The sequence below is a fragment of the Aeromonas sp. S15(2024) genome, assembly GCF_041402265.1.
Lineage (GTDB): Bacteria > Pseudomonadota > Gammaproteobacteria > Enterobacterales > Aeromonadaceae > Aeromonas > Aeromonas dhakensis.
Map to the genome: position 1 here is coordinate 1 of NZ_JBGLQY010000008.1, position 192,482 is coordinate 192,482.

Here is a 192,482-nt window from a genome sequence, read left to right on the forward strand (position 1 = left end):
CACCGTGCTGCGCACCGAGACCCACCAGGGTGAGGGCTTCAATGAGCTGCGCTTTGAAGACCAGGCTGGCAAGGAAGAGATCTACATCCACGGTCAGAAAGACCTGAACGTGCTTATCGAAAGTGATGCCGCCTGGCATATCAAGCACGATCAGCACACCGATATCGACAATGAGCGGGTAACCCGTATCAAGGCCAATGACCACCTGACGGTGGAGGGCGAGAAGCGCGATCAGATAAAAGCCGACTACTCGCTGACGGTGGATGCCAGCCTGCACCAGAAGTTGGGGCAGTCCCTGCTGGTGGAAGCCGGTCAGGAAGTGCATATCAAGGTGGGTGACAAGCTGGTGCTGGAGGCTGGTTCTGAAATAACCCTCAAGGGAGGCGGCAGCTTTGTGAAAGTGGATCCGAGCGGCATCAAGCTGGTCGGTCCCGCCATCAAACTCAATGCCGGCGGCAGCGCAGGTTCAGGCTCTGGCTGGGGTGGCAAGGCCCCCGTGGTGCCCAAGGGGGTAGAAGTGGTCAAGGCTCCCGAACTGGTTGAACTGGTCAAGGCTATCCCCACCGAGAAGGCGATGGAGGCGTTGCTCAAGGAGCAAGGGCCTGCGCAGACCTTTTTCGTGCCATCCCGCTAGGGGCCATAGTTCGTACGATTACGAGTGAAAAGAAAATAAGATGAAAACCCTATATCCAATGCAAGTGGGAGGCGGTGATGCTCCCAAAGAAGTTGCCTCACTTGAAGAGTTCATCGGCATGCTCAATGGTGAGCCGGGCGGCACTTTCCTGCTCGGCGGCAACCGTATTTGGCATGGCGGCATTCATTTTAGCGACAAGGGAGGTTGGCATCCAGGGGGTGCCGTACGAGCTATTGCTGATGGAGAGATAGTGGCCTACCGCATCGCGTCCGATCCCGTTGCCGTGACGTTGAAGCCGGAAAAAGGAAAGCCTGGTGAGCCAATTACTCTGCATACCTCCCCTTCATTTTGCTTGGTCCGGCATCGCTATGAGGCCACAGAAGAAGTTTCCGGACAGCAGCAGCCAAAGAGCAATACCCTTACCTTCTACTGCCTCTATATGCATATAGCCTGCAAAAACGCTTATCAGGGTGAGCCTGAACGTTATGTGCTGACAGGGAGTGGTGTCGCTATATACAAGGCTATTGCAAGTCTGCAGTTTCAGAAAGAGGATAAGCTCGGTACGGCTCGCAAGGGGGTTGACGTTACCTTGATTGGAGCACCATCGCAGCGGATGAATCTGAATAATGAGCCTTATTCTTACCAGCTAGTCAGCTATGCGACTCCAAAGAGCGATGATCCGTCAGAGTTTTATGTAGCTTCACAGTTTATCAAGGAAGAACGCAAGATTGAGCCCAGCTGGATGATGGCCAAGCAAGATATTCCTTGTCTCTATCCTGTCAGTCGCAACAGCTATCTGCGTAAAAGTAAAGATCAGGGTGAAGCTGTAACAGCAGGATTGCCAAAAACGAGCAAAGTAGCACGAACCACAGCTCAGCCCGTCGTATTTTCCAATATGAAGGAGTATCTCGAGATTGAGGTCTGGGAGGTTACGCAAGGCAAACTTACCGATGGTAAAGGGAATGTTGTACCCAATGCCTCGAAAGGTGATCGTTATTGGATTGCCAAAGAGATGTTGGGTCAACCCAGCGATGCCATTCGGCATACCCCCATTGTTTACGACAAAGTGGAACTGCGACATACCAATCCCATCCCTGTCAAGGTCGGTGAGGTGGTTGGACATTGGGGAGAGCATGAGACACCGAAACTGACGGCCAATGGTTTTGATCTCAATGAGGATCGTAAAGCAATCCATATGGAGATATTTGTCACAGAGAGTGACAAGGATGCTCTTGGTAAATGTATCAGCAATGAAGGGAAGTTGGCCAAGGGACAAGAGTATTTGCTGCTCAAAAATGGGGATCCGCTAGACACCTATAAGTTGACCAAGGAGAATAATAAAATCGGTTACAGCAAGGTGGGAGACTTTGGCCCGCTGGAGGCACCCAAACCGATAAATACTCAAGATATCGTGACCCATGGTGCCGACAAATTTGTGAAGGTGGCCGAAGATCAGTATGTGCTTATTAGTGGTGACACCCGTTTGGTGAGCCAACATGAATGGGCCAGCTTGGGTGTGACACTGGTTGATGGCGGCTCGGATCCCGACGGATTCCTGGACAAGGCTGACACTGACGGCAAGGAGGGGGGAGACTTTTTCAGTACCCTTTACGAAGAGCTGGTGACAGATCGGGATGGCAGTATCAGTGCCGATGAAATCCAGGCGGCGATGGCTGAGAAAATGGTTGCAGAAAAAGTGCGAAAGCTGTTTATCAAGCACGAAAGTGAATGGGTAAAGCGCGATACGTGGCCAAGGCTCGAGCAAGAGCTAAAAAACATGCCCAATCTGTATAAATATGTACTGGAAGTGACCAATGACATGGCCTGGATAGAGCAGGCTGCTGAAGTAGTGGGTGATACCAAACCTTGGTTTATTCATCCGGCTGGAATGATGGGGCTGGTGGCTGATCCTGTCTCTGATGATGAAATGGATGAAAAATGGCTCATAGTTACCAAGGGGCAGCTTACATTTGACGCAGAAGGAAATGATGTTGAAAATAGTACTTTCTTCTCAAGAAGAATCCATTGGCCAGGTAATAGTGAGTCTGGTGTAACAATCGGTCGTGGATATGATATTGGAAGTCGCTCAAAAGAAGAAGTATACCGTGATTTATTTGGCTCAGGGGTTCCTGATAATATCGCCTCATTAATATCCGATGGTGCGGGAATAAAAGGGGGGGCTGCATCTAATTTTGTTTTGGCAAATAAAAACTCGACCTTAATAACTAGGAAGTCACAGCATCGTTTATTTGAAAAAATATACCCTGATTATGTTCTCAGGGCAAAATCAAACTATGATCGCTGGACTACAGCTCAAAGTATTAACGATGCTAATATCCCAAGTGTATCTATATCTGATAAAATCAATTGGGAAATCTTAGACGATAAGGTTAAAGATGTTATTGTTGATTTAGTTTATCAGGGTTTTACGAAAGGCCCCAAGCCCATGATCTATGGAATGTTAAATGATAGACAAAAATACGCCGATTACATCAAAAATAACCCCACCTTGAGCCAATATGAACCAGGGCGTAAAAGAGCTAAATATCTAACTGGAGAATAACTGTGAAAAGACTATCTTTTTTCCTATTTTTTATATCATTGAATGTGTTTTCAAGCACAGATAGTAATTGTGATATCTCTGCGCCAGCTACCAATCTTGCTGCTTGTTATGAAAGTAAATCAATACAAGCTGATACTGAGTTAAACAAAATATATAATAATTTAAAGTCTACATTGTCATCTAGTGGTTATGATAAACAATCTAAAGAAAAATACTGGAGTCAACTGGTTCAATCCCAAAGGAATTGGATTAAGCTCAGAGACGCTCAGTGTAACGCAAGGGGGGCTTTCTTTGAAGACAGTTCTATCGCTCAACAGATAGAAATTAAAAAATGCCTTATGAATGTGACAAAGGAAAGAGTATTTTTCTTGAATAATGAGATTCAATTTATTCATGATTTACCTTGATAGGCAAGGCTGATGGCCAAGGAAGGCGCTGCATCAGCTTTGTGCCCATCAGATGGTTGTGTAGCATATTAGCTTTTTTACAAAACAGCATATTAGGCAAAAAATATAGAAGGAAGCAGCCTATCCAAATCGCTTCTTTTATTTGGTCAGTATTTCTCCAGTAACAAATTCAGTCTAGGCATCCATCATGGGAAGACGTTGATCCAGTAAGTCCGTACGGTGGAAAAATCTGGGACACCCAGGATTTTTGACCCTGCTAGATACTCAACCATTTACTCAGCAGGAGATGAGTAAAAAGTGGTATGGACGGCTTTGTCGAGATTGGCGAGGTTTTGTTGAACAGCGTATTATCACTCTAGAGTAACTTAAATGAATAAATATTTGGCCTTGGTTTTTATTCTGTTGTCTTCTGTCTGCCGTGCTGAAGATATTGGCGTAGACTATCGATGCTTTGTTAGTCCCAATGGTAAAATTAAAATGCGAATGATGTGGGCCTCCACTGTAGGTTGGGTTGGAGGATATGTTCAATATGGGAAAAACAAAGATAAAATAACTATAGTTCAAGTGAATTATGAAGAAGAGACGAATGATGAAGGTCGACCATATGCTGTTAATAGTGACTGGGTTGAAATAATTGATGGCAAGGTAAATGGACGGTATCACTTTGGTTACCAAGGTGCTAACTTTGACAATGTTTTTTATATAAATGCTAAAGGAAAGAAATTTGATTTTTCTCAGGCATTAGAAAATTATGAGGATTGTTTTTGATTGCGGTGGTTGTGAAATACTGAGGCACCTTATTCTTCGGGTGTACAGATCTAGTTATCACCTGACGGCGTTGTTGCCCAAATCAACCATCAAGTCATCACTTCCCCATCCCCGGGTGACAGCTACACTCGGGGCTTTCTGACTGGCAGGCCCATGGTATTCAGTTTGTTTATGGTGCTTACATACGCTATGACTTCCTCCACTTGGCCGTTGTAGTTACGCAGACTAATTTTCCCCGCCAGCAACTGCTTGAACCGATATTACCTAATAGGCATTGATAATAGTGATTGAAAATTTGTGAGGTCATAATGGGGAAGTATGGTTTTTTCATTTTAAATTTATTTTTTCCCACTTTGTTTGTGAATGCAGCTGATCTTATTCAAGGGCCATATAGGATAAGTAATGATACAGCGAGCGTTAAAATTGAGAAAAATGATGACATAAACTGCCCATTATCTATAGTTATATATGATAAATCATCACATTATGAGTTGGATAAAATATGTGAGAACGGCGATTACCCGAATCTCAGGAGCGTTTTTTTCTTTACTCTGAAAGGTGTTAATCATATAGGAACTATAGTTTCATGGCATAATAAGCATCAGGCAGAAGGGATTGATGAGACAAATTTTGAAGTTAAGATTTATAAAAATAACGCTGGTGGAGAATATACTGTTGATAAGGCAAAGACTTTGGATCCAGTTTTAAGTGGCACAGAGGATGGGGCCGGTGATGGAACATATAAGTTTAACAATGCAATATCGGTAAAGAAGTATATGAAAGAAAGATATGGTTAAGAGTTTGGCAAGGTGCGATAGGCATCCAGTGAGAATATGGGGTGCACACCTTTTTCATAGCTGTTTAGCTGCATGTTAAAGAGTATTGCTGGCAGTGGATAAGCTGGTAGTAGCATGCACAAATATAGTTACCATATGACACTGGTCTCAAACCGGTGTCTTGCTTACACCACTCTAAGAGCACACCTTCTTCGGTACCAATTTCAGAGCCATCTTGAGCATGCAATAAGGGGGCCTGTCCCTCCATCATTAGGCCCTGACAAGACCACTGTTTGTTGTAGTGTTCTAGGTAGTTGTCCAGACCTGTTTGCATCTGCTCCACCGGTTCGTCCGGGTAGTGCTGATCGAGCAGGCGACTTTGCTCGTCATTGAGCACAATCGTTTGTTCTTGGTGGTTTTTCTCGAGGCGCAACAAACGTCGTATCTGGAGTGCAGGTTGTGACGTTGCCATTACGCCACACACACCACCCGTACCGGCACTGATGCCTCCCTTGAGGCCCATTACAGACATTTTGCAGGCAACCATCAGGACGCAGGAATATAGGGTTATTTCTACTGGATTGAAATAGCTAAGATTGGATGTTTTCTGAAAGGAGATAATGGGGTGGCTGATGGGGCTCGAACCCACGACAACCGGAATCACAATCCGGGACTCTACCAACTGAGCTACAGCCACCACTGAAAATATCCATTAATACCTGCATCGGGGAGATGCATGTCATCAATGGCGCGCCCTGCAGGATTCGAACCTGCGACCCACGGCTTAGAAGGCCGTTGCTCTATCCGACTGAGCTAAGGGCGCATTGCCTCGACAAGCCTGGCGGCATGTCGAAAAACCTGGTCGGTGATAAAGGATTCGAACCTTTGACCCTCTGGTCCCAAACCAGATGCGCTACCGGGCTGCGCTAATCACCGAAAATCTCGTCTCCAGCATAGCGACAGCGGCTGTACTGGGCAACGGGCCGGCATCATACCCAAGCGGGAAAGCCAGCGTCAACGAATTTTTCCACCAATGAATTCAAATGCCTACTTATTGCCCTCCATGCGAGAGCCGCTAACACCCGTGGCAAAAAAATGCGACAATGCGCGGCAGTTGAACACATGGTGAGTGAAGAACGATGTCTGCCAAAATCATTGATGGAAAACAGGTTGCGCAAACGATTCGCAATCAGGTCGCAGCGCAAGTCCAACAGCGGTTGGCACAAGGAAAACGGGCGCCGGGTCTGGCGGTGATCCTGGTCGGGGTAGATCCTGCCTCTCAGGTCTATGTCGGCAGCAAGCGGCGTGCCTGTGAAGAGGTGGGCTTTATCTCCCGCTCTTACGATCTGGATGCGACGGCAAGCCAGGAAGAGTTGCTGGCACTGATCGATAAGCTGAATGAAGACGCGGACGTTGACGGTATTCTGGTGCAGCTCCCCTTGCCGGCTCACTGCGATACGACTCAGGTATTGGAGCGGATCCGCCCCGACAAGGATGTGGATGGTTTCCACCCCTACAACGTGGGTCGGCTGGCACAGCGAATTCCGGCACTGCGCCCCTGCACGCCCAAAGGTATCATGACCCTGATTGAAACGACCGGGGTCAAGACACACGGCTTGCATGCGGTGGTGGTCGGTGCGTCCAACATCGTTGGCCGGCCGATGACACTGGAGCTGCTGTTGGCCGGTTGCACTACCACTACCTGCCACCGTTTCACCCAGGATCTGGAAGAGCAGGTTCGCCGTGCCGACCTGCTGGTGGTCGCCGTTGGCAAACCCAATTTCATCCCGGGTGAGTGGGTCAAGCCGGGGGCACTGGTGATCGACGTGGGTATCAATCGGTTGGCGGATGGTTCTTTGGTCGGTGACGTGGAGTTTGAGACGGCCCGCAACCACGCATCCTTCATCACGCCCGTACCGGGTGGAGTAGGCCCCATGACGGTAGCCAGCCTGATGGAAAACACCCTGAGCGCCTGTCAGGACTATCACGACAACGCAAAATGATCTTTGCCTGACTGACCCGCCAGGAGAATGCACTTCTCCTTTGGCTCGCAGCAATAAGAAAACCGGCAAGCCGCAAGGTTGCCGGTTTTCTTATTTATCCAGTTCGACTCTTACATGTTCTGTGCTTCGTTTGGCACAATGACAGAGGCATGATTGCCTTTCGGCCCCTGCTGCAGTTCGAAGTTGACTGCTTGACCTGCTTTCAACGTCTTGTAGCCTTCCATTTGTATCGTGGAGTAGTGGGCGAAAATATCTTCGCCACCTCCTTCCGGACAGATAAACCCAAATCCTTTTGCGTTGTTAAACCACTTGACTGTTCCGGTTGCCATACATCTACATCCTTTTATTGATTACCTTGAAGTCGTTGAGTAACCTGCGCCAGCCCTTTATAACTAGTAACATAGCCCATAGCAGACGGGCGCCGATTAGCAAGTAACCAATCTAGTCTAACTTTTGAGCGAGTCAAGGAGTTGTTAACAACTGATGTGATCTGGTTAACAAGTCTATTGACCAATCTTGTGTTAGGCGGTAGTAATCTAGAGGTACCAAAGCGCGATTATGAGCAAGCAGAAAGAACTCTTTGCTAATGAAGAGATTGCAGAGGCAGAGAAAACCAAGCTGCAACCGCCACCCATGTACAAGGTCGTCCTGAACAACGACGACTACACACCGATGGAGTTCGTGGTGGAGGTGCTGCAAAAGTTCTTTGGTATGGATTTGGACAAGGCCACTCAGGTGATGCTGAGCGTGCATTATAGTGGTAAGGGAGTCTGTGGCACATTCACCGCCGAGATTGCCGAAACCAAAGTGGTCCAGGTCAACACCTATGCACGTAACAACGAACATCCACTGCTCTGTACCATGGAAAAGGCTTGAATCTGATGACTTGATGGCGATGACGACACCACATTGTTGCTGTACTAGGGGAGGTGCCTATGTTGAATAAAGATTTAGAAAAGACGCTGAACGAGGCTTTCAAACTGGCCCGTGACGAGCGCCACGAATTCATGACCGTCGAGCACCTGTTGTTAGCCCTGCTGGATAACAGCTCAGCCAATGAGGCGCTGAGTTCTTGTGGTGCTGACGTGGAGCAGATGCGCAAAGAGATCAGCGCATTCATCAGTCAAACAACCCCGCTTATCCCCCGTGATGATGAAGACCGCGAGACCCAGCCCACACTGGGCTTCCAGCGCGTGCTGCAACGCGCCGTGTTCCACGTTCAGTCCTCCGGCAACACCGAGGTCAGTGGAGCCAACGTGCTGGTTGCCATCTTCAGCGAGCAGGAGTCCCAAGCTGCTTACTTCCTGAAAAAGGCCGAGATCAGCCGGCTGGATGTGGTCAACTTCCTCTCCCATGGGGTACGCAAAGACAGCAAACCGGACAACAGCAACAACGTCGAGTCTGACGATGAGGTCTCTGCTGCCCAGATTGAGAGCTTTGCCACCAACCTCAATCAGCTGGTACTGGAAGGGCGTATCGATCCCCTCATCGGGCGCGATCAGGAGCTCAACCGTACCATTCAGGTGCTCTGCCGCCGTCGCAAGAACAACCCCTTGCTGGTGGGCGAAGCCGGGGTGGGCAAGACAGCCATCGCGGAAGGGCTGGCCTATCGTATCGTCAAGGGTGATGTGCCCGAGGTGATTGCGGGCAGTACCATCTACTCCCTGGATATGGGGTCGCTGCTGGCGGGGACCAAATATCGCGGTGACTTCGAGAAGCGCCTCAAGGTGCTGCTCAAGCAGATCGAGCGCCAGGAAGGGGCCATCCTGTTCATCGACGAGATCCACACCATCATAGGGGCGGGGGCTGCCTCCGGTGGTCAGCTGGATGCGGCCAACCTCATCAAACCGTTGCTCTCCAATGGCTTGCTGCGCTGCGTCGGCTCTACCACCTATCAGGAATACTCCCAGATCTTTGAAAAAGACCGCGCCCTGGCGCGTCGCTTCCAGAAGATCGACATTGTCGAGCCCAGCGTGGATGACACTACGCGCATCCTGATGGGCCTCAAGAGCCGCTATGAGGCTCACCACGGGGTACGTTACACCGTCAAGGCCATTCGTGCAGCGGTGGAGCTCTCCGCCAAATACATCAATGACCGCCATCTGCCGGACAAGGCGATCGACGTGATCGACGAGGCCGGGGCGGGTCAACGCTTGCTGCCGGTGAGCAAGCGCAAGAAAGTGATCAATGTGCAGGAGATCGAAACCATTGTTGCCAAGATTGCCCGCATCCCGGAGAAATCAGTCTCCTCTTCCGACAAGGAAGTGCTGAAGAACCTGGAGCGCAATCTCAAGATGGTGGTCTTTGGCCAGGACAAGGCCATCGAGGTACTGACAGACTCCATTCGCCTCTCCCGCTCAGGGCTGGGCAACGAGCGTCGCCCTGTGGGCTGCTTCCTGTTTGCCGGCCCGACCGGGGTAGGCAAGACCGAGGTCACCCAGCAGCTCGGTAAGGCGCTTGGCGTGGAGGTGCTGCGCTTTGATATGTCCGAGTACATGGAGCGCCACACCGTCTCTCGTCTGATCGGGGCTCCTCCCGGTTATGTGGGGTTCGAGCAGGGGGGTCTGCTGACCGACTCTGTCCTCAAGCATCCGCACTCAGTGGTACTGCTGGACGAGATCGAAAAAGCGCATCCGGACGTGTTCAACCTGCTGCTGCAGGTGATGGACAACGGCACCCTGACTGACAACAACGGGCGCAAGGCGGATTTTCGCAACGTGATCCTGGTGATGACCACCAACGCGGGGGTACAGGAGACCCAGCGCAAGTCAATCGGCTTCCAGCAGCAGGATATGAGCCACGATGCCATGGCGGTGATCAACAAGACGTTTAGTCCGGAGTTTCGCAACCGGCTTGATCACATCATCTGGTTCAACCATCTGGACATGCAGATCATCCATCAGGTGGTCGACAAGTTCATCGTCGAGTTGCAGGTTCAGCTGGATGCGAAAGGGGTATCCCTTGAAGTGTCCGAGGGTGTCCGCCACTGGCTGGCCGAGAAAGGGTATGACAGGGCCATGGGGGCAAGACCCATGGGACGGGTCATCCAGGAACACCTCAAGAAACCCCTGGCCAACGAGATCCTGTTCGGGGCGCTGGTCGATGGGGGGGTTGTGAAGGTTGAGTTGATAAACGACAGCCTCAGCTTTGACTATCAGGTCAATGTTGAAGCCGTTTCCCACTAAGCATTGAACAGTTGAAAGACCACAAAAAACCCCAACCGAAAGGTTGGGGTTTTTTGCTGAATTCCTGGCTTAGCGAGAGCGGAAAACAATACGTCCCTTGGAGAGATCGTACGGAGTCAGAGCTACCGTTACTTTGTCTCCAGTCAGGATACGGATGTAGTTTTTGCGCATCTTGCCGGAAATATGAGCGATAACCACGTGACCATTTTCCAGTTCCACACGGAACATGGTATTGGGCAGGGTTTCGAGAATAGTGCCCTGCATCTCAATACTGTCTTCTTTAGCCATTGAATCCTCTTGATAAGCCACAACAAAAAACCGCTGGATCATGCCGGATTTAAGGCTATGTGTAAAGTTTACTCGGGCTTGCTGTCGATATTTTTCCATTCTCCCTGTATCAGACGCTCATGAGGCAGGTACTGGCTCTTGTAATTCATCTTGCGGCACTCCTCCACCAGGTAGCCCAGATACAGCCAGCTGCGGCCTGTGCGCCTGGCCAGTTCCAACTGGCTCAGAATGGCAAAGGTACCGAGTGAGCGATCGGCATGGGCCGGGTCGAAGAAGGTGTACATTGCGCTGAGGGAATGGGGCAGCAGATCCGTAGTAGCAACCCCGATCAGCCGATTATCCTTGCGCATTTCCAGATAGAGGGGAGGCATCCAGTCGCAATGGAGAAACCCCTTGTACTGGGTGCGGCTGGGGGGATACATGCTGCCGTCATGGTGGCGTTCGCGAATGTAGCGCTCATAGAGCTGATAGTATTCGGGCTTGTCATCGTAGCTCAGCACCAGCTCGATATCCCGGTTGAGCTGGCGGATCCGCTTCTGGCTGCGGCTGGGCACGAACCGTTCGCTGTGGATGCGCAGTGACTGGCAGGCATTGCAGGCCGGGCAGTGGGGGCGATAGATGTCGTTGCCACTGCGGCGGAAGCCGGCCGTCAGCAGGCGCTCGTAACCGCTGGCGTTGAGCAGGCTGTGATCCATCAATACCAGCAGCTGTTCCTGTTCATGACCCAGATAGCTGCATTGATGCTTGGGGGTCAGTCCTACCTTGAGGATCACTTCTTCGGTCATAGTGTCATGCTCCCCGCCTGCCAGCAGCCGGCCGCCAGTGGTTGCCGACTCAGCTGGGTCAGCGTCGTCAGGAATTTGCTTCTCGGCCACTCCTCTATTCCCATGGTGGCCAGAAAGTCGTTCTGCATCTGGCAATCGATCAGGGCCCCGTTATGCCGGGCAAAGTGCTGGCAGAGGGCTACCATGGCCAGCTTGGCGCCGTTGTCGATGCGACTGAACATGGACTCGCCACAGAACACCCGGCCGAGGGAGAGGCCGTAGAGGCCGGCCTGCAGCTGACCATCCTGCCAGATCTCGATGGAGTGGGCATGGCCAAGGCGGTGCAGCTGTCGATAGGCGTCGATCATGGGTGTGCTTATCCAGGTTCCACTGGCACTGCGACGGGGGGCGGCGCAGGCCGCTATCACCTCATTAAAGGCGCGATCGATGGAAATATCGAATGGGGTACGGCGGATAAATTTGCGCAGGCTGCGGCCGATGTGCAGTTGCGCCGGCTGCACTACGCCTCTGGGGTCGGGTGACCACCACAGCAGCGGCTGGTGGGGCTCGTTCCACGGGAAGATCCCCTTGTGGTAAGCTGCCAGCAAACGGGCGGGGGAGAGATCGCCACCGATCGCCAGCAGGCCGTTGGGTTCATCCAGGGCGTGCTCGGGGTCGGGAAACCAGCACAGCTCATCATCCAATTGGGTAAGATAGCGAGACATAAGGCAACGAGGTTCATAGATGAAGGCCATTATCCTGATAGTATCCAGCTTGTTCTGCTTTGTCACTGCGCCCGCCTGGGCTCAGGTCTACGAGCGCAATACCGCCAGGCCCGTGAATCAGGTGGTGTTTGGCCAGGTTGAAACGGTGCGCAACATCACCCAGCGTCAGATCCTGGAGTCCGAGCGTTCAGGCTGGAAAACCTTGGGCGGCGCCGTGCTGGGTGGTCTGCTTGGCAACCAGTTCGGTGGCGGCCATGGTCGGGAAATCGCCACCGCTGTCGGGGCCCTGGCGGGCGCCGCGGCGGCGCAGCAGTATCAATCCGGCGGCACAGTGGTGGAGAACAAGCTGGTGGAACTGCTCATTCGCAACGAACAGAACGGGCTGATCAACGTCATTCAGGATTACGATCCGGCCATGGTATTCATGAACGGCGATAAGGTGCGCATCCTCTATTTCGACGATGGCGTGCGGGTCGACAAGACCTACTGAGCAGGGCTGTGACATGACGGGAGGTAACAGGAGGGGAACCCGACGTGTGCCCGGGGAGGGGCTGCGGTCGGGCGGTACTACACGACGAGCATCCGGGATGGTGCGATCAGGCCGCTGAGCCTTGAGACACTATCTTGTCACGACCGGTGTTCTTGGCCTGATAGAGCAGGCGATCCGCTTCGCTCAATGCCTCGTCCATGGAGACGCGCCCGACCTGGATCACCCCGAAACTGGCGCGAACGAACAGCCGCGTTTCCCGTGACAGCGGTTGCTGGCGCATCTGCTGGCGCAACCCTTCCAGCCGCTTGAGCAGCACGGGCACGGTGCAGTGGGGCACCATCAGGGCAAACTCCTCGCCACCAAAGCGGGCGATCATGGCATCGGGGAAGAACTGGGTGAGCAGACGGGTGAGGTGGCACAACAGCTGATCGCCGATGGCGTGACCCCAGTGATCGTTGACCTGCTTGAAGTGATCCACATCGAGCACGCACAGTGCAAGCGGCGTCTCTTGGCGCTGGTGTTCCTCGAACCATTTTTGACCCTCGTTGAACCAGTAGCGCCGGTTGTAGAGCCCGGTCAGGTAGTCACGATTGGCCGACTCCTGGATGCTGTTGAACTGCTCCAGCGCCTCCAGATTGTGGCTGACCCGGCACTGCAGCTCTTCCGGCTCGAACGGCTGGTTGAGGAAGTCGTTGGCACCCTGTTTGAGGTAGCGGGCGGAGAGGCCGCGTTTGTCCGACACCGAGATCCCAATGATGGCGAGCTGCTGCTTGCTGTAGCGCTCGCGCAACATGCGTACCAGGCTGATCCCGTCAATTTCTGGCATATAGTAGTCGACCAGCACCAGCCGGATGGCCGGGTTCTGTTCGAGCTGGGCCAGCGCTTCACGGGCATGGCTCGCCTCGTGCACCTGCAGCAGTTGCTTGCGCAGCTGGGCCATGGTGCGGTGGCGGGAGGTACGGGAATCATCGACCACCAGCACTTCGATGCGCTGGTTGAGGTAGAGGCGATGGACCAGGCTGACGGCATACTGCAGGGAGTGACGTGAATCTTTCATCACGTAATCGAGCACCCCGGCCTCAAGCCAAGCTTCCCGTTTCTCCTCGCTGATGTCGGCGGTGAGGATCACCACCGGCAGGCCGCGCTCCAGCAATACCTTGACCGCTTCTCCGCTGGGGGCATCCGGCAAGGTGAGATCCACCAGGGCAACCACATACTCTTCTCCCCGACAGTGTCGGGCCCCTTCCAGGGTTTCGAACGCATCTATTTCCAGCCTGGTTTGCTGGGCAATGGCCTGGATCAGCATGCGACGAATAGTCAGACTATCCTCGACAATCAATATTTTCTGTTTCATCCGGCTCCTTAAAGCAAAAAGGCATGCCTTGCGGCATGCCTTTTATATCCCTTGTGCTTATTGCGCGTCCAGATAACGCTCTGCATCGAGGGCGGCCATACAGCCGGTACCGGCGGAGGTGATGGCCTGACGGTAGGTGTGGTCAGCCACGTCACCGGCGGCAAAAACCCCTTCGATGCTGGTCTGGGTGGCAAAGCCGTCGAGGCCGCCACGCACCTTCAGATAGCCGTTCTGCATCTCCAGCTGGCCGTCGAAGATCTGGGTGTTGGGCTGGTGACCGATGGCGATGAATACCCCCATCAGCGGCAGATCCTGGGTGGTATCGTTCAGGGTGTTGCGCAGGCGTACACCGGTCACCCCCATGTCGTCACCCAGCACTTCGTCCAGGGTCTGGTGGGTGTGCAGCACGATGTTGCCGCTGGCAACCTTGTCGTGCAGGCGCTTGATCAGGATCTTCTCGGCGCGGAACTCGTCGCGGCGATGGATCAGGTGCACCTTCTTGGCGATGTTGGCCAGATAGAGTGCCTCTTCCACGGCGGTGTTGCCGCCGCCGACCACGGCCACTTCCTGGTTGCGATAGAAGAAGCCGTCACAGGTGGCGCAGGCGGAGACGCCGCGGCCCTTGAAGGCCTCTTCGGAAGGCAGGCCCAGATACTTGGCAGAGGCGCCGGTCGCGATGATCAGCGCATCACAGGTGTATTCGCCGTTGTCGCCCTTGAGGCGGAACGGACGCTGGGTCAGCTCCACTTCATTGATGTGATCGAACAGGATGCGGGTATCGAACTTCTCCGCATGCTCTTTCATGCGTTCCATCAGGGCCGGACCGGTCAGACCCTCGGGGTCACCGGGCCAGTTCTCCACTTCGGTGGTGGTAGTCAGCTGACCGCCTTGCTGCATGCCGGTGATGAGCAGCGGATTGAGGTTGGCACGGGCGGCGTAGACAGCCGCGGTGTAACCAGCCGGGCCGGAGCCCAGGATCAGCAGTTTGCTATGAGTGACTTGGCTCATGATGTGATTTCCGAGACGTGATGAGTTTGCGCGATTGTAGGTAATTCGTGATATGGGGTCAAAGGCCAGTGCGTCGATTGCATCAATCGGCCTCAAGGCCCTTCATGAAGGGGAAGCGCTCTCTTGTCACGGGTTGTTTGTCACGGGTTGTCCCTGGCTGTCGTCATGGGCCCGGGCGAGCAATGCCTGGTGGCCCCACGGCCGACAACAAGAGGAGTGGGGCTCATGCGTACTGGATTGCAGGCACAAGTGAACCGGACCCCGCTCACATGGAGACAAGCTCGCCAGGATTGACAGCTTCTGGCGCAATGGGGCCCGCCGTGGGTGGGGCAATTTGGCTGCGATGGGGCTCACCAAGAGGCCCGGTTGTCAGCGAGGGTCGCTTCGGCGGTGCTGCTTGGGGGAGGGGCCTGGGCTCTCTTGCCGAAGAAACGCCCTCGTTATGGCATGTCGGATGCAAAACACGCTGGGGTGGTGAGGTGCATATCTATAGAAAGGAGGGAAACACGAGAGGGCTGCAGCCGGCTTGGCGGCCTTGGCTGATCGTTGTGGTGACTCTGCCTTGGCGAAAAGATCGGCGATGCAGGACAAAATAGCAGCAGTGGCAGCGTGATAATCTGCATTGGCAAACTCATTGCCGCTTCCTGCGCCGCTTTGGGCGAAAACGGTATGGTTTCGTGCTGTTAGTTAACGTACACTGGCCAGAACCATGCCTAAGCGGTATTCATGGTTTTTTATTTCTTCAGGTACACCGATAATCATGCTATCCCTCGACTATCGATTGGTGTTTTGTGTTGCAGTTATTTTCAGCAACATTTGCGCCTAGCATATTCAGGTATTGACAGGATTTGTGACCATAATTATAAAATGACTGGTGATTCTTACCAAAAAATAGCCAAAGGATGGAATAAATGATGGAAGCTAAGAGTCGGCTAAAGGATTTGGACAGGATTGACCGCAACATTCTGAATGAGCTGCAAAAGGATGGCAGAATTTCGAACGTTGAGTTGTCCAAACGTGTTGGCCTGAGTCCCACACCGTGTCTGGAACGGGTTCGTCGCCTCGAGCGACAAGGGTATATTGAAGGATATGCCGCCATTCTGAACCCTCATTATCTGGATGCGTCTCTGCTGGTATTCGTGGAAATTACTCTCAATCGCGGTGCCCCGGATGTATTTGAACAGTTCAACAAGGCTGTTCAGGTGCTCGAAGAGATCCAGGAGTGCCATCTGGTCTCCGGTGATTTCGACTATCTGCTCAAGACCCGAGTCAGCGACATGTCGGCCTACCGCCGCTTGCTGGGGGAAACCCTGCTGCGTTTGCCCGGCGTCAACGACACCCGCACCTACGTGGTGATGGAAGAGGTCAAACAGAGCAGTCGGCTGGTGATCAGCACCCGTTGAGTTGGGTTATGCTGTGGCTTGCCAGCCTTGCGACAAGTCACGACATTCAGAAACGAGCGGCCGGTCCGCTCGTTTCTTCTTATCGTGCCGGTTGTGAATACGGTCGGCACATCGGGCACTGGCTGACAACCGGTGGGCTTTTCAGGGATACTAGGCCCCCTTATCCCCCTGCATTACATGTTTTCAGAAAGGAGCCGGAGTTTGGCCGATAAAAAGCTGTTTACTCCTTTATCAGGTACACAACGGATCTTCGAAGCCGTCTTGATCGCCATCACCCTGATGGCTGCCTATCTCTTGCTTGCCCTGTTGTCCTACCACCCCGCCGATCCCGGTTGGTCCCAGACCTCCTGGCAAGGGGAGGTGAAGAACCTCGCCGGCAGCGCGGGGGCCTGGCTCGCCGATATCACCATGTTTACCTTCGGGGCTTTCTCCTACCTGGTGCCCCCCCTGGTCGTGCTGCTTGGCTGGAGCCTGTTCTGGCGCCCGAGCCGCCTGCTCGATGTGGACTACCTTACCCTGTCGGTGCGCATCGTCGGTTTCATCCTGACCGTGCTCGGCATGTCCGCCATCGCCAGCATGAACTTCAATGATCTGCAGAACTTCTCCGCCGGCGGTCTGGTGGGGGATGTTATCTCCTCCGCCGTGGTGCCGCTGTTTGGCGGCGTCGGGGCCAACCTGCTGCTGCTCTGCTTCGTGGCCACCGGCATCACCCTGTTTACCGGCTGGTCCTGGCTCACCATCGTCGAGCGGATCGGTGCCGCCTGCACCGGCTCGGTCAGCGCCGTTTATCACTTTCCTGCCACCCTGGGCCGCTGGCTCACCGGTGGCTGGCGCCAGCCCCGTTACGAGGGGCCGGATCCCCTGCTGGAAGGGGGCGTGGGTGCCATCGAGCTGGGTGACGACGAGGAGGATGAGCCACATACCGGCTGGACCCGTCGTCCTAAGGAGAAGGTGGCCGCCAAGGGCCAGAAGGCCAAGTCCGAGGAGTGGCTGCCCGAGCTCGACGAGGATACCTTCCAGTTCGATCCGCAGTTTGACGACGACGATGATGACGCGCCTGCGCCGGTTACCCGCACCAAGCGGACCGCCGCTGCCGGCGTCCGTCGTCAGCCCGCGCTGGTGACGGCCGATGACGAGGACGATGATCTCGACTTGCCCTGGGCCGAAGGGGATGAGGAGGCGCCGGCACCGGCTGCCCCTACTCCTGGCAAGCCCAAGCGCCGTCTGCAACCAGGACTGCCCCCCTTACCGAGCATCGAGCTGCTGGACCGTCCGCCCGCCAAGACCCAGATGATGAGCAAGGACGAGCTGGAGCGTATGGGCCGGCTGGTGGAGGCGAAACTCGCCGACTACAACGTGCAGGCCAAGGTGGTGGGCGTCTATCCGGGCCCCGTCATCACCCGCTTCGAGCTGGATCTGGCACCCGGTATGAAGGCGAGCAAGATCACCAACCTCTCCCGCGACTTGGCCCGTTCTCTGTCGGCCAGCAGCGTGCGGGTGGTGGAGGTGATCCCGGGCAAGACTTATGTGGGGATCGAGCTGCCCAACCGGGTGCGTCAGACCGTCTACCTGCGCGAGACCCTCGACTGCGAGGCGTTCTCGGGCAGCCGCAACCCGCTCACCATGGGCCTGGGTCAGGACATCGCCGGCGAACCCGTGGTGGTGAACCTCGCCAAGATGCCCCACCTGCTGGTGGCTGGTACCACAGGTTCCGGTAAGTCGGTGGGGGTGAACACCATGATCATCTCCATGCTCTACAAGTCGACGCCGGACGATCTGCGCTTCATCATGATCGACCCCAAGATGCTGGAGCTGTCGGTCTACGAAGGGATCCCCCATCTGCTGACCGAGGTGGTGACCGACATGAAGGACGCCGCCAATGCCCTGCGCTGGTGCGTAGGCGAGATGGAGCGTCGCTACAAGCTGATGTCGGCGGTCGGGGTGCGCAACCTCAAGGGCTACAACGACAAGGTGCTGGCGGCCATCGAAGAGGGCGACCCCCTGCTGGATCCGCTGTGGCGTCCGGGCGACTCCATGGATCAGATGCCGCCTGAGCTGGAAAAACTGCCCCATATCGTGGTGGTGGTGGACGAGTTTGCCGACATGATGATGATCGTCGGCAAGAAGGTGGAGGAGCTCATCGCCCGTATCGCCCAGAAGGCGCGGGCGGCCGGTATTCACCTCATTCTCGCGACCCAGCGTCCGTCGGTGGATGTGATCACCGGTCTTATCAAGGCCAACATCCCGACCCGTATCTCGTTCCAGGTGTCGAGCAAGATCGACTCCCGTACCATCATCGACCAGGGCGGTGCGGAATCCCTGCTCGGCATGGGCGACATGCTCTACATGCCGGCCGGTACCTCCAACCCGACCCGGGTGCACGGCGCCTTCGTCGATGACCACGAGGTGCACAAGGTGGTGGCGGACTGGAAACTGCGCGGCGAGCCGAACTACATCGAGGAGATCCTCTCCGGTGAGTCGGGCGGCGAGGGCGGCAGCGGCGAATATGGCGGTGGTGACGACGAAGAGCTCGACCCCCTGTTCGACGAGGCGGTGGCCTTCGTGGTGGAGTCGCGCCGTGGTTCCACCTCCAGCGTGCAGCGCAAGTTCAAGATTGGTTACAACCGGGCGGCCCGTCTCATCGAACAGATGGAAAACCAGGGCATCGTCAGCGCCCCGGGCGGCAATGGTCAGCGCGACGTGCTGGCCCCGCCGCCGGTGCGGGACTAAGGCTCACCCCTCTATCATCCTGGCCATGCCCTCTGCGGGCATGGCCTTTTATCGAGATAGCCGTTATGAAAAGCGTGATGAAAAAACAACTGTTGGTGGGCACTGTGCTGCTGGTGGCCAGCAGCCAGGCGTGGGCCGATGCGGCCAGCGATCTCAAGCAGAAACTGGCGGGGGTGAGTCTCTTCTCCGCCAAGTTTGCCCAGGTGGTCTATGACAGCAAGGGCAAGGAGCTGCAGCGTGCCGGCGGTACCCTGCTGGTGCAGCGTCCCAACCGTTTCAACTGGCATACCACCACGCCGGACGAGAGCCTGATCGTGGCCGATGGCAAGGATGTCTGGATCTACGATCCTTTCGTCGAGCAGGTGACGGCGCTCAAGCTCAAGGATGCGGTGCTCAACACCCCCTTCGTGCTGATCGCCGGCAACGACGATTCGCTCTGGAAGAACTACGACGTGACCCAGCAGGGGGATGTCTACACAGTCACCAGCCGCAACCAGGACGAGTTGATCGCCTCCTTTCGCATCACCTTCGACCGTCAGAACAACATCAACCGCTTCGACGTGAAAGAGGCCCAGGGGCAGTGGAGCGAGTTCACCCTGAGCAACTTCAACCGCAAGCCGGCGCTCAAGGGCAACGAATTTGTTTTCAAGACGCCTGCGGGGGTCGCACTGGACGATCAGCGCTGATGCGCAAGCAGGCGCTGGCTTTATTGGCAGGCCGCCCGGCAACGGCGGCCTGCACCCTTCCTGACGGTCAATGCAGATGAGCAATTTATCGCTGGATTTCTCGTCGGACTTTCGTCCGCTGGCGGCCCGGATGCGGCCGCAAACCCTCGAGCAGTACATAGGTCAGCAACATATCCTCGGGCCCGACAAACCGCTGCGCAAGGCGATCCTGGCGGGCCACTGCCACTCCATGATCCTGTGGGGCCCTCCTGGCACCGGCAAGACCACGCTGGCAGAACTGGTTGCTCACTACTGCCATGCCGAGGTGGAGCGGCTCTCGGCGGTGACCTCCGGCATCAAGGAGATCCGCGCCGCCATCGACAAGGCCAAGGAGAACAGCTGGCGCGGGGTGCGCACCATCCTCTTCGTGGACGAGGTGCACCGCTTCAACAAGAGCCAGCAGGATGTGTTCCTGCCCCACATCGAAGACGGCACCATCACCTTCATCGGCGCCACCACCGAGAACCCCTCGTTCGAACTCAACAACGCTCTGCTCTCCCGGGCCCGGGTCTATCTGCTCAAACGGCTGGAGGAGCTGGATATCCTCGCCATGATCGATCAGGCGATGCAGGACCCCCGTGGCCTCAATGACCCGAGCCTTGCCTTCGCCCCCGGGGTGAAGGAGGCGCTGGCGAAAGCCGTGGACGGGGATGGGCGCAAGTCCCTCAACTATCTGGAGCTGTTGGCCGACATGGCCGAAACCGACAGTGCCGGGGCGCGGGTGATCGACAGCAGCCTGCTCGCCGCCGTGGTGGGGGAGCACGTGGCGCGCTTCGACAAGGGGGGCGATCACTTCTACGACCTCATCTCGGCGGTACACAAGTCCATTCGCGGCTCGGCGCCGGATGCGGCGCTCTATTGGTATGCCCGCATGGTGAGCGCCGGTTGCGATCCGCTCTATATTGCGCGCCGGCTGCTGGCGATTGCCTCAGAGGATGTGGGCAACGCCGATCCCCGTGCCATGCAGGTGGCGCTCTCGGCCTGGGACTGTTTCCATCGCATCGGCCCGGCGGAAGGGGAGCGGGCCATCGCCCAGGCGATCGTCTACCTCGCCTGCGCCCCCAAGAGCAATGCGGTCTACACCGCCTGGAAGGCGGCGCTTCATGATGCCAAAAACCTGCCGGACTTCGAGGTGCCGCCGCACCTGCGCAACGCGCCGACCAGGCTGATGAGCGAGCTGGGCTACGGCGCCGAGTATCGCTATGCCCACGACGAGCCGGGCGCCTATGCCGCCGGCGAGCAGTACTTCCCACCTGAGCTGGCTGGCAAGCAGTACTATCAGCCCACCGATCGCGGCCTTGAGAAGCAGATCGGCCAGAAGCTCGACTACCTGCACGAACTGGACAAGCAGAGCCCGCGCCAGCGGGAGAAATAACCGGCCGGGGCAGGGGAGTGGCCGCGCCTCTGCCTGACCAATTCGGGCCGATTGCACGTTAATTGGTCAGCCGATTTGATCCAGGTCGTCATCCCCCGGAAAACAGGGCAAAACGGGCGCAATAGTCCCTGTTCGGGCGGGGGGGCGGTCTGATACACTGCCCCTCTGACCCCGCTTGTCTTGGCCTGGTGCCATCTTCTTGATTTCGAAGGCTTGCTCTTGTTGGCCCGATGCAAAAAGACGACAGGGGTGTGCCAACCGATGTTAACTTCCGGATCTGTTTCCCAGCCCGTCATGATGACTCAGGCCCAGATCCCATTTTAAAAAAGTAGGTAAACCATGCTGGATCCCAAATATCTGCGCAGCGACATCGACGATGCCGCCGCTCGTCTGGCGACACGTGGCTACGCTCTGGACGTAGCGGCTGTCAATGCTCTGGAAGAGAAACGCAAGGATCTGCAGTCCCGTACCCAGGAGCTGCAGGCCGAGCGCAACGCCCGCTCCAAATCCATCGGTGAGGCTGCCCGTCGCGGCGAAGATGTTGCCCCGCTCAAGGCCATCGTTTCCAAGATCAACGAAGAGCTCGAGACCAGCAAGGTCGAGCTGGATGCCCTGCTGGCCGAGCTGAAGACCATCGCCGACGCCATCCCCAACCTGCCGAGCGACACCACTCCGGTCGGTCGTGACGAGAACGACAACGTAGAAGTGCGCCGCTGGGGTACCCCGCGCGAGTTCAGTTTCCAGGTGCGCGATCACATCGATCTGGGTGAAGCGGCCAAGGGCGTTGACTTCAAGAACGGCGTCAAGCTCTCCGGTTCCCGTTTCGTGGTGATGAAGGGCCAGATCGCCCGCCTGCACCGCGCCCTGGCCCAGTTCATGCTGGACCTGCACACCCTGCAGCACGGTTACACCGAGTGCTACGTGCCCTACCTGGTCAACCCTGACAGCCTGTACGGCACCGGTCAGCTGCCCAAGTTCTCTCAGGATCTCTTCAATACCGGCATCGAAGGTGAAGGGGAAGAAGAGGGCAAGGTTCGCAAGTTCTCCCTGATCCCGACCTCCGAAGTGCCGCTCACCAACATGGCCCGCGACGAGATCTTCGACGAGCAGGAACTGCCCATCAAGATGACCGCCCACAGCCCCTGCTTCCGCTCCGAAGCGGGCTCCTATGGCCGTGACACCCGCGGTCTCATCCGCATGCACCAGTTCGACAAGGTCGAGATGGTACAGCTGGTGCACCCGGAAAAATCCTGGGACGCGCTGGAAGAGATGGTGGGTCACGCCGAGAAGGTACTGCAACTGCTGGAGCTGCCGTATCGCGTGATGGCACTCTCCACCGGTGACATGGGCTTCTGCGCTGCCAAGACCTACGATCTGGAAGTGTGGCTGCCGGCCCAGAACACCTATCGCGAGATCTCCTCCGTCTCCAACTGCACCGACTTCCAGGCGCGCCGCATGCAGGCTCGCGTGCGCATCGATGGCAAGCCCCAGCTGCTGCACACCCTGAACGGCTCTGGCCTGGCGGTGGGTCGCACCCTGGTGGCCGTGCTGGAGAACTACCAGCAGGAAGATGGCCGCATCGCCATCCCGGCTGCGCTGCAATCCTACATGGGCGGCCTGACCCACATCGGGTAAGCACTCATTGCAGACGACAACGCCATGGCATGCCATGGCGTTGTGCATTCTGGCGCCGGTCAACCGTTTTAATCGTGAATAAATCTGCGTTGCCGGCGCCTCTTTGAACATGTAACACAATTTTATCAAGCATTGCGCAATCGTTTTTGTTAGACTGCGCCGCAATTTCGCAGGACATCTTTTTCTATGGTCTGGATTGATTACGCCATCATCGGCATCGTCGGTTTCTCTGCTCTCATCAGCCTGGTGCGCGGCTTCGTCAAGGAGGCCATGTCTCTCGTCACCTGGTTCGTCGCCTTCTTCATCGCCAGCCATTTCTATCCCGATCTCGCCGTCTACTTTACCTCATTCAGCGATCCCCTGGTGCGCAATGGCCTGGCCATCGCCGCCCTGTTCGTGGCGACCCTGATCCTGGGCAGCGTGGTCAACTACGTGGTGGGGCTGCTGGTGGACAAGACGGGGCTGTCCGGCACCGACCGGGTGCTCGGCATCTGTTTTGGCGCAATTCGCGGGGTACTGATCGTCAGTGCCCTGCTTTTTTTCATGGATACCTTCACCAGCCTCTCCCAGAGCGACTGGTGGGTGGCATCCAAGCTGGTGCCCGAGTTCAAGCCGGTCATCCAGTGGTTCTTCGGGTTCATGCTGAACTCATCGAGTTTTCTTAAACAGGTATAGTGACTTCGAGGTAGCAAAGACATGTGTGGTATTGTCGGTATAGTTGGCACCACCCCCGTCAATCAGGCCCTCTACGACGCCTTGACGGTGTTGCAGCACAGGGGACAGGATGCCGCCGGGATCGTGACCATTGACAGTGGAAACTTCCGGCAACGCAAGGCCAACGGCCTGGTGAAGGACGTGTTTGAAGTGCGTCACATGCAGCGCTTGAAAGGGCATATCGGCATAGGACATGTCAGATATCCCACCGCAGGCAGCTCCAGTGCCGCTGAAGCCCAGCCTTTTTACGTGAACTCTCCCTACGGCATGGTGCTGGCCCACAACGGCAACCTCACCAACGCCAAGGAGCTCAAGGAGCAGCAGTTCAAGGTGGCCCGTCGCCACATCAACACCACCTCGGATTCCGAAGTGCTGCTGAACGTGCTGGCCCACGAGCTGGATCGCTGCGACAAGATGGCCCTGCAACCGGAGGATATCTTCGCTGCGGTGCGCAAGGTGCATCAGCAGATCCGCGGCGCCTATGCGGTGGTCTCTCTGGTGATCGGCCACGGCCTCATCGGTTTTCGCGACCCCAACGGCATTCGCCCGCTGATCCTGGGTCGCCGGGTCGACGAGCAGGGGCAGGTGGAGTACATGCTCGCCTCCGAGAGCGTGGCGCTCGATGCCATCGGTTTCGAGACGGTGCGCGACATCGCCCCGGGCGAGGCCATCTACATCACCGAGCAGGGCCAGCTCTTCTCCGAGCAGTGTGCGGAGAACCCGCAGATGAGCTCCTGCATCTTCGAGTACGTCTACTTCGCTCGCCCTGATTCGTGCATCGACAAGGTGTCGGTCTATGCCGCCCGCCTCAACATGGGTCGCAAGCTGGGTCAGAAGATCGCCCGCGAGTGGGAAGATCTCGACGTGGACGTGGTTATCCCCATCCCCGAGACCTCCTGCGACGTGGCGCTGGAAATCGCCCACACCCTGGATCTGCCGTACCGTCAGGGCTTTGTGAAGAACCGCTACATAGGCCGTACCTTCATCATGCCGGGCCAGACCCAGCGCAAGAAGTCGGTGCGTCGCAAGCTCAACGCCATCAGCTCCGAGTTCAAGGGCAAGAAGGTGTTGCTGGTGGACGACTCCATAGTGCGCGGTACCACCTCCGAGCAGATCATCCAGATGGCCCGTGAAGCGGGGGCGGCCAAGGTCTACTTCGCCTCGGCGGCACCGGAAATTCGCTTCCCCAACGTCTACGGCATCGACATGCCCACCGCCAACGAGCTGATCGCTCACGGTCGGGAAGTGGAAGAGGTGTGCAAACTGATTGGCGCCGATGGCCTCATCTTCCAGGATCTGGAAGATCTGGAAGCGGCGGTGCGGGAGATCAATCCCGAGCTGCGTCACTTCGAGACTTCGGTGTTCAACGGCCACTACGTCACTTCCGACGTGGATCAGTCCTACCTCGATCACCTCAATGCCATGCGCAGCGATGACAACAAGGCGGTGCGCGAGTGGCAGGAAGGCACCAGCAACCTGGAAATTTTTAACGAAGGCAGTTAAACGTTTTCCACGCTGAGGTGTTGCAACGAGATGGGGGCCAAGGCCCCCATTGTTGTTTCCGCTTGCCGAAAAGGGCCCTGCATCTGCTTGAAAAAGCAGCGTTTGTAGCCGCAGCTATGGGCAGTGGCGGCGGGATCCGCTAGCATGGGCCGCCGCCGTATCAACCCGACCAGACGAGAGTTCAGATGGATGACCTGCTAGCCCCCGTGCGCCAGTTTTTGCACTGCGAGACCCCGGATGCGTGGATCGAGATGGCGCGGGATCCCGCCCAGCTGCCGACCCTGCTCATCGATCACGCCAACTGTGAGAACAAGGCTGCGCTCACCGCCCACAGCCTGGTGCGCCGCTATTGCCTGCCCAAGGGCAAGCGACATCTGCTGCCCAAGCTGGAGTTCTATCGGGAGCTGGACGCCATTCCGGAGAAGGCCGAGATCCTCGGCAAGCGGACCATGGGAGAGACCGATCGCACCGTGTTCGAGGAGCTCTCTCGCAATCCGCTGCTGTTTCCCATGGTGCGGCTCATTCAGGAGGAGCTGCACCACTTCGAGCAGGTGCTGGAGCTGATGGCCGCCCGCGACATCCCCTACGGCCCGGTGACCGCCTCCCGCTACGCGCGCAACCTGATGCAGCACGTGCGCACCCACGAGCCCGCCACCATAGTCGACAAGCTGATCATCGGCGCCTACATAGAGGCGCGCTCCTGCGAGCGTTTTGCCAAGTTGGCACCCCATTTGGACGAGGAGTTGGGTCGCTTCTACGTGTCGCTGCTGCGCTCAGAGGCGCGCCACTATCAGGATTATCTGGCGCTGGCCGAGCAATATGCGGGGGAGGACATCAGCGAGCGGGTGGCCTTCTTCGGCCAGGTGGAGGCGGAGCTGATCCGCTCGCCGGATCCGCAGTTCAGGTTCCATAGCGGTCTTCCTGTCAGATCTGACAGTTGTTGACGCGAAGGGGGCTGCCTACCATTGCAGCGTTCCTACTACGAGCGACGCATTTACTTTTGAGCGCAATTCCCGGCCTCTGAGCCGGGATTTTTTTGTCTCATTTTCGGGGCAGCGGAAAGGCGGGAAAGGGCCGGCGGCAGGCCGCCGGGCAGGGCTCAGCGGCGGTATTCGTTGTCGTAGTTCTGGATGAGGCGGCGGGTCACCTCGTGCTGGGGATCGGCGAATACCTTGAGGGTCTTGCCGCGCTCCACCACCCGCCCTTCGTGCATCACCAGCACTTCGTCGCTGATGTGGCTCACCACCCCCAGATCGTTGGCCACCAGCACATAGCTGAGCCCCATGGTCTCCTGCATCTCCAGCAGCAGGTTGATGATCTGCGAGCGCACCGAGATATCCAGGGTAGAGAGCGCCTCGTCGGCCACCACTATCTTGGGGTTGAGGATCAGCGCTCGCGCCAGCGCCACCCGCTGCTGCTGGCCGGCGGAGAGCATCTGCGGGTAGAAGAGGGCGTGATCCGCCAGCATGCCTACCATGCGCAGGGTCTGTATCACCTTGTCGCGGCGCTCCTCCTCGGTCATCTCGGTGTTGAGGCGCAGCGGCGTCTCCAGGATCTGGCCGACCCGGATCTTGCGATTGAGGGAGGAGTTGGGGTCCTGGAAGATCATCCGCAGCAGCTTGCAGCGGGTCTGATAGTCGCCATGGATCATCGGCTGTCCCTCGATGGCGATCTCGCCACCGCTCGGCTCTATCATGCCCGCCAGAATGCGGGCCAGGGTGCTCTTGCCGGAGCCGGCCTCGCCGACGATGGCCAGGGTCTGGCCCACCTCGAGATCAAAGGAGAGCGGCTTGATGGCTTCCACCGCCCGGCGTCGAAACAGGCCGGTGCGGTTCTGATAGGTCTTGCACAGGCCCCGGACCTGCAGCAGAGAGGGTTCGATCACTGTCCTGACTCCTTGGTGACAGGGCTCGCTGTCACGCACTGATACGAAATTGACGTCACTTCTTGGGCTCTTCCATGTTCAGCGGGAAGTGGCAGCTGAACTGGTGCCCCTTGATCTTGCTCATCAGCGGCGTCTGCACGCACTGCTTCTGGGCGTAGGGGCAGCGGGGGCCGAGCCGGCACCCGATGGGCAAGTGCTGCAGCGGCGGAATGACGCCGGGCAGGGTCTCGAGGCGCGACTTGTGGCGCACCAGCTTGTCAAAGTCGGGGATCGACTTGAGCAGGGCATCGGTATAGGGGTGGTGCGGGGTCTCCAGGATCTGCTCCCGGGTGCCCACCTCCACCATCTGGCCGCAATACATCACGTTGATGGTGTCGGTCAGGTTGGCGATGGCGGCGATGTCGTTGCTGATGATGAGGATGGTGGTGTTGCCCAGCTTGTTCATCTTGTCCAGCAGCCGCAGGATCTGCGAATGGGTGGTGGACTCCATGGCGCTGGTGGGCTCGTCCGCCACCAGCAGGCGCGGCTGGTTGGCAATCGCCATGGCGATCATTACCTTCTGGCACATGCCGTCCGACAGCTCGTGAGGGTAGGCCCGCATCACCTTGCGGTGATCCTTGACCCCGACCCGGTGCAGCAAGGCGATGGCCTTCTTCTTGCGCCACTGGAAGCGCTGCCAGAACTGCCCCTCGAACGAGTCGGTCGGGATCGCCTCTTCCAGCTGGGTGCCGATCTCCTCGGATGGGTCGAGACAGCTGATGGGGTCCTGGAAGATCATGGCGATCTCGCGGCCCATGATGCGGCGCCGCTCGCGGGGCGCCATGGTCAGCAGGTCCATGTCGTTGAAGCGCATCCGGTCGGCGCGCACCGTCCAGTTGTCCTTCTGGATGCCGACGATCACCTTGGCCACCAGGCTCTTGCCGGAGCCGGATTCCCCCACCAGGCCGCGGATCTCCCCCTCGGCCAGGGTCAGGCTCACCTTGTCCACCGCCTTGACCTTGCCCTGCGGGGTGTCGATCTCGATGGTGAGATTGCGTATGTCGAGCAGAGGCATCAGTCGTTCCCCTCTTTGAGTGCTTCGCGAATGCCTTCGCCAACCAGCGATGGGTTGACCTGCACGCCGTACAGGAATGGGCAGGGGACAAGGGTGAGCATGCCTATCTTGGGCACAGAGCATTGCATCAGTCATTCCCCTCTTTGAGCGCTTCGCGAATACCTTCACCTACTAGATTGGTGACCAGCACGCTGAACAGGATGGCCATGCCCGGCAGGGTCACGGTCCAGGGGGCGAGGTAGATGAGATCGCTGGAGTCCGCCAGCATGGCGCCCCACTCAGGTTGCGGTGACTGGGCGCCGAGGCCGAGAAAGCCCACCGCCGAGATGTCGAGGATGGCCGCCGACAGGGTGCGGGTGGTCTGGGCCACCAGGGTCTCGACTATGTTCGGCAAAATGGCGAGGCGCATGATCCGCAAGGGGGGCGAGCCATCGAGCCGGCTGGCGATGATGTACTCCTTCTGCATCTCGGTATGGACCGCGTTGTAGGTGGCCCGGATGAAGGGCGGGATCAGCGCCAGGGTGATGGCGATCAGGGTGTTGAACAGACCCGGCCCCAGAATGGCCACCATGATGATGGCCAGCAGCAGGGAGGGGATGGAGAGCAGGGTATCGAGCAGGTGGTGCAGCACGCTCGACTTGAGCCCCTTGCTCATGCCGCCGAGGATGCCGATGGCGGTGCCCACCACCATGGCTATCACCACCACCAGCAGGGCGTTGCCAAAGGTGAGCCTGGCGCCGACTACCAGCCGGGAGAGGATGTCGCGCCCCAGATCGTCGGTGCCGAGGAAGTAGTCGATGTTGCCGCTGTTGGCCCAGGAGGGGGCCAGCAGCAGGCGGGAGCTGTGCTGCTCGTCGATGCCGTAGGGCACCACCAGCGGGCCGAGCAGGGTGATCAGCAGCAGGATCACGAAGCACCAGAGCCCTGCCATCGCCAGCGGATTGCGGCGATAGGAGGCCCAGGTCTGCTCCAGCGGCGAGAGGATCTTGAGCTCGGGGTAGAGGCTAGTCTTGTCTTGCATAGGATTCCTGGCTCCGGGTCATGCCATGAGCACGTTCAGTCTTGTTTTGCATAGAGTTCTTTGCGCCGCGCCGGGTAGATGATGGTGGTGAGCAGCTCAGTGCTGACGCTGATGAAGATGACGAAGCTGGCCACCACCAGGGTGGCGCCGCGGATGGCGGCGTAGTCCTGCAGGGCGATGCTGTTGATGAGCCAGCGGCCGATGCCGTGCCACTCGAACACCACCTCGGTGATCATGGCGGAGGTGAGCACGCTGCCCAGCTGCAGGCCCAGCAGCGGCAGCACCGGCGGCAGGGCGTTCTTGAGGCCGTGGCGCCAGACGATCTGGCGGCGGGAGAGGCCGCGGCTGGCCGCCGCCTTGATGTAGTTCTGCTTCATCACGTCGATGAGGGAGCTGCGCACGTGGCGGATCACCTCGGTGGTGGGCACCACCGCCAGCACCAGCGAGGGCAGGATCAGGTGGCGCAGGGCGTCGTGCAGGGCGGCCTGGCGCCAGGGCTCGTGGCTCATCAAGACGTCGATGAGGGCGATGCCGGTGATGGAGGGCACGTCATAGAGCAGGCTTATCTGGCCCGAAGCGGGCAGCCAGCCCAGCTCCAGCGAGAAGAACATCACCACCAGCAGCGCCAGCCAGAACACCGGCACCGCGTAACCGATGAGGCCGGCGGTCATGATGGTGAGATCGAGCGGCTTGCCCTGGGAGAGGGCCGCCAGGGTGCCGAGCGGAATGCCCACCAGCAGCGAGATGGCGAAGGCCGCCCCGCAGAGGATCAGGGTGGCGGGGAAATAGTGGCGGATCTCGTCCAGCACCGGCAGGCCGGAGACGCTGGAGAGCCCCAGATCCCCGTCCAGAATGCGACGCAGGAAGTCGGGGTAGCCGCTCCAGAAGCTGGCTTGCTGGCCGATGAGGCGCACGTCCAGCAGGTAGGCGACGAAGGTCAGCGCCAGCAGGGTGATGAGCAGCAGATTGATGCGACGCAGGATATAGAGAAACATGCTTACTCCCGATAGGCCTGGTTGAAGACGGTGCCGCCAAAGGGCATCAGGGAGAGCCCCTCGATGTCGCTGCGGCTGACCTGGGTACGCAGGGCATGGGCCAGCGGAATGAGCGGCATCTGTTCGTTGAGCAGGGTCTGGGCGTAATAGTAGTTGCGCAGCCGAAACGCCAGCTGGGGCGTGGTCACCGCGTCGTCCAGCAGCTGATCAAATGCCGGGCTGCACCAGCGGCTGTAGTTGTTGCCGCGCTCGACGGCGGCGCAGCTCAGCAGCTGGCGAAAGAAGTTGTCCGGGTCTGCGTTGTCGGCGATCCAGCCGCTGAGCAGACTGTCGTACTGACCCTGTGCGAGGCGGGCCTCGATGACCGGCCACTCCTGCTGCACGATTTTGAGCTTGATGCCGATCTTGGCCAGATCGCTTCGCATAAGCTGGGCGGTCTTGAGGGCATCCGGGTTGTAGGCGCGCGAGCCCGGCTGCACCAGCACCTGCATCTCGAAGCCTTGTGCCAGTCCCGCCTCCTTGAGCAGCTGGCGCGCCCGCTTGAGATCCGGCTGGCGCATCGGCAGGGAGGGGTTGTAACCCCAGGAGAGCGGCGGCAGCAGGCTGTTGGCGGGCTGGCCCGTCTCGAAATAGACCGCCTGCAGCAGGTTGTCGATGTTGATGGCGCTGGCGATGGCCTGGCGCACCAGCACCTTGTTGAACGGTGCCTTGCGGGTGTTGAGGGCGAGGAAGGCGACGTTCATGCCGGACTGCACCGCCAGGCTGAGGTCGGGATCCTTGTCGATCACCGACAGCTGGCTGGCGGAGGGGGTACTCATCACGTCGCACTCGCCGGTCAGCAGCTTGGCCAGCCGCTTGGAGGATTTGGGGGTGATGTCGTAGATGAGCTGCTCAATCTTGGCCTCGCCGCCCCAGTAACCGGGGTGGCGCAGATAGCGCACGTATTCGTTGTGGCGATACTCCTTGAAGCTGAACGGCCCTGTGCCCACCGGGCGGCTGTCGATGAGTCCCGGGGTGCCGGCCTTTTGCAACTGCTCTGCATACTCGGCGGAGAGCACGATGGCGTAGTCGCTGGCCAGGGTGGCGAGGAAGGAGGCATCCGGCCGGTTGAGCTCGAACACGACGTTATCGGCCCCCTTCCGGTAGACCCGCTTGATCAGCTGATCCAGCCCCAGGCTGTAGAAGTAGGGGTACTCGCCGCCGGACACCTCGTGATAGGGGTGCAGCTTGTTGAGCAGCCGCTGCCAGGTGAACACCACGTCGTCGGCGTTGAGGGGGCGGGAGGGGTTGAACCAGGGCGTGTGGTGAAAGGTCACCCCCTGGCGCAGGGTCAGGGTATAGGAGAGGCCATCCTCGCTCACCTGCCAGCGGGTGGCGAGTCCGCCTTCGAGCGCCAGGGTGTTGGGATTCACCTCCAGCAGGCGGTCATAGAGGGGGCGCGAGCTGGCATCCAGGGTCACCCCCGAGTTGGATACCTGGGGATTGAAGGTCTGGGGCGAGCCTTCCGCACAATAGATGAGTCCCGTCCTGGACGCGTCATCCTGTTTGTGACAACCGGTGAGCAGCACCAGCACACCAAGCAGCAGGGGTTTGAGCATTCTCATTGTCGAACCATGTTTTTATACGAAGTTGCTGGCGATGGGGCCGGCAAGGGGTGGAAGCCGCTCTGGCACGGGCTGCCCGGGTTATTACTCCACATCGTTGTCACTGTCCAGCAGCTGGTATTTGCGCAGCATACCGCGGAACTGGTGATAGCTCAGGGCCAGCAGTTGGGCGGCTTTGCGCTGATTATACTGGGATTGCTGCAGCGCTTGCTTGAGTAAATTAATCTCGTAGCCCGCCACCGCCTGTTTGAGGTCCAGCGGCAGGGCGGCAGCGGCCGCAAGGGGCGCCGGTTGCGCCTCGCTTGGCTGCGCCACGGCGGTGTCGGTGCGAGCCAAGGGCCGCCAGGGGGAATCGAACGGGTTGAGCACCAGCTCGGCCAGCGGCAACTGGGGGTTGCCCTGGCGGTAGATGCTGCGCTCCACCACGTTTTTGAGCTCCCGCACGTTGCCTGGCCAGGGGTAGTCCAGCAGCAGCTGGGTCGCCTTGCGCGAGAAGCCGGCAAACAGCGGATAGCCGAGCTCCCGGGTCATGCCGTGGGCGAAGTGCTCCGCCAGCATCAGAATATCGTCGCGCCGCTCCCGCAGGGGGGGCAGGGTGATGACGTCGAAAGCGAGCCGGTCGAGCAGGTCGTGGCGAAATTGCCCCTTGTCGGCCAGCGCCGGCAGATCCTCGTTGGTGGCGCACACCAGCCGCACATCCACCTTGAGTGCCTTGGCGCCGCCCACCCGCTCGAACTCGCCGTATTCGATGACCCGCAGCAGTTTCTCCTGCACCCGGGCGCTGGTGGTGGCCAGCTCGTCAAGGAAGAGGGTGCCGCCGTCGGCCCGCTCGAAGCGGCCCTGGTGACGTTTGGCGGCGCCGGTGAAGGAGCCCGCCTCGTGGCCGAACAGCTCGGTCTCCAGCAGGCTCTCGCTCAGGGTGGCGCAGTTGACGGTGACAAAGCTTTGATCCCAGCGCGCCGAGAGATAATGTAGGCGGTGGGCGATCAGCTCCTTGCCGGTACCCCGTTCGCCGATGATCAGCACGGGCTTGCGCAGCGGCGCCAGGCGGGAGGCCTGCTCAATGATCTCGAGAAATGCGTTGGATTCCCCCAACAGGCTTTCCGTGGCCGTGGTCATAGTCATCCCCGTGAGTCGATGAAAGCTGGTCAATCTTACCAAAAATTGGTGATTCTAATCATTACTTGTGTGGTGCCTCTTGAAATGTGATCGAGCAGCCCCATATAAATCAACAAGTTAAATTCTGTTCCAGATTGGCACACAAGTTGCCATTGTCAATGGAGAAACAACGTATGCCAACCACAGGAGTACAATCATGAGTATTTTTTCCCGCCTGGCCGACATCATCAATTCCAACCTGACGGCCCTGCTCGACAAGGCAGAAGATCCCCAGAAGATGGTGCGCCTGATCATCCAGGAGATGGAAGACGAATTGGTGAAGGAGCGATCCAACCTGGCCCGCTTCCTCGCCAACCAGAAAGAGATCGGCCGCCAGGTCGCCCGCCATCAGGAGCGGGTCGCCGAGTGGCAGGGCAAGGCCGAGCTGGCCCTGAGCAAGGAGCGGGAAGACCTGGCCCGCGCTGCGCTTATCGAGAAGAAGAAGCAGGCCGAGCTGGCCGACTCCCTCTTGCGTGAGCAGCAGGCGGTGGACAGCGGCATCGAGAAGCTGGGGGAGGAGATCCGTCAGCTGGAAGCCAAGCTGGAAGATGCCCGTGCCCGCCAGAAGGCGATGGCCATTCGCACCGAAGCGGCCAGCAGCCGTCTCAATGTGCAGAGCCAGGTGGCCCGTGGCGACAGCCAGGCGGTGGTGAGCAAGTTCGAACGCATGGAGCGCCGCATCGACGAGATGGAGGCCCGCGCCGATCTGGGGCAGTCCGACAAGGCGCTGGCCCAGCAGTTTGCCGAGCTGGAAGCCGACGATCAGATAAGCAAAGAGCTGGAAGCCATGCGCCAGAAGCTGGGCCAGAGCGACACCACGCCGAAACAGGGAGAGTAACAGATGGAAGATCTGCTGGGTGTGTTGATGGTTCCCATGGTGGTCTTCATGGTAGTGGTGGCCCCCATCTGGCTGGTGCTGCACTACCGCGCCAAGGGGCGCATTGGCGCCGGTCTTGCCGATGGCGAGCGTGAACAGCTGCAGGGCTTGCTGGTGCGTGCCGAGAAGATGCAGGAGCGGGTCGGCGCCCTGGAGTCGATTCTGGATGCCGAGGTTCCTGGTTGGAGAAACAAGGTATGACACAGTGGAGCAAAGAGGGGCGCAACCTCTATCGTGACCCCCAGCGCGGCAAGATAGCCGGGGTCTGTGCCGGTCTGGCAGAGTACTTCGGGGTGGAGACCTGGATCGTGCGGTTGCTGGCCATCAGCGGCCTCATCTTCGCCGGTTTCATCACCTTCACCGCCTACGTCGCTGCCTGGTTTCTGCTCGACAAGAAGCCGGTCACCCTGTACGCCCAGGAGGATGCCGACTTTGCCGAGGTGCGGATGAAGGCGCGCAGTTGGCAGGCAGGTGTCACGCCTCATCAGGCCCTTGCCCGCATCGGCCAGGAGCTGGATGCGCTGGAGCCCAGGGTGCAGCGCATCGAGAAGCTGGTGACCTCTAAGGAGTTCACCCTGCAGCGGGAGTTTCGCAACTTGTAAAGCCTGAGCGGTACGATGGTCCCGCCGGCCTGGATTTGCCTCTGATGACAGGGGAGGCGGGCGGGGATCATGACGAGGGTGGTGCTGCCTGCCACCCGCTTCGCCGGGCAGCTACGGGAGAACAGAACAAGCCTTGATACTCAATAAACTGGAACAGCAATTCAATCGCCTGCAGCACAAGGCAAGCGACGTGGTGAACCGGGTCCGGGATCGCCACATCCGGCTGGCAGTCACCGGCCTCTCTCGCAGCGGCAAGACCGCCTTCATCACGGCGCTGGTCAACCAGCTGGAACACGCGCCCATCGACGGCCGGCTGCCCCTGTGGGATGCCCTGCGCCAGGGGCGCATCCTCGGTGCTCGCCGGGTACCCCAGCAAAATGCCCACATTCCCACCTTCCCCTACGAGCGCGGCCTCGACTCTCTGTTTGGCGATCCGCCGGCCTGGCCGGAGCCGACCCGCGGGGTGGCCGAGGTGCGCCTGGAAATCCGCTATCGCACCCGTCATCCGCTGCGCAAGCACCTGGGGGAGATCTCCACCCTCTACGTGGATCTGGTGGACTACCCCGGGGAGTGGCTGCTCGACCTGCCGCTGCTTGAGATGAGCTACGAGCAGTGGAGCGAGCAGGTGCGCGAGCAGCTGCGCCGCCCCGAGCTGCAGACCCTGGCCGCCGGCTGGCTGGCACCCGCATGGCAGGCGGAGCAGGGCTTCGAGGCGCGGCCGGTGGCCCAGCTCGCCGAGCGCTACACCGATTATCTGCACGCCTGCAAGCGTGAGCTGGGGCTGCACCTGATCCAGCCCGGCCGCTTCGTGCTGCCGGGGGAGTATGCCGGTGCCCCCATGCTGCAGTTTGTGCCCTGGGTGTGGGACAAACCTGCCGGCGAGCCCGCCGAGGGGACCCTCTACGCCACCCTCAAGCAGCGCTTCGAGCAGTACAAGCAGCATCTGGTGCAGGGTTTTTATGAGCAGCACTTCGCCGGTTTCGATCGCCAGATCGTGCTGGTGGATTGCCTGCAGCCCCTAAATGCCGGGGCGGCCAGCTTTGGCGACATGCAGCAGGCCATCGCCCGCATCATGGAGAGCTTTGCCTACGGCAAGAGCAACTGGTGGCGGCGGCTCTTCTCACCGCGCATCGACAAGCTGCTGTTCGTGGCGAGCAAGGCCGATCACGTCACCCCGGAGCAGCACGGCTCCATGGTCTCCCTGCTGCAGCACCTGGTGCGCAGCGGCCGCGGCCAGGCCCGTTTTGAGGGGATTGCCACCGAGTGTCTGGCGCTGGCCGCCATCAAGGCGACCGAGGTGGGCAAGGGGGTGGCCGATGGCCGCGAGTTCCCCGCCATCCGTGGCACCAGCCTCTCGGGTGAGCCGCTGTTGCTGTTTCCGGGTGAGGTGCCATCCCATATCCCCCCTGCGCAGTGGTGGAACAAGCAGGGCTTTGATTTTCAGGCTTTTCGCCCGCTGCCCATGAGCGCCCATCAGGCGCTGCCCCATATCCGGCTCGATGCGGCGCTGGAGTTTCTGCTCGGGGATCACCTCGAATAAGGGTGTGCGGCCCGGGTTTGTTGCCTGCGCCGCACCCAGAAGACGGTTTTCAGGAGAAGCGATGAACGATCAGACAAAAGCGCAGCCGCCGCTGCAAGGCAAGGTGATCCTGGAGCCCACCTTGACGACAACTGACGACCAGCGAGCGCCGGCACCCGCCCAGCGACTGGAGGAGGCGAGCTTCGAGCGCCTCGATGAGTTGGAAGAGCTCACCGAGGTGGAGAGTGCCCTCGTCATCAAGCCGCGCCGCCGTCATCGGCTGCTGGCCTGGGGGCTGGGGGCGGTCGGCCTGCTCTCTCTGGGCCAGTACGGCGCCTTTCTCTACGATCAGTTTCTCACCACCCCGCTCTGGGGCGGCGCCTGGCTGGCGGCCTCGGCACTGGTGGCGGCGGGCACCATCAGGGTGGTGGGGCGCGAGTGGCTGCGCCTGCGCACCCTCAAGCGGCGCCAGGATGTGCGCTCGCGGGCCGAGGATCTGCTGGCTCATCAGGGGGTCGGCCAGGGTCAGGGGTTTTGCGAAGGGCTGGCCGAGCGCAGCGGCGACAAGGGGCGCGAGGGGTATCAAACCTGGCTCGCCCAGCTCGACGAGAGCCACAACGATCGGGAGGTGTTGACCCTCTACAGCCAGCTGGTGCTCGGTGAGCGCGACAAGCTGGCCCAGGCGCGGGTGGCCAAATGGTCGGGGGAGGCCGCCGTGCTGGTGGCCCTGAGCCCGCTCGCCACCGTCGACATGATGCTGATGCTGTGGCGCAACCTGCGGATGATCGAGGACATCGCCGACGTCTACGCCATCGAGCTCGGCTACTGGAGCCGCATTCGCCTCATCCGTCAGGTGTTTCGCAACATGCTCTACGCCGGCGCCACCGAGCTGGTGACCGAGGTGGGGATGGATTTGCTGGGGGCCGAGCTCACCGCCAAGCTCTCCGCCCGCGCCGCGCAAGGGGTGGGGGCCGGGCTGCTCACTGCCCGGCTCGGCCTGCGCACCATAGAGGCGTGCCGCCCGCTGCCCTGGTGTGCGGACGAGAAACCCAGGCTCGGTGAGCTGCGCAAGCGGCTGATCGGTCAGCTGGCGGGCTACCTCAACAAGGGGTGAGCACCAGGCCAGGGGCTCGATTGTGGTTGTCACAAATTATTTACAATTGTCCACGGCAGCCGACCCCTGGGTCGGCTGCTTTTTTGGGAGGCAAACCGTTACAGTGATCTCATCGCGCAATGGCGCCACACCGCCCGGATGGCGGGTTGCAACCCAGAGGATGGAGTCACCCATGGCAAGTCTCTACACCGCCCACCAGCCGGACGAAGCGGGCACGATCCACTACTCGGACGAGGAGCACGGCACCTGGCAGATCCTGATCGCACGCCAGTTGGCGGCGCTCGAAGGCAAGGCCTGTGACGAGTACCAGGCCGGGCTGGCGCGGCTCGACCTGCCCCGGGATCGGATCCCCCAGCTGGCCCAGATCAACGCCGTGCTGCAACCGGCCACTGGCTGGTCGGTGGCGGCGGTGCCGGCGCTCATCTCCTTTGACCGCTTCTTTGCCCTGCTGGCCAACCGCCAGTTTCCGGTGGCCACCTTCATTCGCCGCCGGGACGAGCTCGACTACCTGCAGGAGCCCGACATTTTTCACGAGATCTTCGGCCATTGCGCCATGCTGACCAACCCCGCCTTCGCCCACTTCACCCATGTCTATGGTCAGCTCGGCCAGCGGGCCGGCAAGGAGGAGCGGGTCTTTCTGGCGCGGCTCTACTGGTTCACTGTGGAGTTTGGCCTGCTGGCCACGCCGGAGGGGCTTCGCATCTACGGTGGCGGCATTCTCTCCTCCATCGGTGAGACCGCCTATGCCCTCGGCAGTCAACCTGTGTTGCAACCCTTTGATCCCATCGAGGTGCTGCGCACCCCGTATCGCATCGACATCATGCAGCCCACCTATTTCGTGCTGCCTGAGCTTGATGAGCTCTATCGTCTGGCGGAGCAGGACATCATGGCCATGGTGGCCGAGGCGCGCCGTCTGGGGCTGCGTCCCCCCCGTTTTGCACCGGCCGGCGGCAAGCAGGCGAGCTGAGTCGCCCGCCGGTGTTGATCACCCCTTTTCATCGATACACAAGGAGAATCCCATGTCCGAACTGGCCAGCCAGCAGTGTGAAGCGTGCCGCGCCGATGCCCCCAAGGTGAGCGAGCAGGAGCTGAGCGAACTGATGCGCCTCATCCCCGACTGGCAGCCGCTGGTGGTAAAGGGTGAGCTGCAGCTGCGGCGCGAATTCACCTTCCGCAACTTCAAGGAGGCGCTCGCCTTCACCAACCGGCTGGGCGAGCTGGCGGAGGCGGAGTTTCATCATCCGGCAATCCTGACCGAATGGGGGAAGGTGACCGTCAGCTGGTGGACCCACAAAATTGGCGGATTACACCGCAACGACTTCATCATGGCGGCGCGTACGGATGAGCTGCTGAAGTGAAGACGCCCTCACTCACCGAGTGGGCGAGATGGTGACCGCCAGCTGGTGGCCCCGCAAGATAGGTGGCTTGCACCGCAACGACTTCATCATGGCGGCGCGCACGGATGAGCTGCTGAAGTGAAGAGGCCATTACTCATCGACAAGTTGCTCAAATAAACGCCTGTAGATGACGCGGGCCTGCCCGGTGAAAACGGGGCGGGCCCGCATTTTTATGGGCTGGCGCTCGCACTGGCGGGATCGAGTCTGTATTATCCGGTCATTCATAGAGTTAGCTAGGAAGTGTGTCCCGAATGCGTCTTGAAGTCAGCTGTGAAGACCGCCTGGGCTTGACCCGGGAACTGCTCGACCGCCTGGTGGAGCACAACATCGATCTGCGCGGCATCGAAATCGATACCTCAGGCATCATCTATCTCAACTTTCCCGAGCTGGAGTTTCGTGATTTCCAGCACCTGATGCCGGAGATCCGCCGCATTCCCGGCGTCTATGACGTCAAGACCATCCCCTACATGCCCTCCGAGCGGGAGCACCACGAGATTGAGGCGCTGCTCAAGGCGCTGCCGGATCTGGTCTTCTCCCTCGATGCCAAGGGCAAGGTGACCCAGGCCAACCAGTCCGCCCTCACCACCCTGGCTCTGCCGGTGGAGGAGGTGCGCGGCGTGGCGCTCGGCTCCCTGGTCAAGGGCTTCTCCTTCAGCCGCTGGCTGGAGGCGAGCGAGATCCGCCCGCAGACCTGCAAGCTCAGCATCGGCGGCGAGGAGTATCTGGCGGATCTGATGCCGCTGTTCGTGGCCGAGGAGAAGGGCAAGCAGGCCCTGGCCGGCGCCGTGGTGGTGCTCAAGTCCGCCCGCCGGGTCGGCATGCACTTCAGCGCGCTCCACGCGGTGGAAGTGGGGGGCTTTGAGCACCTGCAGGCCGAGAGCCAGAAGATGAAACAGGTGCTGGCTCAGGCGAGCAAGCTGGCAATGCAGGATGCGCCGCTGCTCATCGTCGGCGAGACCGGCACCGGCAAGGAGCTGCTGGCCCGCGCCTGCCACGGTGCCAGCCTGCGCTCCAGCCACCCCTTCATGGCGCTCAACTGTGCGGCCATGCCGGACAACGTGGCCGAGAGCGAGCTGTTCGGCTATGCCCCCGGCGCCTTTGGCAACAACACCGAGGGCAAGCGCGGGGTACTGGAGCTGGCGAGCGGCGGCACCCTGATGCTGGACGAGATCGGCGACATGTCGCCCCATCTGCAGACCAAGTTCCTGCGGGTGCTGCAGGACGGCGTGTTTCGCCGGGTTGGCGACGAGCAGGAGGTGAAGGTCAACGTGCGCTTCATCTGCACCACCCAGAAGCAGCTGCTGGATCTGGTGCACGAGGGCAAGTTCCGGGAAGATCTCTACTACCGCCTCAACGTGCTGAGTCTGGCGCTGCCGCCGCTGCGCGAGCGCAAGGCGGACATCATGGCGCTGGCCCAGCAGTTCGTCTCCCGTTTTGCCAGCGAACTGCAACGTCCGCGCCCGCGCTTTACCCGCAACATGGCCGAGTACCTGACCGCCTATCGCTGGCCCGGCAACGTGCGCCAGCTGCGCAACTGCCTCTATCGTGCCATGACCTTGCTGGAAGGGGACGAGATCGGACCGGAGCACGTGGACTTGCCGGTGGCGGCCGATGCCATGCCGCTCATCGACGAGTGGTTCGAAGGGGGGCTGGACGAGGCGGTGAAACGCTTCGAGAGCCGGCTGCTGGAGCGGCTCTACCCGGCGTTCCCCTCCACCCGTCAGCTGGCCAAACGGCTGGGGGTGTCGCACACCGCCATCGCCAACAAACTGCGGGAATACGGGATCAGCAAGAAGTAACCCCATGAATGTAACTTATCGCAGGGCTCACGCCGGGGTGGGCCCTTTTCATTATTGTGACGCCAGCCCGGCCAACCCCTTGCTCTGCGGGCTGCGCCTTGTCATGCTGCTGACAAGTTCCATACTATCTCCTGCCGGCTCACCCCCTTCGGGCCTGTGCCCTGTGTGGTTGCTGAGGCGGGTGTAAGCGCAGGCATGATGCACACTTTTTCACTGTTCAGGATCCTGGTCTGGCTGGCGCCCCTGTTTTGCTCGCTGGCCCTCTCCGGCGAGTCGCCCCCGCTCACCGCGGCCGAGCTGCGGTCCGAGCAGGTACGCCAGACCGTGCTCGACATTCTCAGCTATACCCGCTGGCCGAATGAACCGAGCGAGCTGCGCCTGTGCGTGGCGGCGCCGACGGAATACGCCACCGCGCTCTTTTCCATCAAGCAGCAGGCCAACGGCCGGCCGGTCAGCGTCCATCGCTACGAAATCGATGACGAGGCGATCGGCCCCCAGTGCGACGTGCTCTATCTGGGGGTGCTCTCCTCCGAGCGGCGCTTGCCGCTGTTCGAGCGGCTGCGTGGCTACCCCATCCTCAGCATCAGCGAATCCAGCTCGGAGTGCGTGGCCGACGCCGTCTTCTGCCTGCAGATCGGCAAGGAGCGGATCCGGTTCAGGGTCAATCTGGATGCCCTGGCCAGGAGCGGAGTGCGGGTCCATCCGGCGGTGCTCAAACTGGCCAAGGCCGATGAGGGGGGGTCATGATAGGTCTGTTCCGCCCCCCTTCCCAGCGCCTCACCTTGCGACAGAGTCTGGGACGCACCCATCTGGTGACGTCCCTGACCGCGGTCTGCATGGCCGGTCTGCTGCTGACCGGCATCGCCCTGCTGGCGCTGCGGCTCTATGCGGATCACAATCTGGAGCTGGTCGCCCGCGCCATCGGCTATACCAGCGAAGCGGCCGTGGTGTTCCACGACGAGGAGGCGGCCCGGGAGGCGCTGGAGGCCATCCTCACGCACGAAGACGTGGCGCAGGCCAGCATCTATCTGCCGAGCGGCCAGCTGCTGGCGAGCTGGAGCCGGGCCATGAGCACCCCCTGGTCCGGCCTTGAGCAGTATCTGGCGCGGATCATCCTGCCGGGGCCGGTGGATCAGCCCATGATGCGGGGGGGCATGGAGATCGCCCACATCCACCTGGTGGGGCACGGCCAGTATCTGTTGTTGTTCCTGCTGCAAACCCTGCTGGCCATGCTGCTCTGCCTGGTGCTCAGCACCCTGGGGGCCCTCTATGTGGCGCACCGGATGCAACACTCCCTCACGGCGCCGCTCAAGGAGCTGGCCCAAGTGGCCCACAGCGTGAGCCGCCAGCGGATCCTCGCCATGCGGGTGCCGGAAGCCAACATCGCCGAGCTGCACGAGCTGGGTCAGGATTTCAACTCCCTGCTCGACGAACTGGAGGCCTGGCAGGCCCACCAGCGGCGGGAGAATGCCAGCCTGCTGCACCAGGCCACCCACGATGCCTTGACCGGCTTGCCCAATCGTGCTCTGTTTGAGGCTCGTCTGGATCAGGCGGTCACCACGGGCCGGCTGCATGACGAGCGCTTCGCGCTGCTCTACCTCGATTGTGATCGCTTCAAGCAGATCAACGACACCCTGGGCCATGCCGCCGGGGATGACGTGCTGATCGCGCTGGCCAGACGGGTACAACATCAGCTGCGGCCGATGGATCTGGTATGCCGTCTGGGGGGCGACGAGTTTGCCATCCTGCTCACCCCCCTCTCCCTGGTGGAGGAGGCGGAGGATGTGGTTGCCCGCATCCAGCAGGCCATGGCGGACCCCGTGGTACTGGGGGACGGCAGCCAGCTGGTGGCGGCCGTCAGCATTGGCGTCGCGCTGTATCCGGATCAGGGGCAGAGTGCCGCCGATCTGCTGCAGCAGGCGGACCATGCCATGTACCAAGCCAAACGGCTGCGTCGGGAGCTTGCACTCCATGAGCAGCTGGAATTTGATGTCTCTGCTGAGGAAAAATAACAATGAAGATCCATGTCCTGATGAAAACCGGCTTGATCGGTCTGCTGTTGAGCGTGCTGATGGGTTGCCAGAGTGCTCCCCACGGCCTCACGGCAGAGCAGATCGCCGTACTCAAGGAACAAGGCTTTCGCCTGACCGACGAGGGTTGGACTCTGGACTTCTCCAACCGTGTGCTGTTTGCCAACAACGCGGATGCCCTGACCCCCAAGACGCGCGTCGTGGTGGAAAAACTGGGGACGACGCTGCTGGAAGTGGGCTTGAACCGGGCGCGGATCGATGGTCATACCGACTCCAACGGGGCGGCGGACTACAACGATCAGCTCTCCTACAAGCGGGCGCAGTCGGTGGCCGACGTGCTGGTTTCGGTCGGCATGCCGCAGGCCAACCTGGACATCCGGGGCCGTGGCGAGCGCGATCCGATAGCCGACAACAAGACGGCTGCCGGTCGGGCCGAGAACCGCCGCGTGGCGATTGTCATCAGCAATGAATGACACGGTTGTGTAGATACAAAAAGAGCGCCATCAGGCGCTCTTTTTTGTGGCTCGCCGTTATTGCTGCTTGAGCTTCTCGCGGTCGTGATGACTGCGCAGGCGGATGTTGATCATCTCCACCGTCAGCGAGAAGGCCATGGCGAAGTAGATGTAGCCCTTCGGAATGTGCAGGTCCATCCCCTCGGCCATCAGTGCAAAGCCCACCAGGGTGAGGAAGGAGAGGGCCAGCATCTTGATGGTGGGGTGGTTGTCGACGAAGTCGCCGATGGCCTTGGCGGCGAACATCATGATGAAGACGGCGATCATGATGGCCAGCACCATGACCGGCACGTGATCCGCCATGCCCACCGCCGTGATGACCGAGTCCAGGCTGAAGACGATGTCGAGGATGGCGATCTGGATCAGGGTGCTGATGAAACCGGAAGCGGCCGTGCTCACGCTCTCGGGCTCGGCGGCCCCCTCCAGGGTAGCGTGGATCTCGTGGGCACTCTTGCCGATGAGGAACAGGCCCCCCAGCAACAGGATGAGATCGCGGCCCGAGATGGCCTCGCCCAGCACGGTGAACAGCGGCTCGGTGAGGCGCATCACCCAGGCCAAGGAGAGCAGCAGCAGGATGCGGGTGCCCATGGCAAGCGCCAGCCCCAGGATCCGCGCCTTCTGGCGCTGGGCTTCCGGCAGACGGCCGACCAGGATGGAGATGAAGATGATGTTGTCGATGCCGAGCACGATCTCGAGCAGGGTCAGGGTGGCGAGCGCGACCCAGGCAGAGGGGTCCAGAACCCATTCCAGCATGATGAAACCTTGGTTGAAAAAAGTGAAGCAGCGCATTTTAGCAGGGGAGTCACGGCTTGTCCCTGCGCCTTGAAAAGATAAAATGGCGGGCGTCTGCAGGGAGGAAATCATGTTTCGTTTAGGACTCATCATCAATCCGGTCGCCGGCATCGGCGGCGCGGTCGGTCTCAAGGGCAGTGACGGCATGGTGGCCGAGGCGCTGGCCCGTGGCGCCGTGCCCAAGGCTTGCGAGCGGGCTCGTCAGGCGCTGCTGCCACTGTGTGAACTGGCGGAGCGTTTCGAGCTGCTGACGGTGGCAGGGGAGATGGGAGCCGGGCTTGCCGGCGAGCTCGGTCTGCCCTGTCGCATCGTCTACCAGCCCGCCACTGTGCCCACCACGGCGGCCGATACCCGCGCGGCGGCGCTGGCGCTGCGCGAGGCCGGCGTCGATCTGCTGCTGTTTGCCGGCGGTGACGGCACGGCGCGCGACATCTGTGCGGCGGTGGGGGAGTCGTGCCATGTGCTGGGGATCCCGGCCGGCTGCAAGATCCACTCAGGGGTGTACGGGGTGACCCCCGCCGCCAGCGGCCGGGTGGCGGCCAGGATGATCGCAGGCGAACTGCTGAGTCTGGTGGATGCCGAGGTGATGGACATCGACGAGGAGGCGTTTCGCGCCGGCAAGGTGCGTGCCCGCCACTATGGCCAGCTGCAGGTGCCCGGCGATCTGCGCTACGTGCAGGCGGTCAAGCAGGGGGGACGGGAGTCCGAAGAGCTGGTGCTGGCGGACATCGCCGCCGGTGTGGTCGAGCAGATGGAGCCCGATACCCTCTATCTGATGGGCTCCGGCAGCACGGTGGCGGCCTGCATGACAGAGCTGGGTCTGGAAAATACCCTGCTCGGTGTGGATCTGGTGGAAAATGGCCAGCTTATCGGGCAGGATCTCTGCGCCGCCGAGATCCTGACCCGGATCCGCGGTCGTCGCTGCCAGCTGATCATCACCCTGATCGGCGGTCAGGGACATCTGTTCGGGCGCGGAAATCAGCAACTGAGTCCAGAGGTGATCCGGGCCGTCGGGCGGGACCAGATCCAGGTCCTGGCCACCAAAGCCAAGCTGGCAGCCCTCGCTGGCCGTCCGCTGCTGGTGGATACCGATGATCCGGCGCTGAACCGGTCGTTAAGTGGTTATCTGCGGATCACCACGGGATACAAGGATCAGGTCATCTACCCGGTGGCCAACCCGGAATAGGACATCAAGGATGCGGCTGGCCTGGCGCCAGAGAGCCGCGATCAACCGGATCGCGGTTCCACTCCCCCGAATTATTTTGCCGGCAATCCCGGAAAATGAGGCTGCGTTAAATGACGATTCATGAATTTGAGCACAAGTTGTTGGGACTGATAGACAGCATGGTGGCCACGGCGACCGATGACGAGCTGTTTGCCGGGGGCTACCTGCGCGGCCACATCTCGCTGGCGGTGGCGCGGGCCGAGCTGGAAGGCAAGACCCTGGTGCGGGATGTAAAGAGCTATGTGCTGCGCAGCCTGAACGAGGCCATTTTGCAGGGTGAACTCTCGGAAGAGGATGAGAAGCTGGTGCAGGCGATGTGGATTCGTTTGCAACAACAGGCAGAAGCTTGATCGGTTACACAGTTCAAACAGAAGTTTAAGTTTATTCTTCCCTGAGGTTAGTGAAAGGTTAATAATAAGTTTCGCCTTTTGTTTCAGGGATTAAACTATGGCTTCCTCCTCGCGTATTGCCAATAAACTGCCGCTCGAAATGCTCTATCACTGGGAGCGGCAGTCTCCTGACAGAGTCTATCTGCGTCAAACCATCAACCGAGAATACGTGGACTTCACCTGGGGCGAAGTGGCCGACGAGGCCCGCCGCATGGTGACGGCACTGCGTCAACTGGGGCTGGTGGCCGGCGACAAGGTGGCACTGCTTTCCAAGAACTGCGCCCAGTGGTTCATCGCCGATCTCGCCATGCAGATGGGGCAGTACGTGAGCGTGCCCATCTACCCCACCGCCAACGTCGACACCATCGAATACGTGCTGCGCCACAGCGAGGCCAAGGCCATTTTCGTCGGCAAGCTCGATGACTGGAAGAGCCAGGAGGCGGGGGTGCCTGCCGATCTGCTGCGCATCGCCTTTCCCTATGACACCATGCCGGCGGCCCACCAGTGGGACGAACTGCTGGATCGCCACGAGCCGATCCCGGACAGCCCGGTGCAGGCGCCGGACGCCCTGCTGAGCCTGGTCTACACCTCCGGCAGCACCGGCAAGCCGAAAGGGGCCATGCTGAGCGTCGAACGTTACGCCTGGTCGTGCGAGAAGCTGGTGGAGACCGTGGGCCTGACCCAGTCCGACCGCGGTTTCTCCTATCTGCCGCTCGCCCACATCACAGAGCGGGTCTACATCTACGGCGGCAGCCTCTACGGCGGCGCCACCATCGCCTTCCCCGAGTCCCTCGATACCTTCATCGAGGACGTCAAACGCTGCCGTCCCACCGTGTTCATCTCGGTGCCGCGGCTGTGGGCCATGTTCCGTATCAAGATCCTCGAGAAGCTGCCCCAGCAGAAGCTGGCGCTGCTGCTCAAGATCCCCTTCGTCTCGGGCCTCATCAAGCGCAAGCTGCAAAAGGGGTTGGGGCTGGATCAGGCGCGGGTGCTTGGCTGCGGCTCGGCGCCGGTGTCGCCGGCCCTGCTTGAGTGGTATCTGAGCATCGGCCTTCAGGTGACCGAAGCCTGGGGCATGACCGAAAACCACGCCTACTCCACCATCAACTACCCGTTTAGGGCCGACAAGATAGGCACGGTCGGCAAGGCGGGGATCGGGGTCAACATCAAGATCTCAGACGAGGGGGAGATCCTCTGTCGCTGCGAGGGCATGATGCTGGGCTACTACAAGGATCCCGAGCACAGCCGCGAGGCCATCGATGAAGAGGGCTGGCTGCACACCGGCGACATGGGCAAGCTGGATCGGGAGGGCTACCTCACCATCACCGGCCGCATGAAGGACGTGTTCAAGACAGCCAAGGGCAAGTATGTGGCGCCGGTGCCCATCGAGGGGCTGCTGGGCCAGGAGCCCATCATCGAGCAGCTGTGCGTGATTGGTTACGGCATGCCGCAGCCGGTGGCGCTGGTACAGCTGGCTGAACACGCCATGAAGGGGGATCGCAGTCAGGTCAATGCCCAGCTGGAGGCGGCTCGCAACCGGGTCAACGAACAGCTGGAGTCCCATGCCAAAATTCGTGGCATCCTGGTGGTGAAGAGCCCCTGGAACATCGAGAACGGGGTGCTGACGCCCACCATGAAGATCCGCCGCCACCTGCTGGAGCAGAAGTACGCGAACCTGGGGGACGCCTGGTCCTCCTCCCAGAGCATCGTCTGGGAGTCCTGACGGGGAGCAGCTGATCACCACAAAACAACAAGGGGAGCCACTGGCTCCCCTTGTTGTTTCAGGCCATGGCCGATCAGACCGCCTGATACTCCAGTTCGACCGAACCGAGCGCCTTGAGGGTGGCGCGGGCGGAGTCCTGCTGGCTGATCTGGCCATCCTTGCTCTCCAGCAGCACGGCGCGGCGGATGGTGGCGAGATCCTCGCCGCCCAGCACCGCATGGGCGCAGGCCATCTGCATCGGCGGCAGGCTGGGATTGAAGGCGGCGTTCTCGGCGTAGCGGCCGCAGAAGATGCGCCCGTCGGCGAACTGCAGTGCCACTGCGGCATAACCCTGGCTGTAGGGGGCATAGCTCTGGCGGGCGGCGGCCAGCGCGGCCTGCCACAGCGGATCCTCGCTCTCAAACTGGAGCTCGTCGTGGGACTGCGGGCTCATCAGGGCGTCCGTGATGTCCAGATCCGCCGGGCCGAACGAGTGGGGCAGGAAGGATTGCAGCGCACTCAAGTCGTCAGGCAGGGAGACCTTGAGGATCTTGGCGGTGCTCAGCTCGTTCATGAACTGGCGGCAGTGACCGCAGGGGGTGTAGTTGACGGTGATCTCGGAGATGCCGGTCTCGCCGCCCAGCCAGGCGTTGGAGATGGCGGACTGCTCGGCATGCACCGAGTGGAACAGTCCCTGGCCGGCGAACTCCATGTTGGCGCCGAAATACCAGTTGCCGCTCAGGCCGCAGGCGATGGCGCCGACGAAGAACTTGGAGATGGGGGCCACCGAGCAGGCGGCGGCCAGCGGCAGCAGGGCCAGGCGCAGGGCGCGATCGTCAAGACCGGTAGCGGCTTTCAGTGTCGCGACCTGATCGGCGGTGAAGCGGGCCTGGAAATCATCGCCCAGCATGGGCAGCAGGGCTACCTTGAGCGGAGCGGACAGGGTATCGAGTGGCTTGGCAAAACGGGGATGCATAGTGTGTCCTCAAAGGCCAATTGGGGGGCCATTGTAGGGAGCAAGCTCGGCTAAATGTGTGAGCGTGCTCACGCCCTGACGGGCAAACGGAGGGGGATGTTAATGGAAACGTTTGTCTTGTGCAAATTGTGCGGCAGGTCGCACATCGGCGGGCCCGCAGGCCCGCCGCAGCGGAAAAGGGTGCGCTTCAGCTCAACCAGTGGTAAATGGCAAACAGCAGGGGGGCCACGGCGGCGGTGAGGATGCCGCACACCACCATGGCCAGCGAGGCAAAGGCACCCTGGGTGATGCCCTGCTCGGCGGAGGTGGCGGTGCCGATGGCGTGGGCGCAGGCCCCCATGGCCAGCCCCTGGGCTTCGGGGTCGGTGACCCGCATCAGCCTGAGCAGGGGGAAGCCGACCAGGGCGCCGACGATCCCGACTACCACCACCACGGCCGCGGCGATGGCGGGAATGCCGCCGAGGGACTGGCTGACGCTCATGGCGAGCGGCGTGGTGATGGATTTGGTGGCGAGCGAGGCCAGCAGTGCCGGATCGGCCCCCATAAAATGACCGATAACCAGGGTAGTGCAGACCGAGATCAGGACCGAGCTCAGGGTACAGAGCAGGATGGGTTTGAGCCTGGCCTGGATCTGGCGTGCCTGCTGATAGAGGGGCAGCGCCAGCGCCACCACCGCCGGCTCCAGCAGCGCCGTGATGGGGCGGGTGCCGCTCTCGTACTGCTCTAGCGGCAGATCGAACCAGAGCAGCAGGCCGATGATGACGGCGGTGGGCACCAGCACCGGGTTGATGATGGGCCAGGGCAGCTTGCGATAGAGGGCCCGGGTGGCGAAGTAGAGCGCCAGGGTCAAGGGAATGGCCAGCCAGAAGATCATCTGTTCATCCTCTGGTAGAGGCGGCCGACGGTGCCGAGGATCAGCACGATCCCGAGCACGATGCAGAGCATGATGAGGCCGAAGGATTGGCGCAGCGGCTCCAGCCAGGCCACCAGCCCGACCGCCACCGGCACGAACAAGACCCCCATGTGGCGCAGCAGCAGGCCGGCGCTGAGTTCTACCCAGTGCAGTTTCACCAGTTGCAGGGAGAGCAGCACGAACAGCAGCAGCATGCCGATGATGCTGCCGGGAAAGGCGAACGGCAGGATGGCTGCCAGGGTTTTGCCCGCCAGAAGGCAGGCGACGATGACCAGAAAGTCACGAAGGTACAGCAAGGCACGTTGCGCGATCACAGGAGCCCCATCTTGGTAACGGTGAACTAAGTAATACGCCAGTCTACCAGAGAGACAGGGTCGCGGCATTAAAACAATAACAGCTGAAATCAGTTCGTTTGAGGCTGATTTCATTGAAGATTTTCAGATAGAACCCTTTTCGAACCACAAGGAGTCGCCATGACATCTCTCTTGTCCCGCCTGCGTCAGCTGGCGGACGACCACCATCTCCCCCCTTCGTTGCTGCAAACCCGCCAGTGGGAAGGCCCCCTGTGCCGGGTGCGGCTCGACAACACCGGCAGCAGCGAGGCCCGGGTCGGGCACTGGACGCTGTTTGACGGCAAACTCGGCCTCTCGCCCGCGAGCGCCATCTACGGCGAAGGCTTCCAGATGCTGGCCCAGACCATGGGCAGCTGGCAAGCGCCGCAGCCGGTCGGCCGTTGTCCCGATGCCGGCGTCTATCGCATCACCGACGATCAGGGCTATCACACGGTGCACAACCTGCTGCTGGTGGAGCACGACAGGGGCTGGCTGCTGCTCGCCTTTGCCAGCTGCCAGCGCTTTGGCGGGGAGTTTCGGCTCTACCCCGATGGCCGGCTGCAGATCCTGATGAACGGCGAGGGGCGTGCGCTCCCGGCCGGCCAGTTCTGGCAGAGCGAGGCGCTGCTCTGCCTTGAAGGAAAAGATCGGGAGGCGCTGCTGGCCGAGCTGGCGCAGCGGATCGAGGCCGAGCATGGCTCGCTGATTGGCCAGGTCGGCGAACGCCCCAGCGGTTGGTGCTCTTGGTATCACTACTACGCGGACGTGAGCGCCGCCGACATTCGCGAGAACCTGCAGGTGCGTGCCGAGCGCTTCCCGGCGCTGCGCTACGTGCAGATTGACGACGGTTATCAGGCCAAGATGGGCGACTGGCTCACCCCGTCGGCCAAGTTCGAACAGGGGGTGGCGTCCCTGGCCGCCGAGATCAAAGGCGCCGGTTGCGAGCCGGCGCTCTGGGTGGCCCCCTTTATCGCCGAGCCCGGCTCCCAGGTGTTTCAGGATCACCCCGACTGGTTCGTGAAGGGGGATGACGGGCTGCCGCTGCCTTCCGAGCGGGTTACCTACGGCGGCTGGCGCTGTACCCCCTGGTACGTGCTGGATGGCACCCACCCCGAGGTGCAGGCTCACCTAGAGCGGGTGTTTCGCACCCTGCGCGAGCAGTGGGGCATCCACTACTTTAAGCTCGATGCCAACTTCTGGGGGGCCATCCACGGCGGTTGCTTCCATGACCCGGCCGCCACCCGGGTGGAGGCCTACCGACGCGGCATGGCCGCCATCCTGCGCGGGGCGGGTGAGGGGGCCTTCCTGCTCGGCTGCAACGCGCCCATCTGGCCAAGCCTTGGTCTGGTGCACGGTATGCGGGTGAGCGATGACGTGGAGCGCAATGGCCACCGTTTTCGCCAGATCGCTCGCGAGGCCTTCTGCCGCGCCTGGCAGAACGACCGACTGTGGGCCCTCGATCCTGACTGCATCTGCCTGCGGGATCTGCCAAGCCAGCAGGCGAGCTCTGCCGAGTACCGTTTCCATCTGGCGGCGCTGGTGGCAAGCGGCGGCATGATGCTGGCCGGGGACAGGCTGCAAGATCTCGACGGGGAACAGGCGGCGCAGCTGCGCAAGCTGCTCGAGCTCTGCGCGGCGCGGGCCCCTGGCGCCCGTTTCGAGTCGATGGACTTTGCCTGCGGCGAGGTGAGCCTACCCGAGGGCGGCACCCTGCTCTGCCTCTTCAACTGGGAGGCGCAGCCTCAGGAGTTTTTGCTGCCAGCGGGTGGCGAGGATTTTTGGGAAGAGGGGGCCGTCGGTACCGCGCTCACCCTGCAGGGGGGTGAGGGGCGGGTGATCCGCTACCGCTGAGCAGGCTGGCAATCATGATTCAGGCTCCCGTGGGAGCCTGAATTTATTGTGAAAGGAGCTGCTATAGCGGAGTCAATAACGCCACTCGAAGCCGATGGCGTAGTTGGCGGCGCCATAGCCCGGGATCTCGTTGCTGGAGAGCAGGGCCTTGAAGGTGAGCTGCGCCGTGAGCGGAATGCCGAGCCCCATGCCGAGGGCCACCTCGTCGTTGGTGTTGCCCATCATGTCGGCCCGGATCATCCGATAGAGCGACATGTCCTGGCTCATGTGCACATAGCTCTGGGAGGCGCGGTTGTAGAGCTGGCCGAATACCTCCAGCTGAAAACCGGCCTGGGGCGTGATGGCCAGTGGCACGCCGACGAAGTTGTAGAGATCGGAGCGGTTGAAATAGCTGTTGGTGATCTGGGGGGTGAAATCGGTCTGCCGATAGAGGCGACTGAAGTTGCTCTCGATCAGCTCATAGGTCTGCTGCGGCAACTGCAGCAGGTAGTCGGGGATATCAAAGCGCACACCCGCCATGCTGGTCGATGGCAGCAGGGCGCAGATGAGCAAACCAAAACCGGATAATCCTGAACGCATCGGATGAGGCATCCCCAAGGGTCGATAGGCCAACCGGCCGTTAGTGCAATGTTAGCGCACAAATAATTGAAACATCAGGAGTCTTTGCTCCCCTTCCCATTATGTCGCGGGGCGGGGGAGCGTACAGTCATTTAACCGTGAGGCGGGTCACATCTCACAGATTTTCGAGGTAGTGATAGAGGCTCTTGAGGATGGCAAAGTTCCGATCGTTCCCCTGATTCTGCTCGGCCAGCGCCTCGAGGCGCGGTACATAGTCGGGCAGACGGCGGCTGAAGTAGTCGCTGCAGTGCAGTCGCCAGCGCTTTTGCTCCGCTTCGCTCAAGGTGTGCGGCCAGTTGCGGGCACGGTAGCGGAACAGCATCTCCGGCAGCCGTGGATCCGTGAAGGCAAACTCCCGCTCGCCCAGCAGGTCCGCCGGGGTGGCGCGCACCAGATCCATGGTGGACTTGTCGCCGTGACCGAAGAAGCCGGCGTAGAGCTGGGTATCCGGATCGCCGTCATTGTTGCCGGCAAACTCCTGATTGAACACCTCCACCAGTTTTTCCCGCACTTCGGGGTGGGCGCGCAGCAGATCCAGGCTCTTGCGGCACTGAGCCCGGTCGATGCCAAGCTGGTCGGCGCGTTCCGGCGTCAGGGTGGCGGCCGGCGCCAGCACAGGGCATTTGTTGATGTGCACCAGCTTCACCGGAATGCCGGCCAGGTCCCCCAGCTCCTCTTTCTTGGTGTAGAGGCGCTCGCGGATCTCCTCGCTGGTGAGTTCGATGAGCGGGGTGGGGTCGCGGGTCAGATCCACCATGATCACCGCGTTCTGGTTGCTGGGGTGCCAGGCGAGCGGCGACACCCAGCTTGCGCACCCCTGCCAGGGGGAGAACATGCCGGAGATGTGTACCAGCGGCTTCATGGTCACCACGTCGATGAGGGCCTTCACCTTGTTCTTGTTGCGAAGATCAAAGAGATAATCGAACAGCTTGGGCTGGGCCTTTTTCACCAGCCTGGCCATCTCGATGGTGGCCAGCACATCCGAGAGCGCATCGTGGGCGTTGGCGTGGGCCACGCCGTTGGCCACCGTCAGCTTCTCCAGCTTGAAGCTCGGCTTGCCCTCTTCGTCAAACGCCCACTCTATCCCCTCCGGGCGCAGGGCGTAGCAGGCCCGCAGCATGTCGAGGATGTCCCAGCGGGAGTTGCCATTCTGCCAGGCGTAGGCATAGGGGTCATAGAAGTTGCGATAGAGGGTGTAGCGGGTCACCTCGTCATCGAAGCGGATGCTGTTGTAGCCCAGTACGCAGGTGCCCGGGGTGGCGAACTGCTCGTGGATCTGACGGATGAAATCCGCCTCGCACAGGCCGTCCTTCATCGCTTTTTGCGGCGTGATGCCGGTGATCAGGCACGCCTCCGGCTCCGGCAGATAGTCAGCGGGCGGCTTGCAATAGATGACCAGCGGCTCGCCGATGAGGTTGAAATCCGCATCGGTACGAATGCCGGCAAACTGCGCCGGTCTGTCCTTGGCCGGGCTGATGCCGAAAGTCTCGTAGTCGTGGAAGTAGAAGGTCGGCTCGCTGCCGGCGTGTGCTGTTTTGCTCATGTTGCTCGAGAGGGATATCCGATGACGGCGGCGCCTGGCGCCTGGGTGGGGGTGCCATGCACCTCGGTTGCCTGCATGGTAAACCATAGCGCAGGCAGAGCGAAGGGCAGTCGTCGTGGTTGGCTGTTTATTGGCCGCGGCAGGTTGGCCAGCCCGGTGAGATGAGCAACGCCATGATCTTCTAAGACAAAGGCATGTCTCAACGGTTTCTTCTGGCCGCGCCCGCCAGTGTGCCGGACATCGAGGATGGATGCCCGGCCTGGTGATCGCGGCCGGGCATGGCAGGTTACTCCTCATCGATGGCGGCGAATCGAGCCACCAGATAGTCGATCAGCGCCCGTACAGAGGGGAGCAGGCCGCGCCGGGAGGGGAACACGGCGTGGATGAGTTCGGGCTTTGGCTCCCAGGCGGGCACCACCTTGATCAGGGTGCCGGCATCGAGCTGCTCCCGCACCATCAACAGCGGCAACTGCACCACGCCGATACCGGCCAGCGCGGCACTGCGCAGGGCCACCATGTCGGTGGTGACGAAACGGGGTTGGTGGGCGAGCTCGACATGGGCCCCCTGCGGCCCGAACAGCGACCAGATATAGTGCTGCCGTGGCGCTCCCAGCCCCATGCTGGGCCAGCCGTGCAGATCCGCCGGCGCGGCAGGCAAGCCCCGTTGTGCTATCAGTGCCGGGCTGGCCACCAGGCACTGGCGACGCTGCGCCAGTGTCCGGATCACCAGTTCGCTGTCCTGCAGCGGTGGCGGTCTGACCCGGATCGCCACATCGACTCCTTCGGCGATGGGGTCGACCCGCCGATTGGTCCCTTCCAGCTCGACTCTGATCTGCGGGTGACGGGCCATGAAATCCGCCAGCATGGGGCCGATATGGGTATGCAGCAAGGCGATGGGGCAGCTCATGCGGATGAGACCACAGGGCTCGGTTCGGGTCATCTCGATGGCAGCCTGCGCCGCCTCGGCCTCCACCAGCATCCCCTTGCAGTGTTCGTAATAGGTACGGCCCAGCTCGGTTACCGCAAACTGGCGGGTCGAGCGCTGGAGCAGCCGCACGCCGAGCTGCTCTTCAAGCTGTGCTATCCGGCGGCTGAGGCGGGATTTGGGCATGCCGATGGCGCGGCCAGCGGGGGCAAAACCGCCGTGATCCACCACCTGGACGAAGTAGTAGAGATCGTTCAGATCCTGCATAGAGTGCTCTCATCGTTCCAAAAATAGGACGCTGATGCCTAATTTAGCAGTCTACCCACCTGTTCGTCTCGAAACTATGCTGTCTCCAGTGTTCAATTCCACCGGATATGTCAGGAGCGACAGATGAAAAAGATCCTCGGCGTTTACAGTGCACCCCGTCCTCACTGGGTAGGCGACGGCTTTCCCGTACGCTCCCTCTTCTCCTACAGCAGCCACGGCAAGCAGTTGAGCCCGTTTCTGCTGCTCGACTATGCCGGCCCGGCCAACTTTACGCCGAGCAGCCGGCCGCGCGGAGTGGGTGAACATCCCCATCGCGGTTTCGAGACGGTGACCATCGTCTACAAGGGCGAAGTGGCGCACCGGGATTCGACCGGTCGGGGCGGCGTGATAGGCCCGGGCGATGTGCAGTGGATGACCGCCGGCGCGGGTATCTTGCACGAGGAGTTCCATGCCCCGGCCTTCAGCGCGTCGGGCGGTGAACTCGAGATGGTGCAGCTGTGGGTGAATCTGCCGAGCAGCCACAAGATGACGCCGCCCGGTTACCAGCCCATCCTGGCGCGCGACATTCCGACGGTGGCGCTTGCCGACGACGCGGGGTCGGTACGGGTCATCGCCGGCGAGTTTGGGGGGGTCCGTGGCCCGGCCCATACCTTCAGTCCGCTGCATGTCTGGGATCTGCGGCTGGTGCAGGGCAGCGTCAGCACACTCGAGTTGCCCGAAGGCTGGACCGGCGCGCTTATCGTGTTGAAGGGGTCGGTGCAGGCCAACGGTAGTGCCATCGCCCGGGAGGCGCAGATGGTGGTGCTGGACCGGGCAGGGCGGCAGGTGCTGATCGAGGCAAACAGTGACGCCACTGTGTTGCTGCTGAGCGGCGAGCCCATCGAGGAGCCTATCGTGGGGCACGGCCCCTTCGTGATGAACAGCCATGAGGAGATAGTGCAGGCCATCGATGACTTCAACAGCGGCAGATTCGGCGTGATGCCGGGGTGATAAATGGACAAGGCCCTCTTATGAGGGCCTTGTTTTATGATGCTGTGGATCAGCGCTGACGGGCCTTGAACCTGGGGTTGCTCTTGCAGATCACGAACAGTTTGCCGCGGCGGCGGACAATCTGGCAATCGGGGTGGCGCGACTTGGCTGATTTGAGGGAGGAGAGGACTTTCATGACTGGGCTTTTCCTTTGTTGAAGAACTGACCGAAACGCTGGCCGAAGCGGGCGACCTGACCCTCCTTGCTGACCTGCTTCTGTTTGCCGGTATAGAAGGGGTGTGACGCACTGGAGACATCCAGCGTCACATAAGGGTAGGTGTTGCCGTCTTCCCACAGCTTGGTGCGATCGGTCTTGAGGGTGGAACCCACCAGAAAATAGGTGTTGGCGGTCAGGTCGTGGAACAGAACCTGACGGTACTCGGGGTGAATGTCTGGACGCATGATGGTTCGCTCTGTGTGATTTGGTGTTATGTTATAACAATAAAATCATGCCTCCGTTGAGAATCAATATCAACAACTTTTTGCACGGCATCAGGGTTGAGCGAGGAGAGTGAAGTTGCTGCGTTGCGCCGTTTGCTCGGTTGACCGCTTGAATAGGCAGCCAAATGCATCAGGGGAGAAGGTCTGGCAGGAAAGAGTTTTTGGTCAGCCGCTGGCGCCCTCTTTACTTTTGATTTTTACTGTATAAAAATACAGTAAAAATCATGGAGAAGTATCCTATGCGTCTGGAAATTATCATCGACAAGAAACATCAGGTGCCCACCTCGACCATGGAGGCGCTGCGCCAAGAGCTGCTAAAGCAGCTGGGCGAGAAGTTCCCTGACCTGCATGTTCGCGTCGCCCCCGGCAGTGCCATGGCGTTGACCGTCAGCCGGGCCAGCAAGGAGGAGAAGGAGCTGGCAGAAGCCATGGTGCAGGAGGTGTGGGAGAACGCCGACAGCTGGATGCCGGAGAGTGCAGCCTCCTGAGCCAGGCGGGGCGGGCGTCGAGCATATGCAAGCCAGATAGACAGAAAAACGCAGCCTCGGCTGCGTTTTTTGTTTTCGCGGGATGGGAGCCAGTGCTTGTCGTGCTCTCTGCCCTCTGCCCTCAGCCCTCAGCCCTTAATCCTCAATCCTCAATCCTTAAAGCCCAGAACAGGCAGCAAGTGTTAGAGCCCGGCCCAGCGTTTGAGGCTGTTGACCTGCACCCGCTGATCGGCCTGGGCAATGTCACCGCTGGCCCGCAGCGCCTTGAGGGCGATGGGCAGAGCGGCGCGCACTTCGCTGGCCGTCATGCCGGCCTGCAGGGCCGGGTGGTAGGCGAGCTTGAGCAGCACGTAGTCGAGCCCGGTCGGAAAGCTGTCGATGCTGTTGTCGTTGAAGATGGAGGGAAACACCTTGTCCGAATCGTTGGGCAGCCCCATCACCTGGGTGAGCTCCTCCACCACGCAGTCGAGGAAGCGCCCCTTGGCCCGGCTGTAATCCACCGGAATGATGATGGTGGCGCGGGCCATCTCGCGGCGGGTATTGGTGGTGAAGTTGGCCATGCAGAGCCCCTCCTTGAGCGCCGTCTTGACGGAGGCATCCTGCCCCATGGTGCGCTGGGCCCAGCTCGCCATCTTGGCGCGTTCGGTCATGATCAGGGTGATATTGGGCCGCTCGCTGACCAGGGCGATGGGGCGGCCTATGATGCCGGCCAGATGCTGGCTCTGCACCCTGACCACTTCGCTTTGCAGCGCCTTGTCGCCAAACTCGTTGACCAGTTTGAGCCGGATGGGCTGCTCCCAGCGGGAGAAGCGCACGTTCTGTTCGTGGCCGTACTCCCGCTTCATGGCGATTTCAAAGAAGCTTGCGGTGAGATAGGCATCGCTCTGCCAGCGTTCGGCCGCCGAGAGGGAAGGGTTCAGCAAGAGTGCCGCCATCAACCAGCGGGCAAGTGGTCGGCGCAACGGGATCATGTCTCCTCCTTGAAACCTGCGATGGATCAGCGTGTGGCACGCTCGAGATCGCGCCAGGTGAGCCAGAGCCTCAGGTCAAACTCCAGTTGATGATAGTCCGGCTCCATATGCTGACAGAGCTGATAGAAGCTCTTGTTGTGATCCTTCTCTTTCAGGTGGGCCAGCTCGTGCACCACGATCATCTTCAGGAAGGCCGGGTGGGCCTCCTTGAACAGGGCGGCGATGCGGATCTCGTTCTTTGCCTTGAGCTTGCTACCTTGCACCCGGCTCACATAGGTGTGCAGGCCGAGGGCATCCTTGATCACGTTGATCTTGCCGTCGAAGATCACCTTGGAAAGCGGCGCCGAGCTCTTGAGATAGCGGTTCTTCAGCTCCATGGTGTAGGCGAGCAACGCCTTGTCGCTCTGGATGAGGTGGGTCTCAGGATAGCGCCTGGCCAGCACCTCCCCGAGCTTGCCCGCCGCGATCAGCTGTTGCACCTGGGCCTTGAGGGGCTCGGGGTAGCCACCGAGATAGGTCAGTTCCGCCATGTCTGCATTACTCAATACATCAAAAGAGCGCCATTGTAGTCAGCGCGTCGCCGCTTGCCTACCGTTTCGGGCCGGGCCTGCCTCACCGCAATGAAAAGGCCGTCATCGCGGGATGACGGCCCTGTTCGGTCAAGGGGGGCTCAGCGTCTGCGATAGAGGCCCGGATCCACCTCTTCATACTGGCTCACCAGGTATTGATAGAAGGCGAGGCTGGAGGGGGAGCTGGGCTTTTTGAGCTCATCGGCCACCCGATCCGGCTTGGCGATGATGAACTTGGGATTCTGGCGCTTGAGGTCGGCCAGCACCCGCTCACGCACGTCGTAGGGCGGGTTGACGTTGGCGAAGAAGAGGTAGGCGGAGGCCGGCTGGCGATCGGTCCAGAGGTAATATTGGGGCTGGATGCCATCCACCCAGATCTTGTCGGCAGGGGTGCTTTCGGCCAGGATCCGGTCGACCCGTACCTGGGCCGGCGGGTTGAAGGGCCGGCCTTTCTGGCTGCCTTCCCAGGCGTTGTTGAGCATCAGGGCCAACATGGCCAGCGAAGCGAGCCAGGGGGTGGCACTGCGCACGTCCCAGGCGCGCCACAAGGGCACCAGAATGAGCACCGGCAGGGCCCACAGCAGGCTGTTGCCGAGCACTTCACGTACCCGTTCCAGTGACCACTCCTTGGTGCTCCAGCCGTAACCGAGCTGTTGGGCCAGCAGCCAGCTGGCGGTCAGCACCACCAGCGAGATGCAGAGCAGACCGAGGGCATCGGCTTGCTGTTCGCTGCGATCCAGCAGGCAGGCCAGCGGCAGCAGGGCCAGCTGCAGATAGAGCACGTCGTAGTGATCGAACACGTGGCCGGAGACCGAGTTGGCGATCAGGGTGAAGATGACCCCAAACAGGGTGGCGCACAGCACCGGCAGGTACCACTCCTGACGCCGGCTCATCATCAGCACGATGAAGGCGGGCAGCAGCATGATGAGGCCGGTACGCAGCAGGCCGACGCTGCCCACATCCGGCGAGAAGCCGTTGCCATAGCTCCCCTCGAAGAAGATGTCGAAGGCGTAGTATTTAAATTCGGCCAGCAGGTTGTGGTGCTGGAAATAGGCCAGCAGCGGACCGCCGACGAGCGCCAGCCCCAGCAGGCTGGAGCAGAGCAGGGAGAGGGCGCAGCGCCACTGCTCGCGCAAGCACCAGTGGCAGAACAGCACCAGATACCAGGCACCCCAGAAGGCGCCGTTGTTGGTGCGCATCCAGGCGACGATGGCAAAGGTAAGCGCGGCCACCAGCGCCGGTCCCCAACTGCAGCGCTTGTCCAGCAACATGGTGATGAAGGCCCACTGGGCGATGAGGGCCAGATGGAAGGTCCAGTCCTCGGTCATGTTGCCATAGTAGTAGCGGGTGCCGTAGAGCGCCAGTACCGCCAGCATGCTGCCGAGCCGGGCCCGCAATGAGAGGCCGAGCTGACCGAAGGCCTGCCAGCTGGCCATCAGTCCCAGCCAGCAGAGCGCCCATTCCAGCAGCCAGATCCCGAAGAAGCCGCCGAGGCCATAGCCGAAGGCGTCGAGGGCGAAGATCATGGGGCCCTTGATGTCGATCATGTCCCGATAGAGCACGCCCCCCTCGCTCCACATCTTACCCATCACGGCAAACAGCGAGGCGTCGAAGCCCGGCGCCATGCCGTGGAACAGCGGGTTGCGCAGGCAGAACAGCAAGGCCAGCAAACCGGTGAGCAGGATCACCAGCGGCCGCAGGCCCGGATTGACGCGAGGAGGAGTAAAACGGATGGCATGATTCATGGGTGACCTGTTCCTGCTGGGAAGTCTCGAAAGCGGGCCTATCTTGCCGAGCCTGACCACACGATGCAATGGGCCAGGGGAATGTGCTTGAAATAATTTGCAAAAGTGCCGCTTTACGACAAGAAAGCGGCACGTTTTATGGTGTACGGGGACAAAGAACGAAGCCGAGTCCGGCTTTCGCCCCGGCTGGCGGGGGATCAGCCGGTGGTCGGCCCCTGATACTCCACCCGCGCCGGCATGGCGGTGAGCGCCGGCAGATAGCGGGCCCAGCGGATGAAGGCATCCGCCAGGGTGATGCCGAGCTCCTGATTGTGCTGGGTCAGGGTGCGGGCCAGCGCTGTGTAACCCTCCTTGCCGGAGGCGGTGTAGGCGCTGGAGACCCCCCGATAGACGGCGTCGGCGTCGACCGCTTGCCACTCATCAGGCGCACGCTCCCACTCCAGCCGGGTGATCCGGCGCCCCTTTGGCTGATCCGCCTGATAACAGAAGCGCACTCCGGCGGTGTAGGGGAAGCTGCCGCTGCCATTGCCCGTTACCCCGTTGTTGGTGGCGTTGTCGATGGCCCCCTCCAGCGCCTCGGCGAGTTCATGGCCGTGCACCCGATAGAGGGTGAGCGGGATGGCGAAAGGCAGCAGGCGGCCGGCGATGTCCGCTTCGCTGAGCGGCCCGGGCTCGAGGGAGCAGCGCACCCCGCCGGCGTTGTGCAGGGCGAAGTCCACCTGACCGACCTGCTCGCGGGCGCTGGCCAGCATGGCGCTCGCCACCAGGGGGGCGACCTGGCTGCCGGCCGGCAGGTTGGCATCGGGCAACCGCTGGTGGTGCAGCGGCTCGTCAAGGCGGGTCACGATGCGCTGGGTCATGGTCTCCAGCTCGGGCCGGTAGCGCCTGGCCAGATGCTGTTCCAGTTCGGGGTCGGGGTCGCAGAAGGTGAGCCCGGCCGGCGGATTGCCGGCAAAGGGCCAGGGCTGCCAGGGCAGCCACTCCAGCTGGCCGCGGCTGCGCGCTACCCGGCCGCGCTCGTCAAAGGTCAGCTCGCACACCCCGAGGCAGAGGGCGCTGTGGGCGGCGTGCAGGACGGCCACCCCGTTCACCATCAGCGGGTAGCTGCCTTCGCTGTCGAGCCCGAGCGGCGCCAGCTCCCCCAGCAGGCTGTGGGTGTGGCCACCGATGATGAGGCTGAGCTCGGGGAAACGCTCGGCCAGCCGTTTGTCCTGCTCGAGCCCCAGGTGGCTGAGCAGGATGATGTGCTGAATGCCGGCGGCCTTGATCTCTGCCAGCGCGGTTTGCAGGGTCTGCTCGATGCCGTGGAAGCGGGTGTGGCCATCCGGGTTGGCGATGGCGGCCATCTGCGGCAAGGTGATGCCAAGCAGGGCGAAGGGCACGCCGCCGAGCAGGCGCCGCTGCCAGGGGCGGCTGGCATCGTACAGATTGGGCAGGCCGCGCAGGGGGAGTGGGGTATCGGCCGGCTCCTGGCTGCTGTCGAGGTTGGCGGCCAGTACCGGAAAATCGAGCTGGCGCAAAAACTCCACCAGAGGACCATTGCCCAGATCGAACTCGTGATTGCCGATCACCATGGCGTCCGGTCGCAGCAGGCTCAGCAGATCGGCGTTGGCCCGCCCCTTGAAGCGGTTGAAATAGAGCGAACCCTGGAAGGTGTCGCCACCGTGCAGAAACAGGCAGGGCTGGCCCGCCTCGTCCGCCTGCCGTCGCAAGGCGTTGAGCCGGGTCAGGATACGGGCATAGCCGCCGCACTGGGTGCGCCACTCGGACTCGCCTGCGGGGGCGAAGCGCATGGGGGCGCCGTCGAAATGGGAGTGGCAGTCACTGAAATGGGCAAGTTGAACCGTAATACTCATCTCGGTCCTCCTTAGAGAAAAAAGAGCACCGAGTCTACTCCAATGGCGGGGGAAGATACCAGCCCGGCGGCAGGCCGGGCTGGTAGAGCGGGGAGAGGCGGGGCATCCGCTCAGGGAGCCCCGACCACGTCAGGCGGGCACCATGATCTGGGTGGCGAGGATCACCACCAGCAGGCCGACGGCCACCGGCAGCGAGGTACGTTTGACCACCTCGAACGGAGAGAGATTGCCCATCCCCGCACAGGCGACCACCACCCCGGAGACCGGCGAAATGGTGCGGCCGAGGTTGGAGGCCTGCAGCATGGGGATCACCAGATAGGCGGGGTTGACGCCGAGGCTGGTAGCCAGATGGGGAATGAGCTCCACGAAGGCGTAGAAGGGGGCGTTGCCGGAGCCCGTGGTAAAGGCGGCCAGGGTGGTGATGACCACCAGCACCAGCATGATGACGATGCCGCCGGTGCCAAAGCTCTGGGCCAGATCCAGGAGGTTGGCGATGAAGCCAAGCCCCATCAGCCCCTGGGCAAACACCCCGGCCCCCACCAACAGCATCACCACGCCGGCGAAGGCGTCAGCCATGCTGCGCCAGCACACCTGCAACCCGTCCAGCAGCTCTTTGCCGTTGCGCTTGCGTACCAGCTCCAGCAGGGCGGCCAGCACCAGGCAGATGACGATGATGGTGACGATGTCGAGCTTGGGCCCCAGTTTGCCGTCAAACAGCAGCACCCCGATGATGGGGGTGAAGGGCAGGATGGCGTAGAAACCGGGCGCGTCGGTGATGAGATCGCTCGGGGCGACGGCGGCATTGTGCTCGCCGGCCTTCTGATCCAGATAGCGTTGCCAGAAGAAGTGGGTCACCGCCATGGCGGCGATGGCCACCAGCGAGATGGGCAGGGTCAGCTTGAAGGCAAATTCGATGAGCTCCATGTTGGCGGCCTGGGCGGCCATCACCACGTCCCCCGAGGTGGGGGCCAGGATGATGGCCGCCGGCGAGGCGCACACCGCCGCCGCGGCGCCGCGGGAGATCCCCATGTTGACCATCAGCGGGAACAGGGTGGCCATCAAGAGGACGCCCAGGCCGGTGGCTGAGCTCACCGCCAGCGACATGGCGCAGGCCACCAGGTAGGCGGCCACCAGCAGGATGTAGGGGGACTTGATGACGCCGAGCGGCTTGCTGGCGAGCTTCACCAAAATGGTATTGGCCCCGATGTGGCTCATGTAGCCGGCGAAGCCGCACAGCACCATGATCAGCATGCCAAGGCCGCCGCCCCGGTCAACCAGCAGGAAGCGCACGTATTCGAACACGTCGGTGGCAACGTGGCCGGTGGAAGTGACGCTGGCGGGCAGCACCGCCTTGCCCATCAGGGCGGTGATCGCCAGCAGCAGCAGGCCGCCGCTGAGCAGCACCCCGGTGGCCGAGTAGCCCTTGAATATGTAGCGGCCCACGGCAAGGGTGACCAGGGTACCAATAAGGAGTTCCATCATAGAGTGAGTTCCTGAGTACGAATGGGAGTGGATGCATTATTGGCGTCAACTTGGAGGTTAATCTGGCCAATCCCGAAATGCATCGACATAAAACTCGGCGATTATTATCTAATAAGGGGTAACCCACCATGATGTAGCGCATCACTTGTGATCTCGCTTGCAAATCAATACGGGCGCGGGGTTGCGACTTGTCAAGCTGACACTTAGGCTTTGTGACGGGAGTAGGTGACAGTCGCGGGGATCGCGGTTAATCTCCTGCTTTGAATATTAATGCGTTGATTATTAATTAAAATAACAACCCCGCCAGCAACGAGGTCAAGGCAGCAGAGATGGGAATGGTCAGCAAACTTTTCATGGTGGCACTGATGTTGTTCGCCGCCACCGCAGGGGCCGAGAGTTCCCATTACACCGGCATCAAGGCGGTGCCTGACATCAAGGTAGACTTCCAGTTTTATCGGGTTTCCGGACCGGATGTGGCGAGCCTGGCCCGCCAGATGACCAATGCGGGCACAGCCCGGGCCAATGGCCACATCGGCATGGCCAGCTATCAACTCTCCTGGCAGTTGCAGACCAGCCCCGGGGCGCAGCGCTGCGAGCTGGAGCAGGTCAAGGTCACCACCCGCATCAAGGTGATGGTGCCGAACTGGATGGACAAGGCCAAGGCCTCCGTCGCCGAGCGCCAGAAGTGGGACAAGCTGGTGGCCGCCATGTTCGATTACGAGAGCCGCCACAAGGACATCTTGCTGGAGAGCGTGAGCCAGCTCGGCATCCAGTTGGCCCAACTGCCGGTGGAGCGTGACTGCGCCGCCCTGCAGTATCAGGCCTGGCAGCGCGGGCAGGGGGGGCTGGCCAGCTTGCGCGAGCGTTTTGCCCAGTTGCAGCAGCAGACCGACCATGGCCGCAAGCTGGGGCTCAACTGGCCTAAGGGCATCTGACGCCACATACCATCCATGAAAAACGGGCTCCCTTGGGGAGCCCGTTTTGTTGTTGCGCCTTGCCGAGCACTTGAGCTGAGCATCTGAGGCTTACTGCAACGGCTTGCCCTTGAGCAGCTTGCGTACCCAGTAGCGGGCCGGATGGAGCGCCTCCAGCAGATCGGCGGCCAGCGGCAGCGGATCGCCGCAGATCTCGCTGGCGAGCAGCTCGCCGCAGAGGGGGGCCGAGCAGAGACCCCGTGAGCCGAGCGCCCCCAGCACATAGAGGCCGGGGTAGAGGGGCAATGGACTCTGCTGATCAACGGGCGCCTTCAGATTGTGATCCGCCAGCGCCGCCAATCTGGCGACCGGCCCCGCCACCGGCAGATGATCCCGGCTGGCACTGCGCACGCCGACCCGGGCCTGGTTGCCGCTCACGTCCACCTCGGCAGGCCAGCGCTGCTGCGGCAGGCAGGCCTGCAGGCGCGCCTGGTTCTGGGCCTGCTCCTCGGCGCGAAACGCGAGCTCGGTCTGGTTGCGGCCATAGCTGGCGCCGATGCAGTGTTGGCCTTGGTTGGCTGGGGTGAGGTAGCCGTCATAACAGAGCACGGTATTGAGCCGGCTCAGGCTGGCGGAGGTGGGCACATGACTCACCTGGCCGCGCACCGGATAGAGCGGCAACTCGGCAAAGGGGATGAGCGCCGGCAACTGGTGTCCGGCGGCCACCACCAGGGTGGGGCTCTGCCAGCGGCGACCGTCACAGCTTTCGACTTGCCAGCCATCCGCCTGTTCGGTCACGGTCGTGATCTGTGTATTGAAGAGTACCTCAAGCAGTCCGCCGGCCTGCGCCTCCTTGATGGCGGCGCGGGTGAGATCGGCCGGGCAGAGCCAGCCCCCCTGCGGATAGCTGACGCCGCCATGGCCGCAAGGCAGGCCGACCACCTGCTCGACCTCTGGCTCGGAAAGCACCTGCATCAGCTCGGGCGGGAAGGGGCCTTGCGCCATCTTGGTCAGCTTGGCGGCGGACTTGTCGTCATAACCGAGCTGGGTGACGCCGCACAGAGAAAAGGCGACGGGGTGGCGCTCGGCCAGGGCCAGCAGTCGGCTTCTGGCAAAGCCGAAGGCCAGCGAATAGAAGCGCGACAGGGCATCGTGCTCACCGTTGAGCAGCGGATAGAGCGCTCCCTGGCGATTGCCGGAGGCGCCGCCGGCCGGCTCGTCATCCTGGCACAAGAGGGTGACCTTGCGGCCCCGCTCCACCAGCGAGAGCGCCGTCATGGCCGAGGCGATGCCACCGCCGATGATCAGCACTTCTCCCGCCCGCCCGGCCGGACGGGCATAGCAGGGGGCTATGGTCTGCTGCGGCAGTTTGTCTGCGCGCTCGCCCGCCAGCATCTCCCGCTTGCTGCCGTGCCCTTTCACCTTCTGCATGGCAAAGCCGGCGGCAATCAGGCCGCGGCGCACGAAACCGGCACAGGTAAAGGTGGCGATGGTTGCCTGGGGGCGGGCGAGACGGGCCAGCCCGTCGAACAGATCCTGGGTCCACATCTCGGGGTTCTTGGCCGGCGAGAAGCCATCCAGATACCAGGCATCCACCAGCCCCGTTGCCGGGTGGGGCACCTGGGGCAGCATCTCCTTGATGTCGCCAAGCCAGAGATCGAGTCGGATGCGGCCGCCGGCAAAGATGAGGCGATGACAGCCGCAGACCGGCAGCGGCCACTGGGCAATCAGATCCTGGCTCAGGTGGGCAAGCTCGGGCCAGGCCGCCAGCGCCTTGCGCAGATCGGCCTGGGTGAGCGGGTACTTTTCGAAACTGATGAAGTGCAGCCGGAAACCGTTGCCGGTTTGGGGCGCCTGTTCCAGAAAGGCGGCCATTGTCGCCAGAAAGTTAAGACCTGTGCCGAAACCTGTCTCACCTATCACGAAAATGTCACTATCGTGGTGCGAAAATCGCGCTGGCAGCCGATTTTGCTGCAAAAAGACGTAGCGGGTTTCACTTAGACCGTTATCATTGGAAAAGTACACATCCCCGAACTCACTGGAGACTGGAGTTCCCGCTTCATTCCAGTCCAATCGGGCATGATGTAAGGATGTTTGACTCACGTTTTCCTCGGCTCGCGTCACAAAATCGCGGGCATTCTACGTGAAAGCAGACCAGTTTGGCAGCCGAAAGCGGGTAGACTCGGTGCCAGTTTTTCCAGACGAGATGAATTAATGAGAAGAGCAGTGATCACCGGTATCGGCGTCATCTCCAGTATCGGCAACAACAAGGAAGAAGTGCTGGCCTCCCTGAAAGCAGGCAAATCTGGCATCACCTATTCCGAGCAGTTCGAGCAGCACAACCTGCGCAGCCGTGTCTGGGGTAACATCAAACTCGATCCGTCTGAACTGATCGACCGTAAAGTCATGCGTTTCATGGGTGACGCCGCGGCCTACGCCTACCTCTCCATGCAGCAGGCCATTGAAGATGCCGGCCTGGCGGAAGACCAGGTCTCCAACGAGCGTACCGGCCTGGTGGTCGGTTCGGGTGGTGCTTCCGGCAAGAACACCTCCGAGTCTGTGGACATCGCTCGCGAGAAAGGGGTCAAGCGTGTGGGTCCCTACATGGTGCCGCGCACCATGTCTTCCACCACTTCTGCCTGCCTGGCGACACCGTTCCAGATCAAGGGCGTGAACTACTCCATCAGCTCCGCCTGCGCGACCTCCGCTCACTGCATCGGTCACGCCATGGAGCTGATCCAGCTTGGCAAACAGGATGTGGTCTTCGCCGGTGGCGGTGAAGAGCTGGACTGGTCTTCTACCATCCAGTTTGACGCCATGGGCGCGCTGTCTACCAAATACAACGACACGCCGGAAAAGGCGTCCCGTACCTATGATGCGAACCGCGATGGTTTCGTCATCTCCGGTGGTGGCGGCATTCTGGTGATCGAAGAGCTGGAGCACGCGCTGGCTCGTGGTGCTCACATCTATGCCGAGCTGACCGGCTACGGCGCCACTTCCGACGGTTACGACATGGTCGCCCCGAGCGGTGAAGGCGCGGTGCGCTGCATGAAGATGGCGATGCAAGGTGTTGGCAAGGTGGACTACATCAACACCCACGGCACCTCCACCCCGGTCGGTGATACCAAAGAGCTGGAAGCTATTCAGACCCTGTTTGGTGCCAACGGTCCCAAGATCTCTGCCACCAAGGCGATGACCGGCCATGCGCTGGGCGCCGCAGGCGTGCACGAGGCTGTCTACTCCCTGCTGATGATGGAACACGGCTTCATCGCCCCCAGCATCAACATCGAGACCCTGGACGAGAAGGCTGAAGGTCTGCCCATCGTGCGCGAGTACGAAAAGGCCGAGCTCAACACCGTCATGTCCAACAGCTTCGGCTTTGGCGGTACCAACGCCTCCCTGGTGTTCAGCAAGTTCAAGGCTTGATGAGCCCGTCATGAGTTGCAAAAAAGGCGCCGCAAGGCGCCTTTTTTATTGGGTATTCGTCAGGCCCGCGCCTGCAGTGGCAGTCGCATGTAGGTGGCGCCCTCGCCGTATTCAGCCAGGGACTTCTGGGTGCTGGCAGGCTTGAACCCCTGCTTGCGCCAGAAGGCAGGCGCATCCTGTACCGCCACCAGACCGGCGTGCTCGAACCCTTCGTCGGTGGCAAACGCGAGGGCGGTGGCGAGCAGACGCTGGCCGATCCCCTTGCCGCGAGCCTGTCTGGAGACGGCAAGATCGTGCAGATAGAACTCGTCGTTGCCGGCCAGGCGCTGCATGGACACGGAGAGGGGCGGTGGCTGGTGGGCGCGCCAGGGGTGGCAGAGCAGGTAACCCAGTACCTGGCCCTGATATTCGGCGACCCAGCAGCAGTCGGGAGCCAGTTCGGCCTTGTTGCTCATGACGTCGATGGGTTCAGGATCCAGCTGGTGATAACACTCGTCCTGAATGGCCATGATGGCGGGCCAGTCGTTGGCCCGGGTCGTGCGGATCTTGATCATAGTGACAGGGCATGGCTGCCCGAAAACGCTGATTAAATAGTGAATGCGTCAGCCAGCCTACCAGAAGCGGGTCACCAACTGAACAGGCATCTTCAAATGATGCCTTTTTTGATCAGCGCGCCGCCTGTTTGCTGACGACCTTGATGAGCTGGTAGCGCAGGGAAGGGGCATCTGCCGGCACATCGGTGAGCTGCTCCTTGCTGACGCTCAGCTGGTAGCGGTAGCCGGGTTCAAACTGGAAGCCTTCAATCTGCTGATAAAACAGGGTCCAGGGCTGCTGCTCGTCGCTGCGCACCTGCATGCACTGCATGGGGCCGACACCGACGCAGTGCACCAGCTGACTGTTGACGTAGAGAGTCTCGCCGGCGGTCGGGGCAGGGGCGCTCTGGCAGGCGCTGAGCAGCAGGGCGGCGCCGGCGCTGATGAATAATGGTCTCATGATGGACTCCTTGGCTAAAAGGGGGGCATTAGAGCGGCAAATGAAAAGGCGGTCAATGACCGCCTTTGTAACAAAATATCTGAAACCTGCGACTCAACGCTGGTCGAGCGGAGTGAACTCGCGCTGCGGCTGACCGGTGTAGAGCTGGCGCGGACGGCCAATCTTCTGATCCGGATCCGAGTGCATTTCGTTCCAGTGGGCAATCCAGCCGATGGTACGGGAGATGGCGAAGATCACGGTGAACATGGACATGGGGATGCCGATGGCCTTCATGATGATGCCGGAGTAGAAGTCCACGTTCGGGTAGAGCTTCTTCTCGATGAAGTAGGGGTCGGACAGCGCGATGCGCTCCAGCTCCATGGCCACGTCCAGCAGCGGATCCTTGATCTGCAGCTCGGTCAGTACCTCGTGACAGGTTTCGCGCATCACGGTGGCACGGGGGTCGTGGTTCTTGTAGACCCGGTGACCGAAGCCCATCAGACGGAACGGATCGTTCTTGTCCTTGGCCTTGGCGATGTACTCGGGGATGCGATCCACGGAGCCGATCTCCTCGAGCATCTTGAGGCAGGCTTCGTTGGCACCGCCGTGGGCCGGTCCCCACAGGGAGGCGATCCCCGCGGCGATACAGGCAAACGGGTTGGCACCGGAGGAGCCAGCCAGACGCACGGTGGAGGTGGAGGCATTCTGCTCGTGATCCGCATGCAGAGTAAAGATGCGGTCCATGGCGCGTTCGACGATGGGGTTGACCTTGTACTCTTCGGTCGGCACCCCAAACATCATGTGCAGGAAGTTGCCGGCATAGGAGAGGGCATTGCGCGGCTGCATGAACGGCTGGCCGATGGAGTACTTGTAGCACATGGCGGCCAGGGTCGGCATCTTGGAGAGCAGACGGAAGGCGCAGATCTCGCGGTGCTCTTCGTTGTTGATGTCGAGGGCGTCGTGATAGAAGGCGGAAAGCGCGCTGACCACGCCGCACATGACGGCCATGGGGTGAGCGTCGCGGCGGAAGCCGCGGAAGAAGAAGGCGATCTGCTCATGCACCATGGTGTGGCGGGTGACCAGACGTTCGAATTCCGTGTATTGCGCCTTGGTCGGCGCCTCGCCGTACAGCAGGATGTAGCAGACTTCGAGGTAGCTGGCCTGAGTTGCCAACTGGGCGATGGGGTAACCACGGTGCAGCAAGACACCCTGATCGCCATCTATGTAAGTGATGGATGATTTGCAAGAACCGGTGGCCATGAAACCGGGGTCGAAGGTGAAGTACCCTTGCGCGCCCAGCTTTCTGACATCGATCACGTCAGGTCCGACAGTTCCTGACAGGATCGGGAGTTCTACCGGGTCTTTGCCGGGCAGATGTAGGGTGGCTATCTTATCAGCCATAGCACGTCTCCTTTGCTCTTTTATAATTTGATTCCAGCTCTACTTTATTACGAGTTTGATGACGCTGGCAAAGGTTCTGACCCGTACCAGGGCGGCTGGAGCGCCTTATTTGAAACAGAGTTCAGGTCTGTTGTCAATTTTGCTGGATGATCATTAATGTTTTGTTAAATCAGTTGTGAGATCTGGTTTACGGTTTTGGGTTTTCTTTGTAGCTAATTGATTGTCATTGGTTAAGCCCGCCGATATACTGCGCCTCGTGGGTGATGGCTGTCGGTGTTTGAAACGCTTTCGCAAAGCCAGATGTGATATTGAAAATGTCGTTTTTGGCTTTCCCGAGTTGTTTTGGTAACAAAAACCTAACAAATGCCACTCCATGCCCTCATAAGCGTGAAAAAACAATAACTAACGTGCTCAATGGAGCTGAGTGGGCAAAGCCGTGAAAAATAAACAGAGACCTGTAAACCTCGACCTACAGACGATCAGCTTTCCTGTCACCGCCATCGCTTCCATCTTGCATCGTGTCTCAGGGGTCATCACCTTTGTGGCGCTCTCAATCTTGCTGTGGATGCTTGGTACTTCACTCGCCTCTCCCGAAGGATTTGAGACCGTGGTGTCCATCATGGACAACTTCCTGGTCAAATTCGTGCTGTGGGGGATCCTGACCGCGCTGGCTTACCACATTGTGGGCGGGCTGCGTCACCTGGTCATGGACATGGGCTATTGGGAAGAGCTGGAATCCGGTAATCAGAGTGCCCGTGTGGCCTTCGTGATCACTGCGATTTTGGCGGTATTGGCGGGGGTTCTGGTATGGTAACCAATTCTGCAACATTCGGGCGCAGCGGTGTTCACGATTACATCCTGATCCGCGCCACCGCCCTCATCATGACCTGTTATGTCCTCTATCTGGTGGGTTTCGTTGCGTGCAACGACATCACCTACGAGGTGTGGACCGGTTTCTTCGCGAAAACCTTCACCAAGGTGTTCACCCTGTTGGCGCTGCTGTGTGTGCTGATCCATGCCTGGATCGGTCTGTGGCAGGTGCTGACCGACTATATCAAGCCGGTCGGGCTGCGCGGTGCGCTGCAGTTTGCACTGGTGGTGGTGCTGTTTGTCTATCTGATGACGGGTTTCGTCGTGCTGTGGGGTGTGTAAGGTGACTATTCCAACTCGTGAATTTGATGCGGTCGTGATCGGCGCCGGTGGTGCCGGCATGCGCGCCGCGCTGCAGATTGCCCAGTCCGGCAAGAGCTGCGCACTGCTTTCCAAGGTTTTCCCGACTCGTTCCCACACGGTTTCCGCCCAGGGCGGCATCACGGTTGCGCTGGGCAACGCCCACGACGACAACTGGCAGTGGCACATGTATGACACCGTCAAAGGTTCCGATTACATCGGTGATCAGGAAGCCATCGAGTACATGTGCAAGACAGGCCCCGAGGCCGTCTATGAGCTGGAGAATATGGGTCTGCCCTTCTCCCGCTTCGACAACGGCCGCGTGTACCAGCGTCCGTTTGGCGGTCAGTCCAAGAACTTCGGTGGTGAGCAGGCTGCCCGTACCGCGGCGGCTGCCGACCGTACCGGCCACGCCCTGCTGCACACCCTGTACCAACAAAACGTCAAGAACAAGACCACTGTCTTCTCCGAGTGGTATGCGCTGGATCTGGTGAAGAACCAGGACGGCCACATCGTCGGCTGTACCGCCATCGACATGGAGAGCGGTGAAGTCGTCTACTTCAAGGCCAAGGCCACCGTACTCGCCACTGGCGGCGCCGGTCGCATCTACCAGTCCACCACCAACGCCCACATCAACACCGGTGACGGTGTCGGCATGGCGCTGCGTGCCGGGGTCGGCGTGCAAGACATGGAGTTCTGGCAGTTCCACCCGACCGGCATCGCCGGGGCAGGGGTACTGGTGACCGAAGGTTGCCGCGGTGAAGGCGGCTACCTGCTGAACAAGGACGGCGAGCGCTTTATGGAGCGTTATGCGCCGAACGCCAAGGATCTGGCCGGTCGCGACGTGGTGGCCCGTTCCATCATGATCGAGATCCGCGAAGGCCGCGGCTGCGACGGTCCCTGGGGCCCGCACATCAAGCTCAAGCTGGATCACCTCGGCAAAGAGGTACTGGAATCCCGTCTGCCGGGCATCTGCGAGCTCTCTCGCACCTTCGCCCACGTGGATCCGGTCAAGGAACCCATCCCCATCATCCCGACCTGCCACTACATGATGGGCGGCGTGCCGACCAGCGTGAACGGCCAGTGCCTGACTCAGGACAAGGATGGCAACGACGTGCCGGTGGTCGGTCTGTTCGCGGTGGGCGAGATCGCCTGCGTCTCCGTGCACGGCGCCAACCGTCTGGGCGGCAACTCCCTGCTGGATCTGGTGGTGTTCGGTCGTGCCGCCGGCATGCACCTGGTGGAGACCCTGGGCTCGATGGATCACGGCGTGGAAGCCACCGAAGCCGACATCGCCAAGGCGCTCGAGCGCCTCAACCGCTGGGAAAGCAACCGTAACGGTGAAGACCCGGCCCAGATCCGCAAGGATCTGCAGCGCTGCATGCAGAACAACTTCTCCGTGTTCCGCGAAGGGGATGCCATGGCGGAAGGGCTGGCCGAGCTGAAACTCATCCGCGAGCGCCTCAAGAACGCCCGTCTGGACGACACCTCCAGGGAGTTCAACACCCAGCGCATCGAGTGCCTGGAGCTGGACAACCTGATGGAGACCGCCTATGCCACCGCGGTGGCCGCCAACTTCCGTACCGAGAGCCGGGGCGCCCACAGCCGCTTCGATTTCCCGGAGCGTGACGATGAGAGCTGGCTGTGCCACAGCCTCTATCATCCGGACACCGAGTCCATGACCCGTCGCGCTGTCAACATGTCACCCAAGACCCGTGAGGCGTTCCCGCCCAAGGTCCGGACTTACTGATTGCGGAGCCAAGCACAATGAACGTCACATTCTCTGTCTACAGATACAATCCGGATGTTGATAACGTCCCCCATATGAAGGAATATCGTCTTGATATTCCTGAAGGTTCCGACATGATGGTGCTCGACGCACTGATCCAGCTCAAGGAGCTGGATCCCACGCTCGCCTTCCGCCGCTCCTGCCGCGAAGGGGTCTGTGGATCAGACGGTCTCAACATGAATGGCAAGAACGGTCTTGCCTGCATCACCCCGCTCTCCGATCTGCTGAAGAAGGGCAATAACGTCGTTATCCGCCCCTTGCCAGGCCTGCCGGTGATCCGCGATCTGGTGATCGACATGACCCAGTTCTACACCCAGTGGGAGAAGGTCAAACCCTTTCTCATCAACGACGAAAAATTGCCGCCCGTGCGTGAGCACCTGCAATCCCCCGAAGAGCGCGCCAAGCTGGATGGCCTGTACGAGTGCATACTCTGTGCCTGCTGCTCCACCTCTTGCCCCTCTTTCTGGTGGAACCCGGACAAGTTCATCGGCCCGGCCGGGCTGCTCGCCGCCTACCGCTGGCTGGCGGACAGCCGCGACACCGCCGCGACCGAGCGACTGGGTAATCTGGATGACGCCTTCAGTGTGTTCCGTTGCCACGGCATCATGAACTGCGTGAACGTCTGTCCCAAGGGATTGAACCCGACCAAGGCCATCGGCCACATCAAGTCGATGCTGCTCAACCGGGCTGTTTGATATCAGGGCCAGGGCGTCACGCGCCAGGCCCGACCTCTGGATAGCCATCCAGCCTGGATGGCTATTTGACCCCTACAAGCTGCGCTGCAGTGAACAAGATGTACAAGGGATAGAAATGCATAACGGCGTGATGAAGGCCTGGTTGGAGTCATCTCACCTGGCTGGTGCGAATGCAAGCTATATCGAGGATTTGTACGAATCCTTCCTGGAAGACCCCGAATCCGTAGCCGAAGAGTGGCGCAGCCTGTTTAGCTCGCTGCCCCAGGTCAATGGCCATGCGATAGAACAACCCCATTCCCGGGTCCGCGATTATTTCCGTCGCCTGGCCAAGGAGCCCTCCCGTTACAGTGCCCCCGTCTCCGATCCGCAAGTGGATGCCAAGCAGGTGCGGGTACTGCAGCTGATCAACGCCTTCCGCTTCCGCGGCCATCAAAACGCCAATCTGGATCCGCTCGGCCTGTGGGCGCGTGAAACCGTTGCCGAACTGGACCCTGCGTTTCACAACCTGCAAGGCGCGGACATGGAGGCCACCTTCAACGTGGGCTCCTACGCCATCGGTCGCGAGACCATGGTGCTCTCCGACCTGTATGCCTCGCTGAAGAAGACCTACTGCGGCAGCATCGGTGCCGACTACATGCACCTCACCTCCACCGAGGAGAAGCGCTGGCTGCAAGACAGGCTCGAATCCATCGAAGGGAAGGGGACCTATACCCTCGAAGAGAAGACCCGCTTCCTCGAGAGCCTGACCGCCGCCGAAGGGCTGGAAAAATACCTGGGCGCCAAGTTCCCGGGGGCCAAGCGTTTCTCCCTGGAAGGGGGCGATGCCATGGTACCCATGCTCAAAGAATTGATCCGCCGCGCCGGCGAGCAGGGCTGCAAAGAGGCCGTCATTGGCATGGCCCACCGCGGTCGCCTCAACGTGCTGATCAACGTGCTGGGCAAGCGCGCCCAGGACCTGTTCGATGAGTTTGCCGGCAAGCACGGCGAATCCTGGGGCACGGGTGACGTGAAGTACCACATGGGCTTCTCGTCCGACTTCGCCACCCCGGGCGGCAACGTCCATCTGGCGCTCGCCTTCAACCCGTCTCACCTCGAGATCGTCAACCCCGTGGTCATCGGCTCCGTGCGTGCCCGCATGGACCGCCGTGGTGACAAGGACGGCTCGACCGTACTGCCCATCACCATCCACGGTGACTCGGCCATGGCCGGTCAGGGCGTGGTGGCCGAGACCTTCAACATGTCCCAGACACGAGCCTATGGCGTCGGCGGGACGGTGCGCATCGTCATCAACAACCAGGTGGGCTTCACCACCTCCTATATTCGTGACCTGCGCTCCACCGAATATTGCACCGACATCGCCAAGGCGGTGCAGGCCCCCGTATTGCACGTCAACGGCGATGACCCGGAAGCCGTGGTGCTGGTGACCCAGATTGCGCTGGATTACCGCAACACCTTCAAGCGCGACGTGGTTATCGAGCTGGTCTGCTACCGTCGTCACGGCCACAACGAGGCCGATGAGCCGAGTGCCACCCAGCCGTTGATGTACCAGAAGATCAAGCAGCACCCGACCCCGCGCAAGATCTACGCCGATCAGCTGGTGGCCGATGGCGTCATCAGTCAGGAGCTGGCCACTACCCTGGTCAACGAGTATCGCGACACTCTGGATCGCGGTGAGCGGGTGAGCAAGGAGTGGCGTCCGATGGAGCTGCACTCCGTCGACTGGACCCCCTACCTGGGTCACGACTGGGCCATGCCCTATGACAGCACAGTGCCGATGGATCATCTGAAGGCCCTCGGCGAGCGGGTGAGCCAGTATCCGGCCACCCACGTGCTGCAGCGCCAGGTCGAGAAGATCTACGAAGACCGCCGCCTGATGGCCGCCGGCGAGAAGCTGGTGGACTGGGGCTTTGCCGAGACCCTGGCCTACGCCACCCTGGTGGACAAGGGTTCCCGCATCCGCTTTACCGGGGAAGACTCCGGCCGCGGCACCTTCTTCCACCGCCACGCCGTGCTGCACAACCAGACCGATGCCAGCACCTACACCCCGCTGTGCAACCTGCACGACGAGCAAGGCCCGTTCGAGGTGTACGACTCGGTGCTGACCGAGAACGCGGTACTGGCGTTTGAATATGGTTACGCCAGCGCCGAGCCGGCCGGCCTCACCATCTGGGAAGCTCAGTTCGGCGACTTCGCCAACTGCGCCCAGGTGGTGGTGGATCAGTTCCTCTCCTCCGGCGAGCAGAAGTGGGGCCGGATGTGCGGCCTGACCATGTTGCTGCCGCACGGTTACGAGGGGCAGGGCCCGGAGCACTCCTCCGCCCGTCTGGAGCGTTATCTGCAGATGTGCGCCCAGCACAACATGCAGGTGTGCGTGCCGTCCAACCCGGCCCAGGTGTTCCACATGCTGCGCCGTCAGGTGGTACGTCCGATGCGCCGTCCGCTCATCGTGATGACGCCCAAATCCCTGCTGCGCCACCCGCTGGCGGTGAGCAAGCTCGAAGAGCTGGCCGAAGGCACCTTCCAGAACGCCATCGGTGAGATCGATGCGCTGGATCCGAAGGGCGTCAAGCGCGTGGTGTTCTGCTCCGGCAAGGTCTACTACGACCTGCTCGATGCCCGTCGCAAGGCCGAGCAGCAAGATGTGGCCCTGGTGCGGATCGAGCAGCTCTACCCCTTCCCGGAAGAGGAAGTGCGCGCCATCCTGGCCGACTACAGCCATGTCACCGACTTCGTCTGGTGTCAGGAAGAGCCGCAGAACCAGGGCGCCTGGTACTGCACCCGTCATCACTACGACAGCGTGCTGCCAAGCCATGCTCGTCTGCGTTATGCCGGTCGCCCGGCCTCGGCCTCGCCGGCCGTCGGTTACATGTCAGTCCACGCCAAGCAGCAAAAAGCCTTGGTGGAAGACGCACTTACCCTGGAATAACGAGTTGTGAAGGAGAGGGCGCTCCCCGGGAGCGTCCTCTTCGACCAAGAACAAGCCCGCTGGCCAAGAAGTAAACAAGGAACTGATTAGATGACTATCGAGATCAAAGTACCGGACCTGCCGGAATCAGTGGCGGATGCCACCATCGCGACCTGGCACAAGAAGCCGGGTGATCTGGTTGCCCGTGACGAAGTGCTGGTTGACATCGAGACCGACAAGGTCGTGCTGGAAGTGCCGGCGCCGGAAGCTGGCGTGCTGGGCGACATCCTGCAAAGCGAAGGGGCCACCGTGCTCTCCCGCCAGCTGATCGCCATGCTCAAGCCTGCCCCGGTGGCCGGCGAAGAGACCAAGGAGAAGCCGGTGGAAGCGGTAGCCGATGACGCCGCCGATGGCCTGAGCCCCTCCGTGCGCCGCCTGGTGGCCGAGCATGACATCGACGTTGCCAAGCTGACCGGTACCGGCAAGGGCGGTCGCGTCACCAAGGAAGACGTGGAAGCCTTTATCAAGGGTGGCAACAAGCCTGCCGCCGCGCCGGTTGCCGCTGCAGCCCCTGCTGCACCGGTCGCCCCGCTGGCCGGTCGCACTGAAAAACGCGTGCCCATGACCCGTCTGCGCAAGCGTATCGCCGAGCGTCTGCTGGAGGCCAAGAACACCACCGCCATGCTGACCACCTTCAACGAGATCAACATGGCGCCCATCATGAAGCTGCGCAAGCAGTACGGCGAGATCTTCGAGAAGAAGCACGGCATCAAGCTCGGTTTCATGTCTTTCTACGTGAAGGCGGTAGTGGAATCCCTCAAGCGCTACCCGGAAGTGAACGCGGCGCTGGACGGTGACGACATCGTCTACCACAACTACTTCGACGTCAGCATCGCCGTCTCCACCCCCCGTGGTCTGGTGACTCCGGTGCTGCGCGACTGCGACAGCATGAGCCTGGCGGACATCGAGAAGGCCATCAAAGACTTGGCCGGCAAGGGCCGTGACGGCAAGCTGACCGTGGACGAACTGACCGGCGGCAACTTCACCATCACCAACGGTGGCGTGTTCGGCTCCCTGATGTCCACCCCGATCATCAACCCGCCCCAGAGCGCCATTCTGGGCATGCACAAGATCCAGGACCGCCCCATGGCCGTCGACGGCAAGGTCGAGATCCTGCCGATGATGTACTTGGCGCTCTCCTACGATCACCGCATCATCGACGGCCGCGAGTCGGTGGGCTTCCTGGTCTCCATCAAGGAGCTGCTGGAAGATCCGACCCGTCTGCTGCTGGACGTCTAAAGAAATCGGCCGGAGTGGCAAGCCTGTGGGCCTGCCAAGCCGCGCCACAAGCTTGCCGCCGGGTCTGTCACCCGGCGGCAAGCGGGAGCCCTCGCGGCCCTGACGGAACGTCTGAGTGAAAGTGAAATTAGAAAGATAACGAGGGGCCACCCTGGCCTCTTTCACAGGGGATTGAGAAACACGAGCCCCGGACGGAAATACCTACAACACGGATAGAGCATCTATGAATCTGCATGAATATCAGGCAAAACAGCTGTTTGCCGAGTATGGCCTGCCGGTCTCCGAAGGTTATGCCTGTGCCACCCCGCAGGAAGCGGCCGAAGCGGCCGACAAGATTGGCGGCAACACCTGGGTCGTCAAGTGCCAGGTCCACGCCGGTGGCCGCGGTAAAGCGGGCGGCGTCAAGCTGGCCAAGAGCAAGGACGAGATCCGTGCCTTCGCCCAAAACTGGCTGGGCAAGAACCTGGTGACCTATCAGACTGACGCCAACGGTCAGCCGGTTACCAAGATCCTGGTGGAATCTTGCACCGACATCGCCAAGGAGCTCTACCTGGGCGCCGTGGTTGACCGTGGCAGCCGTCGCGTGGTCTTCATGGCCTCTACCGAAGGTGGCGTGGAGATCGAGAAAGTCGCCCACGAAACCCCGGAACTCATTCACAAAGCCGCCATCGATCCGCTGGTAGGCCCGCAGCCTTATCAAGCCCGCGAGCTGGCCTTCAAACTGGGTCTGGTCGGCGATCAGATAAAGCAGTTCACCAAGATCTTCATGGGTCTGGGCCAGATGTTCCTGGACTGCGACTTCGCCCTGCTGGAAATCAACCCGCTGGTCATCACCGACAAGGGCAACCTGCACTGCCTGGACGGCAAGATCAACATCGACGCCAACGCCCTGTACCGCCAGCCGAAGCTGCGCGAGATGCACGACCCGTCCCAGGATGACCCCCGTGAAGCGCACGCCGCCCAGTGGGAGCTGAACTATGTGGCGCTGGATGGCAACATCGGCTGCATGGTCAACGGCGCGGGCCTGGCCATGGGCACCATGGACATCGTCAACCTGCACGGCGGTTCACCGGCCAACTTCCTGGACGTCGGCGGCGGCGCCACCAAGGAGCGCGTGACCGAGGCGTTCAAGATCATCCTCTCCGACAGCAAGGTTCAAGCCGTGCTGGTCAACATCTTCGGTGGCATCGTGCGCTGCGACATGATCGCGGAAGGGATCATCGGCGCCGTCAAGGAAGTGGGGGTGAAAGTGCCCGTGGTGGTGCGTCTGGAAGGCAACAACGCCGAACTGGGTGCCCGTAAACTGGCCGACAGCGGCCTCAATATCATCGCCGCAACGAGTCTGACTGACGCAGCTCAGCAAGTGGTAAAAGCAGCGGAGGCCAAATAATGAGCGTTCTGATCAACAAAGACACCAAGGTGATCTGCCAGGGCTTTACCGGCGGTCAGGGCACTTTCCACTCCGAACAGGCCATTGCCTACGGCACCCAGATGGTCGGCGGCGTGTCGCCGGGCAAAGGCGGCACCACTCACCTGGGCCTGCCGGTGTTCAACACCGTTCGTGACGCCGTGGAAGCCACTGGCGCCACCGCCTCCGTCATCTATGTGCCGGCACCGTTCTGCAAGGACGCCATCCTGGAAGCCATCGATGCCGGCATCAAGCTCATCGTCACCATCACCGAAGGCATCCCGACCCTGGACATGCTGGACGTCAAGGTGAAGCTGCAGGAAACCGGCGTGCGGATGATCGGCCCCAACTGCCCGGGCGTTATCACCCCGGGTGAGTGCAAGATCGGCATCATGCCCGGCCACATCCACAAGCCGGGCAAGGTGGGCATCGTCTCCCGCTCCGGCACCCTGACCTACGAAGCGGTCAAGCAGACCACGGACGAGGGCTTCGGCCAGTCCACCTGCGTCGGTATCGGTGGTGACCCCATCCCGGGTTCCAACTTCATCGACATCCTCGAGATGTTCCAGAACGATCCGCAGACCGAAGCCATCGTGATGATCGGCGAGATCGGCGGCAACGCCGAGGAAGACGCGGCGGCCTATATCAAGGCCCACGTCACCAAGCCGGTGGTCTCCTACATCGCGGGTGTCACCGCTCCGGCTGGCAAGCGCATGGGTCATGCGGGCGCCATCATCGCCGGTGGTAAAGGCACCGCGGCCGAGAAATTTGCCGCCCTGGAAGATGCCGGCGTGAAAACCGTGCGCTCCCTGGCCGATATCGGCAAAGCCCTGCGTGAAGTGACCGGCTGGTAAGTCCTTTCAGCCCGTTATCTCTGATAAAAAGCCGCCCAATGGGCGGCTTTTTTATGGGCATAAGTTGAACTTTATAAGTTCAGTTAAAGCCAAGGGTATTTCAATTTTTTAACTTACTTTTGTATAGTGCTTATCAAACTCTTTCTGAATGTTCGGATTATAAAAAGTCTTTTTCCCACCGTTAGGATTTTTGGGGTTAAGAAGTCGTTCATATGCAAATTTATTGTCCTCTTCCAATTTTTTTCTTATTCTGTGATATTTTGCATTCATTTTAAAATCAGAATATCGCTTCGATAAGCGCGTGCTAAGGATATCGTAATCCCAAGGATATTTATCAGTAAAATCTTCTTCTGACAGATAAACAGCTGTAGCATTTGGATCGTCAGTGATTTGAACTGGGAGGCCTGATGTACTCTTCACTTTTTGAAACTTCACATCAATTCTAAGTGTCAGGTTATAATCACCAACATCTTCTACGCCATCATAACTTTCCTCTGATTTCCTGATGTACTCCAAAACTTTTCTCTCGTTGGCATTGAGTGAAACTCCAGGGGCCTCACTGAAATCCCTAAAAAAAGATAATGGCATGAGATAAAAATTGTATCCTGATAGAACGTCACCAAACCACAAAGATACTAGATGAAGGTAGTTTTGAAGAGATGCACTACCTAACTCTTGAATTTTTAAAGATAGTAGCAAGTCATCATTTACAAAATGTATTGAGTTATCTCTGATTTCTGTAAGTGCAATTAAATTATCGTTTACTGCCTTGTCTATTTTTACTCCATACTCTTCGGTGACAATTCGGTATGCCTCAAAAATGTTAATGGATAGAGGGTTTCCGGAACGATTCTTTTTGGGCCTTTTTACCGTGGATTTCATTCCAGTTTTGAGGGTCCTATATTCCATGGCATATAGGGAGGCTACCTTATTACTGGCCAGATTGAGAACCTTTGCCTTTAAAAGTAGCTCCCAAGAGTTTATACATAATACAGAGAAGGTTTCCTCGCGATATCTGAAGTCTGGCTTATTATATATCTCAATTGCTGATAGCATGGCGGCAACGGATTTTTCAAGCATTAATCGAGATCGTGACTTCATATAGCCCCTTGGGAAGTTAATAATTTTGTAGTTTACATTCTTCTCTATCAGCTCAGTGAGATTCGATTTTATGGATTGCTAATATGTTCATTCACTTACACAGGCTTGTCCATCTTAGATGTTGGAAGATATAGAGTTCAGCACAATTTATTACACCATCTCGTATGTTGAGCCTACGCAGCCGAATGTTTACCACAGACAGCCACCAACCTTGAAAAATCGGGCCATAGGGCGTATAACCACGCGCTTGTCAGTGTATTGAGTGAGCCACCTTTTATGCAGCAGAGTGAACCCGTGCAGAACGCCCCATTTTGGCAGGCGAAGAGTCTGCAACAGATGACCATGACGGAGTGGGAGTCTCTGTGCGACGGCTGCGGCAAGTGCTGCCTGAACAAGCTGATCGACGAGGATACCGAGGAGCTGGTGTTCACCAACGTGGCTTGCAACCTGCTCAATACCAAGACCTGCCAGTGCTCCGACTACGGCAACCGCTTTAAGAAAGAGCCGGACTGCCTGCAGATCACCCACGACAAGATTGCCGAATATGACTGGCTGCCGTCGACCTGTGCTTACCGCCTGCTGGCGGAGGGGCAGAGTTTGCCAGAGTGGCATCCGCTGATCACCGGCAGCCGCAGCGCCATGCACCAGGCTGGTCAGTCGGTGCGCGGCAAGGTGGTGCACGAGGTGGATGCCGGCGACTGGATCGATCACATCATTACTTGGGCCAGCTAATGCCAGGCCTGTCTATCGGGCCAGTCGCGAGCTGTACCAACTGCGAAGGGGCAGGGGAGTCATCACTCTCCTGCCCCTTCGGCTTTCTGGCTCCTTCCGAAGCGCTGTGAAGGTGTCTATTTGTCCGCCTTGCCCGCCGCATCGGCAAGTTTGGCCAGCTGTTTGTCATACCAGGCCACCGGGCGGTTCTCATCTTCCGCCCGCTCCTTGCGCCGGATGGCGTTGCGCACCGCCATGGCGCCCAGCCAGCGAAACGGCTCGGGCGGGAAATAGCCGCGCGGGCCGCTTACCAGCGCGCAGTCACGCCACGGCTTGTCCTCCTCCCGCACCTCATCGCGCACCAAGGCCGCCAGTACTTGACCGCCCATCCAGCTCTGCGCCACCCCGTTGCCGGAATAGCCGAGGCCATAGACGATATTGGGCAGCCCTCGCCAGTGGCCGAAGAAGGGGAGGCCATCCACCGAGCGATCGGAGGCGCCGCACCAGCTGGCGGCGATGGGCACATCCTTGAGCGCCGGAAAGAAGCGGCGCAGGGTGCGGGTGAGGGGAGCGAGATAACGGCTCGGCGCATCGAACTCGGCCAGATGGCGGTTGGCAAAGGCGAAGGTGTTGCCCCCCTTGCCCAGCATCAGCCGCCCTTGCGGAGTGGATCGGTAGTAGTGGACAAAGGTGCGGCCATCCACCACGCTGCGGCCGTGTTCAAGCTGCTGGGCGGCAAGCGCCTGTGGTGCCGGCTCGGTGATCACCATATCGGAGGAGACCAGCACGATACTGCGGCGAAACTCGCGAAAGTGCTGCACCATGGCGCTGTTGAGGGCAAGCACCACCTTGCGGGCACACACCTCGCCCTGTGGCGTCTGCACCCGCACAGGCTGGCCTGCGTCGAGGCGCAGCATGGGGGTGCCTTCATAGACCTCGACCCCCAATTCCCGCGCCACCCGCAGCAGGCCGCGCACCAGCAGTGCCGGTTGCACCGAACCCGCGTGGGGGCTGTAGAGCCCCTCCAGATGAACGTGGGAGCCGCTTTGGCTTGCCAGCTCACCCTCCGCAATCGCCTGCCACTGGTTAAGGCCGGCTCGCTTGAGTTCCTGCAATACCGGCTCCATCAGGCCGCGCTGGGCCTCGCTGGTGGCTGTGTAGCAGGTGCCCTCGACTCTCAGCTCCGCCTCTATCTGGTGCGCTTCGCAGAAACGGGCGATCTTGTGCACCGCCTGCTCGGAGGTGCGCACCAGCCAGGAAGCCTGCTCTTCGCCGAAGAGGCGCTTTAAGGTCAGGTATTTGGCCGACCAGGTGAGCAGGCAGCCGCCGTTGCGCCCGGAGGCGCCGCTGCCGCACAGGTCTTTTTCCAGCACCAGGATACGCAAGTGCGGCTCGGCTGTTTTAAGGGCGATGGCGCTCCACAGCCCGGTAAAGCCGCCACCGACGATGCAGACATCGGCCTCGTGGTGGCCGTGAAGGGGCGTGGGCGGCGCGGGCTGTTCGGCGGCGAGCGCTTCGGTCAGCCAGAAGGGGAGAGTGGACATCATGACTCCTCGACAAGGTTATGGGTGGCGCCAGCGCTGGGTGCGATCCAGCAGGGCGCGGCTCAACAAGAGCTGGAGCAGCTTGACGGTGGCGGCGGCCAGCAGGATGAGGGTGGCCATGGCGGCGGCCGCGGCGGTATCGCCGGAATCCTCCATATTGAGCACGGCGATGGAGGCGAGCACGCTGTCGCTCGAATAGAGGAAGATCACCGCAGAGGTGGTGGTCATGGCGTTGACGAACAGATAGATAAAGATTTCCAAGAGCGCTGGCAGGGAGGCGGGCAGGGTGACTCGCCAGAACGCCTTCCAGAGCGGAATGCGCAATGAGATGGCCACCAGCTCCAGCTCCTTGGGCAATTGCTTGAGGCTGGTCAGCGCCGTCATATGGCCCACTGTGTAGTAGTGGATGACGCAGGAGAGCACCATCAGCGGCAGAGTGCCATAGAGAGTGCCGTAGAAGCTGCCAAAAAGCGGATTGCCGTTGAAAAAGAAGATGTAGCCCAGCCCCAGCACCATGCCGGGCACCGCCAGCGACAGCATGGCTAGCAGATGCAGCAACTGACGCAGCCATGTAAAGTGGCACCCCTTCTCCTGCGCCCAGGCCAGCACCATCACCAGCACTGTGCCCACAAGGGCGGTAAAAAGACCCAGCTGTAAGGTGTTGGTAAAGGGCTGCCAGCCGTAGACGCTGTTGCTGTCAAAGGCGTAGTGATCCAGCGTCAACCCGAGGTTGTAGGGCCAGAACTGCACCAGGGAGCCGTAAACGGCCATGCCCACCAGCGCCAGAAACAGCAGGGCCCAGAGCGTGCACCAGCCGAGCGCCAGCAGATCCCGCAGCCGATGGGGTTTGGGCTGATAGGGCACAGCCTTGGTGCTGCTCTGCTCCTGCATCTTGCTGCGCACCCTGTGCTCCAGCGCAAAGCTGAGCAGCGCCGGCAGCAGCAGGGTGACGCTGGCAACGGCGCCCAGCGAGAAGTTCTGCATCCCGATCACCTGCCGGTAGATGTCGGTGGCCAGCACGCTGTACTGGCCGCCAATCACCTTGGCCACCCCGAAGTCGCAGATGGTGAGGGTGAAGACCGCTATGGCGGCGCTCAAAAGACCGTAGCGAGCGGTAGGCAGGGTGACGGTGACAAAGGTGCGCCAACCACTGCTGCCGAGCACCCGGGAGGCTTCATAGAGGCGGGCATCGCTCTGACCGAGCGCCGTGATAAGGATCATCAGGGCGTGGGGAAAGCACCAGAAGCCCAGACCAATGACGATACCGATGGGGCCGTAGATGCTCTCGCCGCCGAGCAGCCCCTTGGCGATCCCCTGATTGCCGAACCAGTAGACCAGACTGATGGCGGGCAGCAGGGAGGGCATCAACAGCGGAATAAGGCCGATGAGGCGAAACAGGGGCTTGCCCGGCATGCAGGTGCGGGTGAGGGCATAGGCGTAGCCAAAGGCGATGGTCACCACCAGCGCGGTGATCAGCACCCCGAGCCAGAGGGTGTTGCCTATGGTGCGCCCCAGATGAGGGGAGTCGAAATAGGCGCTGAAGTTGGCAAGCCCTACCCAGAGGCCGTTCTCATCCTGCAGGCTCTTTTGCAGCATGGTGAGCAGCGGCAGCAAGAGGCCCCCCACCAGCAGGGCGATGCCAAGTAAAAGCAGGATCAGCTGCAGCAGTTGATCCCGGCTCCAGCCGCGACAAAGCCGCTGCCAACGAGAGTCTTGGCGGGCTGTCGCTGGCGACAACAGGGAGGAGGTCGCAAGGGGGGCGTTCATGGGCGCTCTCCTTCAAACAGCTGCATCGCTCCGGCGGGCCAGTGCAGCGAGCAGCGCATGCCGCTGCGCCAGCCACCCTGTTCGTGGCGGGGCAGCTCGTGGGTCGGGCGCTCCACCAGAATTTGCTGCGGGCCCAGATAGGTGTCGGCGGTGCAAATAAGGCGCTGGGCGGCGCCGAGAAACTCCACCTGATCGATGATTACTTCAACGCCATGTTGCCCAAGAGACAGCTCGCTCGGCGCACTCAGGGTGATCGCCTCGGGGCGGATTGCCACCTGCAATTTGCTGCCGGCCGCGGCCCGGTTGGCGAGTGTTAGCGGCTGCTCGTTAAGGCGTACCTGGGTGGGGCTCAGCACCAGGGTGTCGAGGAAGTTCATGGTGCCGACGAAGCTTGCCACGAAACGGCTGGTAGGCTGGTGGTAGATCTCCTGCGGGGTGCCTACCTGCACGATGCGGCCACCCTCCATCACCACGATGCGATCGGCCATGGTCAGCGCCTCTTCCTGATCGTGGGTCACCATGATGGTGGTAATGCCAAGACGCTGCTGCAGGGCGCGGATCTCGCTGCGAAGGTGGGTGCGCACCAGCGCATCCAGCGCACTGAGCGGTTCGTCCAGCAGCAACAAACCGGGGGAAAGGGCCAGAGCCCGGGCCAGCGCCACTCGCTGCTGCTGACCGCCGGAGATCTGGCTCGGGTATTTGTGGGACTGGGCAGTGAGATCCACCAGCCCCAGCCAGTGATCGACCCGCTCCTTGATAAGATCCCGTGCCAGCCCCTGATTCTCGAGGCCGAAGGCGATGTTCTGGGCCACCGTCAGGTTGGGGAAGAGGGCATAGGACTGAAACACGATGCCAAAGTCGCGCTGCTGGGGCGGCAGCTGGGAGATATTGCGCCCCCCTTGCCAGATCTCGCCGCTGTCCGGCAGATCCAGCCCGGCGATGGCTCTGAGCAAGGTGGTCTTGCCGCAGCCGGAGGGGCCGAGAAAGCAGATAAACTCCCCCGGCTCAATGGTCAGAGAGATCCCCTTGAGGGCCTGAAAAGTCCCAAACTGCTTGTTGAGATGTTGAATGTCCAGATAGGGCTGGGTCATGGTGCGACTCGCTACTGATTTGGTATATACCAGTTTGCGGGTGAAGTGTGACGATCAGGTGATCGGGGGATGACGGCTTGATGACAGTCAGATGACATCGGGTCGCCAGCAGCTAGCTTGGTCGCTTGTGGATGGGCGGGGTTACCAATTGAGGGTGAAACAAAGTGGGGGCGATGCCAAAAAACGAAGGCCAACCTGGGTTGGCCTTCGGCAATCTGTTTATCAGCCTGGGTGCATTGGCATTGTTCAAACCAGCCCTAAATGGGATTACTGCTTGGCTTCGGTCTTGCCGTCGAAGCTGGCGCTCCACTGGGCCAGGATGGTGTTGCGCTCGCGGGCAGCCCAGCCAAAGTCGTTGTCGATCATCTGGCCCTTGATGTTGGCGGGATAGCCGGCTCTGGGCTTGGCCACCTCCGGGATGGCGACCACTGCGAATGACTTGTTGTAGAGGGCGTTGGCCTGCTCGGTGGCGGCAAAGTCGAGCAGCTGTTTGGCTGCATCCAGCTTGGGGGTGCCCTTGATGATGGCGGCGGCTTCCATATCCCAGCCCGAGCCCTCTTTCGGGAACACCACCTCGATGGGGGCACCCTTGGCCTTGAGGCTGGTAGCCGGGAAGTCGAAGGAGATACCGATCACCGTCTCGCCGCTGGCAGCCAACTTGCAGGGAGCGGAGCCCGAGTGGGTATAACGGTCGATGTTCTGGTGCAGGCCGTTCATAAATTGCCAGCCCTGTTGCTCGCCCATGGTCTGCAGCCAGCCGGCGACGCTCAGGTAGCCGGTACCGGAGGAGCTGGGGTTGGGCATGATCACCTTGCCCTTGTAGACGGGCTTGGTGAGGTCCGCCCAGCTGGTGGGGGCCGGGATCCCCTGTTTCTCGGCCTCTACCTTGTTGAAGCAGATGGCGCTGAAGAAGGCGTCCAGACCGATCCAGTGCGGCTCGGCCTTGCTGTCGCGAAAGCGGCTGTCGAGTTTATCCAGCCCTTTCGGTGCATAGGCATTGAGCATCTGCTGCTGATCGAGCTGCATCAGGCTGGTGGCCGCCAGCCCCCACACCACATCTGCCTTGGGCTGGGCTTTTTCCGCCAGCAAGCGGGCGGTGACCACGCCGGTGGAGTCACGCACCCACTTGATGTTGATATCCGGATGCTGGCGCTCGAACGCGGTTTTCAGCTCGCTGAGCTGTTCCGGTTCGAAGGCGGTGTAGACGGTGAGATCGGTCGCGGCCAGTGCCGGCGCTGTCATGGCGGCCAGCACGGCGGCGGCCAGCAGATGGGTTCCCTGTTTCATCCTCTTCTCCATATAAATTGGTTTGGTATAAACCAGATTGGTCGAGAGAGAGGCTAGGGGATCTTTATGACGTTCAGGTGACGACCCCGTGACGTTTTCCCATTCCTGATTTGTTCGTGACTAATCCTGGGTATCCACCTCGATCTCCAGGCTGTCGTGGCGCCAGTACTCCAGATCGAAATCGAGCACCCGGCCGTGCTGATCGAAGTTGAGTCGCTCGAGGCGCAGGGCGGGTAGACCGGCGGTGGCCCCCAGCGCCTTGGCCACCTCGTCCGGCAGGGCGGTGGGGAAGAAACGTACCTGCATGCGGGCGTAGTGGAGATCGTAATGGGCCTGGTAGATCTCGGTCAGACTGCCGTTGAGATCCAGCTCCAGCAGGCCCGGTACCCGCTCTGGCAGGCAGTGGTTCTCGCAGTAGCAGATGGCGCGCCCGTTGGCGTAGCGCAGCCGCTTGAGCAGAAACAGGCTGTCGAACGGCTTGAGCTGCAGCCGTGCCATCAGTGCCGGCGGCACCGCCTGGCGGCTCTTCTCCAGGAGCTCGGTGCGCGGCTCCCCCCCTTGCTCCCGCACAATCTGGTGAAAGTTGGAGGTGCGTCTTGGGTTGAGGCGAAAGCGCGGCGGGGTGACGAACCAGCCGCGGCGATCCTCCCGATAGATAAGGCCGTTTGCCTCCAGCTGCACCAGAGCCTCGCGAATGGTGACCCTTGTGGTGCCATAGAGCTCCCCCAGCAGCCGCTCGGAAGGGAGCTTGTCGTTGGGGGTCAGGCCCCCCGCCAGGATCTGGTTGGCGAGGGCATCCTTGATCTGCAGGTATTGGGGTTTGCTCATGAAAATCCCTGGTTGTGCAATGAGTTGGGCAATGGACTGGGCACAGGGCAGGTCATCTGCCCGGTCGCTAAGCGTAGGCATCAACGTGCATTGGTAAAGACCAGTGTTGCCCCTGTTGTTCAGGCTTCCTAGATTATCGCGATCCCGGCGCCGTAAATGAATTTTTTGTTGCACGTAGCGCCACCCCTTTGACCTTGGTGGGGCCGTTACCCACAATGTGCTCATTCTGGTATATACCAAAAGGAGTGAAGTCATGACCCATATTCCTGCGGCCCCTGCCGCCGTCGATTACCTGCTGCTGACCCCGGGCCCCCTCTCGACCACCGCCACGGTGCGCGCCGCCATGCTGCAAGACAGCTGTACCTGGGATGCGGACTACAACCAGGGGGTGGTGGAGCCCATCCGCCGCGAGCTGGTGCGCCTCGCCACAGGCCCGGAATATGAGAGCGACTACAGCGCCGTGCTGCTACAGGGGAGTGGCAGCTATGTGGTGGAGAGCGTGCTGGGCTCGGCGATAGGCGCCGACGAGTGTCTGCTGATCATCAACAACGGCGCCTACGGCACCCGCATGGGGGAGATGGCCCGCTGTCTTGGCCTGCGCCACCACGAGCTCGACTGCGGCGAGACAAGCCGCCCGGAACCCGCCGCCATCGAGGCGATGCTGGCGCGCCACCCCGAGATCACCCATCTGGCCATGGTGCACTGCGAGACCACCACCGGCATGCTCAACCCGCTCGACGAGGTGGCAGCGCTCTGCCAGCGCCGCGGCATTCGCCTGATCGTCGATGCCATGAGCAGCTTTGGCGGCATCCCCATCGACATGGGGCGCCTTGGCATCGAGTTTCTCATCAGCTCTGCCAACAAGTGCATTCAGGGGGTGCCGGGCTTTGGCTTTGTCATCGCCCGTCGCGTGGCGCTCACGGCCTGCGCCGGTCGCGCCCGCTCGGTCTCCCTCGACCTGCACGCTCAGTGGCAGACCATGGAGCAGCAGGGGGGCAAGTGGCGCTTTACCTCGCCCACCCATACCGTGCTCGCCTTCGCCCAGGCCCTGCGTGAACTGGATGAAGAAGGGGGGATCGCCGCCCGCCATCAGCGCTATAGCGAGAACCAGCGCACCCTGGTGGATGGTATGGCGGCGCTTGGCTTTGCGCCGCTGCTGCCAGAAACATGGCAATCCCCCATCATTACCGCCTTCTACTCTCCGACCCACCCTGATTACCGCTTCGCCGACTTCTACCAGCGGCTCAAGGGGCAGGGTTTTGTCATCTATCCGGGTAAGGTCTCCCAGGCCGATTGCTTCCGCATTGGCAATATCGGCGACGTGACCCCTGAGCGGGTGCGCTGCTTGCTCGCCGCCATGGCCAGCGCCTGCTACTGGCAGGGGGACGCGCGATGACGAGCCAAGCGCTTCACGGTCACGATCTGCGTGGCGATAAGCTGCACGGCAGCGGTCGCGCCGACAGTGAAGGGGATATCAATCTCGGCGAGGGGCGGGCGCGCTGGTGGGCAGGTCAGAGCGAAGAGGTACAGGCCGGATTGGCGGAGGATAGCCGCTACTTTCTCCATCAGGCCCTCTCCACCCCCTGTCTCGATCTGCTTGAGGGGGCGCAGGGGAGCTGGTTGAGCAGCGTATCGGGCAAGCGCTACCTCGATTTTCACGGTAACAGTGTCCATCAGCTGGGTCACGGTCACTCCAAGGTGGTGGCCGCGGTGCAGCAGCAACTCGCCGATCTGCCGTTTGCGCCCCGCCGCTACACCCATCGGGTGGCCATCGACTGCGCCCGTGCTTTGGCCGAACTGGCCCCCGGCGATCTCAACCGGGTGCTGTTCGCCCCCGGCGGCAGCGAGGTGGTGGGCATTGCCTTGAAGCTTGCCCGCTTCATTACCGGCAACAGCAAGGTGGTGTCCCTGTGGGATGCCTTTCACGGCGCCTCCCTCGATGCCATCTCGGTCGGTGGCGAGGCCTGTTTTCGCGCCGGCATGGGCCCCTTGATGGCCGGTGTGGAGCGCATTCCGCCGCCCACCCGTTATCGCGGCGTCTGGTATCGCGGGGAGGGGGATGACCTGCACTACGCCGATTATCTGGAGTACGTCATCGAGAAGGAGGGGGGAATAGGCGCCTTTATCGCCGAGCCCATCCGCAACACCGACGTGCAGGTGCCCTCAAGGGCCTACTGGCAGCGGGTGCGGGAGATCTGCGATCGCCACAAGGTGCTGCTGATCGTCGACGAGATCCCCAATGCCCTGGGACGCACCGGCCACTGGTTCAGTTTCGAGGAGTTTGGCATCGAGCCAGACATCATCTGTCTTGGCAAGGGGTTGGGGGGCGGGGTAGTGCCGTTTGCCGCGCTTATCACCCGCGACCGTTTCAATCAGGCGGCGGCCATCTCGCTCGGTCACTACACCCACGAGAAGAGCCCCATCGGCTGCGCGGCGGCGCTCGCCACTATAGAGACAATCCGCGAAGCTGGATTGTTGGCAAAAGCGCGGGAGGATGGCCGCTTTATGGCGGCAGAGCTTGCAGCGCTTGCCGAACGTCACCCGCTGATCGGGCAGGTGCGCGGTATCGGTATGCTCTGGGCGCTCGATCTGGTGGTCGATCACCAGAGTCGAAAGCGCAATAGCCAGGCCGCCGAGCGGCTGCTCTACCGCTGCCTGGAGCTCGGGCTCAGCTTCAAGGTCTCTCAGGGCAATGTTATCCAGCTCTCGCCGCCGCTCAATATCGCTCGCGCCGATCTGGTGCGCGCCATCGCCATTCTCGATCGCGCCTTGGGCGAGATCGCACTTTCACCGAAACAGGAAGATCACCATGACTGACTTGCAGATTGCCATCGACCCGACCACAGACATAGAGGCGCTGATCCTCGACTGGGCCGGCACCGTGGTCGATTTCGGCTCCTTCGCCCCCACCTCGATCTTCGTCGAGGCCTTCGCCCGTGCCTATGACTTTGCCGTGACCCTGGATGAGGCGCGCCAGCCCATGGGGCTGGGCAAGTGGGATCATATCGCGGCGCTTGGCCGTCTGCCCTCGGTGGATGAACGCTGGCAGGCCCGCTTCGGCCACCCCATGAGTCACGCCGAGGTGGACCACCTCTATCACACCTTTATGCCGCTGCAGATTGCCGCCGTGACCCGCTTTGCCGCCCCCATCCCGGGTGTGTTGCCGGTGCTGGAGGCTCTGCGAGCTCAAGGGCTGCGGATCGGCTCCTGCTCCGGTTACCCCCGTCCGGTAATGGAAGCGCTGGTGCCGGCCGCGGCCGAGCGCGGCTATCAACCGGATCACTGGGTCGCCACCGACGATTTCAAGGCCGGTGGTCGCCCCGGCCCCTGGATGGCGCTGGCCAACGTGATTGAGCTGGGGGTGAGCGCGGTGCACCGCTGCATCAAGGTGGATGATGCGGTGCCGGGCATCAGCGAGGGGTTGAATGCGGGCATGTGGACGGTGGGATTGTCGGTTTCCGGCAACGAATTTGGTGCCACCTGGGAAGCATTTTCCGCCATGAGCGAGGCGGATATCGCCGCTAGGCGCGCATCGGCCGAGGCCAAGTTGCGGGCGGCAGGGGCTCACTATGTGATCGATACCCTGGCCGACATCGCCTCGGTGATTGCCGATATCAACCGCCGACTGGCGGCCGGCGAGCGGCCCTGAACAAGGCGGGGGGAGAGAAGGGGAGTGCCAGCCTTGCCTGCAGATTTTCAGGTCTATGCTCCCTGACTATCAGGCATAAAAAAACCGGCGCCTGGGCGCCGGTTTTTGTTCACCGAGACTCTATTACAGAGAGGCGGTGAAGGTACGGGTGATGACGTCTTGCTGTTGCTCTTTGGTCAAAGAGTTGAAGCGAACGGCATAACCGGATACGCGGATGGTCAACTGCGGATATTTTTCCGGGTTTTCCATGGCGTCCAGCAGCATTTCACGGTTCATCACGTTGACGTTCAGGTGCTGACCGCCTTCCAGGTTGGACTCGTGGTGGAAGTAACCATCCATCAGACCGGCCAGGTTGGCTTTCTGGGCTTCCATGTCTTTACCCAGCGCGTTCGGCACGATGGAGAAGGTATAGGAGATACCATCTTTGGCGTAAGCGAACGGCAGCTTGGCGACGGAAGTCAGGGAAGCAACGGCACCCTTCTGGTCACGACCGTGCATCGGGTTGGCACCCGGGCCGAACGGCGCACCGGCGCGACGACCATCCGGGGTGTTACCGGTCTTCTTGCCGTACACCACGTTGGAGGTGATGGTCAGCACGGACTGGGTAGCCACGGCACCACGGTAGGTGTTCAGCTTCTGAATCTTCTTCATGAAGCGCTCGACCAGGTCACAGGCGATGTCATCGACGCGAGCGTCGTTGTTACCGAACTGAGGGTACTCGCCTTCGATTTCGAAGTCGATGGCCACGCCATCTTCGTCACGAACCGGCTTGACCTTGGCGTACTTGATGGCAGACAGGGAGTCAGCGGCCACGGACAGACCGGCGATGCCGCAAGCCATGGTGCGATAGACGTCACGGTCGTGCAGCGCCATCAGAGAGGCTTCGTAGCTGTACTTGTCGTGCATGTAGTGGATGATGTTCAGCGCGGCAACGTATTGCTTGGCCAGCCAATCCATGAAGTGATCCAGACGATCCATCACGTCGTTGTACTCGAGGTACTCGGAGGTGATCATGTCGGTCTTCGGACCCACCTGCAGCTTCATCTTCTCGTCCATACCGCCGTTGATGGCGTACAGCATGGTCTTGGCCAGGTTGGCACGAGCACCGAAGAACTGCATCTGTTTGCCGACGATCATCGGGGACACACAGCAAGCGATGGCGTAGTCATCGTTGTTGAAGTCCGGACGCATCAGGTCGTCGTTCTCGTACTGAACGGAAGAGGTCTCGATGGATACCTTGGCGCAGTACTTCTTGAAACCGACCGGCAGCTTCTCGGACCACAGGATGGTCAGGTTCGGCTCAGGGGACGGGCCCATGGTGTACAGGGTGTTCAGCATACGGAAGCTGTTCTTGGTGACCAGGGTACGGCCGTCAACGCCCATACCTGCCAGGGTCTCGGTAGCCCACATCGGGTCGCCGGAGAACAGTGAATCGTATTCCGGGGTACGCAGGAAGCGAACCATGCGCAGCTTCATGACCATGTGGTCCATCAGCTCCTGGGCTTCTTGCTCGGTGATCAGACCTTTTTGCAGGTCACGCTCGATGTAGATGTCCAGGAAGCTGGAGGTACGACCGAAGGACATGGCCGCGCCGTTCTGGGACTTGACGGCCGCCAGGTAGGCGAAGTAGGTCCACTGTACGGCTTCTTTGGCGGTCTTGGCCGGTACGGAGATGTCGCAACCATATTTGGCAGCCATCACCTTCATCTGGGCCAGGGCACGGTGCTGCTCGGAGATCTCTTCGCGCAGACGGATGGTGGCTTCCAGGTTGACACCGTTTTCCAGGTCAGCCTGCAGGGACTTGAACTGGGCCAGTTTGTCGGCCATCAGGAAGTCGATACCGTACAGGGCGACACGACGGTAGTCACCGATGATACGGCCACGGCCGTAGGCATCCGGCAGACCGGTGATGACGCCGGACTTGCGGCAGTTCAGGATGTCTTTGGTGTAGACGTCGAACACGCCCTGGTTGTGAGTCTTGCGGTACTCGGTGAAGATCTTCTCGACCATGGGGTCAAGCTGACGACCGTATACTTCGCAAGAGGTCTTGACCATCTTGATACCGCCGTTGGCGATGATGGCGCGCTTGAGCGGCTTGTCGGTCTGCAGACCAACGATTTGCTCCAGGCTCTGATCGATATAGCCGGCATCGTGAGCGGTAATGGTGGAGGGCAGGTCGGTATCAAAATCGACCGGCGCGTGGGTGCGGTTCTCGATCTTGATGCCTTCCATGACCTTGTCCCACAGCTTGGTGGTAGCTTCGGTCGCGCCAGCCAGGAAGGACTCGTCACCTTCATACGGGGTGTAGTTCTTCTGGATGAAGTCACGGGTGTTGACAGAGGTCTGCCATTCACCGGCCGCGAAGCCTTCCCATGCTTTTTGGAACTGTTCGTTAAGTTCTGCCATTTTCATTACCTCTCAAGGTATTTATGTGTCTGCCGCCATCCTTAATGATGGCGACGGAAGATAAACCAGTAAGTCAGCCCAACCATGACGCCACCACCAATGATATTACCTATGGTGACAGGAATGAGGTTGTGCAGGACGAAGTTGGATACGGTCAGGTCGGCAAAGGTCGCCGGGTCCTGGCCGATGGCCTGCCAGAATTCCGGGCCTGCGACGCTGTGAATGGCGATGCCGACCGGGATCATAAACATGTTTGCGATGCTGTGCTCGAAACCGGAGGCCACGAACATGGCGACGGGGAGCAGCATGACCATCACCTTGTCGGTGGCACTGCGGGCGCCGAACGCCATCCACACGGCGAGACACACCATGAGGTTGCAGAGGATGCCAAGCGCCACGGCTTCGAAGAAGGTGTGGTGGATCTTGTGCTGGGCCACCTTGAGGGCGTTGAGGCCCCACTGACCATCTGCCGCCATGTATTCGGCCGACATGATGATGAGGCCGACGATGATGAGACCGCCGATGAGGTTGCCGAAGTAGACCAGTCCCCAGTTCTTGAACAGCTGGGCCCAGGTGATGCGATTCGCCGCCTTGGCCACCAGGGTGAGGGTGGTGGAGGTGAACAGCTCGGCGCCGAGCAGCACGCAGAGGATCAGGCCAAGAGCGAAACAGAGACCGCCGACCAGTTTGCTGAGGCCCCAGGCCACATTGCCGGCACCGGTGGTGACTGTGATGTAGAAGACGAAAGCGATGGCGATGAAGGCGCCAGCTGTGATGGCCAGGGGGATGACCTTGTATGCGGGCTTGGTGGCCTTGGCATAGGTTATATCTTCTGCCAGTGCAGCGATGGCTTCTGGCTTGAGACAATCAAAGGGAGATTCTGCTTTCAATTCTCATGTACCTGATGTTTTGCCTGTGGAAATCATAACAAAGGGCCAGATCGTCAAAATTGACTCCGATCAAGAATTGCAGATTGTGAATGTAATTTTACTACAAATATTTGAGTCCCCCGGCAGCGATTCTTTACACCAGGTTTCAGCTGAAACAGAAATGTGGTTTTTTTAATATCATGATTTTAAACAATTTATTTTTCATCCCTGAAAAAGTGTGCCGGCAAGGCATCTTTGCGTCTCCCCAGCACTCGCTACTCCTTGTTGGCAACCCCCTAAGAGGTATTTTTTGTTTTTTATTTCATCTTTGAATAACAAATGGCCACTTGGCTGACCATAAAAGAGAAGGGGCCATCAGGGCCCCTTCGGAATGTTACCACATCAACCCCATGAATGGGCTCGTTTGGCCTTCTGCAGCTTCTCGTAGGCAGCCAGCAGCTTCTGATGCAGCGGGAACTGGCTGAGGGAGAGATCGGCGGCTGCCAGCCCGTGGAAGCGCGCTTCACCGCTGGCGTGGGCCCAAGCCTGCGCCAGCGTCTCTTCGCCATACATGCGGGCAAACACGGCGCGGTACTGCTCGGGGTCACGATCCTCGTCCAGGAACAGCTCGACGCAGGCGCGCAGGGCGCGATAGAAGTTGGCGCGATCGGCCGGGAACACCGACTGGTTGAACTCCATGGTCCAGTCGATGAGATCGAGCGCCGTGTCGAGTTCGCCGGCGGCCAGCGCCAGCATGGCTTTGAGCTCGCCCACCCGCAGGGTGTGCAGGGCGGTTCCCTTGGCGGCGGCGATGCCGAGCAGCTCGCGCACCCGAGTGCGCTCGTCGTGACCCTCTTCATCCAGCTGGTCGAACAGCGCCATGTACTGCTCCGCGTCCCACTCCAGGGATGGCAGCGCCAGTATGGTCTCCCGCAGGTGGGCACCCATGGTGTTGTTGGCCAGCAGCAGATCTTCGGCCGGATAGATGTCGGACATGCCGGGCACCAGGATACGGCAGGCGTAGACGCCCAGGTGCTCGTAGTCGGCGATGTAGACCGGCTGTTCCAGCTCGTGGAAGATGCCGATCAGGTGGTCGAACTCCTCCTGCGAGGTGCCCCGGAAGTCCCAGTCGGCAAACTCGAAGTCCGCATCCTGCTTGAACAGGTCCCAGCTGATGAGGCCTGAGGAGTCGATGAAGTGGGTCTCCAGGTTGTGGTGATCCGCCACCTGTTCGTTGTCAAACGAGGGCGGTACGAACACGTCCAGATCCTTGAGGCTGCGGCCTTGCAGCAGCTCGGTGACGGTGCGCTCGAAGGCCACTTCGAAGCGCGGGTGGGCGCCGAAGGAGGCAAAGCAGGTGCCGTTGCTCGGGTTGAGCAGCACCACGCAGATGACCGGGTAGCGACCGCCGAGCGACGCATCGAAGCTGTAGATGGGGAAGCCTTCGGCTTCCAGCGCCTCGATGGAGGCCTTGATGCCGGGGTAACGGGCAATGACCTCGGCCGGGATCTCCGGCAGGCTCAGCGCTTCTGCGATGATCTTGTTCTTCACGTGGCGCTCGAACACTTCGGACAAGCCCTGGGTGCGGGCCTCGGTCTTGGTGTTGCCGGCGCTCATGCCGTTGGAGACATAGAGGTTGCCGATGATGTTCATCGGGATGTAGACGGTCTGGTGATCGGACTGGCGCTCGAAGGGCAGGGCGACGATGCCGCGCTCCTCGTTGCCGGATTGCAGGTCCACCAGCATGTCGGCAGTCACTTCACCGTCCGGGTTGTAGAACTTGCGGGTGAAGCTGTCGAGCAGACCGGCCGGCAGCTGATCCCCCTCGATGGGGAACCACTTCTCGTTCGGGTAGTGGACGAAATCACCGTTCGCTACCTGCTCGCCCAGATAGAAGTCGGCGAAGAAGTAGTTGGTGGAGAGGCGCTCGAAATATTCGCCGAGGGCGGAGGCGAGCGCCGCCTTCTTGCTGGCACCCTTGCCGTTGGTGAAACAGAGGGAGCACTCCTTGTCCCGGATGTGCACGGACCAGACGTTGGGCACGGGGTTGAGCCAGGAGGCCTCTTCGATATCAAACCCCAGGGCTTGCAGCTTGGTCTGGAAGCGTTCGATGGAGTCTTCCAGCGCCGCGTCCTTGCCGGGAATAAAAGTGTGGTCGGTCATCACGATATCCTGATTTTTATTGGCTCATGTTTGGCCGCAGATAATAGCAGGGGTCGGCGCGTTTGGCAGGCAAAAAACGGGGCCCATGCCCCGTTTTGCTCTCCTTTCAACCGCCCAGGGTCACGGCTCAGCCTATGAATTTCAGACCCAGGATCCCGCCGATGATCAGTAGCAGGCAGAGCACCCGGGCGAGGGTGGCCGGTTCGTTGAACAGCCAGATCCCCATCAGCACGGTGCCGACTGCGCCGATGCCGGTCCAGACTGCGTAGGCGGTGCCAAGGGGCAGCTGTTTGACCGCCATGGCGAGCAGCAGCACGCTCACCCCCATGGCGAGCAGGGTCAGCAGGGTGGGCAGGGGACGGCTGAAACCGTCGGTGTATTTGAGGCCGATGGCCCAGGCGACCTCGAACAGGCCGGCCAACAGCAGGAGCAACCAGGACATAAGGCAGATTCCGCAGGAAGCAGGGTCGTCCCTGCGCATCAGGAGGCCTCGGGGTCGTCCCCGAGGGGCAGCGGGGCTGCCGGTCGGTCTCAATGATGCCCCAAGTCGTGGCGGGATGCCAACCGGCTGCCCGCAGGTCGGCCAGGCTGACGGATATTGCAGCGAACGGCACAGAATATTGCGCAATTCGACTTGCGCCCGCCGTCACAATCCGTAATGTGGACAGACGCATTTTTCGCAACCCATATTTTGTGAATCCCTTGTAAACGGCCCGCGCCGGACAAGGGATCACGGTTATCACACTCGGTTTCTATAAGCAGCTATCCAGGGTAGGACATTATGAAAAAAGTAGGTTTGGTCGGTTGGCGTGGCATGGTGGGTTCGGTATTGATGAGCCGGATGCAGGAAGAGAAGGATTTTGCCCGTATTCAGCCCACCTTCTTCACCACCTCCCAGGCCGGTGAGGCCGCCCCCAATTTCGGCGTCGATGCCGGCACCTTGCAGGATGCCTTCGACATCGCGGCGCTGGCCACACAGGACGTCATCATCACCGCCCAGGGCGGCGACTACACCAAGGATGTCTATCCGCGCCTGAAAGCCGCCGGCTGGCAGGGTTACTGGATTGATGCCGCCTCCTCCCTGCGCATGGAGAAGGACGCGGTCATCATCCTGGATCCGGTCAACGGCGACGTCATCGAACATGCCCTGAACGACGGCATCAAGACCTTCGTCGGCGGCAACTGCACCGTCAGCCTGATGCTGCTGGCCCTGGGTGGCCTGTTCAAGGCCGATCTGGTGGAGTGGGTGAGCGTGGCCACCTATCAGGCCGCCTCCGGTGGCGGTGCGCGCCACATGCGCGAGCTGGTCACCCAGATGGGGCTGCTGCGCGATGAAGTGGCGGTGGAGCTGGCGGATCCCGCCTCCGCCATCCTCGACATCGAGCGCAAGATCACCGAGAAGACCCGCTCCGGCACCCTGCCGGTGGACAACTTCGGCGTGCCGCTGGCCGGTGGCCTCATCCCCTGGATCGACACCAAGCTCGACAACGGCCAGAGCCGTGAAGAGTGGAAGGGCCAGGCCGAGACCAACAAGATCCTGGGCATCGAAAACGCCGCCATTCCGGTGGATGGTCTGTGCGTGCGCATCGGCGCCCTGCGCTGCCACAGCCAGGCCTTCACCATCAAGCTGAAAAAGGATGTGCCGCTGGCCGAGATCGAAGCCCTGCTGGCCGCCCACAACGACTGGGTCAAGGTGATCCCCAACGATCGCGACATCACCGCCCGCGAGCTGACCCCGGCCGCCGTCACCGGCACCCTCAGCATCCCGGTCGGTCGTCTGCGCAAGCTCAACATGGGCCCGGAGTACCTGGCCGCCTTCACCGTGGGCGACCAGCTGCTGTGGGGCGCCGCCGAGCCGCTGCGCCGCATGCTCAACATCCTGCTGGACCGCGGGTGATGGCAATCGGGAACGACGACAGGGGGCTCAGGCCCCCTGTTTTTTTGGCAGGAACAGGGCAGGCTCGATGCCATTGACGCTGCAAGGCATGGGGTCTTGGTTTTGCAATGCAGTGGCACTGTTATTAACTAAATAGATATTAACTGTGGCGCATCGATTATTTCCTGACTGAGCAGTCAGTGCCGGAAATATATTCCCGCCGCCGCCCTGGTAGCCGACTCGCTCTATTCCATCTGTACCACAAAATAGGGGGCGGTGGGCTCGCGGGATGGGCGGGATATATGCCTTGTTACAAATGAATATCCATTCAAGATATCCACTGCGAGCCTGATTGATTACACTGACCGCCTGGCCAGGCCGATACCACGAGGCCGTGGCAGCAGGTGATCCGACGCAGCGTGGCGGCCGGCTCGCGGCAGCCCCGTGGGGGGCGAAAATAATATTTATATGCTCAATAGTGCGCGTTACGCCCATGGCGTGCCGTCGCCGTTTTTTCTTGCTGCGAGACCAATGAAGGGCAGCAGCGGTGACCCATAATAATGTTCAGGTTCGAGAATTGGGAAATTACATGAGAGTCGTGTGGAGTTTGCTCTATTTCTTCAGTGTCTTGGCCTTGGCTGGCCCGGTGCTGGTCAAGGAGCAGAAAAAAGTGGCCGATCCGCTGATCGTGCCCTATCAGCAATATCGGCTCGACAATGGCCTGACGGTGATCCTGACCCAGGATCACTCCGATCCTCTGGTGCACGTGGCGGTCCACTACCGGGTGGGGCTGGAAGAAGAGGCGCCGGGCCAGTCCGGGCTGGCCCACCTGTTCGAGCACATGATGTTTCAGGGCTCGGCTCACGTGGGGGAGGAGGGCCATAACCGCCTGCTGCAACAGATGGGATCAAAAGATGTAAACGGCTGGACCCAGGAGGATCAGACCCGCTATTTCCAGACGCTGCCGGCCAATCAGCTGGAGAAGGTGCTCTGGCTGGAGGCGGATCGCATGGGGTTTCTGCTTGATACCCTCTATCAGCAGAAGCTGGACGTGCAGCGCGACATCATCAAGAACGAGCGCGCCAACCTGGTCGAAGATCAACCCTATGGGCGCTTCTATGAGGCGCTGAATCGCACGCTTTACCCGCCAAATCACCCCTACTTCAACACGCCGTTTGGCCGGGCAGCGGATCTGGATCGCCTCACCCTGGAGGATGTGCGCCAATTCTTCCTGCGCTGGTATGGGCCCAACAACGCCACCTTGGTGATCGGCGGTGACATTCAGCCGGCCCAGACCCTGGCCTGGGTCGAGCGCTATTTCGGGGCCTTGCCCGCCACCCCGGCCCAGACTCGGCCGCTGGTGCGGCCGGTGACGCTGAAGAAGAGCCGCTATCGCACCCTGACCGATCGGGTGGCCGAACCCCTGCTGGTGCTGGCCTATCCGACCGTCTCTGCCAGTGATCCCGGGGTCGAGGCTCTCGATCTGCTGGCGGATCAGCTGGGGGGCTCGGCCAGTGGCCTGTTGCAGCGAGAGCTGCAGCAAAGCGGCAGGCTGGTCTCCGTCTTTGCCAGCCATGAATGCAATGTGCTGGCATGCAAGTTGATGATCCATGCCATTCCCAATCTGGCCAAAGGGGCCGAGCTTGGCCCCATCAAGGTGGAGATCGATCGGGTCATCGGCCAGCTCGCCAGCGACGGAGTCACCCGCGAGCAGCTGGCCCACTCGGTCAATGCCCTGCGCGCCAAACGGATTTGGCCGCTGGACAGCGTGGCCGGCAAGGTGGAGCAGCTGGGCACAGGTTATACCCTGTTTCAGGATCCCAACTTCCAGTACCGCAACCTCAAGCGCCTTGCCCGGGTGACGCCGGCCGAGCTGCAGCGGGTGTTGACGCGCTATGTGTTGAACAAGCCCAGGGTGGTGCTGAGCGTGGTACCGGCCGAGCATCCCGAGTGGCAGGCGGGCAACCCCAACTTCGTCGAGCCGCCCCCCTTGCCGCTGGCCCGGCCGCTGCAGACGCTGGCTCCCTGGCAGATCAAGGAGACCCTGGATCGACGCCAGGAGCCGGCCAGTGGCGGGGCCTTGCCAGTGCCCATGCCGACCCTGTGGCATGCCAAGCTGGGTGAGCGGGTCTCTCTGCTGGGCCACTACAGCGATGAAGTGCCGGCCTTTGCCATGAGCATCAACTGGCCGGGCGGTGAGCGGGCCGAGCCGCAGGGCAAGGGCGGGGTCGCCACCCTGACTGACGCCATGCTCTCCCTTGGCAGCGAACAGCTGCAGGAGGCGAGCATCGAGGAGCGGGCGCGCCAGCTGGGAGCCAGCATCAGATTCGAACATGGTGAGGAGCGCAGCTCCATCGAGGTTCAGGGGCTCACCTCCCATTTCGAGGAGGTGCTGGCGCTGGTACGGGAATTGGTGCTGCAGCCCGCCATGCGCAGCGCCGATTTCGAGCGCAGCCAGTTTGACTACAGCCAGTGGCTGCAACAGCTGGCTCGCGATCCCCAGTGGCAGGCGGACTGGCAGTTCGGCGCCCTGCTCAAGGGGAGCAAGCCGCTGGATCCCGTGGCCAGCCTGCGGGCGCTGACCCTGGACGATGTGCGCCATTTTTATCAGTCGGTCCATCGCAGCGGGGAAGCCCAGGTGGTGGTGAGCGGGGATCTGGCCCAGGAGCGGGTGATGAAAGCCCTCGGCTTTCTGGTCGAGCCAGCGGGTCAGCCGGCGGCCCTGCGCTCTTTGGAGTGGCGTGGGCCGCAGGCCAAACGGGCCATCTATCTGCTGGACAATCCCGGGGCTGCGCTCAGCCAGATCCGGGTGGGGCGGCGCGCCATGGCGGAGGATGCCTTCGGCGAGCACTACCTGACCCGGCTGATGAATGTCTCCCTCGCCGAGCGGTTGAACATCCGGCTGCGTGAGGAGCTGGGTTACACCTACTTTATCGGCGCCACCTTCGAGGGCAACGTCGATGCGGGTTATTTCCTGCTGCAAAGCAGCGTGCGCAGCGCAGTGACCGGGGCGGCGCTGCGGCAGATCCTGCAGGAGCTCGACAAGTATCAGCGGCTGGGGCCGACCCGGCTGGAGGTGCGTACCCTGCGGGATCGGGTGCTCAATGGCCAGGCGCTCGACTACGAGACGCTGCCGCAGGAGGTGGCCTACATGCAACCCATCCTGCTCAAAGGGTGGCCGCAGGATTATGTGGAGCAGCAGGTGCAGCAGGTGAGCCAGCTTTCCCCCTTTACCCTGCGCGAGCTGGCCCGCCGCTGGCTCGATCCCGACGACATGGTGATCCTGGTGGTGGGGGATGCCAAGACGCTGGCCCCTGAGCTGGCCGGGTTGGGCTGGCCGGTGCAGCGCCTCTCCGTCACACCCTAGCGGGTTGCCCCTATTGGGCGACGGCCGCAAGCAAAACAGCCCGCCCCCTGGCAGGGGGCGGGCTGTTTTTTTGCGTTCAAAAGCGGCTGACAGTCAGATCAGGGCCAGGGCAGCGGCCAGATCTGCGATCAGATCGTCGGCATCTTCCACCCCGATGCTGAAGCGGATGAGGTCGTCATTGACCCCGGCGGCGAGGCGGCTCGCCTCGTCCATGGCGGCGTGGGTGGTGCTGGCCGGATGGCAGGCCAGGCTCTCGAGATCCCCCAGGCTCACCGCCTGCACGAACAGCTGCAGGTTGTCGAGCAGGGTGGCGCAACGGGCAAATCCGCCTTCCAGTTCGATGCTCACCATGCCGCCAAAACCGCTGGCGAAGGCGCCGAGGGCATCGTGGCCAGGATGGTTGGCAAGCCCCGGGTAGATCACCTTCTTCACCGCCGGTTGGGCGGCCAGGAAGTCGGCCACCTTCTGGGCATTGTACAGGTGGGCATCCATGCGCAGGGGCAGGGTCTTGACCCCGCGCTGCAGCAGGTAGGCCTCCTGCGGGCCTATGGGGGAGCCGATGTGCTTGAGGGCCACGGTGCGAATCGACTTCATCAGTGCGTGAGAGCCCGCCACCACCCCGGCGATGATGTCGCCGTGGCCGCCCAGGTACTTGGTGCCGCTGTGCATGACGATGTCGATGCCAAGCTCGAGCGGGCGCAGCAGATAGGGAGTGAGGAAGGTGTTGTCACACACCGTAATGGCACCCACCTTGCGGGCCGCCTCCACCACCACCCGCGGATCCACCACCTTGAGGGTAGGGTTGGTCAGGGTTTCGAACAGTACCACCTTGGTGGTCGGGCGGATGTTGGCCAGCAGATCCTGATCGCTCTCGTAGGCGGTGACCTTGATGCCGGCGCGGCTGAAGGTCTGCTTGAGGAACGCATCGGTGCCGCCGTAGAGCGGGCCTATATAGGCCACTTCATCGCCGCTGTCGGCCAGGGCATACATGATGGCGCTCACCGCCGCCATGCCGCTCGCCACCACCAGCGCCTCGTCGGCGCCTTCCAACGCTGCCAGCTTCTGTTCCAGCTCGGCGGTGGTGGGGTTGCCAAAGCGGCTGTAAATAAAGCCGGGGGCTTGACCTGCGAAGCGCTCCTTGCCCGCCTGGGCGTTGAAGTAGCTGAAGGTGCTGCTCTGGTAGAGTGGGGTGGTGAGGGCGCCGGTCTGGGGATCGATCCGCTGGCCGCTGTGCACGCTCATGGTTTTGAATTTCATTGTATTGCTCCGTCATTGCCAGGCTGTGGCCCAACTGCTTGTGTCGTTTGAAGGGCGCGCCGCGGCGCCCCCCGTCTATTAGGTATGGCAGCGTCAGGCGAGTTGTGGCTCGCGCCGTTCGCGCTTTGTAGTTTGCCCGTTTGTCATCTGCGGATTGGCTGACGGCGGGGCGACGCCATAGTGGCGGACCGCCACATCCGGGTGGGAGCGCAGCCTCCCTTTGAGTACGTTCTCCCCCACCTGATAAAAGAGCGGGTTGGTCGGGTCGCTCTCGGGCCCCAGCGCCTGGGCTGCCAGCGCGGGGGAGAGGCTGAGCAGCGGCACGGTGGCATCCAGCCTGGCCGCCATGAAGAAGGCGCAGGAGAGGCGCGAGACGCCGGGCGGCGGGCTCTGCACCCGGTGCAGGGTGGCCTTGAGGTAGCCGTTGGAGGCGAGCTCCAGCAGCTCGCCGATGTTGACCACCAGGGCGCCCGGCAGGGGCGGCGCCGAGATCCAGCCATTCGCTGTCTCCACCTCGAGCCCGGAGTGATGATCCTGCATCACCAGAGTCAGGTAGCCGGGATCCTTGTGGGCACCCACCCCCTGACCGCTGCCACCCTCGGCTTGCCCCGGGTAGTGAATGAGCTTCATGTGCTGATAGGGTGCGCCGCGAATGCTCTCGTCAAACACCCCGGCTGGTTGTTCTAGCACCTCGGCGAAGGCGGCCAGCAGGGTGAGGCTGATGGCGCTCAACTTCTCCTGCCACGCCAGCAGCTGCGCCTGCATGTCGGGCAGGGCGGCAGGCCACTGATTGGGGCCGATCAGCCGCTGCCAGGGTTCACGGATCTGCGCTGAAGGCAGGGCCTGCGCCTCGTTCATTATATCGAACTGCTCGCGCAGATCCGGCCGCGCCCGGGTGAGCTCGGCCCCCACCTGGTTGTAGCCGCGAAAGTGGGGGGAGTGCACCATCTGCACCGCCAGCTTCTCCTGCTGCGGCAGGGCGAAGAAGCGGGCCGCCAGCGCCAGGGTTTCCTGCTGCTCTTGCTCGCTCAGGCCATGGCCGGCCAGATAGAAAAAGCCCACCTCGCGGGCCGCCCGGCCAAGGGTGGCCAGCATCTGGCGACGGGTCTCGGGGGCGCCATCGAGGGCGGCGAGATCGATGATCGGCAGTGGTGAATGTTCCATGTGCACCTCCTCACTGACCAGGGTCGGGAGGCTACCCGCACACCTGACATGAAAACGACGACGCCCTGACCGATAAACCGGCCGCGTCCCTGTTGCCAGGGATGGCGCCATTTGGATTGAGGGAGATGCTACTGTTCGGAGTTATAAGACGGAAACAACAAATTATTCTTAGTTATATACAAAAATCGAAATAGAATTCGCCACCCATCCGGGTGGCTGCGGATTGAGCGGCGATAATGGCAATATACCGGCGCACTTGGCACCCATGTTGGCCTGACCCGGCATGCACCGGCTTGAGCGCAATGTGAGCTCAACTTGAGCCAAAAAGAGGCAAGCATCGCTGGTTGTGCAGATATGTGCAAAACGCAGAGATGCAAAAAGGGAGGCTGATGCCTCCCTTTTTGTAACAGGCGCTGCGGCCTTGCGTGGTGCCTGGCTCAGGCTCAGTAACCCAGGGTGAAGCGCTGGCGCAGGTGGGCCGGTTTTTCCGCTTCGTTGAGCACGCCGTCGGCCAGGTCGCCGACCGTGATCCCGGCCGGTTGTTCACCGCTGAACAGCACCTGATCGGCACCGAGCCGGTAGCCGCCGCGCTTCTCGCCGGGTTCCAGGAACACGGGCGGGGAGACGAAACGCCAGTCGAGGGCAGTTTCACGGCGCAGGGCGGTGAGACCGTCGCGGGCGGCCAGGGCCCCCTGTTTCCACTCGGCCGGGAACTCCGGGGTATCCACCAGTTGCACGCCCGGGGCAATTTCCAGACTGCCGGCACCGCCGACCACCAGCAGCCAGCTGTTGGCCGCGACGGCGGCGGCCACGATGGCGCTGGCCCCCTTGAGGTACTGGTCGTAGATGTCCGGGGTGGTCCAGCCCGGGTTGTAGGCGCTGATCACCCGATCGTGCCCCTTGAGCACCTTGGCCAGCGCCTGGCTGTCCTGGGCATCCACCGCCACGGCGGTGACCTGCGGGTGAGCGGCGACCTTGCTCACGTCACGCACGATGGCGGTGACGTGATGGCCGCGGCTGACGGCTTCGTTGAGGATGGCTGTACCGACAAAACCGCTGGCACCGATCAGGGCAATTTTCATGGGAGATTCTCCTTCACTGTTGGAATGGGGCTATCCTACGCCCCCGAATGTGATTTAATAATCCGTTGTAAATTGCATTCACTTATAAGCTGGATTTAATAATGGAACAGCTCAAGCGTTACGCCATCTTCGCCGCCGTGGTCGAGGCGGGCAGCATGACCGGCGCCGCCAAGGCTCTCGGCATGACCCCCTCCGCCGTCAGTCAGCATATCAGCCAGCTGGAGAGCCTGCTCGGCCTCACCCTGCTGCACCGCTCCACCCGCCGTCTCAACCTGACCGAGGCGGGGGAGGTGGTGTGGCAGGGGTGCCAGTCCCTGCAGCAAACCCTCAACCAGACCGAGTTGCGCCTCTCGGAGGTGCGTGACAGCCTGCTGGGGGAGGTGCGGATCACCGCCCCGGTGGGGATGGCCGGCCAGCCGCTGGCGCGGGCGCTCTCGCCGCTGCTGCAGGCCCACCCCGGCCTGTGCATCCAGATCATCGCCGACGACGAGAAGCGGGATCTCATCAAGGAGCGTATCGACGTGGCGCTGCGGGTCGGCACGCTCGAAGACTCCACCCTGGTGGCGCGCAAGCTGGGCCAGACCCGGATGCTGCTGTGCGCCTCGCCCGCCTATCTGGCGCGCAAGGGCACCCCGCGCAGCCCGGAGGCGCTGCTGGAACACGACTGGCTGGCCTCTGACATGTTGAGCGGCGGATTGACCTTCTTCGACGAGAAGGGGCAGGGGCACAGGGTCAAGCCCAAGCCGCGGGTGGTGTGCAACAACGTGCTGCCGCTGCGCCAGTTCACCCTGGCGGGGCAGGGGGTATCGCTGCAGCCGGAGGGGGAGATCGCAGAAGATCTCGCCTCGGGTCGCCTGCTGGAATTGCTGCCGGGTTTTCGGGTGCCGCCCATGGAGATCCACGCCATCACCCCGCAGCGGGAGATCCCGGAGAAGGTGCGCCGGGTGATCGCCGCCCTGCGCAGCCACTTCGCCGAGCCGGTGGGGGCCACGGCGACACGTCCGTAGTCCGGGCAAGGAAGAAGGCCGTTCCGGTTGGCCGGATCAAAAAAGAGGGCAGCCCGCGGGCTGCCCTCTGTCGATGTGCTATGTCGATTAGATAGGGCCAGGCCTCACTTCATATAGAGGCCGCCGTTGATGGCCAGGGTCTCGCCGGTGATATAGGCACCCGCCTCGCTGGCAAGAAACACCACGGCGGCGGCGATCTCCTCCGGCTTGGCCAGTCGGCGCATGGGGATGTCGGCCTTGATGCTGTCGAGGATGTCGGTGCGGATCGCCTCCACCATGGGGGTGGCGGTGTAGCCGGGGGCGATGGCGTTGACCGTCACCCCGAAGCGGGCCCCTTCCGCCGCCAGAGCCTTGGTGAAGCCCAGCATGCCCGCCTTGGCCGCCGAGTAGTTGACCTGGCCGAACTGACCCTTCTGGCCATTGACCGAGGAGATGTTGATGATGCGGGCATCGCGTTGCTCGCACATGGCGTCAAACAGCGGCTGGGTGACGTTGTAGAGGCTGCACAGGTTGGTGTGGATCACCTCGAACCACTGCTCCGGGGTCATCCGCTTGAAGGCCCCGTCCCGGGTGATGCCGGCATTGTTGACCAGCACGTCCACCCGCCCTTCATCCTGCAGCAATCGGCCCAGGGCCTCGCGGCACATGGCGGTGTCTGCTACGTCCAGCGCCAGTAGCCGCACTTGATCTGGCCGAAAACCCTGCTCTGCATACCAGTCGTGCGCCGCCGCGCCGTTGGCGCTGGAGTGGGTGGCGATGATGCGATACCCCTGGGCCAGCAAGGCGGTGGTGATGGCGGATCCGATGCCGCCACGGGCTCCGGTGATCAAGGCAACTTTCTTCATCTAGGCTCTCCCTGCATAAAAGATTCGAACGAGGACTTTATGGGCTTTTTGAGGTAATTGATATATTTGTTTTCAAACAATCTGACAGGGAAACGCGTCACTTTTGTGACAGCCTGCCAAGCTGGCTTGACGGACCAGCACTCGAGCCACCTGGCAAGAGGGCGGACGTGACCATATCGCCAGCCCTTGCCGCCAAGGTGGCGGCCATGTTTAATGGGGCCCTTGCGCGCAGCGCCTTGCCGATAGCCAGATCCGATCTCGTCATGACCAGCTTCTCTTCCGCTCCAGAGGCCGAACCCCGGCCGCACAGCCAGCTGACCCGCATCGAGCGGGTGCTCGACTACATCCATGCCAACCTGGATCAGCCGCTGGCGCTGGCCGAGCTGGCGGAGCAGAGCTGCTGGTCGCGCTGGCAGTTGCAGCGGGTGTTCCTCCATGAGACGGGGCTGACGGTGGCCCACTATGTGCGCGAGCTCAAGCTGAGCCAGGCGGCAGAGGCCCTGCTTTCTGGTCGCCAACGGGTGCTGGATCTGGCGCTCTGTTACGGTTTCGGCTCCGAGGTGAGTTTCAGCCGCGCCTTCAAGCAGCAGTTCGGTTGCTCGCCGCTGGCCTATCGCAAGCGGGGCCTGCGGCTGGGACTGCGTACCCCCCTAGTGCGGGCGACTTTGCCGCAGCCCATGCCTGCCAGGCTGGTACAGGTGCGGATCGAGAGCCAGCCGGGCTTTATCCTGCAAGGGGTGAAGGGGCAGATCCGCGGGCTGTTTGCCGCAGCCCCCGACTTTCAGCAGACGGTGCCCGCCATCTGGCGCGCCCTGCGCACGGCGGGCGGTTTGCCACCCGGGCAGGAGCGGGTGGGGGTGGTGGATGTTTCTGGCGCCGGCGAGTCGCTCCCCTACTGGGCGGGCTGCGTGATGGAGGAGGGGGCCAGCTTGCCCGCCGGTCTGGCGCGCCTCCCGGTGCCGGCCCAGACCTACGCGGTGCTGAGCCACGTGGGCCCCGTCAGCCAGCTGGGGCAGACCCTCAACTGGTTCATTCTGCACTGGTTGCCGAGCTCCGGTTATCGCGGGCTGGACGGCTTCGAGCTGGAGCGTTACGCCCCCGATTTTGACGGCAACCAGCCGGATGCCCGCATGGAGTACTGGCTGCCCGTCGCCCCTCTCTGAGCTGGCCACCTCTTGCCCGGCGGATGCTGGGTGCTGTTATCCCTCTTTCCTTTTTGCTGCGCCAGGCCTTGCTATCCATTCGACATCGCCTGCGTTGCTGCCGTCATATCAGGTTGCCGGATGGGGCCAGAGTGGCCGCATTTTCTCCCTCTTTCGCGCCAACATGCCCCAAATTGTTAATTCAAGGGCAAAATGACCCAATAAAATGCAAATGAGATTTGTTACTATTCACTCATTGCATTCGAGGATCAGATGTACGCCACTCACCCCCCTTTGACCCTGGTCGCCGCGACCCTCTCCGCCCTGTTGGCAGGCCCCGTGCAGGCAGCCGCTGCCGAGCGCCCGACACAGACCCGGGCCGACGAGACCCTGACCGTGCTCGGCGAGACCTATCGCAACACCGCGACCAAGACCCGGCTCGACCCCATCGAGACGCCCCAGGCCATCTCGGTGGTGGAGGGTGATACCCTGGAACAGCGCGGCGTCAGCTCGGTGAGCGAGGCGCTGCGCTACGTGCCCGGCGTCAACACCGAGCTGCGGGGCGGGGCGGTCAACCGGCTGGATCTGTTCAACATCCGCGGCTTTGACAACTACCAGAACTTCTACGACGGCCTGCTGCTGCAGTACAACGACTGGAACCTGCAGCCCCAGATCGATCCGGTGGCCATCGAGCAGTTGGAGGTGTTCAAGGGGCCCACCTCCGTGCTCTACGGCAGCATGCCCCCCGGCGGCATGGTCAACCTCATCGCCAAGCGCCCCCAGCGGGAGAGCAGGCACAGCGTCAGCGTGGCGAGCGGGACGGGCACCCTCAAGGAGCTGGCCCTCGACAGCACCGGCGCCCTCAACGATCAGTTTGCCTATCGGCTGGTGGGGCTGGCCCGCCAGAAAGACGGCCAGGCGGTGACCTCAGAGGAGGAGCGCTACGTGCTGGCGCCCTCTCTCGACTGGCAGTTGAGTGAGCGCACCCTGCTAAACCTCAACCTCTACTACCAGAAAGACCCCGCTGCCGGCATTTACACTACGGTGCCGGCCAGCGGCTCGGTCAAGTCCAATCCGCTGGGCCAGCTTGGCAGCGACACCTTCCTTGGCGATGAAAACTGGAACCACTACAGCCGGGAGGTCACCCTGCTCGGCTACAAGCTGAGCCACGACTTCAACGCCAACTGGCAGCTGCTGCAAAACGCCCGCTACATGGATGCTTCGGCCAACCAGCAGAACACCTACAACGCGGCCTTGGCGGCCGATAACCGCACCCTGGCCCGCAACGCCTACCTGACCGATGAAGAGTCCCGCGGCTTTGTCATCGACAACCAGCTGGCGGGCAAGGTGCAAACCGGCAAGGCCCAGCACAACCTGTTGCTGGGGGTCGATTACCAGTATCTGGATGCGCGCATTCTCTACCGGGATACCCTCGACTACTCTGCCCCGGCCATCGACATTTTCAACCCGAATCACCAGCAGATAGTGCCGGCAGATCTGGCCTTCAACTATCAGGACAAGCGCACCATCCGCCAGTATCAGAGCGGCCTCTACCTGCAGGATCAGGTGCGTCTCGATCGGCTGGTGGCCATCGGCGGTGCCCGCTACGACCGCTACCGGATGGACACCGACAGCCGGACCCTCTATCAGGGGGCGGCGAGCAACAGCCTGGCTCAGATTGATCAGGACAACCTCTCGTTGCGCCTCGGCGCCCTCTACGAGCTGGATCACGGCCTCTCGCCCTATGTGAGCTATGCCGAGAGTTTCGAACCGGTGGCGGGGGCAGACAAGCAGGGCCAGGCGTTCAAACCGGCTACCGGTCGGCAGTGGGAGGGTGGGCTCAAGTTCCTCTCCGAGGACATGAGCAAGACCTTTACCGCTTCGGTCTTCCACATAACCAAGCAAAATGCCCTGGTGACGGATCCGGACAACGTCTACGGGCCCAAGCTGCAGACCGGCGAGATGGTCTCCAAGGGGGTCGAGCTGGAGGGTCGACTTGACCTTACCAGCCGCTGGGATCTGGCGCTGAGCTATACCCGTCAGGAGATGGAGATCACCCGCGACACTACCAGCCTGCAGGGCAAGACGCCGGTCTGGGTGCCCAAGCAAATGGCTTCGCTCTGGAGCAACTACCTGCCAGCCGGCCCGCTGGAAGGGGCGCGCCTGGGGGCTGGCCTGCGCTACGTGGGGGAGGCCCAGCTTGATGCCGCCAACACCGACACCGTGCCGGATTACCTGCTGATGGACATGGCCGCCTCCTACGATCTGGCCCGGCTCAGCCAGCGCCTGCACGGGGTGGAGGCGTCACTCAGCGCCAGCAATCTGTTCAACAAGACCTATTACTCCTGCTACGACCAGAACAACTGCTGGTTCGGGGCAGAGCGCAGCGTGGAGGCGCGACTCAAATACGTATTCTGACCCTGCGTCCCGGGCCGCGCCCGGGACTCTCTCACCCCATGAGCGGCGCCGGCCGTCGTGCCCGCAGCCCGGGGACGCGGCGCGAGCCGGATCTGCAGGCATTGGCGGATCACAGCGCCCTGTTTGCGGCCGCCGCCGGGCTTATCCCGTCCCTCAAGGGGCGGCTGGTGGCTGCCGGCGAGGCTGAGGCGCTGCTGACGGCGACCAAGCAGGCCACGCCGGCCGAGGTGGCGGCTACGCTGCACGAGCATTGGCGACTGGCCCATCCGGAGGCGGGCCCCGCCTACTGGCTCACCCGCAGCTGGGGCATGCTCTGCTGGCAATCCATCTATCTGGCCATGGTGGCCGTCTATCGGTTGCGGGCCGTGCCGGCGCTGGAGAGGCTGGGTCAGAGTTATCAGGATGGACTGGTATCGGGCTTTACCCTGCCGGCCGAACCCATGATCAAGGGAGAGCTGGAGCTCTTGATCAAGACGGCGGGCGAGCGGCTGCAGGCCCATTGGCAGGCGCTGTTCGCAGCGCTGGGGCAGGTGCAGCGGCTGCGACCCGGCTTCGTGCGGCCACTCTTGGCGGACGATCTGCTGGCGGCACTGGTGCGGGTGCCCGAGTTCTTTGACGAGATAAGCCTCGCCGAGTTGGCGGCCCATGCACCGCACTGGCTTGCCGCCTGCGGCCTGCCGGCCGAGCATCTGGCGGGCTGGCAGCCGGCGCCCTGGCCGCCAGCGGCCGGCTTGGTCGGTTATGTGCGCCAGCGCTGCTGCCTGCACTACAAGCGCCGCGATGGTGAGCTCTGCGCCAACTGCCCGCGGCGGCAGGGGGCGGTGAGCTGTGAAGAGGGGGCTTGAATAAGAAGTCCTGCGTGATGACAAGCCGCCCTCTGGCGGCTTTTTACTGCGCCTTTACGTCGCCCATCTTGCTGCGAATGCGCTCGAACAGGCTCTGCCGTTTGCAGGTTCAGATGATCCTGGTCGGCGTAGCGCCCTTCTCTTGCAAGTCACTGCGTTTTTACATCGCCCATCTTGCTGCGAATACGTTCAAACAGGCTCTGCAGACAGGCTTGATCCCGGTCGGCGGCGCGCACGGCGCCATACATGTGGCGGCGCACCCCCTCTGCGAGCGGGCGCGCTTCGAGCAGCCCCTGGCGGACAAACTCCTCGCAGGCCCAGCGCGGCAGGGCGGCGACGCCAAGGCCGGCGGCGGCCATCTGCAGCATCACTGAGGTGTTGTCCACCGGCTTGCAGCGGGCGGGCTCGATGCCGGCCGGCTGCAGGAAGCGGCTGAACACGTCCATCCGCGCCCGCTCCACCGGGTAGACCAGCAGCACCTCGGGGCGCAGATCCTCAGGCTTGATAGTCTGCTGGCCACAGAGGGGGTGGTCCGGCGCCATCACCAGCACCAGCTCGAAGGCGAACAGGGGCTCGAAGTGGAGATCGCCGCGCGCCTGCACGTCCGAGGTGAGCAGCAGGTCGAGCTGGCCGCCGAGCAGGGCGCTGATGGCATCAAAGCCCGGCACCGACTCCACTTCCAGGTCAACCCCCGGCCACTGACGGCGAAAATCTGGCAACAGCGGCAGCAGCCACTGGATGCAGCTGTGGCAATCGAGCGCCAGGTGCAGGCGACCGGCGTCGCCGCTGTGCAGGGCCTGCAGCTGTTTCTCGGTCTGGGCCAGCGCCGGCAGCACCTGGCGGGCCAGCCCCAGCAGCTGGTTGCCGGCCGCGGTCAGCACCAGCGGCCGGCTCTTGCGCAGATAGAGCTCCAGGTTGAGGCGGGTCTCCAGCTCCTTGAGCTGGTGGGAGAGGGCGGACTGGGTGAGGTTAAGGCAGAGCGCCGCCCCGGCCAGCGAGCCCTGCTCGGCCAGCGCGCTCACCGTTTTCAGGTGCTTGATATCGATCCCCGGGTTGTTTGACACCGCCATGGTATCCCTCCTTGTTATGCCTGGGCGGCGGCTTGTTGCCCGCCTTGAGAATTTCTTGAGAGCCAGTTGAAAAGGATTCAATAGCCAACGCCACCTTATCTTGTCATTTTGGATGTGTAAACATCTGGATGGCTAAATCATCCAGTTCACCATCAGATGAATGAGCATAAGGAATGGAACCTATGACCTGCGCACACACCCTGGGCTTTCCCCGTATCGGCGCCAAGCGCGAGCTGAAATTTGCCCTCGAATCTTACTGGCGCGGCGAAACCAGCCAGGCCGAACTCATCGCCACCGGCAAGAGCCTGCGTGAGCGTCACTGGCAGGCCCAGCAACAGGCCGGCGTGACCCTGCTGCCGGTGGGTGACTTCGCCTGGTACGATCAGGTGCTTGGCACCAGCCTGCTGGTGGATGCCATCCCCGCCCGCCACCGCCATGGCGACACCGATCTCGATACCCTGTTCCGGGTCGCCCGTGGTCGTGCGCCGACCGGCCCGGCCGCCGCCGCCGCCGAGATGACCAAGTGGTTCAACACCAACTATCACTACCTGGTGCCCGAGTTCAGCCGCGACCAGCGCTTCAAACTGGGCTGGAGCCAGCTGTTTGACGAAGTGGAAGAGGCCAAGGCGCTGGGGCTGCCGGTCAAGGCGGTACTGCTGGGGCCCGTCTCCTACCTGTGGCTTGGCAAGGAGAAAGAGAGCGGCTTCTCCCGCCTCGAGCTGCTCGACCGCCTGCTCATCGTCTACCAGGAGATCCTGGCGAAACTGGCCGCCCAGGGGGTGGAGTGGGTGCAGATCGACGAGCCGGCGCTGGCGCTGGACCTGCCGGACGAGTGGCGCCTCGCCTACCTCAACGCCTATGAGCGTCTGGCAGGCCCCTGCAAGCTGCTGCTCACCACCTACTTCGGTTCGGTGGCTCATCAGCGCGACATCATCACCATCCTGAAGGTGGATGGCCTGCACCTGGATCTGGTGGCGGCCCCCGAGCAGCTGGAGACCCTGGTCCCGCACCTGCCGGCCCAGTGGGTCATCTCGGCCGGGGTCATCAACGGTCGCAACGTCTGGCGTGCCAATCTGGCCAAGCTGGTACCGACCCTCAAGGCACTGAAAGCCAAGCTCGGCGAGCGGCTCTGGGTGGCCTCCTCCTGCTCCTTGCTGCACAGCCCGGTGGACTTGACCCTGGAACACGAGCTGGATCCCCAGACCCGCAGCTGGTTCGCCTTTGCCCTGCAAAAATGCTACGAGCTGGGGCTGCTGGCCGACCATCTCAATGGCGGGGAGCTGGACAAGATCAATGCCTACAGCCAGCCCATCGTGGATCGGGAGTCTGACAGCCGGGTGCACAAGAAGGCGGTGCAGTCACGGCTCGCCAGCCTCACCAACAGCGATTTCGAACGCCACAGCGCCTACCCGGTGCGGGCCGAGGCACAGCGCGCGGATCTCAAGTTGCCGCTCTTGCCGACCACCACCATCGGCTCCTTCCCGCAGACCTCGGAAATTCGGGTGCTGCGCCAGGATTGGCGAGCCGGTCGTATCGACGATGGTGCCTACGAGGCGGGCATTCAGGCCCAGATCAAGGATGCCATCCTGCGCCAGGAGGCCATCGGACTGGACGTGTTGGTGCACGGTGAAGCCGAGCGCAACGACATGGTGGAGTATTTCGGTGAATTGCTGGATGGCTTTGCCATCACCCGCTTCGGCTGGGTACAGAGCTATGGCTCCCGCTGCGTCAAGCCGCCGGTGATCACCCGCGACATCGACCGGCCGACCCCCATGACCCTGGCGTGGACCCAGTTTGCCCAGAGCCTGACCGACAAGCCGGTCAAGGGCATGCTGACCGGCCCTGTGACCATCCTCTGCTGGTCCTTCCCGCGCGAAGACGTGAGCCGCGAACAGTCCGCCCTGCAAATTGGCCTGGCCATTCGCGACGAGGTGGCTGACTTGGAAGCCGCCGGCATCAAGATCATCCAGATCGACGAGCCGGCGATCCGCGAAGGGCTGCCCCTGCGCAAACAGGATCACCAGGCGTATCTCGACTGGGCGGTGCGCGCCTTCCGTCTGAGCGCGAGCCCGGTAGTGGACAGCACCCAGATCCACACCCACATGTGCTACAGCGACTTCAACCTCATCATAGAGGCGGTGGCGGCGCTCGATGCGGACGTGATCACCATCGAGACCAGCCGTAGCCAGATGCAGCTGCTGGGAGCGTTCGAGCGCTTCAACTACCCCAACGAAATCGGCCCGGGCGTCTATGACATCCACTCGCCGAACGTGCCGAGCCAGGGCTGGATTGAGGATCTGATCCGCAAGGCCGCCAAACAGATCCCGGCAGAGCGGCTGTGGGTCAACCCGGACTGCGGCCTCAAGACCCGCGGCTGGGAAGAGACCGAGGCCGCCCTCAAGGTGATGGTCGATGCCACCAAGGCGCTGCGTGCCGAGCTGGCCTGAAGAACATCTACAAACAACAAGAGAGTACGGGCATAACGAAGAGGGAAGGCGCAAGCCTTCCCTCTCTTTTTATGCCGGAGCAGCCGTTGATGTTGGCCGGGGGAGGGTCTGTAGCAATGACGGCGCGGGCAGGCCGGGTGGCACGTCGGTCCCGGAATACTGGACGCAGCCCCCATAACCCCCGCCATATCCCCCCTGTTTTGCAAGGCTGGCTCCCCGACCAGCAAGCTTGGCCGCTTGACGATATCACCCCGCCTGCGCCGGCGAGGCCTCGCCCATTTTTTCATTCGATGCGCTTGCGCTAGGCTCAGGGCAGGGTGATGACGGTGGGGCTGACATGATGAAAGCGGGTCTCTGGTTCGGGTGTTTATGGGGGCTGCTGTTGGCGGCCTCTCCCCAGGCGGTTGCCGCCGCTTCGCTCAACATGGTCTATTTCGATGATTTTGCCCCCTACTCATGGCGTGACGAGGAGGGCAAGATGCGCGGCCTCATGGTGGATGTGATGGACAGAGTCGGGCTCGAGCTTGGGGTTCAGGTGCATCATGAGGGATATCCCTGGTTGCGGGCGCAGAAACTGGTCCGTGCCGGTCAAGCCGACGGCTTCGTCACCGTGCCGACCCGGGAGCGGCGAGCCTATACCCGGGTGGTCGAGGCCCCGGTGGCCTTCTCACCCTTGACCCTGTTCACACAAACCGGCCATCCGGCCCTGGCCCGTCTCAACCAGGCCCGCGTCTTGAGCGATCTCAAGGCGTTCACCATTCTCGACTACATCGGCAATGGCTGGGGCAAGGAGAACCTGGTCGGTTTCAAGGTGCATCTCACCAGCAATGTGGACAATGTCTTCAAGTTGCTGGCGGCCGGTCGGGGGGATCTGATGATCACGGATCCTCTGGTGGCGCGCTTCAAGCTGGCTCAGCTGGGATTGGCTGGGACGATCACGGAAGTCCCCCTGCAACTGGAGCTGACGCCGCTCCACCTCTGTATTGCCAACTCATCCCCCTTCGCCGCCAGGGTGGACGAGTTGACTCGCATCTTGGCGCGACTACGGCAAAGTGGCGAGCTGGCCAGGATGGAGGCTCGCTATCGTTGACGCTGATGATGAGAGGAGGAGTGGACCGGCAGGACGAGCTGAATCGCCCTGCCGGTGTGGGCGCTGGCTGGATCAGCCCGCAGCAGGGAGCGGCAAGGGCGCACCTGGCAAGCAAGGGGCCGGGGTTGGCGCAGGTAACCTCTCCTGATTGAGCGGGGTGCGTGCCATGACCCCGGCCAGCCAGTGATGATCGAGGGGGATGGCATTGCGATCGCCGATCACCAGATTGAGGTGCTGGGCACCGAGGCAGCCGTAGCGGGCGGGATCGGTCTGGGTAAAGAGGCCGAGGCAGGGCACGCCGCTGGCGGCGGCCAGGTGCAATGGCCCGGTGTCACCGCTGACGAAGAGGGAGAGGCCGCCTGCAAAGCGGGCCAGCTCGCTCAGGCTGCTGAGGCCAACCTGCACGTCGCCGAGCTGGGGCTGGGGATCGGCAGGATCCTCGAGCTGGATCAGCAGAGCGGCGGGATAGTGGCGGCGCAGATCCCCGAGCAGCCGTTGCCACTGGGGCAGGGAGAGCCCCTTGCCCTTGCGGGCACCGGTGAAAAAGCCGATGAGCGGCCGTTCCGGGTAGTCCTGCCTGAGTGCCAGCAGCCGTGGGCTGGCGCTGTGCAGCAAGCTGCCGAGCTCAATCTGATCGGTGAGATGACCGTGCATGCCGAGCAGTTGCAGCGGCTGGTGGGCGTAGTGGCAGTGATCGTTGGGAGTGAGGGGCTGGGGGAACAGGGCATCCCCCTTGGCATCGTCAAAGCCCAGCTTCTCGCGGGCCTTTACCCAGCCGGCGATGAGGTGATCGGTGCTGGAGGCAAAGGGCACATAGACCCGATCGTAGTGCTGACGGCGCAGTCGCCACAGCACCGACAGGGAGGCCAGCAGCCGCTTGCCCTGCAATCTGACCGGGTGAATGCGCTGCAGCTGCAGATCGGCCAGGAAGGGGAGCAGCTGGCCGCCGATGCACACCAGCTCTATCTCGGCATGGGGGTGGGCACTGCGTACCTTTTGCAGGAAGGGCAGCAGAAACAGGTTGTTGCCGATGCGGCAGGTGCTGCGAATGACCAGGATCCGCTGGGGAGGCTGGCTGGCTGCCGGCAGTCGGCCTTGACGCGCGAGCCAGGCGAGGGCGGCCCGCTCCAGCCCGGCGGTCCAGCAGCGGCGCTGACCGTCGAAGCGGCGCAGGGCATCTCTGATAGTGCTCATAAGTAGTGGCTCCGTGCATGAATATGGCCTCAAGGTGACACGACATTTCTTAAGCCGAGGTTAAGAAAAGAGAAAAATGAGGGGGGCTCGCCATTTTTTGTAAGAATTTGTTGCTGAGTCACAGTTTCAGAGTGCTCGGATGGAACAGGGGTGTTTCCGTATGATTCCTGTTTTCCTGGGGCGGGATGGCTGAGCGGAGTAGACCGCATCTCCTGGTGGTATTTGCCCGCGGTATGTCGTTAAAATCGCGCATTTGAAATGAATGTTATCCTCGCAGGAGCCCCATGCAGTTCAGGGATTTCTTTCCGGTATCCACCAATACCAGTCTCAAAGAGAGTTGTTACGGCGCCCTTGGCGCCTTCGTCGGGCTGTTGGGCACCGCCCTCTTGTGCCGCTGGGGGCTGGGGCTTGAGGCCCATTGGCTGATCGCCCCCATGGGGGCCTCCGCCGTGCTGCTGTTTGCGGCGCCAGCCAGCCCGTTGGCCCAGCCCTGGTCCATCCTGGTGGGCAACGGGGTCTCGGCACTGATGGGGGTACTGAGTGCCAGCCTGGTGGCGGATCCGGCGCAGGCTGCCGCCCTCGCCGTGATGCTGGCCATCGCCGCCATGTTACTCACCCGCAGCCTGCATCCCCCCGGCGGCGCCGTGGCCCTGACCGCAGTCATCGGCGGCGAGGGGATCCGCCAGCTCGGGGTGGGTTATGTGCTGCTGCCGGTGCTGCTCAATTCGCTGCTGTTGCTGCTACTGGCGCTCTGCTACAACCGGCTGCTGGGACGCCGTTACCCCAACCGCGGTCAGGCCCGGCCCAACCGCCATCAGACCGCCGATCCCCAGCCGAGCGAGCGGGTGGCGACCCAGGCGGCGGACATCGATTTTGCGCTGGAAAAGCACGGCGAGCTGCTCGACATCAGCCGCCAGGATCTGCAGGCGCTGCTGCAGGAGGCCCAGTTGCACGCCCTGCGGGCCAGGGTGGGCACGGTGCGGGTGCAGGAGGTGATGTCGCGGGATCTGATCCTGATAGAGGCGCAGCAGCCGGCCATGGCGGCCTGGCAACTGCTCTCCCACCATCAGGTCAAGGCGCTGCCGGTGGTGGACGAGGCCGGTCGGCTGAGCGGCATCATCACCCTGCACGACCTGATGATCGACCGGGTACTGCATCAGCCGCGAGGCGCTGTGGATCTGGCCGAGCTGCGGGTCGCGGACCTGATGACCCGCAACGTGTCGACCGCTCGCCACGATCAGCCGCTCTACGATCTGGTGGGTGCCTTCTCTGATGGCGGTCTGCACCACATGCCGGTGGTGGATGGCGAGCAGCTGGTGGGGATCCTGACCCAGTCGGACATGGTGGCGGCGCTGTTCAACCTGGCGCTGCACCCGGCGCAGGGTGAAACCGGTGCGCCGGTCAGCCCATAAGAAAGGCCCCTCGCGGGGCCTTGTTGTTGTCTGTGCCTTGGCACTGCATGGCTGAACAAACCGAACAAGGTCAAAACAAGAGGGAGTGCCAGGCACTCCCTCGTTGGGATAAGAGAGACGGAGGACAAGGCTCAGCCGTAGCGGGCCAGGGTGAGCCCTTCATCGCTGATGGCGGTGTCGCTGCCGCTGATGAGATCGCACAACAGCTGACCCGAGCCCGCCGCCATGGTCCAGCCCAGGGTGCCATGGCCGGTGTTGAGCCAGAGACCGGGGATGGGGCTTGGGCCCACCAGCGGGGTGCCGTCCGGCGTCATGGGGCGCAGCCCGGTCCAGAAGTCGGCGCGGCTGATGTCGCCCCCCTCGGGGAAGAGATCACCGACCACCATGGCCAGGGTGTCGTGCCGTTTCGGGTTGAGGGCCAGGTTGTAACCCGACAGCTCCGCCATGCCTCCGACCCGGATCCGCTCATCGAAACGGGTGATGGCCACCTTGTAGGTTTCGTCCAGCACGGTACTGCGCGGCGCGGCCTCGGCGTTGATCATCGGCAGGGTGAGGGAGTAGCCCTTGACCGGGTAGACCGGCAGATCGAGCCCGAGCGGGCGCAGGAAGCCGGTGGCATAGCTGCCAAGGGCACAGACGATGGCGTCGGCCTTGAAGCGCTGCTCGCCGGCCCGCACCGCCACGGCGCGTCCCTGCGCCAGCTCGATCTCGTCGATGGCGCAGTTGAACACGAACTTGACCCCCAGTCGCTGCGCTTCTGCTGCCATGGCCTTGGTGAAGCGGAAGCAGTCGCCGGTCTCGTCCCCCGGCAGGCGCAGACCGCCCACTATCTTGCCGCGTACCCGGGCTAGCGCCGGCTCTGCCCCTTCACAGCCATCGGCATCGAGGGACTGATAGGGCACACCGTACTCTTCCAGCACCTCGATGTCGCGCTTGCTGGCATCGAGCTGGGCTTGACTGCGAAACAGCTGCAGGGTGCCGAGCTGGCGCCCCTCGTAGTCCAGTGCCAGCTCGTCGCGCAGCAGTTTCATGCAGTCGCGGCTGTATTCGGCCAGACGCACCATGCGCCCCTTGTTGACCGCATAGGCTGCCGGGGTGCAGTTGGCAAACATCTTCAGCATCCAGCGCAGCTGGAAGGGATCCGAGGTCGGCCGCACCGTGAAGGGGGCGTGTTTTTGCAGCAGCCACTTGGCGGCCTTGAGGGGAATGCCGGGGGCCGCCCAGGGGGCCGCGTAACCGGGGGAGATCTGTCCGGCATTGGCGTGGCTGGTTTCAAGGGCCACCCCGTCACGCCGCTCCAGCAGGGTCACCTTGTGACCCGCCTTGGCCAGATACCAGGCGCTGGTCACGCCGACCACGCCACCACCGAGTACCACTATGTCCATCTTGTCTCTCCTTGACTGGGGCCCTCACATTAATCAGCCGCCACAGGATATTCAACTGGTGTAGATATAATTGGGATATATATCTATTTACAATTATTTAACTGGTTTTCAATGTTGAAATTTGTGGACTTGTTGGCATTAGCTGTGGCAGTCAGAGCTGCTCCAGCCGGATCAGGTACTGCTCCGCCGTCGTCAGGATGGCGTGCTGCTGCTCGGCGGCCTGGCCATCCCAGTTGGCATAGGGCAGGGCGAGGCGAGGATTGCCGCCAAGTTTGTCCCGGTTGCGCCATAAAAAATGCCAGTAGAGGCTGTTGAAGGGGCAACTCCCGTCGCCGCTGCGGGCTTTCACCTGATAGTGACACCCCTTGCAGTAGTGGCCCATCCGTTCGAGGTAGGCGCCGCTGCTGGCGTAGGGCTTGCAGCCCATCAGGCCGCCATCGGCAAACTGGCTCATGCCGCGGGTGTTGGGCAGCTCCACCCACTCGATGGCATCCACATAGATGCCGAGATACCAGGCATCCACCTCGTCAGGATGGATCCCCGCCAGCAGGGCAAAGTTGCCGGTCACCATCAGCCGCTGGATATGGTGGGCATAGGCGTGATCCAGAGACTGGCGAATGGCGTGACGCACGCAGGCCATGTTTGTTTCGCCGCTCCAGAAAAATCCGGGCAGCGGCCGCTCGGCCCCGAGAAAATTGCTGCGCCGATAGGCGGGCATCTTCTCCCAGTAGAGGGCGCGTACGAACTCGCGCCAGCCGAGGATCTGGCGGATAAAGCCCTCCACCTGCGCCAGGGTGATGGTGGCCTGATTGGCCTGCCAGTGGGCCTCGGCTGCGCGGATCACCTCAAGCGGGTGGAGCATCTTGCTGTTGAGAGAAAACGACAGGCGGCTGTGAAACAGGCTCCAGCCCCGCTCGCTCAGGGCATCCTGATAGCGGCCAAAGTGCGGCAGGCAGTGCGTCAGAAAATGGGCCAGCAGCTCGCGACTCTGGCGCCGGGTGATGGGCCACGGCAGTTTGCTGGCATCCGCCTTACCGATGGTGCTGACCCCGTGGCGGGTCAGCATGGCGTCAATCTCGCTCACCTGGTTGGCAAAGGTGAGGGGCGCCGGGATGGGCTGGCTCGCCGGCAGTTTGGCGCGGTTCTCGTCATCAAAGTTCCAGCGCCCACCAAGGGGCTGGCCGCGCTCATCGAGCAACACCCTGTATTGCTTTCGCAGGGCGCGGTAGAAGAACTCCATCCGGCTGTGGGGATAGCGCTGCCAGCCATCGCGGGGGGTGAGAAAATGTTCGCTCTCCACCTCGGTGGCAGGGATGGCGAGGCCAGCCGCCCATGCTTGCAACTGGCTGGCGAGGCGCCACTCGTCCGGGCTCTGCCAGGCGAAGCTGTCGGCCTGATGCGCTTCGAGCTGGGCCTCCAGCAAGCTGGGCAAGTCGGGCCAGCGGGCGCTCTCATCGAGGGTCAGGTAACAGACGCGATGGCCCGCCTTGCCGAGGGCCGCCGCGAAGGCGCGCATGGCGGCAAAGAAGGCCAGCACCTTCTGGCGGTGGTGGCGGCAGTAGTCGGTCTCCTGGCGCAGCTCCGCCATCAGGTAGCAGACCGCCGGATCCGGCGTGCGAAACCAGCTGTGACCGGCGTTCAACTGATCGCCAAGTACCAGGCGCAGCTCCATCAGGCTGGTTCCCCATTATGTTGACGGCCGTGGTGACGAGCGCGACGACAGCGCTCGCTGCAGTAGCGCACAGCCTCCCAGCTGTGTGCCCACTTGCGCCGCCAGCTGAAGGGGCGCTGGCAGACGGGGCAGATCTTCTCGGGCAGATGGGCTTTGCGATGCATGGGACTTCCGATGGTTGGCAAGGAGCGGCGTGAACAGGATCAAGTCACCGGGATAACAGCTTAACGAAGCGGGGCACAGGGGGGATCACTGTCGCCGGTATCGAGTCCGCTGAGTGGGCGCTTTGTGAGCAGACGCACAACCCGTTGACACTCGGATTGTTTGCATGGCAACCAGTTGTTAACTTGGCGAGGCTGCCTGCTGGCAGCATCCATCAATGGATCTTATTGGCCACCGACTGGTTACAACCGACATGGAGGGGAGTGATGCCAATCGTGACAGCTACGCCCCGGGCAGCTTGCCTGCTCGCCCACTGGTACACCCGGGATCCCATTCTGACCCTCGACTTTCCTCACCGCTGATTGGCGGCAGCCGCCGTTTGAATTTGTCAGCCGGACGACCCTGATCGCCCCGGCCTCTTTACCAATTCCAATTTCAAACACACTGGCGTTGCGCCGGTGAGGAGTCTTTTATGCGTCGTATACCCGAACCGTTTCGTATCAAGATGGTCGAGCCCATCAAACAGACCACTGGCGCCGAGCGCCGCGCCGCCCTCGAGGCCGCTGGCTGGAACCCCTTCCTGCTGCTGGCCGAGGATGTCTACATCGATCTGCTGACCGACAGTGGCACAGGTGCCATGTCCGATCGTCAGTGGGCGGGCATCATGATGGGGGATGAGGCCTATGCGGGCAGCCGCAACTTCGTCGAGCTGGAGCGCACGGTGCGCGAGATCTTTGGTTACCAGCATGTGATGCCCACCCACCAGGGGCGCGGGGCCGAGCAGATCCTCTTCCCGGAGCTGGTCAAGCGCTGCCAGGGCAAGGCGCCGGTCTTTATCTCCAACTACCACTTCGACACCACCAAGGCCCACGTGGAGTTGGCCGGCGCGCGGGCCATCAACCTGCTCACCCCGAAAGCCCTCGACACCACGGCCCCCTACGCTTGGAAGGGGGATTTTGATCTCCCTCGCCTGAGTGACACCATCGAAACCCTGGGGGCCGACAATGTGGCCGGCATCATCATCACGGTCACCTGCAACAGCGCCGGTGGCCAGCCGGTCTCCATGGCCAATATGGAGGCGGTCGCCGAGCTGGCCCGTCGACACTATATTCCGGTGGTGATCGATGCCGCCCGTTTTGCCGAGAACGCCTGGTTTATCAAGGAGCGGGACCCGGCCTATGCCAAGTGCAGCATCCAGGAGATAGTGCGCCAGATGTTTGCGCTGGGGGACATCTTCACCATGTCGGCCAAGAAGGACGGGCTGGTCAATATCGGCGGGCTCTGCTGCTTTAAAGAGGATCTCGACCTGTTTCGCGCGGTGCAGGTGCGCTGCGTGGCGATGGAGGGGTTTGTCACCTATGGCGGCCTTGCCGGGCGGGACATGGCGGCGCTCGCCATCGGCCTGCGCGAGGGGATGGATGAAGAGTATCTGACCTATCGCATCAGTCAGGTGGCTTATCTGGGCGAACGGCTGGCCGAGGCAGGCATCCCCATCCAGACTCCCACCGGCGGTCATGCGGTGTTTGTGGACGCCAAGAAGCTGCTGCCCCATATTCCGGCCGGGCAGTTCCCGGCCCATGCGCTCGCCTGCGAGCTCTATCTGGAAGGGGGTGTGCGCGGGGTGGAGATAGGCTCCCTGCTGCTGGGGCGTGATCCCGTCACCGGCAAGCAGGAGGCGGCGGACTTTGAGCTGTTGCGACTCACCATTCCGCGTCGGGTCTACACCCGGGATCACATGGACTACGTGGCCGACTGCCTGATCGCGGTGAAAGCGCGGGCCAGCGACATTCGCGGTCTCACCTTTGACTACGAGCCGCCGCTGCTGCGTCACTTCACCGCGCGGCTCACGCCGATCTGATCGCCAGCACGTCGGCGCCGTAGCCAGCAGGCTTGGCCACAAGGCTCAACAACAAAAGCCCCCGCACCTTGGTGCGGGGGCTTTTTTGACGATCATTGCCGGGAGCCTTACTGGCTGCTGAACAGCTTGTTCCGGGGGCTGGACTGGGCGGTCAGGCTCATGCGACCGGAAGTCTCCAGCCAGGATTTGATCCGCTTGGCATCGGCCACCCGGGCGTTGGGGGTATCGGCATTGAGCAGCACCATGATCACCGGCTCGCGGTTGATCTGGGTGGCCATCACCAGGCAGCGCCCCGCCTCGCGGATGTAGCCGGTCTTGGAGAGGGAGATGGGCCAGCTCCCTTCGCGCACCAGCCGGTTGGAGTTGAGGTAGTGCAGCTGGCGCTTGCCGTTGCGCACCATGCGCTCCTCGGTGGAGGAGTATTGGCGAATGAGCGGATAGGTGGATGCCGCCGCCACCAGCTTGGCGAGATCGTGGGCGCTGGAGACGTTGCGAGGGGTGAGCCCGGTACTGTCGGAGAACTGGGTGCTCCACATGCCGAGCATGCGGGCCTTGGCATTCATCGCCTCGATGAAGGCGCGCTGGCCACCCGGGTAGTTTCTAGCCAGGGCCGAGGCGGCGCGGTTTTCCGACGACATCAGGGCGATGTGCAGCATGTCGGCCCGGCTCAGGCGCGAGCCCACCGCCAGCCGCGACCCGGTGCCCTTGAGTCTGTCCACGTCAGCCATGGTAACGGTCAGCATCTCGGAGAGACGCTGGTTGGCATCGAGCACCACCAGTGCCGTCATCAGCTTGGTGATGGAGGCTATCGGCATCACCCGGTTGGCGTTGCGCTCCGACAGCACTTCACCGGTGCGCGGGTTGGCCACCACGAAGGCGGCGGAGCTCAGCGCCAGATCGTTGCGCTGCTCCAGAAAGCTGTTGGGGGAGTGGGACTGGGCTGAAAACGGATTGGCCTGGGCGCTCTCCATGCTGACGGGAACGAGGAAGGCACCGAGCAACAGGGTAAGAAAAGGGCGAGTAATCATGATTTGACGCTACCGTACGGCTGACAGGGATATTTGGCTAAGTTATATGACGGTAATTGACGCTTCACAACGTCTAATGGCCCGATATTTCAATTTTATGGGATGGCGCACCTTGAAATAACGGTAATGAGCGCTATGAGCGGCTTCATACGAGTAATGATAGGGTTGGTCGGCGTGAGAAACATGGCTGCGGTGTGCGGCTGGTGGCGCCCTCTTGCCGTCAGATGATCGATCTTTTAGCGGTCTCTATTGCCTGCGTCCCTATCTTCACTCATTCCTGGTGATCATCTCTGTTGAAAACGGCCTGTTCAGGGGGGCAACATGTGCTGATGGCGGCCATGGCCGGCAGCGGATCACCACAGGATCAAGAAGATAACGAGAGGGCTCCTGGCATTCACGCGCTATGGCGTCATGGCTACCCGCATCAGCGCCGAGGGGCTGTTTTCGACAAAGTAGTGCCAGAGATGGTCATAGAGTGCCTGCTGGCCGGGGAAACTCACCAGTGCCTTGGCCTCGGCCAAGGTGCACCAGCGATATTCGGTATGCTCATCATTGAGGGTGACCACCTGATTGGGCGGGCAATAGACCACAAAGACCGGCACTACCTCCACCGTATTTGAAGCGCTTTCGTAAAATTGTTCCAGATAATGGGCTGTGTATAATTCGCAAACCCTGATACCAGTCTCTTCGCCAAACTCGCGAATAATGGTCTGCCAGCCAGTTTCCCCCGCCTCGACCGTGCCCGCCACATGGCACCAGAAACCGCCCTTTACGCGTTTCATCACCAGCAGCTTTGTTTCACCATCAATCGTTGAGAGGGCGACACCGGAGACGGTTTTACAGCGAATGGGGATCATGGGATAGGCTCCAATAACAGGTTCAATGGACGCCTATTGTTCGGCCGCCGACGGGAGGTTGGCAAGTGATTTCCCTGCCGGCGGCGTTTTTGCGGGCCCAACGTGACAGGGGCATTCAGCCCCCGTCACGCGTGCGGTCAGCCTCCCATCATCCGCGCGGTCTGGATCGCCTCGATCAGCGCGGCCCGGTTGATGCGGGGGCGCTCCTCGTCCAGCAACTGCTGCCAGAGGGCGATGGCCCGGGAGTAGCGACCGTGCAGGAAGTGATCGGAGGCGAGCAGCATCAGGGCACTCACCTCACCCTTGTCCTGCTTGAGCGCACTATCGAGCAGGCGCTGCGCCTCCGGGGTCAGCTGTTGACCCGCCTGGTAGTAGAGCACGGTGGCTTGGGCGGCCTGGGTCGCCGCGCTGGCGCCCCCCTCCAGCAGGGCGAGGCGCTGGTAGGCGAGCAGGGCGTTGGCGTACTCGTCCCGATACAAATACAACTGACCGAGCGCCGCCCAGCCGTCGAGATCGGCGGGGTTGGCTTGCAGGCGCTGGTGCAGGGCGCCCAGCTCCTTGTCCTGCAGATCCCGCGGGCTCAATCCCGCAAGCGGATCGGGGCGCGACTGATAAGCCTGCCACGCCTGATAGCGGCCGGTGCCGGCATAGATGCCGGCCATCAGCGCCAGCAGCAGGGCCCCAAGTAGTATCCAGGAGCGCAGCCTAAGCTGCGGACGGGCGGTGCTATCTCTTGTCAGCCGGTCGCGCAGGGCCTGCTCGGCAGGTGGGGTGGCGTTGGCGAGACGGGCCAGCTCCAGCTCCCGGTAGAGGCGGCTGTGGGGGGCAAGCCCCGCCTGCTGCTCGGCCATGATCAGCCGGTTCAGCTCGGCCCTGGGGTCGTGGGCGAGCATCCCTTCTGCTCTGTCGCCGACAAGCGGTACCCGCGCCGGTTGCCGGCGATGCAGACTCCTGCGCAGGCGATTGAGGGCCAACAACAGCAAGAGGGCGGGGCCACCCCAGAGCAGCGCCGTGCTGGCCTTGAGGGGCGGGTCATAGCGCACGAAGTCGCCGAAGCGCGCCGTCATGCGGGCGATCACCTGCTCATCAGACTGTCCCTCGTCCACCCAGCGGTAGACCTCGAGGCGCAGATCCCGCGCGATGGGGGAGTTGGACTCCACCAGGTTCTGATTCTGGCACTGGGGGCAGCGCAGGGCGCGGGCCAGCTCCTGGGCGCGGGCCTGCCGCTCGGGGTGGCGAAACTCATAGGTGTCGACCCCGCTGGCAGAGGAGCCGGCACTCAGGAGCGTGCAGATAAGCAGCAAGACGCCGCCAAGGTGGCGGGGCGTCATGACTGAGGCTCCTGCGCCGATGGGGTGGCGGCGGGCGTCCTGGCGTCGGCGCGGGCTTGGGCGAGCAGGGGCACAAACTGGCGTTGCCAGATCTCCCGGGTGAGCAGGCCGGTATGACGGGTCAGCAGGGTGCCGTCGGCGGCAAAGAGATAGGTCTCCGGCGTGCCATAGACGCCGAGCTCGAGGGCCAGCTTGCCGTCCGGGTCGGCAAGCACGGCGCGGTAGGGGTTGCCCGCCTGGATAAGCCAGGCGCGGGCCGCATCCCCCTTGTCCCGATAGTTGAGGCCGTAGAGGGGCACGGAGCCCGCAAGATCACCCAGCAGCGGATGTTCGGCGCGGCAGTTGGGGCACCAGCTGGCCCAGACGTTGAGCACAAAGGGTTCCCCTTTCAGGCTGGCGGTGTCAATGGCCGCCCCTCCCAGCAAGTTCTCACTCTGCCAGGCCGGCAGGGGGCGCCCAGCGACGGCCTCATCCTGGCCGTAGGGGTTGTTGCCAAGGCCGAGCCAGAGCAGGGCGCCGAGGCCCAGGGTCAGCACGAGAGGAAGAAAGAGACGCAGGCGGGATCTCATAGTGACTCCTGTTCGAGCCGGGGGCAGGGGGCTGTGGTCGGGGCCGGACGGGCCGCAAGCAAGGGGCGGCGGGCGAGCAGGCGCAGGGCGCCCCCCGCCATCATCAGGAGGCCGCCGAGCCAGATCCATCGCACCAGCGGCTTGTGGTGAAGGCGCATGGCGTAGGCGTTGGGCCCCATCTTCTCGCCGAGCACCACGTAGAGATCGCCCAGCATTCCCCACGCGATGCCGGGCTCGTTCATGTTCATGGTGCGCACGCTGTAGTGGCGCCGCTCTGGCATAAGGCGAGCCACCTCCTGGCCCTCCTTGTGCACGCTGAGGGTGATGCGCTCGGCGGTGTAGTTGGGGCCGATCAGCGGCTCGCTCCCCTCGTAGCGAAACTCGAAGGTGCCGAGTCGATAGGGCTGGCCTGCGGCGAGCACGGTTCCCCCCTCCTGGCTGTGGTGGCTCACCTGTGCAATGCCGAGGGCGCACACCGCCACCCCGAGATGGGCCAGCAGGCTGCCGAGCCGGTTGAGGGTAAGCTCGCGCAGGGCGGCCGGTCGGGAGAGCGGGAGCAGCAGGCTCGCCACCAGCCAGAGGCCGACCATGTTGGCAAGGATGCCGCTCCAGCCTGCGGTTCCCTGTCCCCGATAGGCGAGGCTGAGGAGCCCGCCTCCCAGCACGCCGAGCAGCAGCGGCAACAGCCAGCGCCAGCGGGAGCGGCTGGCCAGCCTCTGCCAGCGCAGACGGGGGATCTGGGTCATCAGCGCCATCAGCACCAGGGCCAGGGGCACGAAGAGGGTGTTGAAGTAGGGGGCGCCCACCGAGAGCGAGCCCAGATGGAGCGACTGGAACACCATAGGGTAGAAGGTGCCGAGCAGCACGCTGGCGCAGGCCACGCTGAGCAGCAGGATGGCGGCGCCGAGCAGCCCCTCTTTTGACAGCAAGCCAAAGCGGGCATAGGGGGCGCGAATGTCCGCCCGCAGGGCAAACAGGGTGAGGGCGCAGGTCAATAGCAAGCCGAGCAGCAACAGCAGGGTGAGGCCACGGCTGGGGTCGACCGCAAAGGCGTGCACCGAGGTGAGCACCCCGGAGCGCACCACGAAGGTGCCGAGCAGGCTCAGCGAAAAGGTAAAGATGGAGAGCAGCAGCACGGCGTGGCCGTAAGCGCCGCGCTTCTCGCACACCACCAGGGCGTGCAGCAGGGCGGTGCCGAGCAGCCAGGGCAAGAGGGAGGCATTTTCCACCGGATCCCAGAACCACCAGCCGCCCCAGCCGAGCTCGTAATAGGCCCACCAGGACCCCAGCACGATGCCGGCGGTGAGAAATACCCAGGAGCCGAGCGCCCAGGGGCGGCTCCAGTGGGCCACGGCGCCATCGAGCCTGCCCGAGTGCAGTGCCGCCATGGCGAAGGCGAAGTTGACCGCAAAGCCGACGTAGCCGAGATAGAGCAGGGGCGGGTGGATGATGAGGCCGATATCTTGCAGCATGGGGTTGAGATCGCGCCCCTCCAGCGGTCCCGGGAACTGGCGGTCAAACGGGCTGGAGAAGATCAGGGTATAGAGGCCGAACAGCCCGACGATCAGCCCCATGATGGCCAATACCCGGGCTGTGATCAGCGGATCGACCCGCCTGGAACAAAGGGCCACCAGCGCACCCCACAGCCCCAGCGCAAAGACGAAGAACAGCATGGAGCCCTCGTGGCCGCCCCACACGGCCGCCAGCTTGAAGCCAAGGGGCAGGGCGCTGTTGGCGTGCTGGGCCACATAGACCAAGGTAAAGTCATCCTGGCCAAAACAGTTGGCGAGCAGCAGCATGGAGGCCAACAGCAGGAGCGCGACCAGGAGGGCCAGCGGTGTTGCGCAGCCGAGCAGCGGGCGTGAGGCGAGCCGCAGCCCCAGCCAGGGCAGCAGCCCTTGCAGCAGGGCGAGCCCGGTCGCCAGCAACAGTGAGAGATAGCCGAGCTCCGCCAGCACACAACCTCCGTTTCAATCTTTGATGTCATTCATGTCATGCCACACACGCCGCATCGTCTCCCTTTGGGGGAAAACATTGCCAAGCAACGGGTGTGGCATCACCAGAAATTCATTGGGCCAGCAACAAACCAGCGCCAGTCACCCGAGGGTGGCTGGCGCTGGTGATCATACCTTTAAACTACCGTCATCTGGCCGGCGTAGAGCACGAAGTAACGCAGCAGCAGTATCCCCACCAGAGTCAGGCTGCAGACCAGCACCAGATAGCCGTTTTTGGCCCGCAGCGGTGCGGGAGCCAGCAGGGCTAGCAACTGGGGCAGCAGCATGCCGATGCCCACCACCCCGAACCAGAACACCTGAGCCCAGAAGCCGCTGCCGATGGCGGCCCACATGGCGGCCTCCTTCTGGCCGCCACCGAAGTAGAGGCCGGTAAAGAAGCAAACCAGTAGCAACACCTCCACCGCCAGTACCGGCCGCTCGAAGCGGTGGACAAAGCTCACCCCCTGGCTGTGATGGTTCTCCTTGAAGAGCGTCACCGCCAGCAAGATGGTGGAAGCGATGCCGGAGCTGACGCCGGAGATGAGGAACAGCACCGGCAACACAGGGTTGTTCAACAGCGGATAGGTCTTGAGCGCCGAGAGCAGAAAGCCGGTGTAGGCCCCCAAGAGCACGGCAAGCAGCAGCAAGAGCGGCGCCAGCAGCCGCTCGATGCGGGCGAGCCAAGCGATGAGATCATCCACAAAGGCGAACTTCTCTTGCAGCAGGTGACGGCGCAAGGTCTCGATCTCGGAGCGAAACACCACCGCCAGCCAGGCGAACAGCACCGCCATGTAGATCTGAAACAACATGACCCCCATCGACATCACGGAGTCGAACTGGTAGTGGAGCATCAGCTTCCAGAAGGTCCAGGGGCGGGCCAGGTGGAAGATGAGGATCAGTAACCCCAGGATCACGCTCACCGGCGCCAGAATGGCGGTCGCCTTGATGATGCCGCTCTCGCTGCCGGCCCCCTTGCGGCGCAGCAGCACCGATAGGGTGGTGGCCCCGGCGGAGATGCCGAGCAGAAAGAGATAGATGGCGATCGGCCAGTCCCACACAAGTGAAGGGAAGTGAAATGCCGCTTGCATCGTCATGACTTTATCTCCCCTTTGGGCACGCGGTACATCTTGGGCGAAGTGCCGAGTGCCTGCTTGTAGCGATAGGTGGTCTCCTTCACCAGCCGTTTGGCGATGGGGCTGTCCGGGTCATCCAGATTGCCGAACACCAGCGCCTTGGTGGGGCAGGATTCCACGCAGGCCGGCTCCTTGCCCGCCGCCAGGTTGGTCTTGCGGCAAAAGTCGCACTTGTCGGCAACCTTGGTCACAGGGTTGATAAAGCGCACCTGATAGGGGCAGGCGGCCAGACAGTACATGCAGCCAACGCAGAGATCCGGGTTGACGTCGACGATGCCATCCTCCTTGCGGATATGGGAGGCACCGGTCGGGCAGACGTGCACGCAGGGGGCGTTGTCGCAGTGCTGGCAGGACTTGCGAAAGAAGTGGTACTCGGCATCGGGAAATTCACCGATGGGGCCGGAGCGGATGATCTCGAGGCGCGAGACCCCCTCTGGCACCTGATTCACCTCCCGGCAGGCATCCATGCAGGCGGTACAGCCGATGCAGGCCGTCTCGTCGTGGATCATGCCAAAGCGGACCCCGTCGATGGTCTGGCTGTGGGCGAGGGTGGTGGCACGAGCAGCCCCCGTCATCATGATGAGGGCCCCCGCGCTCATCCCCGCCATGAAGTGACGGCGAGAGCAGCTCATTGTGCCTCCTTGCCCGAGGTGATGTTCGCCTTGGCCGCCTTGACGGCCTCATGCTGCTTGCTGTGGCAGTCGACGCAGAGCTTGATGCGGGACTTCTCCGGAATTGCCACCATGGGCTCCTTGGCCGGGTGCAGCTGGTGGCAGCTGGTGCAGGTGAGCTTGGTGGCGTGCACGTCGTGGGCCCAGAGCGCCTCGCGCAGCACTTTGGGCTCGTGACAGCTCATGCAGACCCCGTTCTGCTCGGCGATGGGGTAGCTCTCGGTGCTCTGTTTGTTGTTGAAGCTGTCGCTAAAGCGCATCACGTCCTTGACCCCTTCCCGGTGCTGGGGGGAGGGCTGACCATGGCAGTTGGTGCAGGTGACCGGCGCCAGGTTGTTGGGGTTGGTCGCCTGGCCATGCTTGCCGTGCATGCCGTACTCCTGCTCCTTGTGGCAGTCGGTACAGGCCTTGTCGGCACTGCGCAGAAATTCCACTTCATGTGTAGTCGGTGCCGGGGCGGTTGCCGCATCGGCGGCCTGGCCCTGCAGGCTGGTCAGCAGCATGGCTGCCATCAGCATCAGTCGTAAGAAATCCATCGTTAAATCACCCATAGGAAGCCTCCATCCGGCGGCAGGCCCGACACTGCGGGCCCGCCTGCCTCGTCATTGTGCGAGCCGTCCGGCCGCTTTGGCCTCGGCATCCCAGGCGGGGACTGTGGTCTTGAGGAACTGGGCCTTGTCGCTGTTCATCTGCTTCATGTCCATGCCAAGAGCGGCCTGGGCCTTCTCCTTGCTGGAGATGTCAGGAATGGCGATCTCCTGGCTGAGCCCCTTGGCGGCCAGCAGGCGTGCCAGCTTGGTGCGGGCATCGGCGGCCTTGTCCAGGGCGGTCCCCAGCATGCGCAGCGCCACTTCCGGGGCGTGCATCTGCACCCCGTGGGAGGCGATGGAGAAGTCCCAGCGCCACTGGGCGTGACGGATGTCCTGCAGAATGTCCTTCATCTCGGCCTCGGTGGCGCCGGCATCCCAGGCGGCCTTGGCTTCAAAGTGGGCGTGCACCAGCTGCTTCTCGACTCTGATCTTGAGATCGTGAATGGCATCCTTGCGCTGCTTGACCACCCCTTGCAGCATCTCCTTGCTCTGGGTGTGGCAGTTGCGGCAGGTCTGGTCGAAGCGATCGAAGGGGTTGCCCACCTTGTGATCCGTGTAGACCTTGCCCTGTTCGTTTTGCACCTTGGGCATGTGGCAGTCGACGCAGGCGACGTTGTTCTGGCCGTGAATGCCGGCGCGCCAAGTCTCGTACTCGGGGTGCTGGGCTTTGAGCATGGGGGTCTTGGAGAGAGCGTGGGTCCAGTCGGCGAAGCCTATTTCGTCGTAGTACTGCTCCATCTGCTCCACTGTGGTGCCCTTGTCCCAGGGGAATTTCACCGCCTTGGTGGGGCCGCTGAAGTAGTACTCCACGTGGCACTGGCCGCACACCTGGGACTGCTGATCGAAGCGCCCTTGCTCCTTGAACGGCTTGCCAATGGCGGTCATGGCCCGGTCGGCATAGGGACGGGAGAGGTGCAGGGCGGGTTTGCCCTCCTTGAACTCTTTCGAGGCGGTGTCGTGGCAGTCGGCGCAGCCGATGGTGTTGACGATCTCGGGTCCGCCTTTTGCCCACATCCCCTTGAAGTAGCCATCCTCACCCTTTTCATCGATGACGCGGGCCACGTCCGGGCCTTTGCAGCTCCAGCAGGCCATGGGCAGCGGACCATCTTCGGCGCTCTTGGGGGCGCCGGTGCGCAGGGTCTCGCGCACGTCGGTCAGCGCATAGAAGTGGCCGCGGGGTTTGTTGTAATCCTTGGCGAAGGCGTAGCCGGCCCAGAGCACCACCATGTTGGGGTCCTCGGCCAGGGCATCGGTGCGCTCGCGGCTCTCGCCGGTCGCCTTCCAGCTGCTGAACTGATCGGCGTGATCCTTGGCGAACAGCTCGCTGCGCGCCTCTACTTTGCCCTTGGGCTGAGCTTCGTCGGCCGCCTGTGCCCAGCCGCTGGTGCCAAGGCAGGTGGTAAGCAGCAAGGCGGCGAGGCCCAGCCTGGTCTGTCTGTTGTGTGAACTCACGATCATCACTCCCAAATCGATCTCATTGCCAAGCCTGACCGTTCCATCCTGGAGCTGGGCATCAGCCCCCGCACAAGGCAGGAGCAGGCAGGCCGATTAATTGTTATTAGTGAATAAAACCCATGTATTTATGCGATTGCTCGAGCTGGATATTACCAAATGGGTAAAACGAATGATGATTTATCGGGAGCGGGATTGCGCTAGATCAATTGGCGGAGCAGGCAACAAGCGGAAATGAGATCCCGGTTAAATTATGAGGAAACTCAACTTATTGCACCATTGTTAACGCCGCTGCCTGGCGACAGTGGGCACAGTTGCCCGCCAGCCCGCGTCCGGCAAGGGGACGTCCTCAACGCGGCCGGTTTTCTATCTATTTGGGGATAATAAAATTAATATGAATAAATATGCTAGGTGGGTGGTGCTAAAGGGGAGGCGATGTGGCCGTCGGTAGCCGGATTCAATCAATGGGCTGCCTATTGAGGGCATGGCTCATTCGGGTGATGACCCAATAGAATTATCCAATAAGAGGAGCCGGCAATTGCCGGCTCTTTTTCCATTTGATGTTTGCTTGTCGGCTTTTTTGCCGAGCGGGCCGTCTGGCTGGGCGTGGCAAGGGGATCAGGCCAGTGCCTGGGCCAACAGGTGGATGGGGTGTTCGCAGCAAAACGCCGTGCTCATCTCGATCTGCCATTTGCAGGTTTCGCAGTCGGTGATGACCAGATCGGGCTTGAGCCGGTTTATCTGATCAAACAGCCCCTCGCCGATGGCCTGGCTGGTCTGGTAGTTCTCCGACTTGAAGCCGTAGGTGCCGGCGATGCCGCAGCACTGGGAGTCCAGCACCGTCACCTTGACCCCGGGGATGGCGCGCAGCAGCTCGAGGGTATAGATGACGCCCCCCATCTTCTCCATGTGGCAGGGGGTGTGGTAGGCGATGTGCAGATTGAGCGGTTTCATCGCCGGCTTGTTGCCCTGGTAGAACTCGTTCCACAGGAAGCGGGTCACCAGCGAGATGCGATCGCGCACCTTGTGGTTGTCCTGCTCCAGCAGGTGGGGATATTCGTCGCGCAGGGTAAAGCCGCAGGTGGAGGAGGTGGCCAGTAGCGGCATCTCGTTGCCGAGCAGGGTGTTCTCCAACTGCTGGATGTTGAAGGCCGCCTGCTGCTTGGCCTTGTCCATGAAGCCGTTGGCAATCAGCGGCACGCCGCAGCACTTCTCCCGCTCCAGCAGCTGGACGCCGATGTTCATGGCGTTGAGCACCTGCACCAGCTCCTTGCCAAGCTGCGGGTGGTTGTAGTTGACGTAGCAGCCGTGGAAGTAGGCGATTTGACGCGCAAAGCGGGCCTGACTCGCTTTCTGTTTCTTGTACCAGCCGCGGAAAGTGCCCTGGGAGTACTTGGGCAGGTCGCGGTGGGAGGAGACCCCCAGCGCCTTGTCCAGCACCAGCTTCATCGGCTTGAGGCCGGTGGTGAAGTTGACCACCGGGGCCATCAGGGTGGACATGCTGCCCATCAAGTCGGTGTGGGAGAGCACGAACTCGCGGATCCCCGGTTTGAAGCCGCTGTACTGGTGTTTGGCCTTGGCGATGATGTCGCCGATGCGCACTCCGCTCGGGCAGGCCACCTCGCAGCGCTTGCAGTTGGTGCAGTACTTGAGGGCGCTGTCAAAGAGCTCCGGGCTCTTGATGCGCAGCCGCTCACCATCCGGGCCCGCCTGCTTGGGGCCTGGGTAGGCCGGATTGGCCTTGGCCACCGGGCAGTAGGCGGTACAGACGGTGCATTTGATGCACTGATCGAAGGTTTGGTTGGCATGATCCAGTAGCATGTCAGTTCTCCTCCCGTTGGGTGTGAAGGCACGGGATATGGGTCGAAATCATCATTGGGCTGAACTCAAAATGTGACCGGCAGCCTGCCAGCCGGTGGCAACGGCCACGCCTGACCCTGACCCTTCTTTTATGGGGTCATAGTGCGCCAGCACGCTGCCGGCGCCGTAGAGGTTGACGAGCGGTTTGCCGCCACGCAGCACTCTGAGTTTGTCGTCGGTCTTGACCCCGAAGCCCATGAAGGGGTGGTGGTCGAACAGGCGGCGGCCGGCCCAGGCATCGCGCTCGGGCAGGCTCAGCACGTCGGCGTTGAAGATGGGCTCACGAATGCCGCGCAGGCGCGACTCCAGCCCGCGGCTGAAGAAGCTGCCGGAGGCGAGTACAAAGTTATCCGCTTCAAAGAGTTGATCGTCGCCATTCTGGCTGTGCACACCGATCACCCGATCGCCGTCGTAACGGGCGCCCTGCACCCGCTCGCTGGTGAGGAAGGTGCCGCCAAGGGCCATAAAGCGGCGCTTGAGGGCTTCCTGCATCCGCATGCCGATAAGCGACGGCGGCATGGTGGCCACCTCCTTGATGATGCAGCCGGTGCGCTGCTCCAGCTCCGTCAGGCGCGGGCCGACCAGCCCCAGTGACAGGCAGGCGGGCAGCACCAGGTGACGGCATCGCGGCTCGCCGCTCTCCTGCACCATGCGGCTGATCTCGCGGGCCAGATCCGTCAGCAGGTCATGCTGGCCATTGCCCTGCTTGTCAAACAGGCGGGCGATGTCGGCGGAGCGAAACTCGTGGGGATTGCGGCTGAACTCGGCCAGCTGGGGCAGGCGAATCTCCCCGGTCAGGATGCGGCAGTGGGCGAAGCGCGCGTGGGTCGCGAGATTCGCCGCCGCGAGCTCGGGGTGAAAGTCGCGAAATCCCTCCAGGGTGGCCAGCAGGATGGCGTCGGGGGCCGGCGTATCGGTCACGCAGGCGCAGGTGTCGGGGGAGAGCCAGGTAGATTTCAGGGTGCCGATGGGGGTCAGCCGCTGGTGGTTGCGCTCCTGGCGAAACAGCGGCAAGCCCTGCGCGGCGCAGTGACGTTGCAGATCATCGAGGCTGGCCGCGATATGGGCCAGTCCCACCTTGCTGTAGGGATGCTCGGGGTTGGCTGCCATAAAGGCGGGCAGGGCGGTGCGGGGATCTCCCTCGCTCTCCAGCAGATCCACCGAGCCGGAGGAGAAGTGCAGGGCGCTCTGGCCGGAGGCCATCAGCAGGGTCTTCTGGCCGGCCTCGGCCAGGCGCAGGGCCGCGGAGAGGCCCGCCATGCCGCCGCCGATAACGATGCTGTCAAATTTCATGGCTGCGCTCCTTGGTGGGATTGGCGGTGCTGGCGTCCTGCGGGAGGGACGGCTCGGCCACCAGGTGGGGGGCCGTCCACTCGCCAAGGCCGAACAGCCCCTCGTAGATCCAGTAGGTAAATTCGGCTTCGCGCAGGGCATCGCCCCACAGCACGGGGCGGGTGCCCTTGTAGCGCTCCTCCAGGAACTGGCGCAGCATGACGCAGGCCTGGCGGCCGTCGGCCTTGCCGTACTCCTGCATCAGGCCGGCGGCGCGATAGGCGCACAGCTCCCCCTGACAGGGGCCCATGCCCAGACGGGTGCGGCGGCGCAGATCCACCAGGTTGTCCACGTCGAGCTCGCGCAGGGCGTATTCGATTTCACCCGCGGTCACCATCTCGCACTCGCAGATGAGGGCGTTGGCCTTGGGATTGTCGCGGAAAAAGGCGATGACCCGCTCGCCGTGACGGTACTGGGCCGAGCCTTCGGCCGGCACCGAGAGACCGGGGGCGGAGACCTTCTCCGGATCCCGCGAGCCGGGCAGGCTCAGTTCAGCGGTGCGGCACGGCTTGCTGTTGCCGAGTTTCTTGGCCAGCAGATCGGTGGCCCATTCGGCCATCAGTCGGTAGGTCATCAGCTTGCCGCCGGTGATGGTGTTGAATCCCTGCAGGCCGTCACGCTCGGCGTGATCCAGCAAGACGATGCCGCGGCTGATGTTGCGGCCCGACTCGTCGCCATCCACCGCCACCAGCGGGCGAACCCCGGCATAGGCGCGCAGCAGACGGGTGCGGGCCATGATGGGGGCCAGTTTTATCCCTTCGCGCAGCAGCACCTCCACCTCTTCGGGCTCGACGGTGAGCTGGTCAATCTTGTGGTAATCGATGCGACTCGACGTGGTGCCGATGAGGGAGATGGTATCGCCCGGCACCAGGATGTCCGCGTCCGCCGGTTTGCGGGCGCGGTTGAGCACCAGCTGGTTGATGCGGTAATCCATGATGAGCAGGGAACCCTTGGCCGGGAACATGCGGATGCCGAGATCGGCGTATTCGCAGATCTGCTGGCCCCAGATGCCGGCGGCGTTGATCACCTCCTGGCACTCCACCTCGAACGCTTCACCGGTGCGAGTGTTGATGGCCTTGACCCCGTGCACCCGATCCTGGGTGCGCAGCAGCCCCAGCACCTTGCTGTGGGTGAAGATGCGGGCGCCGTGCTCCTTGGCATCCAGCACGTTGGCGGCGGCCAGGCGGAAGGGGTCCACCGTGCCGTCCGGCACCTGGATGGCACCGATCAGCGCGGGGTTGACGTTGGGTTCGAGGCGCAGCGCATCGGCGGGATCCAGCTGGCGGGCGTCGATGCCCGCCAGGGCGCAGGCGTCCATGAAGGTATTTTGAAAATGGATGTCATCTTCCGGCAGGGTGATGAAGAGGCCGCCGGTGTCCTCGACGCAGTGGCTGGCGATCCGCTTGAGGATGCGGTTCTCCTGAATGCACTCGCGGGCGGACTCCTGATCCGTCACCGCGTAGCGGGCGCCGGAGTGAAGCAGGCCATGGTTGCGGCCCGTGGTGCCGGCGGCGATATCGTCCCGCTCAAGCAGGATGCAGTCGATGCCGCGCAGTGCGCAATCGCGCATGATGCCGGCTCCGGTGGCGCCACCCCCTATGATGACGACTTGTGTGGTTATTCTTTTCATTCTTGCCCGTCTCATCTCTTCCAGATGGTGCCAGTGTGGCCTGTCTCTGGGCAGAAATGTTTGATATGGGCCAAGTTAATGTTCGCAAACGCTCATTGGTGGGGGTGTCAATGAGCAAATCGTGATTGTTGTCACACTCTAATAACAGTAGAGGGGGCCGCTGGGCCCCCTCTGTCAACATGGCATTCAGCCGCAGCACTTCTTGAACTTCTTGCCGCTGCCACAGGGACAGGGGTCGTTGCGTCCCACCCGCAGCGGCGCCGGATCCTGCTCGCCGTCGGTGTAGACCCAGCGCCCCTGATGGCGCACGAAACGGGATCGCTCATGGAGGCAGTGGCGCTCTTCACCCTCCATGAACCAGGCCTTGAACTCCACCATGCCAAGGGTGTCAGCGGGGCCGCCCTGGCTGGCGAGGATCTCGAGCCCGTCCCATTGGGTGTCGGTCTGGGAGAGCTGCTCCGCGGTCAGTCCGTTCAGATAGTCAGGGTGCCAGCTGTGTACCAGATACTCCCCCAGTCCCAGCACGAAAGCGCTGTAGCGCGAGCGCATCAGCTGCTCCGGGGTCTGGGGGGCGGCCCCCTGGTGCAGTGATCCACAGCACAAATCGAGAGAAAGAGTTGAACCGCAAGGGCATTTGTTCATGTGACTGGCCATCTGAGTCGATAGAGATAGAGGGCGGGGATTGTAGCGAAAGCGGGTCCCCGTCGACCAGCATCCTATACTGGTCTGGTAGGAACGGAACACTCATAAAAACAGCTGCAAGGATGTAAAAGATGACGCTAAAGCAGAAAATCCTGTTGTTGGGAGCCGTCCCCGTGCTCCTGATGGCCCTGGTGGTCAACCTCAGCAACTACATGATTGCAAAGAGTGATCTGGAAGCCGATCTGGTGGTGGCGCGGGAGAATGCGATCAAGGATCGCAAGGAACTACTCAGCAGCTATCTGATGCTGGCCAAGACGGCCATCGATGCCGTCTACAGCCAGCCGGACAGCCCGGCGGTGCGCAAGCAGGTGATCGAGATGCTGCGTCCACTGCGCTACAGCAGCGACGGTTACTTCTTCGTCTACGACTTTCAGGGCACGGCGATACTCCTGCCGCCCCGTCCCGAGATGGAGGGCAAGAACCGCTGGCAGGACAAGGATGCCAAGGGCAAGCTGCTGATCCAAGAGATCGTCAAGGCGGCGCGCCAGGGGGATGGTTTCTCCGAATACTGGACTGCCAAGCCCTCCATCGGTCGGGACGCCCCCAAGCTCTCCTTCAACCTGGTACTCGACAAGTACCAGTGGATCATCGGCACCGGTTTTTATATCGACGACATCGACAACGAGCTGGCGGCGCTGCGCACCGTACGCGAGAGCAACATGCGTGACTCGCTGCAGAGCAGCGTGCTGCTCATCCTGGTCATTCTGGGGGTGACCCTGGCCGCCACCGTGGTGATCGGCAACCGGGTCACCCGGCCGCTGGCGGACGCGGTATCGGCCCTCAACGACATCGCTGACGGGGAGGGGGATTTGACCCAGCGCCTCAAGGTGCAGAGCCATGACGAGATCGGTCAGCTGGCCACCGCCTTCAACCGTTTCGTGGCACGGATCCAGTCGGTGGTGAGCCAGGTGGGGGAGACCAGCAACCATCTGTTCAGCGCGGTGGAGAAGCTGCACCACCTGAGCGAGCACTATGATCATCAGATGCACGGCCATAGCCGGGAGACGGATCAGGTGGTCACCGCGGTGACCGAGATGAGCTCCACCGCCCAGGAAGTGGCGGCCAGCGCCTCCAACGCCGCCACCGCTACCAGCGATGCGGCGCGCGAATCCGATGCCGCTCGCGGCGTGGTGGGTACCGCCATCAACAGCATCAACCGGCTGGTGGGCGAGGTGCACACCGCCTCCGGCGTCATCGAGCAGCTCGCGCAGGAGACCGCCAAGATAGGATCCGTGGTGGAGGTCATTCGCGGCATTGCCGAGCAGACCAACCTGCTGGCGCTCAACGCCGCCATCGAGGCGGCCCGGGCCGGCGAGCAGGGACGCGGCTTCGCGGTGGTGGCGGATGAAGTCCGTTCGCTGGCCGGTCGCACCCAGCAGAGCACCAAGGAGATCAACGAGATGCTGCAGCGTCTACAGGGCGGGGTGAAACAGGCGGTTGACGTGATGCAGGCGAGTGAGGATCGCAGCCAGGAGACGGTGCAGGAGGCGAGCCACATCGCCACCTCCCTCGACAGCATGGTGATGGCGGTCAGCACCATCAACGACATGAACATCCAGATAGCTACCGCCGCCGAGGAGCAGCATGCTGTCTCCGAGGAGATCAACAAGAACCTGGTGGCCATTCAGCAGATCGTCAGCGAGCTGACCGACGCGGCGGTCGAATCCAACAGCACCACCCGCGATCTGGCCAGCACCGGGGACAAACTGCGCAAGCTGGTCTCACAGTTCCGCTACTGATGGGGTGACAAGAGGGGATATCCCTCACAAGATGCGGCCTGGCCACCCGGTTCAGGCCGCACTTTATTTGGGGATTGATCAATAATGTGTGAAAATTGTCGCCCTCTGTGTCAGCTGTTGCCCCTTACCCTATGAATGAGATCGTGAAAGGCAGTATCGATTTGATCCGTCAGCTCAACTATGGCCTGGTCTACGCCAGCCTGGAGGAGCACAAGGAGCTGTCCCGTACCGATCTGTCCCGCCTGACCGGCCTCTCGCCTGCCAGCATCACCAAGATCACCCGCGAGCTGCTCGACGGCGGTCTGGTGGTCACCTGCGGCGAGAGCTCGGTGGGGCGCGGTCGCCGCCAGACTCTGCTGCGCATCAATGAGCGCCGCTTCCAGTTTCTCTCCATGCGTCTGGGTCGCGGTTATGTGGACATGGCACTGTTCGATCTGGCCGGTCGCTCCCTCGCCCGCCATCGTCACGTGTTCAGCGAAGGGGAGCGCGCCGACCTGCTGGCCAGCCTGGTGAGGGCCATCGAGGGCTTCTTGCCCAAGAAGGCGCTGCGTCTGGCCTGCATCGCCCTCTGCCTGCCCGGGCAGGTGGAGCGCCACTCCGGCATGGTCAAGCACTTCCCCTTCTACGATCTGCGCAACTGGCCGCTCGGCCCGACCCTGCAGGAGGCCTTCGCGGTGCCGGTGCTGGTGAGCGGCGACGTGCGCACCTGGATCCAGGCCGAGCGTGAGTGGGGTGCCGCCAAGAACTGTGCCGATGCGGTGCTGGTGTTCGTGCACAACGACATCGGGGTCGGCATGGTGGTCAACGGTCAGCTCATCGAGAGCGAGAACGCGCTGCTCGGCGATCTCAGCCACCTGCAGCTCGAGCCCTACGGTCAGCGCTGCTACTGCGGCGGCTTCGGCTGTGCCTGCACCCTGGTGACCAATCAGGCGCTGGAGGCGCAATACCGGGATCTGCGCGAGCGGATGCAGGAGCACGATCTGCCCGAGAGCGTCACCATTCGCGAGCTGTGCGAGCTGGCGCTGGCGGGCAACAGCCTCTGCCAGGACATTCTCCATCAGGCGGCGGGGCGCCTCTCCCGGGTGCTCTCCAACCTCATCTGTCTGCTCAATCCGGGCAAGTTGCTGCTGGGGGGGGAGATCACCCGCGCCGATCGGCTGCTGTTCCCCATGCTGCACCAGTCGCTGGCCAGCCAACTGCCGGCCGAATACCTGGTGCGGCTGCAGATCGAATCCACCCACTTCTATGAAGATCCCACCAAGCCCACCTCGGTGCAGGTGCACAAAGCCCTGCGCGACGGCAGCCTGCTGCTCGACTTGTTGCGAGGCGACAAGGAGGCATGAGGCTGGGGTTGCAAGGACGCATCCTGCTCATGCTCTGTCTGGTCAGTCTGCTGCAGCTGGTGCTGCTGAGCGGGGCCAGTTACTACTATGTGTCCGAGCAGCGCTACCGCGAGGTAGGGGATCAGGCCCTCGACGTGGCGCGACTGGTGGCGCGAGAGTCCGGCGTCATCGCCGGGGTGAAACGGGCCGACACCGCCCGCCTCAATGTGTTGGTGGAGCGGATCCGCGCCGAGGTCGGCGCCAGCTACATCGTCGTCGGCGATAAGGACGCGCGCCGGCTGGTGCACCCCAATGCGGATCGCATCGGCCAGCCCATGATGGGGGATGACCCGCAACGGGCCTTGCAGGGGGAGTCCTACATCTCCCGCGCTCAAGGATCCCTCGGGGTCTCGGTGCGTGGCAAGAGCCCCATCCGCGATGAGCTCGGTCAGATCATCGGGGTGGTCTCGGTCGGTTATCTGGTGCGGGATATCGAGGCGGATCTGCAGGGCTTTCTGCATTTCGGTCTTGCCATGACCTTGCTCATCGTGCTGCTCAACAGCCTGGCCGCCACCTGGCTGGCCCGCCGTTACAAACGGGCGCTGCTCGGCTTCGAGCCCGAGCAGATGGGGCGTCTCTACACCGAGCTTGACTGCACCCTGCGCACCGTGCGCGAGGGGATCCTCACCATCGACGAGCAGGGGCGGCTCACCTCTCTCAACCCCAATGGCATCCGCTTGCTGCGTCTGGACGAGGCCACCGCCCGGGCCGCCATCGGCCAGCCGGTCACCCGGCTGCTGCCGGAGAGCCGCATGCTCTCCCTCATTCAGGATCCGCGCCCCCAGTTTGACGAGGAGATAGTGCTCAACGGCCAGTCCCTCATCGTCAACCGGCTGCCGCTGGTGCGCGAGGGCAAGCTGATCGGCGCGGTGTCGAGCTTTCGGCGCAAGGACGAGCTGGCCGAGCTCAGTGCCCAGCTCTCCCAGGTGCAGGCCTACAGCGATCTGCTGCGGGTGCAGACCCACGAGCACCACAACCAGCTCGGCACCATCGCCGGGCTCATCGAGTTGGGTGCCACCGGCGAGGCGCTCGCCTTCATCGGGCGGGAGGCGGCCACCGAGCAGAGCCTGCTCAACTTCCTGATGACCGCCATCGCCAAACCCAAGGTGGCCGGCCTGCTGCTCGGCAAGTACCACAGGGCCCACGAGCTGGGGCTGGTGCTGGAGGTGGACCCGGATTCTCGCCTGCACGACATCCCCCTTCGCGTCAGCGGCTCCCAGCTGGTGACGGTACTGGGCAACCTCATCGACAATGCCTTCGAGGCGACCCGCCGCCACGGCGCCCCCTACCAGCCGGTGCGGGTGGCCCTGAGCGATCTCGGCCAGGATCTCATTCTGGAGGTGGAAGACGGGGCCGGTGGCATCGATCCTGCGCTGGCAGATCGGCTGTTTGAGCGGGGGGTGAGCAGCAAGGCGGAGCCGGATCACGGCATCGGCCTCTCTCTGGTGCGCAAGACCCTGGATGCCCTGCAGGGGCAGATCACCATCGAAGCCACGGCGCAGGGAAGTTGCGTTGTCTGTTACATTCCCAAGGAGGTGTGAGTGATCAAGATCCTGATCGTCGAGGACGATCCGGCTATCGCCGAGATCCACCGCCGCTTCGTGCAGCGGCTGGCAGGTTTCGAAGTATTGGGAGTGGCGCTCACCCTGTTTGATGCCAGGGAGCAGATCGCCATCCTCAAGCCCGATCTGGTGCTGCTGGATGTCTGGCTGCCCGATGGCGAGGGGTTTGCCCTGTTGCGCGAGCTGCGCCAGGCCGGGGCCAGTCTGGACGTCATCCTGCTCACCGCGGCGAGGGAGGCCGCAGCCCTGCAGGAGGCGATGCGGCTCGGGGTGGTGGATTTCATTTTGAAGCCCGTGGTATTCGAGCGGCTGCGCGACACCCTCGACAAATATTGCCAGAGTCGCGCCGCCCTGGCGGCCCTGGCGGACATCGATCAGCAGGCGGTGGACGCCCTGTTTGGCACGCCGTTGCAGCAGGTGGCGGCGGGTGGCCTGCCCAAGGGGATCGACGGCCTCACCCTGCAGCGGGTGCTGGCTGCCTTGACCCAGCAAGGAGCCAGCGCCGAGGAGATCGGCGGCCGGGTCGGGGTGAGCCGCACCACGGCGCGCCGCTATCTGGAGTTTCTGGTGGGCCAGCAACTGGCGAGTCCGGAGCTGGAGTACGGCACCGTTGGCCGGCCGGAGCGGCGTTATCGCCAGCCCTGACTGGCGTAACTCCCCATCCACTTTTGCCAATAAAAAGAGCGCCTGTCGGCGCTCTTTTGCTGTGTGGGATCCGCCAACTCAGCTTGGCTCGGATTGCAGTGTGGCGGCCGGTGCGCGGCGCGCCTGCCACCACTGCCACAGCGGCAACAGCAGCATGGTCAGGGTGATCACCGTGAAGGCCAGGGTGATGGGGCGCTCCCACAGGAAGCTCAGGGAGCCGTCGTTGATCACCAGGGCCCGGCGCAGGTTGTCCTCCAGCATGCCCCCCAGGATAAAGCCGAGCAGCATGGGGGCCATGGGGAAGGTGAGCAGGCGCAGGCCGATGGCGATCAGTGCCACCAGGGTCATCACGTGGATGTCCATGGTGTTGAAGGAGACCAGATAGACCCCGGTCAGGGAGAACAGCAGCACCATGGGGATCAGCACGGGGCGCGGCACCGCCAGTACCTTGGCCAGATAGGGGATGAGGGGGAGGTTCAGGATCAACAGCACCACGTTGCCCAGGTACATGGAGATGATCACCGACCAGAAGACGTCCGGATGCTCCATGAAGAGGCGCGGGCCCGGCTGGATGCCGTAGGCCACCAGGGCGCCCAGGATGAGGGCCGTGGTGCCGGATCCCGGGATCCCCAGGGTCAGCAGGGGCACGAAGGAGCCGGTGGAGGCGGCATTGTTGGCCGCTTCCGGCGCGGCCAGACCGCGCAGGCTGCCCTGGCCGAATTGCTCCTGGCGCTGCTTGCCGGCGATGTTGCGCTCGGCGCCGTAGGCCATGAAGGCGGCGATGGTGGCGCCGGCCCCCGGCAGCACGCCGATGAGAAAGCCCAGCACCGAGGAGCGGGCGATGGGGGACGCTATCTCCCTGACCTCTTCCTTGCTCAGCTTGAGGCTGCCGAGCTGCTGCATCTGCCTGGCTTCTTCCTCGCTGTTGTCCTTGCCGGGGCGCAGCACCGCCATCAGGATCTCCGCCAGAGCAAAGGTGGCCATGGCCAGCAGCAGGAAGGAGAAGCCGTCGCGCAGGTCCGGCAGACCGAAGGTGAACCTGTCCACCCCGACGCTGCGGTCGATGCCGATGGTGGAGATCATGATGCCGAACAGCGCCATGATCAGCGCCTTGAGCACCTGCCCCTTGCCGGCAAAGGCCGCCACGGCGGAGAGCCCCAGCACCATGAGGGCGAAGTAGTCCGCCGACTGGAAGGAGAGGGAGACCTTGGCCAGCAGCGGCGCCGCCACCATCAGCATGATGGCGGAGAGGGTACCGCCGGTGAAGGAGGCGTAGGCGGCGATGGCCAGCGCCTTGCCCGCCTGTCCCTTGCAGGCCAGTGGATAGCCGTCGAAGGCGGTGACCACGGTGGCGGAGCAGCCGGGGGCGTTGATCAGGATGGAGGAGGTGGAGCCCCCGAAGATGGCGCCGTAATAGACGCCGGCCATCAGGATGATGCCGGAGGAGGGATCCAGGCCATAGGTGATGGGGATCATCAGGGCGATGGCGGTGACGGGGCCAAGGCCCGGCAGCATGCCGATAAAGGTGCCGATGAAGCAGCCAAGCACCACCATCATCAGGTTGACCGGCAGCAGTGCGGTGGCGAGTCCTTGCAAGATTCCGTCTAACATGGTGACTCCTTAGAAACCGAGCAGGGTGAACAGGCGACCCGGCTCCAGATAGACGTTGAGCCCCTTGGTGAGCAGGGCCCAGAAACCGATGGAGAAGGGGACGCTGATCATCAGGCCGTAGCGCAGGCTGGGCTCACCCAGTACCCGGATGCCCACGCTCAGGAAGGCGATGGTCGAGAGCACGAAGCCAAACCAGGTGAGCCCCAGTCCGTAAATGACCATGAGCCCGAGCAGGATAAAGACCCGGCGCCAATCCCCCTCTTCCCGGCGCAGGGGCTCACCCCCGGGAAAGAGCACCAGCAGCAGGGAGAGCAGCGCCCCGATCCCGGCCAGGGCATAGGGCAGGGTACTGGCGGTGAAGGGTTCGTATTCGTCGCCGGGGTAGCCCGGTATCTCGGTGGCGTAATAGCCATAGGCGAGGGAGAGCAGCAGAAACAGCAGGCCCCCCAGTCGCTCCTTGGTGATGTTCATCTCTTGACTCCAACATGAGCGGCGGGCCTGCGCCCGCCTGCGATGTGACAACGAGGGTTACTTGATGAAGCCGAGCTCGCGCATCAGGCCGCCGATCTGCTGTTCCTGGCCGTCGAGGAAGGCGGTGAACTCGGGACCGGACTTGTAGAGGTTGGTCCAGCTGTTGCGGCTGCGGACCACTTCCCACTCCGGCTTGTCGTACATCTGCTTGAGCAGGGCGGCAAACTCGGCGGACTTTTCCGGGCTGATGGTGGGGGAGGCGAAGTAACCGCGCCAGTTGGCGAAGACGGTGGGGTTGTTCTGCTCGCTGAAGGTGGGGATCTGCTCCGCCCCTGGCAGGCGCTTGTCGGAAGTGACCCCGAGGATCCGCATCTGGCCCGACTTGACCGCTTCCATCGCCTCGCCGAAGCCGGTGGAAATGGCCTGGGTCTCCCCGGCCAGCACGGCGGCCATGGCGCTGCCGCCGGCATCGTAGGCGACGTAGCGCAGCTTGCTGGCGTCGGCACCCGCGTTCTTGAAGGTCAGGGCGGCGACCAGGTGATCCAGGCTGCCACGGGCGGAGCCCCCGGCGATCTTCACCTTGGCCGGGTTCTCCTCGTAGGCGGCCAGCAGCTGGGCCCAGTTCTGATAAGGGGAGTCCGCCTTCACCGCCAGCGCCTGATAGTCGGCGATGATGGCGGCTACCGGGGTCAGATCACGGAAGGACTGGGGCAGCTCCTTGGAGAGGGATTTGACGATGATGGGGGTGGAGTTGACCATCAGAGTCTTGTCGGACTGGGCCGACGTCTCGATGAGGTGAGCGATGGCCTTGGCGCCGCCACCGGCGGACATGTTCTGGTAGGAGACGGTCTTGACCAGACCGGACTTGGCCAGCACTTCACCTGTGCCACGGGCCGTGGTATCCCAGCCGCCGCCGGCACCGCCCGGGATCAGGAAGTGGACTTCGTTGATCTGGGCGTGGGCGCCGAAGCTCAGTGCGAGCAGGCTACCGATCAGGGTGCGCTTGAAGGTTCCTTGCAACATGGTGCTCTCCTTGTGATTGTTGCAGGAAGGTTAATTAATCATGTCTGACTGGAAAACAATCTGACCGTAATGGCTATTAAGGCTGTTGTGGCCATTTTGTTCATTCTGGTCACGGTGGGGAGAACTGCTCGCTCATGGCAGGCCGGAAGGGGGCAGGCTGCACTGCGCCGCCGGCTGAAAAGGCGCGAGGCTCCCCGTCAGAAGGGGAGCCTCGCGAAAGAGGGAGCTGACTTATCCCTGTGATGCGGGTGCGGCGGAGACCTGGTCGCCGCTGGCACCCTGCTGCTTGATGGCCTCGTTCGCCTGCTGCTTGCGCTGCAACTGCTCCACCACCAGCTTGTAGGCGATGTAGTACTTGTAGATGTTGCCCACGTAGGTGACGGTCTCGGGCCCTATCTTCTCCGCCGCCACGTACTCGACGTTGTGAAACCAGACGTTGGGATCCAGCCCCCGTTTCTTGGCCTCGGTGCGCAGCCGTGCCACCCGGGCGGGGCCGGCATTGTAGGAGGCGAACGAGAAGAGCGCCTTGTCGAGGGCGGTCATGGGCTCGTCCGCATAGTAGTGGTCGATCATCCAGCGCATGTATTTGACGCCGCCATGGATGTTGGGCTCAAGCTGGCGGATGTCGCCCACCTTCAGGCCCTTGCCGGTGGCGGGCATGATCTGCATGATGCCGATGGCGCCGACGTGGCTGCGCGCCTGATGGTTGAGGGCCGACTCCTGATAACCCTGGGCTGCCATCAGCAGCCAGTCCACCTCGTATTTCTCGCCATACGCGCGAAACAGATCCACCACCTGCAGAAACTTCTTGCGCTCGGCCTCGGCGGCGGCGCTTTTGACGAACTTGTTCTGCTTGAGATAACGGGCGAGGAGCTCGTCCCCGGTTGCCTTGCCGCGCAGCGCCTTGATCTGTTCGTTGAGCATGGCCAGCAGTTGCGGGCTCTCCTTGCGCACCGCCCAGGCGATGACGCCCCCTTGCCGGAACACCGGCTGTTCATGGATCCGGATGGCGGGAAAGATCTTCTGCCAGAAGCGAGCCTTGTGCTCGTCCATGACGATGAAAGGGAGCAGGCCGGCGTTGACCATCTCCACCAGATCTTCGTCCTCCAGTGCCTCGGGGGCCGGCTGAATGTCGATGAGCGGCTCTCCCCCCGCCTTGCGTGCCTGGTTGTAGGCCATGAGGCTCTCGAAGTAGCTGGAGGAGGGGCGCACGTAGATGCGCTGGCCGGCCAGGTCGGCGGCACTTTCCACCTTGGGGGAGAGGGGGCCGGAGATGAGCAGCTCCCGCACGTTGTCGAGCAGGGGAGCGGTGAATGCCACGCCCTGCTCCTTGCGCTTGTCCGTGATGGTGAGGTTGGCTGCGGCGATGTCACCCTTGCCCGCGATGAGGGCATCCAGCAGGGCTTCGCGTGCCACCGGGATGAAGATCAGGTGCAGCTTGAGATGGCGCTTGAGGTTCTTTTGCTTGCGCAACTGCTCGTTGAGCCGCTTCTCCAGCAGCATGAAGGCGTCATAGGTGACGCCCCGCTGTATCCCTTTGTCGATGAAGTAACCTGTCTTGTTGTAGGTGGTGAGCACCCGGATGGAGCGCCGTGCCAGCATGGCATCGAGATCGCCAAGCTGGGGCTGGGCCAGCTGGTCGCTGTTGAACGTCAGTGCGGCCGGCTCGGCGTCGGTCTGCGTTGGCGTTGCGGCCTGCAGCGGGCCGCACAGCAGTCCGCACAGGAGGAGGATCCATAACCGCGTCATGATACTGCCCTCGTCTGTTTCATTGAGTGTAAGCGGCATGGGGCGGGCGCCTTAGCTCATTGGGTTTGCTCGGCGGGGGGTGGATAGCACCATAGGCCCTATCCGATGAGGGGTCGGCGAGCGGGGGAAGTGGTGGACAGAGCAGAGAATAAAAAGGGGAGCCTCAGTGGCTCCCCTTTGACGACACTTGGTCGGCGCTAGAACCAGAAGCCGATGATGAAGGAGCCTGCCAGGGTCAGCATGACGTTGGCCACCGCATAGGTGCCGGCATAGCCGAGCGCCGGGATGGAGCTGTTGGCCGCCTCGTTCACCACGTCCATGGCCGGGGCGCAGGTACGGGCCCCGGTGATGGCGCCGAGCAGCAGGGCCGGGTTCATCTTCAGCACCCAGACGCCGAACAGGTAGCCCACCAGCACCGGCAAGGTGGTCACCAGCATGCCGGAGAAGAGCACCACCATCCCCACTTCGCTCAGGTGATCCAGGATGCCGCCACCGGCTTTGAGGCCGGTGCTCACCATGAAGACGGCAAGGCCGAGATCTTTGGCCAGTCGCAGGGCGCCTGGCGGCACATAACCCACAGTGGGGTGGTTGGCGCGCAGGTAGCCCATCAGGATCCCCGCCAGCAGCAGGCCGACGGCGTTGCCAAGGCCAAACTCCAGCTGGCCGAACACCAGGGAGACGGAGCCAATCAGCAGGCCCAGCACGAAGAAGGTGGTGAAGGCCACCAGATCCGTGGTCTGGCTGTGAATGCTGATGAAGCCGATCTTGTTGGCCAGCAGCTTGACCCGCTGCTTCTCGCCGCTGATCTGCAGCACGTCGCCCTTTTGCAGCATGATGTTGCGATCGAACGGCATCTCGATCTGGGAGCGCACCACCCGGTTGAGGAAGCAGCCCTTCTCGGTGAGGTTGAGCTCCACCAGGTGGCGACCCACCACAGCGTCGTTCTTCACCACTATCTCTTCGGTGACGATCTGCAGGTCAAGCAGGTTGCGGTCGAACACCTCCTTGCCGTTGCGGTAGTTGACGTCGAGCTTCTCGTGACTCTCTGGGTAGCCCACCAGGGCGATCTCGTCCCCTTCCTGGATGACGGCGTCACCATCCGGACTCGCCAGGATGCCGTTGCGGCGGATCCGCTCCACGTAGCAGCCGGTGTGAGGATAGATGCCGGTCTCGCGCAGGGTGCGACCGCCGATCCAGGCCGCCAGCTCGGGGCCGACCCGGTAGGCGCGGATGATGGGCAGGTAGGTCTTGCGGCTCTCGTTGTCGGAGAGACCGCGCTCGCGGGCGATCTTCTGCGCCTCGGTGTTGAGGTCGAGCCGCGCCAGCGAGGGGAGGTAGCGCACCACCATCATCAGGCCCACCAGCCCTACCAGATAGGTCAGGGCATAGCCGATGCCCATGTTGTCGAGCACCGACTGCATGTCGGTCTGATGGGGGAGGTTGAGCAGGCCGCTGCGCAGGGCATCCTGGGCCCCCACCAGCGCCGGGGTCGAGGTGAGCGAACCGGCCAGGATGCCGGCGGCCATGCCCGGCCCCAGGTTGAAGAACTTGGCCAGTCCCACGGTAAGGAAGAGGGCGGTCAGCAGGATCACCAGGGTCAGGGTGATGTAGTGGATGCCGTCGCGCAGGAAGACGCTGAAGAAGTGCGGCCCCGCTTCAATCCCCACGCAGAAGATGAACAGCATGAAGCCGACGTTCTCCGTGGTGGCGGTGAATTCGAAGCCCATCTGGCCGAACAGCAGGGCGGTGAACAACACGCCTATGGTGTTGCCTATCTGGAAGTTGCCGACCCTGACTTTGCCGAGCAGCAGGCCGAAGGCCAGTACCACGAACAGCAGCAGGGAGTCGCTTTGATGTAGCAGTGTCACGAAATCTATGGTCATGCCCGGAAAAACCGAGGAAAAAAGTGGGGCCGACATTGTGCCGGATCCCTCACCAATAAAGAAGCGTCAAAGGCGCATTAATCGGTACTAACCCGCCACCGCCCTCAGGGTCATGAGGGCAACTGGGGGGCACCTGCGGCAATGACCTCTATTTCCCTCTGCCAGCCCCGCTGTCAATTAGTGATTCCTGCTATCTGTGATCCTCGTCTTTGGGGGCCGCTTGAAATTTTACGCTCTGCTGTTTGGTCGGTCGATTTGGCTCTCAGGCAGCATTTTTGACTGATGGGGATGGGATGAGTCTGGCGGTTGGTCGCGGCCCGCCCGTGCAGGGTGACCCATCTGTGGCGGGATGGCGAAAAGATATCTGTAAAAAGCATCTGATGGGGGCATTGGCGACCCATTCGGGGGGCGCGGCAAAAACAGCAGAAAATGAGGTTGGCGAGTCAAACGTGCCGGCCTTGCCGGTAATGGCCTGCCAGCCTAGGCCGTCATTGGCTTTGGCCTACTTACCCACAGAAACTGTGGATAACCCTGTTCATGAAACTTGGTGATCAGGCTGTAGCCCGCGCCAATACTGGGCTGCAAGGGCTGTTCAAAAAATACCGGATAAAGATTGTTTCTATAAAAATCAAATAGTTACGCGCAGCAGAACAAAACGCTGTCGAGGCGGATGGGGGAGAAAAGGGAGAGGTCACCGCAGGGTGCGGCTTGTGCATTAAAATTGGTAGAGGAAAGCACTAAAGTGGATAACTTGCACCGAGATGGTGAGGAATTGGCTCCCCCGACTGGACTTGAACCAGTGACATACGGATTAACAGTCCGCCGTTCTACCGACTGAACTACGGGGGAACATCAGGCAAGGAGGAGCATCATACAGAGGTCGCATTTCGAGGTCAATAGCCGCTTCTGCTGCCAGAGTGGATACCCAGGCCACCCCATCTCGGAGTACACTTCTGCTCTTGCGTATTTTTTGCCGGGAGTCGTCATGAGCAAGTTATTCAAGCTGGCCAGCCAGTTTCAACCCGCCGGGGATCAGCCGAGGGCCATCGCCCAGTTGCTCGACGGCATCGAGTCTGGCCTCGCCCATCAGACCCTGCTCGGGGTGACCGGCTCGGGCAAGACCTTCACCATGGCCAACGTCATCGCGACCCTCAATCGTCCCACCATGATCCTGGCTCCCAACAAGACCCTGGCGGCCCAGCTCTATGGGGAGATGAAGGAGTTCTTCCCCGACAACGCGGTGGAGTATTTCGTCTCTTATTACGACTACTACCAGCCCGAGGCCTATGTGCCGACCACCGATACCTTCATCGAGAAGGATGCCTCCATCAACGATCACATCGAGCAGATGCGGCTGTCGGCCACCAAGGCGCTGCTGGAGCGGCGCGACGTGGTGATCGTCGCCTCGGTGTCGGCCATCTACGGCCTGGGGGATCCGCAAGCCTACCTCAGCATGATGCTGCACCTCAAAGTGGGGGACGTCATCAACCAGCGGGACATATTGCGCCGCCTCGCCGAGCTGCAGTACACCCGCAACGACATGGCCTTCCAGCGCGGCACCTTCCGGGTGCGGGGGGAGGTGATGGACATCTACCCCGCCGAGTCGGACAAGCTGGCCCTGCGGGTGGAGCTGTTTGACGAAGAGGTGGAGCGGCTCTCCCTGTTCGATCCGCTGACCGGTGCCATCGAGCAGACGGTGGTGCGCTACACCATCTACCCCAAGACCCACTACGCCACCCCGCGCGAGACCATCCTGGGGGCCATCGAGCACATCAAGGAGGAGCTCAAGGGGCGGCGCGAGCAGTTGTTGTCCCTCAACAAGCTGGTGGAAGAGCAGCGCATCAGCCAGCGCACCCAGTTCGACATGGAGATGATGCAGGAGCTGGGCTACTGCTCCGGCATCGAGAACTACAGCCGCTACCTCTCCGGCCGCGCGCCGGGGGAGCCGCCGCCCACCCTGTTCGACTATCTGCCGGGGGACGGCCTGCTCATCATCGACGAATCCCACGTTACCGTGCCGCAGATCGGCGCCATGTTCAAAGGGGACAGATCCCGCAAGGAGACCCTGGTGGAGTACGGCTTCCGGCTGCCGTCGGCGCTGGACAACCGGCCGCTCAAGTTCGACGAGTTCGAGGCGCTGATGCCGCAGACGGTGTTCGTCTCGGCGACCCCGGGCCCCTATGAGTTGGACAAATCCGGCGGCGATGTGGTGCAGCAGGTGGTGCGCCCCACCGGTCTGCTTGACCCCGAGGTGGAAGTGCGGCCGGTCAGCACCCAGGTGGACGATCTGCTCTCCGAGATCCGCAAGCGGGTGGCGGTGGAGGAGCGGGTGCTGGTCACGACGCTGACCAAGCGGATGGCGGAAGACTTGACCGAATACCTGGCGGATCACGAGGTGCGGGTGCGCTATCTGCACTCCGACATCGACACCGTGGAGCGGGTGGAGATCATCCGAGACCTGCGTCTGGGCAAGTTCGACGTGCTGGTGGGCATCAACCTGCTGCGCGAAGGCCTCGACATGCCGGAGGTCTCCCTGGTGGCCATCCTGGATGCTGATAAAGAGGGCTTCCTGCGCTCCACCCGTTCGCTTATCCAGACCATAGGTCGGGCGGCGCGCAACCTCAACGGCAAGGTGATCCTCTACGGGGATACCATCACCAACTCCATGAAGGTCGCCATTGAAGAGACCGAACGGCGGCGCGCCCTGCAGCACGCCCATAACCTGGAGCACGGCATCACGCCGAAGGGGCTCAACAAGTCCGTCGGCGATGTGATGGACATGGGGGGCAGCCGCACCGCGGGCAAGGCCGGCAAGGGGAGCCGCAAGGCCGCCGAGCCGCAAGGGGAGTACCACGCCCGTTCCGCCAGCGAGATCGCCAAGGAGATCAAACGGATGGAGGAGCAGATGTTCCAGCATGCGCGGGATCTGGAGTTCGAACAGGCGGCGGCGCTGCGGGATCAGATCCAGCGGCTGCGCGGCGAGCTGATCGAGTCATGAGCGCCAGACGCTGGCTCATCTGGCGGCACCTACGTCGCCTCTATCAGGGCTTTCGCCATCCTGCCACCCCCTGGTGGGCCAGGGGGTTGGTGATCCTGGTACTGCTCTACGGCATCAGCCCGGTGGATCTGGTGCCAGACCTGGTGCCGCTGGTCGGCTGGCTCGATGATGCCACCCTGCTGTTGCTCCTCCTGTGGGGCTGGGAGCGCTGTCTGCCGGCGCCGGTGCGCAAGGATCTGGAGAGCGCCTCCTGAGCGCTCAGGGCACGACAGGTTTGCGATATCGGGGGGAGGCTGAGGCGGGATAAACGGTTTCATTCGAGCGACGCCAAGCGGCGAGTACAGGAGGCAGTCCACAGCGATTGTGGCCTGCTTGGCATTGGCGTAGACTCCACGCCGTTCACATCATGAGTATGGAAAAATGGATCTGATCCTCTTTGCAATCGACTTTATCCTGCACGTTGACGTGCATCTGAAAGAGCTGTTTGAAAACTACGGTATCTGGGTTTACGCCATCCTGTTTCTCATCATCTTCTGCGAGACCGGACTGGTGGTCACCCCCTTCCTGCCGGGTGACTCCCTGCTGTTTGCCGCCGGAGCCCTCACCGTGGGCAGCGTGCTGGACGTGCACACCCTGGCGGCCGTGTTGATCATCGCTGCCGTGCTCGGCAACGTGGTGAACTACACCATAGGTCACTTCTTCGGCGAGCAGCTGTTTCGCAACCCGGACTCCAAGATCTTCCGGCGGGACTATCTGGACAAGACCCACGCCTTCTACGCCAGACACGGCGGCAAGACCATCATCATCACCCGCTTCCTGCCCATAGTGCGTACCTTCGCCCCCTTCGTGGCGGGCATGGGGGCCATGACCTATCCGCGCTTCCTGGCGTTCAATCTGGTGGGAGGGCTCTTGTGGGTGATCTCCTTCGTCTACGCCGGCCACTTTTTCGGCAACCTGCCGGTGGTGCGTCAGAACTTTACCCTGCTCATCTTCGGCATCATCGGCATCTCGCTGCTGCCCATGGTGATCGGCATGGTAAAAGCCAAGCTCAACGCCGGCAAGGTGGCTTCCTGAGTCAGCCTTGTTGGCCGTGTCATGAGAGGGAGCCGCAGGCTCCCTTTTTTGTTTGAGCATGGTTCTGATTGCTGATTTCTCACTGATGAGCCTGGAGGAAAGACCAATCGGCGAGCAAGCAGGCAGTCAGCAGGATGGTTGGCAGGGGAGCGAGACATTGAAGAACGATATCAGGGGGCAAGGTGCCACCCGCTATCTTCATGAAAAAGGGAGCCACTGGCTCCCTTTTCGCGACGGATGATGTTGCTCCGACCTAGTTGCAGCAGCGCCCCTTGACCAGGTTGCCGATGGCCACCACCACGAACACCAGCAGGTAGGCGGCGAAGATGGCCACCAGCCACTGGGGCATGGAGAAGCTCAGGAACTGCCAGCTGACCTCGCTGCAGTCGCCATCCGGGAAGAACATCCAGGGGATCCACTGATCCAGCGGTGCCCAGCTCGGGAAGTCGACAAACCCTTCGCAGACATTGAAGGGAGAGGGGTTTACCTGATAATCCACATGCTTGAGCGCCAGTTTCAGGCCCCAGAAGGCACTGGCGCCCCACATCAGCAGGGCGCTCCAGCGCACATACCATTTCTGCGGAGCCACCATGCCAAGCAGCGCCGCCATGAGGACCCCGAGGGTGGCAAGCCGCTCATAGATGCACATGACGCAGGGATGCAGACCCAGCACGTGCTGGAAGAAGAGGGCGCTCAACTCGAGGAACAGGGCGGAGGCTGCAAGCAGGCCCCATGCCAGGCGATGGGCGGCTATACGTCGCAGAAACTCTATCATCTGGTTGATCTCACAGAAAAAACAGTGGCTGAATTAGAGCAGAGCAGGGGCCAAAAAGAAAGGGCCCTGGCGGGCCCTCATGGCACTCAGTAGAGTGCGGACAGTACCGCAGGTGCGGCGTTGTCGAGCGTCAGCCAGCCGGCCTGATAGTACCAGTCGGTGAGCGGGCCGAGCAGAAACTCCACCGAGAAGAAACCCACCAGGCCCAGCACCAGGGTATAGGGCAGCGCCATCCACACCATCCGGCCGTAGGAGAGGCGCAGCAGCGGCGCCAGTGCCGAGGTCAGCATGAACAGGAAGGCGGCCTGGCCGTTGGGGGTGGCCACCGACGGCAGGTTGGTACCGGTGTTGATGGCCACCGCCAGCAGCTCAAACTGCTCGCGGCTGATGGCATTGTTGAGCAGGGCGGTCTTCACCTCGTTGATGTAGACGGTGCCGACGAAGACGTTGTCACTGACCATGGAGAGCAGGCCATTGGCCAGGTAGAAGAGCGCGAGCTGGGCGTCGGGTTCGGCCGCCAGCACCCACTGGATCACCGGCTTGAACAGCTGCTGATCGATGATGACGGCGACCACGCTGAAGAAGACGGCCAGCAGGGCGGTAAAGGGCAGTGCCTCCTGGAATGCCTTGCCGAGGGAGTGCTCTTCGGTGATGCCGGTGAGGGAGGTGGCCAGCACGATGACGGACAGGCCGATGAGGCCCACCGCCGCCAGGTGCAGAGCAAGCCCCAGAATGAGCCAGAGGGCGATCACCGCCTGTACGATCAGCTTGGCCTTGTCCTGAGCGGTGCGCTCGGCCTCTTCATAACGGTTGTAATCCTCCATGATGCGGCGTACCGCGTCCGGCAATTTGGCGCCATAGCCAAACCAGCGACACTTTTCGACCAGGACGCAGGTCAGCAGACCGCAGATAAACACCGGAACCGTGACCGGAGACATGCGAATGGCGAATTCGACGAAGTTCCAGCCGGCCTGTTCACCAATGATCAGGTTCTGGGGCTCTCCCACCAGGGTGCAGACGCCACCGAGGGCAGTACCGATGGCGGCATGCATCATCAGGCTGCGCAGGAAGGCACGGAAGTCATCCAGGTGTTGACGATTGAGCTCGTTGACGGTGCCATCATCGGTGTAATCGTGGGAGTGGCCAAACTCCTTGCCGGAGGAGACCTTGTGATAGATGGCGTAGAAGCCGGTGGCGACGCTGATCACCACGGCAATCACGGTGAGGGCATCGAGGAAGGCTGACAGGAAGGCGGAGACCAGACAAAACGCCAGGGATAGCATCGTTTTGGAGCGGATCCGGATCAGCAGCTTGGTGAACACGTAGAGCAACAGCTGCTTCATGAAGTAGATGCCGGCCACCATGAAGACCAGCAGCAGCAGCACTTCGATATTGGCGACCAGTTCGTGTTTGACCTGCTGTGCCGAGGTCATGCCGATCAGCACTGCCTCGATGGCCAGCAGTCCACCGGGTTGCAGCGGATAACACTTGAGGGCCATGGCCAGGGTGAAAATGAACTCGACGACCAGCAGCCAGCCGGCCATGAAGGGATCGAGATAAAAGGCGATCGGGTTGATCAGCAGGAATAGAAGAATAGCGGCCTTGTACCACTGGGGGGCGTTGCCCAGAAAGTTCCTGGCAAAGGCTTGCCCTAAGCTGATTGGCATAATAATGGGTCTCTGTTTTGTGGTTGGTATCTGCGTCTATGCAGTCAAGACAGGCTCGACCAGAACATCCGGATGTTGTCCCTTATCAGATTGATTCCTCATGATTTTAATCAAAAAGAGCATTAACTATAAATAACATAGTCGCGCTTGCCCATGAGTATGGTGGTTTTATGGGCAATCCAGGGGTTGGCTGGCACCCATCGCCGGCTGAAATACATTTTTTTAACAAAATCACCCGCCGATGTGAGCAGAGGACTGACCTTCTGCTTGCCAGCCCTCCCTGCTTTGCTATTATTCGTGAGCCTTTTTTACGTACTACAACAGAGTCACTACATGGTCATAAAAGCGCAGAGCCCCGCAGGGTTTGCCGAGGAATACATCATCGAGTCCATCTGGAACAATCGCTTTCCTCCAGGATCCATCTTGCCGGCCGAGCGCGAGCTGTCCGAGCTGATTGGCGTGACCCGAACCACCTTGCGTGAAGTGCTGCAGCGTCTGGCCCGCGATGGCTGGCTCACCATCCAGCATGGCAAACCGACCAAGGTGAACAACTTCTGGGAGACCTCGGGACTCAACATTCTGGAGACCCTGGCTCGCCTCGATCAGGACAAGGTACCGGATCTGGTGGCTCAGCTGCTGTCGGCGCGTACCAACATCTGCACCATCTTCATTCGTGGCGCGATCCGCAACAACCCGGAGCAGGCCGCCGAGATCCTGCGCGGCGCTGCCGAGGTGGAAAACAGCGCCGAAGCCTATGCGGACTTCGACTACCGGTTGCACCATCAGCTGTCGTTCGCCTCGGGCAACCCCATCTACGCCTTGATCCTGAACGGTTTCAAAGGGCTGTACAGCCGGGTTGGCCGCTACTACTTCTCCGACAAGCAGGCGCGTGAAACCGCGGATGCCTACTACAAGACCCTGCTTAACCTGGCCGAGACCAAGAATCACGAAGCCGTGTTCATGACGGTGCGCCAATACGGTATCGAGTCCGGCAAACTCTGGACCCGTCTGCGCCAGGACATGCCGAGCAATCTCTGCGACAACTGAGCCTGTTCTGATGCAAGAAAAACGCGCCGATTGGCGCGTTTTTTTATGGCTGGAAGGTGAGGGGATCAGAGCGGCTTCTTCTCCGGGCAGCGCCCTATGATGTCGGGAGGCAGTTCGCCATTGTCCTGCTCCAGTATCACGTCGAAGCCCCACAGCTGGTGCAGATGCTTGAGCACCTCGTGACGGGAGTCCCCCAGCGGGATCCGGTTGTGTGGCACATAGCGCAGGGTGAGGGAGCGATCTCCCTTCACCGCCACGTTGTAGACCTGGATGTTGGGCTCCAGATTGCTCAGGTTGTACTGGGCTGACAGGGTGTTGCGCACCTGACGATAGCCTTCGTCGTTGTGGATGGCCGAGACCTTCAGGTAGTTTTTCAGATCATCGTCATCGATGGCGAACAGCTTCATGTCGCGCATCACCTTGGGACTCAAAAACTGACTGATGAAGCTCTCGTCCTTGAAGTTCTGCATGGCGAAATGCAGCGTCTCCACCCAGTTGCTGCCGGCGTAGTCGGGGAACCAGTATCTGTCCTCCTCGGTCGGGTGCTCGCAGATGCGGCGCAGATCGGTGAACATGGCAAAGCCGAGGGCGTAGGGGTTGATCCCCGAGTAGTAGCGACTGTTGTAGGGGGGCTGATAGACCACGTTGGTGTGGCTGTGCAGCACCTCGATCATGAAGCGATCGCTTATCTTGCCCTCGTCATAGAGGTGATTGAGGATGGTGTAGTGCCAGAAGGTTGCCCACCCTTCGTTCATCACCTGGGTCTGTTTCTGCGGGTAGAAGTACTGGCTAATCTTGCGCACGATACGTACGATCTCGCGCTGCCAGGGCTCCAGCAGGGGGGCATTCTTCTCGATGAAATAGAGAATGTTCTCCTGTGGCTCGGCCGGATAGCGTCTGTCTTCCACCCCGGAGGCTTTGTGCTGTTTGGGCAGGGTGCGCCACAGTTCGTTGACCTGGGTTTGCAGATAGTCTTCCCGTGCCTTCTGGCGTCGCTTCTCTTCGGCCATGGAGATCTTCTGAGGCCGCTTGTAACGATCCACCCCGAAGTTCATCAGCGCATGGCAGGAGTCGAGCAGTTTCTCCACCGCGTCGATACCGTGCTTCTCTTCGCATTCGGTGATGTAGTTCTTGGCAAACAGCAGATAGTCGATGATGGAAGAGGCATCGGTCCAGGCCTTGAACAGGTAGTTGTTCTTGAAAAAGGAGTTGTGGCCGTAGCAGGCGTGGGCCATCACCAGGGCCTGCATCGGCATGGTGTTCTCCTCCATCAGATAGGCGATGCAGGGATCCGAGTTGATGACGATCTCGTAGGCCAGCCCCATCTGGCCACGCTTGTAGTTGCGTTCGGTGTGGATGAAGCGCTTGCCGAATGACCAGTGCTGATAGCCGATGGGCATGCCGACGCTGGAGTAGGCATCCATCATCTGCTCTGCCGTGATCACCTCTATCTGGTTGGGGTAGGTGTCCAGTCGATAGAATTTGGCGACCCGGGCTATTTCTTGATGGTAAATGTCCAGCAGGTCGAAGTTCCAGTCCGGGCCATCGTCCAGCGGCGCTACTTTTCTTGCGGTTTCTACCATATGACCTCCCTCAAGCCGCTTGCTTCTTGAACAGCTCCCGGAATACCGGATAGATATCCTCGACCTTGCGAATATGCTCCATCGCGAAGTGGGGGAACTGGCTGGCGACCGACTCATACTCGTGCCACAGGGTCTGGTGAGCACGGGTGGTGATCTCGATGTAGGAGTAGTACCGCACCCGCGGCATGATGTCCCGCACCAGGATCTCCCGGCACTGCGGCGAGTCGTCGGCCCAGTTGTCACCATCTGACGCCTGTGCAGCATAGATGTTCCACTGGTTGGCGGGGTAACGTTCGTTGATGATGTCGTTCATCATCTTGAGCGCACTGGAGACGATGGTGCCGCCCGTCTCCTGGGAGTAGAAAAATTCGTGCTCGTCCACTTCCTTGGCCTGGGTGTGGTGACGGATGTAGACCACTTCGACGTTCTTGTAGGTCCGGCTCAGGAACAGATAGAGCAGGATATAGAAACGCTTGGCCATCTCCTTGGTGGCCTGATCCATGGAGCCTGACACGTCCATCAGGCAGAACATCACCGCCTGGCTGGAAGGCACGGGCCGTTTGACGAAATTGTTGAACTTGAGATCGAAGGTGTCGATAAAGGGCACCGCATCGATCCGTCTCTTCAGCTCACGGATCTCTTTTTCGAGCTGGGCCATCTCCGCAAAGTGTTCGGTGGGATCGGCGGCCAACAGGGCGAGACGATCCTCCAGTTCGTGCAGCTGGCGTTTCTTGCCTGCCTGCAGCGCCATGCGGCGGGCCAGCGAGTTTTGCAGTGAACGCACCACGTTGATGTTGGCGGGCACCCCGTTGGAGGTGTAACCCGCCCGGTAGGTTTTGACTTCCATCAGCTGATTGAGCTGGGTTTTTTGCAGCCTCGGCAGTTCCAGATCTTCAAACAGCAGGTCCAGATACTCATCCTTGGATATCTGGAAGACGAAGTCGTCCGCCCCCTCTCCCTGGTTGGAAGCCTGCCCTTCGCCAGAGCCCTGACCGCCACCTCCTCCCTTGGGGCGGTCAATCTTGTCGCCGGAGACGAATTGGTCGTTGCCGGGGTGCACCATCTCCCGTTTACCGCCTTGCCCCTGATGGAAATGGGGCTCGCCGATGTCCTTGGTCGGGATGCTGATGCTCTCGCCGGTATCCACGTCCTGAATGCTGCGCTTGGAGACAGCATCAGAGACCGCTTGTTTGATCTGCTTCTTGTAGCGGCGAATGAAGCGCTGCCGATTGACAGCGCTTTTGTTTTTGCCGTTGAGCCTGCGGTCGATAAAATGCGCCATAACTCCCCCTTGAACAGTCAGGGTCAGGATGACTTGCGTACCCTGAGATACCACTCGGAGAGCAGACGCACCTGTTTGCGGGTGTAGCCTTTCTCCATCATCCGTTCGACAAAGTTATCGTGCTTCTTCTGCTCCTCGGCCGAGGTTTTGCTGTTGAAGGAGATAACCGGCAGCAGCTCTTCCGTGTTGGAGAACATCTTCTTCTCGATCACGGTGCGCAGCTTCTCGTAACTGGTCCAGTTGGGGTTACGGCCTGCATTGTTGGCGCGGGCACGCAGCACGAAGTTGACGATTTCGTTGCGGAAATCCTTCGGATTGCTGATCCCGGCGGGTTTTTCAATTTTCTCCAGCTCGCTGTTGAGGGAGGCGCGGTCAAACAGCTGGCCGGTCTCGGGGTCACGGTACTCCTGATCCTGGATCCAGAAGTCGGCGTAAGTGACATAGCGATCGAAGATGTTCTGACCGTACTCGGAGTAGGACTCGAGGTAGGCGGTCTGGATCTCCTTGCCGATGAACTCCACGTAGCGCGGGGTCAGATAGCCCTTGATGAACTCAAGGTAGCGGTCGTGCAGCTCCTGCGGGAACTGTTCGCGCTCGATCTGCTGCTCCAGCACATAGAAGAGGTGTACCGGGTTGGCCGCCACTTCCGCGTGATCGAAGTTGAAGACGCGGGAGAGGATCTTGAACGCAAAGCGGGTGGAGAGGCCATTCATCCCCTCGTCGACGCCGGCGTAATCGCGGTACTCCTGATAACTCTTCGCCTTGGGATCGGTGTCTTTGAGGCTTTCGCCATCATAGACCCGCATCTTGGAGTAGATGCTGGAGTTTTCCGGCTCCTTGAGGCGCGACAGCACGGAGAACTGGCCCAGCAGCTCCAGGGTTCCCGGGGCGCACTTGGCATCGGTCAGCTCACTGTTGACCAGCAGCTTCTCGTAGATCTTCACCTCTTCCGACACCCGCAGGCAGTAAGGCACCTTGACGATGTAGACCCGGTCGAGGAACGCCTCGTTGTTCTTGTTGTTGCGGAACTGCTGCCACTCGGATTCGTTGGAGTGAGCCAGCAGGATGCCGTCGAAGGGGAGGGCGGAGAGCCCCTCGGTCCCGTTGTAGTTCCCCTCCTGAGTGGCGGTCAGCAGCGGGTGCAGCACCTTGATGGGCGCCTTGAACATCTCGACGAATTCCATGATCCCCTGATTCGCCTTGCACAGCGCGCCCGAGTAGGAATAGGCGTCGGCGTCATCCTGGGCGAAGTGCTCCAGCATGCGGATGTCCACCTTGCCGACCAGGGAGGAGATGTCCTGGTTGTTGTCGTCGCCCGGTTCTGTCTTGGCGATGGCAATCTGGTCGAGGATGGAGGGGTTGACCTTCTCCACCTTGAACTTGGTGATGTCGCCACCAAACTCGTGCAGCCGCTTGGCGACCCAGGGGGACATGATAGGGCGCAGGTAGCGGCGCGGGATGCCGTACTCTTTTTCCAGCAGCTCGCCATCTTCTTCAATGTCGAACAGGCAGAAGGGGTGATCGTTGACCGGTGACCCCTTGATGCGATAGATAGGCACCTTCTGCATCAGGGATTTGAGTTTTTCTGCCAGCGAGGATTTACCACCACCGACCGGGCCCAGCAGATAGAGGATCTGTTTCTTCTCTTCCAGCCCCTGGGCGGAGTGTTTGAGATAGGAGACGATCTGTTCGATGGCCTCTTCCATGCCGTAGAAGTCTTTGAAGGCGGGATAGCGTGCCACGACGCGGTTGGAAAAAAGACGACTGAGTCTGGGATTGGCAGAGGTGTCGACCATCTCAGGCTCACCGATGGCGGTCAGCAGACGTTCGGCGGCGGAGGCGTAGCAGGACTTGTCCTGCTTACACATATCCAGGAACTCCTGGATGCTGTATTCCTCTTCCCTGGCTTTCTCATATCGCTGTTGATAATGCTCGAAGATGCCCATAACTTTGCCCTCGTTATAGTCGCTTACCCTGAAAAGAGTGGATCACTACTTTTGTTCTGTTTACCTCATTAAGCCTAGTCAACAGCCCCCAGTAATCCATCACCAACTATTGGTTTAAATTTGCAAGGGTACTTCCCGACCCGATGCGGGAAGGCGCAATCAGTGACACACCTATGTTACTGACTGTTAAATTATTTTTGCCATGATAGTGAGGTAAATGTCAAAGACATAAAAAATAAATGTTTGTCAAAAAATGGAAACTGCACCGCATTGTTCCTGGCCGGCTGCCGCAAGCGCAGTCAGGGCAAGGGGGAGCGCGCCACGCAGCAGAAATGGCATTACGTTTACGTGCACGTAAAGTTAATTGTTTGGTGTTTTAGCTCTAATTTTTACATTGACGCTACATTGCGACTGCTCTAGATTGGCCCTGTGTCGGGCAGTCAGCGCTTTAGCAAGAGAGTGGCTGGTTGCCGATACAAAGCTCTGTTTAAGCACGTTTCCGTTGGCTTGACCCTCGCAAATGCGAGGGTCTTATTTTTTCAGCGCAATCGACGCTGTCTGGTGAGCTAGTGATCGTGGTGGAGCGGATAAATGCGGGAAACCGCCGCCAGGACGTCGGCGAAGGGGTGGGATGCCAGCTGGCCAAATCCGGCCAGGCTTTTCGCCTTGACCCGGGTGGTGAGCGGCGTGGCGATGCCGCACAGAAAACGGGTCAGGACGCGCGGATGCCGGGTGTGACACAGGGCCACCAGGGGATCGCACCAGGCTTTTAGCCCCTGTTCATTGGGCAGTGTCCGGCCGGGCAAGGGGGGGAGCTCTGCCACCTCGCCCCGACAGACAGAGCAGTGCCCGCAATGAGTGGGCGCAGCCCGATCGGCAAAGTAGCGTGCCAGTTCATGGCTCAGGCAACTGCTTGAGGTAAAGAAACCCAGCAATGCCTGCAGACGGGCCAGCTCGCTGTGTTCCTTCTTTTCAAATAAGTTGTGTAGCTCATCGGCCAGGGTTGCCACGTCAACCTCCTGGCGCAGCACCCGGTAAACCTCGGTCATCTGCTTGCTTTCCAGTTCGATCCAGCCCTGCTGCTGCAGGTAGTCCAAGGCCGCCGCCGCGCGGTGCCGCTCCCCCTGATAGCCTTGCCAGAGCGCATCGAAGTCCATGGTGCACCAGCTGCGGGCCTGCGGGGCGCAGGCGAACAGCTGCTCCAGGAACAGGCGTCGCTCCGGATTGAAGCGGGCTAGGATCTCCGCTTTCTCCAGCACGAACTTGAAACGGTACTCGGCAAAGTAGCTGTAGGCCGGGGCTATGATGCCCGCCATCTCCAGATAGACCAGCAGGGTCTTGAGCGGCAGTTGGCGGATGTTGGTCTCATTGGATAGACGCAGCAGGCTGAATTCCCACTCGCTGCCGCTTTGCAGCAGGATTTCGAGCAGCGCGACGATGGCCGAGCGATCCGGAGTGTCGCCATAGACGAAATTCTCCAGCACCGGCAACTGGCTGCGATTGGCCAGCACGATGCAGCGGGAAGGCTGGCCGTCGCGGCCGGCACGGCCTATCTCCTGGCTGTAGTTTTCGATGGACTTGGGCAGATCGTAATGGATCACCCGGCGAATATCGGCCTTGTCGATGCCCATGCCAAAGGCGATGGTGGCCACGATGCAATCCAGCTTGCCGGTCATGAAGTCGTGCTGGATCTGGCTGCGCAAGGTGGCGTCGAGCCCGGCATGATAGGCTCGGGCCCTGATCCCGCGCTGCTGCAACTGGGCGGCACAGGCTTCGGCGGTGTGCTGCAGGGTGACGTAGATGATGGTGGGGGCGGCGGGATCGCGCGCCAGTTCCCCATGCAGCCAGCCATCGCGCGCCTCGGCGGGCAGGGGGACGACGGCCAGGTCCAGGTTGGCGCGATAAAAGCCGGTGACGATGAGCCCGTCATCCTCGATGTCGAATTTGGCCTGCATGTCGGCCATCACGGCCGGGGTGGCGGTGGCTGTCAGCAGCAGCACCTGGGGAATGGCCAGCTCGCGGCGATAGTCAGGCAGCTTGAGGTAGTCGGGGCGAAAGTTGTGGCCCCATTCCGAAATGCAGTGAGCCTCGTCCACCACCAGCATTGACAGTGGCACCTGCTGGATGAAGCGGCGAAAGCGCTCGTTCTTGAGGCGCTCCACCGAGATCATCAGGATTTTGAGCTGGCCGTCGTTGGCCTGCTGCATCACCCGGCGGCTCTCCTCCGCTGTCAAGCTGGAGTCGAGGGTGGCGGCGGCAATCCCCTTGCTGCGCAAAAAGGCGAGCTGATCGTGCATCAGTGCGATCAGGGGGGAGATCACCAGGGTCAGGTGGGGCAGGGCCAGTGCCGGCAACTGATAGCAGAGGGATTTGCCTGAACCGGTGGGGAAGATGGCGGCGGCGTTCTTGCCCGCCAGCAGCCGGCTGATCACCTCTTCCTGTCCTGGCCTCAACCGATCGAAGCCAAAGTGACGGGTCAACAGGGATGAGATCATGGCAAAGGCTCCGCGGCAAAACCGTCATGATACCACCGCCGGGTGGAGGCTGGCGGCCAATCGGGAGGGAAAATGGCATCCATTTGAGCGTTGTTGATATTGTGTTATCTCGGTGTTGTAGATTTTTTGTGAGGCGAAGCGGATATTTTTCAGTGATTCTGTGGAAAAAAGCGGCTGCAGATGGGATATTCCTTGTCCGCAACCCCGTGTGTTTCCGGACAGGCTCGACAGAAGGCTTGCCGGGGCAGACGACGCCAGCCCGTGACATGGGTGTCGCCTGGTGTAGCGGTTGCCAACAGGACTAATGATTCACGCACTTAGGTGCTCAGGGACTATTTGATGACACAACAACACCCCCTCATAAGACTGGTCAACAGCACCAGCCTGGTTAGCCAGATCCTTGTCGGTCTGGTCTTCGGTATCCTCCTTGCCATGTTCATGCCGGAATGGGCCAAAGCGGCGGGTCTGCTCGGCAGCCTGTTCGTCGGCGCCTTGAAGGCGGTGGCGCCGCTGCTGGTCTTCGTACTGGTGATGGCGGCGATCATCGGCCACAAGCAGGGTCAAAAAACCAACATGAAGCCGATCCTGCTGCTCTATCTGCTGGGAACTTTCCTGGCGGCTGCGGTGGCCGTGGTTGCAAGCTTCCTGTTCCCCACCAACCTGCACCTGGTGGCGAACAGTGCCGAGATCACCCCGCCCGGCGGCATCACCGAGGTGCTGCAGACCCTGCTGTTCAACGTGGTGACCAACCCGGTCAAGGCGCTGCTGGACGCCAACTACATCGGCATTCTGGCCTGGGCCATCGGCCTTGGCATCGCCATGCGCCACGCCAGCGAGGGGACCAAAGCGGTGATCACCGACCTGTCCCACGGCGTCTCCACCATTGTGAAAGCGGTGATCCGCTGCGCACCGCTCGGCATTCTGGGTCTGGTCGCCTCCACCCTGGCGGAAACCGGTTTTGAGGCCCTGTTTGGCTATGCCCAACTGCTGGTGGTGCTGATCGGCTGCATGCTGTTCATCGCCTTCGTGGTCAACCCGCTCATCGTGTTCTGGAAGATCCGCCGCAACCCCTATCCGCTGGTGCTGACCTGCCTGAAAGAGAGCGGCGTCACCGCCTTCTTCACCCGCAGCTCAGCCGCCAACATCCCGGTCAACATGACGCTGTGCGAAAAACTGCGTCTGCCGGAGGATACCTACGCGGTTTCCATCCCGCTGGGCGCCACCATCAACATGGCCGGTGCGGCCATCACCATTACCGTGCTCTCCATGGCGGCGGTCCACACCCTGGGGATGGACGTGGATCCGGCGACGGCCATTCTGCTCTCCGTGGTTGCGACCGTCAGTGCCTGCGGCGCCTCCGGTGTGGCTGGCGGCTCCCTGCTGCTGATCCCGCTGGCATGCAGCCTGTTTGGCATCAGCAACGACATCGCCATGCAGGTGGTGGCGGTCGGCTTTATCATCGGCGTGCTGCAGGACTCCGCAGAGACGGCCCTCAACAGCTCCACCGACGTACTGTTCACCGCCGCGGCCTGCATGGCCGAAGATGAGACCCTGCTGGACATCTCGCCGGTGCCCAACAGCGAAGCCTGATAGCCGTATCTTCCTATCACAACGACAACGCCCTCATTCGAGGGCGTTTTTTATTGCCGCCCGGATGGGGCGGGTAGCTGTCGTGACTCCTGGCAACCCTCCCGGCAAACAGAGCAGAAGGCTTCACGACCTGAAACCCGGCAGCCGTCACTGAGTCGGGATGAAGGGGGCGAGCGTGGAAGAGGGAAGACTTTGCCGTCTCGGGTAATGCGGGCAGGAGTTGATCGGCTTGACGGCGGCTCGATACACCATCCCGAGCAGGGTGGGTCGTCAGAGCGAAAACGTGAGCAGGCATGGCCGGGTTGTTGTGGCTTACCAGCCAACTCGCTCTCAAGGGAGCATCTCTTTTTGCCTCGCGAAGATCTGCAATCAGCCCTGCACCATAAAAAAATGCCAGCCGGTTACCCGGCTGGCATTGTTGCTGGTCTCTGTCAGTGTCAGCCGATCAGCTGGTAGAGAATGGCGGAGATGGCAGTCATCCCCATCAGGGCCACGAAGACGTTGCTGATGTGGCCCTGATACTTCGCCATGGCCGGCACGCGCTTGATGGCGTACATCGGCATGATGAACAGGATGGTGGCGATGATGGGGCCGCCCATCGACTCGATCATGCCGAGGATGGAGGGGTTGATCACAGCTGTGCCCCACAGGGTCAGGATGAAGAAGGCGATGATGAAGATCTCGACCTTCTTGTGGTTCGGCTCCTTGCCTGACTTGCGCAGGTTCTGGACGATCATCCCCTTCAGGCCTTCACGGGCACCCAGGTAGTGGCCGAAGAAGGAGGAGACGATGGCCACGAACGCCACCAGCGGACCGAAGTAGGAGATGATGGGGCTTGAGTGCTGGTTGGCCAGGTAGGAGAGCACGGCAATGTTCTGGGACTTGGCCTCGGCCAGCTGTGCCGGGGTCAGGCTCATCACGCAGGAGAAGACGAAGAACATCACGAAACCGAGCAGGATGGTCGCGGTGCGCTTGAGGATGGCGTCAGACTTCTCGACCGCCTGCTCGCCGTGATCGCGACGCTGGGCCAGGGAGAAGCTGGAGATGGCCGGGCTGTGGTTGAAGGAGAACACCAGCACCGGGATGGTCAGCCACAGGGTAATGGCAAAGTCCTTGCCGGACGGCACCTGGGAGAGGGCGGCACCGGTCCAGTCCGGGATCAGGTAGAAGGAGATCCCCACCAGGATGGCGATGAGCGGGTAGACCAGGAACTCGGTCACTTTGAGCATCAGCTTCTCGCCAGCCAGCATCACCGACATCATGCCCATGATCAGCACGATGGAGAGGATCCAGCGCGGCGGCGCCGCCATCTGCAGCTGGTTGACCATGAAGCTTTCCACGGTATTGGTGATGCCCACCCCGTAGATCAGCACGATGGGGTAGATGGCGAAGAAGTAGAGCAGGGTGATTAATTTGCCGGCACCCACGCCGAAGTGCTCTTCCACCACTTCCGTGATGTCTGCATTGGGTTTGCTTGACGAGAGCACGAAGCGGGCGAGGCCGCGGTGTGCCAGATAGGTCATGGGGCCGACCAGCAGCGCCATGACCACCAGCGGCCAGAAGCCGCCCATGCCGGCGTTGATGGGCAGGAACAGGATGCCGGCGCCGACGGCGGTGCCGAACAGGCTGATTACCCAGCGAGTGTCTTGTTTGGTCCAACCACGCGATTGGACTGAGCGGGTTCCTTGCTCCTGTGAGGTCGCAACATCCTGTGCGCCGGTGACAGTATTAGACATGTGTCTCACCCCTGAATTGTGGTTTTTATAGAATCGGCGCAAGGATACGGGTTTTTTAATCAAAAATGTTGATCAAATTCACCTTTATGGGACTGAAAACCGCACTCTTTTATGGAAATGTGATCGAAAGAAGAATTAATCAATTATTTTTTATAAAATACCACGTTATTTTAGTGTTAACGCATGAATATTGCACAGCCATTTGTTGGCAATATGTTATCTGGAGAGTTGCCGTGACAGCTGGCGGATCATGCTGGCGGTTGCGCCCCAGATAAAATGGTCCTGCCAGGGGATCCAGTAGATGGTATGCAGGTGATCGGCTCTGGGAATGGTCAGGGCGATATGGTGGCGCGGATCCAGCAGGTGGTTGAGCGGCACTTCGAAGGCCTGGTCGACCTCGTCCCGGCTCAGGGTGAGCTGATAGTCGGCCGCCACCAGTCCCAGCACCGGCAGCACGTCATATTGCGAGACGGTGTTGAGGGGAGCGAGGGTGCCAAGCACCTCTATCTGGGCCGGGACTATGCCGAGCTCTTCCTGGGTTTCCCGCAGCGCCGTGTGGATCAGATCCCGGTCGTCGAGATCCTGCCTGCCACCGGGGAAGCTTATCTGTCCCGCATGGTGGCGCAGGTGCGGGCTGCGCCGGGTCAGCAGCAATTGCAGGCCGTCGGCCCGTTCAACCAGCGGCAGCAGCACGGCGGCGGGCTTGAGCCCGGCCACCGTCAGCCGGTGAGCGGGGGCGGGGCGTTGCAACAAAAAGCGGGTCAGCAGTTCGGCTCGTTCCATCTCGATTCTTCTTCACTCCTTCAAATCGCTGAGATCCATTTTGTCAGGTTTTCAACGCAGTGCGTCCAGCAGCGGCAGGATGCGGGCCACCTTGTCATAGGTCTCCTGATATTCGTCGTCCACGTCGGAGTCGGCGATGACGCCGCCGCCAGCCCAGCAGTGGAGCTGGCCCTGTGCGGCGATCAGGGTGCGGATGCAGATGCTGGTGTCCATCCGGCCGTGCTGGCTGAGGTAGCCGATGCTGCCGCAGTAGGCGTTGCGCCGCTGGGGCTCCAGCTCCTCGATGATCTCCATGGCCCGGATCTTGGGGGCGCCTGTGATGGAGCCACCGGGGAAGCAGGCGCGCAGCAGATCCACTCCTTGCCAGCGGTCATCCAGTTCGCCGTGAATGGTGGAGACCAGGTGGTGCACCGCCGGAAAGGATTCCACCGCAAACAGGCTGGGCACGTTGACCGAACCGGGCCGGCTCACCCGGCCGATGTCGTTGCGCAGCAGATCCACGATCATCAGATTTTCCGATCTGTCCTTGTCGGCCTCCGCCAGCTCGCGGGCACTGGCCTGATCCAGCGCAGGATCGGCCAGCCGCGGACGAGTGCCCTTGATGGGTTTGGTCTCGATGTGGCGCTGGTCGAGCAGCAGGAAACGCTCGGGCGAGAGGCTCAGGATGGCCCCTTGCGGCAAGCGCAGGAAGGCCGAGAAGGGGGCGCGGTTGGCCCGTGACAACGCCTGGTAAGCCTGCCACTCGTCACCTCGATAGGGGGCGCTGAAACGCTGGGTCAGGTTGATTTGATAGCAATCCCCTGCCGCCAGATAGGCCTGCACCCGGGCAAATTTGTCGCCATATTCGGCGCGGCTCATGTTGCTGCGCCAAGCGCCTGCAAGAGCGAAGGGGTCTGCGGCAAGCTCGTGTTGTGCCTCCAGCCACTGCAGCCGGCGGGCAAGGCCGGCCTCGTCGCCCCAGTGCACCAGCTGCCATTTGCCCGTTGCCACCTCCCGCAGCAGGGCCCAGTCATAGATGCCGACCGCCATGTCAGGGATGGTGACGTCGCGGGCGGCCAGGTTCGGCAGACGCTCGAAGCGGCGGCCCAGATCATAGCCAAACAGGCCGAGCGCCCCGCCGATGAAGGGCAGGGGGGGCGCTTGAGTGGTGATCTCTCCCAGCAGGTCGCGCTGGCACCGGGCCAGCAAGGTCAGCGGATCATCTTCACTGGACTCGTGTTGCTCTCCCTGCTCGATGCGGGTCAGCGCCCCGTCGGTCTGCAGGGTGGCCAGCGGATCGGCGGTGATGATGTCAAAGCGGTTGTCCGCACCCAGCGGGCCGGCGGATCCCAGCAACATGGCCCAGGGCAGGTGGTGAAGGCGGGCGAACAGCGCATGGAGCGCCATCTGGTGTTCAAAATGGTGGATATGCAGCGTTGGTTTCATTTTTTGTTACACAGGCAACAGTTTGCAGCCTGCTCCCTAGCCGGTACGGGGTGGCAAGCGTATCATAGGCGCCGGAATTTTTAGAAAAAACGCGCCGTTGTCTTATCGGGCAGACAGGCAGACCGCCTGGCACCACCCCACCGAAGCACGGCTCATATGGAAGCCCTTGCTCCAACCAACACGGGAGACAAGGACCAGTGAGGATGATATGAGCATCATTAAAAAACAGGATTTTATCGATTCCATCGCCGACGCCCTGCAGTACATCTCCTACTACCACCCCCTCGATTTCGTGCATGCCGCCAAGGCTGCCTATGACCGGGAGATCAACCCGGCCGCCAAGGATGCCCTGGCCCAGATCCTGATCAACTCCCGCATGTCCGCCGAAGGCCATCGTCCGCTCTGCCAGGATACCGGCATCGTCACCTGCTTCGTCAAGATCGGCATGCAGGTGCAGTGGGACAGCGACATGACGGTGCAGGAGATGGTGGATGAAGGGACGCGCCGCGCCTACACCAATCCGGACAACCCGCTGCGCGCCTCCGTGCTGGCCGACCCCGCCGGCAGCCGCAAGAACACCAAAGACAACGCCCCGGCCGTGGTGCACATCGACATGATCCCGGGCAACAAGGTGGAAGTGAGTATCGCGGCCAAGGGCGGCGGCTCCGAGAACAAATCCAAGATGGTGATGCTCAACCCCTCCGACGACGTCGTCGAGTGGGTGCTGAAAACCGTGCCGACCATGGGGGCCGGCTGGTGTCCGCCCGGCATGCTGGGCATCGGCATCGGCGGTACTGCCGAGAAGGCGGCCGTGCTGGCCAAGGAAGCGCTGATGGAGCACATCGACATCCAGGAGCTGATCGCCCGTGGTCCAAAGACCACAGAGGAGAAGCTGCGGGTCGAGCTCTACGACAAGGTCAACAAGCTCGGCATCGGTGCCCAGGGCCTCGGCGGCCTCACGACCGTGCTGGACGTGAAGGTGAAGTCCGCCCCGACCCATGCCGCCTCCAAGCCGGTGGTGATGATCCCCAACTGCGCGGCCACCCGCCATGTCCATTTCGAGCTGGATGGTTCCGGCCCGGCCGAACTGACCCCGCCGAAACTGGAAGATTGGCCGGAGATCACCCGCTCGGCCGGCGGCAACGTGCGCCGGGTCAATGTCGACGGCATCACCAAGGCAGAGCTCGCCAGCTGGAAGAGCGGAGATACCGTGCTGCTCTCCGGCAAGATCCTCACCGGTCGCGATGCCGCTCACAAGCGCATTGCCGACATGTTGAAAAAAGGTGAGGGGCTGCCGGAAGGGGTCGATTTCACCAACCGCTTCATCTATTACGTGGGCCCGGTCGATGCCGTGCGTGACGAAGTGGTCGGCCCGGCCGGCCCGACCACCTCCACCCGGATGGACAAGTTTACCGACATGATGCTGGGGGAAACCGGCCTCATCGGCATGATCGGCAAGTCCGAGCGGGGCCCCAAGACGGTCGAGAGCATCAAGCAGCACCAGGCCGTCTATCTGATGGCCGTCGGTGGTGCCGCCTATCTGGTGGCCAAGGCCATCAAGAAGGCGCGGGTGGTGGCCTTCGCCGATCTGGGCATGGAGGCCATCTATGAGTTCGAAGTCGAGGACATGCCGGTAACCGTGGCGGTCGACTCCCAGGGCAACAATATCCACGAGACCGGGCCGGCCTACTGGTCTGCCAAGATTGCCGAGCTCGATGGCAAGCTGGCGTGAGTTGAAGATGTCTGAGGGCTGTTCACCTGCGGTATGGAGACGGGTCTTTATGCCCTGAGTGAACGGGTGCGATGCGCGACTGCCATGGATGTGGCCGTCATGCAGCCTCAGCCATAACAAACAAAACGAAGGCGACCCCAGGGTCGCCTTTTCTTTTCGTCTGCGTGTCAGTCGTGCGAATTTGAACTGCCAACTGCCAACTGCCAACTGCCAACTGCCAACTGCCAACTGCCAACTGCTGCTCTCTGTGCGTGGTGCACAAGGCTGTCAACGCTGGAGCCCAGGTCCGTCATTCGGCTGGCGTCTCTTCACCCTTGCCACTGTTGTCTGGTAGCAAGGGCTCTTATTACTCGGTGATTGGCAAATGATTCATCACCCAATTCAAAAACCGCTGTCAAATCAACCTAACCGCATGTCTTCTCACACGATTGGGTGGATCAGTGATTGAGATAAACATCCTGTCCGCCATAGACCAGCGAGCCACCATGAGCGGGGGAGGAGGCGACTGGCTCGAAGAAACGGGTCAATACGCCATAGCGTTGCCCCAGCGTGCTCAGCTTGGCCCGATCCAGCGTGACCTGTTCCGGCAGCCAGGTCAGCACGGCGGCGCAGCGGCCGTTGCCCAGACTCTGCTCCAGCGTGGATTGCCAGTTCTTGATCTTGGGGCTGTGTACCACCAGTACCCGAGCCGGATTGATCCCCTGTGCCTGCAACTGCTTGGCCACGGGCAGACCGGGTGGCGCGATGAGCAGGATCCAGCCAGTGTCACCCTGGCTCAAGCGCACCAGCTCATCGAGCAATGGCGGCTCCCGGGTGAGGCTCGCAGAGTGGCGATATTCGTCCTGCTTGCCTTGATGGCGGGTGGGCCAGGGGCTGCTCATGCTGGCGACGGAGACAAGGGTGTGGCTCATGGGCTGGCTCATATGTTTTCCTGTATGAATAACCATGCTGTATGTGTATACAGTAGTTGTTGTTCGCAGCAGTGACAAGCCGTTTGTGGCCAAAAATGTGATCTGAACGGTAATGAAAGAAGTTAACTAATTGATTTTAAAGTATATAAACTTCAATCTTGAGGTGGGTGTTTTTCAGGCTATGGACAAAGCGGGCAGGGGCGCCCATGGTTATACAGTATGTCCTGTACAGAGGAGAGATGAGGATGGACGTCAGCACCTTGCAACGACTGGATGCCAATATCCTGCTCGGGATCATCAATGAGAAGCTGCGGCTGGAGTGCGATGGGCTGGAGGAATTGCTGGCCTATTACGACATGACGGAAGACCAGCTTGCCACCCGCCTGTTGCAGATTGGCTACCACTACGATCCCATGAGCAACCAGTTCAAGGCTCACGGTTGAGCGGCGAACACTCCCCGAATGGCACTGTTCTATTTTTTCATGAATGGCGCACATTGAAATCGTTTTCAATGTGCGCTGAATTTTCAGCTATTTTCATGGATTTTCAGCGCTTGGCAATCATTGAAAACCTATTCATGAATTTATATTTTCAACTCAAGATTAAGGTTTTGATTTTAAAGGAAATGATGGGTTTGTATTTGCAGGTTTCAGGAAAGGGTTTTCAAACTTGAACTGTCATTTTTATACGTTAAAGTGTGACTTGCGTTAACTTTTCAAGCTGCGGCTTTAGCTAGTATGCCCACGCCGGAACATATTCTCAGATAACAACAGCACCGGTCCCTGATGGGATAACAATTTATTATTCTGTAACGAAGGAAATGGTTTATGGCTACCAAGAAGAAGACAGACCAGGATCTCCAACTGGATAAAGATCAGCTCAAGGCGAGTATCGTGCGTCACCTGCGTTCTACCTTGGGTACAAGCGAACAGAAAGCCTCGCCAGAAGCGTGGTGGAAAGCAACCGCAGCCGCCGTCAACGAACAGGTGTACGAGCGCCTGACCCGCACTCAGCAGACTCACTTCAAGAAAGATACTCGTGCAATTCACTATCTCTCTGCTGAATTCCTGATGGGGCGCCTGACCTCCAACAACCTGCACAACCTCTCCCTGTACAAGATTTGCGAAGAGGCGTTGGGCGAACTCGGTCTGGAACTGACCGATCTGTGTGAACAAGAGCCCGACATGGCACTCGGTAACGGCGGCCTGGGCCGTCTGGCCGCCTGCTTCATCGATTCGCTGGCGACCCTGAACTACCCGGCGGTCGGCTATGGCATCCACTATGAGCACGGCCTGTTCCGTCAGGAAATTCAGGATGGCCGTCAGATTGAGCGTCCGGACTCCTGGCGCGAATATGGCAACCCCTGGGAGATCTGTCGCCCGGAATCGGTGCAGGAGATCCCGCTCTACGGTTACGTGGAGACCGTCTTTGGCGACAACGGTGGCCTCAAGAAGGTGTGGCACGCCGGTCGCAAGATCAAAGGGGTGCCTTGGGATATCCCGGTAGTCGGTTTTGGCGGTCATACCGTCAACATCCTGCGCCTGTGGGAGTCTCGCGCCTCCGAGTTTTTTGACTGGGACGTGTTCAACGCCGGTGGTTATATCGACTCCCAGGCGGAAAAAGCCCAGGCCGAGACCATCTCCAAAGTGCTCTATCCGAATGACGAGACCGATGCGGGCAAAGAGCTGCGCCTGATCCAGCAGTACTTCTTCTGTGCCTGCTCCATCAAGGACATCATGCGTCGCTACAAGCGGGTGCATGGCGCCGATTTCAGCAACTTTGCCGCCCAGATTGCCATTCAGCTCAACGATACCCACCCCACCGTCGCCATCCCCGAACTGATGCGGGTGCTGGTGGATGAAGAGGGGCTGACCTGGGAAGCGGCCTGGGCCATCAGCTACCAGGTGTTCTCCTACACCAACCACACCCTGCTGCCGGAAGCGCTGGAGAAGTGGTCGGTCAGCCTGTTCGAGAAGGTGCTGCCGCGCCATCTCGAGATCATTTACGAAATCAACGCCCGTTTCCTGGGCGAGCTGGTGGAGCCCAAGTGGCCGGGCAACGACGCCATCAAGGCCAAGCTCTCCATCATCGAAGAGGGAGCGGTGCGCAAGGTGCGCATGGGCAACCTGTGTGTTATCGGCTCCTCCAAGGTGAACGGCGTGGCCGAGATCCACTCCAAGCTGGTGAAGGAAGATCTCTTCCCCGAGTATGCCGAGCTGTGGCCCGAGAAGATGTGCAACGTCACCAACGGCGTGACTCCGCGTCGCTGGCTGCTGGCCTGCAACCCGGAACTGGCCGAACTCTACAACGAAGTGGTGGGCAAGGAGTGGCCGCTGCAACTGGACAAGCTGCGCAGCGTCACCAAGTTTGCCGACGACAAGGCCTTCCAGAAGCAGTTCATGACCATCAAGCGCCACAACAAGGAGAAGCTGGTCAAGGTCATCAAGGCGGAAACCGGTATCGAGGTCAGTGCCGAGGCGATCTTCGACGTCCAGATCAAGCGTCTGCACGAGTACAAGCGCCAGCAACTGAACCTCATCCACATCATGGCGCTCTATCGTCGTCTGCTGGCCAACCCCGACTACGACATGTATCCGCGGGTGTTCATCTTCGGCTCCAAGGCGGCGCCTGGTTACAAGCTGGCCAAGGACATCATCTACGCCATCAACAAGCTGGCGGAGCGGGTCAACAATGACACCCGCATTCAGGGCAAGCTGAAAGTGGTGTTCATGCCGAACTACCGGGTGAGCCTGGCCGAGAAGCTGATCCCGGCGGCCGACGTCTCCGAGCAGATCTCCACTGCCGGTTATGAAGCCTCCGGTACCGGCAACATGAAGATGGCCCTGAACGGTGCCATCACCATAGGTACCCTGGACGGCGCCAACATCGAGATCGCCGAAGAGGCGGGGGCCGAGAACTGCGCCATCTTCGGTCTGAACGTGGACGAGGTGAAGGCACTGAAGGGGCGTGGTTACAACCCTTATGACTTCTACTACGCCAACTCCGAGCTCAAAGCGGTGCTGGACTGGTTTGATACCGACTACTTCACGCCGGGTCGTCCGGGTGAGCTCTCCTCCATCAAGCGCTCCTTGCTGGAAGGGGGGGATCCCTACCTGACGCTGGCCGATTTTGCCTCCTACTCGGAAGCACACAAGCTGATCGATACTTGGTATCGGGATCCGGCACTGTGGGCCAAGAAGGCCATCATCAACTCGGCCACCATGGGCAAGTTCAACTCCGACCGCTCCATCCAGGACTATGTGGATCGGATTTGGAACCTGAAGCCCTGCAGCATCGGCTGACAAGAGAGCAAACCCAGACCCCCGCCATGCGGGGGTTTTTTATTGGGCATGGGCGACGTTGGTTGTGTGAACTCGGGAGAAAAGTAGACTGCCCGACTGCCCGACTGCCCGACTGCCCGACTGCCCGACTGCCCGACTGCCCGACTGCCCGACTGCCCGACTGCCCGACTGCCCATTGCCCATTGCCACCCTCTGCATACAGTTCTGCTATTTGAGGACGTGTGACATCGAATGAGGGGGGGGCTGAGGGCGGGAGAAAAAGGTGTGCACTCGAGAATCGGCAGGCAAGTGAGACAATAAAAAAGGCCCCGTCAGGGGCCTTGGTATTCGGCATATCAGTGAATATGTCTCAGTGCAGTATGTCGCCCATGAAGTAGGCGAGCATGGTCAGAATGACGGTGAAGACCAGGTTCAGCACCAGGCCGGCCCGCATCATCTCACGTTGTTTGATGTAACCGCTGGCGAACACGATGGCGTTGGGCGGGGTGGCCACCGGCAGCATGAAGGCGCAGGAGGCGCCGACGGCGATCAGCACGGAAACGACGATGGGGGAGACACCCAGCGCCTCGGCGACCCCGGCAAACAGCGGCACCAGCAGGGCGGCGGTGGCGGTGTTGGAGACCAGCTCGGTCAGGAACACCACGAACGCGGCCAGGCAGAGCAGGATGATGAAGATAGGCATGGTGGCCAGACCGTTGGAGAGGTGTTCCGCCAGGAAGGCGTTGGCGCCGGTCTGCTTCAGGATGGCGCTTAAGGTGAGGCCACCGCCGAACAGCATCAGCACGCCCCAGTCGGTGTTCTGGTTGATGTCATCCCAGCTGGCCACCCGGCTGATGGCAATGGCCACGATGGCGCCCATGGCGATCAGGGTATCGAACTGGGGAATGCCCCCCATTGCCTTGGCGATGGGTTGGGAGCCGATCCACAGCAGCACCGTGGTCAGGAAGATGAGCAGGGTGATCTTGCGTTGACCGGTCCACTGAATGGTCACCTTCTCGGTGCTGACCTGATGGGAGAGGTCGGGGCGCGTCACCAGATACAGCAGGCCGATGCCCACCGGCATGAAGATGAGCACCACCGGGATGCCGAACTTCATCCAGTCGGTGAAACCCAGCCCCATCTGGGCGGCCGCGATGGCGTTGGGCGGGCTGCCCACCAGGGTGCCGATGCCGCCGATGCTGGCGCTGTAGGCGACCCCCAGCAGGACGAAGACCAGGGTGCGGCGCTCCTTGTGGGCGTCGATGCCTTTGAGCATGCCGAGGGCCAGCGGCATCATCATGGCGGCGGTGGCGGTGTTGCTGATCCACATGGAGAGGGCGGCCGTGATGGTGAAGAGCACGATGGCGGCCCAGCCGAGGTGACCCTTGGCAAGCTGCATCACCTTGGCGGCGATCTGGGTATCCAGCCCTTGTTTGGAGAGGGCTGCAGCCAGTGCGAAGCCGCCGAAGAAGAGAAACAGCACCGGGTTGGCGAAATCCGTCAGGGACTTGCTCATGTCAAACACCCCGAGCAGGGTGGCAAGTACCGGGATGGAGAGGGCCGTGATGGTGATGTTGACTGCTTCGGTCAGCCAGAGAATGGCGATGAAGACCAGTATCCCCAGCCCCTTGTTGACGTTGGGGTCAAACGGCAGCCAGGCGAGCATGGCACAGAGCAGCAGGACATCCAGGATGACGATCCCGGATTTGACGTCCAGCCAGCGTGATGGGGTAGTAGAGGGTACTGCAGATGTGTGCATATCGTTCTCTCGGTTAATTTATGGTTGTTGTTGTGTTGCCGAGATTACATTCATCCCCCCGTTTGAAACAGGGGGATCTGGTCAAAGCATGCCGAGACTCACAGAGTCAAGACAAGTTAAAACATAAATAAAACACAAATTAAACAAATTGGTATCATTTGTGGCTGTTCAGGAAGGAGGCAAGCCACTCCTTGAACAGACTGGGGGGCAGGGAGCCGCTGCGCTGAGCCAGCATCTTGCCCTGCTTGAATACCATCAGGGTGGGGATACTGCGAATGGCGTAGCGGGCCGCGATGGCGGCCTGTTGCTCGGTATCGACCTTGACGAAGCGGATTTTTGGCTCAAGTTCACTGGCAACTTGTTGAAAAACAGGTGAAAATTGAAGGCATGGTCCACACCAGCTGGCCCAGAAGTCGACCACGACCGGGATGTCGGACTGGATCAGGGTATCGAATTGCTGCTCCTGGCCGGTGACCGGGGTGGTGGCGAACAGTCCGCTCTTGCAGCGACCACACTTCGCGTTTGAATCCACCTTCTCCTCAGGCAGGCGGTTCCTGGTGAAGCAATGGCTACAATAGGTAGTGATAAATGACATAATTGATTCCTGTATGCATAAGCCCTGCAACATCTTTATTGCACTGTCAGGGCAGAGTAACGGTAACATAGCAGTCAATTATCTTTCACAGCCAATGATCCCGTAGCGACGTGATGTCGGTGGATGCATGGCCATGACATGAGAATCGAGACGGGATGAATAATGTGACACGGGTCAATCGTGTTGTACTTAGCCTGATCATCGTATCGCTGCTGGCGTTTTCCGGCTATTGCTGGCAACTGCTCAGCCAGCAGCAGAAAGCCTCGGAGCTCAGCGTGGCGGCGGAGTTGATCCTCAACCGGGTCAATACCGATACCGTCTATCTGCTGGGGCGCGAAAAGGCCAACGACGGCAATGTACAGCAGCGTCTCAATCAGCTGTCGAGCAACCTCGACAGTTTCGTACGCCAGGTGCGCAACGACCCCGACTCGGCCGACAATCCTCACTCTCAATCGCTGTTGCACGATATCGATAGCTATCTGCTTGATCTCGCCAAGCTCTACTCCATGGAGATGGCGATCGAGTACATAGAACAGCCCTTTCAAAAGCAGCTGAACGGCCTGCTGGCAACCCTGCCGGCGGACGCTCCGCTGGCCATCGATCTGACCGAGCTGGCCCAGCTCAGCAATTACCTCAAACGCAGCTGGGACAAGGGGGAGCAACAGCAGTTGCAGGCCCTGCAGCGCCGTCTCAAGACAGCCTATCCCGCTTATCCCGAGGTGGTCGGGTTGGCCCAGCTGAGCGAGGATGTCAGCCATCAGGTCGTGGCGTATCATGTGCTGCGCAACCAGGTCATCGACATGCACGAGCTGGAGGGGCTGTCGCGCTGGAAACAGAGCAAGATGGAACAGGCCTCCTCCCTCAAGAGCCGCTTCTACCTGATGGTGCTGGGGGGCGCCATGCTCTGCTTCGGACTGGTGGCGGTGACCCTGTGGCGGCGGAACCAGAAGTTGAGCGAGCTGTCGCGTCAGACCGGTTTGCTGGCCCAGGCCAAGAGCGACTTTCTGGCCAACATGAGCCACGAGATCCGCACCCCCATGAACGCCATCATCGGCTTCAGCTCGCTGGCACTGCAGACCGAGCTGGATCAACAGCAGCGCGATTATCTCAGCAAGATCAAATCCTCATCGGATACCTTGCTGCTGCTCATCAACGACATTCTGGATCTGACCAAGGTGGAGTCCGGCAAGTTGACGCTGGAGGAGATCGACTTCGATCTCAGCGAGCAGATCGACTCGCTGGCGGGCATGTTCGCCGATCTGGCCGAACGCAAGCATGTCGAGGTCATCATCAACAAGTCGCCGGCGGTGCCCGACTTTCTGCGCGGCGACCCGCTGCGCCTCGGTCAGGTGCTGGTCAATCTGGTCAACAACGCCATCAAGTTTACCGAGCGGGGCGAGGTGGAGGTGTCCATCACCCTGGTCAACCCCCATCCCATGCAGGTGCGTTTCAGCGTGCGCGACACCGGCATCGGCATTGCCGAGGAGAAACAGGCCCAGCTGTTCCAGCCCTTCACCCAGCTGGAAGCGGGCAACACTCGCAAATATGGCGGCTCCGGGCTTGGCCTCAACATCTCCCAGCGGCTGGTGGAGCTGATGGGAGGACGGATCACGGTGCAGAGCAAACCGGGTGCGGGCTCGGTGTTCCAGTTCGAGATCCCCATGACCAAGGCGGTGTATGGCGTCTCCGGACGGCGGGTCTTCTTCGAAAATCAGCCGCTGGTGCTGGTGATGGATGACAACGAGCTGGTGCTTGACCTGGCCAAGGATATCCTGGGCCGGGCAGGGGCCAGGGTGATGGCGGTCAACAGCCTCTCGCGGGCGCGTCAGGTGCTGCGGGAAGAGGGGCAGAACGTCCGGCTGGCCATTCTCGACTGGCGCATGGGGCAGGAGGATGGGCTGGATCTGGCGCTCGAGATGTATCAGCACAGCCAGTGGCGCCGGCTGCCCATCCTGATGACCAGTGCCTGGGCCAAGGAGGGACTGCACGGGCGGATGGAGAGAATGGGGCTGACCCATTTTCTGCCCAAGCCGATGACCGAAAATGCCCTGCTGGCCAAGGTGGACGAGCTGCTCAACGGCAGTTCACACGATCAGCAGTTCCGCCAGGCCGAGGTGCAGGGCGATCAGCAGCATTTTCGCGAGCTGTTGCAAGGTATCCGGGTGCTGCTGGCAGAGGACAACAGGGTCAACCAGCAGCTCATCATCGAATATCTGCGCCGGGTCGATGCCCTGGTGACCGTGGTGGGCAACGGCCGGGAGGCGGTCGAGCGGGTGGCCGAGCAGCCGTTCGACGTGATCCTGATGGACTTGCAGATGCCGGTGCTGGACGGGCTGGATGCTACCCGTCAAATCCGCAAGATGGTCGACAAGCACGATGTGCCCATCATCGCCTTGACGGCCAGCGCCATGCCGGGAGACAGGGAACGCTGCCTCGGCGTGGGGATGAACGGCTATGTTACCAAGCCGGTCAGCAAGCTCGATCTCTACAACAACCTGTTGCAGTGGGTGAAGAGTGCCAGCGGCGAGCGGTTGGTGCCGCTGGAGGTAAAACCGCCCGATCTGATGGGGGTACTGGATCTGGAGGATGCCCTCAGACGGCTGGAGCAGGACAAGGAGGCGCTGCAGATCCTGTTCAAGCTGTTCATGTCGGAGCACAAGGATGACCTGTGGGAGATCCGCTCCGCCCTGCGTCGCCAGCAGCCCGACATCGCCTGCCGGTTGCTGCATACCCTCAAGGGGGTTTCCGCCAACATCTCCGCCTCCCGCCTGCAGATCCTCGCCGGCGAGCTGGAGTGGCGACTGCGCCAGCAGGAAGAGCTCACCGAGCAGGATCTGGAGCAGTTGCAGCAGGTCTTCAGTCTGACCCGGGAGGAGGTGTCTCACTTCCTGCTGACCGGAGAGCAGCATGAAGCATCGTATGGTGCCTTTGAACAGCGCGATGATCGTTTGTTGTAACAAGTGAAATAGCAATAATTCTCAAGCCTTCTGCTTCAGGCTATCATGACCTCCTCGTATCGCCCCCAGCCGGGGGCGATTGCATTGGGCTTTCCATGACGGGCGGCAGCCTCGGCCTGCCGCGACAAAGGATATCTACGTGAGCGTATTTGCAAGGCTGGGCTGGTTCTTCAAGGAGCAGTGGCAGCGTTACCTGGTCGCCATCTCACTGTTGATGATGGTGGCCCTGTTGACCGTGATCCCGCCCAAGGTGGTGGGCTGGGTGGTGGATGGCATCGCCAAAGGGTCGCTGGACAGTGCCACCCTGACCGGTTATCTGGCCGGCTTGTTCGGTCTGGGTCTGCTCATCTATCTACTGCGCTACGTGTGGCGGGTCATGCTGTTTGGTGCCTCTTACCGGTTGGCCTATGTGCTGCGCAACCGGCTCTTTGGCCACTTCACCCGCATGAGCCCGGACTTTTATCAGCGCCACCGCACCGGCGATCTGATGGCCCACGCCACCAACGACATCCAGGCGGTGGAGATGACCGCCGGGGAAGGGGTGTTGACCCTGGTGGACTCCATGATCGTCGGGATCCTGGTGCTCTCCATCATGTGCAGCCAGTACTCCTGGCAGCTGACCTTGCTCTCCCTGTTGCCGCTGCCGGTGATGGCGTTCTTCATGAACCGCTTCGGCACCCAGATCTACAAGGAGTTCAAGGCGGCGCAAGGGGCCTTTTCCCGGCTCAACAACAAGACCCAGGAGGCGCTCTCCGGCGTGCGAGTGCTCAAGTCCTACGCGGTGGAGTCGCTCGAAGATCGTGGTTTTGCCGAACTGACCCGGGAGGCGGGTGCCTGCAACATGGCGGTGGCCCGTATCGATGCCAAGTTCGACCCCGTGATTTACCTGTGCATCGGCTGCTCCTACTTCCTCGCGGTGGCCGGCGGCAGCGCCCTGGTGCTGCGTGACGAGCTGACCCTGGGGGAGCTCACCAGCTTCACCATGTACCTCGGTCAGCTGATCTGGCCCATGTTTGCCATCGCCTGGCTGTTCAACATCATCGAGCGCGGTAGCGCCGCCTATTCGCGGATCGAGAGCCTGCTGGCCGAGCGCAGCGACATCGAAGAGCCGGTTCACCCGGTGGCGCTGGCCTCGGCCTTTCCGCTGCGCGCCGTGACGCTCAGCTACCAGCTCGAGCAGCGCACCCTGCTGCGCAATGTGGAGTTCACCCTGCAAGCCGGCGGCATGCTGGGGATCGTCGGGCGCACCGGGGCGGGCAAGAGTTCCCTGCTCAAGCTGTTGATGCGACTGGCCAACCCCACCGCGGGGGAGATCCGCATGGGGGAGGTGCCCATCTCGCAACTGGCGCTGGGTGAGCTGCGCAGCCAGTTTGCCTATGTGCCGCAGGAGCCGTTCCTCTTCTCCACCACCATCGCCGCCAACATCGCCCTCGGCCGCCCCGATGCGAGCCGTGAGGAGATTGAGCGGGTGGCACGCATCGCCTGCGTGCACGATGACATCAGCCGCTTTCCCAAGGGCTATGAGACCGAAGTGGGGGAGAAGGGGGTGACCCTCTCCGGCGGTCAGAAACAGCGGCTCGCCATCGCCCGCGCCCTGCTGCTGGAGGCGCCGATCCTGGTGCTGGACGATGCGCTCTCGGCGGTGGATGCTCACACCGAGCAGCAGATCCTGCACGCCCTCAAGGCCCACAAACGGACCTTGATCCTGGTCAGCCACCGGATGACGGCGGTGGAGCAGGCCGACGAGATCCTGGTGCTGGAGCAGGGCCATGTCAGTGAGCGGGGTCGCCACTGCACCCTGATGGCCCACAACGGCTGGTATGCGGACATGGTCCGTTATCAGCGTCTCGAGCAAGACGTGGAGGAGCGCCTGTGAACCCGACCATCAAACGACTGCTCGGGTACTGTGCCCGTTACCCGCGCTGGCTCATTCAGGCTGGGATCTGCCTGCTGCTGGCCACCGGTGCCGAAGTGGCCGGCCCCCTGCTCATCAAGCTCTTCATCGACGACTATCTGGCGCCGCGCCAGCTGGTGTGGCCCGCCATCGCGGCCATTGCCGCCGGTTATCTCGGTCTGCAGGTATTGTCTGCGGCCGGTTTCTACCTGCAGTCCCTGCGCTTCAACCGCATCGCCCAGTCGGTGGTGCAGCGCCTGCGTGAGCAGGTATTTGCCACCGCCATCCGGCTGCCGGCCCGCTACTTTGACCAGCACCGCTCCGGCTCGCTCATCTCCCGCATTACCAACGACACCGAGGCGATCATGAACCTCTATGTGCAGGTGATAGGGCTCTTGGTGCAGAAGGTGGTGCTGCTGTGCGGCATCCTCATCTCCATGGCGCTGCTGGATCTGCGGCTGATGCTGGTATGTGCCTGTCTGTTGCCGGCGGTGGGCGGCGTGATGTGGCTCTATCAACGCTTGAGCGTGCCCGTGGTGCGGGCGACCCGCAGCCTGCTCTCCGACATCAACAGCCGCCTCAACGAGTCGCTGCAGGGGATGCCGGTCATTCAGGCCATGGTGCAGGAGCGCCACTTCGCCAACGCCTTTGCCGAGGTGAACCAGCAGCACTGGGCGGCGCGCCTCAAGAGCCTCAAGATCAACGGCATCCTGCTGCGCCCGCTCATCGATCTCTTCTACATGATGGTGCTGATCGGCCTGTTGGCGCTGTTTGCCCGCGAGGGACTGAGTGCGGAGGGCGCCATCCAGGTGGGGGTGCTCTACGCCTTCATCAGCTATCTGGGGCGGATGATCGAGCCGCTCATCGAGATGACCAACCAGCTCAACCAGTTGCAGCAGGCCATGGTGGCCGGGGAGCGGGTCTTTGCCCTGCTCGATGAAGCGCGCGAGAGCACCGCGGGCGAGATGCGCCCGCTCAAGGGGCAGGTGAGTTTCGAGCGGGTGAGCTTCTCCTACGATGGCGAGCAGCAGGTGCTGCGGGATGTGAGCTTTGCTGCCCGTCCTGGCCAGATGCTGGCGCTGGTGGGCCACACTGGGAGCGGCAAGTCCACCATCATCAGCCTGTTGATGGGCTTCTACCCGCTGGATCAGGGCACCATCCGCTTCGATGATCACCCGATGGCGAACCTGTCGCTCTCGGCGGTGCGCCGCAGCATCGGCCTGGTACAGCAGGATCCCTTTATCTTCGTCGGCACCCTGGCCGAAAACCTGCGCCTTGGCCGCGACGGCATCCTTGATGCGCAGCTCTGGCAGGCGCTGACCGAGGTGCAGCTGGCCGAGTTCGTGCTGAGCCTGCCGGAGGGCTTGAACACCCTGATGGAGGAGGGGGGCAAGAACCTCTCCGCCGGCCAGCGCCAGCTGCTCTCCTTTGCCCGCGCCCTGGTGGGGGATCCGCGCATCCTCATTCTGGACGAGGCGACCGCCAGCGTGGACTCCCAGACCGAACTGGCCCTCTCTTCGGCGCTGGCGGCGGCGCGGCGCGGTCGTACTACCATCGCCATTGCCCACCGCCTCTCGACCATCGTCGACGCAGACGAGATCCTGCTGCTCTCGCGCGGTCAGGTGAACGAGCGAGGCACCCATGGCGAGCTGATGGCGCTGGGCGGCCACTATGCCCAGCTGTTCGAGATGCAGAGCCAGGGAGCCTGGCTCGAGGAGAAGCGGGCCTGACAGCCACAGGAACGAGCAGAGGGAACCATTGCGGTTCCCTCTTTTTTGGGCTGGAGAAATGGCGGCAGCGTGATCCGCGTCCTTGTCGAACGCCAGCCATGCTGGCAACATGTTGTTTACATCAACTCATCGGATCAGTTCGCATATGGATTTGCAACGTTTGAAGGCCAACCTGGCGCTGCGGCTCTTTGCCTGGCGCTACATTCCCGTCATCGGTTTTTGTGCCCCTGTCATCGAAGAGATGAGCGCCAAGGCGCTGCGCATTCGCATTCCACTGGGGTGGCGCACGCGCAACCATCTGGGCAGCATGTATTTCGGTGCGCTGGCCACCGGCGCCGATCTGGTGGGCGGTCTGCTGGTGATGGAGAAGGGACGGCAGCGGCGCAAGAAGGTGCACTTCGCCTTCAAGGATGTGCAGGGGGAGTTTCTGAAGCGGCCCGAGGGGGATGTGCAGTTTGACTGCGCGGCCGGGGAGGAGATCGACGCCATGATCGACGAGTCGTTGGCGAGCGGTCAACGCATCAACCGCCCCATCCAGGTGGTGGCCACCTGTCCGTCACTGAACGGAGATGAGGCGATGGCGCGCTTCGTGCTGACCCTGTCGATCAAGGCCAGCTGAATGCCAAAGGGCGCGTTGGCGCCCTTATTCAAGCAAGGTTCAGAGGATCTCGGGGCTGACGCCCTCTTTCACCACGACCTTCATGCCGTTGAAGTTGACCACTGGCTCGGCCACTGTGCTAGGTAGCGCTTGGGTGGCAGAGCGGCGAGGTCAGAGGATCTCGGGGCTGACGCCTTCTTTCACCACGACCTTCATGCCGTTGAAGTTGACTACCTGGCCGGCCACTATCTTGCAGCGCTTGCGGGTCTCCACCTGACCGTTGACCTCCACCAGACCGTCGGCGATCAGCGCCTTGGCTGCGCCGCCACAATCAGCCCACCCCTGATGTTTGATAAGGTCACACAGGGCAATAAAGGGGTGCCCTTCGAGCAGAAACGTCTCCATGGAAAATCCTCTCGTGGATAAATGGCTGAAACAGCAGGGCGATTATTCTAGGCAGTTCGGGCCGTCAAGGAAAGGGCAAGGGCGCTGTCTGCGGACAATAGTGGCTTGCAAGAGCATTTTGGGGGAACGCGCCATAGCAGTCAGCCCGGCAGTGGCCGGGCTGACTGAGATCATGGAGCAAACCGCGTTCAGCCAAACTTCACCACGGCTTCCCCGCTGACGGCGATGGCACCGGTTGCCGTCAGGATGCGGGTGGCCAGGGTGATGATGGGCTTGTCGCTGCGCAGGGCGATGATCTCCACCTCTGCCGTCACCTCATCCCCCACAAACACCGGCTGCTTGAAGGCGAGGCTCTGACCGAGATAGATGGTGCCCTTGCCTGGCAGTTGCTGACCCAGCAGTCCCGAGAAGAGGCTGGCCAGCAGCATGCCGTGCACGATGGGGCGCTCGAACGGCGTGGTGGCGGCGAAGGCGGGATCCAGGTGCAGCGGATTGAAATCCTCCGACAGCCCGGCAAAGGCCGCGACCTCTGCCGCCCCGAACCGCTTGGTCAGGCTGGCCTTTTGGCCCACCTCGAAGGGGAGCGTGCTCATGCGGGCTCCTCCTCGGGTGTCGGCACAAAGACCGGGTTGAGCCGTACCTTGACGTAGCCACCGGGCGCCGCCTCCAGCCCTTCGCTCGGGATGCGGGCGGGGATGGGGGCGGGATCCTCTTCCCGGCTCTGAATGAAGGCTGCCATCTGCGGCCACCAGGAACCTGGGGTGTGGGTTGCGCCGGCGAGCCACGCCTCGGGGCTGGCGGCTTCTCCGTCGTTCTGCCAGAAGCCGTACTTATTGGCGTCCGGCGGATTGATGATGCCGGCGATGTGGCCCGATTCGGCCAGGATGAAGCGCTGCTCGCCACCGAACAGCTTCATGCCCTGCCAGGTGCCCTGCCAGAGGGCGATGTGATCGTCCATGGCCGACACCAGCAGCACCGGGGTCTTCACCTTGGCGAGATCGATGCGGGTGTGGCGGATCTTGAGCTCCCCCTTCACCAGCTGGTTTTCCAGATAGAGCCGGCGCAGCAGGCTGTTGTGGGTCTTGCCCGCCACGTTGGTGCTGTCGCTGTTCCAGTGCAGCAGATCGAACGCCACCGGGCTCTGCCCCTTGAGGTAGCTGTCGATGTAGTAATTCCAGTAGAGGCTGTTCTCCCGCAGCAGGCTGAAAGAGACCGCCAGCTGGCGCCCGTCCATGATGCCCTTGGCCTCGTTCTGGGCTTCCAGCGCCGCAATGATGGGCTCGTGGATGAAGATGCCAAGCTCCCCCGGCTGGGAGAAGTCGAGCAGGGTGGTGAACAGGGTGGCGGAGCGAACCCGCTGCTTCTGGCGCCGGGCGGCCAGCCAGCCCATGGCCAAGGAGAGGGCGGTACCGCCGATACAGTAGCCGATGCCGTGCACTTCCCGCTCGCCGGTGGCCGCTTCCACGCCATCCAGCGCGGCGATGACGCCGTCCACCACGTAGTCGTCGAGATCGATGTCGGCCTGGGCCGGCCCCGGGTTGCGCCAGGAGATCATGAACACCGTCTGGCCCTGGGCAACCAGCCAGGCCACCAGGGAGTTCTGGGGCCGCATGTCCATGATGTAGTACTTGTTGATGAAGGGCGGCACGATCAGCACTGGCGTTCTGGCCACCGTCTCCGTGGTCGGGCTGTACTGGATAAGCTCATACAGCTCGGTGCGTTGCACCACCCGGCCCGGCGTCAGAGCAAGATCTCGACCCAGCTCGAAGGCGGACTCGTCGGTCAGGCGGATGTTGAGGTGATCGGCGCTGCGCTCGAGATCTTCGGCCAGCAGGGTCAGCCCACGCACCAGGTTCTGGCCGTCAGACTCCAGGGTGAGCTTGAGCAGCTCCGGATTGGTAGCCAGAAAGTTGCTGGGGGCCATGGCGTTGATGTACTGGCGGGTAAAGAAACGCAGCCGCTCCCGGCTCTTCTGGGGCACCCCTTCGAGGGCATCCACCGAGTCCAGCAGGTGTCTGGCGGTCAGCAGATAGGATTGCTTGAGGTAGTCATAAATGGGCTGCTCGCTCCAGGCATCGGCCTTGAAGCGGCGATCGCTGCGCTCCGGGGCGATGACCGGCTCGCTCTGCTGGCCTGCGCTCTTGAGCAGGGTGTGTTGCATCAGCTTGAGCTGATCCTGCCACCAGTTCATCTGGGCATTGATCAGTTGCCAGGGCTGCTGGCTGCCCTGTTCCAGCACCTGGCCGAGATCGTCGAGATTGGTTTGCAGCAGGGCCTGGGCGGTACGCTCGGTCTGCGCCTTGGCCATGTCCAGCAGCTTGTCGTTGTAGTGGGCCAGGGCCTCGAACAGCGGGCCGTAAGATGATTGGCTCATGTTCTCTCCTTCACCCATCCCCGGCGCAGGGCGAGCCTGTCGTGACGGAGCATGGGGAGATGTGGCTGCCCGCAACGGGCAGCCAGGGGGATATCAGGCCTTGCCCGTGCTCTTTTTGATGCCGTCGGCAGTCAGGGCGTCCAGATCGTCCTTGAACTGCTGGCCGAGGGCGTTGAGCTTCTGGATATCGTCCAGCATCTGGCGGGAGAGCTGGCTGGCGGTCTCCAGCTGGACGGTGCCGAGGGCTGCCAGGCTCTGGGCATCCTGCACCTTGCCGGCAGCCTGCAGCTGGTTCAGCCCCAGCTCGGCATAGGCGTTGGCGGAGGCCAGCTGCAGCCGGGTCAACTGCTCGATGTTGCTGGCCAGCAGCTGGTTGTAACGGGTGAGGGGGGCGGCAAAGCCTTGCATCTGCTCGGTAAAGGTCTTGATTACGTCCATATTCATCGCGCGTCTCCGTGGTTGGCAGAAGGTATTGCAAAAGGGCCTATGGCCCGGGTTGGGTTACAACTGTGCGACTACATCCTCAAGTCGTTGCGTATCGCTTGCTCTGTTCAAACGTACGTTTAAGCATTGTGTTATCAAATGAGGCTTGATGTAAATAATATAAATGTTAATTTTTGGCGAAATGTTGACTCTGGTCTGTCCAGTCTGATTGGCTGGATTCAGACGAGGGGTGACGCAGCCAGCTCGCTTCGGCCTCGTTACCGGGCCACAGGGCTGGTAGGCTGATGCACTCCCTGAGCCTCGAGGAATGCATCGATGAAACCTGCCCGCCTGTTGCTTGCCCTGGGGTCTGTTGCCCTTGGCGGCGTTGCCCACGCCAGTACCCCAGTCCAGCTCTCCCTGCCCGGCGTCAATCTGCCCGCGTCTCACCAGGTCGAGGGGGCCAGAGCCTCTGTTCTTTATGGTCGCACCGGTCAGGTGAAGGGGATCGATCTGCCCGTCTTCGCCCTCTCCGACGTGGATCAATTCACCGGTCTGCAGCTTGGCGTCTTTTTCGGTGCCGGCCGGGTACGCCACCAGTTTGGCGGGGTGGCGATCAACGCACTCAACTGGCACGAGGGTCAGGACAAGGGGGTCAACCTTGGCTTCGTCAACCTGACCAACAATGTGCAGGGCCTCAACTGGGGGGCCGTCAACATCGCCAAGGGCAACGCCCTGGCCAACGTCGGCTTCGTCAACTATGCCGAGCGCACCACCTTCCAGCTGGGTTTCATCAACGCCACCAGGCATCTGGACGGTCTGCAGATCGGCCTCGCCAACTACGCCGAGAACGGGGTTTTCCCCATCTTGCCGCTGATCAATTTCAAGAAATCCTTCTAAGCCGCGCCGCCAGCCTTGCTTTAGGGGCGCCAGCCATTACCCTGTGCAGCATTGATAGCGTGCAGAGGTGACACTGGCATGACAATGGAACACATGGATGCCATCGGCATCGGCTGGGACGTAAGAGGCTGGCAGGGCAGTGCCCAGGCCGTGGCCGTGGTGGGGTGGCAGGCGCGTGAGCAGCGGCTGCACTGGTTTGGCGTATCGCCCCTGTTTCGGTTGAGCTCGAGGGTTGCGCCGGATCTGGATGCCTTGCTGCGCCCGGCACTGCACGATGAGATCCACCTGCTGCAGGTGCTGGCCTGCCCGCAGCTGGCGCTGGGGATCGACGCGCCGCTGGCGTTTCCTCGCGCCTTGGGCGAGCTGCTGGTGGGGAGGGCGACCGAGTGCGCCGTGCCCCAGCGCGAAATAGACAACCCTTATGCCTACCGGGACTGCGAGCGCTGGCTCCATGAGCAATATGGCAAGAAGCCGCTCTCGGCCACCTTCGACCGGCTCGGCAACAACGCGACCCTGGCGCTGGCCATGCTGCCCCGGCTGGCAGACTTGCGACTGGTGCCCAAGCAGCAGGCAGAGGCCGATCGCGCCGTGCTGGAGGTCTATCCCGCCCTTGCCAAGACGGGGGGCAAGGCATCGACGGTGCGTGCCGAGTTGCTGCAGCATCTGCCGGCCGATGTGACGGCGGGGACCGATCGCTACGATGCCGCCATCTGCGCCCTGATGGCGCTGCAATACGCCGCCAAGGGGAGCGTTTCCCTGTTGCCGGCTCTGGTGGCGCCGCCTGCCGAGATGGCTTTGGACGAGGGTTGGGTCTACCACTTCGCTCGCCCCTGATAAACCGGATCGGGCCGACCAGCCCGATCCGGCCTTTGGTCGGCCGTGAGATCCTCACTTGCGCTGACGTAGTTTCTTCCTTTCACTACACTGCCTTGCTGCCTTGCTGCCTTGCTGCCTTGCTGCCTTGCTGCCTTGCTGCCTTGCTGCCTTGCTGCCTTGCTGCCTTGCTGCCTTGCTGCCTTGCTGCCTTGCTGCCTT

Annotated in this window: 160 protein-coding genes, 4 tRNA genes and 2 pseudogenes; 77 read left to right on the forward strand and 89 right to left on the reverse strand. The window is 61.5% G+C overall.

From position 1 onward, the window contains the following. From ACB033_RS15920 to ACB033_RS15935, 4 genes and pseudogenes are all read left to right on the forward strand, one after another. A pseudogene (locus ACB033_RS15920) lies at positions 1 to 634 on the forward strand (type VI secretion system tip protein VgrG); the annotation flags it as partial. 40 nt (positions 635 to 674) lie between these two features. Further along, entirely contained in the window at positions 675 to 3,197 is a 2,523-nt protein-coding gene (locus ACB033_RS15925) for a glycoside hydrolase family 19 protein (RefSeq protein ID WP_371140616.1), read from the forward strand. A gap of 2 nt (positions 3,198 to 3,199) precedes the next feature. Then, a complete protein-coding gene (locus ACB033_RS15930; RefSeq protein ID WP_139430717.1) occupies positions 3,200 to 3,604 on the forward strand; it encodes a lysozyme inhibitor LprI family protein in 405 nt (134 codons plus the stop codon). A 369-nt stretch (positions 3,605 to 3,973) separates the two neighbouring features. Then, the gene (locus ACB033_RS15935; protein ID WP_139430718.1) at positions 3,974 to 4,372 is read left to right on the forward strand and encodes a hypothetical protein; all 399 of its coding nucleotides are present in this window, start codon (positions 3,974 to 3,976) and stop codon (positions 4,370 to 4,372) included. A 122-nt stretch (positions 4,373 to 4,494) separates the two neighbouring features. On the opposite strand, the pseudogene ACB033_RS15940 reads toward ACB033_RS15935, so the two are convergent. After that, positions 4,495 to 4,632, reverse strand: a pseudogene (locus ACB033_RS15940) (IS5/IS1182 family transposase); the annotation flags it as partial. A gap of 48 nt (positions 4,633 to 4,680) precedes the next feature. Here ACB033_RS15940 and ACB033_RS15945 point away from each other — a divergent pair. Beyond that, complete coding sequence (locus tag ACB033_RS15945; protein ID WP_139724157.1) at positions 4,681 to 5,169, forward strand: hypothetical protein; 489 nt, start codon at positions 4,681 to 4,683, stop codon at positions 5,167 to 5,169. 64 nt (positions 5,170 to 5,233) lie between these two features. Here the strand turns inward: ACB033_RS15945 and ACB033_RS15950 are convergent, their stop codons facing one another. The 4 genes from ACB033_RS15950 to ACB033_RS15965 all read right to left on the reverse strand — a co-directional run bounded on the left by ACB033_RS15950 (position 5,234) and on the right by ACB033_RS15965 (position 6,084). Further along, a complete protein-coding gene (locus ACB033_RS15950; RefSeq protein WP_139724159.1) occupies positions 5,234 to 5,680 on the reverse strand; it encodes a hypothetical protein in 447 nt (148 codons plus the stop codon). Positions 5,681 to 5,769: 89 nt separating this feature from the next. Beyond that, positions 5,770 to 5,845: transfer RNA gene (locus ACB033_RS15955), tRNA-His, on the reverse strand. Between the two features lie 49 nt (positions 5,846 to 5,894). Beyond that, positions 5,895 to 5,971, reverse strand: a tRNA-Arg gene (locus tag ACB033_RS15960). A 36-nt stretch (positions 5,972 to 6,007) separates the two neighbouring features. Continuing rightward, positions 6,008 to 6,084 (reverse strand) — tRNA-Pro (locus ACB033_RS15965). A 203-nt stretch (positions 6,085 to 6,287) separates the two neighbouring features. Between ACB033_RS15965 and folD the strand changes: the two genes are divergently transcribed. After that, positions 6,288 to 7,151: a bifunctional methylenetetrahydrofolate dehydrogenase/methenyltetrahydrofolate cyclohydrolase FolD gene (gene folD / locus ACB033_RS15970; RefSeq protein ID WP_005300012.1), complete on the forward strand. Its 864-nt coding sequence runs from the start codon at positions 6,288 to 6,290 to the stop codon at positions 7,149 to 7,151. A 110-nt stretch (positions 7,152 to 7,261) separates the two neighbouring features. Here the strand turns inward: folD and cspD are convergent, their stop codons facing one another. Continuing rightward, entirely contained in the window at positions 7,262 to 7,480 is a 219-nt protein-coding gene (gene cspD, locus ACB033_RS15975) for a cold shock-like protein CspD (RefSeq protein WP_005300025.1), read from the reverse strand. Between the two features lie 229 nt (positions 7,481 to 7,709). Here cspD and clpS point away from each other — a divergent pair, with 229 nt between their 5' ends. Beyond that, positions 7,710 to 8,027, forward strand: a complete 318-nt coding sequence (gene clpS, locus ACB033_RS15980) for an ATP-dependent Clp protease adapter ClpS (RefSeq protein WP_005300028.1) — start codon at positions 7,710 to 7,712, stop codon at positions 8,025 to 8,027. Positions 8,028 to 8,086: 59 nt separating this feature from the next. Then, positions 8,087 to 10,336 (forward strand): ATP-dependent Clp protease ATP-binding subunit ClpA, encoded by a 2,250-nt coding sequence (clpA, locus tag ACB033_RS15985; protein WP_005300030.1) that lies wholly within the window; start codon positions 8,087 to 8,089, stop codon positions 10,334 to 10,336. 69 nt (positions 10,337 to 10,405) lie between these two features. Here the strand turns inward: clpA and infA are convergent, their stop codons facing one another. The 3 genes from infA to aat form a co-directional block, all read right to left on the reverse strand. Then, positions 10,406 to 10,624: a translation initiation factor IF-1 gene (gene infA, locus ACB033_RS15990; protein WP_005300033.1), complete on the reverse strand. Its 219-nt coding sequence runs from the start codon at positions 10,622 to 10,624 to the stop codon at positions 10,406 to 10,408. A gap of 68 nt (positions 10,625 to 10,692) precedes the next feature. Beyond that, positions 10,693 to 11,409, reverse strand: a complete 717-nt coding sequence (locus tag ACB033_RS15995) for an arginyltransferase (RefSeq protein ID WP_005300035.1) — start codon at positions 11,407 to 11,409, stop codon at positions 10,693 to 10,695. Next, entirely contained in the window at positions 11,406 to 12,113 is a 708-nt protein-coding gene (gene aat / locus ACB033_RS16000) for a leucyl/phenylalanyl-tRNA--protein transferase (protein WP_043171565.1), read from the reverse strand. Before aat ends, ACB033_RS15995 begins: the two co-directional genes overlap by 4 nt. A gap of 19 nt (positions 12,114 to 12,132) precedes the next feature. Here aat and ACB033_RS16005 point away from each other — a divergent pair, with 19 nt between their 5' ends. Next, positions 12,133 to 12,603: a glycine zipper 2TM domain-containing protein gene (locus tag ACB033_RS16005; RefSeq protein ID WP_017765515.1), complete on the forward strand. Its 471-nt coding sequence runs from the start codon at positions 12,133 to 12,135 to the stop codon at positions 12,601 to 12,603. 106 nt (positions 12,604 to 12,709) lie between these two features. On the opposite strand, the gene ACB033_RS16010 is transcribed toward ACB033_RS16005, so the two are convergent. Together ACB033_RS16010 and trxB are read right to left on the reverse strand one after the other, a co-directional pair. Next, entirely contained in the window at positions 12,710 to 13,957 is a 1,248-nt protein-coding gene (locus ACB033_RS16010) for a diguanylate cyclase (protein WP_139724161.1), read from the reverse strand. 57 nt (positions 13,958 to 14,014) lie between these two features. Next, positions 14,015 to 14,965 (reverse strand): thioredoxin-disulfide reductase, encoded by a 951-nt coding sequence (trxB, locus tag ACB033_RS16015; RefSeq protein WP_139430721.1) that lies wholly within the window; start codon positions 14,963 to 14,965, stop codon positions 14,015 to 14,017. 911 nt (positions 14,966 to 15,876) lie between these two features. Between trxB and lrp the strand changes: the two genes are divergently transcribed. The 8 genes from lrp (at position 15,877) to ACB033_RS16055 (ending at position 25,994) form a co-directional block, all read left to right on the forward strand. Then, positions 15,877 to 16,368: a leucine-responsive transcriptional regulator Lrp gene (gene lrp / locus ACB033_RS16020; protein WP_005300047.1), complete on the forward strand. Its 492-nt coding sequence runs from the start codon at positions 15,877 to 15,879 to the stop codon at positions 16,366 to 16,368. 201 nt (positions 16,369 to 16,569) lie between these two features. Continuing rightward, positions 16,570 to 19,098, forward strand: a complete 2,529-nt coding sequence (locus ACB033_RS16025; RefSeq protein WP_139724163.1) for a DNA translocase FtsK — start codon at positions 16,570 to 16,572, stop codon at positions 19,096 to 19,098. A 77-nt stretch (positions 19,099 to 19,175) separates the two neighbouring features. Beyond that, positions 19,176 to 19,784: an outer membrane lipoprotein chaperone LolA gene (gene lolA / locus ACB033_RS16030; RefSeq protein WP_139724165.1), complete on the forward strand. Its 609-nt coding sequence runs from the start codon at positions 19,176 to 19,178 to the stop codon at positions 19,782 to 19,784. 70 nt (positions 19,785 to 19,854) lie between these two features. Continuing rightward, positions 19,855 to 21,198: a replication-associated recombination protein A gene (locus ACB033_RS16035; protein WP_139724167.1), complete on the forward strand. Its 1,344-nt coding sequence runs from the start codon at positions 19,855 to 19,857 to the stop codon at positions 21,196 to 21,198. Positions 21,199 to 21,537: 339 nt separating this feature from the next. Continuing rightward, positions 21,538 to 22,833 (forward strand): serine--tRNA ligase, encoded by a 1,296-nt coding sequence (gene serS, locus ACB033_RS16040; RefSeq protein WP_010634209.1) that lies wholly within the window; start codon positions 21,538 to 21,540, stop codon positions 22,831 to 22,833. A 186-nt stretch (positions 22,834 to 23,019) separates the two neighbouring features. After that, positions 23,020 to 23,508, forward strand: a complete 489-nt coding sequence (locus tag ACB033_RS16045) for a CvpA family protein (RefSeq protein ID WP_005300057.1) — start codon at positions 23,020 to 23,022, stop codon at positions 23,506 to 23,508. 21 nt (positions 23,509 to 23,529) lie between these two features. Next, complete coding sequence (gene purF, locus ACB033_RS16050; RefSeq protein ID WP_005300060.1) at positions 23,530 to 25,050, forward strand: amidophosphoribosyltransferase; 1,521 nt, start codon at positions 23,530 to 23,532, stop codon at positions 25,048 to 25,050. Between the two features lie 185 nt (positions 25,051 to 25,235). Further along, entirely contained in the window at positions 25,236 to 25,994 is a 759-nt protein-coding gene (locus ACB033_RS16055; RefSeq protein ID WP_005300062.1) for a tRNA-(ms[2]io[6]A)-hydroxylase, read from the forward strand. Positions 25,995 to 26,149: 155 nt separating this feature from the next. Here the strand turns inward: ACB033_RS16055 and ACB033_RS16060 are convergent, their stop codons facing one another. The 6 genes from ACB033_RS16060 to pspF all read right to left on the reverse strand — a co-directional run bounded on the left by ACB033_RS16060 (position 26,150) and on the right by pspF (position 32,728). Further along, positions 26,150 to 26,935, reverse strand: coding sequence for an ATP-binding cassette domain-containing protein (locus ACB033_RS16060; RefSeq protein WP_005300064.1), 786 nt, complete (start codon positions 26,933 to 26,935; stop codon positions 26,150 to 26,152). Positions 26,936 to 26,990: 55 nt separating this feature from the next. After that, entirely contained in the window at positions 26,991 to 27,989 is a 999-nt protein-coding gene (locus ACB033_RS16065; protein WP_005300065.1) for an oligopeptide/dipeptide ABC transporter ATP-binding protein, read from the reverse strand. Positions 27,990 to 28,116: 127 nt separating this feature from the next. Beyond that, on the reverse strand, positions 28,117 to 29,010 hold the full coding sequence (locus tag ACB033_RS16070) for an ABC transporter permease subunit (RefSeq protein WP_005300069.1): 894 nt from the start codon (positions 29,008 to 29,010) through the stop codon (positions 28,117 to 28,119). 35 nt (positions 29,011 to 29,045) lie between these two features. Beyond that, positions 29,046 to 30,005, reverse strand: coding sequence for an ABC transporter permease subunit (locus ACB033_RS16075; protein ID WP_005300071.1), 960 nt, complete (start codon positions 30,003 to 30,005; stop codon positions 29,046 to 29,048). 2 nt (positions 30,006 to 30,007) lie between these two features. After that, positions 30,008 to 31,603, reverse strand: a complete 1,596-nt coding sequence (gene sapA, locus ACB033_RS16080) for an ABC transporter substrate-binding protein SapA (RefSeq protein ID WP_162518923.1) — start codon at positions 31,601 to 31,603, stop codon at positions 30,008 to 30,010. Between the two features lie 90 nt (positions 31,604 to 31,693). Then, on the reverse strand, positions 31,694 to 32,728 hold the full coding sequence (gene pspF, locus ACB033_RS16085) for a phage shock protein operon transcriptional activator (protein WP_371140617.1): 1,035 nt from the start codon (positions 32,726 to 32,728) through the stop codon (positions 31,694 to 31,696). Between the two features lie 196 nt (positions 32,729 to 32,924). Between pspF and pspA the strand changes: the two genes are divergently transcribed. From pspA to ACB033_RS16145, 12 genes are all read left to right on the forward strand, one after another. Next, positions 32,925 to 33,605 carry a phage shock protein PspA gene (pspA, locus tag ACB033_RS16090; RefSeq protein ID WP_005300077.1) on the forward strand — a complete coding sequence of 227 codons (681 nt, stop codon included), beginning with the start codon at positions 32,925 to 32,927 and terminating at the stop codon, positions 33,603 to 33,605. A 3-nt stretch (positions 33,606 to 33,608) separates the two neighbouring features. Next, positions 33,609 to 33,845 (forward strand): envelope stress response membrane protein PspB, encoded by a 237-nt coding sequence (pspB, locus tag ACB033_RS16095; RefSeq protein ID WP_005300084.1) that lies wholly within the window; start codon positions 33,609 to 33,611, stop codon positions 33,843 to 33,845. Beyond that, positions 33,842 to 34,246 carry an envelope stress response membrane protein PspC gene (pspC, locus tag ACB033_RS16100; RefSeq protein WP_005300085.1) on the forward strand — a complete coding sequence of 135 codons (405 nt, stop codon included), beginning with the start codon at positions 33,842 to 33,844 and terminating at the stop codon, positions 34,244 to 34,246. The genes pspB and pspC overlap by 4 nt, the downstream gene beginning before the upstream one ends. 133 nt (positions 34,247 to 34,379) lie before the next feature. Continuing rightward, on the forward strand, positions 34,380 to 35,786 hold the full coding sequence (locus ACB033_RS16105) for a YcjX family protein (protein ID WP_371140618.1): 1,407 nt from the start codon (positions 34,380 to 34,382) through the stop codon (positions 35,784 to 35,786). A 61-nt stretch (positions 35,787 to 35,847) separates the two neighbouring features. After that, positions 35,848 to 36,879, forward strand: coding sequence for a YcjF family protein (locus ACB033_RS16110; protein WP_371140619.1), 1,032 nt, complete (start codon positions 35,848 to 35,850; stop codon positions 36,877 to 36,879). 172 nt (positions 36,880 to 37,051) lie between these two features. Then, a complete protein-coding gene (gene phhA / locus ACB033_RS16115; RefSeq protein WP_139398341.1) occupies positions 37,052 to 37,846 on the forward strand; it encodes a phenylalanine 4-monooxygenase in 795 nt (264 codons plus the stop codon). A 52-nt stretch (positions 37,847 to 37,898) separates the two neighbouring features. Next, the gene (locus tag ACB033_RS16120) at positions 37,899 to 38,237 is read left to right on the forward strand and encodes a 4a-hydroxytetrahydrobiopterin dehydratase (RefSeq protein WP_005300093.1); all 339 of its coding nucleotides are present in this window, start codon (positions 37,899 to 37,901) and stop codon (positions 38,235 to 38,237) included. Positions 38,238 to 38,265: 28 nt separating this feature from the next. Continuing rightward, the gene (locus tag ACB033_RS16125; protein ID WP_005300095.1) at positions 38,266 to 38,358 is read left to right on the forward strand and encodes a 4a-hydroxytetrahydrobiopterin dehydratase; all 93 of its coding nucleotides are present in this window, start codon (positions 38,266 to 38,268) and stop codon (positions 38,356 to 38,358) included. Between the two features lie 169 nt (positions 38,359 to 38,527). Further along, positions 38,528 to 40,075, forward strand: a complete 1,548-nt coding sequence (tyrR, locus tag ACB033_RS16130) for a transcriptional regulator TyrR (RefSeq protein WP_005300096.1) — start codon at positions 38,528 to 38,530, stop codon at positions 40,073 to 40,075. Positions 40,076 to 40,270: 195 nt separating this feature from the next. Further along, positions 40,271 to 40,822, forward strand: coding sequence for a YfiR family protein (locus ACB033_RS16135; protein ID WP_026141919.1), 552 nt, complete (start codon positions 40,271 to 40,273; stop codon positions 40,820 to 40,822). After that, positions 40,819 to 42,087 (forward strand): diguanylate cyclase domain-containing protein, encoded by a 1,269-nt coding sequence (locus ACB033_RS16140; RefSeq protein ID WP_017765502.1) that lies wholly within the window; start codon positions 40,819 to 40,821, stop codon positions 42,085 to 42,087. The genes ACB033_RS16135 and ACB033_RS16140 overlap by 4 nt, the downstream gene beginning before the upstream one ends. Positions 42,088 to 42,089: 2 nt before the next feature. Beyond that, the gene (locus ACB033_RS16145) at positions 42,090 to 42,578 is read left to right on the forward strand and encodes an OmpA family protein (RefSeq protein WP_005300102.1); all 489 of its coding nucleotides are present in this window, start codon (positions 42,090 to 42,092) and stop codon (positions 42,576 to 42,578) included. Between the two features lie 57 nt (positions 42,579 to 42,635). Here ACB033_RS16145 and ACB033_RS16150 read toward each other — a convergent pair whose 3' ends face one another. After that, a complete protein-coding gene (locus ACB033_RS16150; protein ID WP_005300104.1) occupies positions 42,636 to 43,370 on the reverse strand; it encodes a TerC family protein in 735 nt (244 codons plus the stop codon). A gap of 109 nt (positions 43,371 to 43,479) precedes the next feature. Here ACB033_RS16150 and ACB033_RS16155 point away from each other — a divergent pair, with 109 nt between their 5' ends. The 3 genes from ACB033_RS16155 to ACB033_RS16165 all read left to right on the forward strand — a co-directional run bounded on the left by ACB033_RS16155 (position 43,480) and on the right by ACB033_RS16165 (position 46,746). Continuing rightward, on the forward strand, positions 43,480 to 44,595 hold the full coding sequence (locus ACB033_RS16155; protein ID WP_139724181.1) for an ATP-NAD kinase family protein: 1,116 nt from the start codon (positions 43,480 to 43,482) through the stop codon (positions 44,593 to 44,595). Positions 44,596 to 44,705: 110 nt separating this feature from the next. Continuing rightward, a complete protein-coding gene (locus ACB033_RS16160) occupies positions 44,706 to 44,984 on the forward strand; it encodes a YfcL family protein (RefSeq protein ID WP_005300108.1) in 279 nt (92 codons plus the stop codon). Between the two features lie 97 nt (positions 44,985 to 45,081). Beyond that, complete coding sequence (locus ACB033_RS16165; RefSeq protein ID WP_005300110.1) at positions 45,082 to 46,746, forward strand: AMP-binding protein; 1,665 nt, start codon at positions 45,082 to 45,084, stop codon at positions 46,744 to 46,746. A 73-nt stretch (positions 46,747 to 46,819) separates the two neighbouring features. Here ACB033_RS16165 and cdd read toward each other — a convergent pair whose 3' ends face one another. The 3 genes from cdd to ACB033_RS16180 form a co-directional block, all read right to left on the reverse strand. Next, positions 46,820 to 47,701: a cytidine deaminase gene (cdd, locus tag ACB033_RS16170; protein WP_139724183.1), complete on the reverse strand. Its 882-nt coding sequence runs from the start codon at positions 47,699 to 47,701 to the stop codon at positions 46,820 to 46,822. A gap of 187 nt (positions 47,702 to 47,888) precedes the next feature. Continuing rightward, complete coding sequence (locus ACB033_RS16175) at positions 47,889 to 48,575, reverse strand: LrgB family protein (RefSeq protein WP_139724185.1); 687 nt, start codon at positions 48,573 to 48,575, stop codon at positions 47,889 to 47,891. Then, positions 48,572 to 48,928 (reverse strand): CidA/LrgA family protein, encoded by a 357-nt coding sequence (locus ACB033_RS16180; protein WP_139724187.1) that lies wholly within the window; start codon positions 48,926 to 48,928, stop codon positions 48,572 to 48,574. The genes ACB033_RS16175 and ACB033_RS16180 overlap by 4 nt, the downstream gene beginning before the upstream one ends. 159 nt (positions 48,929 to 49,087) lie before the next feature. On the opposite strand from ACB033_RS16180, the gene ACB033_RS16185 reads away from it, so the two are divergent. Continuing rightward, the gene (locus ACB033_RS16185) at positions 49,088 to 50,797 is read left to right on the forward strand and encodes a glycoside hydrolase family 36 protein (RefSeq protein WP_139724189.1); all 1,710 of its coding nucleotides are present in this window, start codon (positions 49,088 to 49,090) and stop codon (positions 50,795 to 50,797) included. A 72-nt stretch (positions 50,798 to 50,869) separates the two neighbouring features. Here ACB033_RS16185 and ACB033_RS16190 read toward each other — a convergent pair whose 3' ends face one another. From ACB033_RS16190 to ACB033_RS16200, 3 genes are all read right to left on the reverse strand, one after another. Next, a complete protein-coding gene (locus ACB033_RS16190; protein WP_005300120.1) occupies positions 50,870 to 51,376 on the reverse strand; it encodes a hypothetical protein in 507 nt (168 codons plus the stop codon). A 154-nt stretch (positions 51,377 to 51,530) separates the two neighbouring features. After that, complete coding sequence (sbcB, locus tag ACB033_RS16195; RefSeq protein ID WP_162519793.1) at positions 51,531 to 52,958, reverse strand: exodeoxyribonuclease I; 1,428 nt, start codon at positions 52,956 to 52,958, stop codon at positions 51,531 to 51,533. A 286-nt stretch (positions 52,959 to 53,244) separates the two neighbouring features. Continuing rightward, entirely contained in the window at positions 53,245 to 54,150 is a 906-nt protein-coding gene (locus ACB033_RS16200) for a LysR family transcriptional regulator (RefSeq protein ID WP_371140620.1), read from the reverse strand. A gap of 123 nt (positions 54,151 to 54,273) precedes the next feature. Between ACB033_RS16200 and ACB033_RS16205 the strand changes: the two genes are divergently transcribed. After that, positions 54,274 to 55,140 (forward strand): pirin family protein, encoded by an 867-nt coding sequence (locus tag ACB033_RS16205; protein ID WP_139724194.1) that lies wholly within the window; start codon positions 54,274 to 54,276, stop codon positions 55,138 to 55,140. A 49-nt stretch (positions 55,141 to 55,189) separates the two neighbouring features. On the opposite strand, the gene ykgO is transcribed toward ACB033_RS16205, so the two are convergent. Further along, a complete protein-coding gene (ykgO, locus tag ACB033_RS16210) occupies positions 55,190 to 55,315 on the reverse strand; it encodes a type B 50S ribosomal protein L36 (RefSeq protein WP_005300174.1) in 126 nt (41 codons plus the stop codon). After that, entirely contained in the window at positions 55,312 to 55,581 is a 270-nt protein-coding gene (locus tag ACB033_RS16215; protein WP_010634187.1) for a type B 50S ribosomal protein L31, read from the reverse strand. The genes ykgO and ACB033_RS16215 overlap by 4 nt, the downstream gene beginning before the upstream one ends. A gap of 278 nt (positions 55,582 to 55,859) precedes the next feature. Between ACB033_RS16215 and ACB033_RS16220 the strand changes: the two genes are divergently transcribed. After that, positions 55,860 to 56,108, forward strand: coding sequence for a DinI family protein (locus ACB033_RS16220; protein WP_005300177.1), 249 nt, complete (start codon positions 55,860 to 55,862; stop codon positions 56,106 to 56,108). Positions 56,109 to 56,290: 182 nt separating this feature from the next. Here ACB033_RS16220 and ACB033_RS16225 read toward each other — a convergent pair whose 3' ends face one another. The 5 genes from ACB033_RS16225 to dcuC form a co-directional block, all read right to left on the reverse strand. Next, on the reverse strand, positions 56,291 to 57,079 hold the full coding sequence (locus tag ACB033_RS16225; RefSeq protein WP_139724196.1) for a DUF2927 domain-containing protein: 789 nt from the start codon (positions 57,077 to 57,079) through the stop codon (positions 56,291 to 56,293). Between the two features lie 26 nt (positions 57,080 to 57,105). Further along, entirely contained in the window at positions 57,106 to 57,609 is a 504-nt protein-coding gene (locus ACB033_RS16230) for a M48 family metallopeptidase (RefSeq protein WP_139724198.1), read from the reverse strand. Positions 57,610 to 57,749: 140 nt separating this feature from the next. Then, entirely contained in the window at positions 57,750 to 59,393 is a 1,644-nt protein-coding gene (locus tag ACB033_RS16235) for a hypothetical protein (protein ID WP_162519794.1), read from the reverse strand. A 197-nt stretch (positions 59,394 to 59,590) separates the two neighbouring features. Beyond that, positions 59,591 to 61,249: a bifunctional UDP-sugar hydrolase/5'-nucleotidase gene (locus tag ACB033_RS16240; RefSeq protein ID WP_139724202.1), complete on the reverse strand. Its 1,659-nt coding sequence runs from the start codon at positions 61,247 to 61,249 to the stop codon at positions 59,591 to 59,593. 129 nt (positions 61,250 to 61,378) lie between these two features. After that, the gene (gene dcuC, locus ACB033_RS16245; RefSeq protein WP_005300187.1) at positions 61,379 to 62,731 is read right to left on the reverse strand and encodes an anaerobic C4-dicarboxylate transporter DcuC; all 1,353 of its coding nucleotides are present in this window, start codon (positions 62,729 to 62,731) and stop codon (positions 61,379 to 61,381) included. 335 nt (positions 62,732 to 63,066) lie between these two features. Here dcuC and ACB033_RS16250 point away from each other — a divergent pair, with 335 nt between their 5' ends. Beyond that, entirely contained in the window at positions 63,067 to 63,666 is a 600-nt protein-coding gene (locus ACB033_RS16250) for a DUF922 domain-containing Zn-dependent protease (RefSeq protein WP_017779966.1), read from the forward strand. A 90-nt stretch (positions 63,667 to 63,756) separates the two neighbouring features. On the opposite strand, the gene mnmC is transcribed toward ACB033_RS16250, so the two are convergent. Next, positions 63,757 to 65,769, reverse strand: a complete 2,013-nt coding sequence (gene mnmC / locus ACB033_RS16255) for a bifunctional tRNA (5-methylaminomethyl-2-thiouridine)(34)-methyltransferase MnmD/FAD-dependent 5-carboxymethylaminomethyl-2-thiouridine(34) oxidoreductase MnmC (RefSeq protein WP_193557959.1) — start codon at positions 65,767 to 65,769, stop codon at positions 63,757 to 63,759. 90 nt (positions 65,770 to 65,859) lie between these two features. Between mnmC and fabB the strand changes: the two genes are divergently transcribed. Further along, positions 65,860 to 67,071: a beta-ketoacyl-ACP synthase I gene (gene fabB / locus ACB033_RS16260; protein WP_005300193.1), complete on the forward strand. Its 1,212-nt coding sequence runs from the start codon at positions 65,860 to 65,862 to the stop codon at positions 67,069 to 67,071. Between the two features lie 59 nt (positions 67,072 to 67,130). Here fabB and ACB033_RS16265 read toward each other — a convergent pair whose 3' ends face one another. The 3 genes from ACB033_RS16265 to ACB033_RS16275 all read right to left on the reverse strand — a co-directional run bounded on the left by ACB033_RS16265 (position 67,131) and on the right by ACB033_RS16275 (position 69,444). Next, positions 67,131 to 67,625 carry a GNAT family N-acetyltransferase gene (locus ACB033_RS16265; protein ID WP_005300196.1) on the reverse strand — a complete coding sequence of 165 codons (495 nt, stop codon included), beginning with the start codon at positions 67,623 to 67,625 and terminating at the stop codon, positions 67,131 to 67,133. A gap of 112 nt (positions 67,626 to 67,737) precedes the next feature. Then, complete coding sequence (locus tag ACB033_RS16270; protein WP_005300200.1) at positions 67,738 to 68,064, reverse strand: DUF4377 domain-containing protein; 327 nt, start codon at positions 68,062 to 68,064, stop codon at positions 67,738 to 67,740. A 93-nt stretch (positions 68,065 to 68,157) separates the two neighbouring features. Next, the gene (locus ACB033_RS16275; protein WP_005300205.1) at positions 68,158 to 69,444 is read right to left on the reverse strand and encodes a citrate synthase; all 1,287 of its coding nucleotides are present in this window, start codon (positions 69,442 to 69,444) and stop codon (positions 68,158 to 68,160) included. A 424-nt stretch (positions 69,445 to 69,868) separates the two neighbouring features. On the opposite strand from ACB033_RS16275, the gene sdhC reads away from it, so the two are divergent. The 8 genes from sdhC (at position 69,869) to sucD (ending at position 79,564) form a co-directional block, all read left to right on the forward strand. Further along, the gene (gene sdhC, locus ACB033_RS16280) at positions 69,869 to 70,258 is read left to right on the forward strand and encodes a succinate dehydrogenase cytochrome b556 subunit (protein WP_005300207.1); all 390 of its coding nucleotides are present in this window, start codon (positions 69,869 to 69,871) and stop codon (positions 70,256 to 70,258) included. Then, entirely contained in the window at positions 70,252 to 70,596 is a 345-nt protein-coding gene (gene sdhD, locus ACB033_RS16285) for a succinate dehydrogenase, hydrophobic membrane anchor protein (RefSeq protein WP_005300209.1), read from the forward strand. Before sdhC ends, sdhD begins: the two co-directional genes overlap by 7 nt. 1 nt (position 70,597) lies before the next feature. Next, positions 70,598 to 72,364, forward strand: a complete 1,767-nt coding sequence (gene sdhA, locus ACB033_RS16290; RefSeq protein ID WP_017782711.1) for a succinate dehydrogenase flavoprotein subunit — start codon at positions 70,598 to 70,600, stop codon at positions 72,362 to 72,364. A 17-nt stretch (positions 72,365 to 72,381) separates the two neighbouring features. Continuing rightward, entirely contained in the window at positions 72,382 to 73,098 is a 717-nt protein-coding gene (locus tag ACB033_RS16295; protein ID WP_010634177.1) for a succinate dehydrogenase iron-sulfur subunit, read from the forward strand. Between the two features lie 115 nt (positions 73,099 to 73,213). Continuing rightward, on the forward strand, positions 73,214 to 76,024 hold the full coding sequence (gene sucA, locus ACB033_RS16300) for a 2-oxoglutarate dehydrogenase E1 component (protein ID WP_005300215.1): 2,811 nt from the start codon (positions 73,214 to 73,216) through the stop codon (positions 76,022 to 76,024). 90 nt (positions 76,025 to 76,114) lie between these two features. After that, positions 76,115 to 77,302 carry a 2-oxoglutarate dehydrogenase complex dihydrolipoyllysine-residue succinyltransferase gene (gene odhB / locus ACB033_RS16305; RefSeq protein ID WP_005300217.1) on the forward strand — a complete coding sequence of 396 codons (1,188 nt, stop codon included), beginning with the start codon at positions 76,115 to 76,117 and terminating at the stop codon, positions 77,300 to 77,302. Positions 77,303 to 77,525: 223 nt separating this feature from the next. Further along, on the forward strand, positions 77,526 to 78,692 hold the full coding sequence (gene sucC / locus ACB033_RS16310) for an ADP-forming succinate--CoA ligase subunit beta (RefSeq protein WP_005300220.1): 1,167 nt from the start codon (positions 77,526 to 77,528) through the stop codon (positions 78,690 to 78,692). Then, complete coding sequence (sucD, locus tag ACB033_RS16315; protein WP_005300222.1) at positions 78,692 to 79,564, forward strand: succinate--CoA ligase subunit alpha; 873 nt, start codon at positions 78,692 to 78,694, stop codon at positions 79,562 to 79,564. Before sucC ends, sucD begins: the two co-directional genes overlap by 1 nt. 108 nt (positions 79,565 to 79,672) lie before the next feature. Here sucD and ACB033_RS16320 read toward each other — a convergent pair whose 3' ends face one another. Further along, on the reverse strand, positions 79,673 to 80,644 hold the full coding sequence (locus tag ACB033_RS16320) for a DUF3644 domain-containing protein (RefSeq protein ID WP_197971221.1): 972 nt from the start codon (positions 80,642 to 80,644) through the stop codon (positions 79,673 to 79,675). 297 nt (positions 80,645 to 80,941) lie between these two features. Between ACB033_RS16320 and ACB033_RS16325 the strand changes: the two genes are divergently transcribed. Continuing rightward, complete coding sequence (locus ACB033_RS16325; protein ID WP_139724212.1) at positions 80,942 to 81,397, forward strand: YcgN family cysteine cluster protein; 456 nt, start codon at positions 80,942 to 80,944, stop codon at positions 81,395 to 81,397. Between the two features lie 116 nt (positions 81,398 to 81,513). Here the strand turns inward: ACB033_RS16325 and ACB033_RS16330 are convergent, their stop codons facing one another. The 5 genes from ACB033_RS16330 to phnR all read right to left on the reverse strand — a co-directional run bounded on the left by ACB033_RS16330 (position 81,514) and on the right by phnR (position 87,893). Further along, entirely contained in the window at positions 81,514 to 82,920 is a 1,407-nt protein-coding gene (locus tag ACB033_RS16330; protein ID WP_139724214.1) for an FAD-dependent oxidoreductase, read from the reverse strand. 18 nt (positions 82,921 to 82,938) lie between these two features. Continuing rightward, positions 82,939 to 84,687: a putative 2-aminoethylphosphonate ABC transporter permease subunit gene (locus ACB033_RS16335; protein WP_139724216.1), complete on the reverse strand. Its 1,749-nt coding sequence runs from the start codon at positions 84,685 to 84,687 to the stop codon at positions 82,939 to 82,941. Beyond that, a complete protein-coding gene (locus tag ACB033_RS16340) occupies positions 84,684 to 85,778 on the reverse strand; it encodes a putative 2-aminoethylphosphonate ABC transporter ATP-binding protein (RefSeq protein ID WP_139724218.1) in 1,095 nt (364 codons plus the stop codon). Before ACB033_RS16340 ends, ACB033_RS16335 begins: the two co-directional genes overlap by 4 nt. A gap of 267 nt (positions 85,779 to 86,045) precedes the next feature. Next, complete coding sequence (locus ACB033_RS16345) at positions 86,046 to 87,065, reverse strand: putative 2-aminoethylphosphonate ABC transporter substrate-binding protein (protein ID WP_124249819.1); 1,020 nt, start codon at positions 87,063 to 87,065, stop codon at positions 86,046 to 86,048. A 120-nt stretch (positions 87,066 to 87,185) separates the two neighbouring features. Beyond that, on the reverse strand, positions 87,186 to 87,893 hold the full coding sequence (gene phnR / locus ACB033_RS16350) for a phosphonate utilization transcriptional regulator PhnR (protein ID WP_042028876.1): 708 nt from the start codon (positions 87,891 to 87,893) through the stop codon (positions 87,186 to 87,188). Between the two features lie 253 nt (positions 87,894 to 88,146). Between phnR and phnW the strand changes: the two genes are divergently transcribed. The 3 genes from phnW to phnX are packed head-to-tail and all read left to right on the forward strand — an operon-like array spanning position 88,147 to position 91,542. After that, entirely contained in the window at positions 88,147 to 89,289 is a 1,143-nt protein-coding gene (gene phnW / locus ACB033_RS16355; RefSeq protein ID WP_139724222.1) for a 2-aminoethylphosphonate--pyruvate transaminase, read from the forward strand. Further along, positions 89,286 to 90,710: an aspartate aminotransferase family protein gene (locus tag ACB033_RS16360; RefSeq protein WP_139724224.1), complete on the forward strand. Its 1,425-nt coding sequence runs from the start codon at positions 89,286 to 89,288 to the stop codon at positions 90,708 to 90,710. Before phnW ends, ACB033_RS16360 begins: the two co-directional genes overlap by 4 nt. Further along, positions 90,703 to 91,542: a phosphonoacetaldehyde hydrolase gene (phnX, locus tag ACB033_RS16365; protein WP_139724226.1), complete on the forward strand. Its 840-nt coding sequence runs from the start codon at positions 90,703 to 90,705 to the stop codon at positions 91,540 to 91,542. The genes ACB033_RS16360 and phnX overlap by 8 nt, the downstream gene beginning before the upstream one ends. A gap of 123 nt (positions 91,543 to 91,665) precedes the next feature. On the opposite strand, the gene pflB is transcribed toward phnX, so the two are convergent. The 4 genes from pflB to sugE form a co-directional block, all read right to left on the reverse strand. Further along, entirely contained in the window at positions 91,666 to 93,948 is a 2,283-nt protein-coding gene (gene pflB / locus ACB033_RS16370) for a formate C-acetyltransferase (protein ID WP_005300244.1), read from the reverse strand. 41 nt (positions 93,949 to 93,989) lie between these two features. Continuing rightward, positions 93,990 to 94,838 carry a formate transporter FocA gene (gene focA, locus ACB033_RS16375; RefSeq protein WP_005300246.1) on the reverse strand — a complete coding sequence of 283 codons (849 nt, stop codon included), beginning with the start codon at positions 94,836 to 94,838 and terminating at the stop codon, positions 93,990 to 93,992. 381 nt (positions 94,839 to 95,219) lie between these two features. Continuing rightward, entirely contained in the window at positions 95,220 to 96,980 is a 1,761-nt protein-coding gene (ycaO, locus tag ACB033_RS16380) for a 30S ribosomal protein S12 methylthiotransferase accessory factor YcaO (protein ID WP_139724228.1), read from the reverse strand. A 127-nt stretch (positions 96,981 to 97,107) separates the two neighbouring features. Then, positions 97,108 to 97,422: a quaternary ammonium compound efflux SMR transporter SugE gene (gene sugE, locus ACB033_RS16385; RefSeq protein WP_010634166.1), complete on the reverse strand. Its 315-nt coding sequence runs from the start codon at positions 97,420 to 97,422 to the stop codon at positions 97,108 to 97,110. 339 nt (positions 97,423 to 97,761) lie between these two features. Here sugE and asd point away from each other — a divergent pair, with 339 nt between their 5' ends. Further along, positions 97,762 to 98,877 (forward strand): aspartate-semialdehyde dehydrogenase, encoded by a 1,116-nt coding sequence (gene asd, locus ACB033_RS16390; RefSeq protein ID WP_024941583.1) that lies wholly within the window; start codon positions 97,762 to 97,764, stop codon positions 98,875 to 98,877. Between the two features lie 568 nt (positions 98,878 to 99,445). Continuing rightward, positions 99,446 to 102,223, forward strand: a complete 2,778-nt coding sequence (locus tag ACB033_RS16395) for a pitrilysin family protein (protein ID WP_139724230.1) — start codon at positions 99,446 to 99,448, stop codon at positions 102,221 to 102,223. A gap of 93 nt (positions 102,224 to 102,316) precedes the next feature. Here the strand turns inward: ACB033_RS16395 and ACB033_RS16400 are convergent, their stop codons facing one another. From ACB033_RS16400 to ACB033_RS16410, 3 genes are all read right to left on the reverse strand, one after another. Further along, complete coding sequence (locus ACB033_RS16400; protein WP_139724232.1) at positions 102,317 to 103,480, reverse strand: PLP-dependent aspartate aminotransferase family protein; 1,164 nt, start codon at positions 103,478 to 103,480, stop codon at positions 102,317 to 102,319. A gap of 93 nt (positions 103,481 to 103,573) precedes the next feature. Next, on the reverse strand, positions 103,574 to 104,644 hold the full coding sequence (locus ACB033_RS16405; RefSeq protein WP_371140621.1) for an isopenicillin N synthase family dioxygenase: 1,071 nt from the start codon (positions 104,642 to 104,644) through the stop codon (positions 103,574 to 103,576). Positions 104,645 to 105,087: 443 nt separating this feature from the next. Beyond that, positions 105,088 to 105,726, reverse strand: a complete 639-nt coding sequence (locus ACB033_RS16410; protein WP_065017736.1) for an NAD(P)-dependent oxidoreductase — start codon at positions 105,724 to 105,726, stop codon at positions 105,088 to 105,090. A 101-nt stretch (positions 105,727 to 105,827) separates the two neighbouring features. On the opposite strand from ACB033_RS16410, the gene ACB033_RS16415 reads away from it, so the two are divergent. After that, positions 105,828 to 106,733 (forward strand): LysR family transcriptional regulator, encoded by a 906-nt coding sequence (locus ACB033_RS16415; protein ID WP_267999529.1) that lies wholly within the window; start codon positions 105,828 to 105,830, stop codon positions 106,731 to 106,733. Positions 106,734 to 106,837: 104 nt separating this feature from the next. Here the strand turns inward: ACB033_RS16415 and ACB033_RS16420 are convergent, their stop codons facing one another. Continuing rightward, positions 106,838 to 107,578 carry an SDR family oxidoreductase gene (locus ACB033_RS16420; RefSeq protein ID WP_010634159.1) on the reverse strand — a complete coding sequence of 247 codons (741 nt, stop codon included), beginning with the start codon at positions 107,576 to 107,578 and terminating at the stop codon, positions 106,838 to 106,840. A gap of 263 nt (positions 107,579 to 107,841) precedes the next feature. Between ACB033_RS16420 and ACB033_RS16425 the strand changes: the two genes are divergently transcribed. From ACB033_RS16425 to ACB033_RS16435, 3 genes are all read left to right on the forward strand, one after another. Then, positions 107,842 to 108,741, forward strand: a complete 900-nt coding sequence (locus ACB033_RS16425; RefSeq protein WP_268001052.1) for an AraC family transcriptional regulator — start codon at positions 107,842 to 107,844, stop codon at positions 108,739 to 108,741. Between the two features lie 252 nt (positions 108,742 to 108,993). After that, the gene (locus ACB033_RS16430; protein WP_267999528.1) at positions 108,994 to 111,138 is read left to right on the forward strand and encodes a TonB-dependent siderophore receptor; all 2,145 of its coding nucleotides are present in this window, start codon (positions 108,994 to 108,996) and stop codon (positions 111,136 to 111,138) included. Positions 111,139 to 111,176: 38 nt separating this feature from the next. After that, positions 111,177 to 111,983: a siderophore ferric iron reductase gene (locus ACB033_RS16435; RefSeq protein ID WP_371140622.1), complete on the forward strand. Its 807-nt coding sequence runs from the start codon at positions 111,177 to 111,179 to the stop codon at positions 111,981 to 111,983. 149 nt (positions 111,984 to 112,132) lie between these two features. Here the strand turns inward: ACB033_RS16435 and ACB033_RS16440 are convergent, their stop codons facing one another. Continuing rightward, entirely contained in the window at positions 112,133 to 113,053 is a 921-nt protein-coding gene (locus ACB033_RS16440) for a LysR substrate-binding domain-containing protein (protein WP_019838694.1), read from the reverse strand. Positions 113,054 to 113,235: 182 nt separating this feature from the next. Here ACB033_RS16440 and metE point away from each other — a divergent pair, with 182 nt between their 5' ends. Further along, positions 113,236 to 115,500, forward strand: coding sequence for a 5-methyltetrahydropteroyltriglutamate--homocysteine S-methyltransferase (gene metE / locus ACB033_RS16445; RefSeq protein ID WP_267999525.1), 2,265 nt, complete (start codon positions 113,236 to 113,238; stop codon positions 115,498 to 115,500). 424 nt (positions 115,501 to 115,924) lie between these two features. Continuing rightward, positions 115,925 to 116,590, forward strand: a complete 666-nt coding sequence (locus ACB033_RS16450; RefSeq protein ID WP_226014525.1) for an ABC transporter substrate-binding protein — start codon at positions 115,925 to 115,927, stop codon at positions 116,588 to 116,590. A gap of 72 nt (positions 116,591 to 116,662) precedes the next feature. Here ACB033_RS16450 and ACB033_RS16455 read toward each other — a convergent pair whose 3' ends face one another. Next, positions 116,663 to 117,784, reverse strand: a complete 1,122-nt coding sequence (locus ACB033_RS16455; protein ID WP_267999524.1) for a glycosyltransferase family 9 protein — start codon at positions 117,782 to 117,784, stop codon at positions 116,663 to 116,665. A gap of 284 nt (positions 117,785 to 118,068) precedes the next feature. On the opposite strand from ACB033_RS16455, the gene ACB033_RS16460 reads away from it, so the two are divergent. After that, positions 118,069 to 119,196, forward strand: coding sequence for an HPP family protein (locus ACB033_RS16460; RefSeq protein WP_267999523.1), 1,128 nt, complete (start codon positions 118,069 to 118,071; stop codon positions 119,194 to 119,196). Between the two features lie 131 nt (positions 119,197 to 119,327). Here ACB033_RS16460 and ACB033_RS16465 read toward each other — a convergent pair whose 3' ends face one another. The 3 genes from ACB033_RS16465 to ACB033_RS16475 all read right to left on the reverse strand — a co-directional run bounded on the left by ACB033_RS16465 (position 119,328) and on the right by ACB033_RS16475 (position 122,417). Then, on the reverse strand, positions 119,328 to 120,581 hold the full coding sequence (locus tag ACB033_RS16465) for a D-amino acid dehydrogenase (RefSeq protein WP_017765456.1): 1,254 nt from the start codon (positions 120,579 to 120,581) through the stop codon (positions 119,328 to 119,330). Positions 120,582 to 120,732: 151 nt separating this feature from the next. Next, positions 120,733 to 122,253, reverse strand: a complete 1,521-nt coding sequence (locus ACB033_RS16470) for a cryptochrome/photolyase family protein (protein ID WP_267999522.1) — start codon at positions 122,251 to 122,253, stop codon at positions 120,733 to 120,735. Continuing rightward, positions 122,253 to 122,417, reverse strand: a complete 165-nt coding sequence (locus ACB033_RS16475; protein ID WP_371140623.1) for a DUF2256 domain-containing protein — start codon at positions 122,415 to 122,417, stop codon at positions 122,253 to 122,255. The genes ACB033_RS16470 and ACB033_RS16475 overlap by 1 nt, the downstream gene beginning before the upstream one ends. Before the next feature lie 470 nt (positions 122,418 to 122,887). Between ACB033_RS16475 and ACB033_RS16480 the strand changes: the two genes are divergently transcribed. After that, the gene (locus ACB033_RS16480) at positions 122,888 to 124,273 is read left to right on the forward strand and encodes a tryptophanase (RefSeq protein ID WP_371140624.1); all 1,386 of its coding nucleotides are present in this window, start codon (positions 122,888 to 122,890) and stop codon (positions 124,271 to 124,273) included. Positions 124,274 to 124,380: 107 nt separating this feature from the next. Here the strand turns inward: ACB033_RS16480 and pbpG are convergent, their stop codons facing one another. From pbpG to ACB033_RS16545, 13 genes are all read right to left on the reverse strand, one after another. Then, positions 124,381 to 125,301 carry a D-alanyl-D-alanine endopeptidase gene (gene pbpG, locus ACB033_RS16485; protein ID WP_017765453.1) on the reverse strand — a complete coding sequence of 307 codons (921 nt, stop codon included), beginning with the start codon at positions 125,299 to 125,301 and terminating at the stop codon, positions 124,381 to 124,383. 401 nt (positions 125,302 to 125,702) lie between these two features. Next, complete coding sequence (locus tag ACB033_RS16490) at positions 125,703 to 126,158, reverse strand: NUDIX pyrophosphatase (RefSeq protein WP_005300289.1); 456 nt, start codon at positions 126,156 to 126,158, stop codon at positions 125,703 to 125,705. Between the two features lie 137 nt (positions 126,159 to 126,295). Next, positions 126,296 to 127,489, reverse strand: a complete 1,194-nt coding sequence (gene nrfF / locus ACB033_RS16495) for a heme lyase NrfEFG subunit NrfF (protein ID WP_371140625.1) — start codon at positions 127,487 to 127,489, stop codon at positions 126,296 to 126,298. Then, complete coding sequence (locus ACB033_RS16500; RefSeq protein WP_371140626.1) at positions 127,486 to 128,058, reverse strand: DsbE family thiol:disulfide interchange protein; 573 nt, start codon at positions 128,056 to 128,058, stop codon at positions 127,486 to 127,488. The genes nrfF and ACB033_RS16500 overlap by 4 nt, the downstream gene beginning before the upstream one ends. Further along, positions 128,055 to 130,016, reverse strand: a complete 1,962-nt coding sequence (nrfE, locus tag ACB033_RS16505) for a heme lyase NrfEFG subunit NrfE (protein ID WP_371140627.1) — start codon at positions 130,014 to 130,016, stop codon at positions 128,055 to 128,057. Before nrfE ends, ACB033_RS16500 begins: the two co-directional genes overlap by 4 nt. A 173-nt stretch (positions 130,017 to 130,189) precedes the next feature. Beyond that, positions 130,190 to 131,146, reverse strand: coding sequence for a cytochrome c nitrite reductase subunit NrfD (nrfD, locus tag ACB033_RS16510; RefSeq protein ID WP_371140628.1), 957 nt, complete (start codon positions 131,144 to 131,146; stop codon positions 130,190 to 130,192). Next, positions 131,143 to 131,817, reverse strand: a complete 675-nt coding sequence (gene nrfC, locus ACB033_RS16515; RefSeq protein WP_017780081.1) for a cytochrome c nitrite reductase Fe-S protein — start codon at positions 131,815 to 131,817, stop codon at positions 131,143 to 131,145. The genes nrfD and nrfC overlap by 4 nt, the downstream gene beginning before the upstream one ends. Further along, complete coding sequence (gene nrfB, locus ACB033_RS16520; RefSeq protein WP_371140629.1) at positions 131,814 to 132,407, reverse strand: cytochrome c nitrite reductase pentaheme subunit; 594 nt, start codon at positions 132,405 to 132,407, stop codon at positions 131,814 to 131,816. Before nrfB ends, nrfC begins: the two co-directional genes overlap by 4 nt. A 51-nt stretch (positions 132,408 to 132,458) precedes the next feature. After that, entirely contained in the window at positions 132,459 to 133,904 is a 1,446-nt protein-coding gene (gene nrfA / locus ACB033_RS16525) for an ammonia-forming nitrite reductase cytochrome c552 subunit (RefSeq protein ID WP_117404411.1), read from the reverse strand. Between the two features lie 612 nt (positions 133,905 to 134,516). Continuing rightward, on the reverse strand, positions 134,517 to 135,719 hold the full coding sequence (gene glpC, locus ACB033_RS16530; RefSeq protein ID WP_371140630.1) for an anaerobic glycerol-3-phosphate dehydrogenase subunit GlpC: 1,203 nt from the start codon (positions 135,717 to 135,719) through the stop codon (positions 134,517 to 134,519). A 51-nt stretch (positions 135,720 to 135,770) separates the two neighbouring features. Next, positions 135,771 to 137,051 (reverse strand): glycerol-3-phosphate dehydrogenase subunit GlpB, encoded by a 1,281-nt coding sequence (gene glpB, locus ACB033_RS16535; protein WP_371140631.1) that lies wholly within the window; start codon positions 137,049 to 137,051, stop codon positions 135,771 to 135,773. Continuing rightward, positions 137,041 to 138,720, reverse strand: coding sequence for an anaerobic glycerol-3-phosphate dehydrogenase subunit A (glpA, locus tag ACB033_RS16540; protein WP_371140632.1), 1,680 nt, complete (start codon positions 138,718 to 138,720; stop codon positions 137,041 to 137,043). The genes glpB and glpA overlap by 11 nt, the downstream gene beginning before the upstream one ends. A gap of 186 nt (positions 138,721 to 138,906) precedes the next feature. Beyond that, complete coding sequence (locus tag ACB033_RS16545) at positions 138,907 to 139,374, reverse strand: YchJ family protein (RefSeq protein WP_308462857.1); 468 nt, start codon at positions 139,372 to 139,374, stop codon at positions 138,907 to 138,909. 119 nt (positions 139,375 to 139,493) lie between these two features. Here ACB033_RS16545 and ACB033_RS16550 point away from each other — a divergent pair, with 119 nt between their 5' ends. The 4 genes from ACB033_RS16550 to ACB033_RS16565 all read left to right on the forward strand — a co-directional run bounded on the left by ACB033_RS16550 (position 139,494) and on the right by ACB033_RS16565 (position 144,750). Continuing rightward, entirely contained in the window at positions 139,494 to 141,161 is a 1,668-nt protein-coding gene (locus tag ACB033_RS16550; RefSeq protein WP_005300314.1) for a methyl-accepting chemotaxis protein, read from the forward strand. Between the two features lie 131 nt (positions 141,162 to 141,292). Then, positions 141,293 to 142,504 (forward strand): ROK family transcriptional regulator, encoded by a 1,212-nt coding sequence (locus ACB033_RS16555; protein ID WP_005300317.1) that lies wholly within the window; start codon positions 141,293 to 141,295, stop codon positions 142,502 to 142,504. Beyond that, a complete protein-coding gene (locus tag ACB033_RS16560; RefSeq protein WP_124250046.1) occupies positions 142,501 to 144,084 on the forward strand; it encodes a sensor histidine kinase in 1,584 nt (527 codons plus the stop codon). Before ACB033_RS16555 ends, ACB033_RS16560 begins: the two co-directional genes overlap by 4 nt. Further along, on the forward strand, positions 144,085 to 144,750 hold the full coding sequence (locus ACB033_RS16565) for a response regulator (RefSeq protein WP_042049372.1): 666 nt from the start codon (positions 144,085 to 144,087) through the stop codon (positions 144,748 to 144,750). 78 nt (positions 144,751 to 144,828) lie between these two features. Here ACB033_RS16565 and ACB033_RS16570 read toward each other — a convergent pair whose 3' ends face one another. From ACB033_RS16570 to ACB033_RS16595, 6 genes are all read right to left on the reverse strand, one after another. Beyond that, positions 144,829 to 146,361 (reverse strand): tripartite tricarboxylate transporter permease, encoded by a 1,533-nt coding sequence (locus ACB033_RS16570; RefSeq protein ID WP_139724275.1) that lies wholly within the window; start codon positions 146,359 to 146,361, stop codon positions 144,829 to 144,831. Positions 146,362 to 146,370: 9 nt separating this feature from the next. Further along, positions 146,371 to 146,832 carry a tripartite tricarboxylate transporter TctB family protein gene (locus ACB033_RS16575; RefSeq protein ID WP_005300329.1) on the reverse strand — a complete coding sequence of 154 codons (462 nt, stop codon included), beginning with the start codon at positions 146,830 to 146,832 and terminating at the stop codon, positions 146,371 to 146,373. A 57-nt stretch (positions 146,833 to 146,889) separates the two neighbouring features. After that, positions 146,890 to 147,855 carry a tripartite tricarboxylate transporter substrate binding protein gene (locus ACB033_RS16580; RefSeq protein ID WP_005300332.1) on the reverse strand — a complete coding sequence of 322 codons (966 nt, stop codon included), beginning with the start codon at positions 147,853 to 147,855 and terminating at the stop codon, positions 146,890 to 146,892. A gap of 231 nt (positions 147,856 to 148,086) precedes the next feature. Continuing rightward, a complete protein-coding gene (locus ACB033_RS16585) occupies positions 148,087 to 149,604 on the reverse strand; it encodes a lytic transglycosylase F (RefSeq protein WP_139724277.1) in 1,518 nt (505 codons plus the stop codon). 197 nt (positions 149,605 to 149,801) lie between these two features. Then, complete coding sequence (locus tag ACB033_RS16590; protein WP_139724279.1) at positions 149,802 to 151,487, reverse strand: aspartate:alanine antiporter; 1,686 nt, start codon at positions 151,485 to 151,487, stop codon at positions 149,802 to 149,804. A 773-nt stretch (positions 151,488 to 152,260) separates the two neighbouring features. After that, positions 152,261 to 152,336 (reverse strand) — tRNA-Asn (locus ACB033_RS16595). Positions 152,337 to 152,472: 136 nt separating this feature from the next. On the opposite strand from ACB033_RS16595, the gene uvrB reads away from it, so the two are divergent. The 3 genes from uvrB (at position 152,473) to ACB033_RS16610 (ending at position 155,559) form a co-directional block, all read left to right on the forward strand. Further along, positions 152,473 to 154,485 carry an excinuclease ABC subunit UvrB gene (gene uvrB, locus ACB033_RS16600; RefSeq protein WP_010634128.1) on the forward strand — a complete coding sequence of 671 codons (2,013 nt, stop codon included), beginning with the start codon at positions 152,473 to 152,475 and terminating at the stop codon, positions 154,483 to 154,485. Next, complete coding sequence (locus tag ACB033_RS16605; RefSeq protein ID WP_139724281.1) at positions 154,482 to 154,739, forward strand: YkvA family protein; 258 nt, start codon at positions 154,482 to 154,484, stop codon at positions 154,737 to 154,739. The genes uvrB and ACB033_RS16605 overlap by 4 nt, the downstream gene beginning before the upstream one ends. Positions 154,740 to 154,905: 166 nt before the next feature. Then, positions 154,906 to 155,559: a DedA family protein gene (locus ACB033_RS16610; protein ID WP_005300347.1), complete on the forward strand. Its 654-nt coding sequence runs from the start codon at positions 154,906 to 154,908 to the stop codon at positions 155,557 to 155,559. Between the two features lie 253 nt (positions 155,560 to 155,812). Here the strand turns inward: ACB033_RS16610 and dsbB are convergent, their stop codons facing one another. After that, positions 155,813 to 156,334, reverse strand: a complete 522-nt coding sequence (dsbB, locus tag ACB033_RS16615; protein ID WP_005300350.1) for a disulfide bond formation protein DsbB — start codon at positions 156,332 to 156,334, stop codon at positions 155,813 to 155,815. An 86-nt stretch (positions 156,335 to 156,420) separates the two neighbouring features. Beyond that, the gene (gene nhaB, locus ACB033_RS16620; RefSeq protein ID WP_005300353.1) at positions 156,421 to 158,001 is read right to left on the reverse strand and encodes a Na(+)/H(+) antiporter NhaB; all 1,581 of its coding nucleotides are present in this window, start codon (positions 157,999 to 158,001) and stop codon (positions 156,421 to 156,423) included. A 333-nt stretch (positions 158,002 to 158,334) separates the two neighbouring features. Between nhaB and fadR the strand changes: the two genes are divergently transcribed. Beyond that, a complete protein-coding gene (fadR, locus tag ACB033_RS16625; RefSeq protein ID WP_005300356.1) occupies positions 158,335 to 159,048 on the forward strand; it encodes a fatty acid metabolism transcriptional regulator FadR in 714 nt (237 codons plus the stop codon). A gap of 65 nt (positions 159,049 to 159,113) precedes the next feature. Here fadR and ACB033_RS16630 read toward each other — a convergent pair whose 3' ends face one another. The 4 genes from ACB033_RS16630 to ACB033_RS16645 all read right to left on the reverse strand — a co-directional run bounded on the left by ACB033_RS16630 (position 159,114) and on the right by ACB033_RS16645 (position 166,354). Then, a complete protein-coding gene (locus ACB033_RS16630; protein WP_010634124.1) occupies positions 159,114 to 160,631 on the reverse strand; it encodes a SpoVR family protein in 1,518 nt (505 codons plus the stop codon). Positions 160,632 to 160,641: 10 nt separating this feature from the next. Beyond that, positions 160,642 to 161,913, reverse strand: a complete 1,272-nt coding sequence (locus tag ACB033_RS16635; RefSeq protein WP_010634123.1) for a YeaH/YhbH family protein — start codon at positions 161,911 to 161,913, stop codon at positions 160,642 to 160,644. Positions 161,914 to 161,936: 23 nt separating this feature from the next. After that, a complete protein-coding gene (locus tag ACB033_RS16640) occupies positions 161,937 to 163,859 on the reverse strand; it encodes a PrkA family serine protein kinase (protein ID WP_005300364.1) in 1,923 nt (640 codons plus the stop codon). Between the two features lie 566 nt (positions 163,860 to 164,425). Further along, a complete protein-coding gene (locus ACB033_RS16645; RefSeq protein WP_139724284.1) occupies positions 164,426 to 166,354 on the reverse strand; it encodes an ATP-dependent DNA helicase RecQ in 1,929 nt (642 codons plus the stop codon). A 339-nt stretch (positions 166,355 to 166,693) separates the two neighbouring features. Between ACB033_RS16645 and sstT the strand changes: the two genes are divergently transcribed. Then, a complete protein-coding gene (gene sstT, locus ACB033_RS16650) occupies positions 166,694 to 167,944 on the forward strand; it encodes a serine/threonine transporter SstT (RefSeq protein ID WP_010634121.1) in 1,251 nt (416 codons plus the stop codon). 437 nt (positions 167,945 to 168,381) lie between these two features. Here the strand turns inward: sstT and ACB033_RS16655 are convergent, their stop codons facing one another. The 3 genes from ACB033_RS16655 to pabB form a co-directional block, all read right to left on the reverse strand. Then, on the reverse strand, positions 168,382 to 169,680 hold the full coding sequence (locus ACB033_RS16655) for a serine/threonine transporter (RefSeq protein ID WP_024941547.1): 1,299 nt from the start codon (positions 169,678 to 169,680) through the stop codon (positions 168,382 to 168,384). A gap of 216 nt (positions 169,681 to 169,896) precedes the next feature. Beyond that, on the reverse strand, positions 169,897 to 170,463 hold the full coding sequence (locus tag ACB033_RS16660) for a CoA pyrophosphatase (RefSeq protein ID WP_139724286.1): 567 nt from the start codon (positions 170,461 to 170,463) through the stop codon (positions 169,897 to 169,899). A gap of 51 nt (positions 170,464 to 170,514) precedes the next feature. Beyond that, positions 170,515 to 171,849, reverse strand: a complete 1,335-nt coding sequence (gene pabB, locus ACB033_RS16665) for an aminodeoxychorismate synthase component 1 (RefSeq protein WP_162519799.1) — start codon at positions 171,847 to 171,849, stop codon at positions 170,515 to 170,517. Between the two features lie 247 nt (positions 171,850 to 172,096). Between pabB and ACB033_RS16670 the strand changes: the two genes are divergently transcribed. Continuing rightward, the gene (locus ACB033_RS16670) at positions 172,097 to 173,620 is read left to right on the forward strand and encodes a fumarate hydratase (protein ID WP_005300383.1); all 1,524 of its coding nucleotides are present in this window, start codon (positions 172,097 to 172,099) and stop codon (positions 173,618 to 173,620) included. Positions 173,621 to 174,057: 437 nt separating this feature from the next. Here the strand turns inward: ACB033_RS16670 and ACB033_RS16675 are convergent, their stop codons facing one another. Next, a complete protein-coding gene (locus tag ACB033_RS16675; RefSeq protein ID WP_139724288.1) occupies positions 174,058 to 174,543 on the reverse strand; it encodes a cell division inhibitor in 486 nt (161 codons plus the stop codon). A 233-nt stretch (positions 174,544 to 174,776) separates the two neighbouring features. Between ACB033_RS16675 and ACB033_RS16680 the strand changes: the two genes are divergently transcribed. Then, positions 174,777 to 174,974: a DUF4250 domain-containing protein gene (locus tag ACB033_RS16680; RefSeq protein WP_005300391.1), complete on the forward strand. Its 198-nt coding sequence runs from the start codon at positions 174,777 to 174,779 to the stop codon at positions 174,972 to 174,974. A 384-nt stretch (positions 174,975 to 175,358) separates the two neighbouring features. Next, positions 175,359 to 177,833 (forward strand): glycogen/starch/alpha-glucan phosphorylase, encoded by a 2,475-nt coding sequence (locus tag ACB033_RS16685; RefSeq protein ID WP_139724292.1) that lies wholly within the window; start codon positions 175,359 to 175,361, stop codon positions 177,831 to 177,833. A 349-nt stretch (positions 177,834 to 178,182) separates the two neighbouring features. Here the strand turns inward: ACB033_RS16685 and ACB033_RS16690 are convergent, their stop codons facing one another. Both ACB033_RS16690 and trxC read right to left on the reverse strand, forming a co-directional pair. After that, the gene (locus ACB033_RS16690; protein ID WP_005300397.1) at positions 178,183 to 179,571 is read right to left on the reverse strand and encodes a DASS family sodium-coupled anion symporter; all 1,389 of its coding nucleotides are present in this window, start codon (positions 179,569 to 179,571) and stop codon (positions 178,183 to 178,185) included. Between the two features lie 154 nt (positions 179,572 to 179,725). Next, the gene (gene trxC / locus ACB033_RS16695) at positions 179,726 to 180,166 is read right to left on the reverse strand and encodes a thioredoxin TrxC (protein WP_017782654.1); all 441 of its coding nucleotides are present in this window, start codon (positions 180,164 to 180,166) and stop codon (positions 179,726 to 179,728) included. Positions 180,167 to 180,321: 155 nt separating this feature from the next. Here trxC and ACB033_RS16700 point away from each other — a divergent pair, with 155 nt between their 5' ends. From ACB033_RS16700 to ACB033_RS16715, 4 genes are all read left to right on the forward strand, one after another. After that, positions 180,322 to 183,123, forward strand: a complete 2,802-nt coding sequence (locus ACB033_RS16700) for a response regulator (RefSeq protein ID WP_371140633.1) — start codon at positions 180,322 to 180,324, stop codon at positions 183,121 to 183,123. Between the two features lie 139 nt (positions 183,124 to 183,262). Then, complete coding sequence (locus ACB033_RS16705) at positions 183,263 to 184,999, forward strand: ABC transporter transmembrane domain-containing protein (RefSeq protein ID WP_139724294.1); 1,737 nt, start codon at positions 183,263 to 183,265, stop codon at positions 184,997 to 184,999. After that, positions 184,996 to 186,747, forward strand: a complete 1,752-nt coding sequence (locus tag ACB033_RS16710; RefSeq protein WP_139724297.1) for an ABC transporter transmembrane domain-containing protein — start codon at positions 184,996 to 184,998, stop codon at positions 186,745 to 186,747. The genes ACB033_RS16705 and ACB033_RS16710 overlap by 4 nt, the downstream gene beginning before the upstream one ends. A gap of 145 nt (positions 186,748 to 186,892) precedes the next feature. Beyond that, entirely contained in the window at positions 186,893 to 187,366 is a 474-nt protein-coding gene (locus ACB033_RS16715; RefSeq protein ID WP_005300417.1) for a DUF4442 domain-containing protein, read from the forward strand. A gap of 150 nt (positions 187,367 to 187,516) precedes the next feature. Here ACB033_RS16715 and ybcJ read toward each other — a convergent pair whose 3' ends face one another. The 4 genes from ybcJ to ACB033_RS16735 all read right to left on the reverse strand — a co-directional run bounded on the left by ybcJ (position 187,517) and on the right by ACB033_RS16735 (position 190,568). Then, positions 187,517 to 187,750, reverse strand: a complete 234-nt coding sequence (gene ybcJ / locus ACB033_RS16720; protein WP_005300419.1) for a ribosome-associated protein YbcJ — start codon at positions 187,748 to 187,750, stop codon at positions 187,517 to 187,519. 188 nt (positions 187,751 to 187,938) lie between these two features. Next, positions 187,939 to 188,343, reverse strand: a complete 405-nt coding sequence (locus ACB033_RS16725) for a MaoC family dehydratase (protein WP_005300422.1) — start codon at positions 188,341 to 188,343, stop codon at positions 187,939 to 187,941. After that, the gene (locus tag ACB033_RS16730) at positions 188,340 to 190,124 is read right to left on the reverse strand and encodes a class I poly(R)-hydroxyalkanoic acid synthase (protein WP_319906978.1); all 1,785 of its coding nucleotides are present in this window, start codon (positions 190,122 to 190,124) and stop codon (positions 188,340 to 188,342) included. Before ACB033_RS16730 ends, ACB033_RS16725 begins: the two co-directional genes overlap by 4 nt. 93 nt (positions 190,125 to 190,217) lie before the next feature. Further along, a complete protein-coding gene (locus ACB033_RS16735; RefSeq protein ID WP_005300428.1) occupies positions 190,218 to 190,568 on the reverse strand; it encodes a phasin family protein in 351 nt (116 codons plus the stop codon). 315 nt (positions 190,569 to 190,883) lie between these two features. On the opposite strand from ACB033_RS16735, the gene ACB033_RS16740 reads away from it, so the two are divergent. Together ACB033_RS16740 and ACB033_RS16745 are read left to right on the forward strand one after the other, a co-directional pair. Beyond that, on the forward strand, positions 190,884 to 191,447 hold the full coding sequence (locus ACB033_RS16740) for a VC2662 family protein (protein ID WP_005300431.1): 564 nt from the start codon (positions 190,884 to 190,886) through the stop codon (positions 191,445 to 191,447). Between the two features lie 78 nt (positions 191,448 to 191,525). Beyond that, entirely contained in the window at positions 191,526 to 192,281 is a 756-nt protein-coding gene (locus tag ACB033_RS16745) for a DUF429 domain-containing protein (protein WP_139724302.1), read from the forward strand. The last annotated feature ends 201 nt before the right edge of the window (positions 192,282 to 192,482 follow it).

Excerpts from the sequence above, each read along its gene's own strand:
- ACB033_RS15925 (WP_371140616.1), top strand. The coding sequence starts at position 675 with ATGAAAACCCTATATCCAATGCAAGTGGGAGGCGGTGATGCTCCCAAA.
- ACB033_RS15935 (WP_139430718.1), top strand. The coding sequence starts at position 3,974 with ATGAATAAATATTTGGCCTTGGTTTTTATTCTGTTGTCTTCTGTCTGC.
- ACB033_RS15945 (WP_139724157.1), top strand. The coding sequence starts at position 4,681 with ATGGGGAAGTATGGTTTTTTCATTTTAAATTTATTTTTTCCCACTTTG.
- ACB033_RS15950 (WP_139724159.1), bottom strand. The coding sequence starts at position 5,680 with ATGTCTGTAATGGGCCTCAAGGGAGGCATCAGTGCCGGTACGGGTGGT.
- folD (WP_005300012.1), top strand. The coding sequence starts at position 6,288 with ATGTCTGCCAAAATCATTGATGGAAAACAGGTTGCGCAAACGATTCGC.
- cspD (WP_005300025.1), bottom strand. The coding sequence starts at position 7,480 with ATGGCAACCGGAACAGTCAAGTGGTTTAACAACGCAAAAGGATTTGGG.
- clpS (WP_005300028.1), top strand. The coding sequence starts at position 7,710 with ATGAGCAAGCAGAAAGAACTCTTTGCTAATGAAGAGATTGCAGAGGCA.
- clpA (WP_005300030.1), top strand. The coding sequence starts at position 8,087 with ATGTTGAATAAAGATTTAGAAAAGACGCTGAACGAGGCTTTCAAACTG.
- infA (WP_005300033.1), bottom strand. The coding sequence starts at position 10,624 with ATGGCTAAAGAAGACAGTATTGAGATGCAGGGCACTATTCTCGAAACC.
- ACB033_RS15995 (WP_005300035.1), bottom strand. The coding sequence starts at position 11,409 with ATGACCGAAGAAGTGATCCTCAAGGTAGGACTGACCCCCAAGCATCAA.
- aat (WP_043171565.1), bottom strand. The coding sequence starts at position 12,113 with ATGTCTCGCTATCTTACCCAATTGGATGATGAGCTGTGCTGGTTTCCC.
- ACB033_RS16005 (WP_017765515.1), top strand. The coding sequence starts at position 12,133 with ATGAAGGCCATTATCCTGATAGTATCCAGCTTGTTCTGCTTTGTCACT.
- ACB033_RS16010 (WP_139724161.1), bottom strand. The coding sequence starts at position 13,957 with ATGAAACAGAAAATATTGATTGTCGAGGATAGTCTGACTATTCGTCGC.
- trxB (WP_139430721.1), bottom strand. The coding sequence starts at position 14,965 with ATGAGCCAAGTCACTCATAGCAAACTGCTGATCCTGGGCTCCGGCCCG.
- lrp (WP_005300047.1), top strand. The coding sequence starts at position 15,877 with ATGATGGAAGCTAAGAGTCGGCTAAAGGATTTGGACAGGATTGACCGC.
- lolA (WP_139724165.1), top strand. The coding sequence starts at position 19,176 with ATGAAAAAACAACTGTTGGTGGGCACTGTGCTGCTGGTGGCCAGCAGC.
- ACB033_RS16035 (WP_139724167.1), top strand. The coding sequence starts at position 19,855 with ATGCAGATGAGCAATTTATCGCTGGATTTCTCGTCGGACTTTCGTCCG.
- serS (WP_010634209.1), top strand. The coding sequence starts at position 21,538 with ATGCTGGATCCCAAATATCTGCGCAGCGACATCGACGATGCCGCCGCT.
- ACB033_RS16045 (WP_005300057.1), top strand. The coding sequence starts at position 23,020 with ATGGTCTGGATTGATTACGCCATCATCGGCATCGTCGGTTTCTCTGCT.
- purF (WP_005300060.1), top strand. The coding sequence starts at position 23,530 with ATGTGTGGTATTGTCGGTATAGTTGGCACCACCCCCGTCAATCAGGCC.
- ACB033_RS16055 (WP_005300062.1), top strand. The coding sequence starts at position 25,236 with ATGGATGACCTGCTAGCCCCCGTGCGCCAGTTTTTGCACTGCGAGACC.
- ACB033_RS16065 (WP_005300065.1), bottom strand. The coding sequence starts at position 27,989 with ATGCCTCTGCTCGACATACGCAATCTCACCATCGAGATCGACACCCCG.
- ACB033_RS16070 (WP_005300069.1), bottom strand. The coding sequence starts at position 29,010 with ATGCAAGACAAGACTAGCCTCTACCCCGAGCTCAAGATCCTCTCGCCG.
- ACB033_RS16075 (WP_005300071.1), bottom strand. The coding sequence starts at position 30,005 with ATGTTTCTCTATATCCTGCGTCGCATCAATCTGCTGCTCATCACCCTG.
- sapA (WP_162518923.1), bottom strand. The coding sequence starts at position 31,603 with ATGCTCAAACCCCTGCTGCTTGGTGTGCTGGTGCTGCTCACCGGTTGT.
- pspF (WP_371140617.1), bottom strand. The coding sequence starts at position 32,728 with ATGACCACGGCCACGGAAAGCCTGTTGGGGGAATCCAACGCATTTCTC.
- pspA (WP_005300077.1), top strand. The coding sequence starts at position 32,925 with ATGAGTATTTTTTCCCGCCTGGCCGACATCATCAATTCCAACCTGACG.
- pspB (WP_005300084.1), top strand. The coding sequence starts at position 33,609 with ATGGAAGATCTGCTGGGTGTGTTGATGGTTCCCATGGTGGTCTTCATG.
- pspC (WP_005300085.1), top strand. The coding sequence starts at position 33,842 with ATGACACAGTGGAGCAAAGAGGGGCGCAACCTCTATCGTGACCCCCAG.
- ACB033_RS16110 (WP_371140619.1), top strand. The coding sequence starts at position 35,848 with ATGAACGATCAGACAAAAGCGCAGCCGCCGCTGCAAGGCAAGGTGATC.
- phhA (WP_139398341.1), top strand. The coding sequence starts at position 37,052 with ATGGCAAGTCTCTACACCGCCCACCAGCCGGACGAAGCGGGCACGATC.
- ACB033_RS16120 (WP_005300093.1), top strand. The coding sequence starts at position 37,899 with ATGTCCGAACTGGCCAGCCAGCAGTGTGAAGCGTGCCGCGCCGATGCC.
- ACB033_RS16125 (WP_005300095.1), top strand. The coding sequence starts at position 38,266 with ATGGTGACCGCCAGCTGGTGGCCCCGCAAGATAGGTGGCTTGCACCGC.
- tyrR (WP_005300096.1), top strand. The coding sequence starts at position 38,528 with ATGCGTCTTGAAGTCAGCTGTGAAGACCGCCTGGGCTTGACCCGGGAA.
- ACB033_RS16135 (WP_026141919.1), top strand. The coding sequence starts at position 40,271 with ATGATGCACACTTTTTCACTGTTCAGGATCCTGGTCTGGCTGGCGCCC.
- ACB033_RS16140 (WP_017765502.1), top strand. The coding sequence starts at position 40,819 with ATGATAGGTCTGTTCCGCCCCCCTTCCCAGCGCCTCACCTTGCGACAG.
- ACB033_RS16145 (WP_005300102.1), top strand. The coding sequence starts at position 42,090 with ATGAAGATCCATGTCCTGATGAAAACCGGCTTGATCGGTCTGCTGTTG.
- ACB033_RS16150 (WP_005300104.1), bottom strand. The coding sequence starts at position 43,370 with ATGCTGGAATGGGTTCTGGACCCCTCTGCCTGGGTCGCGCTCGCCACC.
- ACB033_RS16155 (WP_139724181.1), top strand. The coding sequence starts at position 43,480 with ATGTTTCGTTTAGGACTCATCATCAATCCGGTCGCCGGCATCGGCGGC.
- ACB033_RS16160 (WP_005300108.1), top strand. The coding sequence starts at position 44,706 with ATGACGATTCATGAATTTGAGCACAAGTTGTTGGGACTGATAGACAGC.
- ACB033_RS16165 (WP_005300110.1), top strand. The coding sequence starts at position 45,082 with ATGGCTTCCTCCTCGCGTATTGCCAATAAACTGCCGCTCGAAATGCTC.
- cdd (WP_139724183.1), bottom strand. The coding sequence starts at position 47,701 with ATGCATCCCCGTTTTGCCAAGCCACTCGATACCCTGTCCGCTCCGCTC.
- ACB033_RS16175 (WP_139724185.1), bottom strand. The coding sequence starts at position 48,575 with ATGATCTTCTGGCTGGCCATTCCCTTGACCCTGGCGCTCTACTTCGCC.
- ACB033_RS16185 (WP_139724189.1), top strand. The coding sequence starts at position 49,088 with ATGACATCTCTCTTGTCCCGCCTGCGTCAGCTGGCGGACGACCACCAT.
- ACB033_RS16190 (WP_005300120.1), bottom strand. The coding sequence starts at position 51,376 with ATGCGTTCAGGATTATCCGGTTTTGGTTTGCTCATCTGCGCCCTGCTG.
- sbcB (WP_162519793.1), bottom strand. The coding sequence starts at position 52,958 with ATGAGCAAAACAGCACACGCCGGCAGCGAGCCGACCTTCTACTTCCAC.
- ACB033_RS16200 (WP_371140620.1), bottom strand. The coding sequence starts at position 54,150 with ATGCAGGATCTGAACGATCTCTACTACTTCGTCCAGGTGGTGGATCAC.
- ACB033_RS16205 (WP_139724194.1), top strand. The coding sequence starts at position 54,274 with ATGAAAAAGATCCTCGGCGTTTACAGTGCACCCCGTCCTCACTGGGTA.
- ykgO (WP_005300174.1), bottom strand. The coding sequence starts at position 55,315 with ATGAAAGTCCTCTCCTCCCTCAAATCAGCCAAGTCGCGCCACCCCGAT.
- ACB033_RS16215 (WP_010634187.1), bottom strand. The coding sequence starts at position 55,581 with ATGCGTCCAGACATTCACCCCGAGTACCGTCAGGTTCTGTTCCACGAC.
- ACB033_RS16220 (WP_005300177.1), top strand. The coding sequence starts at position 55,860 with ATGCGTCTGGAAATTATCATCGACAAGAAACATCAGGTGCCCACCTCG.
- ACB033_RS16225 (WP_139724196.1), bottom strand. The coding sequence starts at position 57,079 with ATGATCCCGTTGCGCCGACCACTTGCCCGCTGGTTGATGGCGGCACTC.
- ACB033_RS16230 (WP_139724198.1), bottom strand. The coding sequence starts at position 57,609 with ATGGCGGAACTGACCTATCTCGGTGGCTACCCCGAGCCCCTCAAGGCC.
- ACB033_RS16235 (WP_162519794.1), bottom strand. The coding sequence starts at position 59,393 with ATGAATCATGCCATCCGTTTTACTCCTCCTCGCGTCAATCCGGGCCTG.
- ACB033_RS16240 (WP_139724202.1), bottom strand. The coding sequence starts at position 61,249 with ATGAGTATTACGGTTCAACTTGCCCATTTCAGTGACTGCCACTCCCAT.
- dcuC (WP_005300187.1), bottom strand. The coding sequence starts at position 62,731 with ATGATGGAACTCCTTATTGGTACCCTGGTCACCCTTGCCGTGGGCCGC.
- ACB033_RS16250 (WP_017779966.1), top strand. The coding sequence starts at position 63,067 with ATGGTCAGCAAACTTTTCATGGTGGCACTGATGTTGTTCGCCGCCACC.
- fabB (WP_005300193.1), top strand. The coding sequence starts at position 65,860 with ATGAGAAGAGCAGTGATCACCGGTATCGGCGTCATCTCCAGTATCGGC.
- ACB033_RS16265 (WP_005300196.1), bottom strand. The coding sequence starts at position 67,625 with ATGATCAAGATCCGCACGACCCGGGCCAACGACTGGCCCGCCATCATG.
- ACB033_RS16270 (WP_005300200.1), bottom strand. The coding sequence starts at position 68,064 with ATGAGACCATTATTCATCAGCGCCGGCGCCGCCCTGCTGCTCAGCGCC.
- ACB033_RS16275 (WP_005300205.1), bottom strand. The coding sequence starts at position 69,444 with ATGGCTGATAAGATAGCCACCCTACATCTGCCCGGCAAAGACCCGGTA.
- sdhD (WP_005300209.1), top strand. The coding sequence starts at position 70,252 with ATGGTAACCAATTCTGCAACATTCGGGCGCAGCGGTGTTCACGATTAC.
- ACB033_RS16295 (WP_010634177.1), top strand. The coding sequence starts at position 72,382 with ATGAACGTCACATTCTCTGTCTACAGATACAATCCGGATGTTGATAAC.
- sucA (WP_005300215.1), top strand. The coding sequence starts at position 73,214 with ATGCATAACGGCGTGATGAAGGCCTGGTTGGAGTCATCTCACCTGGCT.
- odhB (WP_005300217.1), top strand. The coding sequence starts at position 76,115 with ATGACTATCGAGATCAAAGTACCGGACCTGCCGGAATCAGTGGCGGAT.
- sucC (WP_005300220.1), top strand. The coding sequence starts at position 77,526 with ATGAATCTGCATGAATATCAGGCAAAACAGCTGTTTGCCGAGTATGGC.
- sucD (WP_005300222.1), top strand. The coding sequence starts at position 78,692 with ATGAGCGTTCTGATCAACAAAGACACCAAGGTGATCTGCCAGGGCTTT.
- ACB033_RS16320 (WP_197971221.1), bottom strand. The coding sequence starts at position 80,644 with ATGCTTGAAAAATCCGTTGCCGCCATGCTATCAGCAATTGAGATATAT.
- ACB033_RS16325 (WP_139724212.1), top strand. The coding sequence starts at position 80,942 with ATGCAGCAGAGTGAACCCGTGCAGAACGCCCCATTTTGGCAGGCGAAG.
- ACB033_RS16330 (WP_139724214.1), bottom strand. The coding sequence starts at position 82,920 with ATGTCCACTCTCCCCTTCTGGCTGACCGAAGCGCTCGCCGCCGAACAG.
- ACB033_RS16335 (WP_139724216.1), bottom strand. The coding sequence starts at position 84,687 with ATGAACGCCCCCCTTGCGACCTCCTCCCTGTTGTCGCCAGCGACAGCC.
- ACB033_RS16340 (WP_139724218.1), bottom strand. The coding sequence starts at position 85,778 with ATGACCCAGCCCTATCTGGACATTCAACATCTCAACAAGCAGTTTGGG.
- ACB033_RS16345 (WP_124249819.1), bottom strand. The coding sequence starts at position 87,065 with ATGAAACAGGGAACCCATCTGCTGGCCGCCGCCGTGCTGGCCGCCATG.
- phnR (WP_042028876.1), bottom strand. The coding sequence starts at position 87,893 with ATGAGCAAACCCCAATACCTGCAGATCAAGGATGCCCTCGCCAACCAG.
- phnW (WP_139724222.1), top strand. The coding sequence starts at position 88,147 with ATGACCCATATTCCTGCGGCCCCTGCCGCCGTCGATTACCTGCTGCTG.
- ACB033_RS16360 (WP_139724224.1), top strand. The coding sequence starts at position 89,286 with ATGACGAGCCAAGCGCTTCACGGTCACGATCTGCGTGGCGATAAGCTG.
- phnX (WP_139724226.1), top strand. The coding sequence starts at position 90,703 with ATGACTGACTTGCAGATTGCCATCGACCCGACCACAGACATAGAGGCG.
- pflB (WP_005300244.1), bottom strand. The coding sequence starts at position 93,948 with ATGGCAGAACTTAACGAACAGTTCCAAAAAGCATGGGAAGGCTTCGCG.
- ycaO (WP_139724228.1), bottom strand. The coding sequence starts at position 96,980 with ATGACCGACCACACTTTTATTCCCGGCAAGGACGCGGCGCTGGAAGAC.
- sugE (WP_010634166.1), bottom strand. The coding sequence starts at position 97,422 with ATGTCCTGGTTGCTCCTGCTGTTGGCCGGCCTGTTCGAGGTCGCCTGG.
- asd (WP_024941583.1), top strand. The coding sequence starts at position 97,762 with ATGAAAAAAGTAGGTTTGGTCGGTTGGCGTGGCATGGTGGGTTCGGTA.
- ACB033_RS16395 (WP_139724230.1), top strand. The coding sequence starts at position 99,446 with ATGAGAGTCGTGTGGAGTTTGCTCTATTTCTTCAGTGTCTTGGCCTTG.
- ACB033_RS16400 (WP_139724232.1), bottom strand. The coding sequence starts at position 103,480 with ATGAAATTCAAAACCATGAGCGTGCACAGCGGCCAGCGGATCGATCCC.
- ACB033_RS16405 (WP_371140621.1), bottom strand. The coding sequence starts at position 104,644 with ATGGAACATTCACCACTGCCGATCATCGATCTCGCCGCCCTCGATGGC.
- ACB033_RS16410 (WP_065017736.1), bottom strand. The coding sequence starts at position 105,726 with ATGAAAATTGCCCTGATCGGTGCCAGCGGTTTTGTCGGTACAGCCATC.
- ACB033_RS16415 (WP_267999529.1), top strand. The coding sequence starts at position 105,828 with ATGGAACAGCTCAAGCGTTACGCCATCTTCGCCGCCGTGGTCGAGGCG.
- ACB033_RS16420 (WP_010634159.1), bottom strand. The coding sequence starts at position 107,578 with ATGAAGAAAGTTGCCTTGATCACCGGAGCCCGTGGCGGCATCGGATCC.
- ACB033_RS16425 (WP_268001052.1), top strand. The coding sequence starts at position 107,842 with ATGACCAGCTTCTCTTCCGCTCCAGAGGCCGAACCCCGGCCGCACAGC.
- ACB033_RS16430 (WP_267999528.1), top strand. The coding sequence starts at position 108,994 with ATGTACGCCACTCACCCCCCTTTGACCCTGGTCGCCGCGACCCTCTCC.
- ACB033_RS16435 (WP_371140622.1), top strand. The coding sequence starts at position 111,177 with ATGAGCGGCGCCGGCCGTCGTGCCCGCAGCCCGGGGACGCGGCGCGAG.
- ACB033_RS16440 (WP_019838694.1), bottom strand. The coding sequence starts at position 113,053 with ATGGCGGTGTCAAACAACCCGGGGATCGATATCAAGCACCTGAAAACG.
- metE (WP_267999525.1), top strand. The coding sequence starts at position 113,236 with ATGACCTGCGCACACACCCTGGGCTTTCCCCGTATCGGCGCCAAGCGC.
- ACB033_RS16450 (WP_226014525.1), top strand. The coding sequence starts at position 115,925 with ATGGTCTATTTCGATGATTTTGCCCCCTACTCATGGCGTGACGAGGAG.
- ACB033_RS16455 (WP_267999524.1), bottom strand. The coding sequence starts at position 117,784 with ATGAGCACTATCAGAGATGCCCTGCGCCGCTTCGACGGTCAGCGCCGC.
- ACB033_RS16460 (WP_267999523.1), top strand. The coding sequence starts at position 118,069 with ATGCAGTTCAGGGATTTCTTTCCGGTATCCACCAATACCAGTCTCAAA.
- ACB033_RS16465 (WP_017765456.1), bottom strand. The coding sequence starts at position 120,581 with ATGGACATAGTGGTACTCGGTGGTGGCGTGGTCGGCGTGACCAGCGCC.
- ACB033_RS16470 (WP_267999522.1), bottom strand. The coding sequence starts at position 122,253 with ATGGAGCTGCGCCTGGTACTTGGCGATCAGTTGAACGCCGGTCACAGC.
- ACB033_RS16475 (WP_371140623.1), bottom strand. The coding sequence starts at position 122,417 with ATGCATCGCAAAGCCCATCTGCCCGAGAAGATCTGCCCCGTCTGCCAG.
- ACB033_RS16480 (WP_371140624.1), top strand. The coding sequence starts at position 122,888 with ATGCGTCGTATACCCGAACCGTTTCGTATCAAGATGGTCGAGCCCATC.
- pbpG (WP_017765453.1), bottom strand. The coding sequence starts at position 125,301 with ATGATTACTCGCCCTTTTCTTACCCTGTTGCTCGGTGCCTTCCTCGTT.
- ACB033_RS16490 (WP_005300289.1), bottom strand. The coding sequence starts at position 126,158 with ATGATCCCCATTCGCTGTAAAACCGTCTCCGGTGTCGCCCTCTCAACG.
- nrfF (WP_371140625.1), bottom strand. The coding sequence starts at position 127,489 with ATGACGCCCCGCCACCTTGGCGGCGTCTTGCTGCTTATCTGCACGCTC.
- ACB033_RS16500 (WP_371140626.1), bottom strand. The coding sequence starts at position 128,058 with ATGAGATCCCGCCTGCGTCTCTTTCTTCCTCTCGTGCTGACCCTGGGC.
- nrfD (WP_371140628.1), bottom strand. The coding sequence starts at position 131,146 with ATGACGATGCAAGCGGCATTTCACTTCCCTTCACTTGTGTGGGACTGG.
- nrfC (WP_017780081.1), bottom strand. The coding sequence starts at position 131,817 with ATGAGCTGCTCTCGCCGTCACTTCATGGCGGGGATGAGCGCGGGGGCC.
- nrfB (WP_371140629.1), bottom strand. The coding sequence starts at position 132,407 with ATGGGTGATTTAACGATGGATTTCTTACGACTGATGCTGATGGCAGCC.
- nrfA (WP_117404411.1), bottom strand. The coding sequence starts at position 133,904 with ATGATCGTGAGTTCACACAACAGACAGACCAGGCTGGGCCTCGCCGCC.
- glpC (WP_371140630.1), bottom strand. The coding sequence starts at position 135,719 with ATGCTACTGGATCATGCCAACCAAACCTTCGATCAGTGCATCAAATGC.
- glpB (WP_371140631.1), bottom strand. The coding sequence starts at position 137,051 with ATGAAATTTGACAGCATCGTTATCGGCGGCGGCATGGCGGGCCTCTCC.
- glpA (WP_371140632.1), bottom strand. The coding sequence starts at position 138,720 with ATGAAAAGAATAACCACACAAGTCGTCATCATAGGGGGTGGCGCCACC.
- ACB033_RS16545 (WP_308462857.1), bottom strand. The coding sequence starts at position 139,374 with ATGGCCAGTCACATGAACAAATGCCCTTGCGGTTCAACTCTTTCTCTC.
- ACB033_RS16550 (WP_005300314.1), top strand. The coding sequence starts at position 139,494 with ATGACGCTAAAGCAGAAAATCCTGTTGTTGGGAGCCGTCCCCGTGCTC.
- ACB033_RS16555 (WP_005300317.1), top strand. The coding sequence starts at position 141,293 with ATGAATGAGATCGTGAAAGGCAGTATCGATTTGATCCGTCAGCTCAAC.
- ACB033_RS16560 (WP_124250046.1), top strand. The coding sequence starts at position 142,501 with ATGAGGCTGGGGTTGCAAGGACGCATCCTGCTCATGCTCTGTCTGGTC.
- ACB033_RS16570 (WP_139724275.1), bottom strand. The coding sequence starts at position 146,361 with ATGTTAGACGGAATCTTGCAAGGACTCGCCACCGCACTGCTGCCGGTC.
- ACB033_RS16575 (WP_005300329.1), bottom strand. The coding sequence starts at position 146,832 with ATGAACATCACCAAGGAGCGACTGGGGGGCCTGCTGTTTCTGCTGCTC.
- ACB033_RS16580 (WP_005300332.1), bottom strand. The coding sequence starts at position 147,855 with ATGTTGCAAGGAACCTTCAAGCGCACCCTGATCGGTAGCCTGCTCGCA.
- ACB033_RS16585 (WP_139724277.1), bottom strand. The coding sequence starts at position 149,604 with ATGACGCGGTTATGGATCCTCCTCCTGTGCGGACTGCTGTGCGGCCCG.
- ACB033_RS16590 (WP_139724279.1), bottom strand. The coding sequence starts at position 151,487 with ATGACCATAGATTTCGTGACACTGCTACATCAAAGCGACTCCCTGCTG.
- uvrB (WP_010634128.1), top strand. The coding sequence starts at position 152,473 with ATGAGCAAGTTATTCAAGCTGGCCAGCCAGTTTCAACCCGCCGGGGAT.
- ACB033_RS16605 (WP_139724281.1), top strand. The coding sequence starts at position 154,482 with ATGAGCGCCAGACGCTGGCTCATCTGGCGGCACCTACGTCGCCTCTAT.
- ACB033_RS16610 (WP_005300347.1), top strand. The coding sequence starts at position 154,906 with ATGGATCTGATCCTCTTTGCAATCGACTTTATCCTGCACGTTGACGTG.
- dsbB (WP_005300350.1), bottom strand. The coding sequence starts at position 156,334 with ATGATAGAGTTTCTGCGACGTATAGCCGCCCATCGCCTGGCATGGGGC.
- nhaB (WP_005300353.1), bottom strand. The coding sequence starts at position 158,001 with ATGCCAATCAGCTTAGGGCAAGCCTTTGCCAGGAACTTTCTGGGCAAC.
- fadR (WP_005300356.1), top strand. The coding sequence starts at position 158,335 with ATGGTCATAAAAGCGCAGAGCCCCGCAGGGTTTGCCGAGGAATACATC.
- ACB033_RS16630 (WP_010634124.1), bottom strand. The coding sequence starts at position 160,631 with ATGGTAGAAACCGCAAGAAAAGTAGCGCCGCTGGACGATGGCCCGGAC.
- ACB033_RS16635 (WP_010634123.1), bottom strand. The coding sequence starts at position 161,913 with ATGGCGCATTTTATCGACCGCAGGCTCAACGGCAAAAACAAAAGCGCT.
- ACB033_RS16640 (WP_005300364.1), bottom strand. The coding sequence starts at position 163,859 with ATGGGCATCTTCGAGCATTATCAACAGCGATATGAGAAAGCCAGGGAA.
- ACB033_RS16645 (WP_139724284.1), bottom strand. The coding sequence starts at position 166,354 with ATGATCTCATCCCTGTTGACCCGTCACTTTGGCTTCGATCGGTTGAGG.
- sstT (WP_010634121.1), top strand. The coding sequence starts at position 166,694 with ATGACACAACAACACCCCCTCATAAGACTGGTCAACAGCACCAGCCTG.
- ACB033_RS16655 (WP_024941547.1), bottom strand. The coding sequence starts at position 169,680 with ATGTCTAATACTGTCACCGGCGCACAGGATGTTGCGACCTCACAGGAG.
- ACB033_RS16660 (WP_139724286.1), bottom strand. The coding sequence starts at position 170,463 with ATGGAACGAGCCGAACTGCTGACCCGCTTTTTGTTGCAACGCCCCGCC.
- pabB (WP_162519799.1), bottom strand. The coding sequence starts at position 171,849 with ATGGCGCTCCATGCGCTGTTCGCCCGCCTTCACCACCTGCCCTGGGCC.
- ACB033_RS16670 (WP_005300383.1), top strand. The coding sequence starts at position 172,097 with ATGAGCATCATTAAAAAACAGGATTTTATCGATTCCATCGCCGACGCC.
- ACB033_RS16675 (WP_139724288.1), bottom strand. The coding sequence starts at position 174,543 with ATGAGCCAGCCCATGAGCCACACCCTTGTCTCCGTCGCCAGCATGAGC.
- ACB033_RS16680 (WP_005300391.1), top strand. The coding sequence starts at position 174,777 with ATGGACGTCAGCACCTTGCAACGACTGGATGCCAATATCCTGCTCGGG.
- ACB033_RS16685 (WP_139724292.1), top strand. The coding sequence starts at position 175,359 with ATGGCTACCAAGAAGAAGACAGACCAGGATCTCCAACTGGATAAAGAT.
- ACB033_RS16690 (WP_005300397.1), bottom strand. The coding sequence starts at position 179,571 with ATGCACACATCTGCAGTACCCTCTACTACCCCATCACGCTGGCTGGAC.
- trxC (WP_017782654.1), bottom strand. The coding sequence starts at position 180,166 with ATGTCATTTATCACTACCTATTGTAGCCATTGCTTCACCAGGAACCGC.
- ACB033_RS16700 (WP_371140633.1), top strand. The coding sequence starts at position 180,322 with ATGAATAATGTGACACGGGTCAATCGTGTTGTACTTAGCCTGATCATC.
- ACB033_RS16715 (WP_005300417.1), top strand. The coding sequence starts at position 186,893 with ATGGATTTGCAACGTTTGAAGGCCAACCTGGCGCTGCGGCTCTTTGCC.
- ybcJ (WP_005300419.1), bottom strand. The coding sequence starts at position 187,750 with ATGGAGACGTTTCTGCTCGAAGGGCACCCCTTTATTGCCCTGTGTGAC.
- ACB033_RS16725 (WP_005300422.1), bottom strand. The coding sequence starts at position 188,343 with ATGAGCACGCTCCCCTTCGAGGTGGGCCAAAAGGCCAGCCTGACCAAG.
- ACB033_RS16730 (WP_319906978.1), bottom strand. The coding sequence starts at position 190,124 with ATGAGCCAATCATCTTACGGCCCGCTGTTCGAGGCCCTGGCCCACTAC.
- ACB033_RS16735 (WP_005300428.1), bottom strand. The coding sequence starts at position 190,568 with ATGAATATGGACGTAATCAAGACCTTTACCGAGCAGATGCAAGGCTTT.
- ACB033_RS16740 (WP_005300431.1), top strand. The coding sequence starts at position 190,884 with ATGAAACCTGCCCGCCTGTTGCTTGCCCTGGGGTCTGTTGCCCTTGGC.
- ACB033_RS16745 (WP_139724302.1), top strand. The coding sequence starts at position 191,526 with ATGACAATGGAACACATGGATGCCATCGGCATCGGCTGGGACGTAAGA.